The organism is Sorangium sp. So ce176, assembly GCF_051519835.1.
GTDB lineage: Bacteria > Myxococcota_A > Polyangia > Polyangiales > Polyangiaceae > Sorangium > Sorangium cellulosum_G.
Genome location: NZ_CP150371.1, coordinates 8514727 through 8745412 on the forward strand (window position 1 = coordinate 8514727; position 230686 = coordinate 8745412).

The 230686-nt window shown below is 72.1% G+C and carries 181 protein-coding genes, 1 tRNA gene, 1 other RNA gene and 2 pseudogenes (2 of these 185 running past the window's edge); 92 read left to right on the forward strand and 93 right to left on the reverse strand.

The genetic code is table 11. From position 1 onward, the window contains the following. On the forward strand, window positions 1–870 hold the 3' portion of the coding sequence (locus WMF42_RS32085; protein ID WP_437686612.1) for a BamA/TamA family outer membrane protein. The gene continues 696 nt to the left of window position 1, outside the view; 870 of the gene's 1566 nt are visible here — the last part of the coding sequence; its start codon lies off the left edge, out of view; its stop codon occupies window positions 868–870. 349 nt (window positions 871–1219) lie between these two features. Here WMF42_RS32085 and WMF42_RS32090 read toward each other — a convergent pair whose 3' ends face one another. Both WMF42_RS32090 and WMF42_RS32095 read right to left on the reverse strand, forming a co-directional pair. Next, window positions 1220–2995, reverse strand: coding sequence for a hypothetical protein (locus WMF42_RS32090; RefSeq protein ID WP_437686614.1), 1776 nt, complete (start codon window positions 2993–2995; stop codon window positions 1220–1222). A 107-nt stretch (window positions 2996–3102) separates the two neighbouring features. Then, on the reverse strand, window positions 3103–4152 hold the full coding sequence (locus WMF42_RS32095; protein ID WP_437686616.1) for an esterase/lipase family protein: 1050 nt from the start codon (window positions 4150–4152) through the stop codon (window positions 3103–3105). Window positions 4153–4550: 398 nt separating this feature from the next. Between WMF42_RS32095 and WMF42_RS32100 the strand changes: the two genes are divergently transcribed. Then, on the forward strand, window positions 4551–5303 hold the full coding sequence (locus tag WMF42_RS32100) for a hypothetical protein (protein ID WP_437686618.1): 753 nt from the start codon (window positions 4551–4553) through the stop codon (window positions 5301–5303). 189 nt (window positions 5304–5492) lie between these two features. Here WMF42_RS32100 and WMF42_RS32105 read toward each other — a convergent pair whose 3' ends face one another. After that, window positions 5493–5783 carry an oxidative damage protection protein gene (locus tag WMF42_RS32105; RefSeq protein ID WP_061608416.1) on the reverse strand — a complete coding sequence of 97 codons (291 nt, stop codon included), beginning with the start codon at window positions 5781–5783 and terminating at the stop codon, window positions 5493–5495. A gap of 473 nt (window positions 5784–6256) precedes the next feature. On the opposite strand from WMF42_RS32105, the gene ssrA reads away from it, so the two are divergent. The 4 genes and pseudogenes from ssrA to WMF42_RS32125 all read left to right on the forward strand — a co-directional run bounded on the left by ssrA (window position 6257) and on the right by WMF42_RS32125 (window position 9240). Further along, window positions 6257–6601, forward strand: a transfer-messenger RNA (tmRNA) gene (ssrA, locus tag WMF42_RS32110). A gap of 90 nt (window positions 6602–6691) precedes the next feature. Then, window positions 6692–6931 (forward strand): annotated as a pseudogene (locus WMF42_RS32115) (DUF433 domain-containing protein). Window positions 6932–7557: 626 nt separating this feature from the next. Then, window positions 7558–8025 carry a hypothetical protein gene (locus WMF42_RS32120; RefSeq protein WP_437686620.1) on the forward strand — a complete coding sequence of 156 codons (468 nt, stop codon included), beginning with the start codon at window positions 7558–7560 and terminating at the stop codon, window positions 8023–8025. 336 nt (window positions 8026–8361) lie between these two features. Beyond that, the gene (locus WMF42_RS32125) at window positions 8362–9240 is read left to right on the forward strand and encodes a hypothetical protein (protein WP_437686622.1); all 879 of its coding nucleotides are present in this window, start codon (window positions 8362–8364) and stop codon (window positions 9238–9240) included. 446 nt (window positions 9241–9686) lie between these two features. Here WMF42_RS32125 and WMF42_RS32130 read toward each other — a convergent pair whose 3' ends face one another. Further along, window positions 9687–9968, reverse strand: a complete 282-nt coding sequence (locus WMF42_RS32130; protein WP_061608420.1) for a hypothetical protein — start codon at window positions 9966–9968, stop codon at window positions 9687–9689. A 950-nt stretch (window positions 9969–10918) separates the two neighbouring features. Between WMF42_RS32130 and WMF42_RS32135 the strand changes: the two genes are divergently transcribed. Further along, on the forward strand, window positions 10919–11443 hold the full coding sequence (locus tag WMF42_RS32135; protein WP_437686624.1) for a GNAT family N-acetyltransferase: 525 nt from the start codon (window positions 10919–10921) through the stop codon (window positions 11441–11443). Window positions 11444–11645: 202 nt separating this feature from the next. Here the strand turns inward: WMF42_RS32135 and WMF42_RS32140 are convergent. Beyond that, window positions 11646–12776, reverse strand: a pseudogene (locus tag WMF42_RS32140) (SDR family oxidoreductase). Between the two features lie 240 nt (window positions 12777–13016). Between WMF42_RS32140 and WMF42_RS32145 the strand changes: the two are divergent. The 3 genes from WMF42_RS32145 to WMF42_RS32155 all read left to right on the forward strand — a co-directional run bounded on the left by WMF42_RS32145 (window position 13017) and on the right by WMF42_RS32155 (window position 15560). Continuing rightward, complete coding sequence (locus WMF42_RS32145) at window positions 13017–13745, forward strand: zinc-ribbon domain containing protein (RefSeq protein ID WP_437686626.1); 729 nt, start codon at window positions 13017–13019, stop codon at window positions 13743–13745. Further along, window positions 13733–14542, forward strand: a complete 810-nt coding sequence (locus tag WMF42_RS32150; RefSeq protein WP_437686628.1) for a GNAT family N-acetyltransferase — start codon at window positions 13733–13735, stop codon at window positions 14540–14542. The genes WMF42_RS32145 and WMF42_RS32150 overlap by 13 nt, the downstream gene beginning before the upstream one ends. 349 nt (window positions 14543–14891) lie before the next feature. Continuing rightward, window positions 14892–15560 carry a hypothetical protein gene (locus WMF42_RS32155; protein ID WP_061608431.1) on the forward strand — a complete coding sequence of 223 codons (669 nt, stop codon included), beginning with the start codon at window positions 14892–14894 and terminating at the stop codon, window positions 15558–15560. 30 nt (window positions 15561–15590) lie between these two features. Here the strand turns inward: WMF42_RS32155 and WMF42_RS32160 are convergent, their stop codons facing one another. Together WMF42_RS32160 and WMF42_RS32165 are read right to left on the reverse strand one after the other, a co-directional pair. Then, on the reverse strand, window positions 15591–17201 hold the full coding sequence (locus WMF42_RS32160) for a serine/threonine-protein kinase (protein ID WP_437686630.1): 1611 nt from the start codon (window positions 17199–17201) through the stop codon (window positions 15591–15593). Then, window positions 17185–17802, reverse strand: coding sequence for an ECF-type sigma factor (locus WMF42_RS32165; protein ID WP_061608433.1), 618 nt, complete (start codon window positions 17800–17802; stop codon window positions 17185–17187). The genes WMF42_RS32160 and WMF42_RS32165 overlap by 17 nt, the downstream gene beginning before the upstream one ends. Before the next feature lie 220 nt (window positions 17803–18022). Between WMF42_RS32165 and WMF42_RS32170 the strand changes: the two genes are divergently transcribed. Next, the gene (locus tag WMF42_RS32170) at window positions 18023–19171 is read left to right on the forward strand and encodes an ATP-binding protein (RefSeq protein ID WP_437686632.1); all 1149 of its coding nucleotides are present in this window, start codon (window positions 18023–18025) and stop codon (window positions 19169–19171) included. A 63-nt stretch (window positions 19172–19234) separates the two neighbouring features. On the opposite strand, the gene WMF42_RS32175 is transcribed toward WMF42_RS32170, so the two are convergent. The 11 genes from WMF42_RS32175 to WMF42_RS32225 form a co-directional block, all read right to left on the reverse strand. Then, window positions 19235–19795 carry a DUF6817 domain-containing protein gene (locus WMF42_RS32175; protein WP_437686634.1) on the reverse strand — a complete coding sequence of 187 codons (561 nt, stop codon included), beginning with the start codon at window positions 19793–19795 and terminating at the stop codon, window positions 19235–19237. A 52-nt stretch (window positions 19796–19847) separates the two neighbouring features. Further along, a complete protein-coding gene (locus tag WMF42_RS32180; protein WP_437686636.1) occupies window positions 19848–21053 on the reverse strand; it encodes a cytochrome P450 in 1206 nt (401 codons plus the stop codon). A gap of 35 nt (window positions 21054–21088) precedes the next feature. Next, complete coding sequence (locus tag WMF42_RS32185) at window positions 21089–22351, reverse strand: MFS transporter (protein ID WP_437686638.1); 1263 nt, start codon at window positions 22349–22351, stop codon at window positions 21089–21091. Continuing rightward, on the reverse strand, window positions 22348–23388 hold the full coding sequence (locus WMF42_RS32190; protein ID WP_437686640.1) for an aspartyl/asparaginyl beta-hydroxylase domain-containing protein: 1041 nt from the start codon (window positions 23386–23388) through the stop codon (window positions 22348–22350). The genes WMF42_RS32185 and WMF42_RS32190 overlap by 4 nt, the downstream gene beginning before the upstream one ends. Window positions 23389–23405: 17 nt before the next feature. Then, window positions 23406–24578, reverse strand: coding sequence for a cytochrome P450 (locus tag WMF42_RS32195; RefSeq protein ID WP_437686642.1), 1173 nt, complete (start codon window positions 24576–24578; stop codon window positions 23406–23408). Between the two features lie 409 nt (window positions 24579–24987). Further along, a complete protein-coding gene (locus WMF42_RS32200) occupies window positions 24988–26631 on the reverse strand; it encodes a flavin-containing monooxygenase (RefSeq protein WP_437686644.1) in 1644 nt (547 codons plus the stop codon). A 110-nt stretch (window positions 26632–26741) separates the two neighbouring features. Continuing rightward, window positions 26742–27911 (reverse strand): MFS transporter, encoded by a 1170-nt coding sequence (locus WMF42_RS32205; protein ID WP_434042422.1) that lies wholly within the window; start codon window positions 27909–27911, stop codon window positions 26742–26744. After that, entirely contained in the window at window positions 27908–28453 is a 546-nt protein-coding gene (locus WMF42_RS32210) for a glycine-rich domain-containing protein (protein WP_061608440.1), read from the reverse strand. The genes WMF42_RS32205 and WMF42_RS32210 overlap by 4 nt, the downstream gene beginning before the upstream one ends. After that, window positions 28450–29739: a hypothetical protein gene (locus tag WMF42_RS32215; protein WP_437686645.1), complete on the reverse strand. Its 1290-nt coding sequence runs from the start codon at window positions 29737–29739 to the stop codon at window positions 28450–28452. Before WMF42_RS32215 ends, WMF42_RS32210 begins: the two co-directional genes overlap by 4 nt. Window positions 29740–29874: 135 nt before the next feature. After that, window positions 29875–30060 carry a hypothetical protein gene (locus WMF42_RS32220; protein ID WP_437686647.1) on the reverse strand — a complete coding sequence of 62 codons (186 nt, stop codon included), beginning with the start codon at window positions 30058–30060 and terminating at the stop codon, window positions 29875–29877. A gap of 439 nt (window positions 30061–30499) precedes the next feature. After that, a complete protein-coding gene (locus WMF42_RS32225) occupies window positions 30500–31870 on the reverse strand; it encodes an FAD-binding oxidoreductase (protein ID WP_437686649.1) in 1371 nt (456 codons plus the stop codon). Between the two features lie 199 nt (window positions 31871–32069). Between WMF42_RS32225 and WMF42_RS32230 the strand changes: the two genes are divergently transcribed. Next, a tRNA-Gly gene (locus WMF42_RS32230) sits at window positions 32070–32144 on the forward strand. 23 nt (window positions 32145–32167) lie between these two features. Here WMF42_RS32230 and WMF42_RS32235 read toward each other — a convergent pair. Genes WMF42_RS32235 through WMF42_RS32245 form a run of 3 tightly spaced genes read right to left on the reverse strand, consistent with a single transcriptional unit; the run spans window position 32168 to window position 34897 of the window. Further along, window positions 32168–33187: a DUF2891 domain-containing protein gene (locus tag WMF42_RS32235; protein ID WP_437686650.1), complete on the reverse strand. Its 1020-nt coding sequence runs from the start codon at window positions 33185–33187 to the stop codon at window positions 32168–32170. A 28-nt stretch (window positions 33188–33215) separates the two neighbouring features. After that, window positions 33216–34172, reverse strand: coding sequence for a DUF979 domain-containing protein (locus WMF42_RS32240; protein WP_061608443.1), 957 nt, complete (start codon window positions 34170–34172; stop codon window positions 33216–33218). Next, window positions 34169–34897: a DUF969 domain-containing protein gene (locus WMF42_RS32245; RefSeq protein ID WP_437686652.1), complete on the reverse strand. Its 729-nt coding sequence runs from the start codon at window positions 34895–34897 to the stop codon at window positions 34169–34171. The genes WMF42_RS32240 and WMF42_RS32245 overlap by 4 nt, the downstream gene beginning before the upstream one ends. Window positions 34898–35126: 229 nt before the next feature. Here WMF42_RS32245 and WMF42_RS32250 point away from each other — a divergent pair, with 229 nt between their 5' ends. The 3 genes from WMF42_RS32250 to WMF42_RS32260 all read left to right on the forward strand — a co-directional run bounded on the left by WMF42_RS32250 (window position 35127) and on the right by WMF42_RS32260 (window position 39149). Then, the gene (locus WMF42_RS32250; protein ID WP_437686654.1) at window positions 35127–35582 is read left to right on the forward strand and encodes a GNAT family N-acetyltransferase; all 456 of its coding nucleotides are present in this window, start codon (window positions 35127–35129) and stop codon (window positions 35580–35582) included. Window positions 35583–36695: 1113 nt separating this feature from the next. Further along, entirely contained in the window at window positions 36696–37031 is a 336-nt protein-coding gene (locus WMF42_RS32255) for a hypothetical protein (RefSeq protein WP_437686655.1), read from the forward strand. Window positions 37032–37244: 213 nt separating this feature from the next. Continuing rightward, window positions 37245–39149, forward strand: coding sequence for a DUF3105 domain-containing protein (locus tag WMF42_RS32260; RefSeq protein WP_437686657.1), 1905 nt, complete (start codon window positions 37245–37247; stop codon window positions 39147–39149). A 79-nt stretch (window positions 39150–39228) separates the two neighbouring features. On the opposite strand, the gene WMF42_RS32265 is transcribed toward WMF42_RS32260, so the two are convergent. The 3 genes from WMF42_RS32265 to WMF42_RS32275 are packed head-to-tail and all read right to left on the reverse strand — an operon-like array spanning window position 39229 to window position 42595. Next, window positions 39229–41490, reverse strand: coding sequence for a molybdopterin cofactor-binding domain-containing protein (locus WMF42_RS32265; RefSeq protein ID WP_437686659.1), 2262 nt, complete (start codon window positions 41488–41490; stop codon window positions 39229–39231). A gap of 2 nt (window positions 41491–41492) precedes the next feature. Next, entirely contained in the window at window positions 41493–41951 is a 459-nt protein-coding gene (locus tag WMF42_RS32270) for a (2Fe-2S)-binding protein (protein ID WP_061608491.1), read from the reverse strand. After that, entirely contained in the window at window positions 41948–42595 is a 648-nt protein-coding gene (locus tag WMF42_RS32275) for a hypothetical protein (protein ID WP_061608499.1), read from the reverse strand. The genes WMF42_RS32270 and WMF42_RS32275 overlap by 4 nt, the downstream gene beginning before the upstream one ends. Window positions 42596–43320: 725 nt before the next feature. Here WMF42_RS32275 and WMF42_RS32280 point away from each other — a divergent pair. The 7 genes from WMF42_RS32280 (at window position 43321) to WMF42_RS32310 (ending at window position 54517) form a co-directional block, all read left to right on the forward strand. Next, complete coding sequence (locus WMF42_RS32280; protein WP_437686662.1) at window positions 43321–44841, forward strand: serine/threonine-protein kinase; 1521 nt, start codon at window positions 43321–43323, stop codon at window positions 44839–44841. A gap of 12 nt (window positions 44842–44853) precedes the next feature. Then, on the forward strand, window positions 44854–45795 hold the full coding sequence (locus tag WMF42_RS32285; RefSeq protein WP_437686664.1) for a PEGA domain-containing protein: 942 nt from the start codon (window positions 44854–44856) through the stop codon (window positions 45793–45795). Continuing rightward, on the forward strand, window positions 45792–46481 hold the full coding sequence (locus WMF42_RS32290) for a hypothetical protein (protein ID WP_061606595.1): 690 nt from the start codon (window positions 45792–45794) through the stop codon (window positions 46479–46481). The genes WMF42_RS32285 and WMF42_RS32290 overlap by 4 nt, the downstream gene beginning before the upstream one ends. 115 nt (window positions 46482–46596) lie before the next feature. After that, on the forward strand, window positions 46597–50367 hold the full coding sequence (gene hrpA, locus WMF42_RS32295) for an ATP-dependent RNA helicase HrpA (RefSeq protein ID WP_437686666.1): 3771 nt from the start codon (window positions 46597–46599) through the stop codon (window positions 50365–50367). A 156-nt stretch (window positions 50368–50523) separates the two neighbouring features. Beyond that, window positions 50524–51561, forward strand: coding sequence for a hypothetical protein (locus WMF42_RS32300; RefSeq protein WP_437686668.1), 1038 nt, complete (start codon window positions 50524–50526; stop codon window positions 51559–51561). Next, window positions 51555–53198, forward strand: a complete 1644-nt coding sequence (locus WMF42_RS32305) for a serine/threonine-protein kinase (protein WP_437686670.1) — start codon at window positions 51555–51557, stop codon at window positions 53196–53198. Before WMF42_RS32300 ends, WMF42_RS32305 begins: the two co-directional genes overlap by 7 nt. A gap of 239 nt (window positions 53199–53437) precedes the next feature. Then, window positions 53438–54517, forward strand: coding sequence for a hypothetical protein (locus WMF42_RS32310; RefSeq protein ID WP_233561195.1), 1080 nt, complete (start codon window positions 53438–53440; stop codon window positions 54515–54517). A gap of 136 nt (window positions 54518–54653) precedes the next feature. Here the strand turns inward: WMF42_RS32310 and WMF42_RS32315 are convergent, their stop codons facing one another. The 5 genes from WMF42_RS32315 to WMF42_RS32335 form a co-directional block, all read right to left on the reverse strand. After that, window positions 54654–55721, reverse strand: a complete 1068-nt coding sequence (locus WMF42_RS32315; protein WP_437686672.1) for a hypothetical protein — start codon at window positions 55719–55721, stop codon at window positions 54654–54656. 316 nt (window positions 55722–56037) lie between these two features. Beyond that, window positions 56038–56382: a hypothetical protein gene (locus tag WMF42_RS32320; protein WP_155798136.1), complete on the reverse strand. Its 345-nt coding sequence runs from the start codon at window positions 56380–56382 to the stop codon at window positions 56038–56040. Window positions 56383–56977: 595 nt separating this feature from the next. Beyond that, window positions 56978–57511, reverse strand: a complete 534-nt coding sequence (locus WMF42_RS32325; RefSeq protein ID WP_437686674.1) for a hypothetical protein — start codon at window positions 57509–57511, stop codon at window positions 56978–56980. A gap of 368 nt (window positions 57512–57879) precedes the next feature. Next, window positions 57880–58617 (reverse strand): enoyl-CoA hydratase/isomerase family protein, encoded by a 738-nt coding sequence (locus WMF42_RS32330; protein ID WP_437686676.1) that lies wholly within the window; start codon window positions 58615–58617, stop codon window positions 57880–57882. Between the two features lie 63 nt (window positions 58618–58680). Beyond that, entirely contained in the window at window positions 58681–59292 is a 612-nt protein-coding gene (locus tag WMF42_RS32335) for a Dps family protein (RefSeq protein ID WP_061606600.1), read from the reverse strand. A gap of 210 nt (window positions 59293–59502) precedes the next feature. Here WMF42_RS32335 and WMF42_RS32340 point away from each other — a divergent pair, with 210 nt between their 5' ends. Then, window positions 59503–63369, forward strand: a complete 3867-nt coding sequence (locus tag WMF42_RS32340; RefSeq protein WP_061606601.1) for a serine/threonine-protein kinase — start codon at window positions 59503–59505, stop codon at window positions 63367–63369. A gap of 144 nt (window positions 63370–63513) precedes the next feature. Here the strand turns inward: WMF42_RS32340 and WMF42_RS32345 are convergent, their stop codons facing one another. Continuing rightward, window positions 63514–64809: a hypothetical protein gene (locus WMF42_RS32345; protein WP_437686679.1), complete on the reverse strand. Its 1296-nt coding sequence runs from the start codon at window positions 64807–64809 to the stop codon at window positions 63514–63516. A 368-nt stretch (window positions 64810–65177) separates the two neighbouring features. On the opposite strand from WMF42_RS32345, the gene WMF42_RS32350 reads away from it, so the two are divergent. Further along, complete coding sequence (locus tag WMF42_RS32350) at window positions 65178–66416, forward strand: hydroxymethylglutaryl-CoA synthase family protein (RefSeq protein ID WP_061611508.1); 1239 nt, start codon at window positions 65178–65180, stop codon at window positions 66414–66416. Window positions 66417–66503: 87 nt separating this feature from the next. Here WMF42_RS32350 and WMF42_RS32355 read toward each other — a convergent pair whose 3' ends face one another. The 8 genes from WMF42_RS32355 to WMF42_RS32390 form a co-directional block, all read right to left on the reverse strand. After that, window positions 66504–66920 carry a hypothetical protein gene (locus WMF42_RS32355; RefSeq protein WP_061611509.1) on the reverse strand — a complete coding sequence of 139 codons (417 nt, stop codon included), beginning with the start codon at window positions 66918–66920 and terminating at the stop codon, window positions 66504–66506. After that, entirely contained in the window at window positions 66913–67170 is a 258-nt protein-coding gene (locus WMF42_RS32360; RefSeq protein WP_437686681.1) for a hypothetical protein, read from the reverse strand. The genes WMF42_RS32355 and WMF42_RS32360 overlap by 8 nt, the downstream gene beginning before the upstream one ends. Before the next feature lie 67 nt (window positions 67171–67237). Continuing rightward, window positions 67238–68110 (reverse strand): cytosine permease, encoded by an 873-nt coding sequence (locus tag WMF42_RS32365; RefSeq protein WP_437686683.1) that lies wholly within the window; start codon window positions 68108–68110, stop codon window positions 67238–67240. A gap of 83 nt (window positions 68111–68193) precedes the next feature. Then, window positions 68194–69582: an NAD-dependent dihydropyrimidine dehydrogenase subunit PreA gene (preA, locus tag WMF42_RS32370; protein WP_061611510.1), complete on the reverse strand. Its 1389-nt coding sequence runs from the start codon at window positions 69580–69582 to the stop codon at window positions 68194–68196. A 3-nt stretch (window positions 69583–69585) separates the two neighbouring features. Next, window positions 69586–70992 carry an FAD-dependent oxidoreductase gene (locus WMF42_RS32375; protein ID WP_437686685.1) on the reverse strand — a complete coding sequence of 469 codons (1407 nt, stop codon included), beginning with the start codon at window positions 70990–70992 and terminating at the stop codon, window positions 69586–69588. A gap of 52 nt (window positions 70993–71044) precedes the next feature. Next, window positions 71045–72448: a dihydropyrimidinase gene (hydA, locus tag WMF42_RS32380; protein ID WP_437686687.1), complete on the reverse strand. Its 1404-nt coding sequence runs from the start codon at window positions 72446–72448 to the stop codon at window positions 71045–71047. A gap of 187 nt (window positions 72449–72635) precedes the next feature. Beyond that, on the reverse strand, window positions 72636–73508 hold the full coding sequence (locus tag WMF42_RS32385; RefSeq protein WP_061611513.1) for a nitrilase-related carbon-nitrogen hydrolase: 873 nt from the start codon (window positions 73506–73508) through the stop codon (window positions 72636–72638). After that, window positions 73508–74956 carry a CoA-acylating methylmalonate-semialdehyde dehydrogenase gene (locus tag WMF42_RS32390; RefSeq protein WP_437686689.1) on the reverse strand — a complete coding sequence of 483 codons (1449 nt, stop codon included), beginning with the start codon at window positions 74954–74956 and terminating at the stop codon, window positions 73508–73510. Before WMF42_RS32390 ends, WMF42_RS32385 begins: the two co-directional genes overlap by 1 nt. A 670-nt stretch (window positions 74957–75626) precedes the next feature. Between WMF42_RS32390 and WMF42_RS32395 the strand changes: the two genes are divergently transcribed. After that, window positions 75627–76055, forward strand: coding sequence for a hypothetical protein (locus WMF42_RS32395; RefSeq protein WP_233562353.1), 429 nt, complete (start codon window positions 75627–75629; stop codon window positions 76053–76055). Window positions 76056–76131: 76 nt separating this feature from the next. Continuing rightward, window positions 76132–78474 carry an Rv1355c family protein gene (locus tag WMF42_RS32400; RefSeq protein ID WP_437686691.1) on the forward strand — a complete coding sequence of 781 codons (2343 nt, stop codon included), beginning with the start codon at window positions 76132–76134 and terminating at the stop codon, window positions 78472–78474. Between the two features lie 9 nt (window positions 78475–78483). Here WMF42_RS32400 and WMF42_RS32405 read toward each other — a convergent pair whose 3' ends face one another. Both WMF42_RS32405 and WMF42_RS32410 read right to left on the reverse strand, forming a co-directional pair. Then, a complete protein-coding gene (locus tag WMF42_RS32405; protein WP_061613254.1) occupies window positions 78484–78864 on the reverse strand; it encodes an STAS/SEC14 domain-containing protein in 381 nt (126 codons plus the stop codon). A gap of 168 nt (window positions 78865–79032) precedes the next feature. Then, window positions 79033–81180, reverse strand: a complete 2148-nt coding sequence (locus WMF42_RS32410; protein WP_437686693.1) for a hypothetical protein — start codon at window positions 81178–81180, stop codon at window positions 79033–79035. A gap of 437 nt (window positions 81181–81617) precedes the next feature. Here WMF42_RS32410 and WMF42_RS32415 point away from each other — a divergent pair, with 437 nt between their 5' ends. Both WMF42_RS32415 and WMF42_RS32420 read left to right on the forward strand, forming a co-directional pair. After that, complete coding sequence (locus WMF42_RS32415) at window positions 81618–82403, forward strand: TerC family protein (RefSeq protein WP_061613258.1); 786 nt, start codon at window positions 81618–81620, stop codon at window positions 82401–82403. Window positions 82404–82581: 178 nt separating this feature from the next. Next, window positions 82582–83040 carry a response regulator gene (locus WMF42_RS32420; protein WP_233562698.1) on the forward strand — a complete coding sequence of 153 codons (459 nt, stop codon included), beginning with the start codon at window positions 82582–82584 and terminating at the stop codon, window positions 83038–83040. A gap of 73 nt (window positions 83041–83113) precedes the next feature. On the opposite strand, the gene WMF42_RS32425 is transcribed toward WMF42_RS32420, so the two are convergent. The 3 genes from WMF42_RS32425 to WMF42_RS32435 all read right to left on the reverse strand — a co-directional run bounded on the left by WMF42_RS32425 (window position 83114) and on the right by WMF42_RS32435 (window position 87334). Continuing rightward, window positions 83114–85234 (reverse strand): S9 family peptidase, encoded by a 2121-nt coding sequence (locus tag WMF42_RS32425; RefSeq protein WP_437686696.1) that lies wholly within the window; start codon window positions 85232–85234, stop codon window positions 83114–83116. A 145-nt stretch (window positions 85235–85379) separates the two neighbouring features. Beyond that, window positions 85380–86138, reverse strand: coding sequence for a ferritin-like domain-containing protein (locus WMF42_RS32430; RefSeq protein WP_061612872.1), 759 nt, complete (start codon window positions 86136–86138; stop codon window positions 85380–85382). Then, the gene (locus WMF42_RS32435; protein WP_437686698.1) at window positions 86135–87334 is read right to left on the reverse strand and encodes a hypothetical protein; all 1200 of its coding nucleotides are present in this window, start codon (window positions 87332–87334) and stop codon (window positions 86135–86137) included. Before WMF42_RS32435 ends, WMF42_RS32430 begins: the two co-directional genes overlap by 4 nt. 191 nt (window positions 87335–87525) lie before the next feature. Between WMF42_RS32435 and WMF42_RS32440 the strand changes: the two genes are divergently transcribed. From WMF42_RS32440 to WMF42_RS32480, 9 genes are all read left to right on the forward strand, one after another. Continuing rightward, window positions 87526–89052 (forward strand): deoxyribodipyrimidine photolyase, encoded by a 1527-nt coding sequence (locus WMF42_RS32440; protein WP_081427064.1) that lies wholly within the window; start codon window positions 87526–87528, stop codon window positions 89050–89052. Between the two features lie 220 nt (window positions 89053–89272). After that, window positions 89273–89947: a VTT domain-containing protein gene (locus WMF42_RS32445; protein ID WP_437686700.1), complete on the forward strand. Its 675-nt coding sequence runs from the start codon at window positions 89273–89275 to the stop codon at window positions 89945–89947. Window positions 89948–90013: 66 nt separating this feature from the next. Next, complete coding sequence (locus WMF42_RS32450) at window positions 90014–90280, forward strand: hypothetical protein (protein WP_437686702.1); 267 nt, start codon at window positions 90014–90016, stop codon at window positions 90278–90280. Window positions 90281–90466: 186 nt separating this feature from the next. Further along, window positions 90467–91990, forward strand: a complete 1524-nt coding sequence (locus WMF42_RS32455; RefSeq protein ID WP_437686704.1) for a hypothetical protein — start codon at window positions 90467–90469, stop codon at window positions 91988–91990. Window positions 91991–92358: 368 nt separating this feature from the next. Further along, a complete protein-coding gene (locus WMF42_RS32460; RefSeq protein WP_437686706.1) occupies window positions 92359–93243 on the forward strand; it encodes a DUF1566 domain-containing protein in 885 nt (294 codons plus the stop codon). 224 nt (window positions 93244–93467) lie between these two features. Beyond that, on the forward strand, window positions 93468–95057 hold the full coding sequence (locus WMF42_RS32465) for a serine/threonine-protein kinase (protein ID WP_061610760.1): 1590 nt from the start codon (window positions 93468–93470) through the stop codon (window positions 95055–95057). A 59-nt stretch (window positions 95058–95116) separates the two neighbouring features. Next, window positions 95117–96067 carry a tetratricopeptide repeat protein gene (locus WMF42_RS32470; protein WP_437686708.1) on the forward strand — a complete coding sequence of 317 codons (951 nt, stop codon included), beginning with the start codon at window positions 95117–95119 and terminating at the stop codon, window positions 96065–96067. A 199-nt stretch (window positions 96068–96266) separates the two neighbouring features. Next, window positions 96267–96701, forward strand: a complete 435-nt coding sequence (locus WMF42_RS32475) for a YciI family protein (RefSeq protein WP_061610762.1) — start codon at window positions 96267–96269, stop codon at window positions 96699–96701. A gap of 76 nt (window positions 96702–96777) precedes the next feature. Further along, a complete protein-coding gene (locus WMF42_RS32480; protein ID WP_437686710.1) occupies window positions 96778–98058 on the forward strand; it encodes an RNA polymerase sigma factor in 1281 nt (426 codons plus the stop codon). Window positions 98059–98142: 84 nt separating this feature from the next. Here WMF42_RS32480 and WMF42_RS32485 read toward each other — a convergent pair whose 3' ends face one another. From WMF42_RS32485 to WMF42_RS32520, 8 genes are all read right to left on the reverse strand, one after another. Next, window positions 98143–98970: a Uma2 family endonuclease gene (locus WMF42_RS32485; RefSeq protein ID WP_437686712.1), complete on the reverse strand. Its 828-nt coding sequence runs from the start codon at window positions 98968–98970 to the stop codon at window positions 98143–98145. A 111-nt stretch (window positions 98971–99081) separates the two neighbouring features. After that, complete coding sequence (locus tag WMF42_RS32490; RefSeq protein WP_437686714.1) at window positions 99082–100425, reverse strand: aminotransferase family protein; 1344 nt, start codon at window positions 100423–100425, stop codon at window positions 99082–99084. Between the two features lie 222 nt (window positions 100426–100647). After that, entirely contained in the window at window positions 100648–100971 is a 324-nt protein-coding gene (locus WMF42_RS32495; RefSeq protein WP_061613283.1) for a hypothetical protein, read from the reverse strand. A 231-nt stretch (window positions 100972–101202) separates the two neighbouring features. Continuing rightward, entirely contained in the window at window positions 101203–102468 is a 1266-nt protein-coding gene (locus WMF42_RS32500) for a pectate lyase family protein (RefSeq protein WP_437686717.1), read from the reverse strand. A 317-nt stretch (window positions 102469–102785) separates the two neighbouring features. Beyond that, window positions 102786–103352, reverse strand: coding sequence for a sugar O-acetyltransferase (locus tag WMF42_RS32505; RefSeq protein ID WP_437686719.1), 567 nt, complete (start codon window positions 103350–103352; stop codon window positions 102786–102788). Window positions 103353–103525: 173 nt separating this feature from the next. After that, window positions 103526–104935, reverse strand: coding sequence for a cytochrome P450 (locus WMF42_RS32510; protein WP_437686721.1), 1410 nt, complete (start codon window positions 104933–104935; stop codon window positions 103526–103528). Between the two features lie 124 nt (window positions 104936–105059). Beyond that, window positions 105060–106259: a threonine--tRNA ligase gene (thrS, locus tag WMF42_RS32515; RefSeq protein ID WP_437686722.1), complete on the reverse strand. Its 1200-nt coding sequence runs from the start codon at window positions 106257–106259 to the stop codon at window positions 105060–105062. Between the two features lie 234 nt (window positions 106260–106493). Continuing rightward, complete coding sequence (locus tag WMF42_RS32520) at window positions 106494–107108, reverse strand: hypothetical protein (RefSeq protein WP_437686724.1); 615 nt, start codon at window positions 107106–107108, stop codon at window positions 106494–106496. A gap of 342 nt (window positions 107109–107450) precedes the next feature. On the opposite strand from WMF42_RS32520, the gene WMF42_RS32525 reads away from it, so the two are divergent. Beyond that, complete coding sequence (locus tag WMF42_RS32525; protein WP_437686726.1) at window positions 107451–108410, forward strand: hypothetical protein; 960 nt, start codon at window positions 107451–107453, stop codon at window positions 108408–108410. 34 nt (window positions 108411–108444) lie between these two features. Here the strand turns inward: WMF42_RS32525 and WMF42_RS32530 are convergent, their stop codons facing one another. Further along, window positions 108445–108777: a transcriptional regulator gene (locus WMF42_RS32530; protein ID WP_061608412.1), complete on the reverse strand. Its 333-nt coding sequence runs from the start codon at window positions 108775–108777 to the stop codon at window positions 108445–108447. A gap of 155 nt (window positions 108778–108932) precedes the next feature. Between WMF42_RS32530 and WMF42_RS32535 the strand changes: the two genes are divergently transcribed. After that, a complete protein-coding gene (locus WMF42_RS32535; RefSeq protein WP_437686728.1) occupies window positions 108933–111497 on the forward strand; it encodes an alpha/beta fold hydrolase in 2565 nt (854 codons plus the stop codon). Between the two features lie 239 nt (window positions 111498–111736). After that, entirely contained in the window at window positions 111737–113530 is a 1794-nt protein-coding gene (locus WMF42_RS32540) for a hypothetical protein (RefSeq protein WP_437686730.1), read from the forward strand. Between the two features lie 14 nt (window positions 113531–113544). Here the strand turns inward: WMF42_RS32540 and WMF42_RS32545 are convergent, their stop codons facing one another. Further along, window positions 113545–114324, reverse strand: coding sequence for a class I SAM-dependent methyltransferase (locus tag WMF42_RS32545; protein ID WP_061608407.1), 780 nt, complete (start codon window positions 114322–114324; stop codon window positions 113545–113547). A 76-nt stretch (window positions 114325–114400) separates the two neighbouring features. On the opposite strand from WMF42_RS32545, the gene WMF42_RS32550 reads away from it, so the two are divergent. After that, on the forward strand, window positions 114401–115240 hold the full coding sequence (locus tag WMF42_RS32550; RefSeq protein ID WP_233561498.1) for an AraC family transcriptional regulator: 840 nt from the start codon (window positions 114401–114403) through the stop codon (window positions 115238–115240). 99 nt (window positions 115241–115339) lie between these two features. Here the strand turns inward: WMF42_RS32550 and WMF42_RS32555 are convergent, their stop codons facing one another. After that, window positions 115340–116221: an OmpA family protein gene (locus WMF42_RS32555; RefSeq protein ID WP_061608405.1), complete on the reverse strand. Its 882-nt coding sequence runs from the start codon at window positions 116219–116221 to the stop codon at window positions 115340–115342. A gap of 297 nt (window positions 116222–116518) precedes the next feature. On the opposite strand from WMF42_RS32555, the gene WMF42_RS32560 reads away from it, so the two are divergent. Together WMF42_RS32560 and WMF42_RS32565 are read left to right on the forward strand one after the other, a co-directional pair. After that, on the forward strand, window positions 116519–117535 hold the full coding sequence (locus tag WMF42_RS32560; RefSeq protein ID WP_061608404.1) for an isocitrate/isopropylmalate dehydrogenase family protein: 1017 nt from the start codon (window positions 116519–116521) through the stop codon (window positions 117533–117535). Window positions 117536–117560: 25 nt separating this feature from the next. Continuing rightward, window positions 117561–118388: a hypothetical protein gene (locus tag WMF42_RS32565; protein WP_061608403.1), complete on the forward strand. Its 828-nt coding sequence runs from the start codon at window positions 117561–117563 to the stop codon at window positions 118386–118388. Window positions 118389–118536: 148 nt separating this feature from the next. On the opposite strand, the gene WMF42_RS32570 is transcribed toward WMF42_RS32565, so the two are convergent. The 7 genes from WMF42_RS32570 to WMF42_RS32600 all read right to left on the reverse strand — a co-directional run bounded on the left by WMF42_RS32570 (window position 118537) and on the right by WMF42_RS32600 (window position 123435). Continuing rightward, window positions 118537–119250, reverse strand: a complete 714-nt coding sequence (locus tag WMF42_RS32570; protein WP_437686734.1) for a hypothetical protein — start codon at window positions 119248–119250, stop codon at window positions 118537–118539. Then, entirely contained in the window at window positions 119247–120068 is an 822-nt protein-coding gene (locus WMF42_RS32575) for a Smr/MutS family protein (RefSeq protein WP_437686736.1), read from the reverse strand. Before WMF42_RS32575 ends, WMF42_RS32570 begins: the two co-directional genes overlap by 4 nt. After that, a complete protein-coding gene (locus WMF42_RS32580) occupies window positions 119986–120387 on the reverse strand; it encodes a hypothetical protein (RefSeq protein WP_061613298.1) in 402 nt (133 codons plus the stop codon). The genes WMF42_RS32575 and WMF42_RS32580 overlap by 83 nt, the downstream gene beginning before the upstream one ends. A gap of 189 nt (window positions 120388–120576) precedes the next feature. Continuing rightward, window positions 120577–120723: a hypothetical protein gene (locus WMF42_RS32585; protein ID WP_437686738.1), complete on the reverse strand. Its 147-nt coding sequence runs from the start codon at window positions 120721–120723 to the stop codon at window positions 120577–120579. A gap of 36 nt (window positions 120724–120759) precedes the next feature. Beyond that, window positions 120760–121149, reverse strand: a complete 390-nt coding sequence (locus WMF42_RS32590) for a serine hydrolase (protein ID WP_155799125.1) — start codon at window positions 121147–121149, stop codon at window positions 120760–120762. Between the two features lie 189 nt (window positions 121150–121338). Then, window positions 121339–121887 carry an NUDIX hydrolase gene (locus tag WMF42_RS32595; protein ID WP_437686740.1) on the reverse strand — a complete coding sequence of 183 codons (549 nt, stop codon included), beginning with the start codon at window positions 121885–121887 and terminating at the stop codon, window positions 121339–121341. 12 nt (window positions 121888–121899) lie between these two features. Then, window positions 121900–123435 (reverse strand): DUF882 domain-containing protein, encoded by a 1536-nt coding sequence (locus WMF42_RS32600; RefSeq protein ID WP_437686742.1) that lies wholly within the window; start codon window positions 123433–123435, stop codon window positions 121900–121902. A gap of 637 nt (window positions 123436–124072) precedes the next feature. Between WMF42_RS32600 and WMF42_RS32605 the strand changes: the two genes are divergently transcribed. The 4 genes from WMF42_RS32605 to WMF42_RS32620 all read left to right on the forward strand — a co-directional run bounded on the left by WMF42_RS32605 (window position 124073) and on the right by WMF42_RS32620 (window position 126781). Continuing rightward, a complete protein-coding gene (locus WMF42_RS32605; protein WP_437686744.1) occupies window positions 124073–124801 on the forward strand; it encodes a hypothetical protein in 729 nt (242 codons plus the stop codon). Then, the gene (locus WMF42_RS32610) at window positions 124798–125262 is read left to right on the forward strand and encodes a hypothetical protein (protein ID WP_061613303.1); all 465 of its coding nucleotides are present in this window, start codon (window positions 124798–124800) and stop codon (window positions 125260–125262) included. Before WMF42_RS32605 ends, WMF42_RS32610 begins: the two co-directional genes overlap by 4 nt. A 2-nt stretch (window positions 125263–125264) precedes the next feature. Further along, the gene (gene dtd / locus WMF42_RS32615; protein WP_061613304.1) at window positions 125265–125717 is read left to right on the forward strand and encodes a D-aminoacyl-tRNA deacylase; all 453 of its coding nucleotides are present in this window, start codon (window positions 125265–125267) and stop codon (window positions 125715–125717) included. 71 nt (window positions 125718–125788) lie between these two features. Then, window positions 125789–126781: a ketopantoate reductase family protein gene (locus WMF42_RS32620; RefSeq protein ID WP_061613305.1), complete on the forward strand. Its 993-nt coding sequence runs from the start codon at window positions 125789–125791 to the stop codon at window positions 126779–126781. A 76-nt stretch (window positions 126782–126857) separates the two neighbouring features. Here the strand turns inward: WMF42_RS32620 and pdxA are convergent, their stop codons facing one another. The 3 genes from pdxA to WMF42_RS32635 form a co-directional block, all read right to left on the reverse strand. Then, entirely contained in the window at window positions 126858–127955 is a 1098-nt protein-coding gene (gene pdxA, locus WMF42_RS32625; RefSeq protein ID WP_437686747.1) for a 4-hydroxythreonine-4-phosphate dehydrogenase PdxA, read from the reverse strand. Then, on the reverse strand, window positions 127952–128929 hold the full coding sequence (locus WMF42_RS32630) for a winged helix-turn-helix domain-containing protein (protein ID WP_233562015.1): 978 nt from the start codon (window positions 128927–128929) through the stop codon (window positions 127952–127954). Before WMF42_RS32630 ends, pdxA begins: the two co-directional genes overlap by 4 nt. Window positions 128930–129059: 130 nt before the next feature. Continuing rightward, window positions 129060–130505, reverse strand: a complete 1446-nt coding sequence (locus tag WMF42_RS32635) for a TldD/PmbA family protein (protein WP_061610321.1) — start codon at window positions 130503–130505, stop codon at window positions 129060–129062. 810 nt (window positions 130506–131315) lie between these two features. Here WMF42_RS32635 and WMF42_RS32640 point away from each other — a divergent pair. Both WMF42_RS32640 and WMF42_RS32645 read left to right on the forward strand, forming a co-directional pair. Further along, window positions 131316–134084 (forward strand): tetratricopeptide repeat protein, encoded by a 2769-nt coding sequence (locus WMF42_RS32640; RefSeq protein ID WP_437686750.1) that lies wholly within the window; start codon window positions 131316–131318, stop codon window positions 134082–134084. Between the two features lie 183 nt (window positions 134085–134267). Then, window positions 134268–135074, forward strand: a complete 807-nt coding sequence (locus WMF42_RS32645; protein ID WP_437686752.1) for a hypothetical protein — start codon at window positions 134268–134270, stop codon at window positions 135072–135074. Here WMF42_RS32645 and WMF42_RS32650 read toward each other — a convergent pair. Further along, on the reverse strand, window positions 135053–136033 hold the full coding sequence (locus tag WMF42_RS32650) for a uroporphyrinogen-III synthase (RefSeq protein ID WP_437686754.1): 981 nt from the start codon (window positions 136031–136033) through the stop codon (window positions 135053–135055). The two genes, WMF42_RS32645 and WMF42_RS32650, sit on opposite strands and share 22 nt — an antisense overlap. 81 nt (window positions 136034–136114) lie before the next feature. On the opposite strand from WMF42_RS32650, the gene WMF42_RS32655 reads away from it, so the two are divergent. Then, window positions 136115–136420, forward strand: a complete 306-nt coding sequence (locus WMF42_RS32655; protein ID WP_061610317.1) for a hypothetical protein — start codon at window positions 136115–136117, stop codon at window positions 136418–136420. Window positions 136421–136513: 93 nt separating this feature from the next. Here the strand turns inward: WMF42_RS32655 and WMF42_RS32660 are convergent, their stop codons facing one another. From WMF42_RS32660 to WMF42_RS32670, 3 genes are all read right to left on the reverse strand, one after another. Continuing rightward, window positions 136514–137068 (reverse strand): TerB family tellurite resistance protein, encoded by a 555-nt coding sequence (locus tag WMF42_RS32660; protein ID WP_061610316.1) that lies wholly within the window; start codon window positions 137066–137068, stop codon window positions 136514–136516. Between the two features lie 114 nt (window positions 137069–137182). Further along, complete coding sequence (locus tag WMF42_RS32665; RefSeq protein ID WP_061610315.1) at window positions 137183–140329, reverse strand: MXAN_5808 family serine peptidase; 3147 nt, start codon at window positions 140327–140329, stop codon at window positions 137183–137185. A 101-nt stretch (window positions 140330–140430) separates the two neighbouring features. Continuing rightward, window positions 140431–140643 (reverse strand): twin-arginine translocase TatA/TatE family subunit, encoded by a 213-nt coding sequence (locus tag WMF42_RS32670; protein ID WP_061610314.1) that lies wholly within the window; start codon window positions 140641–140643, stop codon window positions 140431–140433. A 341-nt stretch (window positions 140644–140984) separates the two neighbouring features. Between WMF42_RS32670 and WMF42_RS32675 the strand changes: the two genes are divergently transcribed. The 4 genes from WMF42_RS32675 (at window position 140985) to WMF42_RS32690 (ending at window position 145260) form a co-directional block, all read left to right on the forward strand. After that, window positions 140985–141635: a hypothetical protein gene (locus WMF42_RS32675; protein WP_437686757.1), complete on the forward strand. Its 651-nt coding sequence runs from the start codon at window positions 140985–140987 to the stop codon at window positions 141633–141635. Window positions 141636–141716: 81 nt separating this feature from the next. After that, on the forward strand, window positions 141717–142361 hold the full coding sequence (locus WMF42_RS32680; protein ID WP_437686759.1) for a DUF2760 domain-containing protein: 645 nt from the start codon (window positions 141717–141719) through the stop codon (window positions 142359–142361). Further along, the gene (locus WMF42_RS32685) at window positions 142358–144238 is read left to right on the forward strand and encodes an Hsp70 family protein (RefSeq protein ID WP_437686761.1); all 1881 of its coding nucleotides are present in this window, start codon (window positions 142358–142360) and stop codon (window positions 144236–144238) included. The genes WMF42_RS32680 and WMF42_RS32685 overlap by 4 nt, the downstream gene beginning before the upstream one ends. 143 nt (window positions 144239–144381) lie before the next feature. After that, entirely contained in the window at window positions 144382–145260 is an 879-nt protein-coding gene (locus tag WMF42_RS32690; protein WP_437686763.1) for a transglutaminase family protein, read from the forward strand. 175 nt (window positions 145261–145435) lie between these two features. On the opposite strand, the gene WMF42_RS32695 is transcribed toward WMF42_RS32690, so the two are convergent. Continuing rightward, a complete protein-coding gene (locus tag WMF42_RS32695) occupies window positions 145436–145882 on the reverse strand; it encodes a hypothetical protein (protein ID WP_199694101.1) in 447 nt (148 codons plus the stop codon). 712 nt (window positions 145883–146594) lie between these two features. On the opposite strand from WMF42_RS32695, the gene WMF42_RS32700 reads away from it, so the two are divergent. Next, window positions 146595–147926: an amidohydrolase family protein gene (locus WMF42_RS32700; protein WP_437686765.1), complete on the forward strand. Its 1332-nt coding sequence runs from the start codon at window positions 146595–146597 to the stop codon at window positions 147924–147926. A gap of 46 nt (window positions 147927–147972) precedes the next feature. Here the strand turns inward: WMF42_RS32700 and WMF42_RS32705 are convergent, their stop codons facing one another. From WMF42_RS32705 to WMF42_RS32715, 3 genes are all read right to left on the reverse strand, one after another. Beyond that, window positions 147973–150414, reverse strand: a complete 2442-nt coding sequence (locus WMF42_RS32705) for a GH36-type glycosyl hydrolase domain-containing protein (protein WP_061611609.1) — start codon at window positions 150412–150414, stop codon at window positions 147973–147975. Between the two features lie 392 nt (window positions 150415–150806). Next, the gene (locus WMF42_RS32710; protein WP_437686768.1) at window positions 150807–151361 is read right to left on the reverse strand and encodes a hypothetical protein; all 555 of its coding nucleotides are present in this window, start codon (window positions 151359–151361) and stop codon (window positions 150807–150809) included. 710 nt (window positions 151362–152071) lie between these two features. Continuing rightward, window positions 152072–152581 carry an OmpA family protein gene (locus WMF42_RS32715; RefSeq protein ID WP_061611607.1) on the reverse strand — a complete coding sequence of 170 codons (510 nt, stop codon included), beginning with the start codon at window positions 152579–152581 and terminating at the stop codon, window positions 152072–152074. A gap of 141 nt (window positions 152582–152722) precedes the next feature. Between WMF42_RS32715 and WMF42_RS32720 the strand changes: the two genes are divergently transcribed. Continuing rightward, window positions 152723–155653: an Hsp70 family protein gene (locus WMF42_RS32720; protein WP_437686770.1), complete on the forward strand. Its 2931-nt coding sequence runs from the start codon at window positions 152723–152725 to the stop codon at window positions 155651–155653. A gap of 295 nt (window positions 155654–155948) precedes the next feature. Here WMF42_RS32720 and WMF42_RS32725 read toward each other — a convergent pair whose 3' ends face one another. Beyond that, complete coding sequence (locus WMF42_RS32725; protein WP_437686772.1) at window positions 155949–156914, reverse strand: hypothetical protein; 966 nt, start codon at window positions 156912–156914, stop codon at window positions 155949–155951. A 413-nt stretch (window positions 156915–157327) separates the two neighbouring features. On the opposite strand from WMF42_RS32725, the gene WMF42_RS32730 reads away from it, so the two are divergent. The 6 genes from WMF42_RS32730 (at window position 157328) to WMF42_RS32755 (ending at window position 164752) form a co-directional block, all read left to right on the forward strand. Further along, the gene (locus tag WMF42_RS32730) at window positions 157328–160372 is read left to right on the forward strand and encodes a beta-propeller domain-containing protein (protein WP_437686774.1); all 3045 of its coding nucleotides are present in this window, start codon (window positions 157328–157330) and stop codon (window positions 160370–160372) included. Window positions 160373–160506: 134 nt separating this feature from the next. Continuing rightward, window positions 160507–161025 (forward strand): hypothetical protein, encoded by a 519-nt coding sequence (locus WMF42_RS32735; protein ID WP_437686776.1) that lies wholly within the window; start codon window positions 160507–160509, stop codon window positions 161023–161025. A 224-nt stretch (window positions 161026–161249) separates the two neighbouring features. Next, complete coding sequence (gene grxD / locus WMF42_RS32740) at window positions 161250–162173, forward strand: Grx4 family monothiol glutaredoxin (RefSeq protein WP_061611014.1); 924 nt, start codon at window positions 161250–161252, stop codon at window positions 162171–162173. A gap of 86 nt (window positions 162174–162259) precedes the next feature. Then, on the forward strand, window positions 162260–163693 hold the full coding sequence (locus tag WMF42_RS32745; protein ID WP_437686778.1) for a sigma 54-interacting transcriptional regulator: 1434 nt from the start codon (window positions 162260–162262) through the stop codon (window positions 163691–163693). A gap of 97 nt (window positions 163694–163790) precedes the next feature. After that, entirely contained in the window at window positions 163791–164279 is a 489-nt protein-coding gene (gene rraA / locus WMF42_RS32750) for a ribonuclease E activity regulator RraA (RefSeq protein ID WP_061611016.1), read from the forward strand. 224 nt (window positions 164280–164503) lie between these two features. After that, a complete protein-coding gene (locus tag WMF42_RS32755; protein ID WP_061611017.1) occupies window positions 164504–164752 on the forward strand; it encodes a hypothetical protein in 249 nt (82 codons plus the stop codon). Between the two features lie 165 nt (window positions 164753–164917). Here the strand turns inward: WMF42_RS32755 and WMF42_RS32760 are convergent, their stop codons facing one another. After that, window positions 164918–166771: a hypothetical protein gene (locus WMF42_RS32760; protein WP_437686780.1), complete on the reverse strand. Its 1854-nt coding sequence runs from the start codon at window positions 166769–166771 to the stop codon at window positions 164918–164920. Between the two features lie 156 nt (window positions 166772–166927). On the opposite strand from WMF42_RS32760, the gene WMF42_RS32765 reads away from it, so the two are divergent. The 4 genes from WMF42_RS32765 (at window position 166928) to WMF42_RS32780 (ending at window position 174293) form a co-directional block, all read left to right on the forward strand. Then, window positions 166928–167956, forward strand: a complete 1029-nt coding sequence (locus tag WMF42_RS32765; protein WP_437686782.1) for a hypothetical protein — start codon at window positions 166928–166930, stop codon at window positions 167954–167956. Between the two features lie 129 nt (window positions 167957–168085). After that, the gene (locus tag WMF42_RS32770) at window positions 168086–170119 is read left to right on the forward strand and encodes a hypothetical protein (RefSeq protein ID WP_437686784.1); all 2034 of its coding nucleotides are present in this window, start codon (window positions 168086–168088) and stop codon (window positions 170117–170119) included. Window positions 170120–170881: 762 nt separating this feature from the next. Next, window positions 170882–173182: a CapA family protein gene (locus WMF42_RS32775; protein WP_437686786.1), complete on the forward strand. Its 2301-nt coding sequence runs from the start codon at window positions 170882–170884 to the stop codon at window positions 173180–173182. A gap of 190 nt (window positions 173183–173372) precedes the next feature. Further along, window positions 173373–174293, forward strand: a complete 921-nt coding sequence (locus tag WMF42_RS32780; protein WP_437686788.1) for a M23 family metallopeptidase — start codon at window positions 173373–173375, stop codon at window positions 174291–174293. Window positions 174294–174339: 46 nt separating this feature from the next. On the opposite strand, the gene WMF42_RS32785 is transcribed toward WMF42_RS32780, so the two are convergent. From WMF42_RS32785 to WMF42_RS32800, 4 genes are all read right to left on the reverse strand, one after another. After that, window positions 174340–175284, reverse strand: a complete 945-nt coding sequence (locus WMF42_RS32785; protein ID WP_061610324.1) for an RluA family pseudouridine synthase — start codon at window positions 175282–175284, stop codon at window positions 174340–174342. A gap of 5 nt (window positions 175285–175289) precedes the next feature. Continuing rightward, window positions 175290–176765: a hypothetical protein gene (locus WMF42_RS32790; RefSeq protein ID WP_437686790.1), complete on the reverse strand. Its 1476-nt coding sequence runs from the start codon at window positions 176763–176765 to the stop codon at window positions 175290–175292. Window positions 176766–176828: 63 nt separating this feature from the next. Then, window positions 176829–178364 (reverse strand): hypothetical protein, encoded by a 1536-nt coding sequence (locus tag WMF42_RS32795; protein ID WP_233560954.1) that lies wholly within the window; start codon window positions 178362–178364, stop codon window positions 176829–176831. Window positions 178365–178502: 138 nt separating this feature from the next. Continuing rightward, entirely contained in the window at window positions 178503–179840 is a 1338-nt protein-coding gene (locus WMF42_RS32800) for a Stp1/IreP family PP2C-type Ser/Thr phosphatase (RefSeq protein ID WP_061605405.1), read from the reverse strand. 213 nt (window positions 179841–180053) lie between these two features. On the opposite strand from WMF42_RS32800, the gene WMF42_RS32805 reads away from it, so the two are divergent. Beyond that, window positions 180054–180776 (forward strand): hypothetical protein, encoded by a 723-nt coding sequence (locus WMF42_RS32805; protein ID WP_437686793.1) that lies wholly within the window; start codon window positions 180054–180056, stop codon window positions 180774–180776. Window positions 180777–180880: 104 nt separating this feature from the next. Then, on the forward strand, window positions 180881–182053 hold the full coding sequence (locus WMF42_RS32810) for a tetratricopeptide repeat protein (protein WP_437686794.1): 1173 nt from the start codon (window positions 180881–180883) through the stop codon (window positions 182051–182053). A 10-nt stretch (window positions 182054–182063) separates the two neighbouring features. Here WMF42_RS32810 and WMF42_RS32815 read toward each other — a convergent pair whose 3' ends face one another. The 4 genes from WMF42_RS32815 to WMF42_RS32830 all read right to left on the reverse strand — a co-directional run bounded on the left by WMF42_RS32815 (window position 182064) and on the right by WMF42_RS32830 (window position 186321). Further along, entirely contained in the window at window positions 182064–182843 is a 780-nt protein-coding gene (locus tag WMF42_RS32815; protein WP_437686796.1) for a JAB domain-containing protein, read from the reverse strand. Between the two features lie 141 nt (window positions 182844–182984). Continuing rightward, the gene (locus WMF42_RS32820) at window positions 182985–183713 is read right to left on the reverse strand and encodes a competence/damage-inducible protein A (RefSeq protein WP_061612938.1); all 729 of its coding nucleotides are present in this window, start codon (window positions 183711–183713) and stop codon (window positions 182985–182987) included. 17 nt (window positions 183714–183730) lie between these two features. Next, the gene (xseB, locus tag WMF42_RS32825) at window positions 183731–184102 is read right to left on the reverse strand and encodes an exodeoxyribonuclease VII small subunit (protein WP_437686799.1); all 372 of its coding nucleotides are present in this window, start codon (window positions 184100–184102) and stop codon (window positions 183731–183733) included. 5 nt (window positions 184103–184107) lie between these two features. Then, window positions 184108–186321: a HEAT repeat domain-containing protein gene (locus WMF42_RS32830; protein WP_437686801.1), complete on the reverse strand. Its 2214-nt coding sequence runs from the start codon at window positions 186319–186321 to the stop codon at window positions 184108–184110. Between the two features lie 152 nt (window positions 186322–186473). Here WMF42_RS32830 and WMF42_RS32835 point away from each other — a divergent pair, with 152 nt between their 5' ends. The 3 genes from WMF42_RS32835 to WMF42_RS32845 all read left to right on the forward strand — a co-directional run bounded on the left by WMF42_RS32835 (window position 186474) and on the right by WMF42_RS32845 (window position 191210). Continuing rightward, a complete protein-coding gene (locus tag WMF42_RS32835) occupies window positions 186474–188366 on the forward strand; it encodes a radical SAM protein (protein ID WP_437686803.1) in 1893 nt (630 codons plus the stop codon). 222 nt (window positions 188367–188588) lie between these two features. Further along, entirely contained in the window at window positions 188589–190388 is a 1800-nt protein-coding gene (locus WMF42_RS32840; protein WP_437686805.1) for a protein kinase domain-containing protein, read from the forward strand. Window positions 190389–190889: 501 nt separating this feature from the next. Then, entirely contained in the window at window positions 190890–191210 is a 321-nt protein-coding gene (locus tag WMF42_RS32845) for a hypothetical protein (protein ID WP_061609785.1), read from the forward strand. Here WMF42_RS32845 and WMF42_RS32850 read toward each other — a convergent pair. Beyond that, window positions 191177–191647, reverse strand: coding sequence for a GNAT family N-acetyltransferase (locus WMF42_RS32850; RefSeq protein WP_061609786.1), 471 nt, complete (start codon window positions 191645–191647; stop codon window positions 191177–191179). The genes WMF42_RS32845 and WMF42_RS32850 overlap by 34 nt on opposite strands. Before the next feature lie 499 nt (window positions 191648–192146). On the opposite strand from WMF42_RS32850, the gene WMF42_RS32855 reads away from it, so the two are divergent. The 3 genes from WMF42_RS32855 to WMF42_RS32865 are packed head-to-tail and all read left to right on the forward strand — an operon-like array spanning window position 192147 to window position 195591. Continuing rightward, window positions 192147–193046, forward strand: a complete 900-nt coding sequence (locus WMF42_RS32855; protein ID WP_437686807.1) for a lysophospholipid acyltransferase family protein — start codon at window positions 192147–192149, stop codon at window positions 193044–193046. Beyond that, on the forward strand, window positions 193043–193972 hold the full coding sequence (locus WMF42_RS32860) for an SDR family oxidoreductase (RefSeq protein ID WP_061609787.1): 930 nt from the start codon (window positions 193043–193045) through the stop codon (window positions 193970–193972). Before WMF42_RS32855 ends, WMF42_RS32860 begins: the two co-directional genes overlap by 4 nt. Before the next feature lie 53 nt (window positions 193973–194025). Next, a complete protein-coding gene (locus tag WMF42_RS32865) occupies window positions 194026–195591 on the forward strand; it encodes a dipeptidyl-peptidase 3 family protein (protein ID WP_437686810.1) in 1566 nt (521 codons plus the stop codon). Between the two features lie 18 nt (window positions 195592–195609). Here the strand turns inward: WMF42_RS32865 and WMF42_RS32870 are convergent, their stop codons facing one another. Together WMF42_RS32870 and WMF42_RS32875 are read right to left on the reverse strand one after the other, a co-directional pair. Further along, window positions 195610–197343, reverse strand: coding sequence for a hypothetical protein (locus WMF42_RS32870; protein ID WP_437686812.1), 1734 nt, complete (start codon window positions 197341–197343; stop codon window positions 195610–195612). Then, on the reverse strand, window positions 197340–198539 hold the full coding sequence (locus WMF42_RS32875; RefSeq protein WP_437686814.1) for a hypothetical protein: 1200 nt from the start codon (window positions 198537–198539) through the stop codon (window positions 197340–197342). Before WMF42_RS32875 ends, WMF42_RS32870 begins: the two co-directional genes overlap by 4 nt. A gap of 178 nt (window positions 198540–198717) precedes the next feature. Here WMF42_RS32875 and WMF42_RS32880 point away from each other — a divergent pair, with 178 nt between their 5' ends. The 10 genes from WMF42_RS32880 (at window position 198718) to WMF42_RS32925 (ending at window position 210197) form a co-directional block, all read left to right on the forward strand. Further along, window positions 198718–200100: a serine/threonine-protein kinase gene (locus WMF42_RS32880; protein WP_437686816.1), complete on the forward strand. Its 1383-nt coding sequence runs from the start codon at window positions 198718–198720 to the stop codon at window positions 200098–200100. A gap of 104 nt (window positions 200101–200204) precedes the next feature. Continuing rightward, window positions 200205–201191: an AAA family ATPase gene (locus WMF42_RS32885; protein ID WP_061615569.1), complete on the forward strand. Its 987-nt coding sequence runs from the start codon at window positions 200205–200207 to the stop codon at window positions 201189–201191. Continuing rightward, window positions 201188–202096 carry a DUF58 domain-containing protein gene (locus WMF42_RS32890; protein WP_061612529.1) on the forward strand — a complete coding sequence of 303 codons (909 nt, stop codon included), beginning with the start codon at window positions 201188–201190 and terminating at the stop codon, window positions 202094–202096. Before WMF42_RS32885 ends, WMF42_RS32890 begins: the two co-directional genes overlap by 4 nt. Beyond that, entirely contained in the window at window positions 202093–203382 is a 1290-nt protein-coding gene (locus WMF42_RS32895) for a hypothetical protein (RefSeq protein WP_437686818.1), read from the forward strand. Before WMF42_RS32890 ends, WMF42_RS32895 begins: the two co-directional genes overlap by 4 nt. Then, complete coding sequence (locus WMF42_RS32900; RefSeq protein ID WP_437686820.1) at window positions 203379–204524, forward strand: vWA domain-containing protein; 1146 nt, start codon at window positions 203379–203381, stop codon at window positions 204522–204524. The genes WMF42_RS32895 and WMF42_RS32900 overlap by 4 nt, the downstream gene beginning before the upstream one ends. Next, entirely contained in the window at window positions 204521–205675 is a 1155-nt protein-coding gene (locus WMF42_RS32905) for a vWA domain-containing protein (protein WP_061609830.1), read from the forward strand. Before WMF42_RS32900 ends, WMF42_RS32905 begins: the two co-directional genes overlap by 4 nt. After that, the gene (locus WMF42_RS32910) at window positions 205662–206756 is read left to right on the forward strand and encodes a tetratricopeptide repeat protein (RefSeq protein ID WP_437686821.1); all 1095 of its coding nucleotides are present in this window, start codon (window positions 205662–205664) and stop codon (window positions 206754–206756) included. Before WMF42_RS32905 ends, WMF42_RS32910 begins: the two co-directional genes overlap by 14 nt. Continuing rightward, window positions 206753–208720 carry a BatD family protein gene (locus tag WMF42_RS32915; protein ID WP_437686822.1) on the forward strand — a complete coding sequence of 656 codons (1968 nt, stop codon included), beginning with the start codon at window positions 206753–206755 and terminating at the stop codon, window positions 208718–208720. The genes WMF42_RS32910 and WMF42_RS32915 overlap by 4 nt, the downstream gene beginning before the upstream one ends. Further along, on the forward strand, window positions 208705–209586 hold the full coding sequence (locus tag WMF42_RS32920; protein WP_437686824.1) for a tetratricopeptide repeat protein: 882 nt from the start codon (window positions 208705–208707) through the stop codon (window positions 209584–209586). The genes WMF42_RS32915 and WMF42_RS32920 overlap by 16 nt, the downstream gene beginning before the upstream one ends. Window positions 209587–209615: 29 nt before the next feature. Further along, window positions 209616–210197, forward strand: coding sequence for a hypothetical protein (locus WMF42_RS32925; protein ID WP_061609826.1), 582 nt, complete (start codon window positions 209616–209618; stop codon window positions 210195–210197). Between the two features lie 41 nt (window positions 210198–210238). On the opposite strand, the gene WMF42_RS32930 is transcribed toward WMF42_RS32925, so the two are convergent. Next, the gene (locus tag WMF42_RS32930) at window positions 210239–210802 is read right to left on the reverse strand and encodes an ExbD/TolR family protein (protein ID WP_061609825.1); all 564 of its coding nucleotides are present in this window, start codon (window positions 210800–210802) and stop codon (window positions 210239–210241) included. 571 nt (window positions 210803–211373) lie between these two features. Here WMF42_RS32930 and WMF42_RS32935 point away from each other — a divergent pair. Beyond that, window positions 211374–211529, forward strand: a complete 156-nt coding sequence (locus tag WMF42_RS32935; protein ID WP_199693801.1) for a hypothetical protein — start codon at window positions 211374–211376, stop codon at window positions 211527–211529. A 68-nt stretch (window positions 211530–211597) separates the two neighbouring features. Beyond that, complete coding sequence (locus WMF42_RS32940) at window positions 211598–212383, forward strand: helix-turn-helix domain-containing protein (RefSeq protein ID WP_437686827.1); 786 nt, start codon at window positions 211598–211600, stop codon at window positions 212381–212383. Window positions 212384–212526: 143 nt separating this feature from the next. On the opposite strand, the gene WMF42_RS32945 is transcribed toward WMF42_RS32940, so the two are convergent. From WMF42_RS32945 to WMF42_RS32965, 5 genes are all read right to left on the reverse strand, one after another. Then, window positions 212527–213012 carry a hypothetical protein gene (locus WMF42_RS32945; RefSeq protein ID WP_437686829.1) on the reverse strand — a complete coding sequence of 162 codons (486 nt, stop codon included), beginning with the start codon at window positions 213010–213012 and terminating at the stop codon, window positions 212527–212529. Between the two features lie 409 nt (window positions 213013–213421). Then, window positions 213422–215668, reverse strand: a complete 2247-nt coding sequence (locus tag WMF42_RS32950; RefSeq protein ID WP_437686831.1) for a family 1 glycosylhydrolase — start codon at window positions 215666–215668, stop codon at window positions 213422–213424. Next, window positions 215665–216786 (reverse strand): UDP-galactopyranose mutase, encoded by a 1122-nt coding sequence (gene glf / locus WMF42_RS32955; protein ID WP_437686832.1) that lies wholly within the window; start codon window positions 216784–216786, stop codon window positions 215665–215667. The genes WMF42_RS32950 and glf overlap by 4 nt, the downstream gene beginning before the upstream one ends. 3 nt (window positions 216787–216789) lie before the next feature. After that, window positions 216790–217929: a glycosyltransferase family 1 protein gene (locus WMF42_RS32960; RefSeq protein ID WP_437686834.1), complete on the reverse strand. Its 1140-nt coding sequence runs from the start codon at window positions 217927–217929 to the stop codon at window positions 216790–216792. Window positions 217930–218202: 273 nt separating this feature from the next. Further along, window positions 218203–220116, reverse strand: a complete 1914-nt coding sequence (locus WMF42_RS32965; protein WP_061609821.1) for a glycoside hydrolase family 2 protein — start codon at window positions 220114–220116, stop codon at window positions 218203–218205. Between the two features lie 331 nt (window positions 220117–220447). Here WMF42_RS32965 and WMF42_RS32970 point away from each other — a divergent pair, with 331 nt between their 5' ends. The 3 genes from WMF42_RS32970 to WMF42_RS32980 all read left to right on the forward strand — a co-directional run bounded on the left by WMF42_RS32970 (window position 220448) and on the right by WMF42_RS32980 (window position 223733). Continuing rightward, on the forward strand, window positions 220448–221596 hold the full coding sequence (locus tag WMF42_RS32970) for a phospholipase D-like domain-containing protein (RefSeq protein WP_437686837.1): 1149 nt from the start codon (window positions 220448–220450) through the stop codon (window positions 221594–221596). Between the two features lie 80 nt (window positions 221597–221676). Next, window positions 221677–222516: an AAA family ATPase gene (locus tag WMF42_RS32975; protein WP_437686839.1), complete on the forward strand. Its 840-nt coding sequence runs from the start codon at window positions 221677–221679 to the stop codon at window positions 222514–222516. A 2-nt stretch (window positions 222517–222518) separates the two neighbouring features. Then, window positions 222519–223733, forward strand: a complete 1215-nt coding sequence (locus WMF42_RS32980) for a vWA domain-containing protein (protein WP_061609819.1) — start codon at window positions 222519–222521, stop codon at window positions 223731–223733. A 124-nt stretch (window positions 223734–223857) separates the two neighbouring features. Here WMF42_RS32980 and WMF42_RS32985 read toward each other — a convergent pair whose 3' ends face one another. Continuing rightward, window positions 223858–224658, reverse strand: a complete 801-nt coding sequence (locus WMF42_RS32985) for a sensor histidine kinase (protein WP_437686842.1) — start codon at window positions 224656–224658, stop codon at window positions 223858–223860. Further along, window positions 224655–227651, reverse strand: coding sequence for a TIGR03960 family B12-binding radical SAM protein (locus tag WMF42_RS32990; protein WP_437686844.1), 2997 nt, complete (start codon window positions 227649–227651; stop codon window positions 224655–224657). Before WMF42_RS32990 ends, WMF42_RS32985 begins: the two co-directional genes overlap by 4 nt. A gap of 257 nt (window positions 227652–227908) precedes the next feature. On the opposite strand from WMF42_RS32990, the gene WMF42_RS32995 reads away from it, so the two are divergent. The 3 genes from WMF42_RS32995 to WMF42_RS33005 form a co-directional block, all read left to right on the forward strand. Further along, a complete protein-coding gene (locus WMF42_RS32995) occupies window positions 227909–228250 on the forward strand; it encodes a hypothetical protein (protein ID WP_081426271.1) in 342 nt (113 codons plus the stop codon). A 90-nt stretch (window positions 228251–228340) separates the two neighbouring features. Beyond that, on the forward strand, window positions 228341–229399 hold the full coding sequence (locus WMF42_RS33000; RefSeq protein ID WP_437686846.1) for a YihY/virulence factor BrkB family protein: 1059 nt from the start codon (window positions 228341–228343) through the stop codon (window positions 229397–229399). A gap of 234 nt (window positions 229400–229633) precedes the next feature. Further along, window positions 229634–230686 carry the 5' portion of an ATP-binding protein gene (locus tag WMF42_RS33005; RefSeq protein WP_437686848.1) on the forward strand. Its footprint extends 897 nt past the window's final position, so 1053 of the gene's 1950 nt are visible here — the first part of the coding sequence; the start codon lies at window positions 229634–229636; the stop codon falls past the right edge of the window.

Here is a 230686-nt window from a genome sequence, read left to right on the forward strand (position 1 = left end):
GGCGCGTACGTGAAGCTCCGCGGCGAGACGGACACCCGGCCTGACTGGCTGTTCGCGGGGATCGGGCCGAGGTCGCGGGGGCGCGACTGGGCCCGCTACCGCGCCCAGAGCTTCCAGGGCAGCGTGACGCTGCACGCCGATCTCGACGCGTTCAGCTTCGTCGAGGCGTACACCGGCGCGAAGGCTGTCGCGTTCGACGACGTCTGCTGCGAGGACCCGACGGTCGGCTGGCGGGTCGCGAACGGCCGCTATCCGCTGCCCCCCTCGTTCGACACGGGCTACACGGCCTACCGGATCGGCGCCCAGGCCGCCCTCGACTCGCGGCGGCCGCGCCCGGCCCGGGCCAACGGCGTCCGGCTGGAGCTGTTCGGCGAGCACGCCGCCGACCTGGAGCGGCCGCTGCAGAGCCGGTGGATCCGCTACGGCGGCTCGCTGGGCGGGTCCGTCGACCTCACCGGGCACGACCGCGTCGTGAGCCTCACGGTCTCCGCGGCCTTCGCCGACCCGCTCGGCGTCGCGGAGGTCCCCTTCACCGAGCTCGCGGCGCTCGGCGGCGGGGCGCCGATGCGGGGTTTCCGCGAGGGGCGCCTCAACGGAAGGAGCGCGGCCGCGGCCACGCTCGAGTACCGCTACCCGATCTGGGCGTTCGTCGACGGCGCGGTGCAGGTCGCCGCGGGCAACGTGTTCAGCGAGCACCTCCGCGACTTCGATCTCGACCTGCTCCGCATGTCGTTCACGTTCGGCCTGCGCACGAGCAGCGCGCGCGACCACTCGTTCGACCTGCTGATCGGCTCGGGGACCGAGACCTTCGAGCAAGGGGCCCGCCTGCAGGAGATGCGCCTCATGGCCGGCGCCAGCCGCGGGTTCTGAGCCGGGGGAGCGCTCGCGGAGGGGGCGCCTGGGGGTGCTGCGGACCGGGGTCCGCTCGGTTCATGAAGAGAGAATGAACCACAGAGGCACAGAGGGCACAGAGGGGAGAAAGAGAGATGAGTTTCTCGGTCTCCGCGTGCTGCGTGCGTTCCCGCGGGGAGAGGAGGGATGGAGCTTCTTTCTCTCTTCCCTTGCACCTTCACGGAGGGAGGAGAGCAGATGAGATGATACAATCTCTCTCTTCCCTCTGTGCCCTCTGTGCCTCTGTGGTTTTTCTTCTCTCTCCCCTCCCCCACCGTCGCGGAGAGACCGCTGCAGACATCGACCGCGAGGCGCGCGGCAAGAGGGCTCACCCGGGCGGGTCGGCCTCGTCGGGGCGCTCGACGCCGACGAGCTTGTAGCCGCGGCGCGGGCCGAGATCATAGAGGTGGGCGCGCAGCGGGCCGGGGGCCTGGCCGTTGAGGACGTCGACGATCGCGTAGCGGGAGGGCGCGTCGTCGGGCGCGCCGCCGTCAGCGGCGATGTGCGGGAGCGAGAGGCACACGCGGCCGTCCGGCGAGGGGCGCACGGCGGGCTGCGCGCGCAGGGAGAGCGACTCGCCGGCGTACATCGCGGCCGCGTAGCGGAGATCCTGCGGGCGCGCGACGCCGGCGCGGCGGGCGAGATCGACGCCGCAGAGCTCCGCCGGTGAGGCGAGGGCGACGTCGGTGACCGGCGACAGGCGCGTGAGGTACCGCGCCATGATCGCGTGCTTCCGGCGGATGAGCTTGTCGACGAGGAACGCTGTGTGCCGCGGCGCGGTGAAGTCGCCGGTCCGCACGGCCGCCTCGATGAGCTCCGGCGTGAAGCGCGCGAGCGTCCGGGCGGCCCAGGCGCCGTCGAGCTCGGTCATGCGCCCGAACGCCGGGTTCGGGTAGCCGCCGCGCCAGCGCTCCGGCCGGAAGTCGCGGTCGCTGAAGAAGCCGAAGATGTCGCCCTGCGGGTCGTGCCTCGCCCGGTCCCACGGCCGCTCGGGGATGCCGAGCGTGAGGAAGTCGAGCAGCACGTACCCGGGGTCGAAGTAGTACGCGTGCCCGAGGCGCTTCGAGATCTCCTCCCACTCCCACTCGCTGCCGAAGCAGTCGCCGAGATCGATGTAGTAGTGGCGCACGTGGCCCGGCGAGGCGTCCTTGTCCTCCTCGTCCTCGGCGAGCCAGACATCCATCGAGTTCTGCTCGCGCGAGTCGAAGTGGTTGAGCCACGCGGCGAGCAGGCGCCCGCCGCGCAGATCGCGCCGGTCCTCGTGCGGGATGACGTCGTTCGGGTCGTCCTTCCGGGTCCCCTCGTACCGGAACGGGCCGAGCGCGCGGCCCGGCAGCCAGCGCGAGGCGACCATGCGCACCCGATCGCCCCGCTTCGCGGCCTTCGCGAGCACGCCGTCGAGCGCCGCCTGGTCGAAGGGCCTGCTGACACCGCTGTTGTCGGTCACCGTAAGCCCGGGCGAGAGCTTCAGGACAGAGGGCTTCAGGTAGACAACCGAGTCGCAGGGCGCCCAGTAGCCGGCCGCGTGGTAGAAGCGCGCCGCGATCGCTGTCGCGCCGGTGGCGCGCTCGGGCTGGTCCGAGGGGTCGGCCTTGAGCATGAACTTGCCGATCCCCTCGACCTTGACCCGGAAGCCAGGGTTCGCGCCGTTCGGCTTGCCCATGTCGATGACCCAGGAGCCGTCGGGGGCGTCGTCGTCCAGCGTCTTGTCGCCGCAGGGCCCGCGCACGAGCTCCTCGGCGGACATCGGCTTCTTCCCGATCCGGTTCGTGAACCAGCTCGAGTCCGGCACCTCGTCGACGCTGTTGACGTTGACCGCCTCCCCGCCCGGATCGACGGCGAAGAACCGCGTCACCGGCCGGAACACGAGGTTGTCGGCGGCGTCCCACGCGAACGAGGACTCGTACTCCTCGGGCGTGCAGAGGCGGTGCTGCGGGTCGTCTCTGGGCGCCTCGGGGTCGGGCCGGCAGGGCAGCGAGACGGGGTTCAGGTCGGCGTCGCGCCAGATCGGGTCGCGCAGGGGGAACCGGCGCACGTCGGCGCTGCAGCCCGCGCTGAGCAGGGCGAGCAGCGGGAGCGAGCCGGTGAGCAGCGCCTTGAGCATCGGCGCGCGATGGTACTTGGACGGGGCGCCGTTCGGGGCGGTTTTCGACGGCGGCGGCCGGCGGGGCTCGACGGCGCCGCGGGGCCGCGGCGGGGGATCCGCGGAGGTCAGAAGCCTTCTTGACGGAGCCGCTCGATCACGGCGCGGTAGAAGTCGATATAGAGCCAGGTGTTCCCCGCCCCCGGGCTCTGGCCGAAGAGCTGGCCGATCTCGTCGAAATGGTCGGCCGGCAGACAGCCCCAGAAGTTCCCCCACCGCGCGTCGCGCGCGCGGACCAGGCCGTCGTTCGCGATCGACTCGCCGAAGCCGCCGTCGAGGATGGTCTCCGTGAGCGAGAGCAGCGGGTGCACCGGGTCGAGGCCCTCGTCGAACTGCGCGACGAACGGCGCCGGGTCGAGCGCCAGGCAATCCCTGCCGCCGATCGCGTGGTCCGTCCGGCCGCCGAAGGAGGCGTAGAACACCCCGGGCGCGTCGGTGTACTCCGCGTTGAACTCCGCGATGCCGGGCGTCGAGAACTGCTCGAGCGACGCGAAGACGCTCGTCTCGTTGCCAATCTGGTCGTAGAGCGGCGCCCCGATGGCATTGAGGAGATCGTCGAGCACGTCCTGCAGGCGCTCGTGGGCGACGAGCTGGAGCGCGATGTCGGCGACCTTCGAGCCGAGGTGAGGCGTCGCGACGGTGACCACCGAAGCGACGAGATCGGGCCGCTCGTGCGCGACGACGCGGGCGTCGAGGCCGCCTTGCGAGTGGGCGATGATGTTGACCTTCTCGTGCCCTGTCTCGGCGAGGATCGCCTCGATCCGCGCGAGGAGCTGGGCGCCGCGGTAGGCCGAGCTGTTGAACGGATCGACGGAGGGGGTGTAGACAGCCTCACCGCCCTCGGCGAGCGTCTGTTTGAGGTTGTAGAAGTAGCTGACGTATCCCGCGCCCGCGAAGTCCTCGAACCCGAAGAAGCCGTGGGCGAGCACGATGGGATACGGCGGGCCGAGCTTCCCCGACGGCCAGCCGCCGCCGACGCCGCCCGGGCCGTCCTCGCCGTCCGGTCCGCCCGTCCAGACGCCCGAGCCCGAGCCGCCCCCGGCGCCCGTGATCACGTCGCCGGTGCCCCACGGATCGAACTGCTCCTCCGCGGCGCCGCAGCCGGCGAGGAGAGACAAGGAGGCGAGTATCGCACACCCTCCGAGGCCAGCGGACACCCGTCTTCGCCTGGAGCGAGCGTCCGTGTGAGACTTGTACTTACGCGAACCGCCAATGCACGAGGATGAGATTGCTGACGAAGAAAGATCCAGCATGACCACCTCCTGCCGGAATCAGCGCAGACTCCGCTGAAGGAAGCCTTGTGTCAAGTGCTGTCGGAAAACTGAACCTGTCTGTCGCATTGGCGCATTGCGTCGCGAACGGGACGCCGGCTTCCTGCAATGCGCCACGCACATTGGACGCCATGCTGGCGCATTGCGTCGCGGCCCTGCGTTGTTTTTCCATGCGGAGGGGCGTGCCGGCTCCGGTAGGTTCATGGGCCATGCGGTCTGTCCAGAGCACTATTGCGCTTGTTGTGATGGGTTTTGTTGTCGCTTGCGGCGGCGCGACGCCTCCTCCGGCGGAGCCGGATCCTGCGGAGGCCGAGGCGGCGGCGCCGGCCGACAAGTCCGGCGGCGAGGCGGCGGAGGACGGGGGCGGCAAGGACGGGAAGAGGGAGGACGGCGCGGCGGCGGAGGCGTCGAAGCAGATCCCGACGACGTGCGAGCAGAAGGACAACGTGTGCTTGCCGCCGGCGGCGTTCGTGAAGCGGCTCTGCAGCGGGTACTATCCGGACGTGGCGCTCACCCTGTTCGCCAAGGGGTCGCCGTTCACGCGCGGGTACCTCACGCGCGACACCGAGGCGTGGAACGCGTCGGGCGGGTCGAGCTCGAACGACAAGCTGCTGTTCGACGAGGAGGTGCTGATCCTCTATCGCCGCGTGGCCGACACGGGGGGCATGGTCGTGAGCGGCGCCGGGGGCGGCTACGACGTGCTGCGGTGGGACGGGACGTGCGCGTCGCTGATGACCGAGGAGGTCCGGCTGCACGTGCCGCCGAAGCCGAAGTTCGCGCCGATCCCGTGGAAGAGCCTCGACCAGAAGACGCGCGAGGCGTTCCAGGCGGACGAGAAGGTGGGGCCGCTCATCGCGGAGCGGAGGAAAGAGTGCAAGGGAGCGACGATGGGGGCCGTCAGCGCGAAGTGCGAGAAGGTCGACAAGCAGATGGGCGCGGCGCTCATCGAGTACGTGCGCAGCGGCGGGGCGCTGCCGGCGCCGGGGGCGCTGCCGTGAGGGCCAGGTGGGGAGGGCGTGCCGTGGCGTGAGGGGTGCGCCGTGACGGCTGTGCCAGGACGGCGATGCCGGGAGGGCTGTGCCGTGACGGCGATGCCGGGAGGGCGTGCGGTGGGGGGCATCGCCGTGACGGCGTGCCGTGGGGGGCATCGCCGTGACGGCATCGCCGTCACGGCTGTGCCGTGACGGCTACTCCTGCTTGTCCTTGGGCGCGACGTAGTCGGGCGGGGGCGCCGCGGCCTCGGTCCCGCCGCTGAAGAAGTACTTGTCGAGCTCGGTCATCCAGATCCGCTGGCCAGCCTCGGAGATGAGGTCGAGGCGGTACTCGTTGATCAACATCTTCGAGTGCTCGAGCCACATCTTCCACGCGTCCTTCGAGACGTTGTCGTAAATCCGCTTGCCCACCTCGCCCTTGAGCGGCGGCTTCTCCAGCCCCTCCGCCTCCCGGCCGAGCTTCACGCACTGGACCATCCTCGCCATGACTTGCGCGTCTCCTTTTCTTTCGCGGGCTTCTTAGCCGAGCCGGAGGGAGCCGTCGAGAGCGGCGGGCAGACGGGCGAGGGCGGCGGGCGCGAGACGCGGGAGGCCCGGGGGAGCACGCCGGGGTTGGGGAGACGGAGCGGAGCGGCGGGCCTGGGGGGCGCGGACGGCGGAGAGCCGGGGGCGAGCGGAGAGTCGGCGGACCCGAGCCGGTCCGCGGAGCAGGCCGGCCGGGAGCCGGGCCTCGCGGAATCCGGGGAGCCCGGAAGCGCGCAGGGCAGGAACGAGCGAAACTGGCGGAGCCGGCAGGAAGCAGGAAGAACGAGCGGAACAGGCCGGACGCGCCCGGCCCCGGAGGCGAACGAGCCGGAGAACCGGACATCGAGGCGTGCCAGCGGCGGAGCGATCTGGCGCGAAGGGGTTGACGGCAGCGCAGTTTCTAGCAATGTTTGGTCCGTCTGAACGAACCACGAGGGGGCGATCGGCTTCGACGTGGGGACTGAAGGTCTGTCTGCGTGCTGGCGGCTCCTGCTCCGCCTATCAAGCGGGACGTTACAAGTGCGAACGACAACGCATACGCTGTCGCGGCCTAAGAACCGCTAAGCCATCTGAGGAGAAGGTCGTCCTAGTACTCCAAGGGTGTCAACCACAGGGCTGGACCGCGTGAGGATGCCCTCGATAACGCGGTCGAGATTCAGTGAGGGATAGGTCGTAGCCGAATCTACGAACGCCGTCGCCGGCGCATGGCGACTACGCACGTGAACGAAGGTAGACTGGATGCCTTGCGGACCCGGGTTCGATTCCCGGCGCCTCCACCAAGAAGACACGGCGAGAGCCGTGTCTTCTGCTTTTGTGTGCCCTGCGTGTGACCTGACAAATTCTAGGGCATCCTTCCCCGTGGTGCCGCGATGAACCTCGACGATCTGCTGGCCCGGATCTCCATCGCCCCGAACGTTTGCTTCGGCCGGGAGTGCATCCGCGGGCACCGGATCTGAGTGTCGCTCGTGCTCGACTTCCTCGCCAGCGGCCTGTCCGTCGAGGATGTGATGGACGAGTACGGGTTCGAGGAGGCCGACGTCCTCACCTGCATCGCCTACGGCGCCGAGATGGCCCGGTTCGCCGACGTCGCGGTGTCGCAGGATGCATGAAGTTCAAGCTGGACGAGAACCTCGGCAGACGAGCGACCGACCTGCTCCGAAAAGCTGGGCACGACGTCGCTCCCGTGCCGGAGCAGGGGCTGTCACCCCGTGGCTCCCCCCTCGAAGCGCCCCGCGCGGGTCCTCCCGCGGGTCCGGGCGGTAGCGGCCGCACCGCACCGAATCCCCGGCGGGATGAGCACCTGCTGCTCGACGTCGGCGCGGTCGCGCGCAGGCGCGCCCAATCTTCGCAAGGAACTGGATCCGAGCATGACGAAGCCGCCCGACGCAACTGATTGCGACGTCGGGCAGACAACGGGACAGCTATCTACTTCGGGAGGCACATGACTCGCACCAAGGTTTTCCTCGGTTACATCGCAGCGGCTCTTGCATCGATTCTTGTATCGGCTTCCTGCGCGCGACCGGAACAGTCGGAGTCCGGAAGTGGCGAACCAGCTGCTCCGTCGCACGCGCCTTCTGTAGCGAAGTCCGCGAACAAGGATCCCGAGAGGTCCTCCAGCGAGGTGGAACCAAGCCCGGAGCCCACGCTTCAGCCAGGAGCCGCGAACGACTTACCTCAACCAACACCTCGCTCCCCTCCGATCCTCGAGGCGGACCCGGATTCGAAGGGCGCGAGAATGGGCAAGCCGCTTTTTTCCTGCGGCTACGTGAATTTTGCCTGGGGTAGTAAGGCTTACGGGCACGTCCTTGATGATCAGGGCCGGATTTGGTTCTACGACCTGGGAAGGACCTGGTCTCCCCAACCCGCCGGGGACGGACTCTATCTGGAGACCGGGCTGAGAGAGCGATTCAAAAATCCCGTCCTCCAGTCGCGCCGCGTGCCTCCTGCGCAGCTGGCCGACATGCGGAAGAAGGCGGAGATCGCTCGAGGCGGTCGAATCGAGAAGAAGCGCGTGAGGCATCATACGGGCAGCGCCGGCTGCGAGGCCTACCTGTGGGAGAGATCCGACGCGTACCGGGAAGTTGAGCTCGGCAGCAGTGGCGACTATGAGCTTCGCAACTCCAGCTCAGAGGCCGGCCATCTCCAAGAGTGGCTACGGGCAGAACTCGGCATGGGCATCCATCCGCAGTCCCGGCGGAAGTAATGGCTCCGAAAGCGTACACGAAGCTGCCCAGCTCACGGCTGCACACCGACGAGCGATTCCGTGGTGCATGCGGCGCCCCTCCGTCGCTCGCGGGTGGCGAACCGCCTCCACGTCGCCCGCCGCGAGCGCGGGCCCAGCCGGGGCTACCCGCCGCGCCGGGTGCGCTCGGCAGCGAGGTTGATGACGCCGGCCGCGTCGTAAGCGGCCGAGGTGTGGCGCCCCGTTCACGCATCGCGTCTCGCGCCGCAATTTGGACGGAAAATCCGCATGGATCGGGGAGGTACGAGCTTTGCTCCCACCGCCGTCATGAGCAACTGCTTTCGTTCGCTGGTTCTCGTGGGGGCTCCATTCATCTTCGTCGCGGGCTGCGGCGGATCGGACGGCGACACGATCGCCGAGCCCACCGCGGCGCCGGCAACCCCGTCGACTCCGGCGGAGGTAGACACCACCTATGAACAGATCGGGCGCGGCTGCGGTGACAACGGCTTCCTCGTTCGCTCGCTGACGCACGTCTCCGCGCTCACCACCAACAACCTCTGGATCGCCCCAGACAACGACGACGCCGGCCTGGCCGCGTCCAAGAACGACAATGGCTGGGGAGCGAGCGTGGGCGTCTACGAGCTCGGGTTCGAGTCGAGCGGGAACAACATGGAGAGCCACTCCGCCGAGCAGGCCGCACGATGCGACGCGGTCAGCGAGATCTTCAACCCCGCCGGGGACGGCGCGCGGCAACGCTTCCTCAACGTCCTCGTCTACGCCGGCGATCACCCGCACGCCGAGTCGATGCCCGCCGAGGGTATACCCGCCGCGGTCGAGGCGCCGGTCCGCCTGAAGGGTTATCTGGACGTGGCCGCGGGCACGCGCGAGGAGATTGAAGACGGCGTCGTGTACCGGGACGCGCAGCACCAGTACCTGCCCATCTACGTTCGCTGCGAGGAGCCCATGAAGATCACCTACGAGGAGCGCCTGTTTTCGCGCGAGGAGGTCGAGGCGCTGAAGATCGACACCCGCATCTGTCGCCCCGTCGCCGAGGACGGCTATGGCTGCCTCTTCGAGCGCCCGCAGCCGATCGAGGGTGCGTGCACGTTCGTGGCGGCCGACGCGAAGTACGTGGCGACGAGCGGCGAGGAGCACAACATATCGCTCGGTGGCCGCATCGAGCGCGGCGAACAACTCAGCTACAAGATCACGGTCGACCGCTTCGCCTTCCGCTGAACGAGGGTCCTCGGTCAGGGAGCGTGACGTCGGAGCGCGTGCACGTGCACCGGGATGCGCTCGAGGGCGCACCGAGCAGCCGCCCGATCGTCCCGTGGGCGATGCGCGCCGCCTCGACGTCGCCCGCCGCGAGCGCCTCCATCATGCCTTCCGCGAGCTGGCGGAGCAGCACCGTCCGCGGGTCTCGTGACCACGCGGATCGCGCCATCGTGATCACCGCGTTCGCGCATCGTGATCGCCCTCGGAGCGAAGCGACGCTGGTCCTTCGGGGGCCTGAGGTTCAGGTCTCCGGATCTCGGTGGTCCGCTTGCCCTTGCGGCGCGAGGGGCTGGAGCATCAACGAGACTGGCCGGCAATAGAGGTCGGTGCTGGCGACGACGCGCTCTTGGACCCCGGCGCTGGCCTCCAGCACGTTGGTCGCCGCGCGGCATCGTTTCGTCGCAGATCTATGTTTCCGGAGGAAGAACCGGCGGATCGAGCGTTCCTCCGCCTGCAAGCTCCACCTTGTCTGCCACCATCCTCTTGATGAATCGCCCTGCGTCCTCAATCGCAGCCGCCCAGTCCACCTGTTTCAGGCGCACACTGTCATCATACTGAAACCCAAGCACGTCAACGGCAATGGACCACGTGAAGCCATCCGGGTCCGGACGCACGTCGCTGATCCGGAGCGTGATGGTTCGAGGCGAGCTCCCGTCGGCGGGCGTAAATGTCGTGGTGAGCTCCAGCATCGATCCTCCTAGCATTTTTGGTCACAGTCCCTGAGGCACGAGGCATACTCGTCGTTACACTTCTTGCGACAGCTTTGAGTGCGGTCATGTTTGGTGCAGTCTTCGTGGCATCGATCATGAATCTTGTCACACTTTTCCTTGCACGCCTCTTTGCAGTCGGGAGTGCACCCTGCCATCGCCTCAGAGGATCCGCTTCCCACCGGTGCGTTTTGCGGCCTTGCCGGCACATACCCGAAGGCCCCATCCCCTCCTGTCGGGGTGATGATGCTACCGTCGGCACCTTCATTTCCCTCGCCGCGGACCAGCACTCTCCCACATCGTAATTGCACGCCGCGAGCCCGAAACACAGAACAACAAATAGCTTATTCATTTCGACCTTACCCAAAACTTCCAAACTGGTCCAGTGGTCACCATCACAACCAGACTTCCGGGAACCACATTACGTCCAAACGGTCTTTGCACACGAGGGCCGGAGCGCCACCAGCAACGTGGATGGTCGAGGCGTGCGTCAGCGAGTCCGGCACCGTCACGATCACCCGCTGGCTCGCTACGCCCGAAACGGTTCGCGCGACGGCTCTCCGCCCCGTTACTGGCGTCGGCTGGGCTCGTTTGCCTCCGTGTGACCTGCGTGTGCCCCGACGCCAGGGCACGGGGCTCCACGAGCGGGATCGAGAGGGTACGAGAGGAACCGAGCGCTCGACCCTCCTGCATCGATCGCCGCTCCGACATCGCGCCCATGTACGCGATGACGCTGCGACCGCGTGCGCCGCCTACGGGGCCGTCACGTGCCTCGGAACGGCCGTCATGTGCCTCGGAACGGCCGTCATTGAAAACTCCGGGGCGGCAAGCGAGCGGCCTCCGGCTGAAACCAGCCGTGGCCGGCGAGATGCCCGGCGCCGGCGATATCGGAGGCACGCCAATCAGGCTACCCTTCCGGCCACCGCCATCCCATGCGCTCGACATTCGTGCGACAAGCCATCGAGGCCGACCTGCCTCGCCTCCCCGAGATCGAACGCGCGGCCAGCGAGGCGTTCCGGGGGACGGACGTCAACTTCGAGGCCCTGACGAGCGTGACCCCGGCCGAGGATTGGCGAGATGCGCTCCGGGCAGGGACGCTCTGGGTGGTCGACGACGGCGCCGGTCGGCCGATCGCGTTCCTGGGCGCCGAGGCGGTCGGCGACGAGCTTCACATCCGCGAGTTCGACGTCGACCTCGACCACCAAGGCCAAGGGCTCGGTCGACGCTTGCTCAGCCACGTGATCGCCTGGGCGCGGACCGCGAAGTTGCAGGCGCTCACCCTCACCACCTTCCGGACCGTCCCCTGGAACGGGCCGTTCTACGCCGCGATGGGCTTCCGAGAGCTGTCACCAGCAGAGACATCCTCCCGGCTCGTGGAGATCTTGAAGAACGAGGCGCGTCACGGCCTCGATCCGGCGCAGCGCTGCGCGATGCGGCTCGAGCTCAGCGCGTCATGACGAGGTGCGACACATGCCGGCGTCACGCGACTGGCGCCCTGCGCTTCCACCAACTCGGCCGCGGCGCCCTGGCCGTCATAGCTCGGCCGCATGGATCGCGCGTGGGTCGGCCAAGCGGATCCCGTGATCGCGAGCGCCGCCGGCTCCGCGATCACGCCCCTCAGGGGAATCGGCAGACCCTTCCTGCGGGGCGCTCGTCGCCTCAGGCGACGGAGGACGCCGGCGCGCGGCTGCGCGCAGCCTCGGGGGCGGCGCCGAAGCGTGTCGCTACCAGGTAGTCGCACCAACGCTCGACGCTCGTCTGGATCGGCGGCATCGCCAGCCCGATCGCGCGGGCGTGGGCGTCGGCCGCGCGGGTGTCATAGGCGTCCTCGGCGAGGAACGACAGGCTCTCTCGCGACACGCCGGTGAGCGCCTCCGGCAGCAAACGTACCAGGCCGACGGGCAGCACCCACCTCGGAGGGCGGCGCTTCAGGTGGGCGGCGATGCCGCGGACCAGCGCGGGCAGCCGCGGCGTCGCCTGATCGAGGACGCAGAGGTCCTGCTCCGCGGTCTCGGGGCGCCCGGGCACGCTCGCCAGGAAGCGCGCCAGGTGGTCGACGGTCACCAGCGGCAGGAAGGTGCGCTCGCTGCCGACAAGGGCCGGCAAGCGGCCCTGCCAGAGCCGCTCGACCGTCTCGCCGAGGCCGGTGAGCTGCGTTGTCTCGCCGGTGCGCGAGTCGCCGATGACGCTGCTCGGATGTACGGCCGTCCAGCGCAGCCCGCGCTCGGCCGCGAAGCGGCGCACGGCGAGGTACGACTCGTGCTTCGACGCCTCGTAGGCGCCGAGCCGGCGGTAGAGCCGGCCCCGCGCGCGCTCGGTCAGCGCGCTCTCCGCGCCCGGCCGGGTGCTCGCGTGCAGCATGCGGTAGCCGCCGAGATAGACGAAGCGCCGCAGGTGGGGCCGCGCGAGCGCCCACCCGGCCGCGTGCAGCGAGCCCTCGACATTGCAGCGCCGCGCCTCCTGCGCGCCGAGCCCGAAGGCGAAGCGCGCCGCCAGGTGATAGACGTCGCGCACCTGCTCGAAGCGGTCCGCCAGGCCGAGCGACGCCTCCTCCACATCGCCCTCGACCACCAGGAGCCGCCGCTAATCGCCGCCGTGCGCGTCGACGAACGCGGCGAGCGCCGCGGCCCGCTGCCGCGCGCGGCGCACAGGCGCCACCACGGCCTTCGTCCGGGTCAGCTCGGCCAGCAGCCAGCGCCCGATGAACCCCGTACCCCCCGTCACCAGGACCTCGACGTCGCTCACGTTCATAGGCCGCCCAGCATGCGTCGCTCGACCCATGACGAACATGGGATGTATCTCATACAAGACATGAGCGAAATCGATGCCCGGCGATCAAGCGCCGCCTCGACCTCGAGTCCTACGTCTCGCTCGGCCACGTCCTCGTCAGCGTGGAGGGCCGCCGCGACGGCGCCGTCGACAGCGCCCTGGCCCGCCTCGCTCGCGCTGGAGCCCTGAGCTTGCTATCTGTACCGGATGGCCAGACGCCGGGCGCGCCGCGATCCATCGCCCCTCTCCCCCGAGGCGAGGGTGCAGGTGTGGAGCTCCGAATTCGGAGCGCTGCGCCTGATCGAGCGCACGGTGACGACGCCCGAGGGACGCAGCTTCTCGCTCTGGGACCTGCACCCCGACGACGCGCGCAAGCTCCCTCCCGGCGCCGTGCGCGCCGACATCTCGCGCCAGGTGTTCGGCCTCGGCGGCCCGGTGCTGTTCTATGTCGATCGCCAGCGGCGCTGTCGCACCTGCGGTGAAGACTTCGTGTTCCGCGCGACCGAGCAACGGTACTGGTACGAGACGCTGCGCTTCATGATCGACGCTGACGCGGTCCACTGCGCTCGCTGCCGGCGTCGGATCCGGCAGGGCAAAGCGCGCGCTGCGCATCACGCCGAAGCGGTGGCGGCCGCGCACGCCCACCCCGACGATGCCAGCGCCCAGCTCGCCCTTGCCGCTTCGACAAGCGCGCTCCGCGAGCACGCTGGCGGCGGCGACGTCGACGCCGGCATCGCCGCCGCCCGGCGCGCGCTGCGGCTGAAGCCGTCGCTCGTGGAGGCGCTCTATCACGAAGGGAGACTGCAGGCCCATGCAGGGCGGCCGGCGAAGACGCGGGAGGCGCTCGAAGCGTTCCTGAAGCGCGCCGAGGGCCTCTCCCGACGCGAGGTGAAAACGCTCGTGCGCGCGGCGCAGCAGTGGCTGGAGCGAGCTGATGTCGACGACGCCGCGTCCAGCCCGAAGAGCCACTGCCCACCATGTCCACCGTGAGCGCCACCGAGATCCTCGCGCGCTTCGACGCCCAGATGCGTCGGGACCTCTCGCCGCCCAGCCCGACGTGGCGCGTCGAACGCACCTGTCGCGTGGTGAGGTGGGTGTCGCCTCCGGAGCTGCCATGGGGCTGCGGCGTGCCGTGGAGCGATCTGGACGAGGACACGGCGGACAGCGGCATCGCCGAGCAGGTGTCGTACTTCGCCGGGCTGGCGCGCCGCTTCGAGTGGAAGACCTATGGCCACGACCGCCCCGCGGACCTCGGGGCGAGGCTGCGCGCCGCCGGGCTCGAGGCAGGGGCCGAGGAGGCGCTCGTCATCGGGGCCGTCGATGACGTCGCCGCCCTGGCCGCCGGCGCTGTGCCTCCCCCGGAGATCACGTTGCGCTGTCTGGACAGCGGCGAGCCGCTCGACCGGATCGCCGACATGCAGTCCGCTGTCTGGGGCGGAGACTGGGCTTGGCTCATCGCCGAGCTGCGGCAGGAGCAACAAGCCGATCCAACGGCGCTATCCATCCACGTCGCGGAGGCGGACGACAAGATCGTCTGCGCCGGGTGGGTGCGCTTCCATCGGGACACCCAGTTCGCGAGCTTGTGGGGTGGCAGCACGCTGCGGGAGTGGCGCGGACGCGGGATCTACAGCAGCCTCGTCGCGCGGCGCGCCGGGCAGGCCCGAGAGCGCGGGCTGCAGTACCTGCAGGTGGACGCCTCGCCGGAGAGCCGTCCGATCCTGGAACGGCTGGGACTGCACGTGGTCTCCACCACCACGCCGTACGTGTGGAGCCCGCCGCAATCGTGAAGAGCGGCGCCTGAACCGCGCTTGCTTCGGCTGGTGGCTCGTTCCCCGCCGCTCCGCGCGGTCCGCACCTCTCCGAAGCGCGCCTACCGCCCGGCGAACAGAGGACCCGAGCACCGGAGGAGGCATCCAGGCCGTTCCCGCCAGGCCGCGGCGGGAGCGCCGCCCGGCAGAGACCTCGCCCCGGGACCGCCCCTCGGGCGCCTCCGGAAAAAAATCGACCGACCCCCTGTCGGGTTTTTCTCCCGGCTTCCGGATGACGGGGTGAGGCGAGCAAACAGCGGGGTGAAGCACCCCGGGACCGCTCGCCTGCGCTCAACACCTGACCTGAACGAAGATCCTGGGAGCCATCATGAACCACATCGCCCTCTTCCGCAGCCTCTCGCCCCTCGCCCTCGCCCTGCTCGTCGCCGCCCCCGGCTGCATGGCCACCGCCGCCGAGCCGCAGACCGATCCCTCCGCGGAGGGCGCCCCGGCCACGGACGGCGCGGAGACCGGGAGCGCCGGCGACGAGCTGACTGCCACCCTGTCCCCCGCGGCGATCGATGGCGGCGCGGAGCTCTCGACGGCGAGCGTCGACGGGGACGCGATCCTGTCGACAAGCACGCTCGTCGGCCTCTCCACGGGGTTCTATGTCCCCCCGCGCGTCGGCGGAGACGCCGAGTTCGACGGCCACGGTCCGAGCGTGTCGCTCCAGGTCGAGCTCAGCGTCTTCAACGGCAACGAGCTCTGGGCCGCCGTCTACATGGACGCGCTGGAGACCAAGAGCAACTGGACGCACGCGGAGGGGACCGCCTGGTACCGCCTGCACACAGCGAGCCGCCCGATCGCAGGCGTGGACGGCCCGATCTCCTTCAACCACACGTACACGGACACGGACCACGCCCACGACATCTTCACGTTCGCGCCGGATAACCTCGTCAACACGCTGGATTACGTGGGTGACACGAAGGGCAACGAGGCGGGGACGAAGACGGGCGTGAGGGTCTTCTTCAATCCCATCACCATCGTGACCGAGTAGCAGGGAAGCACGCGCATCGCGGGCGCGGCGCTAATCGAGGTGCCACGCGACGATCGCGTTCGCGAGGGAGCCCAGCACGCCCGCGGCGTAGAGCGCGCGGGCGTGCTCGGGGAACACCGCGGCGGCCGCCGCGCACGCCGCGCAGATCGCGGCCGACAGCCAGCTCGCCTTCCGCAGGCCCGGCGCGGCTGTCGCGTGGATCGCCGCGAACAGGAGCAGGTTGGTCGCGAGCGCGCGCTCCACGGGCTCGTCCGTGATCACGGCGAGCGCCCGGTGCAGGAGCATCGCGCCGAACATCATCTTCACCACATGAACAATCCGCCGGTTCACCGCGTTCCTCGAGAGCGGCCGGCGGAACGCCCGGAGGAGCGAGAGGCCCAGGAGCGCCGTGAGGCAGCCCATCCCGAGGAGGTGCGCGGGGTGGACCACCGGAACGAAGCGGCCCACGCCGACCGTCGCCATCACGACACCCACGGCGCCGATCGCGAGGCCGAAGCGGATACGCTCGCGCCTCGATACGGTGAGATCGATGTCCGAGCTCTTCGCGAGCTGCTCGGCGAGGAAGTCCAGCAGATCGTCGAGCGTCGGCCAGCGCTCCTCGGGGCGCGCGCGGAGCCCCCGCGCGAGCGCGTCCCGGACCCACAGAGGCACCTTCGATCCGGGCGTCGCCAGCCTCAGGAGATCTCGCCGCGCCCTGTCGAGCCGCGCGTGGAGGTCCTCGCCCTCGAAGGGCAGCTCGCCGTAGAGCGCTTCGTAAAGGGTCGCGCAGAAGCTCCACTGATCGCTCCTCGACGTCGCCGGCACGCGCTCGGCCTGCTCGGGAGCCATGTAGGCCGGCGTTCCCATGAACGCGCTCCCGGCCGTGAGGGGCGCATGGAGCGAGCCGCCCCCACGGAGCGAGCCGCTCCCCGGGACACCAGCGCTCCGACCGCCGGCAAGGAGCCAGTCCGCCTCGTGCTGAGGGCGCGCGAGGCCGAAATCGGCGATGCGCGCCCGGCCGTCCTTGCCGATCAGGATGTTGTCCGGCTTGACGTCGCGGTGGACGAGCCCCTCCCGATGCGCCGCCGCGAGGCCGCGGCCCGCCTCGATCCCCGCGGCCAGCACGGCCTCCCACGCGCGAGGCGGCTCGCGGGACAGGTCGCGGAGCGTCCGGCCATCGACGAACTCCATGGCGACGAACACGCCCCGCCCGTGCTCGCCGATCTCGTAGATGGGAACGACGTTCGGGTGCGAGAGCCTGGCCATCGCCTGCGCCTCGCGCACGAGGCGGGACCGACCTTCCGGATCGAACGTGCCCGGCGCGATGAGCTTCAGGGCGACGCGACGGTCGAGCTCCGGGTCGTACGCCGCGTAGACGATGCCCATGCCGCCCTGGCCGGCCCTGTCGAGCACCGTGAACCGCCCGACGCGCGCGCCGGGGCTCAGCGCTTCATCGCGCGCGCGGAGGGCGACAGCGGCGCCGTTCAGGAACCCGTCCGGCTGCGCGCCATCGCACCGGAGGAGGCTCCACACCTCCCGGAAGAGCTCCGGGCGGCCCGCGCACCGGGCCTCCAGGAACGCCCGGCGATCGTCGTGGGTCGGCCGATCGATCGCTGCCTCGAAGAGCGCCTCTACCTCGCTCGGATCAAGGGGCAGGCTCATCTCCGCCGTGCAGCGCCCGGTAGAGCCACGCCTTCGCGAACCGCCACTCGCGCTCGACCGTGCGCGTCGTCACGCCGGAGAGCTCGGCGATCTCGTCCTCGGTCAGGCCCGCGAAATAGCGCAGCATCACGATCTCGGCCTTGCGCGGGTGCTCCTGGCCCAGCTTGCGCAGGGCCTCGTCGAGGGCGATGAGGTCCTCGAAGGGGAGGTCGATCGCGAGGGGCAGCGCGTCGAGGGCGTCCTCGGAAGCGCGCTCCTGGTCGCCGCCTCGCTTCTGAGCGGCCTTGCGGCGCGCGTGATCGACGAGGAGGTCGCGCATGGCCTGCGAGGCGGCGCCGAAGAAATGGGCGCGGCTCTGGAAGCGGGCCTCGCCTTCGCGGAAGAGCTTCTCGTAGGCCTCGTGGACGAGCGCGGTGGGGCCGAGCGTCTGCCCGGCGCGAAGGTGGCGGACGCGGGCCAGGGCGATGATCTTGAGCTCGGCGTAGACGGCGTGGAGCAGGGCGTCCGCGGCATCCTTCTGGCCCTCCTGCGCCGCGTGGAGGAGGACCGTGATGCCCTCGCCGGCGCTCGGCCGGGGTGCGCGTCGATCGCTCGCGTTCATGGGGGTGCGCCTCGCTCAGGCCGGAGCGTACACCAAACGGCCGGGCGGAGGAGCCCGACGGCGCGCCGCGCCGCGGCGGCCCGGAGCGGGACGCTCGGGCGCCTGCACGCCTCGTCCGGTGTTCTCCCGGGTGGCATATCAGGGTGCACCGCGATGGCGGGCTGCGCTTCGCCGCACGATGAAGCGCGCCTGCATCGCAGCGAAAACCAAGGGGGCTCATGTGGCCCAGCCATTGTCGCGCGTCACGCTCCTGCTGCGTGAACGGAAGGACGAGCTCCTACGTGAGTGGACATCCCGCCTGCGGAAGGATCCGAAGATCCCCCAGGCCTGCGAGCTCGACGACGAGGATCTGAGAGACTACACCCCGAAACTCCTCGACGACCTCATCGATTCGCTCACGCAGCGCGCACAACCAGGCACGCCGGGCGGAGCAAGCGGCCAGGAAATCGGCAGCTCGGAGTCCGCCAAGCTGCACGCCTCTCATCGACTCGCCCAGCGCTACACCCTCGCGGAGGAGCTGCGCGAGCTCGGCGCCCTTCGCGCCGCGATCGTCGACCTGTGCGAGCGGGAGAGGGTGCCCCTCGGCGGCGAGGAGGCCCAGCTCGTGCACTCGGCGCTCGACGAGGCGATGGTCACCGCGGTCGTCGAGATGGAGCGGGCGAGCTCCGCGGAGCTCCGCCGTGACGTCGTGCTCCGCGAGCTGTTCATTGCGATCCTCGGGCACGACCTGCGCAACCCGCTCTCCGCCATCCGGTTCGCCGCCGCCTCCCTGCTCAAGCGCGAGGACGTCGCGGGCGTCGTGGCACGACTCGTCCAGCGGATCGCGGCGAGCAACGAGAGGGCCCTGCGGATGGTCGAGGAGATGCTCGACCTGACGCGCATCCGCTGCCACGACGGCCTTCCGCTCGAACCGAAGCCGGTCGATGTCCACGCGATCTGCCGGCAAGTGATCATGGAATTCGAGTCCTCCCACCCGGAACATACCATCCGCCTCGACGCCCAGGGCGACGGGCACGGCGTGTGGGATCCGGGCCGGATCGGGCAGCTCATGTCGAACCTGATCGGCAACGCTGTCGACTACAGCCCCCCGGAGGAGCCGGTGCAGGTGAAGCTGCACGGGCAGGAGAGGATCGTCGTGCTCGAGGTGAACAATCGCGGGATCCCGATCCCGCCCGATCTGCTGCCCGTGATCTTCGATCCGTTTCGTCGGGGCGAGCAGCAGCACGAGGACCTGCGACGATCGAAGGGGCTCGGGCTGGGGCTCTTCATCGCCAAGGCGATCGCCTGCGCTCACGGAGGCTCCATCCACGTCACGAGCGCGCTGGACGAAGGCACCACGCTCCGCGTCGTGCTCCCTCGTTCGTCGTAGCGCGGTCCGCTCAGGCAAGGTGCCGCCGGATCGAGGACCCGGCGGCCCGGCGCAGCGTGACCGTCACGCGTGCTGATGCTGGCTCGCCTGCTCGCCGAGGACGGACTGGCAGTGCGCCCAGGCGCCGTCGCTGAGCAGCGGGCGCGTGCGGCTGAACAGCTCGAACAGCTCGGCGCCGTACATGGCGCGGAAGCCGGGGTTGTGGCTGGCGATGTCGACCTCGTTGGCGGCGGTGATCTCCATGAGGCCGCGGAGCCGATCGTCGCTGGGGGTCTTGACCTCGCTGGTGAAGCGATCACGCCACTGCTCCGACGGATCCATGAGCCGCGGATAGGTGTACTCGCGATCGCACGCGCCATAGAAGTAGACGAGCTCCTCCGCGTAAGTACCGATGATCGAGGCCACGCGCGGGCGCTCGTCGAGCGAGAGCATCGTGTAGAACGGATCGGGCGAGCCGTCGGGCGCGAAGAGCGCATGCAGGAGCCCCGCCTCGCGGATCTCGTCGCTCGCGCCCCACTTCCGCAGCATCTGCTCGACCCGGAGGAGGTGGGCCAGCAGCGTCCCTCCCGGGTGCTTGACCGTTCCTGCCCCGAGGGACACCAGCAATGCGACGCTCTGTTCCATGATCAACCCTCCAGACAATGTCGATGCATCTCGATGATGAAATCCGGGCCTGTCACCACGCGACGGGCAGCCGGTACAGGCCAAAGGTGCGGCGGTCGTACTTGAACGGCAGCGCCTCGACATCGCCGACGATCCGCAGCGCCGGCAGCCGCTCGAACAACGTGCGGTAGCCGATCTCGAGCTCCGCGCGCGCCAGGTTCTGCCCGAGGCACCGGTGAATGCCATACCCGAACGCGAGGTGGTGGCGCGCGCTCCGGTGGATGTCGAAGTCGTCGGGGCTCGCGAACGCCCGCTCGTCGCGGTTGGCGGACGCGCCGAGCACGAAGAGGCCCTCGCCGGCGCGCACGCGCTGGCCGCCGATCTCGATGTCCTCGAGGGCCACCCGATCGAACGCAACCCAGTCCACGATGGAGTGGTACCGCAGGAGCTCCTCCACCGCGTCGGGCCACAGCGCGGGCCGGGCGCGCAGCTCGGCGAGCGCCCCTGGGTTCTGGAGGAGCGTGAACACCCCGAGCGAGAGCATGTTCGCCGTCGTCTCATGCCCGGCCACGAGCAGGAGGAACACCACGCCCACCAGCGCGTCGTGCGACAGCTCGCCTGTCGCGCGCCGCTCCGTGGCCAGGCGGCCAATCAGGTCGTCGCCGGGGCTGGCCTCGGCCGCCGTGACCAGATCATCGAGGTAGCCCCAGAGCTCCGTGCGCGCGCGGATCGCCTCCTCCGTGCTGAAGAAGCCGGCGATCATCCGGTTCGTACGCGACTGGAAGACCTCGCGATCCTCGTACGGCACGCCGAGCAACTGGCAGATGACCAGGGTCGCGACTGGGAAGGCAAACGACTCCACCAGATCGGCCTCGCGGCCCCGCGATATCGCGTCGATGCGCTCGTTCACCACGTCCTGAATGAACGAGCCCAGCTCGCGGATGCGCCGCGCGCTGAACTCGCCCGCCAGCATGCGCCGGTAGACGTCGTGCTCGGGCGGGTCCATGTCGATGAACTGCCCCGCCTGCTCCCGCGCCGTCCCCGCCATCGCCGCGAACGGATGCCCCGGCCGCGTCGGATCGGTGCTGATGCGACGATCCGTGAGCACGTCGCGCGCCTCGGAGTGCCGCGTCACGACCCAGATCGGCGGTCCGTCGCGGAACGACACGCGCACGAGCGGCGCCTTGTCGCGCAGGGATCCGTACTCCGGCGGCGGCGCGTACGGGCAGCGCCGCGGCATGGGGAAAGCCGGGAGGTCCTCTTCTTTGATGCGATTCATTGTGTGGCTCCCTGGAATCGATAGATGAGCGCTCATCAGGCGGGCTCCATCGACGCGCTGGGCAGGTCGCGCATGCGGACCAGCGGAGAGAGGAGCAGCGGCACGAGGGAGAGCAGCAGGCCGCCGATCCCCATCCACAGCGCCGCGCGCACGCCGTACCGCTCGCCGAGCGCGCCGCCGAGGAGCGAGCCGAGCGGCATGGTGCCCCAGACGAGGAAACGCATGGTCGCGTTCATCCGGCCGAGCAGGCGCTCGGGCGTGATCGCCTGACGAAAGCTGATCTGCGAGACGTTGTAGACAACGATGCCGATCGCCTCCACGAACGTGCCGGCCACGAAGAACGCGAGCCCCGCCCCCGGCCGGGTGAACGGGACGAGCAGCGCGAACGGCTGAAACAGGAGCGGCCCGAGCCAGATGATCCGCGCCGAGCCGACGCGCCGGGTCAGCGGCCCGACGACGACCCCGCCGACGAGCCCGCCGAGCGCCCCCGCCGCCAGGAGCACGCCGTAGACCTCGGGCGGCAAGCCCAGCTCCCGGAGCAGGAACAGCGCCTGCACCGCCAGCGCGGAAGAGAAGGCCATGTTGGCGAGCGCGGACCGCAGCGCGATCATGCGCAGGATCGGGTGGCCGAGCACGAAGCGAACGCCCTCGCGGATCTCGCCGAGGAGGCCGCGGGCGCGGGCGCGCTGCGGCGCCGGCTCGGCGGCGTCGATGCGGCCGAGCAGCAGCGCCGAGCAAACGAAGCTCACCGCGTCGGCCACGATCGCGACGGGCGCCGAGAGCAGGTTGACCAGCCAGCCCCCGACGCTCGGCCCCGCGACCTGCGCGCCGGAGTTGACGATCTCCAGCTTGCCATTGCCGTCCACGAGCCGATCCCGGTCGACAAGCGTGGGGACGTAGCTCTGGTAGGCCACATCGAAGAACACCCGGGCGACGCTCACGCCGAGGGCCACCACGTAGAGCTGCAGCAAGCCGAGCTTGCCGAGCCACCACGCGACAGGGATCGAGCCGAGCAGCGCGGCGCGGATCAGATCGGTGTGAATGAGGATGGAGCGCCGGCGCATCCGGTCCACCCACACCCCCGCGGGCAGCCCGATGAGCACGAACGCCGAGGTCTGCGCGGCGAACAGGAGGCCGACCTGGAACGGCCCGGCGTCGAGCGCCAGGATGGCCACGAGCGGCAGCGCCACCAGCGTGATCTGGGTGCCGACCTGGCTGATGGTGTCGGCGCCGAACAGCAGCATGAAATTGCGGTGGCGGAGCAGGCTCGGCGCCGCGATCGTGGCCGTCGGTGTCACGAGAGCCTCGCGCGCTCCGCGGGCAGATCCAGCACCCGCGTCTGGTCCCCCACGCGCGAGCGCAGCGTCACGATCGGCGCCCGGGTCGGGTCGAGCGTGACTTGCACGGTCCGCTCCAGGGTCCACCCGGCGAAGCGGAACTCGCCCTCTCCCACGTGCACGAGCGAGAACGCAGGCTCGCCGTCGATCACCAGGACGAGCCTGTCGCCGCGGACGTCGATCGCGGCCCGCCGCGTGCGCGGCGCCGTGAGGAACGCGCCGTCCGGCTCCTCGAAGGAGTGGAACGAGCTGGGCATCTGGAAGCTGCACCGGCACGCGTCGCGCTCGGCGCGGGAGAGCCCCACGGCCGGCGCCGCGAACAGCGTGCTCGCCGCGACCGCGGGCGACAGGAACTCCGCAGGGAAGAGCTGCAGCAGCTCGGGCGTGGGGTGGCAGTCGATGACCAGGTGAATCCGCGTCACCGGATCGCTGTTGCGCACGAGGTGCGGTCGGGTGAAGTCGGCATACCAGACCTCACCCGGCTGCCAGCGGTGGGTCTCCTCCTGGATGGTGAGGATCGCTCCGGGGGTCGTGACGATCGGGACGTGCAGCCGGACGATCCCCCACGGCAGGCAGTGCTTCGTGTCGTTGTGCACCGGGCTCGCCGCGCCCGGCCCCAGCGATTGCAGCCGCACGCAGCGCAGCGGCGCCGGGATACGCGCCAGCACCTCGGCCAGGTACGGCGCCTCGCGCAGCCACGGCGTGTCGGCGAACTCCTCGAGCGACGGGCCACCCGGGTCGGTCCGGTCCGGATCGCCGCCGATGCTGCGCAACGGCAGCTTGCGCCAGTCGACGTCGGCGCCGCGGCTCACGCCCTCGCCGGTGAGGATCGTCGGCTTGGACCACTCCCTGGCGCGCAGCGCGCTCACGTCGGCCAGCATCCGCTCGACGTCGAAGCCGAGCGAGAGGCGCGCTGTCGCGGGCAGCCTCGCGAGGATGGGCGCCAGCGGCCAGGGGTCGAGATCGCCCGTGCTCTTGTCGGGCGGCAGCGTGTTCATGGGGACAGCGCTCGTCATCATGCGGCCTGGAGGGTGAGGGGTAGACGATCGGGATAGCGGACCGTGGCGCGGCGCTGCCGGCGCACGGGCCCCGCGAGGCGCAGCGGCGCGCGCAGCCGGAGCATGCTGCCGACGAGCGCTTGAAGGACGATCCGCGCGAGCTGGGTCCCGGTGCAGGCGTGCGGCCCCCGGCCGAAGGCGAGGTGTCGATTCGGCCGGCGGTCCAGCGTGAGCTCGTCGGGCGCGGCGAACTGCTCGGGATCGCGGTTGGCCGCGCCGAACAGGAGGAGCACGACCTGGCCGCGCTCGATCCGCGCCTCGTCGATCGTCGTCGCCTCGAGGCAGATGCGGCTCGTGCCCTGGATGGGCCCGTCATAGCGCATGAGCTCGTCGACGCCTGTCTCGAGCAGGCGCTGGTCGCGCAGGCGATCGAGCGCGTCGGGGTGCTGGAACATCGCCAGGACCATGTTGGACGCCGCGGACACCGTCGTGCTGAAGCCGGCCAGGAACATCACCCGCGCCGTGCTCCACACCGCGGCCTCCGGGACGCCGGCGCCGTGCCGCTCGTCGAGGACCTGGGCGAGCAGCCCGGGCCTCAGCCCGTCGCCTACCCACGATTTCATGAGCTCGTTCATCTGCCCCCGGGCCGCCAGCGCCGGGCCGATCGCCTCGGGGACGAGCGCGGCATCCATGGCGCGCTCGACGGCGTCCGACAGCGCCACGATCGACCCGATCGCGGGCGGCTCGACGCCGAGCAGCCGCGACATCGCGGTGAGCGCGATGGGGCGCGCGACGTCGGCGGTGAAGTCGAACGACGGCGCGTCGGCGAGGCGCGCGAAGGCCGCGGTCGCCTCCACGCCGACGAGCTCGCCGAGCCCGGAGATCGCCTGTTCACGCAGCGCATTGGCGAACAGATCGCGGATCGGCGTGTGCTCGGGCGGGTCGAGCCCCTGCAAGCTGGGGTGCTCCGCGCCGGGGGGCGCCTCGTGACCGGCGCGCCGGGCGTCGCTGGCGAACCTGGCCGGATCGCGCAGCACGGCGATGCAGTCGCGGTAGCGAGTCAGGACCCACGAGTCGAGTCGATCGTGCCATAGCACCGGGCACGACGCGCGCAGGCGCGCGTAGATCGGGTATGGATCTGCTACGGCTTCGGGGGACAGCGGATCATAGTCGATCGGGCTGCGGGGCATCGGGTCCTCTCGCATCGGTTTGCTCTCACAAAGAGCGAGGGGGCCAAGCCGGGATGCGACTTGGCCCCCTCTGGTGGCCTGTAGATTACCAGCAGTACTTCATGGGGCCCTCCTTTTTGCGAGATGTCGCAAGCAAGAACGGAGTCGAAGGTAAGCGGCAGCAGGTCAGTCGTCAAAGACAATCGCCATGTCGAACGCCGACATCGCAGCATCTCGACGATCGGGCGTGAGCCACGTCGACAACCGTGCGCTCCCATAATCAAATTATGTCACGCGGCCACGGAACACAGGTGCATTATCGGGTCACGTTATGATTTGTTAAGTTGCGTGACGCTCTGTGAAGACGCGCCCGGCGTTCGTCCGGAACGAAAGATCCCCGGCGCCCCGCGCGGCGGCCCGGTCGATGTCCTCAGCGCGTCCTCGACAGGCGGAAGCCCTCGTATCCCTGGGCCGCGACGGCCTCACACGTCTTCCGGTAGGCGCCGACGCCGCCGGCATAGGGCATGAGGACGCGCGGCTTCCCAGGGATGTTTGCGCCGATGTACCAGGAGTTGGCCAGAGGGTAGAGCGTGCCGTCGGCCACCTCCTTGACGTGGTCAACCCACCTGTCCTCGGCTTCGGCGGTGGCCTCGATGCGATCGACGGCGCGCTCGCGCAGGAAGGTGAGGCAGCCCGCGATCCACTCCACGTGCTGCTCGATGGAGACGATCGCGTTGCTGAACACGGACGGGCTGCCGGGGCCGGTGATCGTGAACAGGTTGGGGAACCCGGCGATGGCGATGCCGAGGTAGGTGCGGGGGCCGCCGGCCCACTTCTGCTTCAGCGACGCGCCGCCGCTCCCCCGGATCTCGATGCTGGTCAAGGCGCCCGTCATCGCGTCGAAGCCTGTCGCGAACACGAGGCTGTCGAGCGCGTGCTCCGCGCTCCGCGTCCGGAGCCCCCTGGGCGTGATCTCCTCGATCGGCGACGCCCTGACGTCGACCAGGGTGACGTTGTCCCGGTTGAAGGTCTCGTAGTAGCGCGTGTCGACGCAGAGCCGCCGGGTGCCCAGCGGATAGCCCCGCGGCGACAGCGCCTCGGCGACGGCCGGGTCGCGGACGGTCGCGCGGATCTGGGCTCGGACGAACTCGGCGGCGGTCTCGTTGGCCTCCCTGGAGCGCATCACGTCCGAGAACGTGGCGAGAAAGCCGGTGCCGCCCTGCTCCCACCGCGCGGTGTACTCGCGCTCCCTCTCCTCGGGCGACACCTCCAGCGCGGACTTCGGATTGACCTCCATGATGACCCCGGCGCGCGTCTCGCGGGCCTTGCGCCGGTGCTCGGGGTAGCTCGCCTTCATCCGCGCCTCGTGGGCAGGGTCGATGGGCGCGTTGCGCGCGGGCACGCTGAAGCACGGTGTCCGCTGGAAGACGAAGAGATGACTCGCCTGCTCGGCGAGGGCGGGGATGACCTGGACGCCGGTCGAGCCCGTACCGATGACGCCGACGCGCTTGCCGGTGAAGTCGACGCCCTCGTGCGGCCAGCGGCTCGTGTGGTACGCGTCGCCCTCGAAGGCCTCGATCCCCTGGACGTCGGGCCGCTTCGCGACGGACAGGCAGCCCGTGGCCATGATCAGGAACCTCGCCGACACGCGGGCGCCGTCGTCCGTGGCGATCGCCCACCGGCTCGTCGCCTCGTCGAAGGCGGCCCCGGTCACCCGCGTCCTGAGCTGGATGTCCCGGCGGAGATCGAACCTGTCCGCCACGTGGTCGAGGTACCGCAGGATCTCCGGCTGGGTGGCGTACCGCTCGGTCCACCTCCACTCCTGCTCGAGCTCGGGCGAGAACGAATAGGAGTAATCCAGGCTCGCTATGTCGCAGCGCGCGCCCGGGTAGCGGTTCCAGAACCACGTGCCGCCCACCCCACCGCCCGCCTCGTAGACCCGCGCCGCGAGGCCGAGCTGGCGCAGGCGGTAGAGCATGTACAGGCCCGCGAACCCGGCACCGACGATGACGGCGTCGAAGCGGCAGGCACGCTCCGCGTCGTGTTTCGAGCAGCTCGACTCCGATTCTGACATGATGTTGGCCTCCCTCTGCACATGGGTGTGCGCCCGGGCGCCCCGCGCCCCGCGCGATCCCCGAGAAGATTCGTGTCGCGGCGCGCCGCGTCGCGCGCCGCCGCCGGACCTCAGGCGCGGTGGACGTCCCAGGCGAGCGCCATCAAGCCCAGGACGAGCGCCAGGCCGAGGGTGAGCAGGCCGCTCCATCCGAGCGCCGACAGGAGGGCTCCGGACGTGAGCGACGCGACGCCGCTGGCAGCGAACACGCACAGGTCATTGACGCCCTGCGCGCGAAAGCGCTCCGGACCCGGGCGGCTGCGCGCGACGAGCGTCGTCGCTGTCACGAACACGTAACACCACCCGACCCCGACCAGCGCCAGCCCGACAAGGTGCCCTCCGAAGCCCGGGAGCCAGCTCACGAGGAACCCCACGAGCAGGAACAGCAGCCCCAGCCCCTGGAGCTGCGCGATCGACGCCCGCTTCAGCAGGGCGCCCACCGAGAGCGAAGGCAGGTACATGCTCAGCAGGTGCGCCTGGATGACCCAGCTCGCCTCCTGCACCGAGGTCCGCTCGACGCCGCACATCTGCAAGGGCGTCGGCACCATGATCAGGCTCATCACCAGGAAGGCGCCGGCGCCCATGGCCACCATCGGCCAGTACAGCGCGCGGGCGCGCGCGTCGGGCGCGGCCGAGGCCTCGGCGACGAGCGCCTCCTGCGGCCGGTACGCCACGAACGCGAGGGCCGCCAGCGCCTGGAGCCCCGCCAGGATCATCAGGGCGCACGGCATGTAGCTGGACGTCCGCCCCTCCAGCAGGCCGAAGAGCGAGACGCCGGGGACGATGCCGGCGGCGCTGGCGAGCTGGATCATGGTCAGCAGGCGCGGCGCCCTGCCGCTCGGCTGCCCTTCCAGGATCGCGAACCGATACTGCTGCACGAAGGCGCCTTGCAGGCCGACGCCGCAGACAGCCGCGCAGAAGAGCCATAGATCCGACAGCTCCACCGCCCGCGCCGCGAGCGACAGGCAGCCGGCGGACAGCAGCGCCGCGGCGATGAAGCAGGGCCTGCGCCCGAAGCGGCGCATCATCTGGCTCGCCGGCCAGGTGCCCAGGGCCGACGACAGCACCAGCACGGCCACCGGCAGGGTCGCGAGCCGCATGTCCATCGCGAGCCGCTCGCCCACCAGGCTGCCGGCGAACTGGATCGCGACCACGCCCGCGATCCCGAGGACCTGACACAGCAGCAGGACCAGCGTGTTGATCGACGTGGCCGGCGCAGCCCGCAGGGCCCGGCGGATCAACGGACCGGCTCCGCGTCGGGCCGCGCGGCCTTGTCGTCCGCGCCGACCGCCGCGATGGCGTCGAGGGAGAGGCCGAGGTGCTGGTGGAGGAACCGCACCATCGTCCAGTGCGGCAGCGCGCCCTCGTCGAAGGGGCCGAACGCCTCGCTGTACAGGGGTATCCAGCGCAGCGCCTCCTCGATCGCCTGCTCCCGGCTCGGCTGCGTCTCCTGGTAGTCCTCGTACGGCAGGCTGCGGTGATGGATGAAGAAGCGCCCCGGCAGGCGCTCCTCGCAGAGCTCGCGGTACTCCCGGGTCTGCAGGATCAGGTAATGCCATATCTCGTCGATCGCCTGCTCCACGGGCAAGAACAGCCCTACAAGCGGCTCCGGGTGGCGCGAGATCAGGTACAGGTACCTGAGGCACTCGATGACCTGGCGTTCGACGAACGCGGGCTCCTCGCCGGTGGTCTGCGCGAAGTGCCGCACAACGCCGGAGAAGAGCGCCTCATCGAGCAGCGCCTTCAGCGCGTCGGTCGTCACCCTCGGTTCTTCGGTCGTCACTGGCCACCTCGCTCCGTCGTCTCGCCGTCCTGGTTCAACCACGCATACTTGCCGGATTTGCCGATCGCGATGTGCGCGCGGTGCTCTAGGGCGCAATCGAGCCCGGCGCCCTCCAGGATCTGCTGGCGCAGCGCGCGCGCCGCGGCCGGGTCGATGGGCCCGTCGTCGAAGGTCGTGTACAGGAGCCGCGCCTGCCGGGTGCCCTTCGGGTGAAGCTGATAGAGGAAGATGGACGGCGCGGCGGCGGCGATCCAGTCGTCGAGGTGGGCCTGGGAGATCGCGCCCCCGCGCTCGATCCACAAGAGCTCTCGCTCGCGCCCGCAGAACCGGCGGATCCGGAGCGGGTCGGGGGAGCCATCGACCGTCTCGGCGCAGTCGCCCGATCGATACCGGATCAGGGGCATGTACGGGTTGCGCACGCTCGAGACGATGATGCTGTGGATCGAGCTGCCCTCCGCGACCGGGATCAGCTCCAGGTGCATCCTGTCGAGGTAGGGCCAGTACCGCCCGTCACGATCGCTGTAGTACATGTATCCCAGCTCGGTGCTCCCGAACAGGTCGATGACCGGACACTCGAAGTGCTGCTGCAGGAACCGCCGCACGTTCCTCGGCGTGAACTCGTAGGCGTGAATGATGCTCGCCGGCCTCGGAAAGCGGGGCCACGCCCCCCAGGCCTGCGCCTTTCGCACGAGATGCGCGAGGTGGAGGCTGTCGCAGTCGAGGTGGTACAAGCCCCGCGGATGCGCCTGCTGGACGGCGGTCATCTCATCGAGCATGCGATCGACGTCGCCGCGGTCCCAGAGCGCCGGGTCGAGCCGCAGGTTCAGGTAGAGCGTGCGCGCGTCGAGCCGACGCTCGTCCATGCTCGGCAGCGCCGGCAGGCCCGGGAGCGCCGGCGCCTCGGCGCCGCGCCTCTTCGCGTTGAGCCGCGCCACGTGCTCGGTCGCCAGCACCGTGGTGATCGAGACGCGCTGGCAGCCCTGCTGCCACGTGACGGCGACGTCGGGGTGCTCGCTCCACAGCCGGTAATACGACCTGAGCAGGAAGAAGGGCGGCCGGATGATCTGCATCCGCGCGTGGTTGGTCCCGGTCGACAGGACGAACTCCGCCTCGCCGGCCCTCAGCGCCTCGGCGAGCCGCGGGGTCATCCAGTTGTCCGGAAAGCCTCTTGCGATCTCCGGCTTCTCGAGGATGGGAAAGGAGCCCTCCTCGATCGACCGGCGGTAGATGGGGATGTCCCTGACCTGATCGATCATCTCGGCGAGCGTGTGTCGATGGGCGTCCATGGTCGAGTCCAGGAGGACGGCCGAGCAGGCCATCAAAAGCGTTGCACCCATGGCCCGGGCGGCCGCGAGCGAGGCGGGAGACCACCAGCAGAATCGGTGGGGTCTCCGCCTCGCTCGCGAGCCCGGACGACCCTGCTAGCTGATGCAGCCAGCCTTCTTCGAGATGCAGCCGGCCTTCCTCGAGATGCAGCCGGCCTTCCTCGAGATGCAGCCGGCCTTCCTGGCCACGCCGCCGGCGCGCGCCGGCTCACCGGCCGAGTTGGCCGCGACCCACTGATTCCAGAGATGATCCTGGGCGATCCGCTGAATCAACTGCTTCATTCGAGCCTCCTTGATGGTGGATGACGCATGGACGACGCACACCTCCACAGCCCGCGCGCTGCTGCGGTCGTGTGCCCCCGCGGCCCGACGGACACCATTGTGTTCCGCCTGACCGTCTCGGTGACTATATTGGAGCACCAACGACGGTCAAGCGATCTGCATCATCGATTGAAGTCACATAACGAGCATCGATGACCCGATTCCGGGATGCGTCGCGCCACCACGCGATCCGGTGACAGGGCCGCTTCAGGCGCGGCGCGACGTTCTCGCCACGCGCGCCGGCGATCCCACGATTGACGCAACGCCATCCCGATTCGCCGCGAACCCCCGCACAGACGCCTTCATGATGGCGTGGCGGCTCGCCCGGCCGCGGCCGGGGCATCTGCCCGCGCTCGACGGGGCATGCAGGCGCGGCGGCGTCGGCTCGGCGCAGGCCGCCTCAGCGTTTGCCGGGCGGCGCGACCACCTTCCCCGGGTTCAGGAGTCCCGCCGGGTCGAAGGCGTCCTTGATGCGGTGGTGCAGCTCGAGCGACGCCGCGCCGAGCTGGCGGGCCAGGAAGCCGCGCTTGAGCGTGCCGACGCCGTGCTCCCCGGTGATCGTGCCGCCGAGCTCCAGCGCCTGCGCCATCACCGCCTCGAAGGCCGCGACCGCGCGCGCCTCGGCGGCGGCGTCGGCGCGATCGAAGACGACCAGCGGGTGCAGGTTGCCGTCGCCGGCGTGCGCCACCGTGCCGACCATGGTCTCCGACGCGGCGACGATCGCCTCGATGCGCCGGAACATCTCCGGCAAGAGCGGCAGCGGCACCGCGACGTCGTCGACGAGCACCGTGCCGAGCCGCTGGAGCGCCGTCAGCGCGAGGCGGCGCGCCGTGAGCAGCATCTGCCCCTCGCCCTCGTCCTCGGTGGCGGCGACCATCGTCGCGCCGGCCTCCTCGCAGGCCTCCTGCATCCGGGTCAGCTCGGCGGAGCCGGGCGCGTCGCTCTGCGCGATCAGCATCGCCGCAGCCTCGGTGTCGAGCTCGAGCCGCGCGTGGGCCTCGACCGCGCGGAGGCTCGTGCGGTCCATGATCTCGAGCAGCGAGGCGTCCACCGACCGGACGATCGCCGCGACCGCCCTCCCCGAGGCCTCGAGCGACGCGAACGTCGCGACGAGCGTTGTCGACGGCGGGGGCCGCCGCCGCAGGCGCAGCGTGACCTCGGTGATCATCGCCAGGGTGCCCTCGGAGCCGACGAGGAGCCGCGTCAGGTCGTAGCCCGCGACGTCCTTGCGGCTGCGGCCGCCGGTGCGGACCACCGTCCCGTCCGCGAGGACGGCCTCCAGGCCGAGCACGTAATCGGCCGTGACGCCGTACTTCACGCAGCACAGCCCGCCGGCGTTGGTGGCGACGTTGCCGCCGATCGTCGAGATGGCGTAGCTCGACGGGTCGGGCGGGTACCACAGCCCCCGCTCGCGCACGGCGGCCTTGAGATCGCCGTTGAGCACCCCCGGCTGGACGACCGCGAGCATCGCCGCCTCGTCGATCGCGACGATCCGGTTCATGCGCTCGAAGCTCACCACCACGCACCCGTCGCCGGCGGTCGCCCCGCCCGCCACCCCGGTCCCGGCGCCGCGCGGCACCAGCGCGACGCGGTGCCGCGTCGCCCACCGCGCCAGCGCCTGCACCTCCGCCGTCGACGACGGCCGCGCCACCGCGCGCGGCCAGCCGCCGGTCGCCCAGATCGCCTGATCGTGGCGATACCCCTCGATCACATCCCTGTCGGTGACCAGGCCGTCGCCCAGCGCGAGGGCGAGCTCGTCCAGCGCGCTCATGGCCGCACCGACGCTACCGGCGACGATCTCCACCGTCAACGTCCCCGCCTCGCCCCGCACGGACGTCCGCGCGCGAGGGCTGCCGCGGATCGCGGGGCGCGCCGGCGCCGAGCTCCTCGTGCCGGAGCAAGCGCCGCGATCTCGCACGTCAGCGCTTGACTAAGGCGACGCCGGTTGGTACTCCTCCGCCGCGCAGTTCGCGGGAGTAACTCAGTGGTAGAGTGCAACCTTGCCAAGGTTGACGTCGCGGGTTCAAATCCCGTCTCCCGCTCCACAGTCTAGACCTTGCAGCGGACGTCAGTCCGCGCCATCGCTCAGTGCGAGCAGGGCGAAGCTCGCGAGCCAGTGCTCGCCCATGTAGTCGCCCGCGATGTGCGGCAGGCTGGCGTCGAGGTGCCGCGCGGCGGCGTCGAGCGCGCGGGCGCGGACGGGATCTCCCCCGGGCAGCGCGGCCGCGAGCGAGCGCCAGCACCAGGCGCGGCTCAGGTTGAGCCCGTCGAGGTGGGCGATCTTGCCGTCGCTCCTGTCGCTGACCGTCGCGGGCAGGAACAGCGTGGCCGGCTCGCCCTGCGCCGCGCGCGGCAAGAACCGCGCGAACCAGCCGCGGAACTCCGGCCCGGGCAGGACGCGCCGCATGCACTCGGCCTCCGTGAGCGCGGGCGAGAGGAAGTCGTCCTGCGAGGGCTCCCACGCCTGGCAGTCCTCGTCGCGGCCGTACCACGCCCGCGCGGCCTCGGCGCAGCGCCGCGACAGCCGCGCGTCGCCCTTCACGGCGGCGTACTCGAGCGCGAGCGCCAGGGCGAAGGCGGTGTTCGTGTGCGCGCCGGCGCGGACCGGGTACGTGGCCCGGGGCAGGAACTCGAGGAAGCGCTCGGCGAACGCGTCGCCGAGCGGGGCCAGCGCCGCCGACCACCGGCGACCTTCCTCGGTGTCGTACCGCGCGAGCTCGGCCGCGAGCAGGAGCAGCCACGCCCACCCGTATGGCCGCTCGAAGCCGCGGCTGGACGGCCGCTGGAGATAGGTCAGCTCGGCGGCGACCTTCTCGCCCGTGAGCTGTGCTTCGAGCAGCGCGCGCACCTGCGCGGCGCCCGGCCCGCCGGGGAAGAGGCGGAGGGTCCGCGCGAGGAGCCAGTGGCCGTGCACGCACGAGTGCCAGTCGAAGCTGCCGTGAAAGAGGGGGTGCAGCTCGCGCGGGCCCTTCACGTCCTCGGGGCCGGCCATGACGTGATCGAGCTTGTGCGGGTACTCCCGCGTCACGTGCCCGAGGGCGATGGCGGCGAGCTGCGAGGCGATCTCGGGGGTCAGGGCGTGCGTCATGGGACCTCGGCGCGGGATCAGCGTGGAATCAGCGTGGAAAGGCGAGCAGGTACAGGAGGAGCGTGTTCCCGACCAGCAGGAGCAGCGCGGTGGGGAGCTGCGCCTTGATCACGCCGTCGCGATCGGGCAGCCCGAGCAGCGCCGCGGGCACGACGTTGAAGTTCGCGGCCATGGGGGTCATCAGCGTCCCACAGAAGCCGGACAGCATGCCGATGGCGCACACGATCGCCGGATCGCCGCCGAAGCGGCGCACGAGCAGGGGCAGCCCCACCGCGGCGGTCATGACCGGGAACGCCGCGAACGCGTTGCCCATGATCACGGTGAACACCGCCATGCCCACGGTGTAGGCCGCCACCGCGGCGAACCGGCTGCCGGGCGGGATCACGCCCCCGGCCAGGTTCCCGACAACGTCGCCGACGCCGGCCGCCGCGAACACGACGCCGAGCGCGGCCAGCATCTGGGGCAGGATCGCCGCCCAGCCCACCGTGTCGAGCAGCCGCCGGCCTTCCTGGAGCGGAGCGAGCAGCGGGGGGCGCAGCCACGCCACGGACGCCGCGAGCGCCAGCACCACGCCGAGGGCGAGCGAGATCAGCGTGGCCTGCCCCGGGTCGAGCAGCGGGGTCCCGAGGATCTCGATCCGCCGGAGGACCAGCGTGCCCAGGAGGGCGGTCGCCGGGACGATCAGCGCCGGGACGAAGAGGCGGTCTCCGCGCCGCTCGGCGCTGGCGAGCCGCTCCTCGCGCGTCGTCGTGGCGGGGCGACCCTGCCCCAGGCCCCCGAGGCCGGCCAGGAGCACGAGCGCGATCACGAGCACCCCGTTGCCGAGATCCCCGAGGCGCGGGCCGAAGAGGAAGCTCGTCGCCAGGAGGCCCCAGAACAGGGCGTTCTTCCAGCGCTTCTGGTTCTCGCTGTCGGCCGCGCCCAGGAGCGCCGACGCCGCGAAGAACAGCCCTCCCGCGGCATAGCCGAAATCGAGCGTGATCATTCGCGCGCGTCCCCGGCACCTTCGTGGGCTGCGTGGGCTGCGTGGGCTGCGTGGGAGACGCGGGCGAGCTCGCGCCGGAGCCGCCGGTCGAGCAGGAGGAGCCGTGTCCCGTGGATGAGGAGCGCCAGGACCGCCGTGGGGATGGCCCAGATCGACACCTGGAGCGGCTCGACAAGGATCCCGTTCTGCTCGAGAAACCCCTTGATGAGCAGGATCGACGAGATGGCGAGGAAGATGTCCTCTCCGAAGAACAGCGCCACGTTGTCGGCCGCCGCCGCGGAGGCGCGGATCAGCCAGCGCGTCCTGTCCGGCAGCGGCCCGTACCGGTTCTCCGCCGCGCCCTCGGCCATGGGCGCGATCAGCGGGCGGACCATCTGCGCGTGGCCGCCCAGCGAGGTCAGGCCGAGGGCCGCGCTGAGCTGCCGTATCATGAAATACACAAGCAGGAGCCGCCCGGTCGTGGCGGTCCTCACCCGCGCTACAAGCGCGCGCGCCCGCTCCTGGAGGCCCGAGCGCTCCAGGAGGCCGATGACCGGCAGGACCAGCCAGACAAGGCTGACATAGCGGTTGTCGTTGAACGCCTTGCCCAGGGCGGAGATCCCCTGGATCGGGCTCATCCCCGCCGAGAGGCTGGTCACGAGGGCCGCCGCGGCGACGACGAGAAGCGGATTCAGCCGGGCGACGAAGCCGACGACCACGACCGCGACCCCGAGGAGCGTGAGCATGCTTCCTCCCTGGTGCTCGCGGGCAACCTCGCACGCCGGCGAGGGCGTCGTCCACGGGCGCGCGCAGGACCACGGGCGCCGCAGGACCCTGCGCCCGGCGATCCGCGCTTGACGCCGGCCGGCGCGTCGACGAGTGGCCTCCCGGAGCGCGACGAACACAGGGGTCGCTGGAGAAGCCGCCAGGGACCCAGGATCGCCCAGCATGTCCGCGGAACGGAGGATCGCCGCAGTGGAGCACCAGGCAAGCGAAGACATCGTCATCTCGTCCGACAAATCTCTCCTCGACCTCGATCGGATCCACGCCGTCCTCGCGTCGGCCTACTGGTGCAAGGGCATCCCCCGCGAGGTCGTCGAGCGGGCCATCCGCGGCTCGCTCTGCTTCGGCGTCTACAAGGCAGGAGCGCAGATCGGGTTCGCCCGGGTGATCACCGACCACGCGACGTTCGCGTACCTGGCCGACGTGTTCATCGTCCAGGAGGAGCAGGGAAAGGGCTACGGCAAGGCGCTCATCGCCCACGTCACCGAGGCCCTCGGCCGCCTCCGGCTGCGGCGGACGCTGCTCGCCACCGCGGACGCGCACGGGCTCTACCGGCAGTACGGCTTCACGCCGCTCGGGAAGCCGGACACGTTCATGGAGATCAACGTCAAGGATATCTATCAGCAGGGCAAAGAGGGGACGTCGTAGCCGCGGGCGCGCCGCCCTGCCCGAGCTCCGGCACAGCCCCAGGCGCGCCACCCCCGCCGGGCGGGTGCGCCGAGCACCTCCATGACCCGTACCATGTCGCGCGCCACCCCGTCCTTGGCGTAGGCGGCGTGATCGGGCCCGGATCGCGGTTTTCCGTGGCAGGGGTTCGTCCGCGCCGGCCCAGTGGAACAACGCCCCTCCACGATCTGTTCATCCCGCCGAACCACTGAGCCGATCAGGGGAAGCGTTGCGCCACGGCGTCCGCCTACCGCCCTACTAGGGCGGTCAGCGCCCACAACGGGTCTCGATATCTGAGCTGAACGGCCCTCGATGTCTGCACTGCCCCTGCGCCTCGGCCGGAGCCGACATCTGCACTGCACCTGCGCCTCGGCCGAAGCCGTGGCGCGACGGCTATCTAGAACGTATCGCAGACCACGATCCCAAACTACACATGTGCAAGAGTACGGGCTCCTTACTGCGCACGCACTGCTCGCGTCCAATATAGAACATCGTGCATACCGGATCTCTCAGGTGAGCTGAATATGTCCCTGGCACCGACGATGTTGTCGGGCACGAGCTCAAACTTTCTAAAAGGGGCGAACCTGGACAACCCAGAATCGACCGGCGTGTAGGATGTTTACGGTGCCCTCGCTGCACTCCCGTTCGTCCCGGCGGCCGCGTGGATCCGTTCGAGTCAGCACTTTGTTTCCGATGCGCGCACGACCAATTCCGTCGAGCATGTACTCAACGATCTCCATACTGCGGATTCTTCGGGATTTGCAGCGACTCGGCTGGCGTGCGACCTGCCGCCCAGGTACGTCTGAACTGCTCTTCGATGCCCGCGGGAGTTACGACGGGGTCTGACGAGGACCGTTGATGACGAGTCGAACCGAACGGCTCGTCCCCCGGAATGATGCGCCGAGGCCGGAGCACCGTGCCTGGTCAGATCCGTCGCGACACTGCTTCACAACAACCGGCAAAGGCCAATCGCGCCGCTGGCCCAGCACGTGCAAACCCCGCCAATCGAAGTCAGTTACCTCCACAGCCCATGAGGCTGTGAGTGCTCGTTCAACAGTTTCGGTACGCAGTACCAAATACCAACGGAGGGTTCGAATGATCACCAACAAGATGCCGCTTCGCTCCGAGGACCTCGTGAACCAGGCCGCGCTGATGCTGCCCGAGCGCGAGATGATGGATACGATTAGCATTTCCCAGTCGGGAACCATCATGCAGACCGGGACGGCAACGGCCAATAACGGCTCGAACGCCGCGGTCACTCTCGCGGCCACCATCTGTAATCAGCTCGCCGTTGCCCTGGTCCTCTATGCAGATTATTCCGAGGCCGATGCTGATAAGGCCTACCAAGACTGCATGGCCGACGCGGACACTGACCAGGAGGTCGAGGAGGAGGAGAAGAAGAAGCCCGGGCACGAGAGCGAGCCGCACTGAAGTAGCACACGCCCAGGAGGAGAGCTCCTGGGCGTTCGCCGACGGATCGATTCGGGAGTGGCGTGGCGGGCTCAGGTCCGCCACGCCACTCTCGGCTTTGGAGTTCGATGACGCACGCTCGGACGAGCCCTCCCGGGCGATCGCCGATGGTCTGATCCGAGCGTGGCGTGTCGGGCTCACGTCCGGCACGCCGTTCGCCGCGTTGGAGAGGACATGACGATGACCGACATGGGCGTACTCTCATGCCAAGACGGTGACGCCGAGCGTGCTGCGTCGGGCACCGCAGACCAGCATACCGCCTTGATACACGCGCACGAGCGCCCTCGACTCGCGCCGAGCGTCGAGCTCATCGGTGAGATGAAGGGCACCGGCTTCAAGGATCGGCAGTGGCTTGTCCAACGTGACGGCCAGTTCATCCAGCTCACGGAGCTGCTCTACCGCATCGCTGAATGCGCCGACGGCCAGCGCACGCATGAAGCGATCGCCGAGCGTGTCACTGCGTCGACCCCCTGGCTGGTGACAGCCGACAACGTGCGCGAGCTCATCCAGACCAAGCTCGTCCCGTCAGGGCTCATGGCTCCCGCGGCTGGGGCTGTCGCGCCGCGCGGAGGCGTCCCCGGCAATGGAGAGCCCCGGTCGTCGCTCCGGCTCAAGTTCCGCAAGCAGGTGATCGGCCCACACGGCATCGAGCCTATCGCCGCCGCGCTGCAGGTGCTTTATGCCCGGCCGATCTTGATCCCGGTCCTGGTAGCGGCAGCGATCACCCACGGCTGGCTGTACTTCGTCCACGGGGTGGCTGGCAGCTTTCTCGATCTTTTCTACCGGCCCTGGGCGTTGCTCATCGTGATGGGCGTCATGGTCGTGTCAAGCGTCTTCCACGAGTTCGGTCATGCTTCCGCGCTGCGGTACGGCGGCGGTAAGGCACGTGGGATGGGCGTAGGACTGTATCTCGTTTACCCTGCGTTCTACACCGACGTGAGCGACAGCTACCGGCTCAGCCGCGTGGCCCGCGTGCGGACCGACCTCGGAGGCTTCTACTTCCACCTGATCTTCGCCATGGGCATCATGGCGGTTTACCTGGTCACCAGGCAGGAGTTCCTGTTGGTGGTGGTGGTGCTGATCAACGGGAATATTGGCCACCAGCTCTTACCGTACGTGCGGATGGACGGCTACTGGGCGCTCGCCGACATCACGGGCATTCCGGACTTCTTCTCGCAGATGGGGCCGTTTGTGGCGAGCCTGTTCCCGCGGTTGAAGCCCGGCGTGAGCCGGCTTCCGCCGCTGAAGCCCTGGGTCAGACGGGTATTCATCGTTTACACCCTCCTGGTCGTCCCCTTCCTGGCGCTGCTCTCTTTCTCCCTGGTCGAGTACCTGCCCCGTCTCCTCAAGACAACATGGTTTTCACTGGTCTACCAGATGAGGCTCTTCTCGATCGCCTGGGGCGAGGGCACCTTCGCGGTGATGGTCGTATCGAGCTTGAACATGCTCCTGCTGGCGTTGATGGCGTTCGGGGGCATGTACATGTTCTACAGTATCATCGGGGGCTACCTCAAGAGCATCTGGAACTGGAGCAAATCCAAACCGATACGTCGCCCCGCCGGAGCGGCGGCCGTCGCGGCGCTCTTCGGCGTCATAGGCCTTCTCTGGGCACCGCAGGTCCGGTCCCTGGATACCTCGCCCCCTCGCGGCGTGAAGAGGTTCGCGGTGCCACAGCGCAACGAGGTCCGGGGGCCGGTCGTATACAAGCAGAACCCGCCCGTGGGTGGAGACCACGCGCCGGAATGGCAGAACTGCGGCTTTTATGACGCCCCCGTTCTCAACGAGCACGCCGTTCACTCGATGGAACATGGCGCCGTGTGGATCACCTACCGGCCGGACCTGCCCAAACACGAGATCGATACGCTGCGCGCGCTGGCCAGAGGACAGCCCTACGTGCTCGTGAGCCCCTATGCCAATCTGCCCGCGCCTGTGGTCGCGTCGGCGTGGGGCCGCCAGTTGCACCTCCTTTCGACGGAGGACGCGCGTATCGACCAGTTCCTGCGGGCCTTCCGGAACGGCACGCAGGCGCCGGAGAGCGCCGGGCCTTGCACCGGGGGCGTCGGAACACCGAGGCGGTGATCCAGGAAGTCTTCAGGTGCTGTGACCGAGCCCGCGGCGGGGCCGTTTCACGAGAAGGGGTCCGCTGCGGCCGCCCCCGTCACAATCCCAGGCGCCGCAGCGGCAGCTCCCGCGCGCGCGTCTTCGTCAAGGCGAACACAGCGTTCGCTATCGCGGGCGCCACCGGCGGCACCCCCGGCTCCCCGACGCCCCCGGGCGGCGCGTCGCTCTTCACGATCTCCACGTGGATCCGCTGCGGCACCTCCGGGCTCCGCACCACCGGGTAGTCGCGGAAGTTCGTCTGCTCGACCGCGCCGCCCTTCACCGTGATCGCGCCGTGGAGCGCGACGCTCATCCCGAACACGACAGCGCCCTCCATCTGCGAGCGCACCCGATCCAGGTTGATCACCGTGCCCGGGTCCGCGACGAGCCACACCTCGTCGACCTTCACCTTGCCGAGCGCGTCCTTCGAGACCGCGGCGACAACGGCCACGTACGTGAGGAAGCTCCGGTGCGCGGCGAGCCCCACCGCGCGCCCCGCCTTGCGCGCGGCGTCCCACCCCGACAGCTCCGTCACCCGGTCGATCACGTGCCGCAGGCGGCCCACGTCGACCGGGTGCTGCTCGATCGGCGCCCCGTAGTTGGGGACCTTGTCCACGCCGAGCTCCGCCGGCGTCGCCCGCCGCGCCGGGCCGAGCACCTCGAGCAGCACCTCGCGCGGATCCGCCTGCCGCGCGTGCGCGATCTCGTCGATGAAGCTCTGCACGGCGAAGGCGTGGAAGATGTTGCAGACCGACCGGAGCCAGCCGATCCGGACGTGCGCCGGCGCGTCGCACGCCTCGACGCGGACGTTCGGGGCCGAGAGCGCCAGGTCGAGCACGCCGAGGCCGAGCTCGCCCTCGCTCGGGGTCTTCGCCTTCGCGTCGAACGTCGACGGGATCGGCGGGAACGCCGTCCGGTGCTGCCACGCCGTCACCTTGCCGGCCGCGTCGAGCCCCGCCCTGAGGTGCTGCGCGCTCACGCTGTGGAAGTAGCCGCTCTGCACGTCGTCCTCGCGCGTCCACTGCACGCGCACCGGCGCGCCCATGGCCCGCGCGAGCAGCGCCGCCTCGGCGCAGTAGTCCGGCTTCGACTTCCGCCCGAAGCCGCCGCCGAGCAGCGTCACGTGCACCGTGACGTTCGCCTCGTCGAGGCCAAGCGCCCGCGCCACCTCGGTGCGCGCCGCCTGCGGGTTCTGCGTCGGCGCCCACACCTCGCACCCCTTCGCGTCGACCTTCGCCACCGCCGACGGCGGCTCCATCGCCGCGTGCGCCAGGTGCGGCACGTAGTACTCGGCCTCGATCGTGCGCGCCGCCGCCTTGAACGCCGCGTCCACGTCGCCGACCTTCCGCACGACCTTGCCCGGCGCGCGCACAGCCGACAGCAGCGCCTCGCGGTAGCTCGCCGAGTCGTACGCCGCGTTCGCGCCGTGATCCCACGTGACGTGCAGCGCCGCCCGGCCGCGCATCGCCGCCCACGTCGAGTCCGCCACGACCGCCACGCCGCCGAGCGGCTGGAACCCGACAGCGCCGCCCTTCGGCCCCGGCAGATCCACGAGCTTCTTCACGCCCGGCACGGCCAGCGCGCGCGCGCCGTCGTACCGCACGACCTTGCCGCCCACGACCGGCGGGCGCGCGATCACCGCGGTGAGCATGCCCGGCAGCCGCACGTCCGCGCCGAACTGGGCCTTGCCCGTCACGATCGCCGGCCCGTCGAGCAGCGGCAGCATGCCGCCGACGCGCTTGAGCTCCGCCACCGGGCGGAGCGCGACAGTCTTCTCGTCGGGCACCGGGAGCTTCGCCGCGTCGGCCACGAGCTCGCGGAAGTCCAGCGAGCGCTTCGTCTTCGCGTGGTGGACCGCGTGCTGCTCGGCGACGCACTCGGCGGCGGGCACCCGCCACCTCTTCGCGGCGACCGCGACGAGCATCGCCCGCGCCGTCGCGCCCACGCGCCGCATCGGCTCGTAGCCGTTGCGCACGCTGCGCGATCCGTCGGTGTTCTGATCGCCGTAGGCCTTGTCGCCGTCGCCTTGCACGATCTTCACCCGCGCCATGTCGGCGCCGAGCTCGTCGGCGATCAGCACCGGCAGCGAGCTGCGGATCCCCTGCCCCATCTCGGACCGGTGGCAGACGATCGACGCCGTGCCGTCGGGCGCGAGGTGCAGGAACACCCCGGTCCGGAGCCCGGGCTCCGCCGGCGCGCCCGCGGGCGCGGCGGGCGCGGCCTCGGCATCGTCGGCGAGCCCGAGCGCGAGCCCGGAGACAGCGAGCCCGAGCCCCGCGAGGAAAGAGCGGCGGAGGAGGACGACGCGTTGCTGTTCCATCTTCACTCCGTGGGGAGGCCGGCGGCCTTGCGGACCGCCGCCCGGATGCGCGTGTACGTCCCGCACCGGCAGATGTTGCCGGCGAGCGACCTGTCGATGTCCTCGTTCGAGGGCCGCGGGTTCTTCCGCAGGAGCGCGGCCGCGCTCATGATCTGTCCCGATTGGCAGAAGCCGCACTGCGGGACGCCGAGCTCCACCCACGCGCGCTGGAGCGGGTGATCGCCGCCCGGGCTGAGCCCCTCGATGGTCGTCACCGAGCCGCCCGCGGCGCGCTTCACCGGCGTCACGCACGCGCGCACCGTCTCGCCGTCGAGGTGCACGACGCACGCCCCGCAGAGCGCCTGACCGCAACCGTACTTCGTCCCCGTGAGGCCGAGCACGTCGCGCAGCACCCAGAGGAGCGGCATCTCGGGATCCACGTCGAGCTTCAGCTCGGCGCCGTTCACCTTCAGGATGATCATGGACGGGCCTCCTCGGGCGGGCACGCGGCACCCGCCTTCACCCACGCATCGACGAGCGCGCCGAACTGCGCCTGCGTGCCGGGCGCCTTCGTGCGGCCGTGGCCGGGCGCCCACCCCCACGCCACGAGCGCGTCGCGCGCGGAGTGCTCGACGATCTGCGCGAGCGTCTTCTTGCCGTTGCGCGCCGGATCCTTGATCTGCGCGCAGATCGCGGCCGGCGACCTGCCGAGCCACGCCATCTCCGCCGGCGCGAGGTGCCAGCCGGGCGCGCCGGGCACGCGCGCGAGCTCGAGGTTCTGCACCTGGTGGCACGACGTGCACTCCATCGCTGCCACCCCGCGATCGCGCGGCCCGCGCTCGGCCGGCGGGCTGTGGCGCTCGCCGCTGTCGCCCTGGCGCGGGACGCCGTCGTGCGGATGGCAGTTCACGCAGCGCGGGTGCAAGAGCACCTTGCTCGCCTCGAGGAAGATCGAGGCCGCGCGCGCGTCGTTGTCCTGGATCGACGCGAACGCCTCCGGGCTGCGGAGCTCGCCCGGCGCGACGGGGGGAAGGACGACAGGCTTCGGCGCCTCCGCGGGACGGGCGTCGCACGCCGCGGCGAGGAGGCCGACGCCCGCCAGGAACCAGAGGTGGAGAGGCTGCATCGCGCGGCCTAGACTGCTGGCTTCGAGCGCGCAGCACAAGACCTTCGTCGCGCTCGCGCGCCGCAGACGCTCGCCCGCTCGCGCGGCGGCCTGAGCCGTGAAGCGCCCCGCGATCGCCTCGATCCGACCCGTCATCGAGGCGCGCGATCGCCGCGCCGCGCCGGTGTCCTCGACTCCGCGCTCGACCTCGCCGGGGTGCGCAGCGCTCCGCAGGATCGTTGACGTCGGCAATGGCACACAGGCGTGGCGCGTTGTCGTCGGCGGCGACGCCGCGCTCGAATGCATGTCCGTCGCCTCGCTCTCTCCACATCGCGAGCTCGGCGCTGCCAGCGGCGCCCCGCAGCGAGGCTCGCGCACCGGAGGGCCTCGCGATGCGCTGTTGAAACACGGGCGCCGCTCTGGCGCTCTCGCGCGGAAATACAGCGCGACCCCCATCCGTTCAGCGCTGGGGTCAACGACGGAAACCTGCTGGCGCCGCCGCTGGTTCGAGCGACGTCATCGCCCTCACGATGCGGCGCGCCCGCAACCCGCGACGACAGCGGCCGTACGTGGGAGCAGCGCGCGCCGCGACGAGCGCCCGCCGCGGCCATCGTGCGTGTAGCGAACTGTCACGCGGGATCTGTGCAGCGCGGCCGCACGCCACGATGCGCCACGGCGACTCCAGCTCATGGCCGCCTATCCATCGAATCCGGACGCTGGCTCGCCGCATGCAAGCCGGCTCCGGCATGAGCAAGACGGTAGGAATGGGCGAGGCCACCCGGCTGTCGCCGCGCCTGATCGCCCCGGCTGAGGCAACCTGCCACACCGTGCCGTCGAGCTCGGAGCGCGGGCCCCTGCCGGGAATGCAGGTGGGCTCCCAGCTCCGGCTCATCCGCGCGCTCGGCCAGGGCGGGATGGGGAGCGTCTGGCTCGCCGAGCACACAGCGCTCAAGACCCAGGTCGCGGTGAAATTCCTCCGCGACATGTACGTCGATCACCCGCTCGCCGTCGTGCGCCTCCACCGCGAGGCCGAGGCGGCCGCCCGGATCCAGAGCCCGCACGTCGTGCGCGTGTTCGACGTCGGGTTCACCGATCAGGGTGTCCCCTACATCGTGATGGAGCACCTCGAAGGGCAGACGCTGCACGACCTCGTGGAGCGCCGCGGGCGCCTCTCGCTGAGCGAGGCGGTGTGCATCCTGCGCCAGCTCGGCGCGGCGCTGGCCAGGGCCCACGAGGCGGGCATCGTCCACCGCGACATCAAGCCCGAGAACATCTTCCTCGTGGAAGGCGAGCGGGAGCCCTTCGTGAAGGTGCTCGACTTCGGCATCGCCAAGAACACCGTCGAGGAGGCCGAGCGGCTCACCGTCACGGGCGCCATCATGGGGACCCCGCACTTCATGTCGCCGGAGCAGATGGCGGGCGGAGCGCGGGTCGGACCGCACAGCGACCTCTGGGCCCTCGGCGTCGTGGCCTACTTCTGCCTGACCGGGAAGACCCCCTTCAACGGCGCCACCATCGCGGCTGTCGCTGTCGCCATCGACCGCGGGCCGCCCCCGCCGCCGTCCCGGCTCGCCCCGGGGCTCCCGCCCGCGATCGACGCCTGGGTCCTCTCGCTGCTCGAGCCGGACCCGGCGCGCCGCGCCCAGAGCGCCCGCGCCGTCCTCGACGCGCTCGACGCCGCCCTCGCCGCCCCGCAGGGCCCGCGGGCCGCCGGCGAGACCGAGATCATGCCGCCGCGCGAGGCGCTCGCCTCGGTCGAGGGCTTCTCGTCGCTCGTGACGACGCTGCTGCCGTTCGGCACGCTCGGCGACGGCTCGCCGCGGAAGCTGGCGCGCGCGCGCACCTGGGCCATGGCCGCGGCCGCCGTCATGGGCGTCAGCACGCTGGCCTGGGCGGGCGTCTCCGGCGTGGCCCGGACGGCGCCGGCGGCGCAGAGCACGACGCTCTCCATGATCGGGAGCGACCCCGCGGAGCCCGCGGCCCCGCCGGCCGCCGAGCCCGCGGCCCAGTGCGCCACGCCCGCGCCGCGGCCCGCGGCCCAGGCCAGAGCGCCGCAGCCCGAGGCGTCCGCCGCATCCGCGACGCCCGCCGCATCCGCGACGCCCGCCGCATCCGCGACGCCCGCCGCATCCGCGACGCCCGCCGCATCCGCGACGCCCGCCGTCGTCCCGGGCACGCCCGCCGCCCAGGCTGCGCTCGCCAGCCCCGCTGCGCCGCCGGTCAAGAAGGTCGCGAACCGCAGGGTGCGCCGCGATCTCGGCTTCTGACAGAGGAGAGCCATGCACCCCGGGCCCAGGACGCTGCTGCTGCTCGCCGGCCTGATCCTCGCGGCCGCGCCGGCGCTCGCCGCCCAGGCGCCGGAGACCGGCGGCGGCGACGCCGACGAGAAGGCGCGGAGCGAGGCCCGCGAGCTCGTGTACGCGGGCGACGAGTTCTTCGCCCAGAAGCGGTATGCCGAGGCGCTCCGCGCCTACCAGCGCGCCGAGCGGCTCGTCCGCGTGCCCACGACCTCCATCGAGGTGGCGAAGACGCTGACGGCCATCGGGCGGCTCAGCGAGGCGCGCGAGCTCGCGTCGACGATCGCCGCGTCGCGCGCGACCCCGGGGGAGCCCTGGCCGTTCATGCAGGCGCGGCGCCGGGCCGAGGCCCTTCGCGACGAGCTCGACGAGCGCATCCCGCGGCTCCGGGTGACGATCGCGCCCGGCCCGGCCAGCGCGAGGCTCCGGGTCGACGGCCAGCCGATGAAGGCCTCGGCCGAGGGATCCCCGATCGACCCGGGCAACCACTGGGTCGAGGTCGAGGCCGAGGGCTACGTCGGCGCCCGGCAGCGGGTCTACGTCCCCGAGGGGGAGGTCACGACGCTGGACATGGCCCTCACGCGGGTGTCCACCCCGGACGGCGGCGGCGCCAGCCCGTGGGTCATCGGCGGGTTCGTTGCCTCGGGCGCCGGCCTCGCGGTGGGGCTCGGCGCGGGCGTGGCCTACCTGAACGCGAGGAGCGACCTCACCGAGGCGTGCCGGCAGGGCACCGCGCGCTGCTCGGGCGACGCGCGGGGCGGCGCGAACACGCTCGGCTGGGTCTCGAACGTGGGGTTCGGCCTTGCGATCGCGGGCGCGGCCGTCGGGGGGCTCGCCCTGGGCCTGGAGACCTCGACGGGGCCGGCCTCGAGCGTCACGTGGGCCGTCGGGCCCGGCTACATCGGCGTACAGGGGACGTTATGACGACGCGGATCGCAGCGCTGTGCCTCTTCGCCGCGTCGGTCGCGGGGTGCCAGCTCATCGCCCCGCTGCCCGGCGCTGAGGGCGAGGGCGGCAGCCCCCCGAGCCTGGACGGCGGAGAGATCGACGCCGGAGAGGGCGAGGCGAGCCAGGGAACCGAGGTCACGCCGCCTCCGCCGGAGGAGACAGGCCCCTGCGAGGTCGCCGCTTGCTCGACGCACTGCGCCCTGTCGATCGATGCCTGCGAGCTCACGCCGCAGTACCCGTCGGCCGAGACGTGCTGCGCTGCCTGCGAGGCGATGCCGTCGCCCGCGGAGTACGCCGCGTGCCGCGCGGTCACGGCGGGCGATCCTGCGGCCTGCACCGCCAGCGGGCTGCTCGGCCCCGCGGACGCCGACGGGTGCGTCGGGCGGTGCGAGGCGGTCTGCGCCCTCTACACGGCGCTGTGCCCCGAGACGCTCGCGCTGACGAGCCTCGAGAGCTGCATGCTCCTGTGCCTGGCCGCGGACGCGCCGCCCATCTTCAATGCGTGCAAGCCGTTCAAGGAGGAGGGCTCGTTCGAGTGCCGCCTGCAGCTGATCTACAGCGCGCTCGAAGAGACGGACGACGCGAAGCGCAACCAGACGTGCCGCGACATCGTGCAAGGTCGCTGCCCGAAGCCGGAGTGCAAGGCCGACGACGACGATTGACGGCGCGCTCGCCCCCTGAAGGACGGCGCTCCGGCGCCGGCGCGGCGGGTCGCGCGCCGGCGAGCGCGCGCCTTCGGACGGCGCCCCGCGGCGAGAGATGCTACCCCCTCGCGCCGTGAGCACCCGCGTCCCGCAAGAGCAACCTGCCCCGCCGCCCACCCCCGGCGGCCGGACCTCGTCCCCGCCCCCCTCCGGGGGCCCGGTGCGCTTCCCCGAGGAGCTGCCCATCTCGGCGCGGGTGCTCGACATCGCCCGCGCCATCGAGGCGCACCAGGTGGTGATCGTCGCGGGCGAGACCGGCTCGGGCAAGACCACGCAGCTCCCCAAGATCTGCCTGGCCATGGGCCGCGGGCTGTCCGCCCGGATCGGCGTCACGCAGCCGCGCCGCATCGCCGCCACAAGCGTCGCGGCCCGCGTCGCCAAGGAGCTCAACGTCGAGCTGGGCAAGGAGGTGGGCTACAAGATCCGCTTCTCGGACCGGACGAGCCCGGCGACCTACGTCAAGTACATGACCGACGGCATCGTCCTGGCCGAGATCCAGGGCGATCCGCGGCTCTCGGACTACGACACGCTCATCATCGACGAGGCCCACGAGCGCAGCCTCAACATCGATTTTCTCCTCGGCTACCTCAAGCGCCTGCTGCCGAGGCGGCCGGATCTCCGCGTCATCGTCAGCTCCGCGACGCTCGAGACCGATCGATTCTCGGCCTTCTTCGGCGGGGCGCCCGTTATCGAGGTCTCCGGCCGCACCTACCCCGTGGAGGTCATCCACCGTCCCCCGGAGACCGGAGAGGCGGAGATCGCCGACGCCGTCGCCAACACGGTCGAGGAGATCACCTCCATCGATCCGCGCGGGGATATCCTCGTCTTCCTGCCGGGAGAGCGGGAGATCCACGACACAATGTCCGAGCTGGAGCGGCACGGCCTGCCCCACACGACGATGCTGCCGCTCTACGGGCGTCTCCCTCAGGGCGACCAGCAGCGGGTGTTCCAGTCGTTGCCCGGGCGGCGGATCGTGCTCGCGACCAACGTGGCCGAGACGTCGCTCACCATCCCGGGCATCGTGTATGTGGTCGACGCCGGGCTCGCGCGCGTCAACCGGTATAGCCCCCGGACGGGCGTCACCCAGCTCCAGATCGAGCCGATCTCGCGCGCGAGCGCCGACCAGCGCAAGGGGCGCGCGGGCCGCGTGCAGAGCGGCGTCTGCTTCCGGCTCTACGCCGAGCAGGACGACAAGGCGAGGCCCGCCTACACCGATCCGGAGATCCTGAGGGTCGGCCTCTCGGGCGTCATCCTCCAGATGAAGGCGCTCGGGCTCGGCGACATCGAGGATTTCCCCTTCCTCGACGCCCCGTCGAAGCGCGCCGTGGACGAGGGCTATCGGGTCCTCGAGGAGATCGGCGCCCTCGACGAGGCGGGCGCGCTCACCGACATCGGCCGGAAGCTCGCGAAGCTGCCGCTCGATCCGCGGATCGGCCGGATGGTCCTCGGCGGCGAGGCCGAGGGGGCGCTCGCCGAGGTGCTGATCATCGCCGCCGCGCTCGGGGTGCAGGACCCGCGGGAGCGGCCGCTCTCCGCGCAGCGGCAGGCCGACGACGCGCACCGGAGGTTCAAGGACGAGGGGTCGGACTTCGCCGGGCTCCTGAAGCTGTGGGCCTTTTACCAGGACGCGCAGGGCCGGCTCACCCAGAACCAGCTCCGGAAGATGTGCCGCGATCACTTCATCTCGTACCTCCGGATGCGCGAGTGGGTCGACGTGCACCGGCAGCTCAGCCGCATCACGCGGGACATGGGGTTCTCGCCGAACACAGCGCCCGCGAAGGGCGAGGCCATCCACCGCGCTGTCCTGCCCGGCCTGCTCAGCCGTATCGGCATGTGGAACCAGGAGCACAAGGTGTATCTCGGCGCCCGGCAGACGCGCTTTCAGCTCCACCCCTCGTCGGGGCTCGCGAAGAAGCCGCCCGCGTGGATCATGGCCGCCGAGCTGGTCGAGACATCGCAGCTCTTCGCCCGGATGGCGGCGGCCCTGGATCCCGCGTGGATCGAGGCCGCGGCCGGGCCGCTCTGCAAGCGCAGCTACAGCGACCCGCACTGGGCCGCGAAGCCGGCGGCCGTGATGGCCAGAGAGCAGGTGACGCTCTACGGGCTGCCGATCGCGCGCGACCGCAGGGTGGATTACGGGCCGATCGATCCGAGGGCGGCGCGCCAGATCTTCCTGCTGCACGCCCTGGTCCGGCAGGAGTACGCGACGCGCGCGCCGTTCATGGACGCGAACCGCAAGCTCTTCGAGGAGGTCAGCCGGCTGCGCGACAAGGCGAGGCGGAGCGAGATGCTGGCCGACGAGCACGCGCTCGAGCTCTTCTTCGACCGGCGCGTGCCCGAGGGGGTCTACAACGGCAAGACGTTCGAGGCGTGGCGCAAGGAGGCCGAGGCGAAGGATCCGCGGGTGCTCCACCTGTCGATCGCCGACGTCCTGCTCGACGAGGCCGCGGAGCTCTCGCCCGACCGCTACCCCGACGCGCTCGATCTCTACGGGGCGGCCGTGCCGCTCGCCTACCGCTTCGACCCGGGCGAGGACGACGACGGCGTCTCGCTCTCGCTGCCGCTCGTGCTCCTGCCGCAGGCCGATCCGGAGCAGCTCGAGTGGACGATCCCCGGGTGGCACGCCGAGAAGATCGCCCTGCTGCTGGAGACGCTGCCGAAGTCGCTCCGCAAGGCGCTCGTCCCGATGCGGGAGGTCGCCCGCGAGATCGCGGCCGATCTGCGGCCGTTCCAGGGCCCGATGCGGCCCGCGCTCGCGCGCGCTGTCGAGGACCGCACCGGCGAGCGCGTGCCGGCCGACGCCCTCCGGATCGAGGAGCTCCCGCCGTACCTGCGCTTCTATTTCCGCGTGATCGGCGAGGACGGCCGGGTGATCGGCGAGGGGCGCGACCTGCGGGAGCTCAAGGATCGCCTGTCCGGCCGGGCGCGCGACGCGTGGGCGAAGGTCGGCAAGGCGGGGATCGAGCGGGACGGCCTCACGTCGTTCAGCGTCGAGTCGCTGCCCGAGCGCGTGCAGGTCGACGCCGGGGGGCACAAGGTGTTCGGCTATCCGGCGCTGATCGACGGGGAGACCTCCGTGTCGGTGCGCGTGCTCGCCTCGAGGGCCGCGGCCGACGAGGCCACGCGCGCCGGGCTGCGGCGGCTGCTCTTGCTCCAGCTCGGGGGCAAGATGAGCCAGATCGAGCAGCCGCTGCGCAGCGCGGTGGCCGTGAGCGGGCTCGGCGCCCGGGTCGCGCCCGGCGAGCCCGGCCTCGCCCGGCAGATCGCGCTGCGCGCGCTCGACGAGGCGTTCCAGCTCGGCGATCCCGCCTCGTTCCCGAGGACGCGGCCCGCGTTCCAGGCGCGCCTGGACGACGGCCGGCGGTCGCTCCAGGGCGTGCTGGGCAAGCTCGCCGGGCTGGCGCGGGACATCGGCGTCGAGCTCGACCGCGTGCAGGCAATGCTCCGGTCGATGACGGGCAAGCCGGGCGCGCCGAGGCCTGCGCTCGACGACGCGCGCACGCAGGTCGAGCTCCTGCTGCCGGTCGGGCTCTTCTCGCGCGCCCCGCTCGACCGGCTCGCCCACCTGCCCCGCTACCTGCGGGCGGTCCAGGTCCGGCTCGAGCGGCTGCCCAACGGCCCGCAGAAGGACCAGGCCAAGGCGGCGCAGGTGCTGCCGTTCTGGCAGGATTACCTCAAGCACCACCAGGCGCTCCGCCAGAAGGGGGTGCCCGCGGAAGAGCTGGAGTCGTTCCGCTGGCTGATAGAGGAGCTCCGGGTCTCGCTGTTCGCGCCCGAGCTGAAGGCCGCTGTCCCCGTCTCGACGCAGCGGCTGTCGGAGCAGTGGAAACGGATGATGGGATAGCGCGGCCGGCGCGAGGAGCTGTGGGGCGCCGCCGCTCGCATTCCCACTGGGCGCATGAACTTCTCACGCCCAGGCCTCTTTTCTTGTTTCTCTGTCTCTCCTTGTTGAGCGCGGCAGGTTCCCCTTCGCCTGACCCGACCTGATATGTAGCTCGTCATGAGCGTGACGGCCTTGCGCGCCCTCTCTGGAGCGTTGATCCTCGCCGCGTCGGTCCTCCTGCCCTCTGTCGGTCGCGCCGGCACCGGGGCGAGCGAGGCGCAGAGTCGACTCGAGCGCTCGGCCGACAGGGCCGTGGCGGAAGGGCAGCTCGCGAAGGCGCGGGACCTCTGGCTTCAGGTATGGCAACTGGCCCCGTCCGAGAAGGCGGCGTGCAATGTGGGGCAGCTCGCGTTCCGTGTCGCGGACATGGTCAGAGCGGCGGAGTTTCTGGCCCTCTGTCTCGAGAGGACGCCGGCGCCCCGGAGCGCCGAGGAGCGCGAGCGATACGCGAGCCGGGCGCTGGATCTCGCGCGCGTGAAGCAGGAGGTCGGCGCGCTGACCTTCGCCGTGCCGCCGGGGGCGCAGCTCTCGATCGACGGCCGGCCCGTCGGTCAGGCGCCGCTCGGCCGGGAGGTCTACGTGGAGCCCGGCTCGCACCGCATCCGGGCGGCGCTCGGCGCGGCGGCGAAGGAGACCGCCGTCGAGGTGCGCGCGGGGGAGGCGCGCCTTCTGGTCATCGACCTTGCCCCGCTTGCCCCGCCGGCGCCGGCCGGCGGCCTTGCTCCGCCGGCGCCGGTCGGCGCTGAGCAGGCGACGCCGCGCGCGCCGGCGCCGGCGGGATGGCCAGAGGCGGCGGGGCCGGCTGCGACGGGGAGCGACGGACCGGCGACGGGGCTCGTCCTCCTGGGCGGCGCGGCGACCGCCGGATGCATCTCGCAGGGCGCGATTTTTCTCGCGGAGGCGAACGGCCACCAGCGCAGGTTCGACGACCTGCTCGCGCGCAACCACGGCGGCTACCGGATCGCCGGCGCGGAGCTGCAGCGCGCGCAGAGCGCCTACAGCGCCATGGGGCGCGCCGAGGAGCGCGCCGCGATCGCGCTGACCGCCGGCGCGCTCCTCGGCGCGGGGACGCTGATCTACGCGCTCTTTCCGAGGAGCCGCGGCCCCAGGGTGACAGCCGCCGGCACGCAGCTCGGCCTGGAGATGACATGGTAGACGGCGCTGGGCTCGGCTACCGGATCGTCGCGCAGCTCGCCGGCCGCGGTCGGGCGGACGTCTATGCCGCTGTGGATCGCGCGGGCAGGAGCGCGCTGCTGTACGTGAGCGCGTCGGTGCCCGAGGGGTTCCTCGACACGCTGGAGCGCCTCCGCGCGGTGAGCGCGCTCCTCGACGAGCTCCCGCGGGTGCTCGACGGCGGCGTCGGCGCCTCGTTCTGCTGGGCGGCGGTCGAGCGGTGCGACGGCCCGTCGCTGCGCGCGCTCCTCGAAGGCCGGTCGGGGGATCTCGGGCCGCCGTGGGCGCTCTCGCAGGTGGCCGAGTTCGCGGAGGTCCTGAGGACCGCTCACGCCGCGGGGACCTTCCACGGGGATCTCCGCCCGGAGACCATCGTGCTGTTCGGGGACGGCTCGTTCAAGCTCCCCGGCCTGGGCCTCGCGCAGCTCTTCGGCCTCGACGCGGCGGCAACGGCGTACCGCGCGCCCGAGCAGCTCTCGACGCCCGCGGTCCTCGACGAGCGGACCGACGTGTACGCGCTGGGCCTGGTCCTGTACGAGCTCCTCGGGCAGCGCCGGCCGTTCGAGGGGCGCGCGCCCGAGGAGCTCGCCCGCTGCGCCCTTCACGAGGCGCCCCCGGCGATCGAGACGGTCGTGCCGCTGCCGCCGTCGGTCGCCGGCGTCGTGAGGAGGGCCATCGAGAAGGACCCCGCCGCCCGGTATCGCGGCATGGAGGAGCTCATCGCGGCGCTCCACGCGGCGATCGAGGGCTGGTGTCGCTGGCAAGCCGAGCTGGAGCGGGGTGCAAAGCCGGGCCCAGGGTCCGGCGTGCGCGGCCCGAGGCCGGCCGCGGACAGCGCGCGGTCGTTGCATGCAGCGCCGCCCTCGCCGCCGATCGGGCCGCCCACGCTGCCCTCCGGCGTGACGAGCGGGTCACCTGGGGTCCTGGATGACGATGAGGCGCACCACGCGCCCTCTCTCGGCGCCTCCACTGGCCGTGAACAGCACCACGCGCCCTCTCTCGGCCCCTCGACGGGCCTCGGCCCCTCGACTCACAACGCGCCCGCTCCTGGGGCCTCGGCCGCGCTGCCCGAGGTGCCTCCGCTCCTGGTGCCCGAGCCGCCGCTCGCGCCGCCGCAGCCGACACCACCGCCCGCGCCGCCGGGCCCGGCCTCTTCTGTCGCATGGCGAGAGCCGACAGCGCCGCCTCTCGCGCTGCATCCGAGCGCGCCGACCTTGCCTGGACCTCGCCGCGGCCGCCGGCGGCTCGCGCTCGCGGCGGGCGCGCTGGCCCTCGCGGCGGCAGCGGCGCTCCTCGCCTGGTTCCAGCTTGTCTCGCCCCGAACAGCGCGCGTCCCGGCTGTTGCCCGCCTCCCGCGCCCCTGCGCGCTGGCCCCGCGTTCCGCGGATCCTCCGCCCGAGCCCCGTCCGGCCACGCCCGTCCCCCCCGATCTCCCGCCGCGCACCGCGCCCGTCCCGCCGCGCGCCCGCCTGGACACGCCGGCGCGCCCCCCGGCGACGGCGCGCCCCCCGGCGGCGGCTCGGCCCTTCGAGCCGGACGAGCCGCAGCCGCCCTGCGGCGCCGACTGGTACACCTGCGGAGCGCAGTGGCCAGGACCGCGCTCCACCTCATTCCGCTGAGTCGATTCGATTTACCAGTCGAGCGTGGCGCCCTGAAACGAACGCGGCGACCAGCCGCGCGTTTCACCACTTTCCACTGACCAGATCCGAATTTCCAGACAATCGCGGCCAATTCTGTCGATTTCTTACGCGCGCCCTCGAGTCCAGTGCTGTATACGAGGGGCTGCACATGGGCAGTCCGCGCCTCTGCTGGTGCTTTCGCCGGCGAGCGATGGTGGCTGTCCGGAGGTGCTGTTCCCATGAGATCACTTCTTCGCGGCGTGGCGCTCGCCACGCCGGTCATGGCGATCGCTGCGGGGCTCGTTGCCTCCTGCGCGGACGATGCGCCGTGGCTCGGCGGTTATTGCGCGACCGACGCCGATTGCCATACCCCGTATCAGGACATCCCCGGCGCCGTCTGCACGCAGAGCCAGTGTGTGTGTGTCGTTCCGGACAGTCACATCTGTTGCCTTCCCAGCGAGTCGCGCGATCCGGATTGCGCCGTCGCGTGCAGGCCCTGCTCGGAGTGCGCACCGGGCACCGAGGGGTGCGCGCCCGACGGCGGCGTCGACGCGGGCTGTCAGAGCGACGCCGAGTGCCCGGGACCGCCGAGCCCGGCGTGCGGCGCCGGCCGCTGCGTCGACGGAGAGTGCGAGGTGGAGGTCCATCCCGGGCCGGTCGCCTCGCAGCGAGAGGGAGATTGCCGTCGGGTGGAGTGTACGACCACGGGCGAGCTCTTGGAGCTCGAGGACCCGTCGGACGTCTACGACGACGGCGAGCCGTGTACGTACGACAGTTGCGGTGAGGGCGGTCCAGTCAACACGCCGCTGACCGAAGGCGCGGTGTGTCCGGGCGAGCCACAGGGGATGTGCCATGTGGGCGCCTGCGTCGCTTGCTTCAGCGGCGACGTGACGATGAACGATTGCCCCAACGGTCTGGCGTGTGACGACGTGCTGTGCGTGCCGCCTCACTGCATGAACGATCTTGTCGATCCCGCGCTCGGGGAGACCGCGAGGGACTGCGGCGGTCCGTGCCGTCCCTGCATTGACGGCGAGGCTTGCGGCGCGGGCGCCGACTGCAAAAGCAAGGTCTGCGACGGAGGTCGCTGCGCGCCGCCTTCGTGTGACGACGGCGCGCAGAACGGCGACGAGACGGGGGTCGACTGCGGGGCGCTGCCGTGCCCGCAGTGCCCGGCCGGGCGAGGCTGCAGGACGGGTACGCATTGCGAGAGCGGCGTCTGCGTGGCCGGGGCGTGCCGGGAGCCCTCGTGCACTGACGGCATGATGAACCGGGGCGAGAACGGCGTGGATTGCGGCGGCAGTTGCGCGCCGTGCCGGTGAGCCCCGGCGGCCTGGTCAGGAAGCGAGCAAGGGATCATTCCGTGCGTCCTCCCCGGTGGGCCTGGGACGATGCTCGCGGCTAACCTGGAATGTCCTCGGTCAGCGGCGCTGGTCGGGACCGCTGCCGCGCTACTCCTCACAAACGAGCGAGCTGGCCGTTTTCTAACAGCACCCACGGGGCTGAGCTCGCATACGCTTCGGTCCCGGCGATGGGCAGGACGGGCGCATCCGTGAGCTGCTCGAGCCCCTCGTCTCGGAACCGCATCCCACGCTCGGTGAGGCGGTAGACCTTCGAGAGCATCGGGTGGCCGGTTGGCTTCGGGCCAGGTGCGCGCTCCACAGCGGCGCTCGCATCATGTTTCGCCCAGTGGGCCAAGCGATCTCCCAGGAACAGGTCCCCTGTGCAGGAGACGAGATCCCTCAAGTCAAACCCGAGCTGCGAGTTATTGCAGATCACCTTCACTGGAGTCTGCCACTCCTCCACGGAAAGGATCGCGAGAAGAAGCTCGTCGTATCGACTGAGACGTAGGGTGCCTTCCGCGGTTCTTCTGGGAAAGAAGCAAGAGAGGAGCCCCCAGAGGGGTGTAAGCTCTGGAAAGCCCTCGACACCACGCGTGCAGCCTTCCATGAACGGCAGGGGGTTCTCATCGACGTAGCTCTCCCAGAGGCGAACGGCGCGCTCGCAGCGTTCCACCGGCCAAGGGCGTGCCTTGCCGAGACGGTCGAGAAGAACCTCGTCGGGATGATGGGCTATCGATCCGCAGCAGTCGAATGGCGGTATCCTGGGCGGCCCTGGAAACCGCTTCATCGTGCCGTACACAGGCTGGAACTCAACGACGAGAACGTCACTCCACGGGATCCCCTGCTCCCGCAACCAGCTACAGGTACGCCAGAGGTTCACCCGATCGTCGAGGCTCTCTGTCACCCACAAGACGACCGGCGGCTCCCAGCGGACATCTGACGAGTAGAGCCGGTCGAACCTCTCGCCAGACTCGTCTCTGTCCGAACACTCTTCACATGAAGAAAACCACGTCTCACGCGTCCGGGTATGCTCCAGCGGATCCCGACCGCTCGGTCCCATGAGGAGGCTCTCCAGGGCACGCACGATGTTCGTGGCGCCGAGCTTCACCAGACGCTCTGCTGCTGGCGTGTCGAAGACGACGTGCGTCGCACCGACAGAGATCGGGAGGCCCTGCATGCTCATCAGAAACCGCACCTGTAGCAATCCACGCATGTATATGGCTTGTCTTGCTGACATTCGTCACGACAAATCTCGCAGATACTTATAGCCATGACTGTTCCTACGGGTACAACGCACACCGATAGCATAGCGTATCCACCACCATTGCCGCCTCTCAGGTAATCTCCCGCCCCTGCGGCATCCGTCGGGGGTGCGAGCGCGCCGCCACGGGCCAGGGACCTTCAGCCCTACCCCAGGACAAAGCAGCGCAGGCCGGTCCGGCACGTCGATACTAACCCTCACGTGTGAGCTGCCCACCGTCTCGGATTCATCAACTTCCTTACCCGGCCGGCGACGTGCCACTTCCTTTCAATGCTCGCACACAGCGCTCAGCCAAAGCGTGTATCTCTCGAGCTGCTTGACGCGCTTCATCGCTGTCCAAACCAGGCTCGATCAGCTGATTGATCCGCTTGACCACCTCGAGATTTCCGGATGAGAAGTCGGCCGTTCCGACACCAATCTTGCCCGCCGCGTGAAGCTCAATGAGCTGTCCGTACGCCTTTTCGAATGACGCGAGACCCTCAAGGACGATCTGCCGATTCGCAACGACGTAAGCCCACGCGGCGACAGCACCAACCATGTGGGCCCCGTTATAGAACTCAACCAACAACTCTTCAGTATCCATCACGATTCCCCTCAGCGGGACCCCGCTCCCTCTCGTCGTTGCCACAACAGCACATGCATCGCCCCGTCGACAACCTAGTCGTTCCCAGAATAGGAACAAACCTTTGGAAACGGAAGGCCTCCAAATGGGTAATAGCAATCATCGCCATTCGGGTAGTGATACCCACACATATACCCGAGCATCAAATCGTTACACGAGAACAGCTTGCCATTTCCACCATCAGGCTTGTAGGGGTGCACGGCGAGCGCAACACAACCAACCCCTTTCGCGAAGCACCGCTCTGAGCATGTGGCACCATGGTCGGGCTTGGTACAGAATACTTTCAGACCAGCTTCATACGGAACATCAGAATCGGACGGAGCGTCAACATGCGACGGACTGTCGTCGCCTCGGCGACTCGGCTCCGTATCCTTGCATTCAGTAGACTCCTCGGCTCCTCTCGGCTCCGGAGGCACGTCCCCGAAGTCCCCAGAACCTGTAGTCAGGGTAATGACACCGCCGCCCACACCGCCCGGCCCCTCGCCGCGGACCCAGCACTCACCCACATCGTAGTTACACGCTGTAAGACTGAGAAGCACAATAGCAGAAACCTTGTTCATCGCGACTCTCCACTGAATCTCCAGACAGGTCCAGCAGTGACCATCGCCACCCAATTGTCTCGAAGCACACGGCTGCTTCCACCGACCCAGTCCAGGTTGGCGCTCACGGACGCCCCCAAAACCTCGGAGAGATACCAGTCGGTTTGAGCGTGGGTGCCCGGAGCAACCCCTACCACTCGGGTGCAGATGGCAATTCCGCACACCGGCATCCAATACACTGACAGAGACGGGCCCAGGCTGAATTTGCCTGTCTTCCACGCGTATACAAGGGCGACTGCCGTTCGATCGTAGGCCCCCACCCGTTCTCCGGGAAGGATGCTGAACATGTGGTGGACTTCGAGCAGAAACTCTCTCTCTCGGCGCCAGAGCAACCCGGCAAAAGGGCTCACCGCAAGCTTTGGGTCGGTCCCGATCTGGATTCCACCCACGCTCACGCCACCGCTGAACTCGAGGGCCTTTGCCTGGGACGGATCAACGACGAGCGCGCACGTACAGCCGCACAACAGGAGCACGCCTGTCTTCAGCTTCAAGCCGTATCCCATGTCTTCCCCCGGTCGCGGATGCTTCTCCCCCCGGGACGCGGTGTCAACGGTATCCTGAGCCACAGTAGGTCCTCGCTCTACCCTCACCGGCGCGCCGAGCGCGGCGGGTCGGTGGCTCGGAGCGCCGCCAACGAGCACGACACCGTCTACAACAGGCACCGGCCGGCATCCCCCCACCGCCCGCTGCACGCCGGCCACGGTCCCCCCACCGCCCCCTGCATGCCGCCGCCGGTCCCCCCACCGCCCGCTGCACGCCGGCCACGGTCCCCCCACCGCCCCCTGCACGCGATTCAGGCCGCGCCCATCCAGAGGCCGACCACCGCCGCGACGGCGCGAGCAGACGGTGGCGCCCTGGCTCACCCCGCGAGCGGCGCTGTCAACGCCTGCTTGGCGGAGAGGAGCGCGTCGACGAAGGCCTCCCGCTCCTCGGGCGACGGCGCTGCGATCCGCTCCCACGCCTCTTTACGGTGGCTCGCCTTGACGAAGCGGAACGCCGCCGCGGGGCGGCTGCACGCCGTGGCGAGCCAGCGGCGCGCGTCCTCTAGCGGATCGGCCGAGAGCGCGTCGCCGACGCCCATCTCGAAGACCTCCGTGGGAGAATGGCTGTCCGCCCCGAAGACGAGCCTCCGGAACGCGCGGGTGGGACAGGCGGCGCGGACGATCTCGAAGGCGACGCGCGGAAACGGGATCCCCACGGCGAGCTCGGGCAGCCCGAACTTGTTGTCGCCGTCGCCGAGCGCGACGTAGTCGGCGCACATCGCGAGCACCGCGCCGCCCGCGAGCGCGTGGCCGTGCACGGCGGCGGCGAAGGGCTTCGGGAAGCGGAACGCAGCGCCGAAGGCGGCGTCGAAATCGTCGAGGAAGCCCGCGAGCCGCTCTCGATCGAGCGACGCCACCTCGCGCAGATCGAGCCCCGCGGACAGGCACTTGCCGGCGCCGCGGACGAGGACGCCACTCACGGAGTCGTCCTCCGCGAGCCGCCGGAAGACGTCGGCCATCTCGCGGAGCAACGCCTGGCTCATCGCATTGACCTTGGGCCGATTCAACACGACCTCGGCGACGCCACCGCTCTTCAGCACCTCGATGAATTGCATGGCGAGAGCATCGCCCACGCCCGATCACGGCGCAAGATCGCGCGCCCGGCGCCGTGGCTTCGCCTACCTCGCCCGGACGAGCGGCGTGTCCACCAGGTGCTCGGACAGGAACCACACCTGCATCTCGTTGACGCGCACGACCTCGCTGATGAGCAGGTCGTCGGTCCCGGCGTCCCCGGCCTCACCCGCCTTGCTGGCCGCCTCGCGCGCCTCGAGCAGGATCTGCTCGTGCGCCTCGAGCAGCCGCGAGATCTGCACCGGCACCTCCTCGCGCCCCCGCGGCGGCCGCTCGATCTTCGTCATCTCCGCGACGTCGTGCGGCATCGCGATCGCGATCCCGCCGAGCGTCTGCACCCGCTCGGCCACCTCGTCGACGAGCTTGGCCTGCTCCTCATAGTGCTTGTCGAGGAGCAGGTGCAGCGAATAGAAGGTCGCCCCCGACACCTGCCAGTGGTGCTTCTTGTACATGTCGCGCAGCGCCATCGTGTCGCTCAGGACCTGATTGAGCGCCTTGACGCTCGCCGCGCGCACGTCGTCGTTCAGGCCGAGCGGATAGCGCGCCAGCGCCCCGTAGGGCTGAATCTCCTCCCCGCGCTGACGGAAGATCGGTTGAGCCTCGGGCCCCGGACGGCCGTCCCCGGTCGTCTGCTCGCGAAACTGGGTCATGGTTGCCATGGTCGTTCCTCCCGCTACAAGGCCTTCTTCACGTTCGAATCGCCCGTTGGCAACCCCGCCCCGCGCGCCGCGGCGCCGCCTCGCGCGGGTTTCCTCAACGGGTGCGCCGCCTTGCGCGTCGCGCGCGGCCCGAATGAGCACTGGACGCAGCGCTCGCCTCGCTGGCAGGCTGGCAGCCGGTGAGGACCATCCTCGGGGTCCCGGCGAGCGATGCAGGCAGGAGACATCATAGACGGCCGGTTCTGCATCGAGCACCTGGCCGCCTCGGGCGGCATGGGCGCCGTCTACAGGGCCCGCGATCTGGAGACCGGCCAGCCGGCGGCGATGAAGCTCCTGACCGCCGAGGGCGCGCAGCACCTCGGCCGCTTCGCGCGCGAGGCGCAGGCGCTCGCGGCCGCCCGCGTGCCCGGCGTCGTGCGGTACGTCGCGCACGGCGCGACCGCGTGGGGGCAGCCGTACATCGCCATGGAATGGCTCGACGGCGAGACGCTGTCCGACCGAATCACGCGCACCGGGCTCACCCTCGAGGAGACCGTCACGCTCGGCCTCCACGTCGCGACGACGCTCGGCGCCGTCCACGAGCTCGGCCTCGTCCACCGCGACCTGAAGCCGACCAACCTGCTGCTCGAAGAAGGCGCGCTCGATCGCGTCACCCTCATCGACTTCGGGCTCGCCCGCACCACCGCCGACGAGCCGCTCACGGCCGCAGGCCTCGTCCTCGGCACCCCCGGGTACATGGCCCCGGAGCAGGCGCGCGGCGAGCTCAACGTCGACGCCCGCGTCGACGTGTTCGCGCTCGGGTGCATCCTCTACCGGTGCCTGACCGGCCGCGCCGCCTTCCAGGGCAACGCAGGGCTCGCCGTGCTGATGAAGGTCCTCCTCGAGGACCCGCCCCGCGCGCGCGACCTCAGGCCCGGCATCCCCGCCGCGCTCGACGACCTCGTCGCCCGCATGCTCGCGAAGTCCCCGTCGGACCGGCCGGCCGACGGCGACGCTGTCGCCGCCGAGCTCGCCGCCATCGCCGCGAGCGGCGCGCCCGAGAGCAGCCTGGGCGGCCCCCGCTCCTTCCCGCCGCGGGCGGTGGAGCTCACCACCGGCGAGCGCCGCGTGATGTGCCTCGTTGTCACCCGCGAGCGCCCCGCCGAGGGCGACGCCGCGGACGAGCCGCGCCGCGCGCAGCTCTGGCAGCTCCACGACGTCGCCGAGCAGTACCGCGGCGAGCTCGAGCTCCTCGAGGGCCGGTCGCCGATCATCGTGCTGTCGGGCGCGGGCACGCCGACCGACCTCGCGGCGCGGGCCGCGCGCTGCGCCCTCGCCCTCAAGGAGCTGCTCGGCGGCGCGCCCGTCGCCCTCGCCACCGGCCGCGCCGAGATGGCGGCGCGCGTGCCCGTCGGCGAGCTGATCGACCGCGCCTTCCAGATGCTCGCGGCCGACGACGACCGCTTCCCCCTCGCCGGCGTCCGCGTGGACGAGGTGACAGCGGGCCTCATCGGCGCCCGGTTCGACGTCACCGAGGACGCCGCGGGGCGCGTCCTGCACGGCGCGCGCGACGAGCGCACCGCGCAGCTCCTCGGCCGGCCGACAACGTACGTCGGCCGTGAGCGCGAGCTCGCGATGCTCGAGGCGGAGGTCGATCGCTGCATCGACGAGGGCGCCGCCGGCGCCGTCCTCGTGACCGCCGAGGCGGGGATGGGCAAGTCGCGTCTGCGCCAGGAGCTCATCCGCAAGCTCCGCGAGCGCGGCGACCGGATCGAGGTCTGGATCGGGCAGGGCGACCCCATGGGCGCCGGCGCCGCCTTCGGCCTGCTCGCGAGCGCGCTGCGCCACGCGCTCGGCATCGCCGAGGGCGAGCCGCTGGAGGCGCGGCAGCGCAAGGTCCGGGGCCGCGTCGCGCAGCACGAGGGGCTCGACGCGCCGCGCGTGACGGCGTTCCTCGGCGAGCTCGTCGGCGCGCCGTTCCCCGACGAGAACGACGTGCAGCTCCGGCTCGCGCGGCGCGACGCCGTGCTCATGGGCGACCAGCTCCGCCTCGCGTGGGAGGACTTCCTCGGCGCGGCGTGCCGCGCGGGGCCCGTGCTGCTCGTGCTCGAGGACCTGCAGTGGGGCGACCTCCCCACGGTCACGATGGTGGACGGGGCGCTGCGCCTCTTCCGGGACATGCCGCTGCTCGTGCTGGCGCTCGGGCGGCCCGACGTGCACCGCGTCTTCCCGAGGCTCTGGGAGGGCCGGCTGGCGCACGAGCTCCACCTCACGCCGCTGCCGCGCCGCGCGAGCGAGCGGCTCGTGCGCGAGGCGCTCGGCGCGCACGCGCGGCACGACCTCGTGGCGCGGCTCGTCGAGCGCGCGGACGGCAACGCGTTCTTCCTCGAGGAGCAGATCCGCGCGGTCGCCGAGGGCAACGGCGAGGGCGAGCCGGAGACGGTGGTGGCCATGGTGCAGGCGCGGCTGGAGACGCTCGACGCCGAGGCGCGGCGGCTGCTCAGGGCGGCGAGCATCTTCGGCGAGACGTTCAGGGCGAGCGCTGTCGCGGCGCTGCTCGGGAGCGTCGACATCGCGCCGCTGCTCTCGGAGCTCCTCCGGCGCGAGGTGATCGTGCGGCGGGGCGAGGGGCGGCGGCGCGATCACGCGGAGTACTGCTTCCGCCACGCGCTCGTGCGCGAGGCCGCCTACGGCATGCTGACCGCGCGCGACCTCCGCATCGGCCACGCGCTCGCGGGCAGCTTCCTCGAGGCCGCCGGCGAGGGCGACCCGATGGTGCTCGCCGAGCACTTCGAGCGCGGCGAGGAGGCCGACAAGGCCGCCGAGTGGTACCTGCGCGCGGCCGACAAGGCGCTGCACGGCAACGACCTCGCCGCGGCGATCGCCTGCGCCGAGCGCGGCATCGCCTGCGCGCCGGATCCGGCCACGGTGGGCGCGCTCCGCCTTGTCGAGGCCGAGGCGCTGCTCTGGCGCGGGGAGCCCGCGCTCGCGGAGCAGCGCGGGGTCGAGGCGACGCGGCACCTCGCGCCGGGCTCGGTGGCGTGGTTCTCGGCGTTCACGCAGCTCGCCGGGGCGGGGCACAAGCAGGGCCACTACGAGCGCGTCGAGCGCTGGATGATGGTCGTGCTCGGCACCGAGCCGCTCGCCGGCGCGCTCATCGCGCGGAACGCGTGCCTGCTCGAGGGGGCGATCGTGCTCCTGCTCGGCGGCCGCTACGCGTGCGTCGACGCGCTGATCGACGCTGTCGAGCAGGCGACGGAGGACGCGTCGGCGGCCGATCTCATGATTGAGGCGAAGCTGCTCTACCTGCACGGGCTGCTCCGCCAGCACAACGGCGATCCGAGCGCGTGCATCGCGAGCATGAGCGCGGCGCTCGCGGCGTTCGAGGACATCGGCGACAGGCGCGAGGCGTGCCGGGCGCGGCTCAACATGGGGCTCTGCTACGTCCAGTTCGGCCACTTCGAGGCGGCGGCGGAGGTGCTCCGCGCCGGGCTCGAGGAGGCGGAGCGCATGGCGCTGGACGACCGGGTGCCGAACGCGCTGCAGAACCTCGGCCTGGCGCTGGCCCACGCGGGCGAGGTGGACGCCGCGAAGGCGGCGCTGCGGAGCTCGATCGAGGCGCTGCAGCGCCGGGGCGACCGGCGCCGGGAGTGCGAGAGCCGGCTGCAGCTCGCGCGGGTCCTGCTGCTCGCGGGCGAGCCCGCGCTCGCCGAGGTGGAGTCGCGCGAGGCCGAGGCGCTCGCGAGGGCGGCGCCGGAGCGGCTGCCCGCGGCGATGGCGGCCCGCGCGCGCGCCCTGCTCGACCTCGGGCGCGCCGGCGAGGCGCTCGCGGCGACGACGGAGGCGCTGTCGCGGCTCGAGTCCGACCGCCACGAGGAGGAGGGCTTCCTGGTGCGCCTCGTCCACGCCGAGGCGCTGGCGGCGGTGGGCCAGTCGGCCGAAGCCAAGGGCGCCATCGCGCTGGCCCGCAACGGGCTCCTCGTGCGGGCGGGGAGGATCAGCGATCCGGCCTGGCGCGAGCGCTTTTTGCGCGACGTGCCGGACAACGCGCGGATCCTCGCGCTCGCCCGCGGGTGGCTCGACGAGGGCGAGGCCTAGTGCTGGCCGGGTTGCGTGGGGGAGGCCTGCCGAGATGCCCGGCCCCGGAGAGGGGGTCTACCGTGGGTGCAGAACCAGGGACGATGCTTGGGGCGGAATGGCGGAGTCGAGACCCGGCTCAGCGCGGGTTGTTCGGCCGGGAGATCAATTCGCCGCTTCGGGGTCGCAGCCGTAGAGGACGTCGATCGCCGCCGTGGGGTCGGACTGGACCGCCTGGCACGCGTCGGGACAGAGCTTGATCATGTCGCCCTCGATGTAGAAGGAGCCGGTGGTGCACGCCTGGGCGTTCCGCACCTGATCGAACGATTGCACCTCGCCCCCGTCGCCGGGCGTGTACTGCACGACAACGGTCGAGAGATCGATGACCTCCCCCGGCGGCGACTCCGGCACCGCGAAGTCGCACTGCACCACCGCGCCGGTGATGACGCCCTCGGCGATCGCCTGGAATACCACGTCATAGGAGCTCGTCTGGCAGAGCGGGAACCTGAGGCCGCCGGTCCGCTTGCTGAGCGCCTGGTAGCCCGTGCCGGGCGCGACGGCCGTGCCGCACGTCGACTCGACCACGTCGGCGTCGGCCGCATAGGCGTCCGTGGCCGGCGTATTCTCGAGCAGACCGACGATGCTGTGGAACACGTAATTGGGCGCGGCCGCGTCGCCGAAGACCGCCGGCTCCATGCCGAACAGCAGCTCCTCGAAGTCCGTGGCGACATCCTCCCAGGGCTGCCGGGTGTCGTCGATATAGATGTTGCGCGGCAGGTGGGTCGACTGGCAGCCCACATGATCGTCCGTGATCACGGTGATCACCTTGAGCGAGTCCTCGCGCACCCACTCCGACCACCCGTTCGGCGCGATGCCGAACTCGTCGGGCTGGACGGCGTTGTAGCTGCCGAGCAGGACGCAGAGCGCGTCGTTGCTCCTGATCTCGTGGCTGTAATGATAGAAGATGGGCGGGTTGTTCCCCGGCTGCTCCGGGACCGGCGTGCAGCTCGCCGCGCTGAGCGGGGCGCCGACGCAGATCGAGTCGTCGGCCTGCGCGGTGCCGTGCGCGGAGATCATGATGACGCGGTAATCGATGCCGCTCGCGCCGATGATCGAGGCGAAGCTCTCGTTGATGTTGTTCTGAACGCTGATGATCTCGTTCGCCATGCTGGGCGAGTTGTCGATCACGAAGATGATGTCGACCGGCCGCTTCGTGAGCGTCGCCTCGGCGACCGTGGCGACACACGCGGTGTCCGGCGTCACCGGAGGAGCGCCCCCCGTGTTGTTGCCGCTGCCGACGCCGATCCCGTCCTCGCCGCCCGCGCCGCCCTCGCCGCCGGCCGCGCCCGCGCCGCCCTCGCCGCCGCCAGCCCCGCCGGCCCCACCGACGCTCTCTCCCGCCGTCGCACCTTCGCCGCCTTCCGCCCCGGAGCTGCAGGAGCACCCCGCGGCGCCGGTCATCACAAGAACACCCAACCCAAGAAGCGGAACCACCATGGTAGACCGGGAGAGCTTCACATGAACCTCGAGCGCTAGGGCGCACGAACGCGCAATAGCTAGATTGCACGACTGCAACGAGATGTGGTGACGTATTTGACCTGGACGCGATTTTTCCCGGTGGCTGTTCCATGACATGTATCCTGTGAGGGTGGTTGTGCGCGGCGCGTGAGCCGGTGCGCAACGCGCCGGTGTGCGTGAGCCGGCGCGCGCCGCGCCCGGCAGCGCCGGGCTCGGCGGCCACCGCCCCGCGCGCCGGCGGGCCGGCGGGCTCCTCCGAGCTTCCGCATGGGCTCGATGGTCTCTGCACAATGCTCCCCTAGGATGCAGGCATGAGCGTACGTCCTGACTTTCCCCCCATCGGCATCGATGCGATCGCCCTCAGCGTCCCCCGCCGCTTCGTCGAGCTCAGCGAGCTCGCCGAGGCCCGGGGCGTCGCGCCGTCCAAGTACCTGACCGGCCTCGGCACCCGCCGGATGGCGATCGCGGCGCCCGATGAGGATCCGATCACCCTCGGGGCCAACGCCGCCCGCCGCCTGTTCCAGCGCTCGGGCGCGAGCCCGGCGGACATCGGGCTCTGCGTCGTGGGCACCGAGACCGCCGTCGATCACGCGAAGCCGGCGGCCTCCTTCCTCCACGGGCTGCTCGGGCTGCCCAGCGCGTGCCGGGTGTTCGAGGCCAAGCACGCCTGCTTCGGGGGCACGGCGGGCCTGCTCAACGCCGTGGACTGGATCGCGTCGGGCTCGGCCCGCGGCCGCGCCGCCCTCGTCGTGTGCTCGGACGTGGCGCGCTACGCCCTCGGCTCCGCGGGCGAGCCGACCCAGGGCGCCGGCGCCGTGGCGCTGCTCGTGCGCGAGCGCCCGCGCCTCCTCGAGATCGAGGTCGGCCGGACCGGCACCTACGCGCGCGACGTCTACGATTTCTGGCGGCCGCTCCACCACAAGGAGGCGCTCGTCGACGGCCACTTCTCGGTGCAGTGCTACCTCGACGCGCTCGCCGGGGCCTACGACGAGTGGCGCCGCCTCGACGGCGACGGCGAGCCGCTCGCGCGCACCTGCTACCACGTCCCCTACGGCAAGATGGCCCGCAAGGCCCACCGGCACCGGCGGACGCTGGACGGCCTGACCGAGCAGGCCGCCGACGAGAGCTTCGCCGTCGAGGTGGAGCCCTCGCTCGATCTGCCGGCGCGCATCGGCAACATCTACACGGGCTCGCTCTACCTCGCGCTCGCGTCGCTGCTCAACGCCGAGGCCCGCGCCCTCGAGGGCAAGCGCGTCGGGCTGTTCAGCTACGGATCGGGCTGCTGCGCGGAGTTCTTCGCGGGCAGGGTCCGGCCGGAGGCCGGGGCGCTCGTGGCCCAGCTCGAGATCGATGCCCCGCTCGACGGGTGCCGCCGCGCTTCGGTCGCCGAGTACGAGGTGCTGCGCCAGAGCGACGAGGCCGCCGACCGGCGGCCGGCGCCGGAGAACGCCGAGCGCGGGGGAGCGAGCCTGGACCGCCGCGTCGTGTACCTGGGGCTCGACTCGAGCGAGCGGCGCGTCTACGCGAACGAGGGAGCGCCCGGCGGGTGAGCGCGCGGCGGCGGAGCGCCTGACCGGCCGCGCGCCCGTCGGGCGAGCGCGCGGCGGGGGCGCCCCGGCGCCTGCGCGGCCGCTCGCTCAGCCGGAGGGCAGGTCGGAGACCTTCACGGTGAAGAGCTCCGCCCCGGCGGCCGCCGCGACGAGGACGCGCAGCGCGCCGGCGGGGACCGGCTTCCTGAGCTCCGCGGCGACCGCCCGCGTGAAGGGCGCCAGCGGGGCGATGATCTCGGCCAGCGCCGAGCGCCCCATCACGCCGACAAGGATCGGCGCGCGCTCGCCGGCGGCCAGGGCCGAGCGGAGCGTGCGCTCGGGCTGGAGCCCCGGGTCGCGCTGCTGCAGGCCGACAGCGACGAGGTAGCCCGTCGGCTCTCGCAAGGAGAGGAGATACCCCGAGAGCGACGAGGCGCCGCTCCGCCTCCGGGGGCCGCGCAGCAGCCGCGCGAGCTCCGCGCGGTGGTCCTCGAGCAGCTCGGCCCGCTCCTCGTGCTCAGACATGCTCGGCCTGCCCTTTCTTCGCCGTGGCGTTCGTGGTGAGACCGCGATTCAGCCGGTCGTTCGTCGCTTCATGTTCCGGAACCATGGGACCTCCAGCGAGGGCACGTCGCCCTTGTGTTGGTTGTTCCGGCCACCCCTCCGCCCGTGTCACGAAATCGCCCGCGGCAGCGCGCGCGGGCGCGGCCGCGGGCGCCGCCCGGACGGCCGGCGAGAACAGCAGGTAGAGCCCACCCGAGACGAAGAACCCCACGAACCACGCATACGTGTAGACATCGCGAGGACCATGATGAAGGCGCCGCCGACCCGGGCGAGCAGCTTCACCGGATCCCAGATGAGCTCCCCCCGAAGATGATCGGCGTCGCCGACGTGACCGCGACGCCGATGAACGAGAACAGCACCATGGTCGCCGGCAGCCCGAGCGCCTGCCCGATGGCCTGATCGCGCTGGCTGCGCGCGTACCGCGTGAAGTCCGGGATGTTCAGCGACAGCGTGGCCCAGAACCCGACCATCGCGGTGAGGCCCGGCGCGAACACGCCGAGGAACTGCCCCTCCGGGATCCTCGACGGCTGCGACAGCATCGGGCCGAACCCGCCCGCGCGCGCGTACGCCCAGCCGAGCAGCACGAGGCCCATCACGAGGAGGAACGGCGCCGCCCATGTCTCGAGGAACTTGATCGACTCGGTGCCTTTCAGGATGAAATGGAGGTTGATCAGCCAGAACACGGCGAACCCGAGCAGCTCGCCGGGGTGGATGCCGATGGCCCCCTTGAACGCCGCCGACGTGAGCGGCGCCTCGGCCGAGGGCAGCAGCGCGACGAGGAGCTGCCAGAGCGCCTGTCCGCCGAGCCACGTCTGGATGCCGAACCACCCGCAGGCGACCAGCGCGCGCAGCACCGCGGGCACGTTCGCGCCCGTCACCCCGAACGACGCGCGCGCGAACACAGGGAACGGGATGCCGTACCGGGTGCCCGCGTGAGCGTTCAGGATCATCGGGAGGAGCACGATGACGTTGCCGAGCGCCACGCACGCGAGCGCCTGCCGCCAGCTCATCCCCTGATCGATGAGCCCGGAGGCCATCGTGTACGTGGGGATGCAGACGGCCATGCCGATCCAGAGCGCCGTGAAATGCCCCAGCTTCCAGGTGCGCGCCGCCTCGGGCGTGGGCGCGAGATCGTCGTTGATCAAGGACATCGATGCTCCTCCCTGCCAGCTCCGCCGGCGCGAGCGCGCGGGCGTTCGTCGGGGCTCCAGGCCGGCGGGTCAGGAGCCCGGGATCACGAGCTCCGCGCGCGGGCTGTCGCTTCCAGCCCGCCAGGCACGAAGTCCGTCCCCTTCTGGACACGGTCGTTCCACGTCTCAGGCGGCTTGCCTGAAGGCACCTCCCTCATGGTGATGCACCCGGCCACCGGGCACACGAGCGCGCACAGGTTGCAGCCGATGCACTCCTCCTCGTCCACGAACGGGACGCGCGACGGCGCCGCGATCCCGCTCGGGTTCGCCGTCACCGCGCGATCCGGGATGACCTTCGGGAGGTGGGTGTGGCCCGCCGCGCGCGCCTCCGCCTCCGTCCTGCCGGGCAGGTGGATGCACTGGTGCGCCCCGTCCATGCAGGCGACGTAACAGAGCTGGCAACCGATGCACTTCTCCGGGCTGATGTCCGCCACGACGCGGTACGAGAGGTCGAGATCCCCCCACTCCTGCACCTGCGGCACGGCCCTGCCGCGGAGCTCGCTCACCGAGCGCATCCCGTGCTCGTCCAGCCAGTCGCTGAGCCCCTCGATCATCTCCTCGACGATGCGGTAGCCGTGGTGCATCACCGCGGTGCACACCTGCACGCTCGTCGCGCCGAGCGCGATGAACTCCGCTGCGTCGCGGGCGCTCGAGATGCCGCCGATGCCCGAGATGGGCAGCCGGCCGATCTCGGGGTGGCGCGCGAGCTGGCTCAGCATGTGGAGCGCGATCGGCTTGACCGCGGGCCCGCAATACCCGCCGTTGGTCGACGCGCCGCCGACCCGCGGGAGCGGGACCATCCGCTCCAGATCGACCCCCATCAGCGACTTGATCGTGTTGATCAGCGAGATGCCGTGCGCCCCGGAGCGGAGCGCCGCCTCGCCCGGCTCGAGGATGTCGCCGACGTTCGGCGTCAGCTTCACGATGACGGGCGTCGTCGCGAACTCGACAGCCCAGCGCGCGATCTCCTGGAGGACGGCCGGCTCGTTGCCGACCGCCGAGCCCATGCCGCGCTCGCACATCCCGTGCGGGCAGCCGAAGTTCAGCTCGAGCCCGTCGGCGCCCGTGTCCTCGGCCTTGCGGATGATCTCGCGCCACTCGTCCTTCGTCTCGACCATGAGCGACGCGATCAGCGCGTGGCCGGGGTAGCGCCGCTTGACCTCGCGCATCTCCCGCAGGTTCACCTCGAGCGGGCGGTCGGTGATGAGCTCGACGTTGTTGAGCCCCATGAGCCGCATCGTGCCGTAATCGATGCCACCGAACCGGCTCGACACGTTGACGATCGGGTTTCCGAGCGTTTTCCAGACGGCGCCGCCCCAGCCGGCGTCGAAGGCGCGCCGCACCTGATCTCCGGTGTTGGTCGGCGGCGCCGACGCGAGCCAGAACGGGTTCGGGCTCTTGATCCCGGCGAAGTCGATAGAGAGGTCGGCCATCGCTCAGCTCCCCTGGGGTGCGGGCCCGGGCGCCGCGCCGCCCGCCCGCTGCATCATCGCCTCGTGCATCGCGCGCGCGGCGATCTTCGCCTCGGCGACCGCGTTGACGACCTCCTTGCCGCCGTTCACGCAGTCGCCGCCGCTGTAGACCCGCGGGTTGCCCGTGCGGTGCGTCGCCGGGTCGACCACCACGCGCCCCCTCGCGTCGAGCGCCACGCCCTCGAACGCGAGCGCCACCCGCGTCGCCCGGCTCTGCCCGATCGCGACAGCGATGAGGTCCGCCGGCACGAGCTCCTCCGCGGCCTGCGCGGCGCCCTGCGGCGCCGCCCGCCGCGCCCCCGCGTCCGCGGGCGCGACCCGCAGCGCCACGGGCCGCCCGCCCTCGCGCACCACCTCGATAGGCACCCGGTTCTCGATGAGCCGCGCGCCCGCGATCCGCGCGCCCTCGAGCTCGTGCGCGTAGCCCGACATCTCGGCCTCGGACCGGCGGTACACGATCGCCACGTCGACCCCGAGCAGCGCGAGCTCGTGGGCCACGTCGAGCGCCGTGTTGCCGCCGCCGACGACGGCCGCGCGCCGCACGCCGGTGAGCCCGAGGCGCGGATCGGCCTTGAGCCGCTCGATGAACGCTGTCGCGCCCACCACGCCCTCGCCGTCCTCCCCGGGGATGCCGAGGCGCGCGTCGTCGCCCAGGCCGAGCCCCAGGAAGACAGCGTCGTGCTCGGCGAGCAGGTCGCGCGCCGCGATCTCGCCCGGCGCGGTCGCCTCCTCGACGACCGACACGCCGGTGCGGAGCTCGATGTCCCCGAGCGACAGCACCCACTCGAGCTCGCGGAGCGCCTCGTCCCCCTTCATCTTGTACGGCGCGATCCCGAGCGTGTTCAGCCCGCCGGGGATCGCCTTGCGCTCGTAGATCACAGCGCGGTGCCCCTCGAGGGCGAGGTAGCCCGCCGCCGCGATCGACGCCGGCCCCGCGCCCACGAGCGCGGCGCTCCGGCCCGTGGGCGGCTTCGCCCGGAAGAGCGCCGGCCCCTTCGCGAGGGCCGCCTCGACCGCGTAGCGCTGGAGCCGGCCGATCGCGATCGGCTCGCGCCCCCACGCGTTGTAGACGCAGTCGCCCGCGCAGAGCACCTCCACGGGGCAGGCCTGCCCGCACGACTGGCCGAGCAGGTTGGCCGTGAGGATGGTGCGCGCGGCGCCCTTCACCTGGCCGGTCGCGATCTTCCGGATGAAGGTCGGGATGTCGATGGCCGTCGGGCACGCCTTGATGCAGGGCGCGTCGACGCAGTAGAGGCACCGGTTCGCCTCGGCGAACGCCTCGGCCTCGGTGTACAGCGGGTTCTTGTCCTCGAATCGCTCCTCGATCCGGCCGGACGGGAGGGGAGACAGGCGTACTGGGGCTTGGGTCATGCTCTTGCTCGCGCGGTCATGCGGTCATGCGGTCATCAACGGACGCTGGCGGCTAGACGGCCGGGGAGCCCTGGCTCGGCCCGAGCCGGCGCGGCAGGTAGCGGCCCGCGCCGCGCTCCACGTCGAGCTTGCCGTCCGAGCACTGGACGCGGCCGTTCACGATGACGCTCGTCGGCCTCCCCTTCACCTCGAAGCCCTCGAAGATGCTCCTGTCGCACCGGTGGTGGTGCGTCTTCGCGGAGATGGTGCTCGTCCCCTTCGGGTCGAAGACAACGAGATCCGCGTCGCCGCCCGGCACGATCGAGCCCTTGCGCGGGTACAGCCCGAAGATCTTGGCCGGCTGCGTGGAGAAGAGGTCGACGAAGCGGTGGACGTCGATGCGCCCCTCGAGCACCCCGTAGGTCCAGAGCAGGGCGAGGCGGTTCTCGATGCCGGCGGCGCCGTTCGGGATCCTCGTGAAATCGTCCTTGCCCATGTCCTTCTGGCCGACCTGGTTGAAGGGGCAGTGGTCGGTCGCCACAGTCTGGATGAGCCCCGACGACAGCGCGGCCCACAGCGCGTCCTGGTGGCCCTTCGGCCGGATCGGCGGGCTCATCACGTAGGCCGCCCCCTCGAAGTCGGGCTTTTCGTAGACCGAGTCGTCGAGCAGGAGGTACTGCGGGCACGTCTCGGCCATGACCACCTGCCCCCGGCCCCGCGCCTCGGCGACCGCGGCGAGGGCCTCCTTGCAGGTGAGGTGGACGATGTAGATCGGCTCGCCGAGCACCCGCGCGAGCATGATCGCGCGCCCCGTCGCCTCCCCCTCGATCGGCGAGGGCCGGCTCTGGGCGTGGTAGCGCGGGTGCGTCTTGCCCTCCTTCAAGAGCTTCTTCTGGAGCGCGACAACCGCGTCCCCGTGCTCGGCGTGGACGGTCACGAGCGCGCCGAGGTCCTTGGCGGCCGCCATCACCTGGATGAGCTCCGGATCGTCGACGCCGATGGCCCCGCGGTAGGCCATGAAGGTCTTGAACGACGGGATGCCGTGCTCGCGCGTGCACACGGCCATCTCGGAGAGGGTGTCGTCGCCGAACCAGGTGACGGCCATGTGGAAGGCGTAGTCGGCGACCGCCTTCTTCGCCTTCTCGTTCCACATCGCGAGCCCGTCGAGCAGCGGCTGCCCGCGGCTCGGGATCACGAAATCGATGATCGAGGTCGTGCCCCCGGCGACGCCCGCCGCGGTGCCGGTCTCGAAATCGTCCGAGCTCTCCGTCCCCATGAACGGCAGCTCCATGTGCACGTGCGCGTCGACGCCTCCAGGGAAGACGAGCTGGCCCGAGGCGTCGATCACCGTGTCTCCCGCCCGCTCCTTCGCGAGCCCCGGGCCGACGGCGACGATCTTCCCGTCCTCGCAGTAGACGTCCCCGATGAACCGGTCGCTCGCCGTGATGATCTCGCCGTTCTTGATCAGGATGCCCATGTTGCCTCTCCGCGGGTGCGCGCCCGGGCGGCGCGTCCCCTGCGGGGGGCGGCGCCGCCATGGCGAGGGAAACGCCGGGGGAGATGCCGACAGCGACCAGCGCCCCGGCGCTGCTGGTGCCTCCGCGGTGGGCCTCGCAGGGCCCTTCGTCGAGCGACCGCCGCCCTCCCGCCGCGGCCGAGGGCCGTCAGGGGAGCTGCTTCGTGAGCTCACCGTAGCTCTCGGGCCGGCGGTCGCGGTAGAACTGCCACGTCCTCCGGACCTCCTCGATCATGTCGAGGTTCATCTCGGCGACGACGATCTCGTCCTTGTCCTCGCTCCCTGTCGCGAGGAAGCTGCCCCTCGGGTCGCAGAAGTAGCTCGTGCCGTAGAACTTGCCGATGTTCCACGGCGCCTCGGTGCCGACGCGGTTCGAGGCGGCGATGAAGTAGCCGTTGGCCACGGCGTGCGCGGGCTGCTCGAGCTTCCAGAGGTACTGGGAGAGCCCTGCCACCGTCGCCGACGGGTTCCACACGATCTCGGCGCCGTTCAGGCCGAGCAGCCGCGCCCCCTCCGGGAAGTGGCGATCGTAACAGATGTACACGCCGATCCGCGCATACCGCGTCTGGAACGTGGGATAGCCGAGGTTCCCCGGCTTGAAGAAGAACTTCTCCCAGAAGCCGTTCGTGTGCGGGATATGCGTCTTCCTGTACTTGCCGAGGTACGTCCCGTCGGCGTCGACGACGGCCGCCGTGTTGTAATAGACGCCGGCCATCTCCCGCTCGTAGATGGGGATGATCATCACCATCTTGTACTTCCTGGCGTAGGCGGCGAGCCGCTCGACGGTCGGGCCGGGCACGGGCTCGGCCACGTCGCACCATGTCGCGTCCTGCGAGGGACAGAAGTAGGGCGTGTTGAAGACCTCCTGCAGGCAGAGGATCTGCACGCCCTTCTTGCCCGCGTCGTCGATGAGCGGGAGGTGCTTGTCGAACATCGCGTCACGGATGGCCGTGACGGAGGCGCCCCCGTCGAGGATCGGGGTCGAGCACTGGATCAGGCCGCCAAGTACGTTTCGTGCCATCAGAACCACCTCGTGATGACGATCTTGCGCTCCGTGTAGAAGTCGATGGCCGTCGGGCCGTGCGCCTTGATGTCGCCGAAGAAGCTGCCTTTCTGGCCGCCGAAGGGGAAGAAGGCCATCGGCGCCGCGACGCCGACGTTCACGCCGACCATCCCGGCGGCGACGCGGTGCTGGAACTCGCGCGCGGCGCGGCCGCTCGACGTGTAGATCGACGCCGCGTTACCGTACTCGCTCCGGTTCGCGATCGCGATCGCCTCGTCGAGGTCGTTCGCGCGCATCAGGCAGGCGACGGGGCCGAAGATCTCCTCGGTCGCGATCACCATCCCCGGCCGCACGTCGTCGAAGACCGTGGGCCCCACCCAGTTGCCGTTCGGATACCCCTCGACCTTCGCGTCCCGGCCGTCGAGGAGCAGCGTCGCCCCCTCGGACACGCCCTTGCTGATGTACGAGACCACCCGGTCGCGGTGCGCCGCCGAGATCAAAGGGCCCATGCTCACGCCCTGCTGCGCCCCGTCGCCCAGCACGATCGCCTGCGCGTAGCGCACGAGCGCCTCGCGCACGGCCTCGTACACGTCGCCGACGCACACGACGACGCCGCCGGCGAGGCAGCGCTGGCCGGAGCAGCCGAAGATCGACTCGGCCACGTTGACGACAGTCTTCAGCCTGTCGGCGTCCGGCATCACAACGAGGAAGTTCTTCGCGCCGCCGAGCGCCTGGACCCGCTTGCCGGACTCCGCGGCGCTCTTGTAGACGTGGCGCGCGACCGCCGACGAGCCGACGAACGACACGCCCGCGATGTCCCTGTGCTCGCAGAAAGCGTTCACGACGTCGCGGCCGCCGTGCACCAGGTTCACGACCCCGGGCGGCAGCCCGGCCTGCTCGATCAGCTCGAAGATGCGCTGCTGCGAGAGCGGCACCTGCTCCGACGGCTTGAGGATGAAGGTGTTCCCCGTCGCGATCGCGTACGGCAGGAACCAGAGCGGCACCATCGGAGGGAAGTTGAACGGCGTGATCGCCGCGAAGACGCCGAGCGGCTGGCGGATCGTGTGGCAGTCGATCCCCGACGCCACGTCCTCGAGCCCCTGCCCCATCATCAGGGTCGGGATGCCCGCCGCGTGCTCGACGTTCTCGATGCCGCGCCCGAAATCGTTCCTCGCCTCGGTCAGCGTCTTGCCGTGCTCCGAGGTGCAGATGGCGGCGATCTCGTCGCGGTGGGCGTCGAAGATCTCGCGCAGCTTGAAGAGGTAGCGCGCCCGCTGCACCGGCGGCGTCGCGCTCCAGCCGGGGAACGCCGCCCGCGCCGCCTTCACCGCCGCGTCGACGTCCCCGGCGGTCGAGAGCGGTACCTCCGCAAGAGACTGCGCGGTCGCCGGGTTCTTCACCTCGAGGTGCGTCTTCCCCGAAGAGCGAGACCAGGCGCCGCCGATGAAGTTTTCCAGCACGCGCATCGCGAAACTACCCTCCCCCGGCGAGGTGGTCACATTGGCAACCGCAGCAGGCAGGGCGCCGGCCCTGTCTGCTGGGCAATACAACCCACCGATCGAGCGCTACATGCGGTCGGGGCCCTCCGTCAAGCCTCGGTGCAACAGCGCATGCGCAGTCGTCGAGCGAGGCGTCGAGCGAGGGAGATCCCTCACGCACATTCCGTAGTATAGACCACAGAGTGGCTGGCAGCCTCCGGTGCAACTGCCCAGCAGCACGTCATGAAATCCTTTGGAAACAACTCGGGGTTATCCTGGGTGCGACAGGCACGACGCGCGCCCGTGAACGCCGTCCCGCTCAGGCGGCGTCATCCGCTGCAGCCCGCGGGCGTGGGGCTGACCCGACGCGGCGGGCGCGACGCGAGCGCGCCGCGGCCGTTGTCGAGCGCGTCGAGCGCGTCGAGCGACGTCGCGGAGCGCGCGCGTTCCCCCGCGGCCTGCGCCTTCCTCCGCGCCGGCGCCGCGTCGAAAGTCGCTCCAGATCGTTGCTGCGTCGATCGAACCGTCCTAGGTGCAGACCGTGGACCTCGCGAACCCCTGCCCGGTCGCTGGACGCATGGCCGTCCCGGGAGAAGCCTGCGCGAACTGGCGGCTCGGCGGCGCGAGGACGTAAGCTCTGCGAGCGCTCGGTGAGACGATGACCCTTCCCACCATGCTGTTCGACACGACGGAGCACGTGCTCATCGCCATCCACGGCAGGGAGCCGCCCAGCGACGAGGACTGGGAGGCGTACATGCAGACGGTGCTCGCGCTCCCCCCCACCTGCTCCAGGACGCTGGTGGTGACCGCCGGCGGCGGCCCGAACGCGAAGCAGCGCTCGTCCATCAACGATTTCGTGAGCAAGCACACGCTCACGGTGGCCATCTGCACCGATGCGCTGCTGGTGCGGCAGATCTCGATAGCGCTGAGCTGGTTCAACCCGCGGGTCAGATCGTTCCGGGGCAACGACATCGCGGGGGCGCTGCGCTATCTCGAGGTCAGCGGGCCCGAGGCCGCCCTCGTGCACCACAAGGTCGCGAGGATGAGGCTCGAGATCGAGGGTCGGGCGCCCCGCACGACGCGCTGATCCGGGGGCGGTTCAGGGGGTCACGGCGGCGCGGGCGCCCGCGGCGGGCGGGCGCAGGGGAGGTACCGGAGCAACGATGACCAAGACCGGCTGGCAGCAGCTCATCTCGCATTCTTCGCAACGAGGCGCCGAGTCGGCCGGGTGGCGGCCGCGCTTCTTCCGGCCGGCGCGCGAGGACGACGCGGAGGCGCTCGAGCGCCTGCTCCGCGACGACGCGCGCCTCCATGTCTTCGACGCGATCGACGGCCAGCTCGCCGATCTGGTCAAGACGCGGCACCCGAGCCGGACGCTCGGAGCGCAGGAGATCGCGCGGCTCGTCGAGGAGCACCTCCGCGGCGCCCCGCGGCAGGCGTACGGCGTCTGGGTCCATTACCCGTGGGCGCGCCGCCTCGTGCACCTGCTCGACGAGGCCGAGTTCGTCGAGCTGCGCACCAACCGCAACAAGTACAAGATCAGCGCCGAGGAGCAGGCGGCGCTCGCGGGCCGGAAGATCGGCGTCGTCGGGCTCTCCGTCGGCCAGTCGGTGGCGCTGACCATCGCGCTCGAGCGGAGCGCCGGCGAGCTGCGCATCGCGGACTTCGACCACCTCGAGCTCTCGAACATGAACCGGATCCGGACCGGCGTGCACAACCTCGACGTGCCCAAGGTGGTCGCCACGGCGCGCGACATCGCCGAGCTCGACCCGTTCCTCGAAGTAAAGTGCTTTTCCGAAGGGGTCACTCCGGACAACATGGAGGGCTTCCTGCTCGACGGGGGCAAGCTCGATATCGTGGTCGACGAGTGCGACAGCCTCGATATCAAGCTCGAGCTCCGCCTCCGCGCGCGCGCGCACCGCATCCCCGTCCTGATGGACACGAGCGACCGGGGGCTCATCGACGTCGAGCGCTTCGACCTGGAGCCGGATCGGCCGATCCTCCACGGGCTCGTCGGCGATCTCACGCCCGCGCGCATCCGGGGGCTGTCGACCGAGGACAAGGTGCCTTATGTCATGCAGATCATCGGGCAGGACACGCTGTCCACGCGGTTCGCCGCGTCGCTGCTCGAGATCCAGCAGACGGTGAGCACGTGGCCCCAGCTCGGGTCGGCGGTCGTCCACGGCGGGGCGGCGGCCGCGGACACGGCGCGCCGGCTCGCCCTGGGTGAGCCGGTGCGGTCGGGCCGGTACTACGTCGACCTGGAGCAGATCATCAGCGGGCCTGTGCCGGAGGAGGCGGCGGCGCGCGCCGCCGGGCCGGCCGCGCCGCGGGCTCCGGGGGCGCCTCCGGCGCGCGGCCCCGCGCTCGACCCGGCGTCGCTCGCGCGCCCGCTCGGGAGCGCGGACGGCGCCGTCGCGCTCGATCCGGAGCGGCTCCGGCGGATCGTCGCGGCGGGGATCGCGGCGCCCTCGGGCGGCAACTGCCAGCCCTGGCGCTGGGTCTACGAGGCGCGCCGCCTCGGGCTGTTCCACGACCGGGCGCGCTCCGAGTCGCTCGCCGACTTCCAGGGGACGGGCGGCGTTGTCGCGCTCGGCGCGGCCGCCGAGAACGTCGTCCTGGCCGCGCACGGCGAGGGGCTGGGCGTGCGCGTCGCGCCCTTCCCGCGCGCGGGCGACGTCGACCTGGTCGCGACGTTCGATTTCCTCGACGCGGATCGGAGCGACGCCGAGGGCCACGCGATGGACGGCCTCGGGGACGCGATCGGCCTCCGGCACACGAACCGGCGCCAGAGCCAGCGGGCCGCGCTCGCGGACGAGCACCGGGCCGCGCTCGCCGCCGCGGTCCGGTCCGTCCCGGGGGCGGACCTGCACCTGCTCGAGTCGCCGGCGGAGCTCGAGGAGATCGCCGCGATCCTCGGCGCCGGCGATCGCGCCCGGCTGCTCGTGCAGCGCACGCACGCCGACCTGATGAAGGAGATCCGCTGGACCGAGGCGGAGGCGGAGGCGCGCCGGGACGGCATCTTCGTCCGCGCGTTCGAGTTCTCGCCCGCCGATCTCGCGGGGTTCCGGGTCTGCCGGGACTGGCGCGCGCTCGAGCTCGTGCGGCGCTGGGGCGGCGGCACGGCGCTGGAGAAGACGGCGCACAAGGCGATCGCCGGCGCGATGGCCGTCGCGCTGATCACGATGCCGCGCGCCGGGGTCGCGGACTACTTCCAGGGCGGCAGGGCGCTCGAGCGGGCGTGGCTGACGGCGACGCAGCGGGGCATCGCTGTCTACCCGATGGCGACGCTGCCGTACATGTTCGCGCGGCTCGTCCGGGGCGGCGGCGAGGGGATGGATCCGGAGACCGTCGCGCTCGCGACGGCGCTCCGGGCGCGGTATCTCCGGCTGTTCGACGTCACCGACGCGACGGCGGAGATCCTGCTCTTCCGCCTGTCGCTCGCGGGCCCGCCGTCGACGCGCTCGCTCCGCCGCCCCCTCGAGGACGTGCTCGTCATGCGCTGACCCGGGCCCTCACGGCGCGGCGCGGCCTTCGAGGAGCCAGCCGCGCGCGGCGCCCTCGTCCTTGAAGATGCGCACGAGCTCCGAGGTCCCCGCCTCGCGGGCGATCCGGCTCGCCTGCAGCGCCGCGAGATCGCTGTGGACCAGCTCGGCGGTCCGGATCACCCCCATCGCGGCCGACGTCGCCCCGATGTCGCGGAGCAGCTCCGTCGCCTCCTCGGAGGCGATGGAGAACCCGCGGAAGTCCACGAGGACGCGGATCCTCCGGCCGCAGAGCGAGCCGAGCGCCTTCCTGTACTCGGCGGCGTACGCCTGCGCCTCCTCCGCGCGCACCACGCCCTTGAACGTGACCTCGATGAGGGCGTTGATCCTGTCGATCTTGAGTTGGTACATGCCTCCTCGTCCGGGGAGCTGCGACCGAGACCCAGAGTCGAGAGCCGGAGAGTCGGGACCCGGAGCCGAGACCTGAGAGCCGGGGCCGAGGCGGAGCCGAGGACCCGGAGCGACCGGAGGATATAGCGTAGGTGCCGCGCTCCCGGGGCGCCACCGCGCGGCGCGAGCTCAGCGGTGAGGCGGCTTGGGCTCGGTGAGCCGGTAAACATGCTCCACGAACTCCGGGACGAGCTCCCTGGCGAGGATCCAGAGGCGCCCTTCCCCGAGGTCGTTCAGGCTGGCAGGGCCGGAGTAGCTCAGCCTGCCGCGCTCGCCGAAGTAGATGAACGACGTCCTGTCGTGCCGCTGGAACCAGCCGCCGGCCGCGTCGAGCAGCGGGCCGAGCGCGGCGTCTCCGCCGGGGCGCAGGGGGACGAGGCGGACCGAGTCGAGGAGGCGGAACAGGTTCGTGCCGAGCTCGCCGAGCTCGACGACGGCGGCCGCCAGCGCCTCGCCGCCCTCACGCGCGACGAGGACCGCGCGCTCCCGCTCGAGGCCCGCGCTGCGCCAGCGCTCGATGCAGGGCCCCATCGCGAGCCGGCCCGGCACGAGATCGAGCGCCTCCGCGACCATGCGCGGCGACGTGGCGCAGAGCTGCCCGAGCAGCGCCGCCTGCTCCGCCGGGGTCGCCTCGCCGATCTCGAACGGTCCGTCGTCCGCCCGGGAGCCCGGCGGGGGCAGGAGCGGGACGTCGACGCCCATCAGGCGGAACGGCTGCGCGAGGGCGAGCCCCGTCGCCTCGTGCCTGCGGGCGAACTCGAAGAACGACCGCTCGTTCCACGCGACGTGCGCCTCGGCGTAGACGATGACCCACCGGCACTCCGGGTCGGACAGGGCGTACTCGCAGCAGCGCGTGAAGATGTCGCGGAGCACCTGCCGGGAGCTCAGGTTCGAGGCGCTCTTGGGCCGCTTCGCGAGCTGATGAAACATCCACGTGCCGTGGTAAGGCTTCATCACCGAGAAGTTCCCCTCGATGCCGTGCTCGGAGAGGCAGGTCACGTTGTGCAGGAGGTGCGGCGCCGCCGCGGCCCGCTGCGCCATCTGCATGAAGCTCGGCCTGATGGACTCGAAGTGCTCCGGGCGCCGGCCGGAGAGGTTGAAGTAGCCTGACGAGGCGAAGAGGTCCCAGAACTCCGCCTGCCAGGCCGTCCCTCCGTAGGTGGTCGCGTGCAGGATGCGGGACACGAGCCGCAGCCAGCGCCGCTCGTCCTCGCGCTTCGCGGCGACGACGTGCACGGCGCAGAGCTCGGCCGAGGCGCCCTCGCCCGGGGACACCGACCGCACCTCGCCCTTCAGGTGGATGACGCCGTCGTCGCCGTCCGGGAGCTCCAGCGCGATCTTGAGCCGCGGCTCGAGCCGGGGCTGCCCTCCTCCGAGCGCGAGCCGCAGGCTCGAGAAGGACACGTCGACAACCTCGGCCTCGACAGGCGGCAGGTGGAGCCAGTGGGGGTGCAGGAAGCGCGCGGTGAGCTCGACCTCGACGCCCCGCTGCTGGAGGCTCTGGCGCACGCGCTCGACCCTGGCCGGCAGCGCGGACACGACCTCGCCCGGGCGCACCTGCTCCGCCCGGATGTTGAACCGGAAGACGGAGCTGTGTCCGGCGATCTCGACAGCGGCGGCCTCGCTCCAGCCATCGATGCCGAACCACCGGACCGTCCCGGCCCCCACCTCGCTGAGCATCACGCACATCGACGGCGCGCCCTCGGCGGCGTTGCGGACGACGCCCTTCTTCCGCAAGAGGACGCTCAGGATGTCGCGCACCCGCCCCGGGTCGTCGATGATCTCGCGCGCCTGTCCGGCGTCCGAGGCCGAGGGCCGGAAGAGGTTCGCGGCCGCGGCCTTCGCCGCCCCGGCGTCGACGAGGGCGCCCAGCGCGTCGCGGATCTGGCCGTCCGCGCGGGCCGACACCTCCTGGAACAGCAGCCCGACGAGCGGCCCCCGCAGGCCCATCGACTGCAGCACCAGCCGGGCGGGGAGCGGGCCGATCTCGGCGCCGCGGAAGTAGAGGCGCACGGAGGCCACGCTGCCGAACGGGAACGAGGTCTGGTAGTCGGGCTCGAGCCACGCGCCCATCGCGCCGAGCAGGACGACCTCATGGCCGTGGTCGAGCCCCTCGATCTGCAGCCAGACCGCGTCCTTTTCCAGCCAGCACGCCAGCGGCACGTCGGACGGCGGATCGTCCTCCAGGAGCGGCCGCTCCAGCGAGACCGCCTCGTCGTCGCCGCGGGCCCCCCAGCGCGCATCCTGCCCAAAGCCGACCTTCGGCGCCACGGTCACGAGGTCACCCCCTCCGCCGCGAGGCTACGTGTTCCAGGTGAGGAACAGGCGTCCCCGTCGCCTCGCCCGTGTGGCAGGGCGAGGGCGCGGCATTGAACGGCGAGCTCTCCAACACCCCTCGGGAGCCCACCCGAAAGCCAGGAAGAAGGCAGATCCACTTGAACTTACTTTCCTATGATCTGTACCGGATCGCAACACCCCACGTCAAGCGGCCCTCCCCCGCTGCCTGGCCGCGCGCGTCCGCGTCGACGATGGCCTCGGCCTCCCCGCGCACGGTTGCACCCCGCGCCTTGAATGGTTGCGAGATTCCCTGAACACGGGAGCGAGATTCCCCTGGGATTTCGCGGGGCGCTCCAGCGGGGAGCGGAGCGGTCGTGACACGACGTTGCAGGCAGCCCCGGCGCCTCATGCTACAAACGGCCACCCCGATGCCCGACATGAGCGCCTTTCTGCACGCCGATGGCTGGATCACGCTCGCGACCCTCAGCGCGCTGGAGATCGTCCTTGGAATCGACAACATCGTCTTCCTCTCCATCATGACGGCAAAGCTGCCGCCGGAGAGGCAACCGGTCGCCCGGCGGATCGGGCTGCTGCTCGCCCTCGGCATGCGGCTGCTCCTCCTGCTCGCGATCTCGTGGGTGATGGGGCTCAAGGCCACGCTGTTCAGCCTGCTGGGACACGACTTCAGCGGGCGTGACCTGATCCTGCTCGCCGGCGGTGTGTTCCTGATTGGCAAGTCGACCCACGAGATGTTCGACAAGCTCGAGGTCGAGGAGCACAAGGACGCCCAGCCGAAGGTGAAGGCGTCTTTCCCCTCCGTCATCGCGCAGATCGTGCTGCTCGACATCGTGTTCTCGCTCGACTCGGTCATCACCGCGGTCGGCATGGCGCAGCACATCTCCATCATGATGGTGGCGATGTTCATCGCGATGGGCGTGATGCTCGTCTTCGCCGGGCGCATCGGCGCCTTCATCCAGCGCCACCCGAGCATGAAGATCCTCGCGCTGAGCTTCCTGCTCCTCATCGGCGTGGTGCTCATGGCCGACGGCATGGGCCAGCACATCAGCAAGGGCTACATCTACTTCGCCATGGCCTTCTCGCTGGGCGTCGAGCTCATCAACATGCGCCTCCGGCTGCGCCAGAAGCCTGTCCAGCTCCACACGAGGTTGCCGAGCTCTCCGGATCTCCTGCCCCCGGGTGGGCAGCCTCAACCGAGGATCTGAGCCCGCGCGCGCCCGGCGCGCCAGGCCAGCGGAGGGCCAAACGGGCGGCGGAGACCGGGATCGCTGGCGCGAGCTCCGGGAGAGCCTGTAAACAATTCGCACAGACGGGGCGTCCGAGGGTCGACGGCGACAGCGGCCGGTCCCAGAAGTGACACCGGGGTTCTCCACCGAGGTGAGCGTGAGCGACGAGCAAGGAGACGCAGAACGAGGGCGGCGACGGCGCATCGTCATCGTCGACGACGACGACGCGATCGTCGAGACGCTGGAAGAGGTGCTGCTGGCCGAGGGGTACGACGTCGAGGGCTACACCGATCCGCTCGAGGCCCTGGAGCGGCTGCGCTCCAAGGCGCCGCCGGACGCGATCGTCCTCGACTGCGTGATGCCGTTCATGGACGGGCCGCACCTCATGGAGACGCTCGCGGCCGAGGGGATGGTGGTGCCGATCGTGCTCGTGACAGCGCTGAGCGATCCCGGCTTCTGCATCGACCCGAACCACCCCGACGCGACGAGGATCATCAACAAGCCGTTCGACCTGGAGCAGCTCCTCGAGACGCTCGATGACCTCTCGAGCATGCCCGCGGCGAGCGAGCCCGGATCGCGGCGCAGCGCGCGGCCGCCGTCGACGCAGCGGACGTAGCGCGGGCCGCGGCGGCCCGCGCCGCGGCCCTGCACCTGGCGGATGCGCGCTGGGATCCCTGGCCGGCCGGGGATCAGCGCCCGGAGAGCGCCGCGGAGAGGCCGTGGACGACCTCGGCGCCGGCGGGGACGGTGACGCTCGACCCCTTGAAGTCGTCGCCGACGGGCTGGTAGGAGCCGCCGAGGCACTGCGCGAGGAACGTCTCGGCGATCGCGTTGAACGACAGCGCGTTCTCCGGCCGGGCGAAGCCGTGGCCCTCGTCGGGGTACAGCGCGTAAGTCACCGGTATCCCCTTGCTCGTCATCGCCTTGACGATCTGATCGCTCTCGGCCTGCTTCACGCGCGGATCGTTGGCGCCCTGGCCGATGAGGAGGGGCCGCTTGATCTTGTCGGCGAGGTAGAGCGGCGAGCGGGAGCGCAGGAGATCGCGGCCGGACTCGGTGCGGGGGTCGCCGACCCGCTTGGCGAAGAGCTCGAGCATCGGCGCCCAGTAGGGCGGGATCGACTCGAGCAGGGTCACGAGGTTCGACGGGCCGACGATGTCGACGCCGCAGGCGAAGGTATCGGGCGTGAACGTCAGGCCGACGAGCGTCGCGTAGCCGCCGTAGCTGCCGCCCATGATCGCCACGCGGGCCTTGTCGGCGATGCCCTGCGCCACCGTCCAGTCCACCGCGTCGAGCAGGTCGTTGTGCATCTTGCCGGCCCACTCGAGGTTGCCCGCGTTGACGAACTTCTTCCCGAAGCCTGTCGACCCGCGGTAGTTGACGCTCAGCACGGCGTAGCCGCGGTTCGCGAGCCACTGGTGCATCCCGTTGAGGCCCCATGTGTCGCGCGCCCACGGGCCGCCGTGGACGAGGAGCACCGTCGAGAGCGGCTTGTCCGGCTTGCCGTCCCCGTCGGGGTCGGCGGCGCGCGGCAGCGACAGGTAGCTCACGAGCTCGAGGCCGTCGCGCGCCTTGATGACAACGGGCCGCATCTTCGTGAGCGGCTGCGACTCGAGCGCTGGCCGGTTCGAGAAGAGGAACGTCGCCTTCTTCGTGCCGCGGTCGTAGAGGTAGTACCGGACGGGGCCGTCGGAGACCGTGTAACCGACAGTCCAGCGCCTGTCGTCGAGCGAGCGGCTCAGCACGTCCAGCTCACCGTCGGCGACCGCGCGCAGGGCGTCGAGGTCCGGCTGGATGGCCTTGTCGACCACCTGCCAGCGCTTGCGCTCGTACTCGGACGCCACGGCCTGGACCTTCTCCGTCTTCGGGTGGACGATGACGCCGGAGACATCGGCCTTCGCGTCCTCGGCGAGCACCGTGGGCTTCGCGGTCCGGAGATCGAGCGTCACCAGCGCGGAGGTGTCGCGGCCGCGGCTGTCCCGGAAATAGAGCGTCTTGCCGGTCGCGTCGAAGCCGAGCACGCTGCTCGTGACGGCGTCCTCCGGCCCGAACGCGACGAACGGCTTCGGCTCCTTGCCGGTGACGTCGAGGAACTCGTGGCCTCCGTCGGGCGTCATCCGCATCGCGAGCCGCGCCTTGAAGTCGTCGTCGGCGACGAACCCCACGAAGCCGTCGTTCTGCCGCACGAGCTTGCGCTCGCCGGTACGGATGTCGACGCGGTAGAGGTCGTGGAGCTTCTTGTCCCGATCGTTCATGCCGATCAGGACCTCGTTCGGGAGCTTCTGGCTCACCCCCTCGATCTGCGCGGCGATGCCCTCGAACGGCGTGAGATCCTTGATCTGGCCGGTCTTGAGCTCGACGGCGTAGATGTGCCAGTTCTCGTCGCCGCCCTTGTCCTGGCGGTAGAGGACATGATCGCTCGCGTAGGGGAACAGGAAGGTGCGGATGCCGCGGCTCTTCTCCTTCGTGACCGGCTTGGCCGCCTTCGGATCCTGGGCCGGACCGACCCACACGTTGAGCACGCCCTCGGAGGGGGCGAGGAACGCGAGCCGCTGGCCGTCCGGGCTGATCTTGGGGGACATGCGATCCGGGTTGCCGAAGAGAAGGCGCCTGGGCATGAGCGACGCGTCCGCGCGCGGCGCCTCCTTCGCCGGCGCGGCGGGCGCGGCGGCCGCCGGGGCGGCTGCCGGGGGCGGCGGCGCGGCGGCCTGCTGGGGCGGCGCCGGGGCGGGCGCCGGGGCGCCGCCGCAGGCGAGCGGCGCGGCGAGGGGCAGCAGGAACAGCGTTCGGAGCTTCTGGGGCAGGTTCATGGGTTCACCCGACGCGCGGAGCCGGCGGCCGCACCCCACATGCGCCGCGCCCGCGCGCCGAGCGTCATACCCAGATCCCGGGGGCCGGTCCATCGCCGTGTCGCGCCGCGTCGCGCCGCGTCGCGCCGCGGGGATGGACCGCGCGTCAGGCCGCTTGCTGCGGTGTCGTGGTGGCGGGCGCGCCGCGCGCGTCCAGCGCGAGCCTGCTCGACAGCCACGATCGCACGAGCTCGAGGTGGCGCGCCTCGTGCTGCTCGGCCACGCGGAACTCGGCCGCCATCTCGTCCTGGCCATACGCCACCGCCAGGTCGATGAGCATCCGCCAGCTATCGTTGTCGGTCAGCTCTGCCACGAGCAGCGCCTGCAGGCTCTGCCCGAAGTTGATCCTGGGCTCCACGGCGACCGCGAGCACGCCGGACGACGCCAGGCCGATCACGTCGGCCCCGGGCGTCATCGCTGTCGGATCGGCGCCGAGCCGCTCCATGGCGCGCCTCAGCAGGTCGAAGTGCCTGAGCTCATCGTCGCGGATCGCCTCGAGATCGGCGCGGCTCGGGCCTCCGTCGAAGCCGCCCTCCGCGTCGTACTTGGCGATCAGCGCCTCGTAGAGGCGCGTGCCCGATCGCTCGAACTGGAGGCGCTCTCCCAGCTTGTCGATGAGGAGCGCCGGCGGCCTGCCCTGGATGAGCTCCCCGGCCGCCTTGATCACCCCCTTCAGGCTCGCCGGCGGCGGCACGCTCCCGACAGTGCCCGATTCGCGCGCGTACTCGGTCCTGACCGCCGCGGCGTCGGCCTCGCTGCCGGGGGAGCTCGGCGGGATCGCCTGCGCCGCCTCGATGAGCTCCTTGCTGTCGAGGGGCGAGGTCGCGATGCCCGTCGTGTTGGTCCCTGTCGTGATCTGCTTCATGGCGTCGCCTCCTTCTGTCCGTCGATCTTCTCGGCTCGCCGCGAGAGCTCGGTGCCCGGCGTGTACCGGTAGCCGGCGGCCACGATCTCCGAAGGAGAGCCGGCGGAGTTCAGCTGCTGCCGGTAAGCGAGCGTCGCGGCGCTCTCCGGGATCACGCTCGGGTCGACGATGTGCTCGCCGACGGCGCGGAGGTGCACCTCCCGGGAGAGCACGTCGCGCACGAACTGCCGGTGGCTCTTCTGGGAGACCGGGTCCGGCAGCGAGGCGGGCAGGATCTCGGCCGCGTCGCGCCGCTCGATCCGATTGAGATGTTCGATCGCCACGTGGAGCTGCCCCAGCTCGTAATCGAGGAACCGCTCCCAGATCCGCTTGAGGTGCGCGTTCTGCTCCTGCTGGAGGCAGCTCCAGTAATTGTAGACCTCGTTGGCCTCGTGCAGGACCCACTTCTCGAGCCAGGTCTCCTCGGGGTCGATCATCGACTCGTACTGGGTGACGTGCTGCTCCTCGATCGAGGCGATCTCGGCGTAGAGCAGCCGCGCCACCGGGTCCGTGAAGAACGGCCCGACGTTGACGTAGTAGTTGTGCGTCTGCTGCTCGGCGGCCATGATCGTGAGCGCGTTGAGCTTCGTGATCGGGCTCGCGGTCCTGCGGTCGTACGGCGCGCGCACGTCGTCCTCGGGGGCGCGGTGCTCCACCGCGGTCGGGCGGCCCACCGTCACGTCGGTGTACGATTGCAGGATGTTGTTCGCGTCCTTGCCTTCCAGGCGATCGAGGAGCGCCGAGTAGCGATAGAGGTGGTCGTAGTCCTCGAGCATGCCGAAGCGATAGACCTGCGCGAGGTACGGGTCAGGCTCGGCCAGGGCGGCGTGCGCGGTGATCTCGATGGCGACCTGCTCGTATCCGATGGTTGTCTCGAGCGGCGACTGGTCCGGCGGGTTGAGCCAGTTGATCAGCGTGACCTGGTGGTGGTCGACGCGCCGCACCTGGGCGAGCACGCGGCGGAGATCCCGGTTCATGCGCGCGAAGCTGTGCAGGAACCGCACGCTCTCGAGCTCGATACCGTTCATCAGGATCACGCGGATCCGGGTGAAGGCGTCGTCGTCGAGCTTGCTGTACGGTACCTGGACCAGATCGCGCCAGTTGAACCCCTGGCGGTCGAGCGGAGTCCCCCGCTCTTTCAGGATATCAAGAGCCATGTTGCCCCTCCTCGCGCGTCGTGCTCGTGCCTGCGTGCATGGATCAACGACCGCTGCGCCGGTACCTGAGGCCGCCCTCACCGCACCGCAAGCGCGGGCGCCCCGCGCCGTCCTGGCCGCCCTCGCGCCGCCTCGCGCGCGATTCCAGGGCGTCCTGCGCGCTCCGGACCGGGCCGTGCTAGGAGGCCGGCGTGATCTCGAGCAGCGTCCCTGATCTCCGGATCCGCACCCGCAACGCCATGCCCGTGCGCGAGGGCGGCGATCACGTCCTTTACTGGATGATCGCGAGTCGCCGGACACGCCACAATTTCGGCCTGGAGCGGGCGATCGCCTGGGCGTCGGAGCTCGATCGGCCGCTCGTCGTGCTCGAGGCGCTCCGGTGCGGCTACCGCTGGGCGAGCGACAGGCTCCATCGCTTCGTGATCGACGGCATGGCCGACAACGCGCGCCGGTTCGCGGCGGCGGGCGCGCTGTATCACCCCTACGTCGAGCCCGCGGAGGGGGCGGGCAAGGGCCTGCTCGCCGCGCTCGCGGCGCGGGCGTGCGTGGTGGTGACCGACGACTACCCGTGCTTCTTTCTCCCGCGCATGGTCGCCTCGGCGGCGCGGCAGGCGCCGGTCCGCCTGGAGCAGGTGGACTCGAACGGCCTCTTGCCTGTCCGCGCGGCCGATCGGGTGTTCACGACAGCGCGCTCGTTCCGCATCTTCTGGCAGCGGGTGATCGGCGATCACCTCGGCGCGCTGCCCGCGGCCGATCCGCTGAAGAGGGCGCGGCTCCGGCCGTCGGCTCCCCTCCCCCGCGCGATCGCGCGGCGGTGGCCCGCGGCCTCGCCGGCGCTGCTCGGGGGCGACCCGGCCGCGCTCGCCGCGCTCCCCATCGATCACGCCGTCGCGCCGGTGCCCCGCCGGGGCGGCCCCGAGGCTGCCGGCGAGGAGCTCGCGCGCTTCGTTTCGGAGCGGCTCCCGCGCTACATGGACGAGCGCGATCACCCGGACGCCGGCGCGGCGAGCGGCCTGTCGCCGTACCTGCACTTCGGCCACCTCGCGGCGCACGAGGTGTTCGCCGCCGTCGCCCGGCGCGAGGGCTTCCGGCGCGACAGGCTCGGCCGCCCGGACGACGGCGTGAAGCGGCCGAGCGGCAGCCGCGAGGGGTTCTGGGGGATGAGCCCCTCGGCCGAGGCGTTCCTCGAGCAGCTCGTCACGTGGCGGGAGCTCGGGTTCAACGCCTTCGCGCTGGGGGCGAGCGAGGGCGACGGCCCGCGCCTCTCGTGGAAGCGCGACCCGACCGACTACGAGTCTCTTCCGGACTGGGCGCTCGCGACGCTGAAGAAGCACGAGCGCGACAGGCGCCCGCGCGTCTATTCGCTCGAGGCGCTCGCGGCCGGGGCGACGTACGACCGGATCTGGAACGCGTCGCAGGGCGAGCTCCTCCGCGAGGGGCGGATTCACAACTACCTGCGGATGCTCTGGGGCAAGAAGATCCTGGAGTGGTCGCCGACCCCGCGCCAGGCGCTGGAGGTGATGGTCGAGCTCAACAACCGCTATGCGCTCGACGGCCGCGATCCGAACTCGACTTCGGGCATCTTCTGGGTGCTCGGCCGCTACGATCGGGCGTGGGGCCCCGAGCGGGAGATCTTCGGCACGGTACGTTACATGTCGTCCGAGAACACGGCCCGTAAGCTGCACCTCAAGGAGTACCTGGCGCGGTATGCGACGTAGCGCGCTGCCACCGCCGGCATGAGGCGCGGGGCTCGCCCCGGGGGTTCGGGAGGGGCGCGGCGCGGCGCCGCGGGTCGACGGGGTGCCCCTCGGCCGGCGTCGACGCTGCCGGGACGCTGGCGCGGCCGCGCCGGCCGACGGGAGCCCTGTGGCGGCGCGGGTCGGCGCGGGGGCGCACGCGGGGTTCGACGCGGCCGCCGGGGTGAGCTATCGAGCGGGCGTGGAACTCCTCCGTGAATTTTTCAGCAGGCTGAGGGAGCTCGAGTCGCTCCTCGAGTGGGGCGGCTACCCCGTCCTGATGATCATCATCTTTGCCGAGACGGGGCTGCTCATCGGGTTCTTCCTTCCCGGCGACTCGCTGCTCGTCACGGCCGGGGTGCTCGTCAACGCGGGGCTCATCAACCCGTTCAACCTGACGAATTTCCAGAACCTGCTCCTGATGAACGTCACGCTGATGGCGATGGCGATCATCGGCGACGCGGTGGGGTTCTCGATCGGCCGGCGCGCCGGGCCGAAGATCTTCACGCGCGAGCAGTCGCTGCTGTTCCGCAAGGATCACCTGATCGCGACGCAGAAGTTCTACGAGAGGCACGGCGGCAAGACGATCATCCTGGCGCGCTTCATGCCGTTCGCGCGGACGTTCGCGCCTGTCGTGGCGGGCGTGGGCCAGATGGCCTACCGGCGCTTCGCGATCTTCAACGTGGCGGGCGGCGTTCTCTGGGTCTTCTCGATGACCTTCCTCGGGTACTTCCTTGGCAAGATCTTCGACGCGAAGCAGATCGAGCGCGTTGTCTACCTGATCATCTTCGTCTCGGTGGCGCCGGTCCTCTTCGGCGCCATCAAGCACCGGCTCCAGCAGAAGAAGGGCGCCGAGCGGCTCGGCGCCGAGCCGTAGGCGCAGGCGCTCGACATCACCCTGCCGGGCAGCTGCCCGGCGCAGGGCGACGAGCTCGCCCCGTGGGTGACGCCGGACGGCGGCGTGCTCTTCTTCCAGGCGCTCTACAGCCCGCGCGGCGGCTGCGCGGCGGCGTCGGTGCTGCGGAGCTTCTACGTGAAGCTCGGCCCCGACGGGCTCCCGGTGGCCGGGCAGACGGCGAGGATGCTGCTGTCGAACCTGGATCCGTCCCACGCCGTCATGACGCCGTCGCTCTCGCCCGACGAGTGCACGCTGTACCTCGCCTCGGACAAGGACGGAGGGCAGAAGCTCTACTCCGCGAAGAGGCGTTAGGCCCCGGGCTGCATGTCATTCTTTATCAATGAGCTTCACACGGCCACGGCGTGAACCACCATGGGCGTGTCGAGACCAGCAATAGCGTGCGGTGATAAGCACCCTGCCTCGCTGCTTTCTTGACGGCGAGATCCTCGTGCGGGACTCTCTCGCGCCATGGCTGGCGAGAAGCTGGTATCTGCGCGTATGGCGGCGAATCTGGCAGGCCTTGTCGCTTCCGCGGCGATCGGCTGCGCGCAGATCATCGGCGTAGACTGGAACGAGTACGCCAGCGCTGAATCAACGACTGGCGGACCATCATCCAGTTCCAGTGTCGGGAGCGGCGGGAGCGGCGGGAGCGGCGGCGGCGGCGACGGGTGCCCGGGCGACGAGGTGACGTGCGATGGGGCGTGCGTCGACGTGAGGACGGACGCGGAGCACTGCGGCGCGTGCGACGTCGCCTGCTCGACCATGGGCGGCACATCCCGCTGTGTTGACGGCATCTGCCAATCGCCGGCATGCGAGGAGAACCGCGGCGACTGCGACAAGGGCCCCGAGAACGGCTGCGAGGTGGACCTCCTCTCGAGCACCGCGCACTGCGGGAGCTGCGACAAGCCGTGCAGCGGCCAGTGCGTGCAGGGCGCGTGCGTCGTGCCGAAGCACATCGCGGCGGGCACGGATTACACGTGCGCGGTGCTCAGCGACGGCACGGTCTGGTGCTGGGGCAGGAATACATGGGGCAACCTCGGCGACGGCACGCTCCAGCAGGATCGGCAGATCCCCCGGCAGGTCGTCGGCCTCGGCGGCGCCGCCGACCGGGTCGCCGCGAGCCTCTCGTCGGCGCGCACGCACACGTGCGCGGTGCTGACGGACGGCGCGGTGGCGTGCTGGGGCGCAGGCAACAGCGGGCAGCTCGGCGACGATGAGGCGATGAACGCCCTCTCCCCGGTGCGCGCGAGGGACCTCACGGGCGCGACCCAGGTCGCCGTCGGCGGGACCCACACGTGCGCGGTGACGGCGTCGCACGATCTCTGGTGCTGGGGCGAGGGCAGCTCCGGCCAGCTCGGGTACGGCGACGAGGCCGATCTGTTCGTGCCCGCCGTGGTCCTGGACGACGTGGCCTCGGTGAGCGCCGGGCTCTCGCACACCTGCGCGGGCATGATCGAGCGGATGGGCGAGCGCACGATGCGCTGCTGGGGCCACAACCAGGACGGCCAGCTCGGGGTCGGCGGCTTCCAGCCGAAGACCACGCCGACGGCCGTGGTGGGCCTGACCAGCGTCGCGCTGACGGCGGCGGGCGCCCTGCACACATGCGCGGCGCCGGCGCAGGGCGTGGCTTCCTGCTGGGGCAAGGGGACGCAGTACCGCCTCGGGACAGGCGTCGTGAACACCGAGGCGGAGCCGCGGGAGATCCTCGAGCTCGTGGATGCGCGCTGGCTCTCGCTCGGCGGGCAGCACTCCGGCGCGGTGCTGGCCAGCGGCGAAGTGCTTCTGTGGGGCGACAACGCGAAGGGGCAGCTCGGCACCGGGACGCAGGACACCGGCTTCACCCCGCAGCCGATCGGGCTGACCGACGTCGTGGAGTTGGCGCTCGGCGACGACCATACCTGCGCGCTGAAGCGCACCGGCGAGATGCTCTGCTGGGGCGACAACAAGAACGGCGAGCTGGGCAACGGGACCGTCGAGCCGCGGCTCGTGCCGGCGCGCGTCACCTGGCCTGCCCGCCCGTGAGCGCGGATCTCTTCTCCAACAACCTCGGCGCACTGCATACCGACCATACGGGTGCGTCTCGCACTCGCCGCATCATGCACTCCGGCTTTCTTGACAGCGGGAGCGCAACCAGAAGACGCTCCAGGGCCATGATGGGCGAGAAGCTGGCGGCTGCAGGGGCATCGACGGCGCTGGTCGTACTTCTGGCTTCCGCGGCTGTCGGGTGCGCGCAGATCATCGGTGCGGACTGGAGCAGCTACGCAAAGAGCGAGGGCGCAGGCGGCGCCGGTAGTACCGGAGCCTCAGGCGCTCAGGGAGACAGCGGTACCGCTGCTGGCGGCGCTGGAGGGGCAGGTGGAGACACCGGCGGGGGACCGCCGTCTATTCCGGTGACGTGGCCGGACTCGCCGACGAAACGCTGCTCGGACGGGGCGATCGTACTGGGGCAGTGTCCGGGACCGTCCGAGCCCTTCTTCGGACAGGACGGCAGCTACGAGATCGCCGTTCCCTCCTACACGGATCGCGAGGACACCGTGAGGGACTCGGTGACCGGGCTCGCCTGGGAAAAAGGGCTGGAGGACGTGACGTTCACGTTCGCTGCCGCGAAGGAGCACTGCGACGCCCTCGCCGTCGAGAACCACGGCGGCCTGACAGGGTGGCGCTTGCCGACCCTGCGCGAGCTCGTCTCGATCATCGATTTCGGCAACACGACAGCGTTCCAGGACATCTTCGTGACGACCCCGGACAGCATCTACTGGTCCGCGACCGACGTCGCCGGCACGGACGGCTCGTTCGCGTGGGGCGTGCTCGCCAGCGACGCATCCATCGGGTACCACCCGAAGGCGGGCACGACGAACGCGCGGGCGCTGTGCGTCGGGGGCGGGCAGGCGATCCCGCCGGCCGATCTGTCGTCGTTCGGCGAGGAATGGGCGCTCGATCGCTCGACGGGGCTCGTCTGGCAGCGCCAGCACGCCACCGGGACGTTCGACTGGAGCGACGCGCTCGCGCACTGCGAGGACCTCACCCTCGCCGGCAAGAGCGACTGGCGGCTGCCGAGCGCGAAGGAGCTGCTCTCGATCGTCGATGATCGGCTGCTGGGGCCGGCGATCGACCCGCAGATCTTCTCGGGGACACCGTCGACCATCTTCTGGTCTTCGACGCCTGCCCTCGTCAGCGCCGACAGGGCCATCGTCGTCAACTTCAACAACGGCGCGTCGCAGGACAACTCGGTCCGCGATCGGCGGCTCACGCGCTGCGTTCGCTCCGACGGGTGAGCGCCAGTCCACGCGGAGCACCGCATTGCCTCGCGGAGCACTGCCTCGCCTCGCCATGGCCTCCGCGCGTCGCAGCGCCCCTGGTGTCGCGGCGACCCCACCGGGCCACTGCCGGACGGTCATCAGGCCGCCTTACGTCACGGCATCGCCGGCCCGACCTACCCGTGGAAGCCGCCCGCCTCTTGTACTGCGCACCACCCCGCGGCTACCCTCTCCTTCCCACCATGCAGCAGCACCCCGCGGTCCCCTCCGGCGTCCCCGTTGCCGGCGACGTCCTCGCGGGCAAGTACCGCATCGAGCGCGTGCTCGGCGCCGGCGGCATGGGCGTGGTCCTCGCGGCGTGGCACCTCGTCCTGGAGCGCCGCGTCGCCATCAAGTTCCTCCTCCCGGAGGCGGCAGCGCTCCCCGACGCCAGCGCCCGGTTCCTCCGCGAGGCCCGCGCCGCCGCCGCCCTCGACGGACAGCACATCGCGCGCGTCATCGACGTCGGCACGCTGGACTCGGGCGCGGCCTACATGGTGCTCGAGCACCTGACCGGCGACGATCTCGGCCAGGTGCTCCAGACCCGCGGACCGCTCCCGCTCGCCGAGGCCGCCGACTACCTCCTCCAGGCCTGCGAGGCGCTCGCCGAGGCGCACGCGCGCGGCATCATCCACCGCGACCTCAAGCCGAAGAACCTCTTTCTCACCCGCCGCCCCGACGGGGCTCCCCTCCTCAAGGTCCTCGACTTCGGGCTGTCGAAGTTCATCGCCACTGGCGACTCCGTCAAGGAAGCGAGCCTCACCGCGACTGGCCTCATCATGGGCTCCATCCACTACATGTCGCCCGAGCAGATCCGCAGCCTGAAATATGCGGATGTGCGGACCGACATCTGGGCCCTCGGCGTGATCCTGTATCGCATGCTGACAGGGCGGCACCCGTTCGAGGGCGACAGCATCACCGCTGTCACGGCCGCCATCATGATGGACACGCCCACATCCCTCCTGACCCTGCGGCCGGATCTGCCGCCGGCCGTGGGCGCGCTCGTGGGCCGGTGCCTCGCGAAGGACCCGGCGGTCCGCGTCCAGAGCGTGACAGAGATCGGCCGCGTGCTCGCGCCCTTCGGGACGCAGCGCGCGAGGCTCTCGTTCGAGAGCATCGATCGGCTCCTGCCGGAGCCCGCCGCCCGCGCCGGGTACCCGCCGGCCCCTGGGCCCTCCGGCGCGCTCGGCACGTCGTCGCCCTCACGGGGCGAGACCCCCGTCGCGCCCGAGGGCATGACGGAGCCCATGCCGGTTCGCCCCGGCGCTCCGTCGTCGTCGGGCGGCGAGGGGGCGGGGACGGCGCACGCGATGCTGCCGCACGCCTGGGGCAACACCACGCGGAGCCGTGCGCCCCGCAGCCGCGTGGCGCTGCTCGCCGGCGCCGCCGGCGCGCTCGTCGTGGCCGGGTTCTTCCTGGCGTGGCGCCTGACGGCGAGCGGGCCCGTGGACGGCGGCGCGCCCGTGGCATCGAGCCCAGCGCCCGAGCCCGTGTCTGCGTCCCCGGGCGCGGCCAGCTCGGTGACGGTGACGCACATCGGGACAGCAGCCCCTGAGGTGGCGGCCACCGTCGCCCCCACCGAGACCGCGCCCCCTGCGCCTCCGGCCAACCCGGAGCCCACCCGGAGCGCCTCTGCCGGGTCCACGCCGACGCCGGCACCGCCGCCCCCGAAGCCACCACCGCTGAAGCTCAAGCCGCCCGCGACCGCCGCTGCGCCAGCACCGCCAAGACAGGCCCCGTCGGCGAACAGCACAACCAAGACGCCCAGGAACTATCGGGAGCTCTACGAGTGAGGCCAACAAGAGACCTTGCCGCAGTACGCGTCGCGCTGTCGCTCGCTGTCCTCTGCGCCATGAGCGGCGCGGCGTCCGCGCAGCCCAAAGTCCCTAAGGACGCGGCGTACGAGCTCTTCCAGCAGGGCGTCGCGCTGGCGGAGGCGCGCGACTGCCCGCGTGCGATTCCGCTCTTCCACAAGAGCCAGGAGACGTATCCAGCCCGCGGCACCCTGTACAACCTCGCGCTGTGCGAGAAGGAGATCGGGCGGGTGGCGAGCGCATGGCGGCACTTCAACGAGCTACTGCCGCAACTGGAGCCCAGCGATCCCCGCCTGCCCACCACCAAGCAGGAGCTCACGGCGCTCGAGCCGCGCCTGCCCAAGCTGGTCATCGAGCTCGCGCAGGGCGCGCCGGCGCCGGAGGAGCTGCGCCTCGATCGAACGGCGCTGCCGCAAGGCAGCGTCGGCGCCGAGCTCCCGGTCGATCCCGGGGACCACGTGATCGTCGCGAGGTGGGAAGACGGCCGGCAGAAGGAGACGCGCGTGTCGCTCGGGGAAGGGGCGCGCGAGAACGTCCGCCTCGATCCGCCGCCGGCCGCCGCCGCGCCGCCACCGCCGCCGCCGGCGACCGCCGTTTCCACCGCGCCGCAGGCCCCCCCCTCGCCTCCCCCGGACACCGCATCCGCGCCCTCTTCCAGCGGCCGGCGCACGCTCGCCTTCGTTGTCGGCGGCGTCGGCGCCGCGGCCCTGGGCGGGAGCCTCCTCATGGGCGGGCTCGCGCTCGGCACGAAGGGCGACCTCGAGGAGGAATGCCCGACGCCCTCGCAGTGCAGCGACAGGGGCATGTCCCTCCGCTCACGGGGTCAGACGCTCACCACCTCGAGCACGGTGCTCGGCGCCCTTGGGCTCGCAGGGATCGGCGCTGGCGTGGTGCTCCTCCTCACCGCGCCAGAGCAGGGCACCTCGGTCGCCCTCGCGCCCGCGATCCTGCCGGGCGGCGGCGGCGCGCTGCTGCACAGCCACTTCTGAGATCCCGGCGCAGCGCTCGGGCGGACAAGCAGATAAATTTTCAATAATTTCGGACACTTAACGGCAACGCAAAAAAAGATCACCCGGCGTGTCGATCCCGCCGTCCCCCGTTCGTCGTGACGATGAAGCCAGGGTTCACCCCGGGCCAGAGACCCTCCGGAGCCCAGCTCCACCACCACGGAAGCAAGGAGACACGACCATGCGATTCATGATCCTGATCAAGGCCACCAAGGACAGCGAAGCGGGCGTCATGCCGAGCGAGCAGCTCCTCACCGAGATGGGGAAGTTCAACGAGGAGCTGGTCAAGGCCGGCATCATGGTCGCGGGCGAGGGGCTCCACCCGAGCACGAAGGGCGCGCGCGTCAGGTTCTCCGGCGAGAAGAGGACCGTCGTCGACGGGCCCTTCGCCGAGACAAAGGAGCTGATCGCCGGCTTCTGGCTCTGGGACGTGAAGTCGAAGGAAGAGGCGATCGAGTGGGTGAAGCGCTGCCCCAACCCGATGCTGGAGGAGTCCGAGATCGAGATTCGCCAGGTGTTCACGGCGGACGACTTCGGCCCTGCGCTCACGCCCGAGCTCCGGGAGCAGGAAGAGCGCCTGCGCGCGCAGGCGGAAGCGAAGCAAGCGAAGCAGTAGCCACCGCGCGCCTCGGGGGGCCTGCGCCCGCGAAGGGGGCTTGCGCCGGCGGAGGAAGGTGCTCTGATCGGCCGCCGTGACGGCCCCCGATGTGCATCGCGCGATCCACGCGGTCTTCCGGATCGAGTCGGCCCGGCTCATCGCCGGCCTCGCGCGGATGGTGCGCGACGTGGGCCTCGCCGAGGAGCTCGCCCAGGACGCGCTCGTCGCCGCGCTCGAGCGGTGGCCCGAGTCAGGCGTCCCGGACAACCCGGGCGCGTGGCTCATGGCCACCGCGAAGCGCCGCGCGATCGACGAGCTCCGCCGGCACAAGCGGATCGATCGCAAGCACGAGGAGCTCGGCCACGAGATCGAGGCCCAGCGCGCGATGGCCGCGCCGGATCTGGACGCCGCGCTCGACGACGACGTCGGCGACGACCTCCTGCGCCTCGTGTTCACGGCGTGCCACCCGGTCCTCTCGACCGAGGCGCAGGTCGCGCTCACCCTCCGCCTGCTCGGGGGCCTGACGACCGACGAGATCGCGCGCGCGTTCCTCGTCCCGGAGCCGACAGTCGCCCAGCGCATCGTCCGGGCGAAGCGGACCCTCGCCGAGGCGCGCGTCCCCTTCGAGGTCCCGCGCGGCGACGAGCTCGCCCCCCGCCTCTCGTCGGTGCTCCAGGTCATCTACCTCGTCTTCAACGAGGGCTACTCGGCGACCGCCGGCGACGACTGGATGCGCCCCGCGCTCTGCGAGGACGCGCTCCGCCTCGGCCGCATCCTCGCCGAGCTCGTCCCGAAGGAGCCGGAGGTCCACGGCCTCGTCGCGCTCCTCGAGATCCAGGCCTCGCGCTCCAGGGCGCGGATCGGCCCGTCGGGCGAGCCCATCCTGCTCCTGGAACAGAACCGCGCGCGCTGGGATCACCTCTTGATCCGCCGTGGCCTCGCGGCGCTCGAGCGCGCCGCGGCGCTCGGCGGCGCGCTCGGCCCGTACGCGCTCCAGGCCGCGATCGCCGCGTGCCACGCGCGCGCGCGGACCGCGGAGGAGACGGACTGGGCGCGCATCGCGGCGCTCTACGCGGCGCTCGCCCGGATCACGCCGTCCCCCGTTGTCGAGCTGAACCGCGCCGTCGCGCTCTCGATGGCGTTCGGCCCGGCCGCGGGCCTCGCCGTCGTCGATGCGCTGACGTCGGAGCGCTCCCTCGCGAGCTACCACCTGCTGCCGAGCGTGCGCGGCGACCTGCTCGCGAAGCTCGGCCGCCTCGACGAGGCCCGCGCGGAGTTCGAGCGCGCGGCGTCGCTCACGCGCAACGCCCGCGAGCGCGCGCTGCTCCTCGGGCGCGCCGCCGCGTGCGCGGGCGGCTCGGCGCCGCCGCGGTGACGGCGGGCGCGGCCAGAGGGGAGACCCCCGGCAGGCGTGCCCCGCGCCGCCGCCCGCCCCGTCGGGCAGGCGGCGGAGAGCGGATCACCCGCGATCGACAGCGGCAGCGAACGCCTCGGCGCTGGCCGCCGTCGCCGCGCTGGTGAGCCAGCGCTCCAGCGCCGCCGGCTGCTCGCACGCGAGCACCCGGGCCCGCACCACCGCCGGCACCGCGAGCCCGCGCGCCGAGAGCACCGCGAGGATCGCGCGCGCCTGGGTGCGCGCCTCGGTGCGCGCCTGCACCCACTCGTCCGTGAACCGCGACGCGTCGCGCTCCTCGAACAGCGCCGCGACCGGCACGGCGCCGAGGCCATGCTTGCCCAGCTCCGGCAACAGCGGCACCTCCGCGCCCGGCCGGTAGGTGATCGACGCCGTCCCCGGCCGCACGACCTCGAGCTCTCGCCGCTCCGCGTGGGCGATCCACACCCACGGCCACTCGTGCTCCAGGTAGAGCTTCACCTTCTCCTCGAGGTAACGCCGCGACTGCGTGCCCCGGATCTCCACGGCCAGCACCGGCGTGCCGCGGTACGCGTCGTTCCGCGGCGACGACAGATCGCCCACGACAACCACGTCCGGCGCCCGGAGCGACGGCCCCCCCGGGTCGCTGAGGTCGCAGTAGACGTCCGTCATCACGGTGAGCCCCTCGCGCGCGTGCGTCCGGAAGAGCGCGGCGATGAGGGCCATCACGATGCCGTGGATATCCTTGCTCCCCATCTGCTCGATCAGCTCCCCGCGGTGCAGCTCCCACGGGCTGCCGTCGTAGCAGTCGGCCTCGGTGCCCAGCCGGCGACCGGTCGGGCCGAAGTCTCGCAGCTCGATCGGCCCGGTGTTCCGGGGCGGACGGGGCAGCAAGCCGTTCGTACGTGCGGTCATACGCGCGAGCATAGCACGCGCCGCGAGCCCCCTGCCCCGGCCCGCTCGCGGCGCCCCGGGTCGTGCCCGGTCCGGGGACCGCCCACGAGGGGCCGCCTCGCCCTCGGCGCCTCAGGCCGAGAGCTTCTGGTCCGCCACGTCGAGCGCCGCGTCGAGCGCCGCGTCGAGCGCCGCGATCCCTTCGTCGATCTCCGCCTCGCTGATGATGAGCGGCGGCGCCACGAGCAGGTGGCTCACCCACCCCATGAGGGACACCCCGCGCTTCGCCGCCTCGGCGACGACCGCGTCGACCACGAGCGGCCGCCGGGCCGCCTTGTCCTGCGGCACGTTGAACGGCTCCTTCGTCGCGCGGTCCTTCACGAGCTCCACCGCCCAGAACAGGCCGAGCCCGCGAACGTCGCCGATCGAGGGGTGCTTCTCCTTCAGGGCGCGGAGCTTCTCGCCCACGATCGCGCCCATCTTCGTCGAGCGGTTCAGGAGATCCAGCCGGCGGTACTCGTCGATCGCCGCGATCACGGGGGCCAGCGTGAGCGGGTGGGCCTCGTAGGTGTGGCCGTGGGCGAACATGTTGTCGTCGAAATAGTCCGCGATCGCGCGGGAGGTCGCGACAACCCCGAGCGGCGCGGCCGCGTTCGTCACGCCCTTCGCTGTCGTCAGGATGTCCGGGACCACGCCCCAGTGATCGACAGCAAACCACTTTCCTGTCCTGCCCCAGCCGCTCATCACCTCGTCCGCGATGAGGAGCACGCCGCGCTTGCGCGCGATCTCCGCGATCCTGGGCAGGTACTCGGCCGGCGGGATGAGCACGCCGTTCGTGCCCACGATCGGCTCGACGATCACCGCCGCCACGTTCTCCTCGTGGTCGATCATGTAGGCCAGGTAGTCGGCGCACGCGACGCCGCACTCGGGGTAGCTCCGGCCGAGGGGGCAGCGATAGCAGTTCACCTCGGGGCCGAACACAACGCCCGGGATCTTGCCCGCCGGCTCGATGAACCAGCGGCGGAAGTCGCCCGTCGCCGCGACCGAGCCCGCCGTCGAGCCGTGGTACGACGTGTAGCGCGCGATGATCTTGTGCTTGCCCGTGTAGAGCCGCGCCATCTTGAACGCCGCCTCGTTCGCCTCCGTGCCCGACGTCGCGAAGAAGAACTTGTCGAGCCCCTTCGGCATCACCTCGAGCAGCTTCTGCGCCGCCCTGGCCCGCACCTCGCACGTGTGCGCGGGGCTGATGTAGGCGAGCTGCCTCGCCTGCGCGCAGATGGCCTCGATCACGGCCTCGTTCTGGTGGCCGAGGTTCGAGCAGATGAGCTGGGAAGACAGGTCCAGGTAGCGCTTGCCGGCCGCGTCCCAGAAGGCGCAGCCCTCGGCGCGGGTGACGTGGATCGGCTTCCAGCCGCGCTGGGCGCGCCAGGTGCCGTACGTGTGCTTCGTGGTCAGCTCGACGATGTCATCGCTCATGGCAACCTTCGCGGTTCGAGGAGGCGCTCAGCGTAGAGGGTGGACCGACCTCCTCGCACGCGATTTTCCCCGCGCCGCTCGCCCGCTCCCGCTCCGGGCGGCGCGCCGCGACGCGCTTTCCCGCGCAGCGTTACCGTCGCGCGACGGCGTCGCGCACGGAAGCCCCGGTGAGCTTCTGAGCCGCCACGCAGCGGCGCGCGGCGCGCGGACCGGCCGGCGCCCTCAGCGCGCGGCCGCGCCTTCCGCCCGCGCCACATCCCCGAGGCGGGCAACGCGGTACTCCAGCCGGGAGATGACCTCCGCCTTCGTCGCGCCCTCGCCCACGTCCATCAGCACCTTCTGACACATCGCGCACATCTGCAGGAGGTGGGACCGGAGGTCCTCGGGGGTGCACTTCCCGCTCCTCAGCTCGTCGAGCCGCCTCGAGAGCCCCTCCGTCTCGCGGCCCGCCTGGGCCGGATCCCCGGCGGCCGCCGGGTCGTTCCAGCGCGCCGAGCTGGCCTCGCACAGGAAACACGCACCCCCTTCGATCGGCTTTTGCAGCATGGCTCTCTCGCGCCTCCTCGCGCCGTTGTCTGGAAGGACATCCTGGAGCCGCTCGCCCGGATCACAAGCCGGGAAGCTCTCCGTGGGCCGCTGCGACGTGGAAGCGCTCGGTCGAGGCGGGCTCGACCGTCGAGCTGCCGCTCGGGGGCAGGTTCTGGGGCGACCGGTAGGGGCTCGTGACCGGCCCGTTCGGCCAGACCTCTCCAGAACCGGCATCGAGCGCGCGGAGAGCTACTCCATCCCTGTCAGCTTCCCTGCGCCGGCCTGGCTCATGACGATGGCCGGGATGTCGGCTGCCGGATCAGCGCGGATCGCGTAGTACGCCGTCGGGTCGAACCCCTTGCCGTTCTCGACCCCGCCGTGCAGCGTCTCGACCACGATGTTGGTGTCTGTCCACGTCAGGTCGGTCCCGCCGTACTCCTTGGATGTGCGTTTCACCGAGTCGACGTAGTTGCCCTCCGCGTGCACCGAGGCGCCCGTGCCGAGGCCGATGACGTAGTCGCTGATCTCGTTCGCGAAGTTGTTGAAGACGTGCGCCTGGCCGAACCGCACGCGCGGGTTCCGCTGGACGGTGTGGTCGAGCCAGTTGTGATGGTAAGTGACGTGCAGGCGCCCTGTGTCCTGCGGGCCGTTGCTGTCGTCGTGACCCAGCAGCATGGTCTTGTCCGTCTCCACGAAGTGGTTCCACGAGACAGTCACCCAGTCCGACCCGCGCTTGACGTCGACGGAGCCGTCGTAGCTCTTGCGGAACGTGTTGTGGTCCACCCACACGTGGTGCGAGTAGCACTGGACGTTGATCGAGTCGTCCGTCGAATTGATGAAGGTCAGGTTGCGGATGATGACGTTCGAGACATGCGTGAAGAGCGACGCCTTGTCCGGATCGCACGTGACGCCGTGCGCGGCGACGAGATCCGGCGTCCAGCCGTTGATGTCGAGGCCGAAGCCGTCGATCGTCGCGCCCGTGCCCAGGCCGATGATGGTCTTGTTGGAGCCGACGTCCAGCATCTCGACGTCGGCAGGGCCGGCGATGGTGCCCGAGATCCGGATCACCCTCGGGGTGTGATCGCCGATGGCGGCGGCCAGCGCCGCGTAGGAAGTCACTGTCACGACCTCGCCGCCTGCGCCGCCGGTCGTGGTGTCCAGGCCATCGGCGCTGTGGGCGGCGAAGCCCACCAGAGTGGGATCTCCCGTCGAGCTGCCGCCCGAACCGCTGCCCGACGTCGCGACGCCCGAACCGCTACCCGACGTCGTGGCGCCCGGGCCGCCGCCCGAACCGCTGCCGGACGTGGCGCCCGGGCCACCGCCGGAGGTCGCGCCCGAGTTGCCGCCCGAGGTCGCTCCAGCGCCAGGGCTGCCGCTCGACGAGGAGCCGCCGGGAGTGACGCCGCTCTCAGGATCGGGCTCCGCGCCGTCGTCCGTCGCGCTCTCGCCGCACGCGGCCAGGAGGGCCACGCATCCGAACGCCACCGAGGCCGCGTACATCGTTGACCTCCTCATGGCGACACCGACATGGCACTTGAATTGTTCGATGCTCACGAGTTCCTCTCATCCGCAGCTCATGACGTCGAGCGCTGGACGGATCCATGCACACCACGATCCAGCGCCCTGCGAGCCGGCCAGTGGGACGCCCGGCCGCGAGCGCCGTCAACCGGGGATTGACACGCGTTGACAGCTCGGTTGACACCGATCCGAGGTGCGCCAGGCGACGCGCATGGCGTCGCCCTGCAGAGGCCCGGCGCCGGATCCCACCCGCGCCGCCCGGCCCCCGGCGCGGTGGGCCTGCGCGGCGCCGGATCGGCGTCCTGCGGCTCGCCTCATGCCCCTTGCGGATCGAGCTGGCGCACAACCCGGCACGGGTTGCCGGCGGCGAACACGCCGCCCGGGATGTCCCGGGTGACGACGCTGCCGGCGCCGATCACCGTGCCGGCGCCGATCCGCGCCCCCGGGCAGAGGATCGCGCCGCCGCCGATCCACACGTCATCGCCGATGTCCACCGGGCGGGAGAACTCCACCCCCGTGCGCCGCTCCGCCGCGGACATCGGGTGGTTCACTGTGTAGATCTGCACCGCGGGGCCGAACAGGACGTTGTTGCCGATGCGCACCGGCCCGACGTCGAGGACAACGCAGTTGAAGTTGAAGAACACCCGCTCACCCAGCGAGATGTTGGTGCCGTAATCGCAGTAGAACGGCGGCTCGATCCAGGCGACGACGGGCGCGCCGAACAGCTCCTGGATCAGGCGGGCGCGCTCGTCCTGCTGCTCGTCGCGGGTCGCGTTCAGCGCCTGGCACAGGTCGCGCGCGCGGCGCCGCTCGGCGCAGAGCTGCGGGTCGCGGAAGTCGTACGGCTCGCCCGCCAGCATCCTTTCTTTCTCGGTCTTCATCCTCTTCCCTCGTCGGTGAGCACGCGCCGGCAGTACCGCGGCCATCGCGGCCGGTCCAGCACGAGCGGCCCCGCGGGTTGCGCAAAATGCATCGGCGAGCGGACGGCCATTCTGCAGATGAAGCTGATGCTGGCCGCGCTGGAGTGCGAATTCCGGTTCGAGCTGCCCGCGGGCTACGAGGCCGGCGTCGGCGGCCGGCGGCCGCTCGTGCCCTGGCTGCCCTGGACCGCGGCAGCGCGCCGCTCCGCCGCGCGCCTCTCGCGCTCTCCTTCCAGGATCATCGCCACACCCCCGCTCGGCCCCATGGTGAGCCCCCGGCGCACGTGCCGGATGGGCGCCTGGCTCTCGAGCCGGAGCCTGTATTTCCCGAGGATCGTGCCGAGGACGACCTTCATCTCGACCATCGCGAACGCCGCGCCCAGGCACCGCCGGGCGCCGCCGCCGAAGGCGATGAACTCGAAGGGAGAGAACTTCCGCTCGAGGAAGCGAGAAGGCCGGAACCGCTCGGGCGACGGATAGAGGTCCTCGCGGCCGTGCAGGAGCAGCGGAGAGGCCGTGACCGCGTCGCCGGCCGGGATGGTGTAGCCGCCGAGCTGGAATGGCCTCTTCACGACCCGGGCGACGTCCACCACGGGCGGGTGGATGCGGAGCGCCTCGAGACACACCGCCTCCAGGTACGGGAGCGACGCGAGCGCGTCCGGCGCGGGCGCCGGGCCGAGCGCGTCGATCTCGCCGACGACGCGCTCGAGCACGGCCGGCTCGCGGTGCAGCCAGTACATCGCCCAGCCGAGCGACATGGCCGTCGTCTCGTGGCCCGCGAACAGGATCGCGCGGAGTTGCTCGGCGATCTCCACGTCGGCCATGCCGCCGCCGCCGTCGTCGTGGCGAGCGCTCATCATGAGCCCGAGGATGTCCTGCGAGGCGTCGCCCGCCGCGCGCCTCGCCCGGATCTCCTCGACGAGCAGCGCGTCGAGCGCCCTTGTCGCGCGCTGGTTGCGCGCGTAAGGGCCGAACCCGCCGAAATCGCGCCGGAGCGCGGGAAGGACGATGAAGCTCGGGCTGAGCGACTCGATGAGCCCGAGGACGGCCTCGCGGGTCCTGCCGATGCGCTCCTCGCCCCGCACGCCGAAGACCACGCGGACGATCACGTCGAGCGCGATCGCCCGCGTCGCCGCGAGCATCGAGAACGCGCGGCCCGGCCGCCACCGCGACGCGACGTCCAGGCTGATGTCCGCGATCGTCTTGCCGTGAGCCCGCATCGCGCCGGCGCTGAACGGCGGCCCGAGCAGCTTCCGGTCGCGCCGGTGCCGGGCGCCCGTCGTCACGGCCACCGACGATCTCCCGAAGACCGGCTCCGTGAGCTCGACGCCCCAGACATCGAACGCCTCGGGATCCGCCGTGTAGATCGCGCGAATCGCCTCGGGATCGCCCGTGATGGTCAGCATCCCGTTCGGCGACTTCACGCGAAACGTGGGGCCGTACAGGGCGGCGTATCGCTTGACTACGGGCTCGGCGGAGATGAATCCGGTGCGGATGAAGTCCACGAGGCTGAACGACCTCGGCCCGGGCGGCAGGTTTCCCATCGCGTGGCTCCGTGGGTCCATGAGGGTTGTCGCGCTGTCCCCGGCCGGGTGCACGAAGGCGCCGGGGACAAGGTCGACACGCGCGCCGGCGTCCGGTTCCGGAAGATCGTCGGCGCGCGTCCGATCAGGCGTGCAGCTCGCTCCGCCGCACGACCTCCACGACGGCCTCGTCGAGCGGGAGCTCGCGCTGCTGCCCGCCCTCCCGCTCCCGGAGCGCGACGGAGCGGCGCTCGGCCTCGCGCTTGCCGACCACCGCGACGAGCGGGATCGCGGCGGCGTGCGCGACGGCGATCTTCCGCGAGAGCGAATCGTCGCCCGCGTCGAGGATCGCGCGTATCCCCCTCTGCCGGAACCGCAGGAGGACCTCCTCGGCATAAGCGCGCTGCGCGTCTGTCACCGGCACCACGACGACCTGCTCGGGGGATAGCCAGAACGGCAGCGCGCCCCGGTAATGTTCGAGCAGGATGCCGAGGAAGCGCTCCACGCTGCCGAACAGCGCGCGGTGGAGGATGGCTGGTCGCCGGCGCGCGCCCGACGCATCGACATAGATGATGTCGAAGCGCTCCGGCAGCACGAGATCGAGCTGGATCGTCCCGCATTGCCAGCTCCGCCCGAGCCGGTCGCGCAGCACGAACTCGAGCTTGGGCCCGTAGAAGGCCCCCTCGCCGGGCTGCACCCGGTAATCGAGCCCCGCGCTCCTCGCGGCCGCGGACAGCGCCGCCTCCGCCCTGTCCCACACGGCGTCGCTCCCGTGGCGCTCGGCGGGGCGCGTCGAGAACCCGACCGCCATGTCCTGGAAGCCGAAGCCGGCATAGAAGTCGCGGAGCGCGCTCGCGAACCGCACGACCTCGGCCTCGATCTGCTCCTCGACACAGAAGATGTGCCCGTCGTCCTGAGTGAACTGACGCAGGCGGAAGAGGCCGTGCAGCGTGCCGCTCGGCTCGTCCCGGTGCACCATGCCGAGCTCGCCGATCCGCAGCGGCATGTCCCTGTACGACGGCGCCATGCGGGACACGATCTGCATGTGACCCGGGCAATTCACCGGCTTGATGGCCGCGGCGTGATCCTCCTCGGACAGCCGGAACATGTTGGAGGAGAAGTTGTCCCAGTGGCCGCTGGTCTTCCAGATCGCCTGCCGCAGGATCAGCGGCGTGCGGACCTCTTGATAGCTGTCACGCATCATCTGGCGCCGGACCGCCTCCTCCAGGAGGCGCACCAGCGTGAAGCCGCGCGCGTGCCAGAACACCATGCCGGGCGCCTCCTCCTGGAAATGGAACAGGTCGAGGCGCTGGCCCAGATAACGATGATCGTCCTCGTCGAGCATGTCAGTCTCCGTCGGCGATGGCCGGCCGGACGGAGCGCTGAAATGCGACGAGCCCCGTCCGGATTTTCCGGCGGGGCTTGGTTTCTCGTGTGTTCGTCAGTTCACCGCACGCACACGAGACCCATCCCGCCGCTGCGGGTAGTGGTCGTCGTGGTCGCGGTGAAACGGAAGTTCACGAGGAGAGTTGTATAGCGGCGTGCAGAGTCCGTCAAGCGGGACGTCTGCAGGACCGCTTCACGGCGCGGCGGGGGCCGACACCTCCCGCGCGGCCCCGGCGCCCGGCTGAGCGCCGTTGAGGGCGCGGGACAGGAGAACCGCCCCGGTGAAGAGGTAACCCGAGCAGGACCGGAAGACGTCGTACGCGCGGCCGATCAACGGAGCGCTCCGGAGGATGTCCCCGAAGCTCCACATCTCCTCGTGGCGCGTGATCTGGAAGCTCTCGCCTCCTTCGATCATGTCGAAATCGTAGCTCAGGATCATCCGCACGGGGACCGCGCAGCGCGGGAACAGCCTCAGGTACAAGGTGCCGTCGACGAGGGCGCGGCCCGCGTGGCGCGGCTCGGAGAGCCGGACGCTCATCTGGGAGATGTCGAGGTCGAAGCGGGCGCTGCCGCGAGATCCGGAGAGGTCGACCCGGTACGTCTCGACCCCGCGCACGCGCCGCCATGGATTGACGAACTCGATGCCAGGGGCGAGGTACGGATGGACCTCCTTCTCGATCGTCGCGAGCGGAACGCTCGTGTCGTACATCAGGCGCGCCAGCCGTCCGAAGCGCTTCTCGAGGTCAGCGAGCCCGAGGCGCGGCAGCGTCGGGATCGTGAACGGGAGGCAGTTCACCTTTGTCGCCATGTCGTGACTCTCCGTCGGTGCGTTCCTCGCCCGGTGTGAAGCGCCGGCCCGGACGGGGAAGATGAAGGCCGAGACGCAATGGGCGGGCCGCGGCGGGGCGGGCTCCCCTGTGCGGGCTCGGCGGCGCGTCGCTCCGCCCTGCGCGCCGCGTGTGCGCGGCCGCGCAGGGCGCTGGAAAGGCGCCTTTCTCCGCGTCCTTCAGGGCGACAATCGGCGCGACGGCCGTGGATTGCGCTGGTCCCCGGGGCGCTCGCCGCTATGTTCCCGCGCCGTTCGGCTCGGCGGGGCGCGCGGCGTTTCGCGTCCTCCGCCGGCGAGCCGCGAGGAGAGGACGTTTCACGGATGCCCGGACGCGCAGCAAGGGAACACGGGAGTCTCACGGAGCGCCGCACAGCGGCGGTGCGGCGGCTCGCCGCCCTCGCGGCGCTCGCCGCCCTCGCGGCGGGGTGCGCCGCGCGCGGCGGCGAGGTGCCGGGCACCGGCGCGGGAGCGCCGGCGCGCGCCGGCGAGACCCCAAATGCGATCGAGGCGACGGCGGAGCGGCTCTTCCGGGAGGCGGAGTCGCTGGCGAGCCGGCGCCGCGTCATCGGCGTCCAGCTCTTCGTGCTCGACGAGGCCGCGCAGGCGGGCGCGGCCGGCGCGACGGGCGAGCGCGGCGCGGCGCGGCGCGAGGCGCTCGAGGCCGAGGCGGCGCGGGTGCAGGCGAGGACTGTCGCGGCCTACGCCGCGCTCGTCGACGCGCCGGCGCTGCGCGCGGCGACGCAGCGGCCCCCGGCGCTCCTCGGGCTCGCGCGGGCGCTCCAGGACAGCGGGGATCGCCGCGGCGCCGAGGCGCGGCTGCGCCAGCTCGCCCTGGAGCACCCGGCGTCCGGCGAGGCGCTCGAGGCCCACCTCGCGCTGGCCAACCTGGCGTTCGCGGCCGGGCGCCTCGACGAGGCCGTGAGCGCCTGCGACGCCGCGCTCCGCGGCGCGGCGCCTCACGCGCTGCGCAAGCGCGCGCTCTACGTGAAGTCGTGGGCCCTGCGGGGCCTCGGCGGCGGCGCCGCCACGGACGAGGCCATGAGGGCGCTCCGCGCGATCGTGCAGCTCGGCCCCGCGCGCGCCGGCTCGCCGGAGGCGGCGATCGACGACGCCGCGGAGCGGGAGCTCGTCGAGCTCTACGCCGCGCACGGCGATCTCGATCAGGCCCGCGCGTTCTTCGCGGGCGCCGGCGACCGCGCGGGCCCGCGGCTGCTCGGCGAGGTGGAGGCGCGCGCCGCGCGCCTGCGGGGCCCCGGGCCCCTCGATCGGCCGGCGCTCTGAGCGCGCCCGCGCGGCGCTCGCCCCGGCGGCCGCGTCATCCGTCGCCGGCGTCGATCCGGAACCGCGGCGCCTCGATGCGCTCCCCCCGGCACGCCGGGCAGCGGCTCGGCTTCGCGAGCGAGCGCCGCTCGTCGAACGAGTAGCCGCAGCGCAGGCAGTGCGCCGGCGCCACCGCGAGCCGCTCGCCGCGCGCGCGCAGCGAGCGCGCGAGGTGCTCCAGGTGCGGCGTCACGTCGCGCTCGCGCATGCCGAGGCGCGTGGAGAGCTCCCACGCGGTCGCCGCGGTCCTGCGGAGCTCCTCCAGGAGCGCCTGTCGCACCGTCTCCGAGCGAGGCGCTGGGCTCGGCGGGGGTTTCGGGTTGCTCATGATGCCCGGAGCGTGGCATTCCGGAAGGACCAGGGCATGGCCGACGCCGCGCGCCAGCGCGGTCGTCCACGGGTGGGTCCAGCGCGGCAGCTCCCGCGCGGCCATTGCGCTGCCCACAGCGCGCACAGAGAATGCCGCTCGGAGAACAGCAGCGCATGAGCCCGTGCCCGCCCGAAGACGCCCTGGCCGCCTGGCTCGAGGGCCATCTCCCGCAGGACGCCGCGGAGGGCGTCCGCGGGCACGTCGACGGCTGCGCCGAGTGCCGCGCCCTGGTCTCGGCGAGCCCGAGCGAGAGCGACATCGACGCGCCGCTCCTCGTCCCCTCCACGCAGCGGCCCCCGTGCGACACAGAGCCGCCGCCGTCGTCGTCGGTCCCCTGGACGCCGCCCTCGACCTTCGACGATTACCGGCTGATCCGGTCGCTCGGCCGCGGGGGCATGGGGCACGTGTACCTCGCGCACGACGAGGTCCTCGACCGGCCCGTCGCGCTCAAGTTCGTCGCCGCCGACACCCCCGATCCGAGGACCATCGAGCGGCTGCGCGTCGAGGCCCGCGCGATCGCGCGCCTCCAGCACCCCAACGTCGTCGCCGTCTTCCGGATCGGCGAGGTGCGCGGGCGGCCGTACATCGCCTACGAGTTCGTCGAGGGCGAGCCGCTCGAGCTGCTCCCGAAGCCGGTCCCGTGGCAGGTCGCGCTGCGCATCGCGCTCGGCCTCGCGCGCGGGCTCGCCGCGGCGCACCGGCGGGGCGTCTTGCACCGCGACATCAAGCCGGCGAACGTGATGCTCGACGGGGGCGGCGAGGTGAAGCTGCTCGATTTCGGCCTCGCCAAGCTCGTCGATCAGCCCGGCGCCGCCCGCCGCGCCCCGGAGAGCGGGGGCGCCGCGCCGAGCGCCCCCGCCGCGCCAGCGCCCCCGCCGCGCGCGGACATGTCGGCGGTGACGACCGCCATCCCCAAGGGGCTCGACGTGTTCGGCGCCGTCGCGACCGTCAACCTGACCGACGGCGGCATGATGATGGGCACGCCGCTCTACCTCGCGCCGGAGCTCTGGGCCGGGACCACGGCCACGCCGCAGTCCGACGTCTACGCGCTCGGGCTGGTCCTCTACGAGCTGTGCGCCGGCCGGCTGCCTCACGCGGGGCTCGACCTGCACGCCATCGCGAGCTGGGTGACGGCGCGGGCGCTCCCGCCGCTGCGCTCGATCTGCCCCGAGGTCCCGGAGATGCTCGCCGACGTCATCGACCGCTGCGTCCTGCGCGTGCCGGGGGCGCGCTTCGCGTCGGCCGAGGAGGTGCAGGCCGGGCTCGAGGAGACCGAGGCGCTCTGCCGGGCGTTCCAGATCGTGCGCGCCGGCCCCCCCTCGAGCACGGCGAGCGCGGCGGGGGCGCAGGAGACGGACGCGGACGTCGTGCGCGCCTCGTTCGCGCGCCTCGCCTCGCGCGCCGAGGCGCTCGTCGCGCGCTTCTACGAGCGGCTCTTCTCCCTGGAGCCGGCGCTGCGGGCGCTGTTCCCGCCGGACATGCGCGAGCAGCGGCTCAAGCTCGCCGCGACGCTGCAGCTCGTGCTCGACAACCTGCGCGCGCCGGACAAGCTGCTCGAGCTGCTCGAGGCGCTCGGGCGCCGGCACGCGGCCTACGCCGCGCTGCCCGAGCACTTCGACGCCGTGGGGCGCGCGCTGCTCGAGGCGCTCGAGGAGCTCGAGGGGGACGCGTGGACGCCGGCCACCGCGCGGGCCTGGTCGGGCGCCTACGCGCAGATCGCCGGCGCGATGCGGCGCGGGCTCGACGCCGCCGGGGCCGAGACGGTCCCCTCCAGGCGGGCGTCCGCGCAGCCGCGCGACGCCGAGACCCGCTTCGCCACCCGCGCCGACGCGAGCCTGGCCTACAAGGTCGTGGGCGGCGGGCCGATCGATCTGGTGCTCGTCCAGGGGTGGGTGACGCACGTCGAGGCCGCGTGGGAGCACGCGCCGATGTTCCGGCTCTTCGCCGAGCTCAGCGCGTGGTCGCGGCTCATCGTGCTCGACCAGCGCGGCACCGGGATGAGCGAGCGCGAGGGCGCCGGCGCGCCGGCCCAGCAGCAGGCCGAGGATCTGCTCGCCGTGCTCGACGCGGCCGGCGTGGAGCGGGCGGCGCTCCTCGGCGTCGGCGCCGGGTTCGCGCCGTGCGCGCTGCTCGCGGCGGCGCGCCCGGCGCGGGCGCGCGCGCTGATCGCGCTCGGGAGCGCGGCGCAGATGGCGGCCTGGCCGGGGTGCCTCTTCGGCCTCACGGGCGAGGACGCGGAGGAGGCCGAGCACGCGGTGCGGACCGGCTGGGGCGAGCCGCTCTTCCTCGATCGCCTCGCCCCGTCCGCGGCGGAGGACGGCGAGCTCCGGCGCTTCTGGGCCTCGTACCTGCGGCTCGGCGCGAGCCCGAGCGGGGCGGCGCGCATGCTCCGGGCCCACGCGGCGACCGACATCCGGCCCGCGCTGGCCCACGTGAGCGCCCCGTCGCTGGTCCTGCACCGGGCCGGGGACCGCGCCGTGCCCGCGGCGGCCGGGCGCGACCTCGCCGGCCTCCTCCGCGGCGCGCGCTACGTCGAGCTGCCGGGCCAGGATCACCTGCCGTTCGTCGGCGACCCGCGGCCGCTCCTCGCCGAGCTGCGGGCCTTCCTCGGCGCGCACGCCGCCGGGGGCACCCCCGTCTCGCCGCTCGACCCGGCCGGCGCGCCCTCCGGGAGCTGACGCGCGCTCCCTCGCGAGCACGTCGTGAGTTGCCTCTCGGGCGCTCGCGCCCGAACTACGCTGTTCGAGCCCTCGCCGCGCGATCGATCTCGTCGAGGGCGCGCCGCCGTCTGCGGTTTTGCCCGATATCACTTGAGAAATATCCTTATATGAGTCTCCTGTTCTCCTTATCTCACTCTCTTGTTGTTGAAAAGGGTGTATACCTTGCGACACCATGGTTCGGTCGCTAGCTTGATTTGATGGTCTTCAGGACACGCGCGTTGACCTGCTGCGGCTGGGTCTTGCTCGGCGCGCTCGCGAGCGGTTGCTCCGACGCGGAGCGGGGCCCTGCCCCCGCGGCGTCGAGCGACGCGGGCGGAGGTGGCTCAGGAGGCGAAGGCGGTCCAGAGAGCGCCGGCGGCGCGGGCGGCGTCGGCGGGGGCACCGGCGTCACGGGCAACGGCGCGGGCGGCGCGGACTGCCCGCCCGGTGGGGAAAGCTGCCCGTGCGGCGCCGAGGGTCAGTGCGACGGCGAGCTGCGCTGCGTGGACGGCGCATGTATCCTGGGCTGCGCTTGCACCGATGAGTACGCGGTGGTCGACGGCGAGTGCGTGTGGCAGGGCGGCCCGGCGGATCCCTCGTTTCAGAGCGCAGACGCCTGGAGCACCACGGGCGCCGCGCTCGTCTCTCCCGAGGCCGAGGGCAACGGCAACCCGGGGGCCGGGGTCATCGGCAGAGACGCGCTGTGCGAGATGGCCGGCTTCTCTCAGGAGCTCACGATCCCGGATCTCGCGTGCGCCGAGCCGCTCGTGCTCACGTTCGCCGCGCGCATCGGCTGCGACTCGATGATGGATTGCATCGGCCCCCCCGGGGTCGGGGTCCGGATCAATGGCAGTTTCAGCAACATCGATCTCATGCCCTCGTCGTCCTTCGCCCCCCAGCGCGTGTGCCTGGGAGCGCGCGCCTACGGCGGGCCCGTCGAGCTGCTCCTCGGGCCTTCGCGGCGCTCTCCCCACTGCGACGACGCGACCGGGCAGGGCTACACGCTCGCGTTCGATGACGTCGCGATCCAGCGCGGCGCCATGAACGAGTGCCCGCCGCCGGGGCAGGTGCTGAACGGCGATTTCGAGGGAGGGGCCGCCGGCTGGACGGCGACCCCGGAGAACGGCGTCTCCGAGGTGAAGGGCGGCCTGGGCCAGCGCGGCGGCCTGGGCGGGCATATCGCCACCACGTTGTTCTGCCAGTATCCCACCCTGGAGGGCACGGTCTCGGCGCCTTTACCGTCCGCCGCGCTCCCGAAGCCGGCGCTCCGCATCTGGAGCCAGGGCAGCGCGGGCGCCACCGTCAACGTCCTGCTGAGCACGCACCAGCTCACGGCCCTGGCGGGCAAGGGCGAGGCGCAGGTCTCCCACGTCTGCTTGCCGAAGTGGGCGCTGGGCATGGCGCACCGGCTCGCCTTCGCCTACCGCAACCGGGGCAGCCAGACGTGCACGGACGAGAACAAGCGGGATTTCTCGGTGGATGACATCGCGTTCGTCTCCGACGATCGCTGCCCGGAGGAAGCGCCAATCTTCGACCCCGGCTTCGAGAACGCCAGCCTCGGCGAGGGCCTCGCGCCGACATGGGTCCTGAACGACGACGACACAACGGGCGCCAGCGCAGCGCTCCCCGTCGACCCGGCGGCCGCGCGCTCCGGCGAGGTCTCGCTCGCGCTGTCGGTGCGGAAGCCGTGCCGGGAGCCCTCGGCCTCCACCGTGTTCACGGTGCCCGAGCCCGACGGGGCGGCCGGCCCGGCGCTGAAGTTCTGGTACCGCACGAGCCACCTGAGCGCGGCGACCGCCTCGTCCACGCCGGGCGCCGAGCTGCCCGCGAGCGAGAGCTGGACGCAACAGACGATCTGCCTGGATCCGCGCACGGCGGGCAGGCCCCAGCACCTCTCGTTCAAGATAGGGACCAGCGGCATCTGCGACGCGCCGCTCGATCGCGAGACGTTGCACGTCGACGACGTCGAGGTGACGACCGACCCCTCCTGCCCGGCCGCGCCGGTCCCCTGAGCCGCGGAGCGCCCTCAGCCTCGCTTGCGTCCCACCAGCACCGCGATCGGATAGGCGAAGCGGATCTCGTCCCCCCGGAGCTCGGCGCCGACGCCGAGCGCATCGACGCCCACGTCGGCGCGGTAGAGCGCCCGGAGCCGATCGGCCCCGCCCGGCGCCGGGAACGAGGCCCGGAGCGAGGCCTCGAGCTCCATCTCGAGCCCGTACCGCGCCAGCCTCTCGATCTCGAGGCCCGCCGCGTCGAACAGCGCGCAGAGCTCGCGCTCGGTGAGCGCGCGCGCGTGCGACGGATCGCGGATCTTCTCGGCGCGATCGTACGCGTCCCGCTTGTCCTCGGCGGGCGCCACGTCGATCACGGCGACTCGCCCGCTCCCCTGGCACACGCGCGCCATCTCGCGCAGCGTCGCGAGCGGATCCAGCAGATGATGGAAGCTGTAACGCGTCGTGACCAGACGATAGCTCTCGTCCGGATACGGCAGGCGGCTCGCGTCCCCGAGCTCCCATGCGACGTTGGAGAGGCCGAGCGTCTCCTGCCGCCGGCGCGCCTCGTCCAGCATCGCCGGCACGATGTCGAGCCCCCGCACGCTCGCCACGCGCGGCGCCAGCGCGCAGGCGACGATCCCCGGCCCGCAGGCCACGTCGAGGACCGTATCGCTCGGCGACGGGGCCAGCGCGTCGAGCAGCAGCGCCATCGCGTCCTCCGCCGAGTGGGCCCGGACCTCGGCGAACGGCCTCGCCTGGCGGGTGAATTGTTCCAGTATCAGCGCATCATGCGTCGGATCCGCGTGTGTCATGCGGATCGAGGATGGCCGGGATGCGTCTGGACGGCTGCCGACGAGCGGACAAAGATCGCCGCCGGGAGGCCACGTCTTGCATTCCCGCGTCCTGACCCCGACGGAGACAACGCAGCGGCTCGTGCAGATCGGGCTCGACCAGGCGCCCGCGCGCGCGTTCGCTTACGAGGATGAGCTGCGGGGAGCCGCCTACGCCTGGCACACGCACGAGCGGCACCAGTTGCTCTACGCGCTCGCTGGCACGGCGCGGCTCGACGTCGACGACGCCTCGTTCCTGCTCCCCCCGCAGCGCGCCGCGCTCATCCCGGCGGGCGAGCGGCACGCGACGGCCTGCCGCGACGCGGCGATCGTGTCGATCTACTTCGATCCCGCCGCATTCCCCTGCCCCGTCGCGTCCGTGAGGGTCTTCGAGGTGCCCGCGCTGCTGCGCGAGATGGTGATCTACGCGCGCCGGTGGCCGGTGGCGCGCCGTCCGGACGACGTCGCGGCCAACACGTTCTTCGCGGCGATGGCGGACATCCTCGGGCCGCTCCTCGATCGAGGCGCCACGTACCGGCTCCCCCGCGGCAGCACGCTGCCCGTGCAGCGGGCGATCGAGTGCGCGCTCCGCGACGTCTCGCGCGCCGATCTCTCGCGGGCCGCCGCGTTCGCCGGGGCCACGGAGCGGACGCTGCGGCGGCGGTTCCGCGAGGAGACCGGCGTCACGTGGCGCGCCTTCGTCACGCGCGCGCGCGTGCTCCGGGCGATCGACCTGCTCATGAGCCCGAGCGCCAGCGTCACGCGGGTCGCGCTCGACGTCGGCTTTCAGAGCCTCGGCGCGTTCGCCGCCGCGTTCCGCGCGGTGACCGGCCAGTCGCCGAGCGAGTTTCGCAGGACCGCCCGGCGTTCGCCGGACGGCGAGGAGCGGAGCGTGTGAGCTGAGCTCACCTGACGGCGCAGGCGCCGCCGGGCGCGGAGCGTGACGCAGGACCGCGGGCGCGCGCGCCGCCTCGGCCGCGCGCGCCCCGATTGCGGGCTACTGCGTGATCGCCCTGAGGTCGAGCATCTCCTCGACGCTCGGGACCACGATGAGGTCGCACCGGCGGTTCTTCGCACGCCCCTCGTCGGTGTCGTTCGTCGCGACAGGGTCGGTATCGGCGAAGCCCGCGGCGCTCCACTTCGCGGCAGGGAGCGCGCCGCCGCCGCCCTTGACGTCGGCCGGGCTGACGAGGAACAGCAGCACCTCGCGCGCGCGCATCAGCGACAGGCCCCAGTTGTCGCGGAACTGGCCGCCCGCGAGCGGCTTGTTGTCGGTGTGGCCGGCGACCTGGTAGTAGCGCTGGAGCAGCGAAGGATCGTTCCTGACGACCGTCGCCACCTTGGCGAGGATGTCCTTGCCCTCCTTCTTCAGCGTCTCGCGCCCGGAGTCGAAGAGGACGTCACCCGGCAGCGAGATGACCATCCGGTTGTTCCGGATGTTCACCGCCAGGCCGAGCTTCGTGAGCTCGTCCAGCTTCTTCCGCAGCGTCTCGAAGCGCGCCTTGATCTGCTCGAGCTGGCGGGCGCGGGCCTTGAACTCGGCGAGCGCCTTCTCCCGCTCCTCCAGCGTCGAGCTGAGCTGCGACACCTGGGTGCTCGTCGCCTGGAGGTTCTCGTTCAGCTTGCTGATGTCGACGCCGGCCGCCTCCAGCTGCCTCGTGAGCTCCGCGACCTTCGCCTGCTCCGCCTCGAGCGCCTTCTGGGTCTCGGCGAGGCGGCTCTCCGTCGCCTGCTGCTGGCTCTGGAGGCGGCCGTACTTGTCGAGCTGGGCCTTCCACTCCTCCTCGGAGTAACCGCACCCCAGCGAGAGCGACGCGATCACGGCAGGCAGGAAGGCCGCGAACGCGGTGCTGCGACCTTTCAAGACACGAGGGTGCATGAGCACGCTCCTTCATCCTGGTTGGGGAACCTGGACGAAGATCGATGGGCTCGACCCGCGCCCGGCTCCAAAGTGGCATCGGCCCGTCAGGCCGTGCGGGGGCGTACCCTAGCGAGGTCGCGCGCGATTGTAAAAGGCCGCATCGTTCACCTGCCCCCACCCGCGCCCCTGCCCCGTTCGACGCCGCGCGCCGCGCGCCGCGCATCGCCGCCGCCGGGCCGCCGCGCCTCCCGGGCCGTCGGCGCTCACGCGCGCTTGCCCATTGTTCCCCCCTGCGCACCTGCTAAGGGACGGCCCATGGCCTACCGCATCACGCTGATCCCCGGCGACGGCATCGGTCCCGAGGTCGTGACGGCGACGCAGGACGTGATCTCCGCCGCCGGCGTCGCCGTCGACTGGGAGGTCCACCACGCGGGCATCGAGGTCGCGAAGCTGACCGGCTCGCCGCTGCCGCTCCCCGTCATCGACGCCGTGCGGAAGAACCGGGTCGCCCTGAAGGGCCCGGTGACGACCCCGATCGGCGGCGGGTTCCGCTCGGTCAACGTGACGCTCCGGCAGACGCTCGACCTCTACGCGAACGTGCGGCCGATCCGCAGCCTGCCGGGCGTCGAGCCGCGGTTCGACGTCGACATGGTCATCGTGCGCGAGAACACCGAGGGCCTCTACGCCGGGCTCGAGCTCATGATCCTGCCCGGCGTGGCGCAGAGCATCAAGCTCACGACCGAGCGCAGCTCGACGCGCATCGCCGAGTTCGCGTTCCGGTACGCGAAGCAGCACGGCCGGAGCAAGGTGACGATCGTCCACAAGGCGAACATCATGAAGCTCTCCGACGGGCTCGCCCTCGACTGCGCGCGGCGCGTCGCCGACCGGCACCCCGAGGTCCAGCTCGGCGAGATGATCGTCGACGCGGCCGCCATGACGATGGTCCGCGACCCGAACCGGCTGGGCGTGCTCGTGACGGAGAACCTGTACGGCGACATCCTCTCGGATCTCGGCGCGGGCCTTGTCGGCGGGCTCGGCATCGTGCCCGGCGCGAACATCGGCGACGAGGCGGCGGTCTTCGAGGCGGTGCACGGGTCGGCGCCGGACATCGCGGGCAAGGGCTACGCGAACCCGACGGCGCTCGTGCAGAGCGCTGTCATGATGCTGCGGCACCTCGGCGAGCACGAGGCGGGCGATCGGATCGAGCGTGCGCTGACGGAGGTCTACCGCGCCGGCCAGGTGCGCACGCGCGACCTCGGCGGCGCGGCGAGCACAGACGACTTCACCCGGGCGCTCTGCGCGGCGATCGAAAGGCCTCGCGCGGAGGCGTAGCGGAGGGCATCCTGATCGCCCGGACGTGGGATCTGCCTGGACGTGGCTGCTCGAGCGGTGCGCCGAGGTCGTCGGCGCGGTGGACGGGGCTACGGGCTCCGCCGGCGGCGCGAGGCGCCGGCTGCAGCTCTACCTCGCGCTCTCGCTGATCGTCGTCGCGAGCTTCTTCCTCCGCGGGATCTGGGGCGCGCGGGGCCTGCTCCCCGCGGCCGCGCTCTTCCTGCTGGCGGTGCAGGCGGCGCGCGCCGTCCTCGACGCGCGCGCCTCGGTGTGGCGCGCCGCCGCCCTGGACCTCGAGGACCCGGCGCAGCGGCCGCGCGCGTGCGCGGATCCGTGGTTCTCGCCGCCGACGGCGAGGGTCCTGCGCGCGCTGGCCGAGGTGATCGACGCCGCGCGCCGCGAGCGCTACGCGATCGCGCTGGATCGGCTGCCGCACGTCGACCGCGCCGCGCTCCGGCCCGACGAGGTGCGCCTGCTCGACGCGGCGCGGGCGCTGCTCTCGCTCGGCCTCGGCGATCCGGCGCGCGCGGCGCAGCAGGCGATCATCGCGCTGCCGACGGGGATCGACGCCATCGACGCGCGGCTCGGCCGCGTGGTGCTCGCCGACGCCTGGAGGAGCCCCTCGCGGCTCGACGCGATCGATCGCGCGTGGCGGAGGGAGCTCGGGAGCGGCGTGACGTCCGAGGCGCTGGAGCGCCTCCTGTCGCTGTCGCGGCTGCGCCTCGTGCCGCACGCGGTGGATGCGCTGCGGCCCGCCGAGGCGCGCGAGCTGTCGGCGGAGGCGTGGTCGATCGGCGAGGAGGAGCTCGCCGCGGCGCTCGAGTCCCGCGCGCGAGGCGGCGTCTACCGCTGAGCGCCGGCGGCGCGACGGCGGCGCTGCCCGAGCGGCAGGGCGGCCGGCGGTGCGGCGTTCGGGGCAGCGCCGCTGCCCGCCTTCAGGGCAGCGCCGCTGCCCGCCTTCAGGGCAGCGCTGCCCGCCTTCAGGGCAGCGCTGCCCGCCTTCAGGGCAGCGGCTCGCGCGGCATCACGGGCGCGACCTCGCGCACCAGGCGGAGGCCGCCGAGCGAGATCTCGACCACCGCAGCGAGCCGCTCGGCGACGATCCGCTCGGCGGAGGGCCCGGCGGCGCGCGTCTCGGCGATGAAGGCGAAGCAGCGCCGCCCGTAGCCGCCGAAGGCGACAGCGAAGCCCTCGATGGGCGCCCCGGGCGGGGCGTCCGCGACGCCGATCTCCACGACGGTGTCGAAGCCCTCGGGCACGTCGATCCGGCGCTCCACGGCGGTGAGGCTGCGGTCGGGGCGCGGCAGGTCGCGCCAGAGCCGCGCGCGCGCCTCGCACGCGGCGCGGCTCGCGCGGCCGTCCTCCCGCCATGTGCGCACGAGCAGCGACGTCGACGACGCGGCGTGCGTCGCGACGAGCCACGGGCCCTCGCCGTCCTCGACGCGGAAGCCGCGCGCGTCCGGCAGCGGGAGCCGCAGATCGAAGCGCTCCGAGCGGTGCTCGCCGAGCTCGCCGTCCCCGAGCGTGGACGGCGGCGGCGGGGGCGGCGCAGCCCGCGGCGGCGGCGGGGGCGGCGCCGCCGGGGCCGCCGCGCACGCGGGCATCAGGGCGAGCAGCGCGAGCAGCGCTGCGGCCGTCCACACCGGGGGCGTGGCCGGTCGCCGCGCAGGGCCCGGCGCCACGGCGAGGTGGGCGCGCGTCGATGTCCTCATCATCGCGCGAGCAGCACGAGCAGGGCGCCGGCGCCGCCCTCGGCGTCCGGGGCCGTCGCGAACGCGGCGACGTGACGGGCGACGCGGCCGTGGCTGAGCCACGCGGCGATCTCGCCGCGGAGCACGGCGTGGCCGCGGGGCGAGTGGGTGCCCTTGCCGTGGACGATGGCGACGACGCGGTCCCCGTCGCGCTGGCGCTTGCAGACGAACACCTCGACGGCGTCGCGCGCCGCCTCGAGCCGCAGGCCGTGCAGGTCGAGGGTGCCGTCGATCGCGTAGCGGGCGCGGCGGAGCCGCCTGAGCTCGCGCGGGTCGACGTCGAGCCGCCTGCCCTCGATGCGCTCGCTGTCGTCCGTGATCTCGAACTTGATCCCGTCGATGACGAGCGAGCGCATGCGCGAGCGCGCGTCCTCGTCCGGATCGGACGCGAGCGTCGGGGGCGCGGCCCGCTCGACGCGGCTCGCGGTGACAGGGATCCGGTTCACGCGGTCCTCGAGCACGCGGACGCCCGCCATGTAGATGGCGAAGGTCTCGGGGTCGACGGGCCGCGGCGCCGGCTCGACGCCCGCCTGCGCCGCGCCGGCGCCGTGGGGCGCGGGCGCCTTCGCCCTGGGCTTCGCCTCGGGCGCCGCGGCCCTGGGCTTCGCCTCGGGCGCCGCGGCCTGCGCGCCGGCCGCGGCGGGCTTCGGCTTGGGCTTGGTGAGCTGCCGGAGCGCGGAGAACGGCTGGTAGAACGCCTCACTCGCCTTGCGCGCCGCCGCCGCCTTCGCGGGGCTGGCCGCCGATCTCGGGTCTCGCTCGCGCTTCGCGCTCTTCGCCATCCCCCAGAACATCGCTCGCGAGGCCGCGGAGCGCAAACCGGACGGCCTCGATCCCCGCGAGCTGCCCGTCCTCGAAGTGCCAGTCGGGGTCGTCGAGGTCGGGGAAGTCGTGCGGGTTGCGGATGTCCTCGGCCGTGAGGTGGGGGACGAGGCGCCGCGCGAGGTCGATGACCTTGGCCCGCTGCGCTTCCTCCATGGCCGCGAGGAGCTCGAAGACGCGGTGGAAGAGCTCGGCGGGCGAGAGGGGCGCCCGCGGGGCGGGAGCCTGCGGGGCGCCGGGGCCGGCTGCATCGGCGCCGGCTGAGTCGGGGGAGCGCATCGGGCGCAGGATACTTCACCGCCGCGGAGCCGCCGCGGCTGCCGGCACTGCGCGCCGCGCGCTGCCCATCGCGGGCGAGCTCGGCCGAGCGGGGCCCTCCCGTGGCCAGTGTGCAAGCGGTGGACACGGCAACGCCATCGCGGGCGCCCGCTCGTGACGGGCTTCTGGTGACAGCGCCCCCGCGCGGGCTCAGGGCATGATCAGGACATTCGACAGTTCATCGACGATCCTGCCAGCGTCGCCGCTATCGAGGTTGACGAGCACGGTGACTGAAGCGTCGCTGTCGATCGCGTGATAGGACGACGACGTGAATCCACAGATGCTGCCGTCGTGCACGTACGACACGTCGAGCGGGGATTCACAACGGGACAGTCAGAGGCCGTATCCGTCGACCTCGCCGAGCGGCGCGTCCACGCACGTGGTCAGCTCTGCGAGCACTGCGGGGCAGAGCAGCGTACCGTCGAGCAGCTTGCGGTGGAAGCGCGTGAGGTCGCCGGTGGTCGAGACCAGCGCGCCGGCGTGCCCGCCGCGGACGGGTCGAGCGCGCACGTCGCATCGACGAGAGGTGAAGTCGAACGGCCCGCTCGTGTGACTCATGATCTGCCGCACGGAGATCTGCTCGCCGCGGGGGACGCCGTCCACGTACCTGGAGACAGCGTCGTCGAGCGATAACCGGCCTTCCGCGTGGAGCATCAGCGTCAGCGCGGCGACGAAGCGCTTGGTGATGCTCCATCTCCAGGGGTCCCCACGAGGTGCGCGCACAGCGGGAGTGCTCTCGCCTACTCCCCACGACAAAGGTGCGAATCGCCGCGTGAGCGGGCCGACAGACAGCTCCACGGATCCGCGCGCGCTCGATGGATGGAGGAGGCGTGCATCTCCCTCCGCGCGGAGCGCCCGCGCGCCATGGACTTTACTCCGCGTCCCGTCGCCGGCGTCCGGCGCGCGCCTCGGTCAGCGCGGCGGCGCCGCCGCGACGGCGAGCGCCCGCAGCAGGGTGATCACCGCGAGCGAGTGGCTGATCCGGCCGTCCTGCATCGCCGCGGTCACCTCGTCTGCGCTCATCACCACGGCTTCGGTGCTCTCGTGCTCGTCGCCCTCGGGCTCGCCGACCCGCCTCGCGCCGCGCGCCAGGTAGAGGAAGCAGCGATTCCCCTGGAGCGCCGGATTCGGGTGCACCCACCCGAGCGGCTCGATCGAGGCCGCCGCATATCCCGTCTCTTCCAGGAGCTCGCGTGGCGCCGCGGCGTCCGGCTCCTCCCCGGGGTCGACGATGCCCCCTGCCGTCTCGATGGTCACCGCATCGAGGCCGTGCCGGTGCTGCCGCACGAGGACGAACTCCCCTGCATCGGTGATCGCGGCCACGGAGATCCAGTCCGGGAGCTCCAGGGTGAAGGCGGTATACGAGGCGTCCGCGGCCACGACCTCGTGGCGGTGCACTGCAAGCGGACCGAAGATACCGGCGACCGTCGATGCGTGTCGGCGAGGGATCGTGATGCCCATCGGGTCTCGATACTACAGTGCCCCGCGCGCGGGCGCGCCGCTCGCCGCCTTCTCCGGCGCTGCGCTCGCCGCCTTCTCCGGCGCTGCGCTCGCCGCCTTCTCCGGCGCCGCGCTCGCCGCCTTCTCCGGCGCTGCGCTCGCCCCCTTTTCCCGCTCCGGCGCCGCGCTCGCCGCCTTCTCCGGCTCCGGCACCGCGCTCGCCGCCTTCTCCGGCACCGCGCTCGCCGCCTTTTCCAGCCCGGCGCTCACCGCCACTGCCGTCGCGGGCTTCTCGCGGCGCTCCCGCCGGAGGACCTCCTCCGTATCGTCATCGTCGCTGGACCCCCCTTCCGGCGCCGCCCGCTGCTCCTCCTGCGGCGGCGGCCACGCGGTGACGTAGCGGGGCACCTCGCCGGGCCCGGACGCGTCGATCCAGGAGACGCTCCCTGTCCCCGGCGCGCGCACGTCGATGTGCACGAACGAGCTGTTCGGATAGTACCCGCAGCCCGTATCGGCGAGCTTGCGGCAGGCGGCCGCGAGTTCGTCGTTGCGCACCCCCGCGATGCGCAGATCGAGCGCCCGCCCCGTCTGGTGCAGGCTGCCCTGGCTCTGCGGCCGGTACCCGCTCACGAGCGACACGAGCCGCCCCGGGTACCGCCGCGCGAGCGCGTCGATGCGCGAGAGCAGCCCCGGATCGAGCAGCCGCACGCCGGGCGCGATCTCCCCGGCCTGCTCCCCGCCCCGCTTGCCCCCGGCCGCTGCCCGCCTGTCGCCGGCCGACCGCCGCTTGCCGCTGGCCGCCTCCGGCTTCCGCGCAGGCGCGCGCTCGTCGGGCAGCGACGGCCGCGGCGTGCCCCACGGACGCGCGAGCAACGAGAGGGCGCGCCGGGCCTCCTCGCGCGGCCTCCCCGCGCAGTCGACGAGCTCGAGGCGCTCGGGCTCGATCCCGCTGCGATCGATCGACAGCGTCGGACCGAGGCACGGCTTCGGAGGCGCCTCGCGGCTCCCCCCCTCCCGGCTCCCCCCCTTCTTCGCCGCCCGCCGCTTGCTCTCCACCGTGCGCGCGGCCCTCTTCTTCTCCTTCCGCTTCTCCCGGGCCCCCTTCGCCGCGGCGGCCTCCTTCCCGGCCGCGCTCTCGGCCGCGCGCGGCGCCTTCCCGCCGCTGCGGCTCTTCCGCTCCTCCGCGCTGCCCCTCTTCTCATCCCTGCTCGCCCGCGCTGCAGAGGCCGCCCTGGCGTCACCGCGGCGCGGCCTCGCCCGCGCCTCTGTCCCGCGCGCGTGTCCCGCGCGCTCCACGCCCGCGACGCTCGCCGGCGAGCGCTCGCGACGGGCCTGCTTGCCGGCCTCTTCCCGGGCCTTTTCTCCGGCCTTCTCCGCGGTGTGCGCCCTGGGCAGCGGCTCCGCGTGCAGCGGCCCCGCCGGGACGGCCGGCACCGCGATGCTCACGAGCACCGACAGCACGGCAGCGCGAGCACGCGTGAGGCGAGCGCGCGGCTCCGCGCTGCGCATGGGCTCCCCCGCGACCAGCGGCGCCGCGCCTGCACTGCTCACGGATCGAAGGCTCATCATGGAAAGCTCCAGTCGGGTCGGGTGCGAATGCCATCCACCCTGGGATCGGATCTCCCAGACACGGCGTCGCCGCCCGTCCGCAGGATGGGGATTGGGAAAGGCAGTCGGCGGTCCGCTTCTTGAATCAACCAGGGGACAGGGAACCTGGGACGAGGTCAGCGACCTCGACACAGCGTCTCCAGGACGCCCCTCGCGGAAGCTCAGAAGGGATCGAGGAGCGATGCGTATCGAGGAGCTCTGGGACCGAATGTCATGAAGTGCGGAGGGCAGCCCAATTTTCTGCGGCGCTGACCAGAGGCTGTGGTAGGAACCAGCTACCTCGCGACTGCGGTCGGGTCGTGAGCGCGGATCCGGGGTGCGTGGGGGCAGAGCCCCTCATCACACGGTCCGCCGCCGGGTACCTCTCGGCGCACTGCGGCGCGACCCTTTCTCCGCGATCGACGCGATCGGCGAGAGATGGGCGTCGCGTCCCTTGAAACATCGTCCGGGCCATCGCGGATCGCGGGGGGAAGCCCGGTCCAACACGCACCAGCCTCAATCACCACACAACCGATGCAAGCGGGGCGCCACACGCGGGATGCGGAAGCCGAACCCGGTGGCGCGTCCATGATCGCTCCGAGGTTACCAGGGGCACGACATGCGGCGAATTCGTAGAGACGCAACCAAGGTCTGGCACAATCCCGAGCTCCACACCGCCTATGGCCGTGGTCAGCCGAACAGCGCGGGGCTGCCGCGCCCGACCCAGACCGGCGAGGACCGGCGGGCGGCGAAGCAACATCGCGCCGCGCTCGAGGCGCTGTTCTCCCCGCGCAAGGAGCCGGAGGCAGAGGACGGCAAGGGCACGCGCGTCAAGTCCGGGCGCGACGCCGCGTCCAAGGCGCCGGGGCGCATCGTCCTCGCGCCGCCTCCGCAGAGCGACCCGAAGGCCGTCGAGCGCCAGAAGCTCCTGTCGAAGCTTCTCTGCGCGTCGGGCCGGCCCAACATCTCCAAGGCCGCGAACGACTTCCTCCGCGCCGGCCACACGTTCCCCGCGGAGCAGGACGTGTACCTGCAGCTCCTCGAGCACAGCGACGAGCAGCGCATCCAGGAGGCGATCGACGAGCTCTCCGGCATCCTCGTCGGCGAGCTGCCGAAGCGGCGCGCCGTGCTCGAGTCGCGGCTGCGGCGCATCGAGGAGTTCGCGGAGGAGCCCGCGACGCGCGAGGCCGCCGAGCGGCTGCGCCGCCAGGTGAGCGGCAGGCCCGAGGCCCCGAGCGCGGGCGGCGCCCCCGCCGACGCGGGCTTCCAGGCGCGGCCGTCGATCCCGCAGGCCATCCCGCCCGGCGCGGCGGACGGCATCTCCGAAGCGAGCGGCGAGGCGGAATGACGCGCGCGGAATTCGAGGCCGAGCTCCGCAAGCTGATCCAGGCGTTCGAGACGGGCACCGGCAACGAGCGGTGCGTCGCGTGCGTGTCGTGCGAGCGCTGCGTCGACTGCACGTTCTGCCGCAACTCGAAGGCGCTGCAGCGGTGCCACTACTGCGTCGACACGCAGCGCAGCTCGGACAGCACGCACTGCCGCGGCTGCCGCGACCTCATCGCGTGCAGCCACTGCGTCGCGTCCGAGCGGTGCACGCAGTCGTCGTACCTCGTGCGCTCGGTCGACTGCACCGGCTGCACCTACTGCTTCGGCTGCGTGGGCCTCGTGCGCAAGGACTTCCACATCCTCAACCAGCCCTACGATCGCGGCACCTACTTCAAGCTCACGGCCAAGCTGATGCGCGAGCTCGGGCTCAGCGCGGGCAACGGCGCAGAGCCCGCCCCCGCCCCGCGCGCCGCCCAGCGCTAGCGATGCGCGCGGTCGTGCAGCGCGCGCTCGCCGCGCGCGTCGAGGTCGACGGTCAGGTGGTCGGCGCGATCGAGCGCGGCCTCGTGGTCTTCGTCGGCGCCGCGAAGGACGACGACGACGCGGACGCCGACAACGTCGCGAACAAGGTCGCGGGCCTCCGCGTGTTCAGCGACGACGCCGGCAAGATGTCGCGGGCGCTCGCGGACGTGCCCGGCGGCGGGGTGCTCGCGATCAGCCAGTTCACGGTCTTCGGCGACGTCCGCCGCGGCCTCCGGCCGAGCTTCGACGGCGCGATGGAGCCCGTGCGCGCCGAGGCGCTGTACGAGCGCTTCGTCGCCGCCCTGCGGGCGCGCGGCCTCGACGTGGCCACCGGCCGCTTCCGCGCCGACATGCGCGTATTCGTCGAGAACGACGGCCCGGTCACCATCCTGATCGATTCGAAGCGGACGTTCTGACGCCGCCCTGACGGGCGCCGTCGGCGACCGCCCCTTCCCGCGCGGCGCCGCGCACGCTAGCGAGGGCAGCCATGCGGATCAGCATCGTGGGCGCAGGCGCGCTCGGGCGCATCTACGGTGTACGCCTCGCCGCCCAGGGAGACGACGTCACGTTCGTGGTCCGGCCCGAGCGGGTCTCGGACGTACGGCCGTTCGTCATCGAGCAGGTGAACAGCGCCGATCGCCGCGACACGCTGGAGCGCCCGCGCCTCGCGGCCGACATCCCGGCCGACACGGACGTCGTCCTGGTCACCGTGCGCTTCGATCAGCTCGCCCCCCGGCCCGACCTCGACGGGGTCGCGCCGCGCGCCGACGGGCGCAGGACGGTCGCGGAGCTCCTCCGCGGCGGGCCGGCCGCCCCCGTGGTGGTGCTCACGCCGCTCATGCCCCCGGAGCGCGCGGCGCTCGAGGAGGCCGCCGAGCGCCGCATCACCCCCGCGATGCCGAGCGTCTCGGGCTACCTCGATGAGCGCGGCGTGGTCCGCACCTGGATCGTCGGGTTCACGTCGACGCTCATCGACGAGGACGGCGGCGCCCCCGCGGAGCGACCGGCGCTCGACGAGCTCGCGCGTCGCCTCACGATCGCCGACATCCCGGCGCGGCTCGAGCGCGACGTGGGCGCGCAGAACCTCGCCACCACGATCGCTTTCTTCCCGCTGATCGCCGCCATCGACGCGGGCGGCGGCACCAGCGCGCTCGTCGCGGACGAGGGCGTGCTCGGCACCGCGCTCGAGGCCACGAAGGAGTGCGCGGCGCTCGCGGGCCGGATGGGCGACGTGGCCCCGTGGACGACGCTGCTGACCCGGGCGATCGGCCCGCTCACGCTGAAGCCCGGCGTCGCGCTCGTGCGCCTCCTGGCCCCCGAGGCGCTGCGCTTCCTCGACGTCCACTTCGGGCCCAAGCTCCGCGCGCAGCACCTCGCGATGGGCGCCACCGTCGTCGCGCTCGGCCGCGAGCGCGGCGTGAGCCTGCCGGCTCTCGAGCGGCTGCTGGCCGTGCTCGAGCGCCGACCCGAGGCGCGCTGACGGGCGCCGGCGCGCTGACGAGCGCCGGCGCGCTGACGGGCGCCGGCGCGCTGACGGGCGCCGGCGCGCGGCCGCGTCAGCGCGCGGCCGCGAGCTGCGCCGCGAGCGCGATCGCCTCGCGCATGCCGCGCGGGTCGGCGCGCCCCGTGCCCGCGAGGTCGTAGGCGGTTCCGTGGTCGACGCTCGTGCGCACGATCGGCAGGCCCAGCGTGACGTTCACCGCCTCGCCGAAGCCGAGGAGCTTGCTCGGGATCGTGGCCTGGTCGTGGTACATCGCGACCACCCCGTCGAGCGCGCCCCGCGCCGCGAGCCGGAAGGCCGTCTCCGCGCCGACCGGCCCCGTGAGTTCCGCCGCCAGCCCCGACCGCGCGAGCCGCCGCGCCGCGAGCCGGATCCCCGGCGCGATCCGCACCTGCTCCTCGTCGCCGAGCAGCCCGCCCTCGCCGGCGTGCGGGTTCAGCGCGGCGACCGCGACGCGCGGCTTCTCGCGGCCGAGATCCGACAGCAGCCGCGCGAGCCACACCGCGGCGCGCGCCACCTCGCGCGGGCTCACCGCCTCGGGCACCTCGCGCAGCGGCACGTGGGTCGTCACGAGCGCGGTCACGAGCTTGCCCGAGGCGAACGCCATCGTGACCTCGCGCGCGCGGAGCCGCCGCCCCAGGTGCTCGGTGTGCCCGAGGAAATCCGCCGACCCCGGCGCGCCGCTCGTGGCGATCGCGTGCTTCGACGCGGGCCCCGTGACCAGCGCCGCGGCGACGCCGTCGCGCACCAGGTCGGTCGCCATGTCGATCCACGCGAGCTGCGCCGCGCCGTCCTCGGCCTCGGGCCGGCCGAACGCGCTCGGCCGCGAGAGCCGCGCGCTGCCCGCCCAGACGCCGATCTCGCCGGGCGCGAGCTGCGCGACGGCGGCGCTCCCGTCGACAACGACGAGCCGGCGGGCGGCGACGCGGACGAGCCGCGCGGCGCGCCGGAGGACCGCCTCGTCGCCGACGAGCACGCAGCGCACGCCCTCGACGGACGCCGCGCCGGCCACGGACACCTCCGGGCCGACCCCGCTGGGGCAACCGACGCTGATCGCGACGATCGGCGGCGCCACGGCGCTGCGCGAGCGACCTCCGCCGCGCGCCGCGCCGGCGCCGGCGCGCGGAGCGCGGCGGCGGTCAGGCGACGTCATCGGGTGATACGCCGCTCGCGCCCGGTGGTCGCAGCGCCGGTCGCCGACGTCCCCGATCGCCGCTCCGCCCGCGCAGCGTCCTCGCGCTCGTCGTCGCCGTCCTCGTCGTCGCCGTCCTCGTCGTCGCCGTCCTCGTCGCCCTCGTCGTCGCCGTCCTCGTCCTCGTCGCCCTCGTCACGCTCGTCGCGAGACTCCCCGCGCTCGTCACCGTGGGCGTCCGCGCCGGCTCCGCCCCGCTGCGTCGCGCGGGCCGCATCGCCGCCCTCGGGACCGCCGGAGCCCGGCAGGGGCGATTCGAGCCGGTACCCAGCCCCGCGCAGCGTGACGAGCGGCAGCGCCGCGCCGAGCTTCGCCCGGAGGCGCCTCACGTGGATGTCGACGGTCCGCGCGCCGCCCTCGTACTGGCTCCCCCAGACGCGCCGGAGCAGCTCCGTCCGCGACACAACCTTGCCGCGCCGCTCGCACACGTACGAGAGCAGCGCGAACTCCTTCGCGGTGAGCGGCACGTGCATGCCGCCAACCGACACGTCGTGGGCCGCGCGATCGATGACGATCGCGCCCACCTTCACGCGCTCCTCGGTCGCGAACTCGCTGCGGCGCCACTCGACCAGGCGCACGCGAGCGTAGAGCTCGGCGGGCACGTACGGCACCAGCAGGAAGTCGTCGAAGCCGCTCGACGGCTCGATCCGCGCGATCTGCGCCACGCTCACCGCGACGAGCGCGCCGACCTCCTCGAGGCGCGGCTCGCGGCGCAGCGCGCGCAGCGCCGCCGCGGCCAGGTCCGGTCGATCGAGCGCCTCGACGACGATCGCCCGCGCCTTGCTCTCGTCGTCGACGAAGAGCCGCGGCGGATCGTCCCAGAGGTCGAGGGTCCGCACATCAGCGCCCAGCGAGCGCAGGACCGACGCGGCGCCCTCGTCGCGCTCCAGGTCAGGTCCGTGTCCGACAATGGCAATGAAGGAACGACGCGCCATGTCCGCCCCGTATACGGGTGCGGCGTCGGGCCCGCAAGACGCACCGCGCTAAACACACCAACACCGCGGCGAGGCTCACGTTTCCGCTGTGTTTCGATCGAAGAAATCAGCCGAATTCCGGCCGATGCAATCAGCCGATCCGCGTTCCGCCGACCGTGATCAGATCGATCTTGATTGTGGGGCAGCCAACGCCGACCGGAACGCTCTGTCCGTCCTTGCCGCACGTCCAGATGCCGTCGGAGGTCGCCACGTCGTGGCCGAGCATCGTGACGCGCCGGAGCACCTCGGGGCCGTTTCCGATGAGGTTCACGCCCTTGAGCGGCGCTGTCAGCTTGCCGTCCTCGATGAGGTAGCTCTCGGTCAGCGAGAAGACGAAGTCGCCGTTCGAGATGTCGACCTGCCCGCCGCCGAACTTCTTCGCGAAGACGCCGCGCTTCACGGACCTCACGATCTCCTCGGGATCGTGCGGGCCGGCGAGCAGGATGGTGTTCGTCATCCGGGGCATCGGCGCGGCGGCGAAGCTCTCGCGCCGCCCGTTGCCGGTCGGCGTGATGCCGTAGTGCTTGGCCGAGAGCCGGTCGTGCATGTACCCGACGAGCTTGCCGTTCTCGATCAGCGTGCTGCGCTCGGGCTCGTGGCCCTCGTCGTCCACGTTGATCGTGCCGCGCGACTGGAGGAGGGTCGCGTCGTCGACCACCGTGCAGAGCGGGCTCGCGACCTCCTTGCCGATCTGCCCCGAGTAGTTGCTCGTCCCCTTGCGGTTGAAGTCGGCCTCGAGGCCGTGCCCCACCGCCTCGTGGAGCAGGATGCCGCTGTCGCCCGGGGCGAGCACGACGTTCATCTCGCCGGCGGGCGCGTCGCGCGCGTCGAGCATCGCGACCGCCTGGCGCGCCGCCTCCTCGGCGTGCCACTCCGGCGACTTGCCCTCGAAGTAGGCCGTCGTCATGCGCCCGCCGCCGCCGCTCGAGCCTTCCTGGCGCTTGCCGCTGCGCTCGGCGAGCGCCCGCACGCCGAAGCGGAGCAGCGGCTGGACGTCGTGCGCCATCCGCCCGTCGCTCGTGGCCACGAGCACCTCGCGCACCTCCTCGGCGAAGCTGGCCTCCACCTTGACGATGCTGGGATCGAAGGCGAGCGCCGCGGCGCTGGCGCGCTCGAGCAGCGCTCGCTTGTCGAGGCCGGGGACGTCGAGCGAGACGAAGGGCAGCTCGTAGCGGCCCGGCAGCTCGCGGCGGCGGAGCTCGATCTTCTGGTTGCCGCCGGAGCCCGTCGCGATCTGCGCCGCCGTCTCGGCCGCGCGCTTCATCGCCTCCCAGGTGAGGTCCTCCGTGTACGCGTAGCCGGTCGCGTCGCCCCGCTGGACGCGGACGCCGACCCCCATCGACACGCCGCGCGACGCCGCCTTGAGGATGCCCTCGTCGAACGTGAACCCGCCCCCCGCCCGGTACTCGAAGAAGAGGTCGGCGTAATCGCCTCCCTTGGAGAGGGCGACCGAGAGGAGCCGCTCGCAGAGCGCTGCGTCGACGGCATTTTCCTCTCCTGGAGCGAACGGGGCGCGGTAGGCCTGGCTGCGCGACATGGTGGCCAACTCTAGGTCCATTCGCCGGGGCGGTCGAGAAGCGGTCACCACTTCGGGCCCCCCGGCGCCCTCGCTCGGCCCGGCGCGGCGCGCTCGGCGCGCAACCGTTGCGCACGGCCGCGCCCGCGCGGCGCCTCCCCGCCGGCCCCTCCGGCCAGGAATGCTGAACACCTCGTACCACCTGTTCGAGCGATCGCAGCCGCGCCCAGGAACCCGCTTCGGGGCGCGCGGCGCAGGCGACGCGAGCGACGCCGCCGACGACAGCAGAGCTCGCAGCGTGAATCCATGCCATCCCGGCCGTCGCCGACGCCGTCAGGTCAGCGCGTCCGGGGTGTCAGGCGCGCGGTCGCGTCGCGGGTGCGCGGGCGCGCGGCGCGACCGCGCGGCCGGGCGAGGTGCCGAGATGTGTGCAGAAATGTGCAAGAAGGTCGCTCGACTGCTATGCTTTGAGCTGTCTTCGCGTGGATGGCGGCGCTGGCCGTCTTCTCCGTGATCTTCGCACTTCCCCGGCTGATCGGCGCGCTTTTACCTCGTAGGGCGCGCTCTTCCACACGCCTCGACCGGACCTGCCTAGCGTCCGACCGGGGCGGGGGCCTGACGCCATTGCGCCATGCGGTCGCCGCGCTCCCCACAAGGACGCGCGGGAGCGCATGCTGCAAACAAGCACCTTGGCGGTAGCTTCCGGAACTTCCGATGCCACGCGCTTGTACGTGGTAGCGGGATTGGCTAGGTGTTTTTAGGTGAGGTGAGGGATGCCGACGGGGCGCCCGAGCAACGCCTCGCTGCCCTCAGTAGGAGACTCCCATCGCCGTGGCGGTCGATCGCGACAAGGTACTCCAGACCGCGCAGAAGTTTGTCGAGCGGAAGCGCTTCGACAAGGCCATCGTCGAGTACCAGAAGCTGGTCGCGGAGGATCCGAAGGACGTCCGGACGCTGCTCAAGATCGGCGACCTCTACCTGCGGACGGAGGAGTACGTCGAGGCGATCACCACGTACGAGCGCGTCGGCCAGTTCTACTCCCTTCAGGGCTTCGCGCTCAAGGCGATCGCCGTTTACAAGCAGATCCGCGAGATCATCCACAAGCACGTCCCGCAGCACGAGGACCGCTTCGGCCACATCGTCCCGCGCCTCGCGGAGATCTACACGCAGCTCGGGCTCACGAGCGACGCGCTCGCGGCCTATGACGAGGTCGCGACGCGCCTGCTCCGCGCGGGGCGGGACCGCGACGCGATCGACATCTTCAAGCGGGTCGTCGACCTCGATCCGAACAACCCGCTTGCGTATCTCCGCCTCGCCGAGGCGCTGATCCGGGTCCGCGACTACGACGCCGCGATCCAGCGCTTCGGGACGGCGGCCGAGCTCCTGCTCAAGCTGGGGAGGCGCGACGACGCGCTGAAGGTCGTCGAGCGCCTGCTGCAGCACCGCCCGGACGCCCGCTTCGCCCGCATGGCCGCCGAGATCTACCTCGACCGCGGCGATCCGAGCGACGGGATGTCGGCCCTCACCAAGCTGCAGATCGCGTTCAAGGAGAACCCGCGGGATCTGGAGACGCTCGCGCTCCTCGCCCGCGCCTTCGACCTGCTCGGGCAGCCGGCCAAGGCGATCGAGGTGCAGAAGGAGTCGGCGCGCATCGCCAAGGAGGCGGGGCGGCTCGACCAGTTCAACGTCCTCGTCTCCGCCCTGGTCGCGCGCGCCCCGAACGACGAGGGCGTCCGCCAGCTCGCCTCCCAGGTCGGAGCGGCGCGGAGCACGCGCGCGTCGATCGACGTCGAGCTCGAGGAGGACGAGGGCGACGAGCCGGAGGAGCTCGAGGTCGAGGACGTCGAGCCCTCGTCCGCGGCGCCCATCCCGCTGCGCGCGTCGCAGCCCTCGACGACCCCGGTGGCGAGCCCGCGGCAGCTCGTCGCCCACGCCGAGAGCTTCCGGCGCGACCGCCAGTATGACAAGGCGGTCGCCCTCCTCAGGGGCGGCATCGCGCGGCTGCCAGCCGCGCGGGAGCTGCGCGAGAAGCTCTGCGACATCCTGATCGAGGCGGGCGACCAGGACGGAGCGGTCGAGGAGATGCTCGCGTTCGCGCATCAGCTCGCCGGCGAAGACGCCGTCGACGAGGCCGCGAGGCTGCTCGACGAGGTGCTGCTCCTCGATCCGGGGAACGCCCAGGCCACGGAGATGCTCAACCTGCTCGGCTACGCCGTGCCGCAGGAGGAGGAGCTCGCCGACGAGGAGCACACAGGCCCGGAGGTCTCGCCGACGTCCGACGAGAACGACGCGTACGCGTCCGAGGTGCCGAGCCAGGACCTCTACGACCCCGACGCGCCGCTGCCCGCGTATACCCTCGACGAAGACGGCGTCGTCGAGGCGCTCCCGCGGCGGCCGCAGCTCGTCACGCACCTCGACGACCCGTTCGCGAACGAGCCGCCGCTGCCGAGCTTCCCGATCGACGACGTCGAGGAGGTCGAAGAGGTCGAGGACGTCGAGGAGGTCGAGGACGACGACGACGAGGAGACCGCGTCGGTCAACCCGAGCCGCTCGCCCGCGCACCCGCTCGCCGTGGCGGCTTCTCAGGCGCCGCCGGCGCCGTCCCCGTCGTCGATGCCCCCGCCGCCCGTGCTCGCCGCGCCGCCGGCCCTGTACAGCCCGTCGTCGGTCCGGCCTGCGTCGGTCCGGCCGGCGTCGGCTCGGCCGACGTCCGCCCGCTCGGTGCCGCCGGGATCGCTGCGGCGCGCGGACGCCCTGGACGAGGACGCGCTCGAGGAGGTCGAGTTCTTCGCGCAGCACGGGATGTTCGAGGAGGCGCGGAACCTCCTCGAGGAGCAGCTCGCGCGGCTGCCGAACCACCCGCTCCTGATGGAGCGGCTGCGCGAGGTCACCGAGCTGGCGTCGCAGACGCGCGTGGCGACCGACAACCAGAGCGGCACGCGGGTCGTCCCGCGCGGCAGCGAGCGGCCGGACGAGGATCGCGCGTTCGACATCGCCGAGTCGCTGAAGATGATCGACGAGCTCGAGGTGGCGCCGGGCTCGGTGACGGGCGTCCAGGACGATCCTCGACAGGTCAGCGTCGAGAGCGTGTTCGAGCAGTTCAAGGCGGGGGTGGCGGCGCAGGTCTCGGAGTCCGACGCGTCGACGCACTACGATCTCGGCGTGGCCTACAAGGAGATGGGCCTCTACGCGGACGCCATCGCCGAGTTCGAGCTCGCCTCCCGCGACCCGGGGCGGGAGTGCGTCTGCCAGTCGATGATCGGCGTGACCCACCTCCAGATGGGCGACATCGAGGCGGGCATCGACGCGCTCATCCGCGGGCTGCACGCCTCGCACAAGACGGTCGAGCAGGAGCTCGCGCTGACGTACGAGATCGCGAACGCCTACGAGATGCTCGGTGTTCCCGAGCAGGCGCTCTATTACTTCCAGCGCGTCGCCCGGATGAGCCCGAGCTACAGCGACCCGCGCGGCAGCGTCGCGGAGCGGCTGCGCCGCATCGACGTCCCGAAGCCCGCCGCGCGCGCCGTCGGCGCGGAGATGATCGCGGACGAGTTCGACTCCGCCTTCGACGATCTCCTCCCGAGCGGCAAGCTGCCCTGAGCGCAGCCCGCGGCGCTCGCGGGCGCCGGGGCGAACCTCAACCTCGGTCGGGCGAACCTCAACCTCGGTCGGGCGAGCCTCAACCTCGGTCGGGCGAACCTCAACCTCGGTCGGGGAGTCCGTGGAAATCCGCGGAACGCCAGAAAGTGGGCCATGACGGGCGCTCTCGGATACCGGGGGTGCATGAACCGACCGCTCCTCTTCGCCGCCCTCACGTCGATCCTGACCGCTGGCTGCGGTGCCGGGATCGAAACGAACGCTCGAGTCGGCCGCCCCCGCGACGCCGCCGCGAAGGTGGCGGCCGAAGCGCGGCGCGATGTCGCGCAGCGCGCGAAGGGCGCGACCGACGAGGGGGACCCGAGCGCCGAGGAGGCGGCCGCCGCGCGCAAGCCCGGTGATTACGTGGCCTACCGGTTCTCGGGCAGCTTCAGGAAGACGCCGCTGCTCCTCACGCAGCGGGTTGTCGCGCGCGAGGGGGACGTCCTCGTCGTCGACGTGACCCTCGAGGGCGACAAGGAGACCGAGGCGCTGCGGGTCCGCATGAGCGACGCGCCCAGCCGGCGCGGCGAGATCCTCAGCGCCGCGTGGATCGACGATGTCGCCGAGCGCCCGGCGACCCTCGCGGCCTACGACGCGATGATGGCCAAGACCGCGCTCGCCGCCGACGAGAACGAGGAGGTGCTCGGCACCGAGGCGGTGCACGTCGAGGTCGGCGGCGCCCCCATCGCCTGCCAGAAGACCAGCTTCCGCGTGCGCATCGGCAGGACGAAGGCGACGATGCGCACGCTCCAGAGCGACGACTTCGCCTGGGGCGACGTGGGCGGCGAGATCACCGCCGAGGACGGCCGCGTGCTCTACCGGGCCGAGCTGATCGACAGGGGACACACGGACGCGCCGCGCGCGGCCGCGGCGATCGCCGGCGCGTCGCCCCGCCCCGAGGCGCGGCCGGCGACGGTGGCGCAGTCCGCCTACGAAGAGGACGAGGACTGAGCCGACGCGGGCGCGTCGCCCTGGTTCCCCTTGCGCGCGAGGATCTCGCCCGAGCGCGCGGCCGCCGCCTTGACCAGGTGGCCCATCTTCGGGTGCTCGGGCTCGAAATCCGGCTCGATCCCCTCCGCGCGGAGCGCCTCCGTGCAGACAGGCCCGATCGACGCCACCACGCCCCGCGCGAGCCCGGCGCGCAGCCGCTCGACGAGCCCCTCCTCGGCCGCCACGAGGAGCGCGTGCTCGACCTGCGCGCGGCTCGTGAACAGCGTGATCGCCGCGCCGCCGTCCGCCAGCAAGCGCAGCCCCTGCCGGAGGGCCGCTGTGTCGTCCGGGAGCGCCCACCGGTACACCGGCACCGGCGTCACCCGGGCGCCGGCCGCCTCGAGCCCGGCGTAGAGCTCGTGGCTCGGCGCCCCGTGCTCCTGCACGGCGATGCGCTTGCCGCTCAGGTCGCCGAGCCCGCGGACGACCTCGAGGATCTCTCGCCAGGTGTTCGGCTCGGGCACGGTGACGAACCGGGTCACGCCCAGCTCGCGCAGCGCCGCGGCCGGCTTGGGACCGCGCACCACGAGCTGCACGGAAGACAGGGCCGCAGCCATGAGGGAGATGCCCTGGGCCCCCGCGTTACCGTCCTGGTCGGACGCAATGCCCTCACCCCGAGCGGGCTCGAGCGCGGGCGCCGCCTCGGCCACGAGCGCCCTGGTCCCGACGCCGGTCAACAGGATCACGAGGTCGAGCTCGGCGCCCGTGAGGCGCCGCGCGAAGTCGAGCGCGCGCTCGTTGCGCTCGATCGTGACCTCGCGGAGGGCCGGCGCGGTGACGGGCGCCCCGCCGTACCGCTGGATCAGCGAGGCCATCTCGGCAGCGCGGCGGCTCTCGAACGTGATGACGCGGCGCCCTGCGAAGTCGGGTGACGCTGGAGGCGAGGGACGGTCGTTCAGGGGGTGGGTGGGCGTGCTCACCCGCGCAGCATAGCCCGGGTCCGGCTCTCGCGGGTTTCGGGCGGTTGACCAGTTTGCTAAGCTCCTCGTGTGAGCCATCCGATGAGCAACGAGGCTGGCGGGGTGCAGGGGGGCGGGCTCTCGCGTGCGACCTCGGAGAACGACGCCGGCCCCGATCCGGTCATCGGCGCGGGCATCGCGCTGCTCGGCATCTTCTTGATGGGGGTGGGCGGCGCGGCGGGCGCGCACTACCTCTTCAACTTCGGCGTGCTCGTGGCGGTGCTCGGGGCCGTCCTGTTCGTCCTGTTCGTGGCGCTCACGGCGCTGAAGCAGCGCCGCGCGCTCGGCGCCGCGGGCCGCGCCTCGAGCGCCGAGAGCGCCGCCGAGCCGCGAGACACGCGCGACTGATCCGCGGATCCGCGCGGCGGCTCCGCGACGGATCGGCGCGGCGGCTCCACGACGGATCCGCGAAGCGGCGCGGCGGCTCCGCGCCGGCTCCCCTCACCCCCGGGTCTCGCCGTCGCGCTCGCGTTGCTCGTCCGGCGCCGCCGGGGAGCCGTCCTGAACGCCGGCCTGACCGGCGAGATCCGGCTCGATCTCGGCGAGGGGGACGCCGATCTCCTCCGCGATGCTCGTGATCTCCGCGCGCTCGGCCGGCGTGGGCGCGCCGTCCGCGGCGGCGAGCCGGATCAAGAGGCGCACGACCTCGGCCCGCTCGCTGGCGTTGCAGAGCGCCTTGAGCTCGCGGTAGCAGCGATCGACCTCGCCCTCCTGGAGCGCGGGCAGCTTGCCCTGGAGGGCGTTGAACACAGCGTCGACGCCGCTCGGCGCGAGCCCGTCGATGTGCGTGAGCAGCTCGCGGAGCAGCTCGTCCTCCTTGGAGGAGAAGCGGCCGTCCACGCAGGCGACCTTGCCGAGCAGGACGATGACGGTCGCGATGTAGCGGAGGACCACCGCCTCGTCGTCCGGGAGCGCCGTGCGGAGCTCCTTCAGGAGGGCGTCGAGGTTCGGGAACGAGCCCCCCTGCTTCAGGCCCAGCCAGGCGAGGAGTCCCACGCGTTGAAGCTACCAGATCCTCGCCGGGCAGGGCAGCCCGACGGAGCACCACCTCGCCGGGCTGCTCTGCCCGGCGAAGCACCGCTCGTTACGCCCGTCATCCATGGCCGCGGCTTAGTCCTCGCCCCCGCGCTCCGCAATCCAGTCGTCCACCGGGTTGTCGGACTTCGGGGTCTTCAAGATCGAGCCGTCGGGCCCGTCCTTGCGCACCACGAGCGTGCGCCGCGTTGTCGTGTCCGGCGTCTCGCGCGCGACCACGGTGATCACGTTGACCCCCGGCCGGAGCGGCGCCTCGAACGAGAACTCCGCCTTCTTCGGGTCCGCGCCGTCGCGGTTCGACTTGTAGTAGAGCTTGCGCGACCCGACGAAGATGAAGGTGTCGAGCAGCCGCTCGCTGTCCGACGCCGTCCCCGTGATTTTCACGGTGCCGGCCGTCGTCGCCAGCGCCGCGGCGGCGATGTCGAGCGTCGGCGGCGCGTGCGAGTAGACGTCCTCGAACGCGACCACCGCGGGCGCCGGCCCGCCGCCCTGGGTCACCTCGCGCGCCGCGACGAACGCGAAGCGGTTGGCGCCGAGATCGGCCTTGAGGAACCCGCCGGGCGCCTCGCCGAGCACCTTGACAACGGCGCCCGCAGGGAGCCTGCCGAAGCCGCGCGCGCTCGCCTCGGGCGACGGGAGCAGCGTCGCCCCCTGCGCCCCGGCCTTCACGGTGGAGCCGCCGCCATTGATCTGGACGCGCGGCACGATCGGGATCTTCACCTTCTCGCTGGCGAACTCGCGAAGATCGCGATCGCCGACCGAGAGCGTGAGCGTCGCCTCGGGCTCCGAGAGCGCCGGCTCCACGTCGAAGGTGAAGACCACCTTGCGCACGTCGCCCGGCTTGATGTTCGAGACGTCGAAGCGCCCGGCGTGCAGCATGAGCCCCTCGCCCGAGAGGTTCGCGATGTTCGCCTGCGTCTCGTACGACGGGCCCTTGCCGACGTTCTTGACGGTCAGGTACATGCTGACCCGCTCGCCTTTCTGGATGAGCCCGTCGCCGTTGCCCTCGCGGTCGTCGACGATCTGGTAGGCGTACTGGAAGAGCGGCCGCTCGAGCGCGCGCACCGTGGGCCGGATCTCGACAGGGGCCGGCTCTGGCGCGCCGGCGACCTCGAACTTCACCTTGACGCCGTCGCTCCGCGAGAGGGCGTCCATCGGGATCTTGCAGGCGCGCTTCTCGTTGGCCCTCCTCGGCTTCGTCGAGCCGACCTTGCGCCCCTCGACCTCGCACCAGCCGAGCGGCGCCTTCGCCGTCTTCGTCTGGCCGGGGGCGATCTTGCCGAGGATGAGCTCCTTGCTGTCGAAGTAGAGGTTGTCGCTCTCCGTCGTCCCGCGGAGCCGGTAGACCGGCTGCTTGCCGTTGTTCTTGACCGTGACCCGGAGCTCCATCGGCTGGCCGGCGGTCACCTCGGCGTTCGCGCGATCGGTCTCGACCTTCACGTCGAGCTCGGACCTGGCCGCCGCCGTCGCGCCCTCGGGCGCGTCGGACCAGTCGACGCCGAGCTTCGCCAGCTCGGCCGCGACCTTGCCCAGCTCCTCCTTGCCGACCTGCTCGATGTAGTCGTGCACCGCCCGGAGCTGCTGGAGCCTCGGCGTGCTCGGCGGCATCCGCGCGGCGAGCTCGCGCCCGAAGCGGATCGGGAAGTCGAGGGCGAAGTCCTCGTCGATGTCGCCGCCGCGATCGCGCATCTCCTCGCGCTCGGCGCTCGTGAGCTGGTAGCGGACCACCTCGGACGGCTTGCCCGCCGCCGCCGCGCGCGCGTTCGAGAGGTGCGCCGAGAGATCGCGCTCCCGGAGGCCGTCCTTCTGCACGGTGAGGTCCATCTCGAGCTCGTCGACAGTCATCGGGTCGAGCTCGATGTCCGGCGTCACGCCGACGCCCTGGATCGAGATGTCGCCCGGCGTGAGGTACTGCGCGATCGTCAGCTTGAGCGCCGCCTTCTCCGCCGTGACGTCGGGGAACACGAGCTGCACGCTGCCCTTGCCGAACGTCTGCGAGCCCACGATGACGGCGCGGTCGTTGTTCTTCAGCGCGCCCGCCACGATCTCGCTCGCGCTCGCGCTGTTGCCGCTCACGAGCACCACGATCGGGTACGGCGGCTCCGTGCCGGGGCCCTTGGCGCGCTTCTCCTCGCGCCCCTCGGAGGCGCCGACCGTCGAGACGATGACGCCGTCGTTGAGGAACTTGTCGGCGATGCGCGCGGCCTGATCGAGCAGGCCGCCCGGGTTGCCCCGCAGATCGAGCACGAGCCCCTTCAGCTGCCCCTTGCTGCGCAGGCCGTCGAGCGCCGCGTCGAGCTCCGCGGTCGATGTCGCCTGGAACGTCTTCAGCCGCACGTAGCCGACGCCGCCCTCCAGGGCGCGCGACTCGACGGACCGGACCTTGATCACCTCGCGGGTCAGCTCGAACGCCTTCGGGGCATGCCACCCGCCCTCGCCCTCGCGGGTCACCCAGACGGTGACCGGGGTGCCGGGATCGCCGCGGAGCCGCCGCACGGCGTCGTCCAGCGGCATGTTGAGCGTCGACTCGTTGTTGATCTTCACGATCCGATCGAGCCGCTTGAGCCCCGCCCTGCCCGCGGGCGTGTCGGGCATCGGGTTCAGCACCGTGAGCATCTGGTCGCGGATCGAGATCACGACGCCGAGCCCGCCGAACGCGCCCGACGTGGAGAGGTTCATCTCCTTGTACGCCTCGGGGCTCAGGAACGACGAGTGCGGATCGAGCGTGTGCAGGATGCCGTTGCACGCGGCGTACTCGACCTCGCGGAGATCGACCTCGGTGCCCTTGAGGTTCTTCTGCAGGAAGCCGAAGACCTCGCGCAGGCGCGCCGAGACGTCCCAGGGGCCCTGGATGTTGTCGATCCGGAACTTCTTCTCGCTGGTCTCGACGCGGACGGTGACCTCGTTGGGATCCTCATTGAGGACGATCACCTGCGCGACGTCGCGCTGCACCGCGTTCAGCGCGGACAGCAGCATCTCCTTCGGCTTGACGCGATCCGGCTCGACGTACTTGTCGCGGATCATCTTGAGCGTCTCGTTCACGGCCTCGAGGCGGGTGAGGTCGTACGGCGCCTTGGCCACCTGACCGGTGACCGCGAGCGCCGGCTCGAACCCTCGCCAGAGCCCCCCGGGACCGAACTGAAGAACGAAGTACGCTGCCAGCGGGAACGCAGCGGAGACCACGAGCGCCTTGACGATGCGCTCCAGGAGTCGGTGAGGCATACGGCGCTCGAGTATAGACGCGCGCCAGCGAGCGTCGACCAGCGTCGCGCGGCGCTGGCGCGCGTTTCTACGCGCCCACGCGCCGCGCCGCGAGGCGGGGACTACACGGGCTTGTGTGTGTCCTCTTCCTTCGCGTCCGTCTTGGCGGGGAGCTGCTTCGAGGCGTCCTCGTCGTCGTCGTCCTTGATGCCCTTCTTGAAATTCCGGATGCCCTCGCCGATGCCCTTGCCGACATCTGCGATCCTCCCCGCGCCGAAGAGGAGCAGGGCGAGCCCGATGAGAAGGGCGATTTCCAGCGGTCCAATGCGGCCCATAGCGGTGCTCCCTCGAAGGCTGCCGTGCTCCCCGCGACACGCGGCGGCGAGCTGCGGCCCGGTTCCGGTGGACCCATACCACCCATCCTCCGGACGGGCAATGCAGCGGTTCGGCGCCTCGAAACCCGTGCTAGGCTCGCGCGACCGGCTTCGCTGGAGGAGAGAGGAGGCTCGCTCCGCCAGCGGTTCAGAAATCGAGAACGGCGCGACGGCCCAGGCGGGTCGCCGACCGGCCGGACCGGGCGCCGGGCCGCGGGAGCGCGCCGGCGGCGGCCCGGGGCTCCAGCCCTCGCAGGCTCCGCGATCATCGACACGGGGAAAACACGATGCCGATCAACCGCATGAATCGAAAGGCAGCGCATTGTCTGGCAGGGGCGTCGGTGGCGGCGGCGGTGCTCGCCGGCGCTCCCGAGCGCGCGAGCGCCCAGGATGCGAACGCGAGCGACAGGGTGAGCGTCACCGGCAAGGGGATCGTCGGCGGCGCGCTGCTCGGCGGTGAGGTCGTGATGCTGACGATGGGCGCGATCGGGGTCGAGCGCGGCTGGCCCTACCTCGTCTTCGGCGGGCTCGGCGCGGCGGGCGGCGGCGTCGCCGGCTATTTCATCGAGGCCTCGGAGCCTCCCGCAGAGGTGCCGCTCTACATGCTCGCCGGCGGCATGGCGCTGGTCATCCCGACCCTGATCGTCACCCTGAACGCCACCGCGTACAAGCCGCCGGAGACGGACCAGAGCGAGCCCATTCGCAACGAGCCGGCCGCGGAGCCCCCCCAGCCGGGCATCAACGTTCAGCTCACGACGGACGCAGCGCCGTTCCTCCGGGGCGCCCGCTGGGAGCAGCCCCGGCTCGGCCTCGTCGACATCACGCCGGGCCAGGTCGCGCTCGGCATGCCGGCGCTCTCGCTCAAGCCGCTCTACTCGCAGGACGAAATGTTCAAGTTCGGCGTGGCGCAGGGGCACGAGGTCCGCTTCCCCGTCCTCCGGGCGACGTTCTGACCGGCCCGGCGGAGACCCGCGCGGCGGGCCCCGCTCGCCGGTCTCTGTGCCGATCGCGACGCCCGGCGTTAGGCTTTCGCCGTGGCCGATCTCGACGATCCCCCGCTCCCCTGGTCCACGAGGCTCTGGTTCGCCTTCGCGTGCTTCTTCCGCGTGCTGTTCGACGCGCAGTTCGCCGCGCGGGCCTGGCAAGCGCGCGCTGCCGCCGCGCTGCCGCCGGCCGAGCGGCATCGAGAGGGCGGCGCGCCCCGCCTCCCCGGCGCCGCGGAGGTTGCGAAGAAGGAGCCCGCGCCCGCGCCGTCGGCCGCGCCCACGCCGCCAGCCGCGCCCGCGCCGCCGGCCGCGCCCGCCGTGACCTCGGCGCTCCAGCTCCTCGCGCTGCTCCAGCGCGAGGGGCGGCTTGTCGACTTCCTCGAGCAGGACATCGCCTCGTTCGGCGACGCGGACGTCGGCGTGGCGGCGAGGATGGTCCATGAAGGCTGCCGCAAGGCGCTGCGCGGCCACGCGAAGCTCGCGCCCGTGCGGCGCGAGGACGAGGGGGCCACGGTGACGCTGGAGGCCGGCTACAGCCCCGCCGAGGTCAAGCTCATCGGCAACGTCTCCGGCAGCGCGCCGTACCGGGGGGTGCTGCGCCACCGCGGCTGGCGCGCCGAGACGATCTCGCTGCCGACGCCGGTCGCCGGCCACGACGCCAGCATCATCGCCCCCGCGGAGGTCGAGCTATGAGCGCGCGCTACATCATCGGCATCGATCTCGGCACGACCCACTGCGCGCTCTCTTATGCGCGCGTCCCGGACGAGGGCGCCGATCCGCGGCTCACGCCGGCGCCCGAGGTGCTGGCCGTGCCGCAGCTCGTGGCGCAGGGCGCGCTCGAGGCGCGGCCGCTGCTGCCCTCGTTCATGTACATCCCCCTCGAGAGCGAGGGGTTCCAGGTGCTGCCGTGGGACGCCGAGCGGCGGTTCGTCGTCGGCGAGCACGCCCGCGCGCGCGGGGTCGACGCGCCCGCGCGCATCATCTCGAGCGCGAAGAGCTGGCTCTGCCACCCCGGCATCGACCGGCGCGGACCGACGCTGCCGGTCGGCGCGCCCGAGGACATCGAGAAGATCTCGCCGGTCGAGGCGTCGTGGCGCTACCTCGAGCACCTCACCGAGGCGTGGGATCACCTGTTCGCGAAGGACGATCCGGAGCTCGCCCTCGTGAAGCAGGAGATCGTGATCACCGTGCCCGCGTCGTTCGACGCCGCCGCGCGCGAGCTCACTGTCGAGGCGGCGAGCGCCGCGGGCTTCGAGGACCTCACGCTGCTCGAGGAGCCGCAGGCGGCCGTGTACGCCTGGATCGACGCGGCCGGCGAGGCGTGGCGCAAGCACCTCCAGCCGGGCGACGTGCTGCTCGTGGTCGACGTCGGCGGCGGGACCACCGATTTCTCCGCGATCGCCGCGGTCCCGCGCGACGACGGCTCGCTCGAGCTCGTCCGCGTGGCGGTCGGCGATCACATCCTGCTCGGCGGCGACAACATGGACCTGGCGCTCGCGCACGTCGTGAAGGCGAAGCTCGCCGCCGAGGGCAAGGAGCTCGACCGCTGGCAGATGACGTCGCTCACGCACGCGGCGCGCGTCGCGAAGGAGCGGCTGCTCGGCGATCCGTCGATGAACGAGGCGCCGATCGTGATCGCCGGCCGCGGCTCGAAGCTGCTGGGCGCGTCGATCAGGACGGAGCTCACGCGCGACGAGATCACGCGGACGCTCGTGGACGGGTTCTTCCCCGAGGTCCCGTCCTCCGCGCGCCCCGCGACCCGCGCGCGCGCCGGCCTGACGCAGCTCGGCCTTCCGTACGCGCAGGACCCGGCGGTCACCCGCCACCTCGCGGCCTTCCTCGGGCGGCAGGCCGGCGCGACGTCGAAGCTGGAGGGCTTCGTCCCGAAGGAGGGGGCGAGCGCCGAGCCCGGCCGCGCGCCGCTCCTGCTGCACCCGACGGCGGTGCTGTTCAACGGCGGCGTCATGAAGAGCGCGGCGCTGCGGGAGCGGCTCGTCGCGACGCTCGGCGCCTGGCTGGAGGAGGACGGCGCGCCGCGGCCGCGGGTGCTCCCGATCGACGACCTCGATCTCGCTGTCGCGCGCGGCGCCGCCGCCTACGGCCAGGCGCGGCGCGGCCGGGGGCTCAGGATCCGCGGCGGGACGGCGCGGGCCTACTACGTGGGCATCGAGGGGGCCGTGCCGGCGGTGCCCGGCCTGGAGCCGCCGATCACGGCGCTCTGCCTGGCGCCCTTCGGCATGGAGGAGGGCACCGAGGCGACGCTGCCGCCGCAGGAGTTCGGGGTGGTTGTCGGCGAGCCGGTGCGCTTCCGCTTCTTCAGCTCGTCGGTGCGCCGGGACGACCAGGCCGGGACCGAGCTCGAGGCCTGGAAGCCGGGCGAGCTCGAGGAGCTCTCGCCGATCGAGGTCACCCTGCCCGCCGAGGGGCGCCGCGAGGGGGACATGGTGCCGGTGCGGCTGCGCGCCTCGATCACCGAGGTGGGGACGCTGCTCCTGGAGGCGATCCCGCGCGAGGCGCAGAAGCCGAACGAGCGCTGGCGGATCGAGCTGTCCGTGCGCGCCGAGACGTGAGGCGCGGCGCGTCAGCGCCGGGAACGGGCTGACGCGTCGCGCCAGCGCGGCGCGCGCCCGCTACCCTCCCGCGCGGGGGCGCGCGAGCGGGCCGTGACGGCGCTGGAAGAGCTCACCGAGCCACGACATCACGACATCACGACATGACGCCGACGACTCGCAAGCTTCGCGTCGTCCACAGGACGAGATACACCTACGATCGCCCGGTGGAGCGCAGCGTGCACAAGCTGCATCTCTGCCCGATGGACGACCGGGATCAGCGCGTCCTCTCGCACGCGCTCGCGATCGACCCGGCGGTCCCAACGGTGGAGATCGAGGACGTCTTCGGAAACCGGGTCACGCGCTTCGAGATCGCCTCCCCCTATACCGCGCTCACGATATCGGCCGACTCGGTCGTGGAGCTGCGCGACGCGGATCCGTTCGCGTTCGCGACGACGAAGATCCGGCCCGCGTTCCCCCTCGCCTGGACGCCGTGGGAGCAGGCGATGATCGCGCCGTACGTGCGCCCCGTCGAGCTCCCTGCCCCCCAGCTCCAGGAGCTCTTCGATTATGCCATGTCGTTCGTCGAGCGGAACGACGCGGACCTGATGGAGACGCTCTTCGCCATCAACCTGACGCTCTTCCGCGAATACAGGTACATGCCGGGCTCGACCGACATCGCGACCACCCCTCACGACGTCTTCGTCAACAGGCGCGGGGTCTGCCAGGATTTCGCGAACCTGTTCATCTGCCTGGCGCGGATCCTGGGCATTCCGGCGCGCTACGTGTGCGGATACGTCTATACCGGCAACGTCGGCACGAACCGCGCCGGCTCCGACGCGACGCACGCGTGGGCGCAGCTCTACATCCCGAACATCGGCTGGAAGGGGTTCGATCCGACGAACGGCGTGCTGCCCAGCCTCGACCACGTGCGGGTCGGCTACGGCCGCGACACAACGGACGCCACCCCCATGGCGGGGACGCTCTACACGCCCGCCACGGAGACGATGACCGTCGATGTGACGGTGTCGGAGGTGGAATAGCTTCGCTGCGGTATCGACCGCGCGTCGACAGGGCCCGTCGCCGCGATCAGGAGCGCATCGCGGAGCCCACGCGAAAACGGCCGCAGGGGCGACAGGCGTCCTGCCTGCCCCTGCGGCCGCGCGCTGCTCGCCGAGGATCGGTCGGAGGCGCCCGCGATACCTCAGCGACTCGAGATCACTCGCCTCTGTCCTGGAGGCAGGCGGTGCCCTCCGCCGCGCAGGCGCCGTCCTCGGTGGTCGCCGCCGTGGTGCCGCACACCGTACACTCGTCGCTCTGCTCCGCCCCCTCCGGGGAGCACTCGTTGTAGCAGGGGTCGCCCTCGGCCACGCCGCAGGCCTCGCAGATACAGGCCGTGAGCGCGTCGTACTTCGGCACCGAGGACTCGCACAGGTCGTTCGAATCGGCGTCATCGAGGAGGGGCGCCGAGCAGGTCACACACTCCGCGTCTTCACCGCCGCCGCCGCCGTCGCCGCCGCCCTCGCCGCCGCCGCCCTCGCCGCCGGTGCCGGTCGTGGCGCTCGTGGTGGTCGTGCTGCTCGCGGTCGTCCCGCCGCCCGTGCCCCCGTCGGAGTCGTCCCCGCACCCCGCGGAGAAGGCGGTCGCGCCAAGCATGAGAGCCATCGAGACAATGCCAACAAGATTGATGCTACGCATGAGGTCCTCCAGCGCGCTTGAACGAGCGCCGCCTTCGAGAATCGCTTCGTCACCGGTCCCACCGGGACATGCCGGTCGCGGCGTTTCCCGCGCGCCGGCGGTGGCACCCTACTGCACCCAGGCTGTGACGCTCAACTGTCTCGATACGGCTCACAGAGACGACTTTCCGAGCTTCGCCCTTCGCTCGACCGAAATACAGTGACACGAGCCCCGCCGAGGACCACCCCGCCGGGACCGCGCGGCTCGGGAATCGCCTGACCCCGGCCCGAACGCGGGAGACCCGCAGTCGCTCGTCGCGGGTCGAGCGCGCCTTCGCAGCGCGCCGCGACGGCATCACGGCGTCATGCCGAATCCGGCGAGCCACGACTTCCGAGCCTTCTTGTGCTCCGCGAAACCCCGCACGGCGGAGATCGGACAAGGCCCCGCGCGCGCACGGCGCCGCTCCGGGATCTCGCGCCGCGTCGATGGCTCGAACGAGCCTGGAGACGGCGGTGGACCTCGCCGGGAGCGCTCATTCGAGAGGAACGTGGAAGTTGGAAAGCGCCGGTGTTCGCGGCCGAGCGGCCCGGAGCTGCTATGATGAGAGGCGCGACGTCGCAGCCGCCCGCGGCCGCAGCTCCAGCTCGTCGCGCGTTCATCGCACGTTCGTCGCACGTTTCAGGTCACCGGGGAGAGCACGATGAGCTTTCGGTTGCGCGTGTGTCTGTTGGCGACGCTCGCGGGCCTGTGCGCCTGCGCGAGCACGCCGGTGCAGTGGCCCTCGCCGGAGGGGCAACCGAGGCTCCCGCCCGCGCGGGAGATCAACCCGATCGCGCGGCCGGACGCGACGCGCCCGGTGGCGATCGTCGGGGCCACGCTCATCGACGGCCGCGGAGGGCCGCCCGTGCGGGACGCCGTCGTCGTGGTCCGCGGCGATCACATCGTCGCCGCGGGCGCGCGCGGCGCCACGGAAGTCCCGGCCGGCGCGGAGATCGTCCGCGGCGCCGGGCTCTCGGTCCTACCTGGCCTCATCGACGCACATTTCCACATCGACGGCGACGACGGGCTGCCCGGGCTCTCCCTGCAGCGCGGCGTGACCTCGCTGCGCGAGCCCGGGAACTGGATCGAGGCGTACGACGCCGCGCGCAAGCTCGGCCCGGTGCCGCGGCTCTTCCTGGCGGGGCCGATGCTCGACGGGCCGGACCCCGCCTACCCGGAGAGCGCGGTGATCGTGCGCGACGCGGCCGAGGCGCGCTGGGCTGTCGATCGGCTGGTCGAGCGCGGGGCGTCGGCGATCAAGGTCTACTTCCGCCTGCCGCTCGGGACCGTCGAGGCGATCGCGCAGGCCGCGCACGCGCGCGGGGTGATCGCCACCGCGCACCTCGAGACGGTGGACGCCGCGGCGGCGATCCGCGCCGGGCTCGACGGCATCGAGCACATCACCTCGCTCGGCACCGCGCTCGTGCCGCCGCGCGAGGCGGAGCGCTACCGGCAGGCGGTGATCGCCCGCAACGAGGCGCGCGTCCAGGGCCGCTACGAGCTCTTTCGCGGCATCTCCCTCGGCGCGCCGCGGACCTCCGAGCTCCTCCGGCTGCTCGCGACGCGCGGGACCTTCGTCACCCCCACCCTCGCCATCTTCGAGCGCCGCGCCGGCGACGAGGGAGCGACCGAGACCCACGTGCGCGGCTTCGAGAACATGATGAGGCTCACCGGCGCGGCGCGGCGCGCCGGCGTGCGGGTGGTCGTCGGCTCTCACGGCGCGGCGCCGGGCGCCGAGCGAGGGTGGGCCTACCAGCACGAGATGGAGCTGCTCGTCGAGAGCGGCCTGTCGCCCATGGAGGTCCTCGTCGCCGGCACCGCGGAGAACGCGAGGTTCTTCCGCGTCGACGACCGGCTCGGCAGCGTCGAGCCGGGCAAGCTCGCCGATCTGGTCCTGGTGGAGGGCGACCCGCTCGCCGACATCCGGGCGATGCGCCGCGTGCGGCGGGTCATGTTGAACGGGCGATGGGTCGCCTCACCTCAGGGCGACTGAGCCGAGCGCGCCGCGGGCTGGCCGCGGCGCGCTCCGGCGGAGGCGCTCAGCCCATCTCGACGTCGACGCGCACCGTCTTGCCGGCAGGGGCCAGGGGGATCACGTTGCCCTCGACCGCCTTGCCGTCCACGGTGAGCTTCTTCACGCCCTTGCACACCCCCGAGTTCTTGACGTTGATCTCGTAGGTGGCGCCGCGGAAGCGGCGGGAGATGGAGAAGCTCTTCCAGGCCTTGGGCACGCAGGGGTCGAGCTTCAGGCCGTCGTACTGGGGCTGCACGCCCAGGATCCCCTGGCTGACGGACACGAACGTCCAGGCCGCGGTGCCGGTGAGCCAGGCGTTCTTGGCCTCACCGAAGACCGGGGCGTCCTTGCCCGCGATCATCTGCGCATAGACGTAGGGCTCGGCCCGGTAGGTCTCGATCTGGCTCTCCTTGGCGGAGGGGCAGATGGAGAGATAGTACTCGAGCGCGCGCTCGCCGTCGCCCAGCAGACACCATCCCAGGTGGATCCAGGTGTTGTTGTGGCAGAAGATACCGGCGTTCTCCTTCACGCCCGGCGGGTACGAGGTGACCTCCCCGAGCTCGAGGTGGTAGGTCGAGTACGCGGGCTGCTGCAGCACGACGCCGTTCTTCGTGTAGAGGTGCTTGTGCACGCTCTCCATCGCCTGCTTCGCGCGGCCGTTGTCCGCGCCGGCGCCGCCGAGCACGCACCAGCCCTGGCTCTCGATGAAGATCTTGCCCTCCTCGTTTTCCTTGCTCCCGACGGCGCGGCCCTGGGCGTCGTAGGCGCGGCGGTACCACTCGCCGTCCCAGGCCTCCTTCTCGACAACGGCCAGCATGTCGGCGTACTGCCCGCGCATGCGCTCCGCGTCGGACTTCTGGCCCATCCAGTCATACAGGGCGGCCATCTCGCGGCTGGCGTAGAGGAAGAGGCCGGCGATCATCACGGACTCGGCCTTCGAGTCCTTCACGTCGCCCGCGGTCTGGAAGCTCTCGTTCGGCTCGGTGCTGAAGCAGTTCAGGTTCAGGCAGTCGTTCCAGTCCGCGTGGCCGATCAGCGGCAGGCCGTGCGGGCCGCGCTTCTTCATCGTGTACGCGATGGACGTCTCCAGGTGGTGCAGGAGGTCCTCCTTGGAGCCCTGCTTGTCGGCGTAGCCCACGGCCTCCTTGAGGATGCTCTTGTCGCCCGTCTCCTTGATGTACGCGCACGTGGAGAGGATGAGCCACAGGTGATCGTCGTAGAAGTCGCCGCCGATGTCGGCGTTCCCCTTCTTCGTCAGCGGCTGGTACTGGTGGTAGCAGGTGCCGTCGCTGAGCTGGGTGGCCGCGATGTCGAGGATGCGCTGGCGGGCGCGCTCCGGGATGAGGTGCACGAAGCCGAGGAGATCCTGGTTCGAGTCGCGGAAGCCCATGCCGCGGCCGATGCCGGTCTCGTACATGCTGGCCGACCGCGAGAGGTTGAAGGTGGCCATGCACTGGTACTGGTTCCAGGTGTTGAGCATGCGCCGCGCGTGCTCGTCCGGACAGTCGGCCTGGAAGTTCGCGAGGAGCCCGGCCCAGTCCTCCTTGAGCTGAGCGAACGCCCCGTCCACGGCGCCGGGCGCCGAGTACTTGGCCAGGATCTCCTTGCCCTTCTGCTTGTTCAGGACGAAGGGCGCCTTGAACTTGGGCAGATCCCCGTGGTCCACGTACGAGAGCACGAAGCTCAGGGTCTCGCTCGCGCCGGGCTCGAGCGACAGGCTCACCTGGTGGCTGCCGATCGGGTTCCAGCCGAACGCCTTGGAGTTCGTTGCCTTGCCCCTGGCCGGCACCTGGGCCTCGTGGAGCCCGTGGTGGACGCTGCCGCAGAAGGCGTCGCGGCTCGTGTCGAACCCGTCGACGGCGCGCGTGCAGGCGAAGAGCGAGTAATGGGAGCGGCGCTCGCGGAACTCCGTCTTGTGGTAGATGGCGCTCCCCTCGATCTCCACCTCGCCGATGGAGTAGGTGCGCTGGTAGTTCGTCATGTCATTGAGCGCCTCGAAGAAGCAGAACTCCTGGAAGGAGAAGAGCTGGATGTCCTTCTTCGCGCCGCTCTTGTTGGTGACCCGGGTGCGCCAGATCTCCACGTTCTCGCCGGGGACGATGAAGAAGAGCACCTCGACCTCTACGCCGTTCTTCTCGCCCGTGATCCTGGTGTACCCCAGGCCGTGGCGGCACTCGTAGCGATCCAGCGCCGTCTTGACCGGCTTCCACATGGGGTTCCACACCACCCCACCGTCGTTCACGTACAGGTAGCGCCCGCCGATATCCATGGGCACGTTGTTGTACCGATAGCGCGTCAGCCGCCGGAGCTTGGCGTCCTTCCAGAACGTGTAGCCGCCGGCCGTGTTGGTGCAGAGGCCGAACATCTCGTCCGAACCCAGGTAGTTGAGCCAGGGCAGCGGCGTGTCGGGCCGGGTGATGACGTACTCGCGGCTCTCGTCGTCGAAATGGCCGTACTGATTGCTCATGGACGCGCGTCTCCGTGCATTCGGTGGAGTCGAAAGCTGGGTCGGAAGCGGGGAGCTTCTCTCCCGTCAACGACAGAAAAAAACCCAGCGGCAGGGCTGCCCCGGGTTCGATAAGCCGATGATTGTTGGGCTGGGGCCTCCGAGCGAGCTCAGAGGGCCGCCACTCTAGACCCCTGCCCTGCTGGTTGTCAACGGGGCCCGCGGGAGCGTAGGCCGGCGTTTTTCCCAGGGAAATGCGGCACTCGACGCCCTCGCGCTCCATGGCATGGCCGCTGTGTGGCGGACAACGCAAGATTACGGCGCGACGTGAATTTTACACACTCCTGCCGGGCCGGCCTTGGCGCGGCGCGGCGCGGCGTGGGAGCGCGCTGTCCAGTCTCGTGCGCCCGCAGCTACCGATCGTCGTCGGCGTCCCGGTCCTCGCCGGCGAGCACCAGCCTGCCGATGGCGACCTGGCGCGCCGTGGCCGGGTAATAGACAGTGGCGGAGGCCGTGCTCCATGTGTGCCCGACGATGGTGTCCGATGTGTTCGTGTAGACGCGCATCACGCCGTAACCCGCGCCGGTGGCCGACCGGCCGCCGGAGGACATCCTGGAGTCGGACGGGCCGTGATGTGAGCTCGTCGAGTCGACGATGCTCACCTCGTACTGGAACGTGCCCAGCACGAAGGGGCTGACCGGGAGCTTCAGCCTCGGCGCCCGGCGGAGGATCGCGACGTGACCGGTCGACGACTCGCCCGCAGGATAACGGAGGGCGATGACGTCGCCGGCGCGCGCGTCCCCCAGGTCGCGGATCCTCTCGAATCCATTCTCCTCGACGATCGCGGCATAGTAAGCAGCGGCGCTCGGGCTCCGGCTGCCCAGCCACTCGCCAAACGACGACTCGGACCACCCGTAGCTCCGCTTGAGCAGCTCCGTCAAGAAGGTGGCGCACTGCGTGCGGTTCATGTAACGCCGCGCGCCGGACACGCCAGCCCAGGAGACGAAGCTGGCAGTCGAGTATTCGTTGTTCTCAGGAGCGAGGTTATCGACGAGCTGCTCCGCCCACCTGAGGTGGTCGACGTCGCGCGCGGCCGCAGGCCGCGGAGAGAGCCACGAGAGCCCCGAAAGGGCGAGACAAGCGATCCCTAACGGACAACCACGAACGCTCGCCATGATCCACCACGCAATGCAATGTGTTGCTTGGACTGGCGCGTCGCTCTCAGCGCGCGTATTCCCGTGATGTATTAACCACGATCGGGAGACGCCGTTCAACATAAATTTGCAGCGTGATCATCTTTGGGAGTCGCTTGTCCCACAGGCACACAGAGGGACAGGCACTCTCGCGCGCCGTCCTCCTCGCGGGACGACGGAGGACGCCAGGGCGGCGACGCGGCGGCCCCTCGCGCGGCCGAGGCGGCGCGTCGATGGAGGAAGCCAGCGTGGCGCGCGGGGCCAACGCGGCCAGCGTGGACCACAGCCCCGCCGTGGCGGGCGTGACGGGAACAGGCGACCTCGCGATCTCGCGCGGGGCGGCGGAAAGCAGGAGATCTCGAGAGAGGATCCGTGTTAACCTGGCCTGTTGTCCAGGCGCACTACCGGCGCGGGAGAGCCGGCGCGGGTGACGTGCTGGCGGAGGGAGGACGCGCGGCCCGCGGGGGCGCCGGGCCGCAGGCCCCTCACCTGGTCTTGATACGGAACTCCACGCGCCGGTTCATGGCGCGGCAGCCCTCGTCGTTCGTGAAGCAGAGCGGCGCGCCGGCGCCGTACCCGGGCGCCGTCATCGGCGTCGTGACGCCGCGCTGGACGAGGTAGCGGACCACGGCGTTCGCGCGGCGCTCGGACAGCTTGATGTTGTGCTCCACCGTGCCCTGGTTGTCCGTGTGCCCCTCGACCGTGAGCGCGGTGATCTCCGGGTGCGTCCTCAGGATGTTCGCGACCGCATCGAGGACCGAGAACGACTCGGGCCGGATCTCGTCCTTGTCGAGGTCGTAGAAGATCGGCCGGGCGATCTTGATGCGATCACCCTCGATCACCGCCTCGGCGGAGTCCGCCGGCTGGACGGGCGCAGGCGGAGGAGGGGGCGGCGGCGTCGCGCTCGCCGCAAGGGACATCTCGGTCTTCGCCGACCCGCACCCCGCCGCAAGGACGCCCATGACCACAAGCCAGATCGCTCGGTTCGCTCGCATTTCGCGCCTCTAGCACGGGGAATCGTCCGGAAGAAGTACACTGGCACCGCTGGCACCGCTGGCGCCCCGCCCGCCGCTCGGCCCGCCATAGCTGCGGGCGGAAGGCGCCGCGGCGATCCAGTATCGTTGCTGCGCGCACGTATGTCCGCCCCCGCGAAGAACCCGAGCCTGATCGTCGGAGTCGACCTCGGCACCACGCACACCGTCGTGGCGTGGGCCGAGCGCGACGCCGATCCCGGCGCGATCCGCGTCTTTCCTATCCCGCAGCTCGTGACGGCCACGGAGGTCGAGGCGCGCCCGCTGCTGCCGTCGCTGCTCTACGCGCCCTTGCCCGGCGAGGCGCCGGCCGACCCCTTCGGCGACGCGCCGTTCGTCCTCGGCGAGCAGGCGCGCCGGCGCGGCGGAGAGATCCCCGGCCGGCTCATCACCTCGGCGAAGAGCTGGCTCTGCCACCCCGCCGTCGACCGCACGGCGCCGATCCTCCCCTGGGGCGCGGGCGACGACGCGGCCGACCTGCCGCGCGCCTCGCCGCTCGACGCGAGCGCCCGGCTGCTCGCCCACGTGCGGCGCACCTGGGACGAGGCCTTCCCGGATCGACCGCTCGCGGAGCAGGAGGTCGTGCTCACCGTGCCGGCCTCGTTCGACCAGGTCGCGCGCGAGCTCACCGTCGAGGCCGCCCGCCGCGCCGGCCTGTCGGCGCGGCTCCTCGAGGAGCCGCAGGCCGCTTTCTACGACTTCATGCGGCTCGCGGGCGCGGGAGGCCTCGACGCCCTGCTCGCCCGATCGGGCGGCGAGGCGATGGTCCTCGTCTGCGACGTCGGCGGCGGCACCACCGATCTGTCGCTCATCCGCGTCGCGCGGCGCGCCGGCGCGGCCGGCGGCGCTCCCCTCGACGGTCCTCCGGTCGAGGTCTCGCGCGTCGCGGTCGGCCACCACCTGCTGCTCGGCGGCGACAACATGGACCTCGCGCTCGCCCACCTCTGCGAGCCGCGCCTCGTGGGCGCCGGCGAGAAGCTCGACCCCGCGCGCTTCGGGCAGCTCGTCCTGGCCTGCCGCGCCGCCAAGGAGCGCCTGCTCGGCGGCGCGCCGCGCGACGCCGACGCCGCGCCCGCGCCGCCGGACGACGCGCCGGTCACCGTGCTCTCGCACGGCGCGCGGCTCGTCGGCGGGGCGCTGACGACGCGCCTCGGCCGCGAGGAGGTCGAGCGCATCGTGCTGGACGGGTTCCTCCCGGAGACGCCGCGGGACGCGCGGCCGCAGCGCGGGCGGAGCGGGCTCGTCGCGTTCGGGCTGCCGTACGAGCGCGACGTGGCGATCACGCGGCACGTGGCCTGGTTCTTCGCGCGCCACGCCCCCGGGTCGCTCGGGCCGACCTCGCTGCTGCTGAACGGCGGCGTCTTCCGCGCGCGCCGCGTCGCCGAGCGGCTCGCGCACGTCATCGAGCGCTGGGGCGGCCCGCCGCTCGACGTGCTCCCGCACGCCGATCCCGACCTCGCCGTGGCGCGGGGCGCGGTCGCCTACGGCCTCGCGCTCGCGGGCCGCGGCGTGCGCATCGAGGGGGGCGCGGCGCGCGGCTACTACGTCGGCCTCGAGCCGCCCGCCGGCGGGGGGCCGCGGCCCGCTGTCTGCGTCGTGCCGCGCGGCGCGAAGGAGGGGAGCGCGCACGCGGCGGCCGGGCGGACCTTCGCGCTCGTCGTGGGCCGGCCGGTCCGGTTCGACCTGTTCGCGTCGGACGACGCGCGCGAGGACCGCGCGGGCGACCTCGTCCCGCTCGAGGAGGACCGGTTCGAGGCGCTCCCGCCTGTCGCGGTGGCGTTCGACGCCGGCGACGCGGCGCGCGCGCGCGCCGAAGGGGGCAAGCGGGCGGAGGTGCGCGTCCAGATCGAGGGAGAGCTCACTGCGATCGGCACCCTGGATCTCGCCTGCGTCGAGGTGGGCGTCCCGGCGCCGCGCCGCTTCCGGCTCGCGTTCCAGCTGCGCGAGGACGGCCGCGGGGCGCGCGCCGCGGAGGGCGCGGGCGCCGCCGAGGCCGGCGCGGCGGGCGGCGCGCCGGCGGGCGGCGCGCCGGCGGAGCGGGCGCCGGCGGAGCGGGCGCCGGCGAGGCCGCCCGCGGCGGCGACCCCGGGGGGCAAGCGGCTCGACGAGGCGCGGGAGGCGATCGAGCGGGTGTTCGGCAAGGGGCGGCCCGACGTCGCGCCGCGGGAGGTGAAGAACCTCGTGCGCGAGCTCGAGCGCGTGCTCGGCGAGCGCGCCACCTGGACGACGGAGACAGCGCGGGCGCTGTTCGACACGCTCGCGCCGAGCGCGCGCTCGCGGCGGCGCTCGGCCGACCACGAGCGCGTGTTCTGGTCGCTGGCCGGCTACTGCCTCCGCCCCGGCCTCGGCGACGCGGGCGACCCGGCGCGGATCGCGGCGCTCGCGCCGCTGTTCGCCGAGCGGCTCGCGTTTCCGCAGGAGGCGCGCTCGTGGCAGCAGTTCTGGATCGCGTGGCGCCGCGTCGCCGGCGGGCTCGACGAGCCGCTGCAGGTGGCGATCCGGGATCTCGCGGATCCGTTCCTCGCCCCGGCCGAGCAGCGGCTGAAGAAGCCGAAGGGGGTGAAGCCGGAGGCGCTCGACGACCTGCTCGAGCTGTGCGCGTCGCTCGAGCGCGTGCCCGCCGGCCGCCGGAGCGAGCTCGGCGCCTGGATCCTGGAGCGCACGTGGACCGACCGCGACGCGCGGCTCTGGGCGGCGATCGGCCGCGTCGGGGCGCGCGTGCCTGCGTACGCGAGCGTGCACCACGTTGTCTCGCCGGCGGCGGCCGAGCGGTGGCTCGACCACCTGCTGCGCGAGAAGTGGGAGGGGCTGCCGTCGGCCGCGCCGGCCGCGGTGCAGCTCGCGCGCAGGACCGGCGACCGGGCGCGCGACGTGTCCGACCGGATCCGCGGCGAGGTGGAGCGGCGGCTCGTCAAGGCGGGGGCGCCGGAGGCGTGGGTGAGGGCCGTGCGCGAGGTGGTGGCCGTGGAGGAGGCCGAGCGCGCGGCGTTCTTCGGAGAGGGGCTGCCGGTGGGGCTGCGGCTCGTGAGCGAGTAGGGGCTGGTCCTGGAATGGCGCCCTCGCACGGCCTCACTTGAGCACCAGCAGAGGAGCCGTGATGAAGGCGCTGTGACGAGTCGCCCAAGCATTGTCGCGAGTCGCCCAAGCACTGTAACGAGCGGCCCAAGCGTCATGGCGAGTCACCGAAGCATCATGGAGCGTCGTCGCCGCACCATGGCAGCTCGCCCGGCGGGGCGTCGTGCGCCCGGGAGGCGGTCAGGAGGTCGCGCGCCCAGATCGCCTGGCCCTCGCGCCTCCCGCCGCCCCCCCGCCGCCCCACTGACAGCCAGCCTCAGTTCCAGAAGGAGCAGGTGCCGTCGACGCACCCGCAGGCGAGCCCCGGGCTGGTGCAGTCGCAGGTCGAGATGCCGTCGCTCAGGGCGGGGTTGTGGCAGAGCTCGCTGCCGCAGCCGCCAACGGCGCAGTCGGCGTCCGTGGTGCACGCGTCGCCGCTGTTCCGGATGCAGCGCCCGCTGACCGGCGTCCTGTCGCCCGAGGCCTCCTCGATGCACGCCTCGAGCTCCGGCGTCGGCCGCCAGCCGCACGCGCCCGACGCGTCGCGCTCGCACGTCCCGTGCTTCGCGTAACACGCGTACTCCTCGCGGTACTCGCAGGTGCTCGCCACGTCCTCGTCGGCGCAAACCTGCCCGCTGCAGCCGGTCACCACGCACGGCGCAGGCGCGGGGGGCTCGCCGCCCCTGTCCTTGATGCACGCCTCGAGCTCCGGCGTCGGCCGCCAGCCGCACGCGCCCGACGCGTCGCGCTCGCACGTCCCGTGCTCGGCGTAGCACGCGTACTCCTCGCGGAACTCGCAGTCGGTGGCAACGTCCTCGTCGGCGCAAACCTGCCCGCTGCAGCCGGTCACCACGCACGGCGCCGGGTCGGCGGGCTCGCCGCGCTTCTCCGCGATGCACGCCTCGAGCTCCGGCGTCGGCCGCCAACCGCACTCGCCCGACGCGCCGCGCTCGCAGACGCCGAGCTCCGCGTAGCACGCGTACTCCTCGCGGTACTCGCAGGTGGTGATCACGCCCTCGTCGGCGCAGATCTGCCCGCTGCAGCCCGTCTCGATGCAGGCGCCAGGGACGCCGCCCGCAGACCCGCCGCCCCCGGGACCACCCCCCGCCGCCCCGCCGCCACCAGCGCCGGGCCCGCCGCCCCCCGGGGTCTGACAGCCCTTGCCCTCCGCGCCGGTGAGCAGGGGTACGAAGAGCACGAGCATCGCAAAAAGGAACCGATGACGGTTGCCGAACACATCCATGGTCAAGCCTCCTATCCTGCGATCGACCGTGGCACCCGGCAGCCGCAGGCGCCAGGGTCCGCCGGTCGCTTCACCGCCCTGTGCCGGGGCGTCGTCGGGCGCGTGAACGCGACGCTCCCGCCATGCGCGATCAGCCCCCGCCGGCGGAACGCGCCGCGCCCAGATCCTGTGGGCCCACCCCTGGATCAGCGCGCACACGCGGCGACGAGGCGCACGCTTTGCGGCTGCCAGCCGTGGCAGCCCGCGGCCGCACACTCTGGCACAGGACCAGCGTACACCGCGAAATCCGCGGGGTTTTCGCTGCGATTTACCTGGCGTGCGGCTTGCTTGGTGCGCCGGACGCGGGACTTCCCAAGTGCAACAGACACCGGCGAAAGCATGACGCTCCGTGTCTTGTCGTGAACGAGGTGACCATGACCTTCCTGTCTAGAACTTACGCGCGCTGGCTCGTCCTCGCGACGGCAGCGGCATCGGCCGGGCTCACCGGCTGCCAGGGAGGCTCCACGACGGGGCCTTCACCCGATGACGCGCAGACCGACTTCATCTCGGGCAATCCGAGGAGCCCCGGCGGAAGAGACAACGCAGAGGGGGACGCCGGCGGCAGCACGGGCGCCGGCGGCGGCGCCGGGGCCCCGACGGCCGACGAGGGCGGCGACGGCGGCGCCGAGCGCGCGATCACCGAGGCCGACATCATCCAGGTCCACGACGGCAAGCTCTACGCGCTCTCGCAGTACTCGGGGCTCAGCATCATCGACATCTCGCGGCGCGACCGTCTCCGGCTCGTCGGGCGCTACGAGGCGAGCGGGCTGCCGTTCGAGATGTACCTGCGCGACGGGATCGTCTACGCGATGTTCTCGTCGTGGGGACATTACCTCTACAACGCGGCCGACGGCTCTTACACCCTGGAGCAGACGAGCCGCATCGAGGCGCTCGACGTCACCGACCCGGCGAACATCGCGTCGATCGGGTCGTTCAACCTGCCGGGCAACATCTCCGACTCTCGCATCGTGGGCGACGTGCTCTATGCCGTCACCTTCGAGGACGGGTATTGCTGGGGGTGCTCGGGGACGCGGAACACCACCGTCACCTCCCTGGCCGTCGGCGATCCCGCCGAGATCACCGTCGTCGATCAGCTCACCTATGACGACGAGGATCCCTACGGCTACGGGTGGCAGCGCAGCGTGAGCGTCACCGCAGATCGCATGTACGTCGCCGGCATCGAGTGGGACGGCACCGACGAGGGACACTCCACCATCCAGGTCATCGACATCTCCGACCCCGGCGGCGACCTCGTCGAGGGCACGAGCGTCGAGGCCGTCGGCCAGATCCAGAGCCGCTGGCAGATGGACGAGCACGAGGGCGTCCTCCGCGTCATCAGCCAGCCCGGCCTCTGGTGGAACAACGCGGCGAAGCCCGGCGTCCAGACCTTCGCCGTCGCGTCCTCGCAGGAGCTCACGCCCCTCGGGTACACCGAGCTCACCCTGCCACGGCCCGAGTCGCTGCGCTCCGTCCGCTTCGACGGCGACCGCGCCTACGCGATCACCGCCGAGCAGACCGACCCGCTGTTCACCATCGACCTCAGCGACCCGGAGAACCCCGCCCAGCTCGGCGAGCTCGAGATGCCCGGCTGGGTCTACCACATGGAGCCGCGCGGCAATCGCGTGCTCGCGCTCGGCTTCGACAACGCCGCCGCCGAGGGCGCGCTCCACGTCTCGCTCTTCGACGTCTCGGATCTCGCGAACCCCACCATGCTCGAGCGCGTCCACTTCGGCGGCGACTGGGGCAGCTTCGCCGAGGATCAGGACCGGATCCACAAGGCCTTCACCATCCTCAACGACCTCGGCGCCCTGCTCGTGCCGTTCAGCGGCTGGGAGTACGACGAGGGCGGGAACGGCTGCGGCGCGTACAGGAGCGGCATCCAGCTCATCGACTTCACCGCCGACACGCTCACGAAGCGCGGCGTCGCCCCCGCGCGCGGCCAGGCGCGCCGCGCGTTCATCCACGACGAGCGGCTCTTCGCCGTCTCCGACCAGGAGGTCGGGACGTTCAGCATCGATGACCGCGACGCCCCCGTCGCGACCGCCGATCTCGCCCTCGCGACAGTCGTCAGCAACGCGGTCACCACCGGCGACCTCGTCGTGCGCATGAGCGCGGACTGGTGGACCAACAGCGCGCAGCTCGAGGTCGTCTCCGCCGCAGATCCTGCCCGCGCCGAGCCGCTCGGGCGGCTCGACCTCACGACGCTGACGTCCGGGTCGGAGGGCGACTGCTACGGCTCCGGCCTCGCCGAGGCGCGCGTCTTCGTGCACGGGCAGCACGCGTACCTGCTCTGGCCCACGTACACGGACTGGTCGAAGACGCGCCTCGCCGTCATCGACCTCACGAACCCCGCAGCACCCCGGATCGCCAGCCAGCGCGAGCTGCCGTTCACCAGCAACGCGCTGTACGCCGGTGGTTATTACGGCGCCGTCCTCCAGGCGGGCGACGCCGTGGTCCAGGCAGGGAGCACCCTCGTGCTCCGCAACGCGAACGACAACTACTACTACTACGACGAGTACTACGAGGGCAGCAGCGGCACCGGAGCGCCGCAGCCCTCCGAGGCGTCGCTCGAGATCGTCGATCTCTCCGACCCCTCGAGCCCGGCGCACCGCACGGTGGCGCTGCCCGAGGGCGCTGGCCACACCGGCCTGCAGATCGACGGCACCACCGTGCTGACCTCGCACTGGGTGCCGCTGCCCGACGATCCCACCAGGGCGCGCTTCTACCTCGACCGCATCGACGTGGCCGACCCGTCCGCGCCGGTCGTGCGGGCGCCGGTCAACGTGCCCGGCTCGCTGCTCGCCTTCGACGGCGCGTCCCGACGCGCGCTCACGGTGGACTACGAGACGGTCGAGTTCGCCGCGGCGGACTACGTTGCATGCTACGGCGTCTTCGCCGAGGCCCGGTTCGCGCCGACGAACCAAAACACCTGGGAAGGCCCCGGCGTGTGCACGGGGACGCGCCGCACGCTCAAGCTCCTCGACGTCGGCGACACGACCGCGCGGCTGCGCGACGAGAGCGCGCTGCCGGACAACCGCCGGATCGCGCAGCTGCTCGCCGGCGATGACCGGGTCTTCATGTACACCTCCGGGAACTACGTCGTGACCGAGAGCGGGCGGGAGAACTCGAGCGGTATCCTCGTGGCGAGCGGGCTGGCGGCAGGCAGCATCGACGTCGCCACCGAGCCGCTCGAGGACCTCGACTACGGCTGGCCCATCCTCGCGGACGGCGCGCGCCTCGTCATCTCCAGCTACAACCCGCCGGCGATCGCCGTCCTCGACGCGGCCGATCTCGACGAGCTGACGTACGAGATCAAGGGCGAGCTCTCGTCGTACACCCACCGGGTGACGATCTCCGGCGACCGAGCGCTCTGCTCGCTCGGGCACTACGGGCTCGAGATCGTCGACCTCGGCGACTGACCCTCGCGCCGCGCCGCCGCTGCTCGTCCCGGGCAGCGGCGGCGCGGCCCCGCGCGACGCGCGCCCCTGCGGGCGCGGGCGCGCGCCGGGAGGTCCCGCTTGGCGCGGGCGCCCGGGTGCGGCACACAAGGAGCATGGGCAGAGCCGAGCTCGGGCAGCTGATCGATCGCGACGACCTCGACGCCTCGGACGGCTCGCGAGGCCGCCTCTCGATCGCCGTCCCGGCCGCGTGGACGCGCGGCGGCGCGGACATCGAGATCGCCGTGCCCGCGCGCGTCACCTGCGCCCGCTGCGACGGCGGCGGCTGCGATGGCTGCGCGCGGAGCGGCGCCCACCGCGCGCCGGCGGAGCTCGCCGCAAGGACGCTGCGGCTCCGCCTGCCCGCCGACCTCACCGGCGGCGCGACGCTCCGCCTGGTGCGCCCCTTCGGCGAGCACGGCCCCCTCGATCAGCTCCTCATCGACATCCGCGCGGACAGCGCGGCGTCGCCGGGCGTGCGCTGCGTTGCGCCGCCCCCGTCGGACGCGCTCGCGCGCCCCGCGAGCGAGGGCGGCGGTCGCCTGCGCGCGCTCGGCGCGCAGCTCAGCGCGCCGGCCGTCCTCGCGACCCTCGCCGCGATCGCGGCGGTCGTGGGGCTCCTGTTCGGCCGCTGATCGCGCCGCTCGAGCGGCTCCGTCCGCCGGGCGGGCGCCTCGCCCGCCGCGCGCTCCGTCTGCCCAGCGCGCGCGCGCCGCGGAGCCGGCGAAAGCGCCCGCGGCAGGCGCGGGCGCGGCCGCGCGCGGGCCTCGCTGCCGTGCGTTGCCCATGCTAGCGAGAGGCCCGCGGAAGCGCGCGGACGTCGACCGCGCCGCCACGGCCGCGGACGGAGAGCAAGCACATGAGCCTCAGCGAGCCCTTGCGGGCCAGGATCGCCACCATCATCCGCGAGAACGACGTCGTCCTGTTCATGAAGGGGACACGGTCGATGCCGCAATGCGGCTTCTCCGCCACCGTGGTGAGCATCCTCGATGAGCACCTGCCCGAGTACCAGACCGTGGACGTCCTCTCGGACGCCGCGCTGCGCGACGGCATCAAGGAGTTCTCGAGCTGGCCGACGATCCCGCAGCTCTACATCCGCGGAGAGTTCGTCGGCGGCTGCGACATCGTGAAGGAGCTGCACGCGACCGGGGAGCTCGTGAAGACGCTCGGGCTCGCGCAGGGCGCGCCGCAGGCGCCGCCCTCGCTGCGCGTGACCCCCGCGGCCGCCGCCGCGTTCCAGTCCGCGCGGGAGTCCGACGCCGACTTCGTGCACATCGAGATCGACCCCTCCTACACCTACGGCCTCTACTTCGGCCCGCGGCAGGCCGGCGACGTCGAGGTCGAGGCGGGCGGGGTGGTGTTCCTCCTCGACCGCGCGAGCGCGCGGCGCGCCGAGGGGCTGTCGATCGACTTCGTGGACGGCCCCTCCGGCGGCTTCAAGCTGGAGAGCCCGAACGAGACGCCCCGGGTCAAGCAGCTCTCGCCCGCCGCGCTCAAGGCGATGCTCGACAGCGGCGAGCCCGTCGAGCTCTTCGACGTCCGCACCGCGCAGGAGCGCGCGATCGCGAAGATCGAGGGGGCTCGCCACCTCGACCAGGAGGGGCAGCGGTACATCGACGCGCTCCCGAGGGACGCGCGGATCGTCTTCCACTGCCACCACGGCGGGCGCAGCCAGGCCGCCGCCGAGCACTACCTCGCGAAGGGCTTCAAGAACCTCTACAACCTCGAGGGCGGGATCGAGGCCTGGTCGCACAAGGTCGATCCCTCGGTGCCTCGCTACTGAGGACCGACCGCCTCGCGCTCGCGCCGCGCTCGCGACGACGAGCGCATGGCGCGTCGCGCCTTGTCTGAATTTTCCACCCACGCGCCGTGATCTGCTCGGTCCTTCAGGGCCGCCGTGCGATCATGTATGCCTGCGGTGTGGGAGTTGACGACCAGTCGACGATCAGGGCGCACGACGCGGTGCGGGCGCCGGCGGAGACGGCGACGCCTGGTCTCGTGGTCATCTTCACCCGCGGGCAGCCTGCTTGCACGCCGATCCCGCTCGGCAGCGGCGCTGTCGCGCTCGGTCGCGCGCCGGCGGACGACATCGTGGTCGTCGAGGACGACCAGGTGTCGCGCCGGCACGTCCGCGTCTCCCTCCTGGCCCAGGGCATCGAGGTCACCGATCTCGGCAGCAGGAACGGCACCTTCGTCGACGGCAAGAAGGTAGAGAGCCAGGTCTACCCGGCGCTCCCGCGCGTGCTCCGCGTCGGGAGCACGCTGCTGCGCTTCACCGCGGACATCGCGCCGTTCCAGCGGGGCGGCGTCCTGGAGCACGAGGACGGGCTGGTCGGCCCCACGCTCCGGCAGACGCGCGAGAAGATCCAGCGCGCGGGGACGCGCGGCGACACGCTGCTGCTCACCGGACCGAGCGGCTCGGGCAAGGAGCTCGCGGCGCGCGCCTTCCACGCGGCGACCGGGAGCGGCGGCCCCTTCGTGGCCGTGAACTGCGCCGCGATCCCCGAGGGCCTCGCGGAGCGGCTGTTCTTCGGGGCGCGGCGCGGGGCGTACTCGGACGCGAACGCCGACGCCGAGGGCTACGTGCAGGCCGCGCACGGCGGGACGCTGTTCCTCGACGAGGTCGCGGAGCTCGACCCGTCGGTCCAGCCCAAGCTGCTCCGCGTGCTCGAGACGCGCGAGGTGATCGCGCTCGGCGACACGCGCCCGCGCAAGGTGGAGTTCCGGCTCTGCGCGGCCACCCTGAAGGAGCTCCAGGCCGAGGTCGCGGCGCGGCGCTTCCGGGAGGACCTTTACTACCGCATCGGCCGGCCCGAGGTGCGGATCCCGGCGCTGTCGGAGCGGATCGAGGAGCTGCCGTGGCTTGTCGCGGCGGAGCTCCGGCGCGACGGCGCGCGGCTCGCGCAGAGCGCCGCGTTCCTGGAGGCCTGCGCCCTGCGCGCGTGGCCCGGCAACGTGCGGGAGCTGCTCCGCGAGGTGCGGCAGGCGGGCCTCTCGGCGCGCGAGGCGGGGCGCGCCGCGGTGGAGGCGTCGGATCTCGCACCGTCCGCGGGCCTCGACATCACGGAGGTCGCGCGGCGTACGCCGGCGCCGGTGGAGATGCGGCGGGTCGCCATCGAGATGGCGCTGCGGCGCGAGCAAGGGAACGTCTCGCGCGCGGCCCGCTCGCTCGGAATACACAGGAACCAGCTCCGCCGCTGGCTCGTCCGCAACGGCCTCGACGCGGCGTCGTTCGCCGGCGCGCGCACGCGCAAGGACGAGGAGCCCTCCGACGAGGACGCTGGCCGCCGCGAGCCGTCCTGAGTGGACGCCTCGTCCTTTTATCGACTCACCGGGTCACCGGGCCTCCGCAGCGCGGAGGACGGTGGGCTGTTGCAGTGAACCATGCGAAGGAGCCTCCATGAGCTCAGGAATTGGGCATCGAACCACGGATCTCTGCGATGAGCACCCGGACGTCCTCGTCGCCGACCCCATCTTCCGGGACTACGGCAGAGCGCGCCTGTTCCACGGGCGCGTCGCCACGGTCAAGGTCCACGAGGACAACGTGCTCGTCCGCAAGACGCTGGAGGAGCCGGGCGAAGGGCGGGTGCTTGTCGTCGATGGAGGCGGGTCCCTCCGCTGCGCGCTCCTCGGCGACAACCTCGCCGACATCGCCCTCCAGAACGGCTGGGCCGGGCTGGTCGTGTACGGCTGCGTTCGCGACGCGGAGGCGCTCGCCCGACTCTCGATCGGCGTGAAGGCCCTCGCGACGCACCCGCGAAAGAGCGGTAAAAAAGGCACGGGCGACCGCGATGTGCCCGTGACGTTCGCCGGGATCACCTATGTTCCCGGTGGATTCGTCTATGCCGATCACGACGGGATCCTCTACGCGCAGAAGCAGCTTGCCTGAGGCGCTCGTCCGCCGCGCGGGGCAAAAACGCACGTGGGCGAGCAATTTCGCCACACCTCCGGCGGGGTAAACCGCGGTCGTTGCTCCCAGGATTGCTGTGCTCGGCTCCGGCCGGGACGCGCGGACGTCGCGCGCTGCGTCGAAGCGCGCCGACTGGCGCGGCAGATGCATCAGGCCGGAACACGCGGAGCTACAAACACCTCGTACCTACGGGAGGAAAAAGAATGAGCAACATCACGTCCGACCTGAAGAGCGATCTGACCAAGAGCCTGGAGTCGCTTCAGACCCTGCGCGACGAGATCCGGGTCAGGCTCCACCTTGCTGGCATGGAGGCGAAGGACGCCTGGGGGAAGCTGGAGCCCACGCTCCTCGACGCCGAGAAGCTGGCCGAGGACGTCTCGGAGACCTCGCGGAACGCGCTGCGCGACATCCTGGAGAAGGTGAAGGAGTTCCGCTCGTCGCTCCCCTCCTGATCGCCTGGATCGAAGCGCGCTTCTCCGCGTGAGCGGCGCCGCTGGCGGCGTTCATCAGGGCCCCTGCTGGAGCGCTGGTGATCACCGCCAGCCTTGTTTTGTGGCCTTGCCTGGGGCGCGGCGCCGCCGGCCGCTCCGGCGCCCCGTCGCGCGGCCGGCGATGGATCACCCGCGCAGCGCCGCGGAAACGGCGCGCGCGACGTTGCCCCACCGGGGATCCGCGGCGCAGGCCGCGAGCCGCTCCCCCACCACGTGGGAGCGCCGGTGATCGAGGAAGCCGGGCGGCCGCGGGAAGGTCGTGAGCGGCGCGCGCAGGATCGTCTTCTCGACCTGCGCGAGCATCGCCGTGTTGTGGACGAAGCCGAGCCCGCTCTGGATGTCGGCGAGCGTGGCGCTCGGATGAGCGCCCCACGGCGGGACGACGGCCGCGTGCGCCGCGGCGGGCGCCTGGTTCACCGCGATCACGCCGTAGCGGAGCTCGAGCAGGGCGCGGTCGAGCGCGGCGGCGACGGCCGGGTCCTCCTCGCTGATCGGGTGCGCCACGATCGACGCGCTCAGGGTGCCCTGGAGCCTGTCGTTGCAGAAGCGCGTCGCCGCCTCCAGGAACTCCACCGGGTCGCTCGAGCCGACCTCGACGATCGAGAGGACGCCGCAGCGCGGCTCGGTCGAGAAGAGCGGCTCGTCGGCGTCCGATCCGGAGAGGCCCGTGATCAGCGTCCACGGGAGCTCGCCGGGCCCGGGCTCGCCGATGCGCACGACCCCGCGCGGCAGCGGCGCGTCGGCGGAGCCCTCGAGGCGCTCGCGCTCGAGCGGCGCGCGCCCGGCCGTGAGCGCGGCGTGCCGCGCCCCGGCCTGGGGGTGGGCGGGGCGCCGCGGGGGGACGGCGGCGAGCGCGCGGTGGAGCATCCGGAGGAGCAGCGCTCGCTGCACGAAGCCCCTGGGCAGCACGAGGACCTGCGCCTCGTGGGCGGCGAGCGAGGCGTTGCTCACGACCTGGCTCGCGAGGAGCCTGGCCTGGAACCAGAGCTCGTCCTCGCCGTAGAGCCACGGCGTCACGACGACCGGGGTGACGCCGCCGAGCGTGGAGGAGATCGGCTTGCCGAGCAGCCGCTCTCCCGATGCCCGCCGGAGCGCCTGCGAGGGGCCCGGCGGCCCCCAGACGAGCGCGTCGTGCGCGGCCGCCGAGCCGGCGACGTGGACCTCGGCGACGGCGGGGTGGCCAGCGAGGTAGGCGCCCGCGTCGGCGCCGCCGTACACGAAGCGGAGGAGCCCGCGCGCGACGAGCGGCGCGAGGGCGCGCTCGAGGAGGGCGCCGAGGGGCGCGCTGCGCGGGCTCATCGCGAGCGCCACGACCCGCCCGTCGACGAACAGCTTGTGGAGGGCGTCCCGGAGGGGGACGCTCGCGACGTCGTCCGCGCCGAGCACCAGCGCGACGCCCCCCTCGGGATCGCGCTGCTGGTAGAAGCGCGCTTGCCCTTCGCGGACGCCGGCGGGGGTCGCGCCGGGCAGCATCAGCGCGCGCGCGCTGACGGGCCCGTGGAGCGCGCTGTCGCGAAGACGCGCGGGGAACACCTCCACCTCGACGCGGCCGTCGGCGCGGGCGCGCAGCGCGCCGCGGCCGAGCCGCGGGCGGCCGCGCGCGGCTGTGTCGTCGAGCGCCTCGGCCAGGAGGCGCACGTGCGAGAGCGTCGGCCACGGCCCGGCGAGCCACGCCGCGCCGCTCGCGGCCGAGCCGGGATCGAGCCCCATGACGGCGCACGAGGCCTCGACCTGCGGGCCCGCGGCGGCGAGCAGGCCCGGGAGCAGCGAGCGGAGCAGGGACGCCTTCTCGCGCGGCGGCATGCGCGCGAACCCGAGCGCCGCCTCGCCCAGCTCGGACAGCGCGCGATCGAGCTCTACCGGCGGTGTCTCCGGCCCGCGCGGGGCGCCGAGATCCGCCGCCGGCGCGGCCGCGGCGTCGCTGACGGCGGGGATTCCGGGCGCGGGGGCGGCGGCGGCGACATCGGGGACAGGCAGCATCGGCGGGGAAGACTACAGGCTGGAGATCGCGCGCGCGAGCGCAGCGGCGGTCCGCGGCGTGCGTATGGCCGGCCTGCTCGGGATTCGGTACAGTCCTCCGCCATGGATTGCGCTTTCAGCACGGGTCGGGGCTCCGCGCGCGCGCCCGCCTCCAGGATGGCTCCCCGCTCGGCGGCTTGCGGTGTCCTTCTCGGCCTCGGCGCGCTGCTCCTCGCGCCCGCGTCGGCAGCGCAAGAGCCCGCTCAGCCGCCCCCGCAAGGCCAGGGACAGCCCGGCGGAGCCGCCCAGCCGCCGGCCGGGTATCCTCAGCAGCAGGGCTATCCCCAGCAGCAGGGCTATCCCCAGCAGCAGGGCTATCCCCAGCAGCAGGGCTATCCCCAGCAGCAGGGCTATCCCCAGCAGCAAGGCTATCCCCAGCAGCAAGGCTATCCCCAGCAGCAGGGCTATCCCCAGCAGGGCTATCCCCAGCAGGGGTATCCTCAGCAGCAGGGCTATCCCCAGCAGCAAGGCTATCCCCAGCAACAGGGCTATCCCCAGCAGCAGGGCTATCCCCAGCAGGGCTATCCCCAGCAGGGCTATCCCCAGCAGGGTTATCCCCAGCAGCCGCCCGGCTACGGTCCAGCGTACGCCTTGCCGGAAGGCCCGCCGCCACCGCCGAGGCCGCCCGAGGCCACCTGTTGCCGCTGGTCGGTCCGCTACAACGCCCTGGATCTCCTGTTCGGAAGGATGACCTTCGAGGGCGAGGTCGCCGTCCTCGGACCGCTCACCATCGGCATCACCCCGTCCTGGATCTGGGGCTCGCTCGAGGACGCGCGGCTCGACACAACCGGATACGCGCTCGCGGCCGACGTCGGTATCTACGTGGAGGGCAAGCCGCTCCAGGGGTTCTGGGTGAAAGGACGCGTCGGCTACGAGTCGTTCGAGGCCGTCTTCACCCCCAACCTCCGCGCCCCGGCGGTCACCGGGAAGCGCGACGTGAGCAGCGCCGTCCTCGGCCTCATCATCGGGAGCACGAACATCTTCGGCCGCGACGGCGGGTTCGCCATGTCGGGGGGGTTCGGGCTCGGCGTCGCGCTCGCCCCTCCGGCGGAGCTCACCGTCAACGGCACCAGCGTGGATGTGTTCTACGAGAAGATCGAGAAGATCAAGCTCATGGGGTCGCTCTCGCTCGGCGTCGCGTACTGATCGCGTCCGCTGCGCCCTGAGCGGCAGCAGCGCGGCCCCTGCCGCGGTGGGAGCCGGCGCGCGGCGGCAGACGACCGGCGCCGGCCACAGAACTTGGCCCTGCGCGCGGCGCCGTGGGACGTCTGCACCATGCCCTCTCGCATCGCCCGCCGCCCCGGGCCGGCGCTGCTGCTCCCGTTCCTGGCGGCGCTCGTCGTCCTCGCTTTCGCCGTTCCGGCGCGCGCGTGGGTCGAGGTGCACGTCGCCGGGGACGACGCGCGGCTCGCGATCGACCGGGCCGGCGCCGCCCGGGTCGAGCACAAGGTCACGCTGAAGATCTCGGGCGGGCCGCTCCGCGCGCTCGACATCCAGGGCGTCGACCCCGACGCCGAGCTCGACCAGGGCAGCTACGCCGTGCCCCTCAAGGCCGCGGCCGCGGGCTCGCTCACGGACGCGACGCCTGTCGCGCTCGAGCTGCTGCCGCCCGACCTCCGCCCGCGCGAGGACGGCACGCGCCCGCCGCCGACGCTGCGAGCCCGCTTCGACGGCAAGGGCCTGAGCCGCGGGGTGTTCGTGCTCTTCTTCCGCTACCGCACGGACCTCACGAAGCGGGGGCTCATCCAGCAGGACGGCCCGACCTCCCGCGTCTCGTGGACGGGCCCCCGCTGGGACGACGGCTACGACTCGGCGCGGCTCACCGTCGAGCTCCCGGCCGCGCCCGACGAGCCGCGCGTCGACGAGGCGGGCGACGCCGAGGACTCCGAGGCGCTCGGGGCGCCGCTGACGCTCTCCACGCTGCGCCGCTCGCTCGACAAGGACGAGCTCGAGCTGCTCCGCCCGTACGCCCCGAAGGGCGAGCCGATCCGGTGGGCGGTCCGCGCCGACGCCCGCGCCTTCCAGCCCGCGCCCGCCGCGGCGACCCCCGGCGCCGACAGCCTCGGGCGGCTGGCGGACGCCGCGGCCGCGAGCCCCGATCGCAGCCGCACCCTCTACATCGCCGCCGGCGTCGCCCTCTTCGCGCTCTACAGCGCGCTCGTCGCGCTCAAGGCGCGCGAGCACGAGCGCCTCGCGCGCGCCGCGGGCGTGGCGCCGCGGCCCCTCGTCCCGATCCCGCTCGCGCCGCGCGCCGCCCTCGCGGGGCTCGCGCTCGTGGGGGGCGTCGCCCTGGAGCTCCTGCTCAGGGACGGCACGGCGGGCGCCGCGCTCGTGGCCGCGGCGACCGCGCTCGCCGCGCACCGCACCCCCCGCCCGGAGCGCGCCGGCGGGGCCCTGCGGCGCCCCGGCAAGTGGCTCCCGGTCGCGGAGGCCGAGGCCTTCCGCGAGCCGCCGCGGGCGCGCGGCGTCTACCTCGACGTCTCGTCGCGCGCCGGCAAGGCGCTGCTTGTCGCGCTGCTCGCGGCGCTCGGCGCCGGGGTCCACGCCGTGGCCGGCGCGTCGCCGTACCACGCGCACCTCCTCGCGCTCGACGCGACGGCGCTGCTCGCGATCTTCTGCACCGGCCGCCTCGCCGAGCTCCCCCCCGATCCGGCGGCCCGGCCGGTCGCGTTCCTGCGCGACGTCGCGCGCCGCGTGCGGCGCACGCTGAAGGCGCCCGCGAGCGCGGCGCCCGCCGCGTCGAAGCGGCCCGCGAGCGCGGCGGCCAAGGCGCCCGCCGGGGCCACGGCCAAGGCGCCCGCCGGGGCCACGGCCAAGGCGCCCGCCGGGGCCACGGCCAAGGCGCCGGCGCGCGCGGCGGCCACGGAGCTCCGCGTGGTCGGCCGCCTCCGCATCCCGGACGGCAGCCCGGACGCCGACGAGCTCCGGCTCGGCCTCGCGCCGCGCGCCGCGCTCCCCGGCTTCGTCGCGATCGAGGTCGGCGTCGTCTACGCGCCCGGCGCCGGCGGCGCGATCGGGTTGCCCGAGATCCTGCTGCGCGTCGCCCCGGGCTCGCCCTGCGAGCGCGCCGTCGAGCGGCTCGCGAGCAGCGGCCGGTCGTCGCGCGGCCGGCGCCCCGGCGAGCGCGTGCTCGCGTTCACGCCGCGGCTGCCGACCGCGCGGATGACGGCGGCGATCGCCGCCGCGCTCGTCCGCGCCGTCTCCACGCCGCCCGCGAGCGCCACGCCGAGCAAGCCGCAGGGCGCCGGCGCCTCCGGAGCGCCTCGCGCGCCGCGCCCCGGCAAGAAGGCGATCTCCGCCGCCGCGTAGCGCGCTCTCCCCCGGACGCCAGGCACGTCCTTCCTCGCGACGACGACAACGGATCCGCGGCGCGAGCCCGCGCGCTCACGGCCACGACGGCGAGCTCACCGTTCGCATCGTCACAGGGCCGTTCACGCCCCGCGCGACGGACGCCGCCGGGCCAGACGAGCGAGGATACCGGGTTTCCGCGCTCCAAGAACAGAGGAAATGCAGCAAATCGCGGCTTCAACCATGCCTGTTTGCGCACCTGTCTGCCTGCGCGAAGCCCGCCTCGCCATGAAGCTCCGAATTTCTTGAGACTGGCACTCTTCCAGGTCAGTGTGTCCAGGTGCGACGCCGGCGCGCATCACCGCAGCGGGGCGTGCTTGCACGCGCCCCCACACGAAAGGGACGACAGCGACGTGACGTGGCGAGGGCGCCCCTCCGACACTGACCCCGACGGCATGCAAAGAAAACGCGGACGCTCCACTCGAGCGTATAGCGAGAGCTCACCGGAGCATGATAATCTCGATCTGATCATCTTTGTCGCGCAGAACAGCGCTGGAACGGATCGAATCATGCAAGGGGTCGGCGCTCCCGCTGTCTCTGCGGCGAGGGCTGAGCGGCCAGTCGACGCTCGAGGACCCTGCATCGGCCGGATGAGAAACGCTGGAGTACGGTCACACGGCATTTTTACAGATGCGTGGCCGGCCCCGGCGGAGCTCTGCTCTGGCCTCGTCATCTCTTGATGTCGGCCGTCGTGGGACAGGCCCCAACAGACCGGGAGCGATCATGGCAAGAAGACGCGTCATCCCCACATTCACGTCCTCATCGCTGTGCGCGGGCGCCGCGATCTGCGCCTCGCTCGCCGCGGGCGACGCCCTGGCGGCGTACCGCTTCGACGCCACCGAGGCGGCGTTCGACGCGACGTACGCGGCGACGCCGATCGACGTGATCGGCGTCGTCGTCGACGAGGCAGGGTCGCCGATCTCGGGCGCGGAGGTGACCGCCATCGGCTGGGGGAGCGGCGCGGTCAACCACGGCGAGATCGCCTTCACCGACGACGCGGGCGCGTTCACCCTGGAGGCGCTCGCGCGGCGCTCGGTCCTCCTGCGCGTCGAGATCGACGGGTACTACAGCGAGATCATCCCCGCCGATCTGCACCGCCCGCTCTCCGCGGCGGTCGCCGAGGTCGGCCGCGTCGTCCTGACCGTGCAGCGCCCCGGCCGCGCGCGGATCCTCGTGGGGGGCGACACGATGTTCGGGCGGCGCTTCATCGACAGCGACGCCGACGGCGTCGAGGGAGAGGCCGGCGACCTGATCCGCCCCGGCACCCGCGAGGCGGACGCGCGCGCCGTCCTCTCCTTCCTGCGCGACGTCCTCTCGTCGGCGGACTACACCCAGGTCAACCTGGAGTGCCCTGTCACGGCCAACCCGGAGACGCCCCACCCGTACAAGTCGTTCACGTTCTTCTCCTACCCCGAGACGGTCCGGGCCCTCGCGCTCTCCGGGGTGGACGGGGTGAGCCTCGGCAACAACCACATGTTCGATTACCTGGAGGGGGGCGTCACCGACACCCTCAGCGCCGTGCCGAACGCCGGACTCGACTGGTTCGGCGCCGGCGTCGACGAGGCGACGGCGAAGGGCACCGTTCTCTACAGGACGATCCGCGGCGTCGACGTGGCCTTCCAGGGGTTCAGCCAGCTCGTCAATGACGGGACGACGCTGGCGGAATACGCGCTCACCGCCTCCGATGGGCCCCCTCCCAAGGCCGGCGCGCTCCAGCTCGGCCTCACCCAGATCAGCGACTTCATGCAGACGGACGCGGTGGGGCGCTTCGCCATCCCGGTGGTGCACGGAGGCATCGAGTACAGCGACTACCCGTCGTCCGGGATGCGGCGGCGGTTCACGCAGCTCGCCCAGATGGGCGCCGGCATGATCGTGGCCCACCACCCGCACACGATCCACGGCGTCGGGCTGTACGACGCCGGCGCCGGCCCCCGCTTCATCTTCATGTCGCTCGGCAACATGGTCTTCGATCAGGACATCTTCGAGACGTACCAGTCGTACGTCGCCGCCGTCGACATCGACGAGGCGGCGGATGGCAGCCGCGCGGTGCACCGCGTGCAGCTCATCCCGTTCCAGAACGAGGATTACGTGCCGAAGCTGGTGGGCGGCGCCTGGCTCGGCCGGGCGATCCGCCACATCGGCCACCTCTCCACGACGCTGCCGGCGGCGCCGGCGCCCGGCGAGGCGGCCGACGGCCTGACCGGCGCTGTCGTGTTCGCGAGCGGCCCGCGGGCCGCCGCGGTGAGCGACCCCGCGCAGTACACGACGAACGAGCAGGTCGAGACGCGGAGCGTGCCGCTCACGAACCGCAGCACCGGGCCCGTCGCGCACCTGCGCTCGGACGCCTCGGACTCGCTCGCCGCGCTCCGGACGACCGCCGCCGCGAGTTGCGATTACGGCCGGGAGATCATGCTCTACGGCGACTTCGAGGACAGCGACGTCGACGACGCCTTCCACGAAGGCTCGATGTGGTCGATGAGCGAATATCGCTACATCGAGAACAGCGTCGTTCACGGCGGGACGGGCGCGATGGTGTTCCTGCGCAAGTCGAGCAGCACCTCCGAGGTGTCGACCTACATGAACAACCGCGTCAAGTTCGAGCCCGGCCGCAAGCTGACCCTCACCGGATACCTGAAGGGCGAGAACGCCGGGCAGATGCGCGCGCAGGTCTACTGGTACACGAGCGGCGGGACGAGCGTGTCGAACAGCGTCGCGTACACGCGCGCGGCCGGCACCTACGACTGGCAGCGGTTCACCGTCGACCTCACCCCGCCGGCGAACGCGGGCTCGGTGCGGGTCTACTTCAGGGCGGCCCCGCCGGCGAGCGGCGAGGCCACCACGTTCCTCGACGACGTGTCGCTCGTCGAGTGGGAGGGCACGATCGCCGACGGCTCCCTCGGGTCCGCGTTCGCGACGCCGAACGACTGGAGCTTCGTCCGCTGCACCGCCACGAATCCGGCGCTCACGACCCTCGGCGTGACGATGACGCACCGGTCGTACACGCTGGCGCCGGCGACGCCCTGAGCAGGCCATCCTCGCCAGGACGCGAGAACGCCAACGACGCGCCACCGACCACGTCGACGACGCGAGAGCGCACATCGACTCACGGTCCCCTGACCTCGACTTCCGTGCTCTGCTTCGGTATCATGGCTGAGCGGCGCTGCGCCGTGGACTCGACACCTGCACCGCGCCTGCGCGCCACGGACCCGCCACCATGAAGCCCTCGCGGAAGCCATCGTATCTCGCGACCCTGCTGGCGCTCGCCGTGCTCACGGCCGGCTGCGGCTCGGACCCCGAGGGCCCCGATCTCGTGTGGCCGATCGGGGGGACGGAGGAGATGCAGCCGATGTCGTCGAGCTTCGGCCCCCGCCTGCAGACCTCGCGCGACGGCGTCTACGACTTTCACCGGGGCATCGATATCCCCACGGTGATGGGCACCCCGGTGTACGCGGTCGGCGACGGCAGGGTGACGCGCGCCGGGCGTTACAACGATTTCGATGACGTCGTGGTGCAGATCGAGCACTGCGACGGGGCGGGCGCGTGCTTCTACAGCACCTACGTCCACCTGACGATGCCGCTCGTCGAGCCCGGCGAGGTGGTCGGGCGCGGCCAGCACATCGGCTACACCGGCCTCGCGGCCAGCAGCCTGTTCCCCCACCTGCACTTCGAGATCCGGGAGGGAGGGACCGAGAAGGTGTACTGCGTGCACCCGCTCCGCTTCCTCCCGACGCCTCGCGGGCTGCCCCCGGCGATCGACGTGCGCCGCACCGACGAGGACTCCACGTCGAGCGTCTCGGTCGAGGTCGAGGCCACCCTGCCCGGCATCGCCCCGGGCCTCCTCGAGGTCGACGTCGCCACGTCGAACCGATCGACAGGGGAGATCATCGACGAGCGGGGGATCAACTACGACGCGTGGAACCGCAAATACACGGCGGAGGGCGACGCCGCGATCATCGACGACGAGAGCCTCGGGGGCATCCGGATCGAGCCGGCGAAGTTCAACGCGCAGGCCTCGACCTACGTGATCGGGTTCCGCTTCAGCAACCTCGACGGGACGGCGTCGGCCGACGACCTCCGGATCACGGCGCGGGCGCGCGACGTGAGCGGCCACGTGGTCGAGGTGAGCCTGCCCTGAGGCGCGCGCGCGGCGAACGGCGCGGCGCGAGCCGCGCGGCGCCGGGTCAGGCCTCGCCGACCAGCGCCGCCATGTCGGGGGGCAGCGGCGAGGTCACAACGAACGCAGGCACCACGTCGCTGCCGCCCCACCCGATGTAGTGCGCGTGCAGCGCGTGGCGGCTCAGCCCCTCGGCCGTGGGCCCGCCGTAGAGCACGTCGCCGGCCAGCGGGTGACCCACCGACGCGAAGTGCGCCCGGATCTGGTGCCGCAGCGCCCTCGGGGCCCGCGCCTCGACGAGCTCCCAGAGCCCCGCCTGCCGCACGCGCTTGTACATCGTCGCCGCGGGCCGCGGCGCGTACCGCACGACGTCGCGCGGGTGGATGCACGGGTAGACCCGCTTCTTGTCCTTGGGGTGCGGCGCGAGCGGCACCTCGATCGAGCCCATCTCGGGGAGATCGCCGATCTGGCAGATGAGCAGGTAGCGCTTGTCGAGCCGCCCCTCCTTCAGCCCGGCGCCCAGCGCCGCGAACGCCGCGGCCGTGCGCGCCGCCAGCACGAGGCCGCTCGTCTCCGTGTCCAGCCGGTGGCACAGCCCGGGCTCCCGCGGGGAGAACCCGATCGCGGCCATCTCCGGGTACCGCGCGACAAGGGCGTTCGCGAGCGTGCCGCGCTCGCCCGGATCGAGCGGCGCGGTCGGCATCCCGGCGGGCTTGTTCACAACGACGAGGTCGTCGCGCTCGAGCACCACCTCGAGCGGCACGTCCGGGTCCGGCGTCGCCGCGCCGGAGGCCTCCGTGGGCTCGACGTCGACCTCCAGCACCTCGCCCGCCACCGCGACGTCGCCCTTCGACGCGCGCCGGCCGGCGCCGCTCGTCTCGGCCCCGTGCACGCGCACGCGCCCCTCGGAGAACAGCCGCTTCGCGCCCGCCCGCCCGAGCCCGGGCAGCATCTGCACGAGCAGCTTGTCGAGGCGCGTCCCTGCATCCAGCTCGGTGATCGTGATCTTCATAGCTCCTACGGAATCGCCCCCTGCCACCCGAGGCCGAGCGCGGGCGCCCGCCGGCTCCCGACGACGCTCTCTCCTATCACTCCCATCATGGGCAGGCCGAAGCGGTTCCACGAGGGGCGCGCGCCGCGGGCACCGGCGAACGCGGCGCGCGTCACGTACCACGTGACGCCCGCCCCCAGCAGAAATCCTCCGGCGGCGGCGCCGACCCAGGCCCGCTGCTGGGCCTGCGTCGGGGACTCGAAGACGAGCGGGCTGGCGAGCGCGGCCGCGCCGAGGCCGCCGAGCAGCGCGCCCACGTCGATCGTGAGGACCTGCGACGCGGTGACGTCGAGCTGCGTCGCGGCCGCGGCCGCCGCGAGCCAGCCGAGCGCGGCGCCGTAGCCCATCCCCGCGATCGGCGTCCGGTCGACGTCGCCGCGCGCCGCCCACTCGACGAGCGCGCCCAGCGTGAGCCCGAGCCCGCCGCCCGACTGCGCCATCAGCGCGCCGCCCTCGGACATGCGCCCGAGCGAGAGCCCGAGCGCCGCGAGCGTGATCCCGGCGGTCCCGCCGATGAGCCCGGAGGCCCAGCGCTCCTGGTCGGGATCCGCGGCGTGCTCCGCGAAGCGGCCCTCGTAGATGAGGTGGCCCGCGATCGTCGGCCACCACGTTCCGGACCCGAGGTACCAGGCGTCGGCCACGCCGACGTCCCACTCCTCCGCGATGATGATCGCCCCGCCGAGCCCGATGCCCGCGCCGACCGCGAGGAGCGGGTAGAGCAGGCGCGGATCGTCCGAGCCGCTCGATCGCTGGATCGAGAAGCCCACGAGGCCGCCGTAGAGCGTCGCGTTGGCCGCGAGCGTCGCCTTCCCGAGGCTGCGCGCGGGCGTGGCGAGGCGCCCGGCGCACCGCTCGGAGCAAGGCGCGTCCTCGCCGCGCGGCGGGGCCGCGCTCGCGTCGCCGTCGAGCTCGACCACGAGGTCGCGGAGCATCACGGCGGCGCGCACCGCGAGCTCGTCCCGCGCGACGCGCTCGACGCGCACCCGCAGCGACCGCGCGCCGCCGGGCGCGAGCGCGATCCGGAGCTCGACGTCGTCGCCGCGCAGGTCGAGGCTCGGCGCGATGAAGAGCCTGTCGCTGGCGCGCGCGCGCTCCACGAGCTCGGCCTCGTCGGGCCGCGCCCGCGAGGCGACGCGGTCGGCCAGATCCACCGACAGGCCGAGGTCCTGCGCCGTGTCCGAGAGGAGCGCGTCGAGCGCGCTCGCGAGCGGCGCCGCGCGCTCGGCGTCCTCGGGCGCGAGCGCCGTCGGGAGCACGACGGTCGCCCTCGCCGCCGGCGACGGGCGCGCGGCGCCCGCGGGCTGCGCAGGCTGGCCGGCGCGCGCCGGCGAGACCGCCTCGGCCGGCCGAGCCGACGCCGGGAGCGCCGCGGCGAACGCTGGCAGCGCCGCGGCGAGCGCCAGGGCGCGCGCGCGACCGCGGAGGTGCCAGGGATCGATCATGGGGTCGCTGCTTCGGTCCCCGGCGACGCTCGCCGCGGTGGCCGCCGCCGCTCGGGGCGTCGATCAGAACATGAACGTGCCGCTCGCGAAGATGTCGAACGTGTTGCTGTCGTTGACATAGAAGCGGCGGCCGATCGCGTTGATGCTCGGGCGGTAGTTGGGGTTCGGGCTGCCGGTGACGGTGAAGCTCCCGTCCTCGTTCTGGCGGCGGCACGGCCCGGCCGTCCCGATGTCGTCCTTGTACTGCGAGTTGCACGGCTGATCGCCGCCGATGCCGTGCCCCTGGTCGTGGCGGAAGCCGACGCCGAGCTGGAACTTCACGAGCTCGGCCGCCCTCCACGTCACGCTCGCGGAGCCGCGGTACGAGCCGTACGGCTGGACGTCGGCGAGCCCCGTGAAGTACGTCCGCTGCGAGCCCTCGTCGATGACCGAGGGCGCGCAGGCGCTCGGGTCGCCGCTCCGGCACGCGTTCACGTTGTACGCCTCGTTCTGGCGGAACGACGCCCACTGCGGCTGGCGCAGCGAGCTCGCGTCGGTCGAGCCGAGCGCGTCGAACAGCTCCGAGTAGTCGCGCCCCTCGGAGTGGTACTCGCCGGTGAAGCGCAGATCGAACGTGAGCCCGGTGAACTTCTCGCGGTTCTCCCAGGGGATGATCATCATGCCGAGCATCACCGTGCCGACGAGCGGCGGGTGGTTGACCAGCGACGTCTTCAGGTCGATGAGGCCGTAGTCGCTCGACTCCTGCTGGAACTCGAACAGCGCCTTGAACCCGCCGTACGGCTCGACGTACTTGATCCGCTTGGACAGGTACGTGTGCACCTCGAGGCCGATGGTGCCGCGCGAGACGCCGGGGTCGCGCTGCGTCATGCGCCCCCCCTCGAACGGGAGATCTGTCTCGCCGTTCCGGTTGATGTCCGTCGGGTCGGCGCACTTCACCTGCCCGCTCCTCGGCGACTCGGTGCAGGCGTGCATCGGCTCGCTCACCGGGAAGCGGCCCTCGATCCCGAACAGCCACGTCGGCTTCGTCCGGTCGCGCGCCTGGTTCATGATGTTCACGTCGGCGCCGACGGCGAGGTACTCGATGCCGCTGCGGGTCGGCGACGTGAAGGGCAGCGAGAAGAGCTGCTCGCCCGGGGCGCCCGCGAGGGCGACGCTCTGGTGCGCGGCGCTGCCGTCGAGGTCGGTGAGCTCGCGCGAGTGGCTCAGGATGAGCGGCATCCTGAGGTAGAGCGCGAGGTCGCGGTAGACGCCGACGTCGAGGCGCATGTTGAACTTCGACGTCGCCTCGCTGTAGCTCGCGACGTTGAGCAGGTTCGACGTGTAGCCGCCCGTTGACAGCCCCGGCGCCGCGATGCTCGTCTCGCGGCGGATCTTCGCGCCCTTGGTCGCGTACTCGAAGCCGAAGCTGAAGTTCAGATCGAAGTTGTCGCCCTCATCGAAGGCGTCGATGACGCTCGTGATCTCGCCCGTCTCCACCATGAGCCGCGGCTCGGTGGCGCTCCGCGGCTCGTCCGCGGCCGCGGGGGACGTCGCGAGCAGAGCCGCCGCAGCGACGGCGAGCGACGCGAGCGCCGAGCCGCAGTCCACGCGATTGGCCACGCTGATGGCGACGCGAGCAAGATGGCCTTCGCCGTACCTTCTGCCGTGCATGCTCATGGTGATCCGTCGGACGGACGCTACCGGCGGGGGCCGGAGGGTGTCAATCTGCGAATCGCTCGACGGGCGCGGGGCGGGGCCTCAGCGGGCCTCGGCGCGCTCCTCGGGGGCGAACGGGCTCTTCCCCTCCTCGCCGTCCGGGAAGATCTCGTTCGTGATGTCCTCCGCGGCGAGCTCCTCGCGGGCGGTGGTCAGGTCGCGCGACGTCTGATCGAGCCGGTCGGCGAGCACGCCGAGGAACTGCCAGAGCAGCTTCACGGCCAGCTCGTGCTCCTTGCGGAGGATCTCGAAGAAGTCGGCGCGCCGGACGGCGATGAGCTCGCTCTGCTCGACGGCCGAGACGGTGGCCGAGCGCGGCATGCTGCGGATGAGCGCCATCTCGCCGAAGTGCTCGCCCGGGCCGACCTCGCTCAGCACGGCGTCGCCGCGGACGATCCGGACGAGGCCCGAGAGCACGATGAACAGCTCGTCGCCGCGGTCGCCCTCGCGGACCACGATCTGGCCGGGCTCGAACGAGAGCACCTCGGCGACCTGCATGACCCGGAGCATCTCGCGCTCCTGGAGGCGCGCGAAGAGCGGCATCTTCGCGAGCACGTCGCGCTTGAGGGCGAGCAGCCGCGCGCGGACGCTGTCGCGGTGATCGCCCGCGCCGAGCCGCACGAGGACGGCGGTGATGTTGTCCTTGCCGCCCTTCCGATTCGCGAGATCGATGAGGCCGTTCGCGGCGGCCTCGCCGTTCTCCTCCTCGAAGAACGGCTCGAGCTCGGCGGTGTGCGCGATGTAGCCGTGGAGCCCGTCGGAGGCGAGGAGGAACTGGTCGCCCGGGAGCACCTCGATCGTGAGCGTGTCGACCTCGACGCGCTCGTACACGCCGACGGCGCGGGTGATCGCGTTCTTCTGCGCGACCTTCTCGATCTGATCGCGCGTGAGCTTCCCGCGCTTGATCAGCTCGTTGTAGACGGTGTGATCCTCCGTGACCTGCTGGATGCGGCCCTCGCGGAGGAGGTAGATGCGGCTGTCGCCGACGTGAGCGATGTAGCCGTGGGAGCCGGCGATGAGGAGCGCGGAGAGCGTCGTGCCCATGCCGCGCTTCGTCGCGTCGGCCTTCGCCTCCTCGTGGATGCGGGCGCAGGCGCGCTGCACGGCGTGCTCGAGCAGGCTGAGGACCTCCTTCATCGCGGCGCGCCGCACGTTGCTGCGCGCCTGGTTCTCGATGAGATCCCGCTCTTTCTTGAGCTCCTCGTGGATGATGCGGACCGCGAGGGCGCTCGCGACCTCGCCCGCGGCGTGTCCGCCCATTCCGTCGGCAACCACAAAGAGCGCGAGCTTCTTGTCGACGAGGTAGTTGTCCTCGTTGTGGTCCCGCATGCGGCCGACGTCGGTGGCCGCATAAAACCTGATGTTTTCGGACAGGCCCATCGGTTCGGGCAGGCTAACCGAGGGCGCGGGAGGAAATCACTAGCGATTGCGCCCACCGCGAACTGGACGACCTCCGCCCGTCCGCCTCACGCCTCGCCGCGCCCGGGACGTGCCTGCGCGATCGGGAGGTGCTCGGGGTGCGGGTGGGGAATCGACCGCGTGGCAGCGGCTGCGAGCGGCGGTACATTCGGAATGCGCAGAATGGGAGGCTCCATGCGGCTTGTCCTCTTCGATAACACCGACGTCGGGTGGGGCGCTCGGCGGCCGCGGGCTCCGCGCGCGCCCCGCCGGCGCGAGGTCGCGGCGCGCGCGGAGCCCGCGACCGCCGACGCCGCGGATCTCTCGGTGCTGGGCGAGGCGGTGGGCGCGTCGATCGGGCTCACGCCGGTCTGGCGCGCCGGCGCGCTCCTGCACCGCATGACGGGCGCGGCCGACGCGTGGCAGGCGGCGTCGAGCTGGGCCGAGGCGCTCGGGTGGGCGGCGCGCACGGCGCGCGAGCGCGGCCGGAAGATCAGCTCGCTGCAGGCCTGGGGGCACGGCGGCTGGGGATACATGCGGATCGGGAAGACCCGGCTCGACGAGGCGGCGCTCCGGCCGGGCTCGCCGCTCGACGGGGCGATCAACGCCCTGAAGGCCGAGCTCGCGGGCCCGGACGCGCTCGTGTGGCTCCGCTGCTGCAGCGCCTTCGGCCACTCCGGCCAGGCGTTCGCGCGGGCGCTCGCGGGCCGGCTCGGCTGCCGGGTCGCGGGGCACACGTACATCATCGCGTTCTACCAGAGCGGGACACACTCCCTCCGGCCGGGCGAGGCGCCGGCGTGGGATCCGCGCGAGGGCGTGCGCTTCTCCGACGGAGCGCCGGCCGGCGCCCTGTGGTCGTCGCGCACCGCGCCGAACACCGTCTCGTGCCTGACGGGCGAGCTGCCGCCGGGCTACTAACGACGTCGTCACGGACGAGGTCCGCGGACGAGGTCTCCCTCTCGGGGCGGCGCGCCGCCCGCCGGCGCTCGACCTGCCTCCTCCCGCCGGCGTACCCTGCCGCCATGACGCCGCCCGAAGCGCTGCGCGCGCGCGCGCTCGATCTGCTGAGCCGAGGGGACATGGCCGGCGGGATCGCCGGCCTCGAGGCGCACCTCGCCGCAGAGCAGGACGACGCGGGGGCCTGGCTCGCGCTCGGGGCGGCGCACGCGGCGGAGGGCCGCTGGGCCGAGGCGGCCCGGGCGCTCGCGCGCGCGGTCGAGCTCGACGGCGGCGAGGTGGAGGCGCGCCTCGCCTACGGCCGCGCGCTGGTCCGCCTCGGTCGGCTCGACGACGCGGCCGAGCAGCTCCGGCAGGGCGCCGCGATCGAGCCGCCCGACCCGCGGGTGCTGCGCGAGCTCGGGATCGCGCTCTACGACCAGCGCCTCCATGACGAGGCAGCGCGCTGGCTCGCGCGGGCGTGCGAGGCGGCGCCGGAGGACGGGCGGGCGGCGTTCGCGCTCGGGCTCGCGCACGAGGCGCGGCGGGACATCGCGGCGGCGATCGCGGCCTACCGCGAGGCGGTGCGGCGCGCGCCGGCGTTCTCCGACGCGCGGCTCACGCTGGCCGACGCGCTCGCGTCGATCGGGGAGCACGAGCAGGCGCTGGGCGAGCTCGAGGCGCTGCTCGGGCGCGAGCGGAGCCACGAGAAGGCGGCGCACAACCGCGAGGTGCTGCGGCGCGCGCTCGCCGAGATGCGCGCGCGCCGGCTGCTCGGCAAGACGGAGCGGGAGCTCGCGCTGTCGGCGCTCGCCGTGGAGGCGCAGCTCAGGCGCCGCGAGCAGACGCCGGCGGCGACCGGCGAGGGGGCGGGGCGGCACATCGTCCGCTACACGGCGCCGCTCCTCGAGCTCCACGCGACGATCGACCCAGGCAGCGGCGCGATCGAGGCGCTGCACCTCGCGCTGACCGATCCGGATCGCGCGGCGCGGTCCGAGGACGACGTCTTCAAGGTGACCGTGATCGGCGAGGACGGCCGGCAGGCGCCGGTGAACTACGCGACGGGCGCGTCGCTCACGTTCCTGCGCGAGGCGCTCGGCTGCCCCATGACGCAGGCGAGCGCGCTCTACGCGTCGCTGCTCCAGGGGGCGCCCTCCGTCGACTGGGGCGGCGCGACGGTGCGGCTCGCGAGCGTTCCGGGCGCCGCGAGCAAGGCCGGCGGGGAGCGGCACGGCCTCCTTGTCAGCCGGCGGGGCTAGGCCGTCGGGATCACGGGGGCGGCCGCTCGACGCTGTCGGGCGGCGCGTCGCCGGCCTCGATCATCCCGAGATCGTGCAGGGAGGAGTAGTGGCCGTCCGGCGCGAGGATGACGTGGTCGAGGAGCGGCACCCCGATCACCGCGCCGGCCGCGGCGACCGAGTTGGTCATGAGCACGTCCTCGGGCGACGGCGCCGAGTCGCCGCTCGGGTGGTTGTGCACCAGCACGAGCGCCGAGGCCGCGTCCGCGAGCGCGGCGCGCAGGATGTCCTTCGCCGTGACCGAGCAGCCGTGCAGCCCGCCCTGCGAGACCCTGCGCGCGCCGCGCATCCCGTTGCGGCCGTCGAGCGAGATCACCCACATCTGCTCGTGCTCGAGCGGGCCGAGGTGCGCCGCGCACCACGCCGCGATCGAGGCCGAGGTGCGCACCGGGGGCCGCGGGCGCACCGCGCGCTCGAAGGCGCGCCGCCCGAGCTCGAGCGACGCGGCGATGCGGAGGGCCTTCGCGAGGCCGAGGCCGGGGTGCTGGGCGAGCGCGTGCGGGCCGAGGCGCGAGAGCCCTTCCAGCCCGGAAAACCGGGCGAGGAGCGCGGCGGAGACGAGCGTCACGGGGGTGCCGACGAGCCCGGTGCCGAGCACGATCGCGAGCAGATCGGCGTCGCCGAGCGACCAGATCCCCTCCTCGAGCGCCCGCTCCCGCGGGCCGGCGAAGCCGGGCAGCGCGGAGGGGTCGTCGGCGTACGGGTCGAGGAGGTGACTGGACGGCAGCGCGGCGCTCTTCCACAGGCTCATGCGCGGACGCCAAGCACGCGGCGGGCCGGCCGGCGCGCCCGCCGCGCCAGCGGGTTTCGCGCCGCAGGGGGTGGCGGTCCGGCGGCGGAGGGTGGCGGCCGCCAGGGGCGCGCGCGGCGTGAACGTGGGAGCGCGCGCGCGTCACTCGACGCGGACGATCGTCTCCGCGGGCAGGCTCTGGGCGAAGGCGTCGCGCGCGGCGCGCACCTTCGCCTCGACGAGGCCGTCGAACGTGAGCTTCGTGCGGTAGTCGGCGCCCGACCACCGGGGGTAGGAGCCGATGTCGACGTCGCTGTAGGCCTCGACGACGCGGTCGAGCATGGGCTTGAGCTGCCCCTCGTCGAGGGTCGTGAACACCGCGAACGAGATGAACGGCGCGCCGCCGGAGAGCTCCGCCTGGATGAGCGCCTGCTTCGCCCGGAAGATCTGCGGCACGCCGGGCAGCATCCACACGTTCCGCATCACCACCGCCGGCCACGCCGCGCTGCCGCCGGTCACGAGCCGCGCGCCCTCCGGGATGCGGGCCATGAGCAGGTGCCCCTCGGTGATCCGGTCGCCGTAGTACTCGCGCAGCATGCTCTCCATGTTGGGCGCGCTGAGCACCGGCACGCCGAACGCGCGCGCCACGCCCGCGATCGTGAGATCGTCGTGGGTCGGGCCCACGCCGCCGCTCGTGAAGAGCCAGTCGTGCGACGCGGCGAGCGCCCGCACCTCCGCGGCGATCACCTCGATGTCGTCGAGCACCATCACGGCCCGCTCCAGCTTCACGCCGAGCGCGCGCAGGGTGCCCGCGAGCACGAACAGGTTCTCGTCAGCGATCTTCCCGGTGAGCAGCTCGTTGCCGATGATCAGCGCCGCCGCGGTCCTCATCTCTCCCTATGCTCCGCTCAGCCCTCGAACTCGCGCGTCACGGGGCGCCCGTCGGCGTCCATCCCGAGCAGCTCCTCCACGCGCTTCTCCGCGCGGTCGAGGCGCTCCTGCGCCGACCGCGACAGGCGGATGCCCTCCTCGAACAGCGAGAGCGCGCGCTCGAGCGGCAGGTCCCCGCCCTCGAGCTCCGCCACGATCTTCGCGAGGCGGCGCGTCGATTCTTCAAAGGACATCGCGCCGGCGCCCGCGGCCTTGTCGCCGCTCACCGGCGCGCGATCGGCCTCGCTCGCGGACGCCGTCGAGGTGGCGCGGGGCTCTGCGCTCGACTTTGCGCAAGGTTCCGCGTCCGCGTCGCGGCCCGAGCCGCTCTCGTCCGTCGCGTTGCTCATCGTCGTCATGAGCCAGAGTCCCCCGGGGGTGCTGCCGGCGCAAGCAGGACGGAGCTCACCCCGGGCGGCACCCCCGGCACGAGGAGCACGCCGTCCGGATCGGCCACGACCGGAACGGCCACCCCATCCGGCCGGACGAGCCGCGCCGGACGCGAGGACGCGCTCGCGGCCGCGCTCCGGTCGTTCGGGACGATCGCGACCCAGACCACCCCCGTTGCGAGCGCGGGGCGCGGCGCGTCGAGCGCGCCGGACGTCGGAGAGCGCGGGGCGCCGGAGAGCGCCGCCCGCGCGAGCGCGCGCACCCCCTCGTCCGGGTCGAGGTCCCGCGCGGTGAGGAGCGCGCGCGTGCGCTGCACCTCGGCGCGCCGCGACAGACCGCGCACGATCGCGCGGCGCACCGCGGGGTCGTCCTCGAAGCGGTAGGCGCGCGCGAGGAGCGAGACGCTGTCGGGCATGGGGTCGCTCCCGAGGCCGAGCGCGACGTGCGCGCGGACGACGGGATCGCTCCCCTCGAGCAGCCGCTTGAGCCGGCCGCGGACCACCTCGTCGTCGCGCGCCGCGAGCGCGCGCGCGGCGAGCGGCGCCAGGGGGCCGCCCGCCTCCGCGAGGGCGGCGAGCCGCGAGGTCGCGACCGCCCCGCCCCGCGGCGCCGCGAGCAGCGCGACGCCCGCCGAGATCGCCGCCGCGTCGGGCGCGGCGTCGTCGCTGCCCGCCGCGGCGCCCCCGCCGCCGGGCGCGGCGAGCCCCGCGAAGAGCGGCGCGAGCGCGGCGAGGGCGCGCTCGCCGCGCGCGAGCGCGCCGCGCGCCGCCGCGTGGACCGCCGCGCGATCGCAGGCGGCCGGCGAGCACGCGCCGACCACCTCGCCCGCGTCGCGGAGGCCGAGCGCCACGGCGCCGAACACCCCGACGGCGCGATCGCTCGACCCCCTCGGCGCGGCGAGCGCGGCGAGCAGCCGCCCCTCGAGCGCCTCGGGCGCGTCGCCCAGGACGAGGCCGCGGACCACGCCGGCGCGCAGGCCGAGCCGGCGGAGGTCCGCGTCCTTCGCGGCGCGCGCGCCCTCGATCATCTCCGCGACGGCGGCCCGCGCCTCGGCCCCGGGCGTCGTCGCGAGCGCGAACGCCGCCGCCGTCGCGAGCTCCGGGCGCTCGAGCAGCCCGCGGAGCTGCCGCGCCGCCTCCGCGCTGCCCGCGCGGCCGATCGCCGCGACGACGCGCGGCCGCGCGTCCTCCGGGAGCAGCGGGAGCGCGCGCGCGAGCGCCGGCGCGAGCCGCTCCGACGGCGCGAGCTCGGCCAGCCTGAGCCCCTCGAGCCGCGCGCGCTCGGACCCGAGCAGCGCGGCCACGGCGTCCGGCGCCTCCGGCGCCCCGAGGTGGACGAGGATCTCGGCCGTCGCCTCGAGCAGCCCCGGCTCCGGGCTGCGCAGCCACGCGCGCGCCCTGGCCAGCGCGGCCTCGTCGCCGAGCCGCGCGAGGGCGCGCGCCGCGGCCACCTGCGCTGCCCGGTCGCCGCCCTCGAGCATCGGCCGCAGCGCCCCGATCGCCCGCAGGTCGCCGAGCTCGCCGAGGAAGGCGACGAGCGCGGGCTCGAGCCGCTTGCGGCTCCCGAGCAGGAGCTGGAGCGACGCGGGCGGGTACGCCCTGAGCGCGCGCGCCGCGGCCTCGCCCGCGGCCCCGCCCTGCACGATCGCGTTCACGAGCGCGCCGAGCGCGCGCCGGTCGCCGGAGCGCGCGAGCGCCAGGGCGGCCGTGCCGCGCAGCAGCTCGCCGAGCGGCGAGGCGGCGCTGCGCGCGGGGGCGCCGCCCTCGGACAGCTCGCGCGAGAGGAGCTGGCGCACGCTGTCGCGCGCTGCGTGCGGCGCGAGGGCCCGCACCGCCGCGAGGCGCGCCCTGGGATCGCGCGCCCCCGGGGCCCCCTGCTCGAGCGCCGCGAGCAGCGCGCTCACCGCCTCCTCGGTGCCGATCGCGCCGAGCCGCTCGATGCCGCGGAGCCGCGCCTCCGGGTCGCTCGACGCGAGCAGCCGCTCGGCGACAGGCACGCCGAGGCTGCCGCGCAGCGGCGTGGCGCCGGGCTCGACAGCAGAGGATGCGCCGCCGTCCCCCGCGCGCGGCGCCCGCGCGGTCCGCGCGACGGGCTGCGGCGCCGCCGCGCCCGCGATCGCGGTGGCCGCGAGCGCCGCCGCGAGGCCCAGCGCGCGGGGGGTTCCAGGGGAGAATCGCATTCGCTCCGCCGCACTATCCCGCGATCGGCGGCCCGCTGTCACGCTCCCCCGAGGCGCGCCGGCGCGGCGTGACAAGCCTGGAATTTGATGGAAGCACGCGCTAGGTCGACCTACGGTGCAGCCGCGAAAAGCGGCTGCAGAAGAGGTGACGCTTGATCGACCTGGTACGGACACTGGAAAAGGCCATCACGGTATCCGCCAACAAGGTGTGGCCGGTCTTGCAGCAGCTCAGCCGGCTCGGTGGCGAGCCCGCGCCGTTTCACCCGAGGTGGAGCGACAAACCGATCCCGAGGGGCGGCCAGCGCTCGAAGCCCCCGCTCGGCTGGCCCCGCGAGACCGACAGCCTGTGCCCGCGCTGCGTCAAGGAGGCGCGCGACGAGATCCTGAGCGGCAGGGCGGACTGGACCCGGCTCATCACCGACAAGCCCGGGGAGATCCGCGCCCGCATCGTCGCGCGCGACGGGCGGGTGGTCATGGAGAAGACGTGCCCGAAGCACGGCTTCTTCTCGGACACGATCTCGATCGACCCGGAGTTCCTCGCCCGGATCGAGCGGCTCTTCGCCGGCCGCGACGTCGAGATGACGCCGGACAAGATCCACAACCACGGCTCGAGCACCATCCGGTACGGGCGCGGCGCGGTGCTCACGGTCGACCTGACGAACCGCTGCAACATGATGTGCGACCCGTGCTTCATGGATGCCAATCAGGTCGGCTACGTGCACGAGCTCTCCTGGGACGAGATCGCGCGGATCCTCGACGACGCGGCGGACGTGCGCCCGCGCCGGCAGATGTCGATCCAGTTCTCCGGCGGCGAGCCGACGCTGAGCCCGCATTTCCTCGACGCCATCCGGTACGCGCGCAAGAAGGGGTACCTCGCGGTGCAGTGCGCGACGAACGGGCTGCGCTTCGCCGAGGAGCCGGGCTTCGCCAGGAAGGCGAAGGAGGCGGGCCTCCGGATGGCGTACCTGCAGTTCGACGGCGTCACGAACACAGCGAACAGCCACCGCAAGATCGGCAACCTCTACGACGTGAAGCTGCGGGCGATCGAGGAGCTCTCGGCCGCCGGCATCGACGTCATCCTGGTCGTGACGATCGTCAACGGCGTGAACAACGATCAGGTCGGGCCGATCATCGACTTCGCGGTCCAGAACGCCGACAAGATCACGGTCGTCAGCTTCCAGCCGGTCAGCTTCACCGGCCGCGACGAGGACATCTCCGACGAGCTGCGCGAGCAGCAGCGCTACACGCTGAGCCACCTCGCGCACGACATCGCCCGGCAGACCGGCGTGACCGATCCGCTGCGCGACTGGTTCCCCCTCTCGTCGCTCGGCCCCTTCGGCGACGTGACCGATCTCCTCGACGGCCCCGACAAGGACTGGGGCCAGATCAACTGCGGCTGCCACCCGAACTGCGGCATCGGGACGGTGCTGTTCGTCCACAAGAAGACGAAGCAGATGGTCCCGCTGCTCGACTTCATCGATGTCGAAGGGCTGCTCTCCGACCTGCGCGCGATCTTCGACGCCGGGCGCGGCCGCGCCCTCACGAAGGCCCAGGTCGTCGCCGCGCTGCTGCGCCATTACCGGCCCGAGAAGGCGCCGCCCAACTTCCACCTCGGCACCCTGGTGAAGCAGTTCATGAGCCAGACCGGCGCCGCGCACGCCGGTGAGAGCGACGCCCGCGAGTACGAGTGGCGGGTCCTGTTCGTCGCGGGCATGTGGTTTCAGGACCTGTTCAATTACGACTTCCGTCGTACCGAGATGTGCATCATTCCGTACGGAACGCAGCTCGGTGAGATCAGCTTCTGTGCGTACAACACCGGCGCTGGGTGGCGAAACATCCTCGAGAAGATGAAGGCCAACGCCACGGTGGCCGAGTGGTACAAGAAGCACGGCAGGCACCCGGTGTATGCGAAGAATAAGGATCTTCCGCTACCGGCCTACGACAATCCCCTGACGATCGTCGAGCACGACGTTGCGGTGCGCGAGCGCGAGCAGGGCGCACCGCGCGCGCGGCCGCCGGCCAGGCGGCTGCCGATCGTGAGCTGATCCCGCAGCCTCCGCGCGCCTCCCCCGCCGGCGCCGATCGCCGACGCGCCGACACCGCGCCCACGCTGGCGCCCGATGTCGGCGAGTCGGCGATCGGTCGTAGGACGCCTCACATCGACATGAAGGCACCCGGCCTTCGTCATGATTGTGCTGGACGTGCGCGCTCGCGGGAACGGCGCGGGACTCATGGAGAACGCACGAGGCATGGTGTAGCCTCCGCATGTGACCTTGCACGCTGGCCGCTATGAGAGCTTGCGCGCCATCGCGTCGGGCGGCATGGCCACCGTGTATCTCGGGCGGGCCATCGGCGCCGGTGGGTTCGAGCGCCTCGTCGCCCTGAAGATGATGCACCCGCACATCGCGGCCGAGCCCGAGTTCGTCGCGATGTTCCTCGACGAGGCGCGCCTCGCGGCGCGGGTGCGCCACCCCAACGTCGTCGCGACGTTCGATCTCGTCGAGGACCCGCTGTTCCTCGTCATGGAGTACATCGAGGGCCCGTCGCTGCACCTGCTGCTCCGCACGTGCGCGCGGGCGAAGCGGCCCCTCCCGCTCGGGATCGCGCTCCGCATCTTCCTCGACGTGCTCGCGGGCCTCCACGCGGCGCACGAGCTCACCGGGTCGGAGGGCGAGCCGCTCCACCTCGTGCACCGCGACGTCTCGCCGCAGAACGTGCTCGTCGGCATCGACGGCGTCTCGCGCATCACCGACTTCGGCGTGGCGCGCGCCGAGACGAGGCTCATGTCGACGCGGGGCAACGCGCTGAAGGGCAAGCTCGCGTACATGGCACCCGAGCAGATCCGGGCGCAGCAGATCGACCGCCGCAGCGACGTGTACTCGGCCGGCGTGGTGCTCTGGGAGATGCTCACGGAGGAGCGGCTGTTCAAGGCCGACAACGACGGCGCGCTGATCGCGCAGATCCTCCAGGGCCCGCCCACGGGCCCGCGCGGGGTCATGCCGTCGGTCCCGTCCGCGATCGACCAGATCTGCCTGCGCGCGCTGAACACCGATCCGAACGCCCGGTTCCCGACCGCCGCCGCGTTCTCGGAGGCGCTCGAGGAGGCGGCCGCGCAGACGCCGGGCCTCGCTGTGTCGTCCCCCCGCGCCGTGGAAGCGCTCATCAAGGAGGTCGGCCTGCGGGGATCGCCGGAGGGTCTCGGCGGGCCGATCAGCGCGCGGGGCGGCCCGGCGTCGGGCTCCGGTCCGAGGTCTGTGCGGTCGCCGCTGAGCCAGCGCTCTCCCCGGAGCGAGCCGCTGCCCCTGAGCCAGCGCGCCGCCCGGAGCGAGCCGCTGCCCCTGAGCCAGCGCGCGCCCTGGAGCGAGCAAGCCCCCGGGGCGGCGCCGGACATCTCGGGCGCGGACGCCAGCGCGTCGGCGCTGGGCGCCGTCGTCTCCGAGGCCGTGGCCCGCCGGCAGCACATCGTGCGCCGCGGCGTGATCGCGAGCCTCTGCGCTGTCGCGCTCGCGGTCGGGGTGGTGGTCTTCTTCGTCGCCGGCGAGCGCGCGCCCGCCGCGCTGGAAACGGAGAGCGTCGCTGCTCCCTCGATCCTGTCGGCGCTCCCCGCGGCCGAGGCGGACAGCGCGACCGGCGAGGCGGCCGCGCCGGCGCAGCCCAGCGGGCCTGCCCAGGGCCCGGCCGTCGCCAGCGCGGCCCAGGGCGCGGCCCTCGCCAACGCGGCCCAGGGTCCCGCCCTCGGCGGCGCTGCCCCGGCCCCCGGCCCCGCCCCGCGCGCGCCGATCCCCGTCAAAGCCGTCCAGGGCCCCGCGCGCGCCGTCCAGGGCCCCGCGCCCACCGCGCAGCGCGCGGCGAGCGCGGCCCCGCGGCCGGCCCAGAGAGCGACCCCGCCCGTCGCCAAGTCCAAGGCTGGCCGGTCCGACATGCGCACGGCGAGCGGGTCGATGGCCCCGACGGCGAAGCCAGCCGTCCGCTCCTCGGCCGCGCGCGGCGCGACGAAGACCCCGGAGCCGAAGCGCACCGCCCCGCGCACGACCTCCCGCACGCCCTACAAGCCAACCGGGTTGTGACACGCGGGTTGTGACGCGCGCGACGCGCGACGTCATCGCGCCGGCGGGGAGACACCTCCGAGGCGCCTTATCCCGTGGCTCATCGCGCCGGCCCGGAGGCGCCCGGCGACCCGATCGCCCCGGACGTCAGCCGCGGACAGACACCGCGTCGCCGGGCCCGCGCGCCGACCACGCGCCGCGCAATCCCCGCTGCCGGCCGGCCATGATCCTTTTCGGCGCCACGTCCAACACTCCGGCGATGGAAGCCCGTCCAACGCTCCGGCGACCGCGGCCTCCCTCCGCGCCTGTTGTGAATCTGTTCCGATCGCGCGACGCCGTGCCGCGTCGTCGCGCATTGAACGCGTCGCCTCGCCACCTACATCCTCGGAAAGGACAGCAGAAGGTCAGTCGTCATCTCACGAGCGTGACATGGGAGGCACGCTATTCTTGTTGTGGGGCGGAATGAGATCGCCCAAGTGAAAGACGCGCCGCGCGTCAGACGTTACCCCGGGGGATCAGCTCATGCGCTCGCTGTTCGAGCAGGTGGTCGACTGCTGTGGCCTGGCGCCAGCCTTCGCCAGGAGGATCATCCAGGAGGCCTGCGAGCGGAGCGGTGTGTCGCCGCCCGAGGCGATGACGCCTGCCGACCTCATCCGCTCGCTCCCCCACATCCGCCAGGCCCTCGCCGTCTTCCTCGATCCCCGCGAGGTCGCGCTGAAGACGGCCGCGATGCGCGCCCTGGTCAAGGGCTCCTGGCCCTCGATGCCCGCGGTCGCTCCCCCCGATGCGAGCCAGGAGATCCGGACACCTCAGGAGGAACCGAAAGCCAAGTCGAGCTCGTAGAGCTCGTAATGCGACCGCTGCATCCCGAGCGCGGCATAGGTCGACTGTGCGCGCGCGTTCGCTGTCTCCACGTAGAGCCGGATGCCGCATACGTCCCCCGCGTCCGCCGCCATCTCCTGAACTCGCCGGTACAGCGCCCGGAAGACGCCGCTGCGCCGCGCGGCGGGTGACACGTAAACGGACTGGATCCACCAGAAAGTAGCGTTTCTCCAGTCACTCCATTCGTAGGTCACCATCAATTGCCCGACCACCTCGGAGGCGCGCTCGGCGATCAGATAGAACCCTTTCGCCTCGTCTGCGATCAGCGCGGCGGCGCCGCGGAGCGTGATGGCCGCGTCCAGGACCTTGCCTTCCGTCTCGAGCGCCATCGCCCTGTTGTTCGCCGCGAGGATCGCGGCATCCAGGGGCGTGGCCCGGCGGATCACGAGATCGGTCACGAGGCGACCTCCCGATGGGCATTGCAGGGGCGTCCTTCCGGCGCATGGTCGGAGGGCGCCTGACGGGGAAGCTCTGAGGCGCGAGGTAGGGTCGACATGGGCGACCCATACCGCGGGCGGCGGGGCTGCTCAATGGCTGCGCCGCGCTCCTCGACGGAGAACACAGCGAGCAGAGCCCGCCGCGGATTTCCGCCGCGGCGCGTTATGTTTCACGATGTGATCCTCGACGAGAACGGCGGGAGCTCCTCCGTGAAGCGCCGTGGCGCATCGTGAAGCGCCGTGGATCATCGTGAAGCGCCGGGGATCATCGTGAAGCGCCATGGCGCATCGTGAAGCGTCGAAGAGCGCCGTGAGCGCGCGCATCCGTTGCGCGTTCGATCGAGCCCTGCGCCCGGCGCAGCGCAGGCCGTCCGCCTCCTCGGCGGCGGCCCTGCGGAGGTTGTGCTCCCCGCCCGATCGCGCGTACCCTCCGGGCGCGGAAGCCTCCGGAGGGTGACCTTTGAGACTGCTCGTCAACGACTCGATTGCCCAGCGCGTCCAGCGGCTGGAGATCCCTTTCAACAGCTTCGGGGTCGATCCTTACGGCATCTCCCGGAAGCACCTTGGTCTCTTCTTCTCGTTGCTGGACTTCTTCTATCACCATTACTTCTCGGTGGACGTGTTGGGCACGGAGAACGTGCCTGCGCGCGGGCGCGCGATGCTCGTCGGCAACCACTCGGGCGGCGTCGCCATCGACGGGGCGATGGTCGTCGCGTCGATGTTCTTCGAGATGGATCCGCCGCGGCTGGCCGAGGGGATGGCGGAGAAATTCATCAATCGCCTCCCGTTCACCTCGCTCTGGTCGAGCCGGACAGGGCATTTCACCGGCCTCCCCGAGCACGCGAGCCGCCTGCTCGAGGACGAGCGGCTGCTCATGGTGTTCCCCGAGGGGGCGCGCGGCACCGCCAAGCTCTACAGCGAGCGCAACTCGCTCGTGCATTTCGGGTCGGGGTTCGTCCGGCTCGCGATGAAGACGAGGACGCCCATCATCCCGTTCGGCTTCGTCGGCGGGGGCGAGGCGGTGCCCACCATCGCCAACTCGTACACGATCGGCCGGCTGTTCGGGGTGCCGTATATCCCGATCACCCCGTACCTCGTCCCGGCCCCGCTCCCGGTCCAGCTCGAGATCACCTATGGCGAGCCGATGACGTTCCCCGGGACAGGGGCGGAGGAAGACGAGGTGATCATGGGCCACGTGGATCAGGTGAAGGCGAAGATCGCCGAGCTCATCGAGGTCGGGCGGCAGCGGCGCCGCGGGAACCTCGCGCTCGACCAGCGCGGCGCCACGGCCCGAGCGCGCGGTCGATCGCCGGATTCATCGCGCGGATCGTCGCCGGGTTCGTCGAAGGAGCGCTCATGAGGATCCTCATCCCCGGAATCACCGGCCAGCTCGGCCGCATGGTCGCGACGCGCCTCCTCGAGGAGGGGCACGAGGTGATCGGGATCGACCGGCGGCCGTGGCCGAACGCCCCCGCCGGCGTCGAGATGCACAACGTCGATCTCCAGAAGCGCGCCGCCGAGGACGTGTTCCGCAAGAGCCGCCCCCAGGCCGTCATCCACATGGCGACCGTGACGCACCTCGTGGAGCAGACCGAGGAGCGGTATCGCATCAACCTCGGCGGCACGCGCGTCGTCTTCGACAACAGCCGCGCCTGCGGGGTCGAGCACGTGATCTTCGTCGGACGACACACCTATTACGGCGCTGGCCCCGAGTCGCCGCTCTACCACACCGAGGAGGACCCGCCGATGGCGGTGTCCACCTTCCCCGAGCTCGCCGACCTCGTCGCGGCCGATCTCTACGCCTGCACGGCGCTCTGGCGCGCCCCCGAGCTCTGCACGACCGTGCTCCGCATGTGCTACACGCTCGGCCCGACGGGCCACGGCACGCTGGCGAGCTTCCTCCGCGGCCCGCATGTCCCGTACGTCCTCGGGTTCGACCCGCTGTTCCAGTTCATGCACGAGCAGGACGTCGTGACCGCCATCTGCCTCGCCCTCGAGAAGCGCATCCGCGGCGTCTACAACGTCTCGGGCCCGCAGCCCGTGCCCCTGTCGCTCATCATCCGGGCGGCCGGGCGCGTGCCGGTCCCCCTCCCCGAGTTCGTGCTCCGCAACGCGCTCGGCCGCTTCGGCCTGCCGAAGCTCCCGCGCGCGGCGGTGACCCACATCAAGTACCCCGTCGTCGTGGACAGCGCCGCCTTCCGCGCCGCCACCGGCTTCCAGCACGCCATCGACGAGGCCCAGGCGATCCGCGCGTACCGCGACGCGCACCCGGTCCAGACGAGCTGACCCTGAACCGCCCGGCGCTCGCCGGACATCGCATCACGTCAGAGGAGGTCCCGATGCTCTCCGACAAGGTCAAGCAGTTCGCGCCGGCCAGGCTCACCGCGGATGTCAACAAGCTGCCCGAGCCGGAGCGGGCGGCGCTCGGCAAGCTCATCGAGGCGTCGCGGCGGCTCGATCCCGTCTTCGACCGGCAGGCCTACGCCGCGAACCCGGAGCTCCGCGAGCGGCTCCTCGCGGACGGCACCCCCGAAGGGCGCGACCGGCTCGCCTATTTCGACATCATGCGCGGCCCGTGGGACAGGCAGGATCACCACCGCCCCTTCGCCATCGACATTCCCCGCCCGCCCGGCGCCGGCTTCTACCCGGAAGATCTCTCGGCCGACGAGCTCCACGCGTGGACAGCGCAGCACCCCGGCGACAAGGCCGCCATCGAGAGCCTGTTCACGCTCGTCCGCCGCGACGCGGGCAAGCTCGTCGCCGTGCCGTACAGCCAGGCCTACGCGGCGTGGCTCGGCCCCGCCGGCGCGCTCCTCGAGGAGGCGGCGGCGCTCACGGCGAACGAGAGCCTGCGGCGCTTCCTGAAGTCCAGGGCCGAGGCATTCCGCTCGGACGATTATTTTACATCGGACAAGGACTGGATGGACCTCGACAGCCAGGTCGAGGTGACCATCGGGCCGTACGAGACCTACGAGGACGAGCTCCTCGGCCTGAAGGCCTCGTTCGAGTCGTTCGTCACGGTGAGCGATCCCGAGGCCTCCCAAAAGCTCTCCCGGTACAAGGAGCTCCTCCCGGAGATGGAGCGCAACCTGCCCATCCCCGACGACGTGAAGACCGAGCGCGGCGGCGAGAGCCCCATCCAGGTCGTGGACCTTGTCTTCAGCGCCGGCGACGCCCGCAAATCGGTCCAGACGATCGCGTTCAACCTGCCGAACGACGAGCGCGTCCGCGCCGAGAAGGGGGCCAAGAAGGTCCTTCTTCGCAACGTGATCGAGACCAAGTTCGAGCGGATCATGCGCCCGATCGCCGAGCGCATCCTCGACCCGGCGCAGCTCGAGCACCTGTCCGCCGACGCGTTCTTCAACGAGACGCTCTTCCACGAGCTCTCGCACAGCCTCGGCCCGGCGTTCACGACCGTCGGCGGGGAGCGGGTCGAGGTGCGCATCGCGCTCGGCTCGACCTACTCCGCCCTCGAGGAGGCCAAGGCCGACGTGATGGGCGCCTACAACGTCCTCTTCATGATCCGGAGGGGCCACTTCCCCGCCGACTTCAGGGACAAGCTCCTCGTTTCTTATTTCGCGGGGCTCTTCCGGAGCACCCGCTTCGGCGTGGCCGAGGCGCACGGCAAGGGCGCCGCGCTCCAGATCAACCGCTTCCTGGAGGAGCGCGCCGCCCGCTTCGACCCGGCGACCAGCCGCTTCACTGTCGACGCCGCGGAGCTCGAGGCCGCCATCACGCGCCTCGTCCGCGACCTCTGCATGGTCCAGCACCGCGGCGACAAGCAGGCCGCCGGCGAGCTCCTCGCGAGGTACGGCGCTGTCTCGGCGCCGATGCAGCAGGCGCTCGGGGGCCTCGAGGGGATCCCGATCGACATCCGCCCGATCTACCCGCTCGCCGGCGAGTGAGCCGCCCGCGGGCGGCGCTCACGGCCCGATCTGGACGATGAACGCGTCGCCGGCGCCGCGGCTCGTGACCGCGCCGCCGGGCCCGAGGTCGAGCACGCCGTCGAAGTGGCCGGTCACCCAGCTGTTGCCGAGGAGATCGGCCGCGACGGAGGTGGCTGCCTGCGTGCCCGAGTCGCCGAACCGGCGCGACCAGAGCGGGCTGCCGTCGGGGCCGAGCTTGGCCACGAACACGTCGGCGGCGCCCCGGGCCGAGTGCACCTCGTCGCCGATCTCGAGGCTCCCCCAGAACGAGCCGGTCAGCAGGATGTTGCCGGCCAGGTCGACAGCGATCGCGGCGCCCTCCTGGTCCGCGTCGTCGCCGTAATCCTCGCTCCACAGCGGGACGCCGTTCTCGTCGAGCCGGATGAGGAGGACGTCCTTGTCGCCCGCGGTCGTGCGCGGCGACTCGCCGAGGGTGACCGACGAGCGGAACGAGCCGGTCACGAGGACGTTGCCCGCGCCGTCCACGGCCACGCCGAGCGCCTCGGCTGTGTTGGTCGCGTTGGCGGACTTGCTCCAGACGTGGTCGCCCGACGGGTCGAGCTTCGCGACGAACAGGTCGGACTTGGCCACGGTGAGGAGGTCCTTCTCGCCCCCGAAGCCGATCCTCCCGCTGAACCAGCCGACGAGGACGATGTTGCCCGCGCCGTCGACGGCGACGCCGGTGCCGGCCTGGTCCGCCTCGTCGCCGAACTGCCTGGCCCAGTGGACGTTGCCCGCGGCGTCGAGCTTGACGAGGAACACGTCGCGCTCGCCCTGGCTCTTCAGGGTGAAGCGCTCGCCCTTCCTGGGCTCGCCGAAGTCGAGCGTGCCCCAGAACTCGCCGGTGACGAACGCGTTCCCCGCGCTGTCCACGGCGACGGCCGTCGCTTGCTGGGTGGCGGCGTCGCCGAAGCGCCGGCTGAACTGGTGCGCGCCCGCGGCGTCGAACCGCGCGACGACAACGTCGGCGCGGTGGCCGCGGCCCTTGCGCACGCCGCCGCCGAAATCGACGTCGCCCGACGCGCTGCCCGCGAGCACCACGTCGCCCTCCGGCGAGAGCGCGACCCCCCGGGCGACGCTGTCCGCGAACCGGCGGCTGAACCGGAAGCGACCGCCGCGCGAGAGCCCGTCGCGCGAGAGCCCGTCGCGGGGGAACGAGGCGAGGAACGCGTCCGCCTCGGCGAGCGTGCCCAGCTCGTCCGACGGGCCCCCGCCGAGGTCGGTGCTGCCGGACGCGGACCCGACCACCACGACGGCGTCCTTGCTGACGGCGATCGCCCGGCCGTGCTGATCGCCGGTGCCGCCCAGCGCGACGCCCTGCACGGGATCGCCCGTGCACGCCCGCCCGTCGCAGTTCTCGTCCGCGGGCGTGGTGCAGCTCTCGAACGCCGGCAGGACCTGGCCGACGCACGCGCCGACCGCCGTCCCGTCGTCGTTGCAGGCGGCGACGCCGGCCGCGCAGAGGCCGACGCCCTCGGTGCCCTGCGGCCCCGTGTAGCAGGCCGTCTCGGCGCGAGGGACGCAGCTCTCCGCGACCTCGCCGCCCCCGCCCGCGCCTGGCTCGATGCCCACGACATCGCCGCCGCCGCCGCCGCTGCCGCTGCCCCCCGCGCCCGGCGGGTCCGGCGCGACCTCCGGGAACGGCGCGATGAAGGCGCACGCGCCCGCGCCGGTGAAGGCCAGGGCGAGCGTCGCGACGACGCCCGTGCCGAGGCGACGCGCGTCGCTCACAGCGCCCCCTGCACGGCGACGCCCGCGCCGTCCGCGCCGACCCACGGCGAGAGCGCCGTCGGGCCGGGGGCGCGCGGCGCTGTCGCGGGCCGCGCCTGCGGCCCGGCGGCGTCCGGGGGCACCGCGCGCGACGAGGAGGAGGGCCAGAAGAGGTACGCGGCGAAGCCGCCCGCGATGAGGGCGGCCCCGCTGAGCGCCGTGCTCGTGATGGCGAGCGCCTGGCCGCTGTCGCGCAGCGCCTGCCGCTCGTCCAGCGAGCCCGGGGTGGGGCTCCGGTTCAGCCGCAGGAAGCTGTGCCGCACGTCGTACGCCATGACGCCCGTGACGAGGGCGCCGGCCGCGAGCGCGGCCGCCGTCCCCACGACGGCCACCGGCGAGATGCGCGGGCCCGGCGCGGGCGCCGGGGGAGGCGCCGGGCGAACGGGCGCGAGCGGCCGCAGGGCCACGAGCGGCCGCAGCGGGCCGAGATCGGCCCTCAGCTCGACGACAGCGCCCGTCTCGGCCTGCACCGCGGCCTCGAACCGCTCTGCGTAGTTCTCGGCCCGCACGACGACCCGCCGCTCCCCGGGGGTCACGAGGATCGCCGCGCCGACGAGCGCCGGGTGGATCGGCTCGCCGTCGATCTCGACGCGCACGCCGGTCGCGTCCTCGGGCAGGCGCAGGACGATCTGCGACGTCCTCGCGCGGAGCTTCTCGATGCGTGATCGCGACTCCCTGGCAAGCGCGATCTCGCGCCGCGCCGCCGCGCCCGACTGGGCCAGCTCAAACGCGTTGAGCGCCTCGACAACGTGGCCGAGCGCCTCGTGGCAAGCGCCGAGGTGGTACCAGAGCGACGGCGACACGACGATCTTGCGGATGCGCTCGTAAGTCTCCAGCGCCTCCGCCCACCGGCCTTGATCCTCGGCGGCGAGGCCGAGCGCGAACAGGCGCCGCGCGGACGCGAGCTCCGCGGCGCTCGGCTGCCGCGGCGCGGCAGGAGCCGCCGTGTCGCCCGCGACGGTAGCCGGCGACGCGGCGGGAGCCGCCGTGTCGCCCGCGACGGTAGCCGGCGACGCGGCGGGAGCCGCCGTGTCGCCCGCGACGGCGGCCGGCGGCGCGCGCCCCTCGATCGGCGGGTAAGGATCGGCGAACGCAGCCGGACCTACGCCGACCACGGCGAAGAATACCACTCCGCCGATGGTGATCCGATGCTCCACCTGCGCCTCCTTCCTCAGCGAAGCGATAGAGGCAATCTAACCGTACTCACGCTCCCCGATTCTCGACAACTGGAAAATTGTTTGAGATTGGCGCCCGATCCTGGAACGCTCTTGCATCGCCGCTGAGAGCTTCAGCATGGTCGGATTCACGACGACACAGGAGTCGCAGGTACGAGCTGTGATAGCGCCCGTCGATCTTGTGCCAGGTCAGCACCTCGGCCGCTATGAGCTGCTGATCGCCATCGCGCAGGGCGGAATGGGCACGGTGTGGGCAGCCCGGGAGCGCGGCGGCGCGGCGGGCAACACGATCGTGGCAGTGAAGACGATGCTGCCGGCGCTCTCCAGCGATCCGCGCTGCAAGCGCATGTTCCTCACCGAGTCTCGCATCGCGGCCCGGATCAAGCACCCGAATGTGTGCGCGATCCTGGATCAGGGTGAGCAGAGCGGGGTGCTCTACTTCGTGATGGAGTGGATCGACGGCGACGCGCTCGTGGAGCTGCTCGGCGGCAGCACCCGCAAGCAGGGCCGGCCGCTCCCCCTGCCGGTCGCCGTGCGGATCGCGATCGAGTCGGCGCGAGGGCTGCACGCCGCGCACGAGCTCCGGGACGACGACGGGACGCTCGTCGGGCTCGTGCACCGCGACGTCTCGCCGCACAACATCCTGATCACGCGGGACGGCTCGGTGAAGATCGCCGATTTCGGCGTGGCCAAGGCCGTGGCGCACGCGGACAACCCGACGACAAACACCGGGCACATGAAGGGAAAGATCCTCTTCATGGCGCCCGAGCAGGTCTACAGCGAGCAGCTCGACCGGCGGTCGGACATCTTCGCGCTCGGGATCGTGCTCTATCAGCTCACGACGGGCACGCACCCGTTCGCGGCCAGCCACGACCTCGCGACGATGGCGCGCATCGCGCGGCCCGAGCCGGTCGATCCGCCGAGCTCGGTCGTCCCCGACTACCCGCCCGCGCTCGAGGCCGCGGTGATGCGCGCGCTCGCCAAGGACCCGGCCGAGCGGTTCGCGACGATGGCCGAGCTCGCCGACGCGCTCGAGGCGGTGGAGGCCACGCTCGGCGGCCGACGCGAGGAGGTGACGGGGTACATCCGCGACGCGCTCGCCTCGCGCGCCGCGCGGCGGACGGCGGTGCTCAAGGACGCGGTCCGCGCCGCGGACGGCAGGGCGCGGGGGCGGCCGCTCTCGCGCCTCGACCCGCAGCGCCGCGCCAGGACGATCGCCACCGCGGCGGCCCTCGTGGCCTCGGGCGCGCTGCTCGGGGCGGCGACGCTCCTGTGGGTCGGCCTCGGCGAGGGCCCCGCCCCCCCGGGGGCTGTCGAGCCCGCGGCGCCGGCGCTCCCGGTCGAGCTACCGCAGGTCGCCACCGCCGAGCCGCGCGCGCCGGAGCCGACGCGCGCCGACGCGCTGGCGCCGGCGCTGGCGCCGTCGTCCGCGCCTGCGCCGCCGCCGTCCTCCGCGCCCGCCGCGAGCGCGACAGCGGCCCCGCCGCCGGTGAGATCTCCGGCCGACACCGGGCGCGCCAAGTTCCGCGATCCGGGCTTCTAGCGCGCCGTTCGGCGCGCGCGGCGGCCCGGCCCCGCGCCCGAGGAATAATCGGGCGACGCCGGTTGTCCTCGGGCGGCCGGGCTTGCTATGAGCTCCCACCCGTTATGCACGACGTACGCGCCCTGAACGAGCTGGTCGCCAAAGAGAGCGCCTTCATCGACACCCTGCTCAACGAGGTTGGCAAGGTCATCGTCGGTCAGACGTACATGATCGAGCGCATCCTCATCGGGCTGCTGACCGGAGGGCACGTCCTCCTCGAGGGCGTCCCCGGCCTGGCCAAGACGCTCACGGTGCGGACGCTGTGCGACGCGATCGAGGCGAAGTTCTCCCGGATCCAGTTCACGCCGGACCTCCTGCCCGCCGATCTCATCGGCACCGTCATCTACAACCACCAGAAGGGCGATTTCACCTCCAAGCTGGGCCCGATCTTCGCGAACCTCGTGCTCGCGGACGAGATCAACCGCGCCCCGGCGAAGGTGCAGAGCGCGCTGCTGGAGGCGATGCAGGAGCGGCAGGTCACGATCGGCGACACGACCTACCCGCTGCCGAGCCCGTTCGTTGTCATGGCGACCCAGAACCCGATCGAGCAGGAGGGGACCTACCGGCTGCCCGAGGCGCAGGTCGACCGGTTCATGCTGATGGTCAAGGTCGGCTACCCCGCGCGGGCCGAGGAGCGGCAGATCATCGACCGCACGACCGCGGTGATCGAGGGCAAGGCCGCGAAGGTGACGACGCCCGAGGAGCTCGTCTCCGCGCGCAAGGTCGTGCGCGACGTGTACATGGATGACCGCGTGAAGGACTACATCGTGGATGTCGTCTTCGCGACCCGCGAGCCCGGGCAGAAGGGCATGCGCGAGCTGAGCAGCCTGATCGAGTACGGGGCGAGCCCGCGCGCCTCGATCGCGCTGGCGCTCGCCGCGCGCGCGCACGCCTTCCTCCGGCACCGCGGCTACGTGACGCCGGAGGACGTGAAGGCGATCGGCCCCGACGTGCTCCGGCACCGGGTCGTCCTGACCTACGAGGCCGAGGCCGAGGAGGTGACGTCCGAGCAGATCGTCCGGCGCGTGTTCGAGGTGGTCGAGGTGCCGTGAGCAAGGCCTCCGGCTCGAAGAACCCGCTGCCGCCGGAGCTCCTGAAGCAGCTCCGGCGCATCGAGATCCGGACGCGAAGGCTCGCCAACGAGCAGCTCTCCGGGACGTACTCGTCCGTCTTCAAGGGGCAGGGCCTCTCGTTCCGCGAGGTCCGCGCCTACCTGCCCGGCGACGACGTGCGCTGGATCGACTGGAACGTCTCGGCCCGCATGAGCGAGCCGTTCGTGAAGGTGTTCGTCGAGGAGCGGGAGATGACCGTCATGCTGGTCGTCGACGCCTCGCAGAGCGAGCAGTTCGGCACGCGGCGCGCGTCGAAGGCGCGCGTCGCCGCCGAGATCGCGGCGCTCTGCTCGTTCAGCGCCATCAAGAACAGCGATCGCGTGGGCCTCGTGCTCGCGACCGAGGCCGTCGAGAAGCTCGTGCCGCCGAAGAAGGGCGACAAGCACGTGATGCGCGTCATCCGGGAGATCCTCGGCCACGAGCCGAAGTACACGGGGACGAACCTGAAGCTCGCGCTCGAGACCCTTGTCAAGGTGGCGAAGCGGAGGAGCGTGGCGTTCGTGATCAGCGATTTCTTCGCCTCCGGCTTCGAGCGCTCGCTCTCGCTCGCGGCCGCCAAGCACGACGTGATCCCGGTGATGCTCGTCGATCCGCGCGACGAGGAGCTGCCCGACGTGGGGCTCGCGACGTTCGAGGACCTGGAGACCGGAGAGGAGGTCGTCGTCGACACGGGCGACCGGGCGGTGCGCGACAACTACCGCACCGCGATGCGCAAGCTCCGCAACGACAGGGACAAGCTCTTCAAGAAGCTCGCGCTCGACGCCGTGGTGGTGAAGACGGGCGAGAGCTTCGTGACCCCGCTGCGCGACCTGTTCGCCAAGCGGGCGCGGAGGCTCAGGCGATGACGCCGCGCCGCTCCCGGGCCTGCGCCGCGCCCCCGCCCGCGTCGCCTGCGCGCTCGCGCGCGTCGAGCCCCCGCCCGCTCGCCTGGGCCGCGCTCGCAGCGGCGCTCGCGTGCGCCCTGCCGGCGCGCGCGCAGCCGGCCGCGGGCGGCGCCGGCGGGCCCGCCGCGCGGGACGACGACGCCCCGCCGCCCCCGCCTCCGCCGCCCGCGCCGGCGCCGGCCGCGACGGAGCGGGGCGGGGGCAGCGTGTGGGCCTCGTGCGCGGAGCACGTGCCGGCCGGCGCGACGCGGCCGCAGATCCAGGAGACGTTCCCGAGGAACGGGTTCAGCGGGTACGCGGCCCACCTCGAGGTCACTGTCGCGCACGGCAAGGGCGAGACGGTGCTGCCGGAGGGCTTCAAGGTCCAGGGCGACAGCGACGCCGCGCGCGCGCTGGAGAAGGCGGGGTTCATCCTGCCCGAGGCCGACGCGGGCGCCGGGCCGACCAGCACGACGACCGCGACCGACACAGGCGCGACGACCAGGCTTGTCATCCCGTTCGTCCCGCTGCCGAAGGAGCCTGGGAGGAGCGTGCTGCAGCTCCCGCCGGTGCCGATCGCCGTGTCCCGCGCGAGCGGCGAGCTCGTCACCGTCTGCACCCGGCCGCACGAGATCGTCGTCGAGGACCCGATCGCCAACGAGCGCGATCCCAAGGTGCGGCCGAACCCGCCGCCGCGGCCGCAGCGGGAAGAGTGGGTGCTCGCGAAGCAGCTCACGTTCGGCATCCTCATCGGCGCGGCGCTCGGCGTGCTCGTGGCCTGGCTGGTCCGCCGCTGGCTGCGCCGGCCCCGCGTCGTCGCCGCCCCGCCGCCGAAGCTGCCGTGGCTCGCCGCGCTCGAGGAGCTCGAGGCGCTCCGACGCTCCGACCTGCTCAGCCGGGGGCGGACCGACGAGTATTTCGACCGCGTGAGCGACAGCGTGCGCAAGTACCTCGGCGCGCGGTACGGCTTCGACGGCCTCGAGACGACCAGCGACGAGATGCGCGCGCTGCTCGCGCGGGTGCGCCCGCCCGTGCCGGTGCTGCCGCAGATCGCGCGGTTCCTCGCCGACTGCGACCTCGTGAAGTTCGCGCGCCTCCAGCCGACCGAGACCGACTGCCTCGAGGCGATCGAGCGCGGCGAGGTCATCGTGCACCGCACGACGCCGCCGGCCGCGCGCCCCGGCGAGGCCGCCGGGCCCGCCGGCCCGCCGTCCGGCAAGCAGCCGCCGCCCGCCCGCTCGTCGCGGGCGCCCGAGGAGGCGCCTTGAGCCGGGCGAAGCGCGCGGCGCTCGCGGTCGCGGCGACGCTCGTCGTCGCGGCGATCGCCTGCGTCTACCCCTACCTCGCGCGCCGCGACGCCTGGATCGGCGCGAGCTGGCAGACCCCGTGGTTCCTGGTCGCGCTCCTCGCGGTGCCTGTCGTCTGGTACTGGGGCATCTTCGCGGAGGACGCGCGCAGGCCCCGGCTCCGGCTCGGCACTGTCGCGCCGCTCGCGCGCGGGCCGCGCGGCCTGCGCAGCCACCTGCGCGACCTGCCCGGCGTGCTGCGCACGGTCGCGCTCGCGCTGCTCATCCTGGCGATGGGGCGGCCCGTCAGCGTGCTCCGCGAGCAGCGCTCGGACGACAAGGGCATCGACATCGTCGTGGCGCTCGATCTGTCGGGCTCGATGCGCGCGATCCTCGACGCGAGGCCGGCCGACCTCCCCGGCCAGCCGAAGCTGCCGCGCGGCAAGCGGCTGACCCGGCTCGACACGGCGAAGCTCGTCCTCCAGGACTTCATCAGCCGGCGAAGGACCGATCGCCTCGGCGTCGTCGTCTTCGGCAAGGCCGCCTACGTGCTGTCGCCGCCGACGCTCGACTACCACCTGCTGACGCAGATGGTCTCGCAGATGACGCTCAACGTGATCGACGGCAGCGCGACGGCGATCGGCGACGCGCTGGGCACCGCTGTCGCCCGGCTGCGCAGGAGCGACGCGCAGTCGAAGGTCGTGATCCTCCTGACCGACGGCGACTCGAACGCCGGCGCCATCTCCCCCGAGTACGCGACGCACCTCGCGACATCGCTCGGCGTGAAGGTCTACACGATCCAGATCGGCACCGACGACGAGGTCGAGGTCGAGGACGGCATCGATCTCTTCGGGCAGCCGCGCTACGTGCGCCACCGCTTCCCGGTGAACCCCGCGCTGCTCCAGGAGATCGCGCAGAAGACAGGCGGCGCGTCGTACGTGGCGACCGACGCCAAGGCGCTCGCGGACAGCATGCACGACGTGCTCGACCGGCTGGAGAAGACCCGCTTCGAGGCGTCGATCTCGGCGTACGAAGATCTCTTCCCGTTCCTGCTCCTGCCGGGGGTGTTCCTGATCGGGCTCGACGCGCTCCTGCGCGCCTGGCTGCTCCGGAGGTTCCCGTGAATTTTGCGGCCCCCTGGTTCCTGCTCGGGACGGCGTTCGCCGCGCTGATCGGGCTCCTGCTCATCCTCGGCGGCTTCGGCGTCGCGCGCGCCATCAAGCGCTTCGGCGACGAGGACCGCGTGAAGGCGCTCACCACCGCCGACCCGGCGAAGCGCCGCGCCTGGAAGGGCGTGCTCCTCGTGCTCGCGACGGCGCTCGCGTTCGTGGCCGCGGCGCGGCCACAGTACGGCAAGGGCACGCGGCTCGTGCCGGCGACCAACGTCGACGTGGTGGTCGTGCTCGACTACTCGAAGAGCATGTACGCGCGCGACGTCGAGCCCTCGCGCATCTTCCGCGCGAAGGTCGAGGTCGCCCGGCTCATCAAGGATCTCGAGGGCGCGCGCTTCGGCGCTGTCGCGTTCGCCGGCGAGCCGATGGGCTTCCCGCTCACCGCGGACGGCGCCGCGATCGCGCAGTTCTTCCGCCAGCTCGACCCGAACGACATGCCGATCGGCGGCACCGCGATCGCGCGCGCGCTCGACCAGGCGAACGAGCTCTTGCGCCGCGATCCGAAGTCCGCCGAGCACAAGCGGATCATCCTGCTCGTCACCGACGGCGAGGATCTGGAGGGCTACCCGCTGAGCGTCGCCCAGGCGATCGGCGCCCAGGGCACGACGATCCACGTCGTGCAGATCGGCGGGCGCACGCCGGAGCCGATCCCGGAGATCGGCCCGGACGGCCGCATCGTCGGGTGGCGGCAGGACCGCCAGGGCAAGCCGCTCACCACCGAGCTGTCGCTGTCGGGCGAGCAGCAGCTCGCGTCGATCGCGCAGGCGACGCCGGGAGGGCAGATCATCCGCGCGGAGAAGGGCACCACGGGCATCGAGACGATCGCCGCGGAGCTCCGGCGGCAGATGAAGAGCGAGTTCTCGGAGCGGGTCGAGACGGTCTACGCGGACGTGTATTTCTACCCGCTCGGCCTCGCGATCCTGCTCCTCATCGCCGAGGTGTTCCTCAAGGACGCCCCGCGCCGGCGCTTCGTGGCGACGCACCCCAAGGCCGCGCCGCGGCGCGCGGCGCTGCTGAAGCGTCGCCAGGGCGACGCGGATCCCGCGGCGGAGGCGGAGCCGGCCGCGGCGGGCAGCGCGGGAGGGCAGCATGCCGCGTCGTGATCGCAGGCGGGCGGCTCTCGCCGGGTTCCTCGCGCGCCACGGGCGCGTCCTCGCGATCGGGCTCGGCGCGGCGTGCCTCACCGGGGCCGCGTTCTCGGCGGCGTCCGGGTGCAGCGGGTGGGATCCGACGTCCCCGTTCGAGCGGAACGCGCCCGCGGTCGACCAGGCGATCCGCGATCTCGACGCGGGCAACCTCGAGTCGGCCGCGCAGGCGCTCGAGAGCTACCTGGGGACGGGCCCGTGCAGCGACGCCGGCATCGGGCTGCCCGACTCCGTGCGCCAGAAGCCGAACGGCTCGTTCGACCTCGGGCTGACGCTGTTCCACCTGGCCGAGCGCTACGGCCACCGCTTCGGCGACGAGGAGCTCGCGGACGGCGGTCCGGAGCAGGAGCAGAGCGACGCGCTGCGCGGGATCGAGATCGACTGCGCGCTGACCCTCGTGAAGGCGATCGGCGCCGATCCGAGCGTGCCGGCCGACGTGCGCGCGCGCGCCCGCTACCTCGCGGGCAACCTCGAGTTCTTGCGGCGCAAGTACGAGGACGCCGTGAAGTACTACGATCAGGCGCTGGCGATCATCCCCGGCCTGCTCGAGGAGGCGGGCGGCGACGGCATCGGCCGGGACGCGGCCTGGAACCGGGCGATCGCGCTGCGGCGCATTGAGGAGCAGAAGGACGCAGGGCCGCCGGACGCGGAGCCCGACGCGGAGCCGGACGCAGAGCCCGACGCGGGCGAGCCCGACGCGGGCGAGCCCGACGCGGGCGACGACGGCGGCGATCAGGACGCGGGCGACGACGGCGGCGACCAGGACGCGGGCGACGACGGCGGCGACCAGGACGCGGGCGACGACGGCGGCGACGGCGACCAGGATCAGAGCCCCGACGCGGGCCCGCAGGATCAGCCGCCCGACGCGGGGCCGCCCGAGCAGCCCGAGCCGCCGCCCGAGCAGCCCCAGGAGCAGCCGCAGCCCGGAAGGCAGGACGATCGCGTCCTCGACCAGCTCGAGGAGGCGCCGACGTACCAGGAGCAGGAAGCGAAGAGCAGGGCCGGCATGCGGCGCGGCCGCGGGATGGAGGACAAGTGACGCGCCCGGCGCTCTCCCCTGCCCCGCTCGCGCTCGCGGCCCTCGCCGCCCCACGCCCCGCGCCGCTCGCGACGGCGCTGCTCTTCGCGCTGCTCGCGCTGCTCGCCCCGCTCGCGGCGCGCGCCCAGCAGCCGGAGCTCTCGTCGCGCGCGAGCTCGACCGATGTCGAGGTCGGCGAGCCGTTCACTGTCGAGGTGAAGGCGCTCGTCGAGCGCGGCGCCGGCATGCCGTCCGACCCCGAGCTGCGCGTCCCGCCCGATCTCGACATCGTCTCCGGCCCGAGCATCGGGACGCAGATGAAGACGCAGATGAGCGGCGGCATGGTGACGACGCAGCTCGGGATCAGCGCGACGTGGCAGATCGTCGCGAACAAGCCCGGCCGCTATACGATCCCCGGCCCGACCATCTCGTGGAACGGCAAGCGCATGACCGCGGGTCCGATCCTGATCAAGGTCGTGCCGGCGAGCGGGCGGCCGCGCCGGCCGAACAACCCGTTTCTTTTGCCCGGCGGCCCGCTGCACGGCTTCCCGTGGCCGTTCAGCGGCCCGGGGGGCTTGCTCGACGACGAGGAGGTCGAGGACGAGCGCGAGGATCAGGCCCCGGAGCTGGCGATGCCGAGCGAGCCCGATCCGGTTGTGTTCCTGCGCGCCATCCCCGACAAGACGAGCGCGGTGGTCGGCGAGCAGGTCACTGTCTCGTTCTACCTGTACTTCCGCGAGAACGCGGAGATGAGCGAGCCCCGCGCCGCGCCCGCCGCCGACTTCCTCCGCCACGCGCTCCTCGAGGACCCGCGCCACGAGCGGCCCGTGTACACGCGGGTCGGCGGGCACCGCTACGCCGCGCGCCTCGTCGACAAGCTGGCGCTGTTCCCGCTGAAGGCGGGCGAGCTGCACACGGGCAGCATGCAGGCGCGCATCACGGGGCGCCGCATCGGCGCGCGCGTGCTGCGCGAGTCGAACGACGTTGTCGTCCAGGTCACGGAGCCGCCGGTCGCCGGCCGCCCGTCCGGCTACACCCTCGGCGACGTCGGTCAGTTCACGCTGAAGGCGACCGTGCAGCCGCGCCAGATCGACCAGGGAGGCGCGGTGGCCGTGACCGTGCAGGTCACCGGCACCGGCAACTTCCCGCAGTCGCTCCGGGTGCCGGAGCGGACCGGCCTCGAGTGGCTCGACCCCGAGAAGCGCGAGTCGCTCGAGCCGCGCGGCGGCGCGATCGGCGGCTTCCGCTCGTTCGGCTACGTCGTCCGGATCCAGGAGAGCGGCGCGGTGAGCCTCGGGAAGATCGAGTTCCCGTACTGGGATCCGGCGCAGAAGCGCTACGTGGTCGAGACAGCGGACCTCGGCGTCATCCAGGTGACGGCGGTCGCTCCGCCGGCGTCCTCCGGGCCGGCGTCCGGCGCGAAGGACGCGAGCCGCGACGCGGGCGGCCGCGCCGAGCCGTTCGCCGGGATACCGGGGCTCCGCACGTCGCTCGGCGCGTACTCCCCGCCCGCGACGCTGCCCCTCGACGGCGCGCCGTTCTGGCTGCTCCTGGCCGCGCCGCCGCTCCTCGTCACGCTGTTCGGCGCCGGCGATCGGCTCGTGCGCCGGGCGCGCGAGCGCCGCGAGGCGGGCGCGACCTCGCCCGCCCGGCTCGCGGCCCTGGCGCTGCAAGAGGCGGAGGAGGCCGCCGCGCAGGGAGATCTCAAGGCGACGGCCGCGGCGGTCGAGCGCGCCGTGCACCGGGCGATCGAGTCCGCGACGGGCCTCCGCTCCCGCGGCGTCCTGCTCGCGACGCTCCCGGGCGAGCTGGGCCAGCGCGGCGTCCCCGAGGCGCTGGCGGCGCGCGCCTGCGAGACCCTTGCCGCGTGCGAGGCGATCCGGTTCGAGCCGTCCGGGCAGGAGGGCGGCGCGCCCGCGTCCGCGGCGCTCGTCGAGAAGAGCCGCGCCGTCATGACCGAGCTCGCCCGATGGAAGCCGACGTGAGCGGCCGCCGCCGCAGGCGCCCCCTCGCCGCCGCGCTCCTGGTCCTCGCCGCGTGCCTCGCGCCGGCGCTGCCCTCGAGCGACGCGCGCGCGCAGCCGGCGGGGAGCCAGGCGCAGGCGCAGCCGGCGGAGGCCCCGGAGGCGCTGTTCCAGCAGGGGACGGCGGCGCTCGGCCGCGGCGAGTACGGCGCGGCGATCGACACGTTCGAGCTGCTCGCCGACCGCGGCTTCGTGCACCCGGACGCGAGCTACAACCGCGGCCTCGCCTATGTCCTGCGCGTCCGCGAGGGCGCGGATCGCCCGGGCGACCTGGGCCGGGCGGCGGCGGCGTTCGAGGAAGCGCTGCGGCTCCGTCCGGGCGACGCGGACGCGGATCGCGCGCTCGACCTCGTGCGCGCGGAGATCACGCGCCGGCGCTCGCGCCGCGCCGCGGACGCTGTCGACGCGCGGCCCACGCTCGACCGGGTCATCGTCGGCCTCGCGTCGGAGCGCACCTGGGCGGCGGCCGCGCTCCTCGCGTCGCTGCTCCTCGCTGTCGGCGTGGCGCTGCGGCGCCGCCCGGCGGGCCCCGCGCACGTCGCGGGCAGCGTCCTCGCGCCGACGGCGCTCGTCGCGCTGCTCGCGCTGGTGCCGCTGACGGTTGCGGCGCGGCACCTGCGGCTGACGACGCGCGCCGGCGTCGTGGTGGTCCCCGAGGTCCGGCTCCTCGACGAGGGCGGGCGCGCGCTGCCCGCCGCGGAGCAGGCCCCGATCCCCGAGGGCGCGTCGGTCGAGGTCGGCAGGAGATCGGGCGGGCTCGCGGAGGTCCGCTGGGGCGCGACCGAGGGGTGGGTTCCGGCGTCGAGCATCCGGTTGCTCGCTCCATGAACGGCGCCATCGTGTGCTAGGTTGTCCGCGTGTGGGTACGCCGCGCAGCCATTCGCCCCGTCCCCTCGTACGCTCAGGTGCCTGCGCGCGTCCTGTCCGAGATCGAGGATCAGCTCGCCGAAGATGACGACGACTCGCGCAAGCAGCTCGACGACGCGTTCACGCGCTTCGAACAGACGCAGCCTGCGCTGGCCGACCGGATCTCCACGGTGCTCTCGGGCCCGCTCGACGAGACGGCGCTCGCCCTCGGCTATTTTCTGACGCTCGCGATCTGGCTCGCCTTCGACGAGCTGTTCGGCCAGGACCTCGACGAGGTCACCGAGACGGCGCTCACGGGCGTCGAGGAGTCGCTGAACCTGGACGAGCAGATCCGCCTCCACGATCCTGCCGAGGCGGTCGACTCGGACGACGTCATCGCGATGGAGCAGCCCGACGTCCTCGCCTTCGTGCAGGAGCACCTCGACGCGGCGCTCGAGGCGAACGCGCACGAGGTGGACGTCGACGACGTCCACGCGATCTACCGGGTGGTGCTGATCGAGGTGCTGGCGCTGAGCTACGCTGTCCGGCCGCCCTCGAACTGGGTGGCGCTGACGACGGAGTTCACGGCGTAGCATCCAGGGGCCTGCCGGGGCCGTTGAATGAGGGTGATACGTCAGCGCGCGGAGAACGTGGCGAGGAACGCTGGCATCTCGGCGCTGCGTCCATCCTCGAGGAGGACGGCGCGGCGCGGGGCGTTGATGGCGTCGAGCACGGCGACGAGCTCGCGGAACGGCGTCCTGTCGTCGCTGTGGAGGACGGCCTGGTCGGCGCGGCGGTCGCTCGGGGCGCGGTGCTCGCCGCTCCTCTCCCACTCGCGCTGGATGGCCTCGCTGAGCTCCGTGTAACGGATCGCGGTGGCGCCAGCCGTCCCGATCTCGACAGGATGCCTGGGGACTGTGGCCTCGCTCAACACTGTCGCGCCCTGCTTCCACACGAGGCGGAAGCTGTCCTCTCCGACATGGACGTGCATCGCCTTGAGGGGCTCCTTCTGGCACTCCTCGCCGCAACCGGCGGCCGCAGGCACCTCTGCGCTGGTCTCGAGACGAGAGTTCGTGACCCACACCGCGGTGATCAGGAGAAAGGCGATGATCACCATCAGAAGATCGATGAACGGGATCATGTTGATCTCGCTGTTGCGCGCCCGCCTCTCGCCTCCACCCACGTCGACGCCTGCCATGGCTGCCTCCTCGTGTGTTCTTGATGCCGCGATGTGTGTTCTTGATGTCGCGGCGCTCTCGGCTCCGCAGCGCCGCCACGTGAAGGACAGAGGACGGCGCGCGCAGGATGTTCCTGAAAGCCCTCGGGCGGATCGTCTGTGCCAAAGACGAAGCGTCGCGCAGGTAGGGAGCGGACACACCGACACCGAGTCGACTGCGTGGAAACCGTCGTGGCGCGCCGGGCACCGCGACAGGTGGACGGATGAGCGCGGCCCATGCGGGGAGACCGCCTCGTCCAGTATTTCAGAGGCAGGGCGCCTCGCCCAGGGCCCTGAATAACGCATCGCGTTATCCAGGTGGTCCTGACGGCCATGCCCGGCCGTGGGGACCACCTACGAAGGGGCGCGGTGCTCCTTTTCCTGCGCCGACACGCTGCGCCGTGGACGAGCCTGCCGGGAGGAGCCCGTCGGGACGACCGTCGTGGCCGTCACCGGTGCGTCATCGCCCAGCCGTCCCTTGACAAACAATCCGTTATAACGGATGCTATGCCTACGGGTTGGAGGTAAGCGGATGCGCGCCCAGAGTGCTCAAGTGATTGACCTGGAAGAGTACCGACAGCGGCGGGTCGTTCGGAACGAACGCGCCCACGAGGGCGACACGATGTCGTCGGGCAAGTCGGTCAGCATGCCGGTCGCCCTCTGGTGGTACCCCGTGTGGACGTGGATGCCGGTCTGGCAGATTCGATGAAGTCCGTCCGCCAGAACACGCGCCACACCTCCCCGGCGGGGAGCTCCGGCGAAGGTTTCCATGGCTCGTTGAGCGCATCTGGCCTGGCGAACGGCGCGGCTGCGTCGGCCGAGTTGACGGCGAGCGCGCTGTCGCTGGCTGGACCTTCCTCGTTCCGCAGGCCGGAGAGCGCCGCTGGCCCAGCGAGCTCGACCTCGAGCCGAGCGAAGGGCGAGGCGCCGCCGCAGCGGGACACGGACGAGGCGTCGGACGAAGCCTGGACCTACGAGATGGCCCCGCAGGACGCGTCCTCGGCGCTCACGGGCATCGTCGGCGCCAACCTGCGCCGCCTCCGGACCAAGCGCGGGCTCTCCCTGGAACGGCTGGCGAAGGCGTCGAGCGTGAGCCGGGCGATGCTCAGCCAGATCGAGCTCGGCCAGAGCACGCCGACGATCAACGTGCTCTGGAAGATCGCGCGGGCGCTGGGCGTGCCCTTCTCTGCGCTGATCAGCGATCAGTCGATCGGCGGCACCTCGATCATCCCTGCCGCGCGCGCCAAGGTGCTGACGTCGCATGACGGCTCGTTCTCTTCGCGCGCGCTGTTCCCGTTCGATGTGCCGAGGACGGTGGAGTTCTACGAGCTCAAGCTCGCCCCTCTCGCCACCGAACACGCAGATCCGCACCCGCCGGGCACGGTCGAGAACCTCGTGGTGACGTCTGGAACGCTGGAGATGATCGTCGGCGCCGAGCGCCACCTCCTCGCGACAGGCGACGCGATCCTGTTCGAGGCCGACGTGCCCCACCAGTACAGGAACCCCACCAAGCAAGAGGTCATCATGTACCTGGTGATGACCTACGTCGAGAAGACCGGCTAAAACCCGGCGCCGGCCGGGTCCCCACGCTGAAGCGCCAAGAGGAAGAGAGCGCCAGGAGAATCGCTTCTCCTCGTGGCGCTCTCTTCCTCTTGGCGTTCTTGCTTCCAGCCTGAAGGATCAGGCGCCGCGCCAGGAGCGCGCGCTCACTTGTTCATGCTGGCGACGCTCGCGCCGGCGCCCATGTTGCTCGTGCCGCCCGAGCCGGTGCCCATGCTCATGCCGGTGCCCATGCACATCATCATCGGCATGCTGCCGCACATGAGCGTCATCGGCATGCCCATGCTCATCATCTTCATCATCGCTTCACAGCGCCCGCGCAGCATGTCCATGCCCATGCCCTCCATGGGCATCATCTTGCAGACCATCCCCTCCTTGTCCATCTCACAGGTCATCCGCGCCATCATCGGCATCTGACCCATCATCCCCATCATCTGGGGCATCATCCCCATCATCTGGGGCATCATCCCCATCATCTGGGGCATCATCCCCATCATCTGGGGCATCATCCCCATCATCTGGGGCATCATCCCCATCATCTGGGGCATCATCCCCATCATCTGGGGCATCATCCCCATCATCTGAGGCATCATCCCCATCGAGCTCATCATCGGCATGCTCATCGGCATCATGGCGTTTCCCTCCGCAAATCCGTGGTTACGTCTGCGACCCAGGCTAGGCGCTCACACAGGTGCGGGCAAGCAACGCCATCGGCCCCCTCCACTTTTCCTCCGGTCGAACAGACGTGTCGCCGCCCTCGACAGACACCGCGTCAACCCAGCAGAGAGCCGTCTGTCATAACAAACGTCCGATGCGCCCTGACCTGGGAGGGACGGCACGGGAACAAGCGAGCTCATCGGAGCTCGCCCGCACGAGCGATGGACATGCGCTCACCGCGTGGACAGAACTCACCGGCTCAGCGCTGCTCGACAGAGGTCGTGACGGACACGACTCCGCCTTCTCCCGAGCGTCAGTCAGGGACATCCGTCATCCACCGTGGTTCGTGGTCCGTCGCCGATCGTCACGCCTTGCGCGGCCCTGTCATCGAGCTGGGCCACCGTCGCGCTCCGCGAGGTAGCGCGCGAGCGCGTCGTCCAGCGCAGGGAGCAGGAGCCCTCTCCGGCTGCCCAGGGCGCTGTAACGAGGGCGCGGCGCGACAAGGCAGAGCGCGCGGCTCGGGCAGCCAACCAGATGCCTCGTGTCCACACGCGCCAGCGCGGCGGCCCGCGCGACGAGCTCAGCCCAGGTCACCGCGTCGCGGTTCGCCAGGTGCCAGAGCCCCCCCTCGCCGTCGATCAGGAGGTCGAGGGCCGCGTTGACGAGGTCGGGCGTGTAGGTGGGCGTCACGATCATGTCCTCGGCCGCGCTGAAAGGGCGGCCATCGCGGAGCGCGCGCAGGGCGTCCGCGACGAACGTCGACGCGTCCCAGGGATCGATGAAGGCCGCCGTGCGCACCACCAGCGCCGTCGGGAGGATCGAGAGCACCTGCTGCTCGGCCACAGCCTTACTCCGACCGTACGCGCTGAGGGGCCTCGCCGGATCGGTCTCCACATAAGGAGTCGCCCCGGTGCCGTCGAAGACCTGATCGGAGGAGAACGTGACGAGCCGGACGCCGCGCTCGCGGCACGCCGCCGCGAGCACCGCGGGCCCGGCGGCGTTCTCCCGCTCGCAGCGGTGAGGCTCCAGCTCCGCGTCGTCGACCCGCACGTAGCCGGCGGTATTGACGACCGCCCACGGCGCATGGCGCTCGAGGGCGCGCTCGACGGACGCGGGATCGGCGATGTCCATCTCGAGGCGGCTCAGCAAGCGGGACGGCAGCCCGCGGTGCGCGCACAGGCGCGCAAACGCCCTTCCCAGGGTGCCCGTGGCGCCGGTGATCAGGACCGGCGGCCCCTCGGCCTTCCCTGCCGCGGCGCGGTCCGATGGCTCGATCGTCGGCCCATCGCCGGATCGCTCGAGCCGCGCCGCGCCGCGCTCCTCGAGGCTGACGGGGGAATAGAGGAGGCGCTCCGGACGGCGCCACCACCCTGGTGACGCGAGCACCGGGTGATCGAAGGGCTCCCCGCGCGCGAGCGCGCGGACGAGCGCGGCGAGCGCCGTCGGACGGGGCGCTTGGCCGCGGACGTCGAAGACGCCCGGCTCGTAGCGCCCGCGATCACGCACGACAAGGCTGTCCCAATCGAACGAGCCGAGCAGCGCCCACGCCGTCACCGCGCGCACGTCCGCGCCCGCGGCGCGCGCGGCCACAGCGGCGCGGTGCGCCTCGGCCAGCCACCGGAGCTGCTCCTCGCGGGAGCCGCCCAGGTGCGCCTCCGTGATCGCGACCGGACGACGGTAGCGCTCCCAGACCTCCAGCAGGCGCGCGAGATGCCCGCCCACGCCCTCGGCGACGACGCGCACGGCCTCGACATCGACGTAAGCGTGCCTTTCGTTGCCACCATGCATCCATGACGGATAACGCTCGAGGCGCTCGTCGAGGAACCGCTCGCTCGTGATGTAGTAGTTGATGCCGAGGATGTCCGGCGGGCACGGCGACACGACGAACGCCTCGAGCTCGCCAGGGGACGCGCCCCACCGGAGGAGCTGGGGATAGAGCGGGTGATCCTGGTCCACCCGCCCCATGAGCAGGTCGAGGCTGAGCCACCTGCGATGATTCTCGTGCTGCGCCTGGTAGGCGAGCAGCGGCGTGCTGGACGTCTCCCCGACATCCTCGGTTTGCACCAGGCGCGCGCGCGGGTTGACCTCGCGGACGGCGCGCATCGCCGCCGCGACGGCGCGGCACTGCGTGAGGAGCGCTCGCAGGAAGGCGCGGCCATCCTGGCCGTGCGGGTACCAGTGGCCATACAGGCCGGAGAAGCGCGCCGTGGTGAGCGGCTCGTTCACCGGCGTGTAGTCCTCGACCCACGGATAGCGCTCGGCGACCTCGCGGGCGAAGCGCGCGAGCCCGTCGACGAAGCTCGGGTCGAGGAGGCTCGTTTGGGGCGGCCCGCTGCCGTGGTGGACGAGGCCCACGATCGGACGGACGCCGAGATCGCGCAGCCTGCCGAGGCGCGCGTCGGCCCACGCGAAGCTCGCGCAGCCGTCGGGCGCCGTGCGCTCCCAGAGCACGGGATACCGGAGCGCCCGGATCCCGAGCGCGGCGAAGCGGTCGAGATCGTCGAGCCGGCGCGCGTGGCCGTTCCGATCGAGCTGGTCGTGGTAGGCGTCGCCGACGCGGTTCACCGTGCACTCGATGCCGCCCCAGAGCTCGAGCGCCGGAGCGCCGCCCCCTCCGGCTGCCCCGCTCACGCCGCCTCCGCGAGGGACCGCCAGCCCGGAGCGCCCGTGAGCTTCGTGTAGAGGGTCAGGGCCTGGGCGACGACCTGATCCATGTTGTAGTAACGGTACGTGCCGAGACGGCCGGCGAAGTGGACGCCGCTGGTCGAGCGGGCGAGCTCCTCGTACTTCCGGTAGAGCGCCGCGTTCTCCGGCCGCGGCACGGGGTAGTACGGGTCGCCGTCGCCCTTCGGAAACTCATAGACGATCGTCGTCCTCGGGTGCGACTGGCCGGTGAGGTGCTTGAACTCGGTGACCCGCGTGTAGCTGTACTCGTTCGGATAGTTGATGACAGGCGCCGTCTGGTAGACCTCTTGATCCTTCGTCTCGAACTTGAAGTCGAGCGAGCGATAAGGCAGCTTGCCGAAGCGGTAATCGAAGTAGGCGTCGATCGGCCCCGTGTAGATCACCTCGCGGTGCGGGATGGCATGGCAGACCTCGCGGTAGTCCGTGTTGAGCAGGATCTTGATGCCCGGGTGGTCGACCATCCGCTCGAACATCCGCGTGAACCCGTGGAGCGGCATCGCCTGGTAGGCGTCGGAGAAGTAGCGATCGTCCCGGTTCGTGCGGACGGGGACGCGCGCCGTCACCGAGGCGTCGAGCTCCGACGGGTCGAGCCCCCACTGCTTGCGGGTGTAGCTGCGGAAGAACTTCTCGTAGAGCTCTCTCCCCACCTTGCTGACGATCACGTCCTCCGACGTGCGGATGCTCTCGCGCCGCTCGGCCCTCGACGCGAGGAAGGCCTCGACCTCCAGCGCGTTCAGGCTCAGGCCGTAGAGGCCGTTGATCGTGTCGAGGTTGATGGGGATCGGCAGGAGCTGCCCGTCGACCCAGGCGCGGACGCGGTGCTGGTACGGGCGCCACTCGGTGAACTGCGACAGATAATCGAAGACCTCCCGCGAGTTCGTGTGGAAGATGTGCGGTCCATACCTGTGCACGAGGATGCCCGCCGCGTCGTGGTGGTCATACGCATTGCCGCCGATGTGCATGCGCACGTCGCAGAGCAGGATCTTCTTGCCGGCCCCGCGGGCGAGCCGCTCGGCGAGCACGCACCCGGCGAAGCCGGCGCCGACGATGAGGTAATCGAACATGGCTCACCTCGCCGCCGCGGCCCGGGCGCGGCGCTCCAGCGCGCCGTCGAGGAGGCGCTCGATCGTCGCCCACGTCGCGTCCCACGAGCGCTGCCCGAGCAGGTCGTCCGCCCGCGCGAGCAGCGGGCCGCGATCCTCGGCGAGCGCCGCCTCGACGGCCGCCACGAAGTCGCGGGGCGCGTCCGCGATGCGCACCAGCCCGAGCTCGCCATAGGGCTGCACCACGTCGCGGATCGACGTCGAGACGACGGGCTTGCCGCCGGCCAGGTACTCCGGCGTCTTCGTGGGGCTGATGAACCGCGTGGCCGCGTTCCGGGCGAAGGGCAGGAGCGCCACGTCCCAGCCGCCGAGGTACGCGGGCAGCTCCTCGTACCTCTTCTGCCCCAGAAGGTGGATGTTCGGCGCGCGGGGCAGCGTCGACGGGTCGATCTTGGCCACGGGCCCCACCAGCACGATCTGCCAGGCTGGCCGCAGCGCGGCCACGGCGGCGATGAGATCGAGATCCATGCGCTCGTCGAGGACGCCGAAGAAGCCGAGGCGGGGCCTCGGGATGCCCGCCTGGTCGGCGGGCTCGGCGCGGGAGGCGGCTCGCGCGCGGGCGAAGTGCGCGACGTCGACGCTGCTCGGGAGCGCGTGCACGCTCGGGTGCAGCGCCCGCTTCGCCTCATAGAGGCTCGCGCCGCCGGCGAAGACCAGGTCGGACAGGCGCAGGAGCTCGGCCTCGCGCTCCTTGAGCGCCGGGGGCGCCCCGGCGAAGGCCGAGAGCTCGTCCATGCAATCGTACACGGTCGCCGCGGGCGCGAGGTGCCGAGAGAACGAGAGCGCCATCGGTGTGTAATACCAGAGCACGTAATCGGTGATCCCGTGGCGCTTCATCATGCCGTCGAGGAGCTCACGTTGCATCGCGGAGGCCCGTGACGGCCCGGCGCCGGCGGGCAGGTGCGGAGTCGCGACGCAGACACCCCGGTGCTCGGAAGCGGCCTCCTCGAGGCGCGGCAGCTCGCTGTCGAGCAGCGGCTCCTCGAAGAAGAAGACGCGGCGTCGCCGCGCGCAGCGCGTGAGCAGGTGCTGAGGTCGCTGGAACACGAAGCTGAAACGCAGGTGCGAAAAGCAGATCACGTCTGGCTGCGATCTCGCGCTCATCGATCCCTCCCGCTCGAGTCTCGGTGTGCACCTGGGTCCCGGCCCCGGCTCCGGACGAGCGCTATTCAAGGAGCATGCCGGGGAGCGCGCGCCGCGATGCGGCGTCACCGCGTCTCGCGCGCGATCGCGCTGCGGGATTGCGGGGCGATGACGAGGTATCGATCGAGGAGGAGCGGGCCCGCGAGCACCGAGGCTTGACGAGATCGAGCGTCGGCTCCGCGCCGGAGCCGGGCCAGCGCCGCGGAGCGGCTACCCGCCGGCCTCTACCGTCGGCTATCCGCCGTCCTCTACCAGCGGATCGACCACGCCCTCCTGCCGGGGTCCCTCGCGTCCTCGGAGCCCCAGGCAGTCGGGCTGCAGGTGGCCGGCGACCCGGCCGCGCGTCGCGGCGGCGATCTCGTGGAGCGGGAACTTCGGCGTTCGATCCGCATAGAGAAGGCCGTTCGCCTCCTGGTACGTGTCGGCGAACTGCGTGTAACAGAAGCCGCTGAGCAGCTCGACAGAGCGCACGGCCGCGAGCAAGGCCTCGTAGGCCCGGGCGAACGCGCCCGCGTCGTCGCAGAGCGAGTAGCCCCAGTTCCCCGGGATGCCCCGCCGGAGCGCGATCCCGCCGAACTCCGACAGGATGATCGGGAGATCGCTCGTCGGGGCCTTCCCATCGAGCACCAGGAGGCGTCCGCCGGGGCGCTCCCGCTGGAACAACCGGGGACGGACCTCCTCGGCGTGGTAGCGCCGCTCGATGCGCTCCGCGTCGGTATCGTAGTCGTGGATCCCGATGATGTCGGTCGCGACGCTCTCCCATCCGTCGTTGCCGACGACGGGGCGGGTCGCGTCGAGCGTCCTGGTGAGGTGGTAGAGCGCCTCGACCCAGTGCCGCTCCCGCGCGTTGTCCGGCAGGTTCGGCACGCCCCAGGACTCGTTGAACGGCACCCACGCCATGACGCAGGGGTGGCTGTAATCGCGATCGATCACGTCGATCCACTCCCGCGTGAGGCGCTCGACCGACTGCGCGGTGAAGCGGTAGGCGCTCGGCATCTCCTCCCAGACCAGGAGGCCGAGCGTATCCGCCCAGTAGAGATAGCGCGGGTCCTCGATCTTCTGGTGCTTGCGCACGCCGTTGAAGCCCATCGCGCGCGCGAGCTCCACGTCGCGACGGAGCGCGTGATCGTCCGGCGGTGTCATCCCGGTCCCGGGCCAGTAGCCCTGATCCAGCACCATCCGGAGCGGGAGCGGCCTCCCGTTGAGCACGATGCGGTCGCCCTGGATCGCGATCGAGCGAAGCGCCGTGTAGCTCCGGATCCGATCGAGCACCTCGCCGTCCGGGCCGAGGAGCTCGAGCTCCGCCTGGATGAGCGTGGGCGACTCGGGGCTCCACAGGAGGTGGTTCCGGAAGTCGTCGATGCCCGGGTCGGAGAGCGCGACCCGCCGGTGCACCTCGCCGGCGACGACGGCGTACGTGTCATCGGCGAGCAGCGCGCCGTCGCAGCGGAGCCGCACCCTGAGGCGCAGGTCGTCGCGCCGCGCCCCCGCGAGCTTCACGAGGCAGTCGATCTCCCAGCGGGCGAGGCTCGACGCCCAGCGCACGGCGCCGATCGAGGTCCTCGGCACGCGCTCCATCCAGACTGTCTGCCAGATCCCGGTCGTGCGCGGATACCAGATGGAGTGCGGTTCGCGCTGCCAGTCCTGCTTGCCGCGCGGCTTCGCCAGGTCGGCGGGGTCGTCCTCGGCGCGGACAACGATCTCCTGCGGCCCGGACGCGCCGAGGTGATCGGTGACGTCGACGCTGAAGGGGGTGTACCCGCCGACGTGGCGCGCGACGAGGCTCCCCTCCACCCAGACGGTGGCCTCGTAGTCGACAGCGCCGAAGTGCAGGATCAGCCGCTCGCCCTCCCGGAGGTCGGGCGCCTCGAACGTCCGCCGGTAGAAGCAGGCGCAATGGAAGCCCATCTCCCCGATCCCGCTCTGCTCCGTCTCGGGCGAGAACGGGACCTCGATGACGCGGTCCCACACGACCTCGCCGGGCCTCCTCCACCTCGCCTCCGGATCGAGCGCGAACGCCCAGGTCCCGTTCAGGGAGGTCCACCCCGCGCGCCGGAGCTGCGGCCTCGGATGGCCATGGTCGCGGCCGCCCGCGCTCGACAGCTCGTCCTCCACGGCGTGCTTCCCCTTCGCTCGCCTCGGTGCCATCGCGTGACGTGTCCTCTCTCCGCGCAAGCCGCCGGCCCGAACCCCGGAGTCGCAGCGCTCCTCACAGGGCGGTGGATGATGCCCGTGCGCCCAGGGCGAGTCCAACCCGCTCATCGCAAATAAGGCCGTTGCCCCTGGCCGATTGTCCCTCATCGACCGGAGCTCAAGGCAATCTCCGACCTTACCTGCTCTGCGTCCCTTCTCTCGATCTCACGCTCGCCCGGCCCGCTCGGCGCCTCGGGCCGGCCCCCGGCTCGACGATCCGCCCGATGGCCTTCAGGCCGCGCTATCATCGTGTCGCCTCATCCCGAGGAGCCCGGCCCCTCGCTGCATGTCCCAGCCCCCTCCCGCGCCCGCCGAGCCCCCGTTCGCCGAGATGGCCGTCGGCGCCCATCGCCTCGCGCTCCTCAAGGACGGCGTCCAGGCGTACCCGGCCATGCTCGAGGCCATCGCCCGCGCCCGGCGCACCATCTGCCTCGAGACGTACATCCTCCGGGGCGATCGCACCGGCCAGCGCTTCGCCGAGGCGCTCGCCGAGCGGGCGGCGGCGGGCGTCGAGGTGAGCCTGCTCTTCGACGCCTGGGGCTCCTCGGTATCGTCGTCCTTCCTGGACGGCCTCCGCCGCGCCGGCGTCCGGCCCCTCGCCTTCCGCCCCTTCGAGCTCTCCGCCCCGTTCGGGAAGGTCGCCCGCCGCGACCACCGCAAGGCGCTCATCGTCGACGGCGCCGTCGCGTTCACCGGCGGCCTCAACATCTCCGACGACTACGCCGCTCCGGAGCACGGCGGCGCCGGCTGGCGCGACACCCACCTCCGCATCGAGGGACCCGCCGCCGCCGAGCTCCAGTACTTCTTCCTGCGCGCGTGGCAGCGCGCCGGCGGCCCCACCGTCGACGAGCGGCGCTACGGCGTCACGGGGCGCAGGCCCGACCCCGCCGTCCAGATCCTCAGCAACGACCTCCCCCGCCGGAGGCACCGCCACGGCATCCGCCACGCGTACCGGATCGCCATCGAGCGCGCCCGGCGGCGGATCTACATCACCAACGCCTACTTCCTGCCGCCGCTCCGGATCATCCACGCGCTCACCGCCGCGGCCCGGCGCGGCGTCGACGTCAGGATCATGGTCGCCGGCACCACCGACGTGCCCGCGGTCCTGCTCGCGTCGCGCACCATCTACGGCCACCTCCTCGACGCCGGCGCCCGCATGTTCGAGTGGCGCGGCCGCGTCCTGCACGCAAAGACAGCGGTCATCGACGGCGCGTGGTCCACCGTCGGCTCCACGAACCTCGACAGCCAGTCGCTGCGCATGAACCTCGAGGTGAACGCCGTCGTCTCGCACCGCGGGTTCGCCAGCACCATGGAGCAGATGTTCGCCGACGACCTCGCCCATTGCCGCGAGATCACGGTCGCGCACTGGGCCCGGCGCCCCCTCTGGGAGCGGGCGGCCTCGTGGACAGCCTACCTCGCGCGCGACTGGCTCTGACGCCGGCGCACACTGCCGCTCCGGCGGACGCGCTGGCGCGAGCGCCGCCAGGCGCGCCGGCGGGATGCTACCGTCTCGGCATGTCCGATTTCCGCCGCTTCCACGGCACCGAACGCTACCTCACCAACGAGGCGCTCGAGGCCGCCGTCAACTGCGCGCTGGTCCTGGAGCGGCCGCTCCTCGTCAAGGGAGAGCCAGGCACCGGCAAGACGCTGCTCGCCGAGGCCATCGCGCAGAGCCTGTCGGCCGAGCTCATCCCCTGGCACGTCAAGAGCACCACGCGGGCCCAGGACGGGCTCTACGTCTACGACACGGTGCAACGGCTCTACGACTCGCGCTTCGGCGACGGCGATGTGCGCGACATCCGCCGCTACATCAAGCTCGGCCCCCTCGGGAAGGCGTTCGGCGCCGAGAAGCGCGTCGTGCTGCTCATCGACGAGGTCGACAAGGCGGACCTCGAGTTCCCGAACGATCTGCTGCACGAGCTCGATCGGATGCGCTTCCGCATCACCGAGACAGGCGACGAGATCGTCGCCCGGGAGCGGCCCGTCGTGATCATCACCAGCAACAACGAGAAGGAGCTGCCGGACGCGTTCCTGCGCCGCTGCGTCTTCCACTTCATCGATTTCCCGGAGGCGGAGCTCATGCGGGAGATCGTCCGCGTCCACCACCCCGACCTCGATCGGACGCTCGCCGATCAGGCGATGCAGGCCTTCTACGAGATCCGGAAGAACGCCCGGATCCGGAAGCGGCCCTCGACGAGCGAGCTCATCGACTGGATCGCCGTGCTGCGCCGGGCGGGCGTGCAGGAGGTGAAGCTCGACAAGACGCTGCCGTTCCTCGGCGCGCTGCTCAAGAAGGAGCAGGACCTTGTCGCGCTCGCCGACCAGCTCGCCGGCGGCAGGCGCTACCGGTCGTAGCCATGTTCGTCGAGTTCCTCTACGAGCTCCGGGCCCGCAAGGTCCCTGTCGGCGCCCAGGAGGCGATCGGCCTCGCGCAGGCCCTCGCCGCGGGGCTCCACGACAGCTCGCTCGACGGCTTCTACCACGTCGCGCGGGCGATGCTCGTCCACTCCGAGGCGCACCTCGACGACTTCGATCTCGCGTTCGCCCAGCACTTCCGCGGCGTGCACGTGGAGGCCAAGGCGATCGCGGAGGAGCTCCTCTCGTGGCTCCGGGATCCCATCAAGGCGCGCGCCCTCTCCGAGGAGGAGAAGGCGATGATCGAGGAGCTCGACCTCGACGAGGTGCTCCGGCGGTTCGAGGAGCGCCTGCGCGAGCAGCGGGAGCGCCACGACGGGGGCAGCCGCTGGATCGGCACCGGCGGCACGTCGCCGTTCGGCCGCGGCGGCTACAACCCGAGCGGCATCCAGGTCGGCGGCTCCGCGGGCGGGCGGAGCGGCGCCGTGCAGAACGCCGACGCGCGCCGCTACAGGCCTTACCGCAGCGATCTCACGCTCGACGTGCGCCAGATCGAGGTGGCGCTGCGCAAGCTGCGCGCCTTCGCGCGCGAGGGCGGCGACCGCGAGCTCGACATCGACGCGACAATCGACGCGACGGCCAGGAACGCGGGCGAGATCGAGGTCGTCACCAGGCCACCGCGCCGGCCGAACACGCGCGTGATCCTGATGATGGACGTGGGCGGCTCGATGGACCCGAGCGCCGCGCTCGTGTCGCAGCTCTTCAGCGCGGCGAAGCGCGCGACGCACTGGAAGGAGCTGAGGAGCTACTACTTCCACAACTGCGTCTACGAAAAGGTGTATAAAACCGAAGGGTTACAGGACCCTGTGCCGGTGCGCGAGCTCCTCCACGAGTGCGGCAAGCACCACAAGCTCGTGATGGTCGGGGACGCCTCGATGGCGCCGTACGAGCTGCTCGGCTCGTCAGGCTTGGGCGGCGGGGGGGCCGACCGCTGGCAGTCCCCGTTCGAGTCCGACGCGCGGATGCCCGGCGTCGCCTGGCTCATGATGCTCCGCGACCACTTCGACCGCGCCGTGTGGCTGAACCCCGACGGCATCGGCCCCTACCCTCACCCCACGGTCGACGCGATCAAGGGCATCTTCCCGATGTTCGCGCTCACGCTCGAGGGCCTGGGGGAGGCCGTCACCGAGCTGGTCCGCGGCCGCGGCCGCGGCTGATCGCGCGCGGCGCGGCCCCGGGTCAGCGGCCGGCGCGCTTGAACACCTCGGCCGTCGCCTGCGCGACGAGGGCGCGAGCAGGCCCGGCGATCTTCTCCTGGAGCCTCTCCTCGTCCTGCCCCACCTACGCGCTGGGGAGCCACATGCGGAACGCCGTGCCCCGGCAGCGGCCCGCCGTCGCTGTGATCTCGCCGCCGTGGGCCTCGACGATGACCCGGCTCAGCGCCAGGCCGAGGCCCGTCCCCTTCACCTTGGCGGTGACGAGCGGCTCGAAGAGGCGGTCGATCACGCACGGGTGGACGCCGGGGCCGTTGTCCTCGACCTCGAGGTACGTCCGCTCGTCGCCGCGCCACGCGCGCGTGACGATCGAGCCGCCGGGGGCGTTGTCGAGCGCCTCGATCGCGTTGAGGTAGAGGTTCGAGAAGACGCGCTCGAGCAGGATGGGGTCGCACAGCAGCGTGAGATCGGCCGGCGCGACCGCGACCTCGAACCGGACCGCCGTGGGCAGGACCAGCGCGTGCCGGGCGCTCTCGATGAGCTTGCCCACGGGCGCGGGCTCGCGCCGCAGCGGCTCGCCGCGCGCCAGCCCGAGGACGCTGCCGATCACCTCGTGCGCCTTGCGGATCTCGCACGTCACCCGGTCGAGGTGGCGCAGCAGGCAGGGCCGATCGTCGAGGTCCCGCTGCGCCAGGTAGAGCGACGACTCGGCGACAGCGAGGGCGTTGCGCAGCTCGTGAGCGACGCTCGCGCCGACCGCTCCCGCCGCGGCGAGGCGCGCGGCGCAGCATTCGGTCTCGTGACCCTCATTTGCCATAACGCCGAGCGCAGCGTAGCCGATCTGCGGGCGATCGCCCGCGCGCTCGGCGGCGATCGCCGCCGCCATGTGATGGAACTTCCCGCTGCGACCGTACGCAGCCTGGTTCACCCCGCGTCGGCCGCGAGCGGCGCGGACGCCGCGCGCTCCGGCGCAGATTTGACGCGGCGCGCCCGCTCGAGGTCGAGGAGCGAGAAGCGCTCGACAGCGGCGGAGCCCGCCGGCGCGGCGCGGCCGAAGAGCTGGAGCCGCACGGCGCGGTGCGGCGGCGGCGTGATCGCGCCCGGCGCTTCCCCGGGCTCTCCCAGGATCACGGCGGCGACCTCGGACGACTTCACCGCCCCCGAGCCGCGGATGTCGACCTCGACGTCGAGGGCGACGAGGTCGCCGGCGAGCCCGGCGCGCGCGAGCGCCGAGAGCACGTCGGGCCCGCCGACCTCGGCCCGCACGAGGTACTGCCGCACGTCGACCATCTTCGCGAGCCGGTCGATCTCGCGGCGGATCGGGAGCGACGCGGCCGAGAGGGCGGCGCCGCAGCGGGCCGCGAGGATCGCCTCGGCGTCGCTGCCGATCGCGGAGCGCGCGAACGCGAGGGCGTAGCGGGCCCCGGCGATCAGCTTGCTCACGGCGGGGTCCTCCGGGCCGAGCTTCGCGGCCCCGCGGAACACGAGCCCGCGCGGGCTCGCGGCGGTCATCGACGCGACGAGCGCCTCGAGGGCGGCGGGGTCGAGGTCGCGCTCGAGCCGGAGGTCGACGTACTCGTCGAGGCTGATCACGCCGAGCGAGAGGGCCGGGGAGAACGTCATGTCCGGCTTCGGGTGGAAGCCCGCTGTGTAGGTCATCGGCGCGCCGACGCGCCGGAGCACGCGCGGCAGCTCGCGCACGACGTCGAGGTGGCCGAGCAGCGCCACCGGTCCGGTCTTCTCGAAGCGGAAGCGGTAGCGGAAGCCGCCGCGCCCCTTCGGCGCGGGCGCGGCGGCCCTGGGCGGCGCCGCGACCTCGGGCGGCGCCGCGTCGGGCGGCGCCGCGTCGGGCGGCGCCGCGTCGGGCGGCGCCGCGTCGGGCGGCGCGGCGTCAGGCGCCGCGGCGTCGGGCGCCGCGGCGACGGCAGGCGGCGGCGGCGTGGCGGCTTCCTTGACGATCGGCAGCGAGCGCTTGTGGGCGCCGAGCCGGTCGAGGAAGGTCAGCCGCTCCTCGCGCATCTGCGTCATGTCGCAGGCGACGCCGCAGTCGTAACAGACGAGCCGGCGCGCGTCGGCCCGGGCGTCGTCGAGGTTCGTGTGGTGCACGAACATGCCGGCGACCTTGCCGCACGGCGGGCTGAGGCGGTTCTGGAGCGCCTTCCTGTACTCCCGCGCGAGGAAGCCCTCCTCGAGGCCGACGTCGATGTGATCCCACGGCAGCCGCGCCGTCACCGGGAGGGTGCCGAGGTACTTCGCCCGGTCGACGCCCGTGTGTGCGAACGCCTCCTCCCACACGGCGAGCTTGAGCTGATCGTCCCACGAGTCGAAGTGGGCGCCGTTGCGCCAGGCGCGCTCGAGCACGTCGGCGAGGGGGCGATCGCCGCGGGCGAAGATGCCCTCGAGGACGCTGGCGTGGGCCTCGTGGGTCTTCAGCGTGACGGCGCGGTAGGGCCGCACCGTGTCCCGGAGGATCTGCTGCTTGCGCGCGACCTCTGAGAGCGTGTCCATCGCCGCCCACTGGAACGGGGTGTGGGGCTTCGGCACGTGCGTCGAGACGCTGACCGTCACGTCGACCGGCTTGCCCCTGCCGGCCCCCTTCCGCCCGGCGCCGGCCGCGCGGGCGCCCGTCTCGACGATGCCGCGCACGTCCTCGTCGCCCTCGGTGGGGAGGCCGATCATGAAGTAGAGCTTCATCTTGCCCCAGCCGCGGCTGAACACCCGCTCGGCCGTCTCGAGGAGCTGCTCCTCCGTGACGTTCTTGTTCACGACGTCGCGCATCCGCTGGGTCCCCGCCTCGGGCGCGAACGTGAGGCCCGTCGCGCGCACGCGCTTCAGCTCGTCGAGGAGATCGGGCTCGAGCCCGTACGCGCGCAGCGACGAGACGCCGAGCGAGATGCGCTCGGCGGTGAGGCGCTCGGTGACCTTCTTGATGAGCGGCGAGATGCACGAGACGTCGGCCGTCGACAGCGCCGTCAGCGAGACCTCGTCCTGACCGGACTTCTGCACCGCGCGCATCACTGTGTCGACGATCTGCTCGGGATCGCGCTCGCGGACCGGGCGGTAGATCATGCCGGCCTGGCAGAAGCGGCACCCCTCGGTGCAGCCGCGGGCGATCTCGATCGACATGCGGTCGAAGATCGCCTCGGGGCCGCCGGTCGGGCTCTCGTCGGGGAACGGGTACCGGTCGAGGTCGACCAGGGCGCGCTCGACGGGGAACGGGATCCCGGAGACGAGCGGGCGGTCCACGACCTCGAAGCCGGTGTCGGGGTCACGCCGGGTCGCGTAGAGCGAGGGCACGTAGATGGCGCCGAGGCGCGCGATCGCGATCAGCCGCTCGCGCCGCGGCACGCCCTCGCGCTTCAGCCGGGTCCACGCGAGGGCGACCTCCGTGGCCTTCTCCTCGCCGTCGCCGATGACGAGGGCGTCGAGGAACGGGGCGATCGGCTCGGGGTGGGTCGCGGTCGGGCCGCCGGCGATCACGAGCGGGTCGTCCTCGCCGCGATCCGCCGCGCGCAGCGGGATGCGGCCGAGGTGCAGCATCGTGAGGATGTTCGAGTAGGTGAGCTCGAACTGCAGCGAGAAGCCAACGACGTCGAAGTCCCTGAGCGGGCGGGCCGACTCGAGGGAGACCAGCGGCAGCCCGCGCTTCACGAGCTGGGCCTCCATGTCGACCCAGGGCGCGTAGCTGCGCTCGGCCAGGGTGCGCGGGTCGTCGTTCAGGAGCTTGTAGAGGATCTTGAAGCCGAGGTGGCTCATCCCGATGTCGTAGACATCCGGGAAGGCGAGGCAGACGCGCGCCTCGACCGACGCCCAGTCCTTGACGACCGAGCCGACCTCGCCGCCCGCGTAGCGCGCGGGCTTCTCGACCTGATCGAGAAAGGATGCGTACGGGTGATCGGCGAGGAGGGGGAGGCTGTCCATGGCGCTCCGGCGCGTAGCATGGCCGGCCAGCGCCGGCACCCACGGCCCTGGGTTTGTCGGGGCGCGGGCGCGCGCGCCCGCCCTCGGCGCTCGTGGCAAGCGGGCTTATCGGCAGCTCGTCGCTGTCGGCGGGCGCGCCGCGAGCGGGGCCGCTGCGACCGGCGCGGGTGCGACCTTCGCGCCTCGCGCGGGACGGCGGACGCCCGGATCCGCGCGCCCTGGGCGGCAGGGCGGCCCGCGTGGGCTATGCTGACGCCGTGCGCGAGCGAGACCCCCACCACGTGGAGCTCCACCGGGAGCGGCACGTCGAGTACCGCGATCCCAGCGAGTTCGACCGGATCGCCTTCGCCATGCGCGCGCTGGACCGCCTGCGGCCGAAGCGGATGACCGTCGCCGTCTACCCGGCGCTCGCCGCGCTCCGGGTCGAGCGCGGGCAGAACCTCCAGCGCGGCGAGGGGGGCTCGTGGGCGATCGTCGGCATCCCGCCGCACGCGAGCCGCGAGCACATCGCCTATGCGCTCGCCGAGCTCGCCGGCGTCGAGTCGGTTCCCTACGCGGTGCAGAGTCTCCTCGCCGCGGACACAAACGCCGAGGCCTAGCCGCCGAGGCCCGGGTCCCGGGGTCGGCGGAGCCGGGAGCGCACGGCAGATGGTATTGCGCCCCGCACGAGGGAGAGCGAGGCTGCTCGCGTGCCTGCTCCGATCCGGCGACACATCGAGCGCCACCGCGCCGCCCAGGCGGTGTGGAGCGTCATCATCAGCCTGGATCGCCACAACGCGCCGCGGGCCGCGAGCGCGATGGCCTTCGACGCGTTCCTCAGCCTGATCCCCCTCGCCGCGTTCGCCGGCTACGTGCTCAGCCGGATCCAGCAGTGGTCCGATGTGGTCGTGCGGCCGATCCTCCTGGCCGCGCCCCCGGAGGTCGCCGTCATCGTCTCCGACGAGCTCCTCCGGCTCTCGCAGTCGTCGGCCGTCGCCCCGATCAGCATCACCGGCTTCCTCTGGATCACGTCCTCCGGGCTCTCGACCGCCATGGGCGTGTTCGACACCATCTACAACGCCCGCGAGCGCCCCTGGTACGTCCGCAGGGCGATCGCGGCGGCGTGCGTGATGGCCAGCCTCGCCGTGGTGCCCGTGGTCGCGGGCCTCGGCGTGCTGATCGGGTCGCTCTCGGGCTCCATCGGCGCGCGCATCGTCGCGTTCGCGCTCCCCGCGGGGCTCGTCATCTGCATGGTGGCCGCGTTCTTCAGGATCTCGATCCAGCGCCCGAACATCGAGCGGCGCCGGATCTTCCCGGGCGCGGTGCTCACCGTGGCGCTCTGGTCGATCGTGTCGACCCTCTTCTCGCTCTACGTCGCCACGCTCGGCCGCTACGCCACGTTCTACGGGAGCCTCGCGACCGTCGCGATCTTCCTCTTCTGGCTCTGGCTGCTGGCGCTGGCGCTGCTCATCGGGGGCGAGCTGAACGCGCGCCTGGAGCGCGAGCGCGCCGGGGTCATCTCGATCCCGCCCCCGGGCAAGTGGAGCGCGCTGGAGCTCTCCGAGCTGCTCCACATCGCCGACCCGCCCCACACCTCCACGCCGCTCCCCCAGAGCACCACACAGCCCCAGAGCGCCACCCGCGCCCGCGGCGCTGCGGCGCGGCTCGGCGGGGGCGATGACGCCGCGGACAACGACGACGGCGACGCCGCGGACGACGAGACCCGCGGCGCCCCGAGCTCGCCGCCGGCGCGGCGGGCCGCGAGCTAGGCCGGCGCGCCGGAGCCGGTTTCCCCGCTGGCCGCTGTCGCGCCGGGGCCGACGCCCGCGGCGGCTGCGCTGAAGGACGGACGGCCGCCGCCCGACGGCTCGGCTCGGCACGGGCAGTGAAAGCTCCGTCGATCGTTCGCCGCTCGGCGCTCACTCGGCGCGGTTTCGCACGGTGGGTGCGCGCTCTTCGCGCAGGAGGATGTCGAGGGCGGGCGTGAGGGGGAGCGGTCGAGCGTGCACGCGCACTACGGAGCGGGGGGAGACGGGGGCGGCGGCCGACGCGCGGCGCCCCTGCAAGGAGACGCCGGGCTGTACTTCCTCGGGTCGCTGCACGAGCTCGTCGCCGTGGGCCTGCACCGCCCGGCGCTCGAGGCGCTGTGCGCAGGGCAGCGCGACCTGGCGGAGCCGCCGATCGACCGCGCCTACCTGCTCAAGGTGCTCGACGAGGAGATCTCCCGCCAGTTCGGGCACCCGCTCCGGCCGCTCATCGAGCTCGTGCTCAACGCCGCCGACGCGGCCCGCGGGCCGCAGCCGCTCGTCGACGTCGCCGTCACCGACGGGCGGGTCGACGTCTGCGACACCGGCGTCGGCATGGGGCTGCGGGCGATCCTCTCACGGCTGCTCATCCCGTTCGCGACAGACAAGCGGCCAGGGATCGATCTCGGCCGGTTCGGGGTCGGGTTCTTCTCGGTGCTCGGGTTCGGGCTCTCAGATCCCGAGAGCTTCAGCCTGCACCTCACCACCGGCGACGGCATCGAGGGGTGGGCGATCCGCGTCGTGCCCTGGCCGGGCACGGGCGACCCGCCCGACCCGCCCGCGTCCGCCCCGGAGGAGGTCGGGCGCGCCCACGGCCGCGCGTCGCCGGAGCTCGCCGCCGCCCTGATGTGCTCGGTGCGACGGGTCGCGCCGCTGCTCGGCACCCGCGTGCGCGTCACGTCGGCGCTGCTCGAGGCGGGCGCGGTGCGCGCCTACCTGCGCGACGCGCTCCACTTCTTCCCCGCGAGCCGCGCCCTCGTGCTGCTCGACGGCGCGGCCGTGAACGACGGCCGGCTGATCTCGGGCGGGCAGCTCGTGCAGGAGCCGATCGCCCCCGGCCCCGACGGCGGGGCGCGCGCGACGGCCGCCCGCGGGGCGCGCGCCCGCCCCGAGGACGCCGCGGAGGGGCGCGCGCGCCCCGACGAGGCCGCGGAGGCGCAGGGCGCCGCGCTGCTCGCGCGGTTCCACGTCGGCGGGCGCGGGCTGCTCCCGAGCATCTCGGCGGCCACCTTCCACGCCGGCGTCAAGGTC

What these genes read in the sequence shown, in the direction of transcription:
- WMF42_RS32300 (WP_437686668.1), top strand. Translation starts at nt 50,524, where the DNA reads ATGAGCGTGACGGCCTTGCGCGCCCTCTCTGGAGCGTTGATCCTCGCC.
- grxD (WP_061611014.1), top strand. Translation starts at nt 161,250, where the DNA reads ATGAGCCTCAGCGAGCCCTTGCGGGCCAGGATCGCCACCATCATCCGC.
- WMF42_RS32280 (WP_437686662.1), top strand. Translation starts at nt 43,321, where the DNA reads ATGAGCAAGACGGTAGGAATGGGCGAGGCCACCCGGCTGTCGCCGCGC.
- WMF42_RS32435 (WP_437686698.1), bottom strand. Translation starts at nt 87,334, where the DNA reads ATGGCTCTTGATATCCTGAAAGAGCGGGGGACTCCGCTCGACCGCCAG.
- WMF42_RS32425 (WP_437686696.1), bottom strand. Translation starts at nt 85,234, where the DNA reads ATGAACCTGCCCCAGAAGCTCCGAACGCTGTTCCTGCTGCCCCTCGCC.
- WMF42_RS32760 (WP_437686780.1), bottom strand. Translation starts at nt 166,771, where the DNA reads ATGCTGCCTGTCCCCGATGTCGCCGCCGCCGCCCCCGCGCCCGGAATC.
- WMF42_RS32090 (WP_437686614.1), bottom strand. Translation starts at nt 2,995, where the DNA reads ATGCTCAAGGCGCTGCTCACCGGCTCGCTCCCGCTGCTCGCCCTGCTC.
- WMF42_RS32390 (WP_437686689.1), bottom strand. Translation starts at nt 74,956, where the DNA reads ATGCGCGTGCTGGAAAACTTCATCGGCGGCGCCTGGTCTCGCTCTTCG.
- WMF42_RS32495 (WP_061613283.1), bottom strand. Translation starts at nt 100,971, where the DNA reads ATGCTGCAAAAGCCGATCGAAGGGGGTGCGTGTTTCCTGTGCGAGGCC.
- WMF42_RS32100 (WP_437686618.1), top strand. Translation starts at nt 4,551, where the DNA reads ATGGGTTTTGTTGTCGCTTGCGGCGGCGCGACGCCTCCTCCGGCGGAG.
- WMF42_RS32400 (WP_437686691.1), top strand. Translation starts at nt 76,132, where the DNA reads ATGACCAAGACCGGCTGGCAGCAGCTCATCTCGCATTCTTCGCAACGA.
- WMF42_RS32455 (WP_437686704.1), top strand. Translation starts at nt 90,467, where the DNA reads ATGGCGGCGAATCTGGCAGGCCTTGTCGCTTCCGCGGCGATCGGCTGC.
- WMF42_RS32705 (WP_061611609.1), bottom strand. Translation starts at nt 150,414, where the DNA reads ATGAGCAATCAGTACGGCCATTTCGACGACGAGAGCCGCGAGTACGTC.
- WMF42_RS32970 (WP_437686837.1), top strand. Translation starts at nt 220,448, where the DNA reads ATGTCCCAGCCCCCTCCCGCGCCCGCCGAGCCCCCGTTCGCCGAGATG.
- WMF42_RS32165 (WP_061608433.1), bottom strand. Translation starts at nt 17,802, where the DNA reads ATGAACGCGAGCGATCGACGCGCACCCCGGCCGAGCGCCGGCGAGGGC.
- WMF42_RS32715 (WP_061611607.1), bottom strand. Translation starts at nt 152,581, where the DNA reads ATGCGAGCGAACCGAGCGATCTGGCTTGTGGTCATGGGCGTCCTTGCG.
- WMF42_RS32195 (WP_437686642.1), bottom strand. Translation starts at nt 24,578, where the DNA reads ATGCCCCGCAGCCCGATCGACTATGATCCGCTGTCCCCCGAAGCCGTA.
- WMF42_RS32220 (WP_437686647.1), bottom strand. Translation starts at nt 30,060, where the DNA reads ATGAAGCAGTTGATTCAGCGGATCGCCCAGGATCATCTCTGGAATCAG.
- WMF42_RS32605 (WP_437686744.1), top strand. Translation starts at nt 124,073, where the DNA reads ATGCGGCGAATTCGTAGAGACGCAACCAAGGTCTGGCACAATCCCGAG.
- WMF42_RS32500 (WP_437686717.1), bottom strand. Translation starts at nt 102,468, where the DNA reads ATGAGGAGGTCAACGATGTACGCGGCCTCGGTGGCGTTCGGATGCGTG.
- WMF42_RS32785 (WP_061610324.1), bottom strand. Translation starts at nt 175,284, where the DNA reads ATGAAGATCACGATCACCGAGCTGGATGCAGGGACGCGCCTCGACAAG.
- WMF42_RS32980 (WP_061609819.1), top strand. Translation starts at nt 222,519, where the DNA reads ATGTTCGTCGAGTTCCTCTACGAGCTCCGGGCCCGCAAGGTCCCTGTC.
- WMF42_RS32290 (WP_061606595.1), top strand. Translation starts at nt 45,792, where the DNA reads ATGACGACGCGGATCGCAGCGCTGTGCCTCTTCGCCGCGTCGGTCGCG.
- WMF42_RS32770 (WP_437686784.1), top strand. Translation starts at nt 168,086, where the DNA reads ATGCCCTCTCGCATCGCCCGCCGCCCCGGGCCGGCGCTGCTGCTCCCG.
- glf (WP_437686832.1), bottom strand. Translation starts at nt 216,786, where the DNA reads ATGTTCGATTACCTCATCGTCGGCGCCGGCTTCGCCGGGTGCGTGCTC.
- WMF42_RS32395 (WP_233562353.1), top strand. Translation starts at nt 75,627, where the DNA reads ATGACCCTTCCCACCATGCTGTTCGACACGACGGAGCACGTGCTCATC.
- WMF42_RS32580 (WP_061613298.1), bottom strand. Translation starts at nt 120,387, where the DNA reads ATGCGCTCCCCCGACTCAGCCGGCGCCGATGCAGCCGGCCCCGGCGCC.
- WMF42_RS32405 (WP_061613254.1), bottom strand. Translation starts at nt 78,864, where the DNA reads ATGTACCAACTCAAGATCGACAGGATCAACGCCCTCATCGAGGTCACG.
- WMF42_RS32200 (WP_437686644.1), bottom strand. Translation starts at nt 26,631, where the DNA reads ATGTCAGAATCGGAGTCGAGCTGCTCGAAACACGACGCGGAGCGTGCC.
- WMF42_RS32790 (WP_437686790.1), bottom strand. Translation starts at nt 176,765, where the DNA reads ATGATCGATCCCTGGCACCTCCGCGGTCGCGCGCGCGCCCTGGCGCTC.
- WMF42_RS32335 (WP_061606600.1), bottom strand. Translation starts at nt 59,292, where the DNA reads ATGGCAACCATGACCCAGTTTCGCGAGCAGACGACCGGGGACGGCCGT.
- WMF42_RS32215 (WP_437686645.1), bottom strand. Translation starts at nt 29,739, where the DNA reads ATGGACGCCCATCGACACACGCTCGCCGAGATGATCGATCAGGTCAGG.
- thrS (WP_437686722.1), bottom strand. Translation starts at nt 106,259, where the DNA reads ATGCTCGACGAGGACGATCATCGTTATCTGGGCCAGCGCCTCGACCTG.
- WMF42_RS32865 (WP_437686810.1), top strand. Translation starts at nt 194,026, where the DNA reads ATGCTCTCCGACAAGGTCAAGCAGTTCGCGCCGGCCAGGCTCACCGCG.
- WMF42_RS32180 (WP_437686636.1), bottom strand. Translation starts at nt 21,053, where the DNA reads ATGAATCGCATCAAAGAAGAGGACCTCCCGGCTTTCCCCATGCCGCGG.
- WMF42_RS32345 (WP_437686679.1), bottom strand. Translation starts at nt 64,809, where the DNA reads ATGACCGGCGCCGCGGGGTGCTCCTGCAGCTCCGGGGCGGAAGGCGGC.
- WMF42_RS32505 (WP_437686719.1), bottom strand. Translation starts at nt 103,352, where the DNA reads ATGAAGACCGAGAAAGAAAGGATGCTGGCGGGCGAGCCGTACGACTTC.
- WMF42_RS32490 (WP_437686714.1), bottom strand. Translation starts at nt 100,425, where the DNA reads ATGAGCGATGACATCGTCGAGCTGACCACGAAGCACACGTACGGCACC.
- WMF42_RS32665 (WP_061610315.1), bottom strand. Translation starts at nt 140,329, where the DNA reads ATGCCTCACCGACTCCTGGAGCGCATCGTCAAGGCGCTCGTGGTCTCC.
- WMF42_RS32245 (WP_437686652.1), bottom strand. Translation starts at nt 34,897, where the DNA reads ATGCTCACGCTCCTCGGGGTCGCGGTCGTGGTCGTCGGCTTCGTCGCC.
- WMF42_RS32555 (WP_061608405.1), bottom strand. Translation starts at nt 116,221, where the DNA reads ATGCACCCTCGTGTCTTGAAAGGTCGCAGCACCGCGTTCGCGGCCTTC.
- WMF42_RS32355 (WP_061611509.1), bottom strand. Translation starts at nt 66,920, where the DNA reads ATGTCTGAGCACGAGGAGCGGGCCGAGCTGCTCGAGGACCACCGCGCG.
- WMF42_RS32595 (WP_437686740.1), bottom strand. Translation starts at nt 121,887, where the DNA reads ATGGGCATCACGATCCCTCGCCGACACGCATCGACGGTCGCCGGTATC.
- WMF42_RS32150 (WP_437686628.1), top strand. Translation starts at nt 13,733, where the DNA reads ATGTCCACCGTGAGCGCCACCGAGATCCTCGCGCGCTTCGACGCCCAG.
- WMF42_RS32535 (WP_437686728.1), top strand. Translation starts at nt 108,933, where the DNA reads ATGAGCCCGTGCCCGCCCGAAGACGCCCTGGCCGCCTGGCTCGAGGGC.
- WMF42_RS32415 (WP_061613258.1), top strand. Translation starts at nt 81,618, where the DNA reads ATGAGCGCCTTTCTGCACGCCGATGGCTGGATCACGCTCGCGACCCTC.
- WMF42_RS32270 (WP_061608491.1), bottom strand. Translation starts at nt 41,951, where the DNA reads ATGATCATCCTGAAGGTGAACGGCGCCGAGCTGAAGCTCGACGTGGAT.
- WMF42_RS32530 (WP_061608412.1), bottom strand. Translation starts at nt 108,777, where the DNA reads ATGAGCAACCCGAAACCCCCGCCGAGCCCAGCGCCTCGCTCGGAGACG.
- WMF42_RS32800 (WP_061605405.1), bottom strand. Translation starts at nt 179,840, where the DNA reads ATGGGCCTGTCCGAAAACATCAGGTTTTATGCGGCCACCGACGTCGGC.
- WMF42_RS32700 (WP_437686765.1), top strand. Translation starts at nt 146,595, where the DNA reads ATGAGCTTTCGGTTGCGCGTGTGTCTGTTGGCGACGCTCGCGGGCCTG.
- WMF42_RS32610 (WP_061613303.1), top strand. Translation starts at nt 124,798, where the DNA reads ATGACGCGCGCGGAATTCGAGGCCGAGCTCCGCAAGCTGATCCAGGCG.
- WMF42_RS32710 (WP_437686768.1), bottom strand. Translation starts at nt 151,361, where the DNA reads ATGAACCGCACGCAGTGCGCCACCTTCTTGACGGAGCTGCTCAAGCGG.
- WMF42_RS32630 (WP_233562015.1), bottom strand. Translation starts at nt 128,929, where the DNA reads ATGGCGCGTCGTTCCTTCATTGCCATTGTCGGACACGGACCTGACCTG.
- WMF42_RS32945 (WP_437686829.1), bottom strand. Translation starts at nt 213,012, where the DNA reads ATGATGCCGATGAGCATGCCGATGATGAGCTCGATGGGGATGATGCCT.
- WMF42_RS32520 (WP_437686724.1), bottom strand. Translation starts at nt 107,108, where the DNA reads ATGGCGACAAAGGTGAACTGCCTCCCGTTCACGATCCCGACGCTGCCG.
- WMF42_RS32485 (WP_437686712.1), bottom strand. Translation starts at nt 98,970, where the DNA reads ATGACCGCACGTACGAACGGCTTGCTGCCCCGTCCGCCCCGGAACACC.
- WMF42_RS32175 (WP_437686634.1), bottom strand. Translation starts at nt 19,795, where the DNA reads ATGGAACAGAGCGTCGCATTGCTGGTGTCCCTCGGGGCAGGAACGGTC.
- WMF42_RS32320 (WP_155798136.1), bottom strand. Translation starts at nt 56,382, where the DNA reads ATGGATACTGAAGAGTTGTTGGTTGAGTTCTATAACGGGGCCCACATG.
- WMF42_RS32365 (WP_437686683.1), bottom strand. Translation starts at nt 68,110, where the DNA reads ATGTCCTTGATCAACGACGATCTCGCGCCCACGCCCGAGGCGGCGCGC.
- xseB (WP_437686799.1), bottom strand. Translation starts at nt 184,102, where the DNA reads ATGAGCAACGCGACGGACGAGAGCGGCTCGGGCCGCGACGCGGACGCG.
- WMF42_RS32350 (WP_061611508.1), top strand. Translation starts at nt 65,178, where the DNA reads ATGAGCGTACGTCCTGACTTTCCCCCCATCGGCATCGATGCGATCGCC.
- WMF42_RS32315 (WP_437686672.1), bottom strand. Translation starts at nt 55,721, where the DNA reads ATGAGCATGCAGGGCCTCCCGATCTCTGTCGGTGCGACGCACGTCGTC.
- WMF42_RS32735 (WP_437686776.1), top strand. Translation starts at nt 160,507, where the DNA reads ATGGGCAGAGCCGAGCTCGGGCAGCTGATCGATCGCGACGACCTCGAC.
- WMF42_RS32155 (WP_061608431.1), top strand. Translation starts at nt 14,892, where the DNA reads ATGAACCACATCGCCCTCTTCCGCAGCCTCTCGCCCCTCGCCCTCGCC.
- WMF42_RS32545 (WP_061608407.1), bottom strand. Translation starts at nt 114,324, where the DNA reads ATGACACACGCGGATCCGACGCATGATGCGCTGATACTGGAACAATTC.
- WMF42_RS32430 (WP_061612872.1), bottom strand. Translation starts at nt 86,138, where the DNA reads ATGAAGCAGATCACGACAGGGACCAACACGACGGGCATCGCGACCTCG.
- WMF42_RS32470 (WP_437686708.1), top strand. Translation starts at nt 95,117, where the DNA reads ATGAGCGGCGCGGCGTCCGCGCAGCCCAAAGTCCCTAAGGACGCGGCG.
- WMF42_RS32260 (WP_437686657.1), top strand. Translation starts at nt 37,245, where the DNA reads ATGACGATGACCGACATGGGCGTACTCTCATGCCAAGACGGTGACGCC.
- WMF42_RS32675 (WP_437686757.1), top strand. Translation starts at nt 140,985, where the DNA reads ATGAATCGAAAGGCAGCGCATTGTCTGGCAGGGGCGTCGGTGGCGGCG.
- WMF42_RS32645 (WP_437686752.1), top strand. Translation starts at nt 134,268, where the DNA reads ATGAACCGACCGCTCCTCTTCGCCGCCCTCACGTCGATCCTGACCGCT.
- WMF42_RS32285 (WP_437686664.1), top strand. Translation starts at nt 44,854, where the DNA reads ATGCACCCCGGGCCCAGGACGCTGCTGCTGCTCGCCGGCCTGATCCTC.
- WMF42_RS32895 (WP_437686818.1), top strand. Translation starts at nt 202,093, where the DNA reads ATGACGCCGCGCCGCTCCCGGGCCTGCGCCGCGCCCCCGCCCGCGTCG.
- WMF42_RS32860 (WP_061609787.1), top strand. Translation starts at nt 193,043, where the DNA reads ATGAGGATCCTCATCCCCGGAATCACCGGCCAGCTCGGCCGCATGGTC.
- WMF42_RS32990 (WP_437686844.1), bottom strand. Translation starts at nt 227,651, where the DNA reads ATGGACAGCCTCCCCCTCCTCGCCGATCACCCGTACGCATCCTTTCTC.
- WMF42_RS32105 (WP_061608416.1), bottom strand. Translation starts at nt 5,783, where the DNA reads ATGGCGAGGATGGTCCAGTGCGTGAAGCTCGGCCGGGAGGCGGAGGGG.
- WMF42_RS32755 (WP_061611017.1), top strand. Translation starts at nt 164,504, where the DNA reads ATGAGCAACATCACGTCCGACCTGAAGAGCGATCTGACCAAGAGCCTG.
- WMF42_RS32620 (WP_061613305.1), top strand. Translation starts at nt 125,789, where the DNA reads ATGCGGATCAGCATCGTGGGCGCAGGCGCGCTCGGGCGCATCTACGGT.
- WMF42_RS32685 (WP_437686761.1), top strand. Translation starts at nt 142,358, where the DNA reads ATGAGCGCGCGCTACATCATCGGCATCGATCTCGGCACGACCCACTGC.
- WMF42_RS32130 (WP_061608420.1), bottom strand. Translation starts at nt 9,968, where the DNA reads ATGCTGGAGCTCACCACGACATTTACGCCCGCCGACGGGAGCTCGCCT.
- WMF42_RS32810 (WP_437686794.1), top strand. Translation starts at nt 180,881, where the DNA reads ATGACGCCGCCCGAAGCGCTGCGCGCGCGCGCGCTCGATCTGCTGAGC.
- WMF42_RS32510 (WP_437686721.1), bottom strand. Translation starts at nt 104,935, where the DNA reads ATGGGAAACCTGCCGCCCGGGCCGAGGTCGTTCAGCCTCGTGGACTTC.
- WMF42_RS32465 (WP_061610760.1), top strand. Translation starts at nt 93,468, where the DNA reads ATGCAGCAGCACCCCGCGGTCCCCTCCGGCGTCCCCGTTGCCGGCGAC.
- WMF42_RS32930 (WP_061609825.1), bottom strand. Translation starts at nt 210,802, where the DNA reads ATGGCAGGCGTCGACGTGGGTGGAGGCGAGAGGCGGGCGCGCAACAGC.
- WMF42_RS32815 (WP_437686796.1), bottom strand. Translation starts at nt 182,843, where the DNA reads ATGAGCCTGTGGAAGAGCGCCGCGCTGCCGTCCAGTCACCTCCTCGAC.
- preA (WP_061611510.1), bottom strand. Translation starts at nt 69,582, where the DNA reads ATGGCCGACCTCTCTATCGACTTCGCCGGGATCAAGAGCCCGAACCCG.
- WMF42_RS32160 (WP_437686630.1), bottom strand. Translation starts at nt 17,201, where the DNA reads ATGAGCCTGCCCCTTGATCCGAGCGAGGTAGAGGCGCTCTTCGAGGCA.
- WMF42_RS32775 (WP_437686786.1), top strand. Translation starts at nt 170,882, where the DNA reads ATGGCAAGAAGACGCGTCATCCCCACATTCACGTCCTCATCGCTGTGC.
- WMF42_RS32820 (WP_061612938.1), bottom strand. Translation starts at nt 183,713, where the DNA reads ATGAGGACCGCGGCGGCGCTGATCATCGGCAACGAGCTGCTCACCGGG.
- WMF42_RS32560 (WP_061608404.1), top strand. Translation starts at nt 116,519, where the DNA reads ATGGCCTACCGCATCACGCTGATCCCCGGCGACGGCATCGGTCCCGAG.
- WMF42_RS32305 (WP_437686670.1), top strand. Translation starts at nt 51,555, where the DNA reads ATGGTAGACGGCGCTGGGCTCGGCTACCGGATCGTCGCGCAGCTCGCC.
- WMF42_RS32525 (WP_437686726.1), top strand. Translation starts at nt 107,451, where the DNA reads ATGCCCGGACGCGCAGCAAGGGAACACGGGAGTCTCACGGAGCGCCGC.
- WMF42_RS32960 (WP_437686834.1), bottom strand. Translation starts at nt 217,929, where the DNA reads ATGAGCGCGAGATCGCAGCCAGACGTGATCTGCTTTTCGCACCTGCGT.
- WMF42_RS32765 (WP_437686782.1), top strand. Translation starts at nt 166,928, where the DNA reads ATGGCTCCCCGCTCGGCGGCTTGCGGTGTCCTTCTCGGCCTCGGCGCG.
- WMF42_RS32720 (WP_437686770.1), top strand. Translation starts at nt 152,723, where the DNA reads ATGTCCGCCCCCGCGAAGAACCCGAGCCTGATCGTCGGAGTCGACCTC.
- WMF42_RS32265 (WP_437686659.1), bottom strand. Translation starts at nt 41,490, where the DNA reads ATGGAACAGCAACGCGTCGTCCTCCTCCGCCGCTCTTTCCTCGCGGGG.
- WMF42_RS32655 (WP_061610317.1), top strand. Translation starts at nt 136,115, where the DNA reads ATGAGCAACGAGGCTGGCGGGGTGCAGGGGGGCGGGCTCTCGCGTGCG.
- WMF42_RS32780 (WP_437686788.1), top strand. Translation starts at nt 173,373, where the DNA reads ATGAAGCCCTCGCGGAAGCCATCGTATCTCGCGACCCTGCTGGCGCTC.
- dtd (WP_061613304.1), top strand. Translation starts at nt 125,265, where the DNA reads ATGCGCGCGGTCGTGCAGCGCGCGCTCGCCGCGCGCGTCGAGGTCGAC.
- WMF42_RS32375 (WP_437686685.1), bottom strand. Translation starts at nt 70,992, where the DNA reads ATGACCCAAGCCCCAGTACGCCTGTCTCCCCTCCCGTCCGGCCGGATC.
- WMF42_RS32695 (WP_199694101.1), bottom strand. Translation starts at nt 145,882, where the DNA reads ATGGCTCTCATGCTTGGCGCGACCGCCTTCTCCGCGGGGTGCGGGGAC.
- WMF42_RS32730 (WP_437686774.1), top strand. Translation starts at nt 157,328, where the DNA reads ATGACCTTCCTGTCTAGAACTTACGCGCGCTGGCTCGTCCTCGCGACG.
- WMF42_RS32240 (WP_061608443.1), bottom strand. Translation starts at nt 34,172, where the DNA reads ATGATCACGCTCGATTTCGGCTATGCCGCGGGAGGGCTGTTCTTCGCG.
- WMF42_RS32575 (WP_437686736.1), bottom strand. Translation starts at nt 120,068, where the DNA reads ATGGCGAAGAGCGCGAAGCGCGAGCGAGACCCGAGATCGGCGGCCAGC.
- WMF42_RS32975 (WP_437686839.1), top strand. Translation starts at nt 221,677, where the DNA reads ATGTCCGATTTCCGCCGCTTCCACGGCACCGAACGCTACCTCACCAAC.
- WMF42_RS32920 (WP_437686824.1), top strand. Translation starts at nt 208,705, where the DNA reads ATGGAAGCCGACGTGAGCGGCCGCCGCCGCAGGCGCCCCCTCGCCGCC.
- WMF42_RS32635 (WP_061610321.1), bottom strand. Translation starts at nt 130,505, where the DNA reads ATGTCGCGCAGCCAGGCCTACCGCGCCCCGTTCGCTCCAGGAGAGGAA.
- WMF42_RS32885 (WP_061615569.1), top strand. Translation starts at nt 200,205, where the DNA reads ATGCACGACGTACGCGCCCTGAACGAGCTGGTCGCCAAAGAGAGCGCC.
- WMF42_RS32255 (WP_437686655.1), top strand. Translation starts at nt 36,696, where the DNA reads ATGATCACCAACAAGATGCCGCTTCGCTCCGAGGACCTCGTGAACCAG.
- WMF42_RS32845 (WP_061609785.1), top strand. Translation starts at nt 190,890, where the DNA reads ATGCGCTCGCTGTTCGAGCAGGTGGTCGACTGCTGTGGCCTGGCGCCA.
- WMF42_RS32340 (WP_061606601.1), top strand. Translation starts at nt 59,503, where the DNA reads ATGCAGGCAGGAGACATCATAGACGGCCGGTTCTGCATCGAGCACCTG.
- WMF42_RS32805 (WP_437686793.1), top strand. Translation starts at nt 180,054, where the DNA reads ATGCGGCTTGTCCTCTTCGATAACACCGACGTCGGGTGGGGCGCTCGG.
- hydA (WP_437686687.1), bottom strand. Translation starts at nt 72,448, where the DNA reads ATGGGCATCCTGATCAAGAACGGCGAGATCATCACGGCGAGCGACCGG.
- WMF42_RS32190 (WP_437686640.1), bottom strand. Translation starts at nt 23,388, where the DNA reads ATGAACACGCTGCCGCCCGACAAGAGCACGGGCGATCTCGACCCCTGG.
- WMF42_RS32310 (WP_233561195.1), top strand. Translation starts at nt 53,438, where the DNA reads ATGAGATCACTTCTTCGCGGCGTGGCGCTCGCCACGCCGGTCATGGCG.
- WMF42_RS32275 (WP_061608499.1), bottom strand. Translation starts at nt 42,595, where the DNA reads ATGCAGCCTCTCCACCTCTGGTTCCTGGCGGGCGTCGGCCTCCTCGCC.
- WMF42_RS32600 (WP_437686742.1), bottom strand. Translation starts at nt 123,435, where the DNA reads ATGATGAGCCTTCGATCCGTGAGCAGTGCAGGCGCGGCGCCGCTGGTC.
- WMF42_RS32570 (WP_437686734.1), bottom strand. Translation starts at nt 119,250, where the DNA reads ATGATGAGGACATCGACGCGCGCCCACCTCGCCGTGGCGCCGGGCCCT.
- WMF42_RS32670 (WP_061610314.1), bottom strand. Translation starts at nt 140,643, where the DNA reads ATGGGCCGCATTGGACCGCTGGAAATCGCCCTTCTCATCGGGCTCGCC.
- WMF42_RS32965 (WP_061609821.1), bottom strand. Translation starts at nt 220,116, where the DNA reads ATGGCACCGAGGCGAGCGAAGGGGAAGCACGCCGTGGAGGACGAGCTG.
- WMF42_RS32475 (WP_061610762.1), top strand. Translation starts at nt 96,267, where the DNA reads ATGCGATTCATGATCCTGATCAAGGCCACCAAGGACAGCGAAGCGGGC.
- WMF42_RS32910 (WP_437686821.1), top strand. Translation starts at nt 205,662, where the DNA reads ATGCCGCGTCGTGATCGCAGGCGGGCGGCTCTCGCCGGGTTCCTCGCG.
- WMF42_RS32120 (WP_437686620.1), top strand. Translation starts at nt 7,558, where the DNA reads ATGGGCAAGCCGCTTTTTTCCTGCGGCTACGTGAATTTTGCCTGGGGT.
- WMF42_RS32225 (WP_437686649.1), bottom strand. Translation starts at nt 31,870, where the DNA reads ATGAGCGCGCTGGACGAGCTCGCCCTCGCGCTGGGCGACGGCCTGGTC.
- WMF42_RS32330 (WP_437686676.1), bottom strand. Translation starts at nt 58,617, where the DNA reads ATGCAATTCATCGAGGTGCTGAAGAGCGGTGGCGTCGCCGAGGTCGTG.
- WMF42_RS32725 (WP_437686772.1), bottom strand. Translation starts at nt 156,914, where the DNA reads ATGGATGTGTTCGGCAACCGTCATCGGTTCCTTTTTGCGATGCTCGTG.
- WMF42_RS32830 (WP_437686801.1), bottom strand. Translation starts at nt 186,321, where the DNA reads ATGCGATTCTCCCCTGGAACCCCCCGCGCGCTGGGCCTCGCGGCGGCG.
- pdxA (WP_437686747.1), bottom strand. Translation starts at nt 127,955, where the DNA reads ATGACGTCGCCTGACCGCCGCCGCGCTCCGCGCGCCGGCGCCGGCGCG.
- WMF42_RS32540 (WP_437686730.1), top strand. Translation starts at nt 111,737, where the DNA reads ATGGTCTTCAGGACACGCGCGTTGACCTGCTGCGGCTGGGTCTTGCTC.
- rraA (WP_061611016.1), top strand. Translation starts at nt 163,791, where the DNA reads ATGAGCTCAGGAATTGGGCATCGAACCACGGATCTCTGCGATGAGCAC.
- WMF42_RS32385 (WP_061611513.1), bottom strand. Translation starts at nt 73,508, where the DNA reads ATGGCACGAAACGTACTTGGCGGCCTGATCCAGTGCTCGACCCCGATC.
- WMF42_RS32235 (WP_437686650.1), bottom strand. Translation starts at nt 33,187, where the DNA reads ATGACGCACGCCCTGACCCCCGAGATCGCCTCGCAGCTCGCCGCCATC.
- WMF42_RS32690 (WP_437686763.1), top strand. Translation starts at nt 144,382, where the DNA reads ATGACGCCGACGACTCGCAAGCTTCGCGTCGTCCACAGGACGAGATAC.
- WMF42_RS32135 (WP_437686624.1), top strand. Translation starts at nt 10,919, where the DNA reads ATGCGCTCGACATTCGTGCGACAAGCCATCGAGGCCGACCTGCCTCGC.